Source organism: Candidatus Mycoplasma mahonii, assembly GCF_030550815.1.
In the GTDB taxonomy this organism is placed as follows: Bacteria; Bacillota_I; Bacilli_A; order Mycoplasmatales; family Metamycoplasmataceae; genus Mycoplasma_O; species Mycoplasma_O mahonii.
In genome coordinates, this window is the sequence record NZ_CP114583.1 from 461,372 (window position 1) to 692,057 (window position 230,686).

At 31.0% G+C, this 230,686-nt stretch carries 185 protein-coding genes, 5 tRNA genes, 2 rRNA genes, 2 other RNA genes, 4 pseudogenes and 1 riboswitch (2 of these 199 cut by a window edge); of the genes and pseudogenes, 41 read left to right on the forward strand and 157 right to left on the reverse strand.

Going from position 1 to position 230,686, the window contains the following annotated elements; translation table 4 throughout:
- Nucleotides 1-773: the 5' portion of a DNA polymerase Y family protein gene (locus tag O3I44_RS02240; protein ID WP_303716697.1), read on the reverse strand. It extends 469 nt beyond the left edge of the window; only the first 773 of its 1,242 coding nucleotides appear in the window; it begins with the start codon at nucleotides 771-773; the stop codon falls past the left edge of the window.
- A gap of 573 nt (nucleotides 774-1,346) precedes the next feature.
- Nucleotides 1,347-2,807, reverse strand: coding sequence for an AAA family ATPase (locus O3I44_RS02245; protein WP_303716698.1), 1,461 nt, complete (start codon nucleotides 2,805-2,807; stop codon nucleotides 1,347-1,349).
- Between the two features lie 239 nt (nucleotides 2,808-3,046).
- Here O3I44_RS02245 and O3I44_RS02250 point away from each other — a divergent pair, with 239 nt between their 5' ends.
- Nucleotides 3,047-3,439 carry a hypothetical protein gene (locus tag O3I44_RS02250; protein WP_303716700.1) on the forward strand — a complete coding sequence of 131 codons (393 nt, stop codon included), beginning with the start codon at nucleotides 3,047-3,049 and terminating at the stop codon, nucleotides 3,437-3,439.
- Nucleotides 3,440-3,883: 444 nt separating this feature from the next.
- Here the strand turns inward: O3I44_RS02250 and O3I44_RS02255 are convergent, their stop codons facing one another.
- Nucleotides 3,884-4,684: a Bax inhibitor 1 family protein gene (locus O3I44_RS02255; RefSeq protein WP_303716702.1), complete on the reverse strand. Its 801-nt coding sequence runs from the start codon at nucleotides 4,682-4,684 to the stop codon at nucleotides 3,884-3,886.
- A gap of 44 nt (nucleotides 4,685-4,728) precedes the next feature.
- On the opposite strand from O3I44_RS02255, the gene O3I44_RS02260 reads away from it, so the two are divergent.
- Nucleotides 4,729-5,121: a hypothetical protein gene (locus tag O3I44_RS02260; protein WP_303716703.1), complete on the forward strand. Its 393-nt coding sequence runs from the start codon at nucleotides 4,729-4,731 to the stop codon at nucleotides 5,119-5,121.
- Here the strand turns inward: O3I44_RS02260 and O3I44_RS02265 are convergent.
- The 57 genes and pseudogenes from O3I44_RS02265 to mnmA all read right to left on the reverse strand — a co-directional run bounded on the left by O3I44_RS02265 (nucleotide 5,114) and on the right by mnmA (nucleotide 51,562).
- Entirely contained in the window at nucleotides 5,114-6,244 is a 1,131-nt protein-coding gene (locus tag O3I44_RS02265; RefSeq protein WP_303716705.1) for a cysteine desulfurase, read from the reverse strand. The genes O3I44_RS02260 and O3I44_RS02265 overlap by 8 nt on opposite strands.
- 1 nt (nucleotide 6,245) lies before the next feature.
- Complete coding sequence (locus O3I44_RS02270; RefSeq protein ID WP_303716707.1) at nucleotides 6,246-6,962, reverse strand: TlyA family RNA methyltransferase; 717 nt, start codon at nucleotides 6,960-6,962, stop codon at nucleotides 6,246-6,248.
- 4 nt (nucleotides 6,963-6,966) lie between these two features.
- A complete protein-coding gene (locus O3I44_RS02275; protein WP_303716709.1) occupies nucleotides 6,967-7,422 on the reverse strand; it encodes a hypothetical protein in 456 nt (151 codons plus the stop codon).
- Nucleotides 7,400-7,801 (reverse strand): transcription antitermination factor NusB, encoded by a 402-nt coding sequence (locus tag O3I44_RS02280; RefSeq protein WP_303716711.1) that lies wholly within the window; start codon nucleotides 7,799-7,801, stop codon nucleotides 7,400-7,402. The genes O3I44_RS02275 and O3I44_RS02280 overlap by 23 nt, the downstream gene beginning before the upstream one ends.
- Before the next feature lie 36 nt (nucleotides 7,802-7,837).
- Nucleotides 7,838-9,670 carry a transketolase gene (locus O3I44_RS02285; protein ID WP_303716712.1) on the reverse strand — a complete coding sequence of 611 codons (1,833 nt, stop codon included), beginning with the start codon at nucleotides 9,668-9,670 and terminating at the stop codon, nucleotides 7,838-7,840.
- Nucleotides 9,670-9,969, reverse strand: a complete 300-nt coding sequence (locus O3I44_RS02290; RefSeq protein ID WP_303716714.1) for an MMB_0454 family protein — start codon at nucleotides 9,967-9,969, stop codon at nucleotides 9,670-9,672. Before O3I44_RS02290 ends, O3I44_RS02285 begins: the two co-directional genes overlap by 1 nt.
- Complete coding sequence (gene efp / locus O3I44_RS02295) at nucleotides 9,969-10,532, reverse strand: elongation factor P (protein ID WP_303716716.1); 564 nt, start codon at nucleotides 10,530-10,532, stop codon at nucleotides 9,969-9,971. The genes O3I44_RS02290 and efp overlap by 1 nt, the downstream gene beginning before the upstream one ends.
- 60 nt (nucleotides 10,533-10,592) lie before the next feature.
- Nucleotides 10,593-11,630: an aminopeptidase P family protein gene (locus tag O3I44_RS02300; protein ID WP_303716718.1), complete on the reverse strand. Its 1,038-nt coding sequence runs from the start codon at nucleotides 11,628-11,630 to the stop codon at nucleotides 10,593-10,595.
- A 148-nt stretch (nucleotides 11,631-11,778) separates the two neighbouring features.
- Nucleotides 11,779-11,931, reverse strand: a complete 153-nt coding sequence (rpmG, locus tag O3I44_RS02305; protein WP_303716720.1) for a 50S ribosomal protein L33 — start codon at nucleotides 11,929-11,931, stop codon at nucleotides 11,779-11,781.
- Nucleotides 11,924-12,778: a deoxyribonuclease IV gene (locus O3I44_RS02310; protein ID WP_303716722.1), complete on the reverse strand. Its 855-nt coding sequence runs from the start codon at nucleotides 12,776-12,778 to the stop codon at nucleotides 11,924-11,926. Before O3I44_RS02310 ends, rpmG begins: the two co-directional genes overlap by 8 nt.
- Before the next feature lie 23 nt (nucleotides 12,779-12,801).
- Complete coding sequence (locus O3I44_RS02315) at nucleotides 12,802-13,560, reverse strand: Nif3-like dinuclear metal center hexameric protein (RefSeq protein ID WP_303716724.1); 759 nt, start codon at nucleotides 13,558-13,560, stop codon at nucleotides 12,802-12,804.
- A 38-nt stretch (nucleotides 13,561-13,598) separates the two neighbouring features.
- Nucleotides 13,599-14,807, reverse strand: a complete 1,209-nt coding sequence (locus O3I44_RS02320) for an RNA polymerase sigma factor (RefSeq protein ID WP_303716726.1) — start codon at nucleotides 14,805-14,807, stop codon at nucleotides 13,599-13,601.
- Nucleotides 14,808-16,475 (reverse strand): DNA primase, encoded by a 1,668-nt coding sequence (gene dnaG / locus O3I44_RS02325; RefSeq protein ID WP_303716728.1) that lies wholly within the window; start codon nucleotides 16,473-16,475, stop codon nucleotides 14,808-14,810.
- Between the two features lie 56 nt (nucleotides 16,476-16,531).
- Nucleotides 16,532-16,789: a hypothetical protein gene (locus O3I44_RS02330; RefSeq protein WP_303716730.1), complete on the reverse strand. Its 258-nt coding sequence runs from the start codon at nucleotides 16,787-16,789 to the stop codon at nucleotides 16,532-16,534.
- Nucleotides 16,789-18,588: an APC family permease gene (locus O3I44_RS02335; protein WP_303716732.1), complete on the reverse strand. Its 1,800-nt coding sequence runs from the start codon at nucleotides 18,586-18,588 to the stop codon at nucleotides 16,789-16,791. The genes O3I44_RS02330 and O3I44_RS02335 overlap by 1 nt, the downstream gene beginning before the upstream one ends.
- A gap of 158 nt (nucleotides 18,589-18,746) precedes the next feature.
- Nucleotides 18,747-20,237 carry an APC family permease gene (locus tag O3I44_RS02340; protein WP_303716734.1) on the reverse strand — a complete coding sequence of 497 codons (1,491 nt, stop codon included), beginning with the start codon at nucleotides 20,235-20,237 and terminating at the stop codon, nucleotides 18,747-18,749.
- Nucleotides 20,238-20,322: 85 nt separating this feature from the next.
- Nucleotides 20,323-20,493, reverse strand: a riboswitch (Lysine riboswitch).
- 49 nt (nucleotides 20,494-20,542) lie between these two features.
- Nucleotides 20,543-22,258: an ABC transporter ATP-binding protein gene (locus O3I44_RS02345; RefSeq protein WP_303716735.1), complete on the reverse strand. Its 1,716-nt coding sequence runs from the start codon at nucleotides 22,256-22,258 to the stop codon at nucleotides 20,543-20,545.
- A gap of 741 nt (nucleotides 22,259-22,999) precedes the next feature.
- Nucleotides 23,000-23,707 (reverse strand): pseudouridine synthase, encoded by a 708-nt coding sequence (locus tag O3I44_RS02350; RefSeq protein ID WP_303716737.1) that lies wholly within the window; start codon nucleotides 23,705-23,707, stop codon nucleotides 23,000-23,002.
- Entirely contained in the window at nucleotides 23,700-24,269 is a 570-nt protein-coding gene (gene scpB, locus O3I44_RS02355; protein ID WP_303716739.1) for an SMC-Scp complex subunit ScpB, read from the reverse strand. The genes O3I44_RS02350 and scpB overlap by 8 nt, the downstream gene beginning before the upstream one ends.
- Nucleotides 24,262-24,993: a segregation/condensation protein A gene (locus O3I44_RS02360; protein WP_303716740.1), complete on the reverse strand. Its 732-nt coding sequence runs from the start codon at nucleotides 24,991-24,993 to the stop codon at nucleotides 24,262-24,264. Before O3I44_RS02360 ends, scpB begins: the two co-directional genes overlap by 8 nt.
- Before the next feature lie 8 nt (nucleotides 24,994-25,001).
- The gene (locus O3I44_RS02365; protein WP_303716742.1) at nucleotides 25,002-25,790 is read right to left on the reverse strand and encodes a lysophospholipid acyltransferase family protein; all 789 of its coding nucleotides are present in this window, start codon (nucleotides 25,788-25,790) and stop codon (nucleotides 25,002-25,004) included.
- A complete protein-coding gene (locus O3I44_RS02370) occupies nucleotides 25,790-26,086 on the reverse strand; it encodes a holo-ACP synthase (RefSeq protein ID WP_303716744.1) in 297 nt (98 codons plus the stop codon). The genes O3I44_RS02365 and O3I44_RS02370 overlap by 1 nt, the downstream gene beginning before the upstream one ends.
- Nucleotides 26,087-26,162: 76 nt before the next feature.
- Entirely contained in the window at nucleotides 26,163-26,885 is a 723-nt protein-coding gene (locus O3I44_RS02375; RefSeq protein WP_303716747.1) for a nitroreductase family protein, read from the reverse strand.
- Nucleotides 26,886-27,015: 130 nt separating this feature from the next.
- Entirely contained in the window at nucleotides 27,016-27,948 is a 933-nt protein-coding gene (locus O3I44_RS02380) for an SPFH domain-containing protein (RefSeq protein ID WP_303716749.1), read from the reverse strand.
- Nucleotides 27,948-28,382, reverse strand: a complete 435-nt coding sequence (locus O3I44_RS02385) for an NfeD family protein (RefSeq protein ID WP_303716751.1) — start codon at nucleotides 28,380-28,382, stop codon at nucleotides 27,948-27,950. The genes O3I44_RS02380 and O3I44_RS02385 overlap by 1 nt, the downstream gene beginning before the upstream one ends.
- 29 nt (nucleotides 28,383-28,411) lie before the next feature.
- Nucleotides 28,412-29,917 carry an ABC transporter permease gene (locus O3I44_RS02390; protein ID WP_303716753.1) on the reverse strand — a complete coding sequence of 502 codons (1,506 nt, stop codon included), beginning with the start codon at nucleotides 29,915-29,917 and terminating at the stop codon, nucleotides 28,412-28,414.
- Nucleotides 29,917-30,945, reverse strand: a complete 1,029-nt coding sequence (locus O3I44_RS02395) for an ABC transporter ATP-binding protein (protein ID WP_303716755.1) — start codon at nucleotides 30,943-30,945, stop codon at nucleotides 29,917-29,919. The genes O3I44_RS02390 and O3I44_RS02395 overlap by 1 nt, the downstream gene beginning before the upstream one ends.
- 100 nt (nucleotides 30,946-31,045) lie before the next feature.
- The gene (infA, locus tag O3I44_RS02400) at nucleotides 31,046-31,258 is read right to left on the reverse strand and encodes a translation initiation factor IF-1 (RefSeq protein WP_303716757.1); all 213 of its coding nucleotides are present in this window, start codon (nucleotides 31,256-31,258) and stop codon (nucleotides 31,046-31,048) included.
- 1 nt (nucleotide 31,259) lies between these two features.
- Nucleotides 31,260-32,009, reverse strand: coding sequence for a type I methionyl aminopeptidase (gene map, locus O3I44_RS02405; RefSeq protein ID WP_303716759.1), 750 nt, complete (start codon nucleotides 32,007-32,009; stop codon nucleotides 31,260-31,262).
- 1 nt (nucleotide 32,010) lies between these two features.
- Nucleotides 32,011-32,556 (reverse strand): adenylate kinase family protein, encoded by a 546-nt coding sequence (locus tag O3I44_RS02410; protein ID WP_303716761.1) that lies wholly within the window; start codon nucleotides 32,554-32,556, stop codon nucleotides 32,011-32,013.
- On the reverse strand, nucleotides 32,550-34,064 hold the full coding sequence (gene secY, locus O3I44_RS02415) for a preprotein translocase subunit SecY (protein ID WP_303716763.1): 1,515 nt from the start codon (nucleotides 34,062-34,064) through the stop codon (nucleotides 32,550-32,552). Before secY ends, O3I44_RS02410 begins: the two co-directional genes overlap by 7 nt.
- Nucleotides 34,065-34,152: 88 nt before the next feature.
- Complete coding sequence (gene rplO / locus O3I44_RS02420) at nucleotides 34,153-34,587, reverse strand: 50S ribosomal protein L15 (RefSeq protein WP_303716765.1); 435 nt, start codon at nucleotides 34,585-34,587, stop codon at nucleotides 34,153-34,155.
- Between the two features lie 8 nt (nucleotides 34,588-34,595).
- Entirely contained in the window at nucleotides 34,596-35,294 is a 699-nt protein-coding gene (gene rpsE, locus O3I44_RS02425; protein WP_444542270.1) for a 30S ribosomal protein S5, read from the reverse strand.
- Nucleotides 35,294-35,647: a 50S ribosomal protein L18 gene (gene rplR / locus O3I44_RS02430; protein WP_303716767.1), complete on the reverse strand. Its 354-nt coding sequence runs from the start codon at nucleotides 35,645-35,647 to the stop codon at nucleotides 35,294-35,296. The genes rpsE and rplR overlap by 1 nt, the downstream gene beginning before the upstream one ends.
- A 15-nt stretch (nucleotides 35,648-35,662) precedes the next feature.
- The gene (gene rplF, locus O3I44_RS02435; protein WP_303716769.1) at nucleotides 35,663-36,202 is read right to left on the reverse strand and encodes a 50S ribosomal protein L6; all 540 of its coding nucleotides are present in this window, start codon (nucleotides 36,200-36,202) and stop codon (nucleotides 35,663-35,665) included.
- Between the two features lie 9 nt (nucleotides 36,203-36,211).
- The gene (gene rpsH / locus O3I44_RS02440) at nucleotides 36,212-36,604 is read right to left on the reverse strand and encodes a 30S ribosomal protein S8 (RefSeq protein WP_444542274.1); all 393 of its coding nucleotides are present in this window, start codon (nucleotides 36,602-36,604) and stop codon (nucleotides 36,212-36,214) included.
- A gap of 8 nt (nucleotides 36,605-36,612) precedes the next feature.
- Entirely contained in the window at nucleotides 36,613-36,798 is a 186-nt protein-coding gene (locus tag O3I44_RS02445) for a type Z 30S ribosomal protein S14 (protein WP_303716772.1), read from the reverse strand.
- Nucleotides 36,798-37,355, reverse strand: coding sequence for a 50S ribosomal protein L5 (rplE, locus tag O3I44_RS02450; RefSeq protein WP_303716774.1), 558 nt, complete (start codon nucleotides 37,353-37,355; stop codon nucleotides 36,798-36,800). Before rplE ends, O3I44_RS02445 begins: the two co-directional genes overlap by 1 nt.
- A 10-nt stretch (nucleotides 37,356-37,365) precedes the next feature.
- On the reverse strand, nucleotides 37,366-37,866 hold the full coding sequence (gene rplX, locus O3I44_RS02455) for a 50S ribosomal protein L24 (protein ID WP_303716776.1): 501 nt from the start codon (nucleotides 37,864-37,866) through the stop codon (nucleotides 37,366-37,368).
- 11 nt (nucleotides 37,867-37,877) lie between these two features.
- Nucleotides 37,878-38,246, reverse strand: a complete 369-nt coding sequence (gene rplN, locus O3I44_RS02460; protein WP_303716778.1) for a 50S ribosomal protein L14 — start codon at nucleotides 38,244-38,246, stop codon at nucleotides 37,878-37,880.
- Nucleotides 38,246-38,512: a 30S ribosomal protein S17 gene (rpsQ, locus tag O3I44_RS02465; protein WP_444542271.1), complete on the reverse strand. Its 267-nt coding sequence runs from the start codon at nucleotides 38,510-38,512 to the stop codon at nucleotides 38,246-38,248. The genes rplN and rpsQ overlap by 1 nt, the downstream gene beginning before the upstream one ends.
- On the reverse strand, nucleotides 38,512-38,739 hold the full coding sequence (rpmC, locus tag O3I44_RS02470; protein WP_303716780.1) for a 50S ribosomal protein L29: 228 nt from the start codon (nucleotides 38,737-38,739) through the stop codon (nucleotides 38,512-38,514). Before rpmC ends, rpsQ begins: the two co-directional genes overlap by 1 nt.
- A 5-nt stretch (nucleotides 38,740-38,744) precedes the next feature.
- Nucleotides 38,745-39,161 (reverse strand): 50S ribosomal protein L16, encoded by a 417-nt coding sequence (gene rplP, locus O3I44_RS02475; RefSeq protein ID WP_303716782.1) that lies wholly within the window; start codon nucleotides 39,159-39,161, stop codon nucleotides 38,745-38,747.
- Nucleotides 39,139-39,813 (reverse strand): 30S ribosomal protein S3, encoded by a 675-nt coding sequence (gene rpsC, locus O3I44_RS02480; protein WP_303716783.1) that lies wholly within the window; start codon nucleotides 39,811-39,813, stop codon nucleotides 39,139-39,141. The genes rplP and rpsC overlap by 23 nt, the downstream gene beginning before the upstream one ends.
- 10 nt (nucleotides 39,814-39,823) lie before the next feature.
- Nucleotides 39,824-40,159: a 50S ribosomal protein L22 gene (gene rplV, locus O3I44_RS02485; protein WP_303716801.1), complete on the reverse strand. Its 336-nt coding sequence runs from the start codon at nucleotides 40,157-40,159 to the stop codon at nucleotides 39,824-39,826.
- Nucleotides 40,159-40,434, reverse strand: coding sequence for a 30S ribosomal protein S19 (gene rpsS / locus O3I44_RS02490; RefSeq protein WP_303716803.1), 276 nt, complete (start codon nucleotides 40,432-40,434; stop codon nucleotides 40,159-40,161). The genes rplV and rpsS overlap by 1 nt, the downstream gene beginning before the upstream one ends.
- The gene (gene rplB, locus O3I44_RS02495; protein WP_303716805.1) at nucleotides 40,434-41,276 is read right to left on the reverse strand and encodes a 50S ribosomal protein L2; all 843 of its coding nucleotides are present in this window, start codon (nucleotides 41,274-41,276) and stop codon (nucleotides 40,434-40,436) included. Before rplB ends, rpsS begins: the two co-directional genes overlap by 1 nt.
- A gap of 64 nt (nucleotides 41,277-41,340) precedes the next feature.
- On the reverse strand, nucleotides 41,341-41,856 hold the full coding sequence (gene rplW, locus O3I44_RS02500; RefSeq protein WP_303716808.1) for a 50S ribosomal protein L23: 516 nt from the start codon (nucleotides 41,854-41,856) through the stop codon (nucleotides 41,341-41,343).
- Nucleotides 41,856-42,446 (reverse strand): 50S ribosomal protein L4, encoded by a 591-nt coding sequence (gene rplD / locus O3I44_RS02505; RefSeq protein WP_303716812.1) that lies wholly within the window; start codon nucleotides 42,444-42,446, stop codon nucleotides 41,856-41,858. The genes rplW and rplD overlap by 1 nt, the downstream gene beginning before the upstream one ends.
- Nucleotides 42,447-42,859: 413 nt before the next feature.
- A pseudogene (rplC, locus tag O3I44_RS02510) lies at nucleotides 42,860-43,520 on the reverse strand (50S ribosomal protein L3); the annotation flags it as partial.
- Between the two features lie 48 nt (nucleotides 43,521-43,568).
- Nucleotides 43,569-43,871 (reverse strand): 30S ribosomal protein S10, encoded by a 303-nt coding sequence (rpsJ, locus tag O3I44_RS02515; RefSeq protein ID WP_303716817.1) that lies wholly within the window; start codon nucleotides 43,869-43,871, stop codon nucleotides 43,569-43,571.
- 445 nt (nucleotides 43,872-44,316) lie between these two features.
- Nucleotides 44,317-44,646: a hypothetical protein gene (locus O3I44_RS02520; protein ID WP_303716823.1), complete on the reverse strand. Its 330-nt coding sequence runs from the start codon at nucleotides 44,644-44,646 to the stop codon at nucleotides 44,317-44,319.
- 237 nt (nucleotides 44,647-44,883) lie between these two features.
- Nucleotides 44,884-45,792, reverse strand: coding sequence for an ABC transporter permease (locus tag O3I44_RS02525; protein ID WP_303716830.1), 909 nt, complete (start codon nucleotides 45,790-45,792; stop codon nucleotides 44,884-44,886).
- Nucleotides 45,792-47,564 (reverse strand): ABC transporter permease subunit, encoded by a 1,773-nt coding sequence (locus O3I44_RS02530; protein WP_303716838.1) that lies wholly within the window; start codon nucleotides 47,562-47,564, stop codon nucleotides 45,792-45,794. Before O3I44_RS02530 ends, O3I44_RS02525 begins: the two co-directional genes overlap by 1 nt.
- Nucleotides 47,557-49,089 (reverse strand): ABC transporter ATP-binding protein, encoded by a 1,533-nt coding sequence (locus O3I44_RS02535; RefSeq protein WP_303716856.1) that lies wholly within the window; start codon nucleotides 49,087-49,089, stop codon nucleotides 47,557-47,559. The genes O3I44_RS02530 and O3I44_RS02535 overlap by 8 nt, the downstream gene beginning before the upstream one ends.
- Before the next feature lie 73 nt (nucleotides 49,090-49,162).
- Nucleotides 49,163-50,323, reverse strand: coding sequence for a BMP family ABC transporter substrate-binding protein (locus O3I44_RS02540; RefSeq protein ID WP_303716861.1), 1,161 nt, complete (start codon nucleotides 50,321-50,323; stop codon nucleotides 49,163-49,165).
- Between the two features lie 126 nt (nucleotides 50,324-50,449).
- Nucleotides 50,450-51,562 (reverse strand): tRNA 2-thiouridine(34) synthase MnmA, encoded by a 1,113-nt coding sequence (mnmA, locus tag O3I44_RS02545; RefSeq protein ID WP_303716876.1) that lies wholly within the window; start codon nucleotides 51,560-51,562, stop codon nucleotides 50,450-50,452.
- Between the two features lie 639 nt (nucleotides 51,563-52,201).
- Between mnmA and O3I44_RS02550 the strand changes: the two genes are divergently transcribed.
- Nucleotides 52,202-52,351, forward strand: a complete 150-nt coding sequence (locus O3I44_RS02550; protein WP_303716883.1) for a hypothetical protein — start codon at nucleotides 52,202-52,204, stop codon at nucleotides 52,349-52,351.
- A gap of 142 nt (nucleotides 52,352-52,493) precedes the next feature.
- Complete coding sequence (locus tag O3I44_RS02555; RefSeq protein ID WP_303716889.1) at nucleotides 52,494-52,790, forward strand: hypothetical protein; 297 nt, start codon at nucleotides 52,494-52,496, stop codon at nucleotides 52,788-52,790.
- Nucleotides 52,791-53,097: 307 nt separating this feature from the next.
- Here O3I44_RS02555 and O3I44_RS02560 read toward each other — a convergent pair whose 3' ends face one another.
- The 8 genes from O3I44_RS02560 to O3I44_RS02595 form a co-directional block, all read right to left on the reverse strand.
- Entirely contained in the window at nucleotides 53,098-53,262 is a 165-nt protein-coding gene (locus O3I44_RS02560; protein WP_303716891.1) for a hypothetical protein, read from the reverse strand.
- 7 nt (nucleotides 53,263-53,269) lie between these two features.
- Complete coding sequence (locus O3I44_RS02565; RefSeq protein WP_303716893.1) at nucleotides 53,270-53,686, reverse strand: hypothetical protein; 417 nt, start codon at nucleotides 53,684-53,686, stop codon at nucleotides 53,270-53,272.
- A gap of 176 nt (nucleotides 53,687-53,862) precedes the next feature.
- Nucleotides 53,863-55,107 (reverse strand): AAA family ATPase, encoded by a 1,245-nt coding sequence (locus O3I44_RS02570; RefSeq protein ID WP_303716895.1) that lies wholly within the window; start codon nucleotides 55,105-55,107, stop codon nucleotides 53,863-53,865.
- 101 nt (nucleotides 55,108-55,208) lie between these two features.
- Nucleotides 55,209-55,340, reverse strand: coding sequence for a hypothetical protein (locus O3I44_RS02575; RefSeq protein ID WP_303716897.1), 132 nt, complete (start codon nucleotides 55,338-55,340; stop codon nucleotides 55,209-55,211).
- Nucleotides 55,341-56,252: 912 nt separating this feature from the next.
- Nucleotides 56,253-56,840 (reverse strand): PD-(D/E)XK nuclease superfamily protein, encoded by a 588-nt coding sequence (locus tag O3I44_RS02580; protein WP_303716899.1) that lies wholly within the window; start codon nucleotides 56,838-56,840, stop codon nucleotides 56,253-56,255.
- The gene (locus O3I44_RS02585) at nucleotides 56,824-57,687 is read right to left on the reverse strand and encodes a DNA adenine methylase (protein WP_303716900.1); all 864 of its coding nucleotides are present in this window, start codon (nucleotides 57,685-57,687) and stop codon (nucleotides 56,824-56,826) included. Before O3I44_RS02585 ends, O3I44_RS02580 begins: the two co-directional genes overlap by 17 nt.
- Nucleotides 57,688-57,825: 138 nt before the next feature.
- Entirely contained in the window at nucleotides 57,826-58,518 is a 693-nt protein-coding gene (locus tag O3I44_RS02590; protein ID WP_303716909.1) for a hypothetical protein, read from the reverse strand.
- 653 nt (nucleotides 58,519-59,171) lie between these two features.
- The gene (locus O3I44_RS02595; RefSeq protein WP_303716911.1) at nucleotides 59,172-60,176 is read right to left on the reverse strand and encodes a PDDEXK family nuclease; all 1,005 of its coding nucleotides are present in this window, start codon (nucleotides 60,174-60,176) and stop codon (nucleotides 59,172-59,174) included.
- A gap of 554 nt (nucleotides 60,177-60,730) precedes the next feature.
- On the opposite strand from O3I44_RS02595, the gene O3I44_RS02600 reads away from it, so the two are divergent.
- Nucleotides 60,731-61,033 (forward strand): hypothetical protein, encoded by a 303-nt coding sequence (locus tag O3I44_RS02600; protein ID WP_303716913.1) that lies wholly within the window; start codon nucleotides 60,731-60,733, stop codon nucleotides 61,031-61,033.
- Between the two features lie 524 nt (nucleotides 61,034-61,557).
- Here O3I44_RS02600 and O3I44_RS02605 read toward each other — a convergent pair.
- The 4 genes from O3I44_RS02605 to O3I44_RS02620 all read right to left on the reverse strand — a co-directional run bounded on the left by O3I44_RS02605 (nucleotide 61,558) and on the right by O3I44_RS02620 (nucleotide 65,646).
- Complete coding sequence (locus O3I44_RS02605) at nucleotides 61,558-63,045, reverse strand: AlwI family type II restriction endonuclease (protein ID WP_303716914.1); 1,488 nt, start codon at nucleotides 63,043-63,045, stop codon at nucleotides 61,558-61,560.
- On the reverse strand, nucleotides 63,032-63,904 hold the full coding sequence (locus O3I44_RS02610; protein ID WP_303716916.1) for a DNA adenine methylase: 873 nt from the start codon (nucleotides 63,902-63,904) through the stop codon (nucleotides 63,032-63,034). The genes O3I44_RS02605 and O3I44_RS02610 overlap by 14 nt, the downstream gene beginning before the upstream one ends.
- On the reverse strand, nucleotides 63,897-64,907 hold the full coding sequence (locus tag O3I44_RS02615; protein ID WP_303716918.1) for a DNA adenine methylase: 1,011 nt from the start codon (nucleotides 64,905-64,907) through the stop codon (nucleotides 63,897-63,899). Before O3I44_RS02615 ends, O3I44_RS02610 begins: the two co-directional genes overlap by 8 nt.
- Before the next feature lie 517 nt (nucleotides 64,908-65,424).
- On the reverse strand, nucleotides 65,425-65,646 hold the full coding sequence (locus tag O3I44_RS02620) for a hypothetical protein (RefSeq protein ID WP_303716920.1): 222 nt from the start codon (nucleotides 65,644-65,646) through the stop codon (nucleotides 65,425-65,427).
- A gap of 249 nt (nucleotides 65,647-65,895) precedes the next feature.
- Between O3I44_RS02620 and O3I44_RS02625 the strand changes: the two genes are divergently transcribed.
- Both O3I44_RS02625 and O3I44_RS02630 read left to right on the forward strand, forming a co-directional pair.
- Nucleotides 65,896-66,030 (forward strand): hypothetical protein, encoded by a 135-nt coding sequence (locus O3I44_RS02625; protein WP_303716922.1) that lies wholly within the window; start codon nucleotides 65,896-65,898, stop codon nucleotides 66,028-66,030.
- 87 nt (nucleotides 66,031-66,117) lie between these two features.
- Nucleotides 66,118-69,474, forward strand: coding sequence for a hypothetical protein (locus tag O3I44_RS02630; protein ID WP_303716924.1), 3,357 nt, complete (start codon nucleotides 66,118-66,120; stop codon nucleotides 69,472-69,474).
- Between the two features lie 242 nt (nucleotides 69,475-69,716).
- Here O3I44_RS02630 and O3I44_RS02635 read toward each other — a convergent pair whose 3' ends face one another.
- Entirely contained in the window at nucleotides 69,717-70,292 is a 576-nt protein-coding gene (locus O3I44_RS02635) for a hypothetical protein (protein WP_303716925.1), read from the reverse strand.
- Between the two features lie 550 nt (nucleotides 70,293-70,842).
- Between O3I44_RS02635 and O3I44_RS02640 the strand changes: the two genes are divergently transcribed.
- The 7 genes from O3I44_RS02640 to O3I44_RS02670 all read left to right on the forward strand — a co-directional run bounded on the left by O3I44_RS02640 (nucleotide 70,843) and on the right by O3I44_RS02670 (nucleotide 73,551).
- On the forward strand, nucleotides 70,843-71,256 hold the full coding sequence (locus O3I44_RS02640) for a hypothetical protein (RefSeq protein WP_303716926.1): 414 nt from the start codon (nucleotides 70,843-70,845) through the stop codon (nucleotides 71,254-71,256).
- 1 nt (nucleotide 71,257) lies between these two features.
- Nucleotides 71,258-71,389 carry a hypothetical protein gene (locus tag O3I44_RS02645; protein WP_303716928.1) on the forward strand — a complete coding sequence of 44 codons (132 nt, stop codon included), beginning with the start codon at nucleotides 71,258-71,260 and terminating at the stop codon, nucleotides 71,387-71,389.
- 143 nt (nucleotides 71,390-71,532) lie between these two features.
- Entirely contained in the window at nucleotides 71,533-71,718 is a 186-nt protein-coding gene (locus O3I44_RS02650; protein WP_303716930.1) for a hypothetical protein, read from the forward strand.
- A complete protein-coding gene (locus O3I44_RS02655) occupies nucleotides 71,718-72,530 on the forward strand; it encodes a hypothetical protein (protein WP_303716931.1) in 813 nt (270 codons plus the stop codon). Before O3I44_RS02650 ends, O3I44_RS02655 begins: the two co-directional genes overlap by 1 nt.
- 209 nt (nucleotides 72,531-72,739) lie before the next feature.
- Nucleotides 72,740-72,925 (forward strand): hypothetical protein, encoded by a 186-nt coding sequence (locus O3I44_RS02660; RefSeq protein ID WP_303716933.1) that lies wholly within the window; start codon nucleotides 72,740-72,742, stop codon nucleotides 72,923-72,925.
- On the forward strand, nucleotides 72,918-73,043 hold the full coding sequence (locus O3I44_RS02665) for a hypothetical protein (RefSeq protein ID WP_303716934.1): 126 nt from the start codon (nucleotides 72,918-72,920) through the stop codon (nucleotides 73,041-73,043). Before O3I44_RS02660 ends, O3I44_RS02665 begins: the two co-directional genes overlap by 8 nt.
- 334 nt (nucleotides 73,044-73,377) lie before the next feature.
- Nucleotides 73,378-73,551, forward strand: a complete 174-nt coding sequence (locus tag O3I44_RS02670) for a hypothetical protein (protein ID WP_303716936.1) — start codon at nucleotides 73,378-73,380, stop codon at nucleotides 73,549-73,551.
- 238 nt (nucleotides 73,552-73,789) lie between these two features.
- On the opposite strand, the gene O3I44_RS02675 is transcribed toward O3I44_RS02670, so the two are convergent.
- The 4 genes from O3I44_RS02675 to O3I44_RS02690 form a co-directional block, all read right to left on the reverse strand.
- Complete coding sequence (locus O3I44_RS02675; protein WP_303716937.1) at nucleotides 73,790-75,424, reverse strand: ATP-dependent DNA helicase; 1,635 nt, start codon at nucleotides 75,422-75,424, stop codon at nucleotides 73,790-73,792.
- Nucleotides 75,425-75,656: 232 nt separating this feature from the next.
- Nucleotides 75,657-76,676 (reverse strand): Fic family protein, encoded by a 1,020-nt coding sequence (locus O3I44_RS02680; RefSeq protein WP_303716938.1) that lies wholly within the window; start codon nucleotides 76,674-76,676, stop codon nucleotides 75,657-75,659.
- Nucleotides 76,677-76,779: 103 nt separating this feature from the next.
- Nucleotides 76,780-77,739: a helix-turn-helix domain-containing protein gene (locus O3I44_RS02685; RefSeq protein WP_303716940.1), complete on the reverse strand. Its 960-nt coding sequence runs from the start codon at nucleotides 77,737-77,739 to the stop codon at nucleotides 76,780-76,782.
- Between the two features lie 26 nt (nucleotides 77,740-77,765).
- Complete coding sequence (locus O3I44_RS02690; protein WP_303716942.1) at nucleotides 77,766-78,047, reverse strand: hypothetical protein; 282 nt, start codon at nucleotides 78,045-78,047, stop codon at nucleotides 77,766-77,768.
- 1,134 nt (nucleotides 78,048-79,181) lie between these two features.
- Here O3I44_RS02690 and O3I44_RS02695 point away from each other — a divergent pair.
- Nucleotides 79,182-80,087, forward strand: a complete 906-nt coding sequence (locus O3I44_RS02695) for an aldo/keto reductase family protein (RefSeq protein WP_303716943.1) — start codon at nucleotides 79,182-79,184, stop codon at nucleotides 80,085-80,087.
- A 47-nt stretch (nucleotides 80,088-80,134) separates the two neighbouring features.
- On the opposite strand, the gene ileS is transcribed toward O3I44_RS02695, so the two are convergent.
- The 11 genes from ileS to rpmJ all read right to left on the reverse strand — a co-directional run bounded on the left by ileS (nucleotide 80,135) and on the right by rpmJ (nucleotide 94,145).
- On the reverse strand, nucleotides 80,135-82,807 hold the full coding sequence (ileS, locus tag O3I44_RS02700; RefSeq protein WP_303716945.1) for an isoleucine--tRNA ligase: 2,673 nt from the start codon (nucleotides 82,805-82,807) through the stop codon (nucleotides 80,135-80,137).
- Between the two features lie 123 nt (nucleotides 82,808-82,930).
- Nucleotides 82,931-83,080, reverse strand: a complete 150-nt coding sequence (locus O3I44_RS02705) for a hypothetical protein (RefSeq protein WP_303716947.1) — start codon at nucleotides 83,078-83,080, stop codon at nucleotides 82,931-82,933.
- A 255-nt stretch (nucleotides 83,081-83,335) separates the two neighbouring features.
- Entirely contained in the window at nucleotides 83,336-84,436 is a 1,101-nt protein-coding gene (locus tag O3I44_RS02710; protein WP_303716948.1) for a DMT family transporter, read from the reverse strand.
- Nucleotides 84,437-84,966: 530 nt separating this feature from the next.
- Nucleotides 84,967-88,839 carry a beta strand repeat-containing protein gene (locus O3I44_RS02715; protein WP_303716949.1) on the reverse strand — a complete coding sequence of 1,291 codons (3,873 nt, stop codon included), beginning with the start codon at nucleotides 88,837-88,839 and terminating at the stop codon, nucleotides 84,967-84,969.
- A gap of 1,041 nt (nucleotides 88,840-89,880) precedes the next feature.
- On the reverse strand, nucleotides 89,881-90,585 hold the full coding sequence (locus O3I44_RS02720) for a hypothetical protein (RefSeq protein WP_303716951.1): 705 nt from the start codon (nucleotides 90,583-90,585) through the stop codon (nucleotides 89,881-89,883).
- Between the two features lie 479 nt (nucleotides 90,586-91,064).
- Nucleotides 91,065-91,355, reverse strand: coding sequence for a nucleoside triphosphate pyrophosphohydrolase family protein (locus tag O3I44_RS02725; protein ID WP_303716953.1), 291 nt, complete (start codon nucleotides 91,353-91,355; stop codon nucleotides 91,065-91,067).
- Between the two features lie 535 nt (nucleotides 91,356-91,890).
- Entirely contained in the window at nucleotides 91,891-92,253 is a 363-nt protein-coding gene (gene rplQ, locus O3I44_RS02730; RefSeq protein ID WP_303716954.1) for a 50S ribosomal protein L17, read from the reverse strand.
- Nucleotides 92,253-93,245, reverse strand: coding sequence for a DNA-directed RNA polymerase subunit alpha (locus O3I44_RS02735; protein WP_303716956.1), 993 nt, complete (start codon nucleotides 93,243-93,245; stop codon nucleotides 92,253-92,255). The genes rplQ and O3I44_RS02735 overlap by 1 nt, the downstream gene beginning before the upstream one ends.
- 5 nt (nucleotides 93,246-93,250) lie before the next feature.
- On the reverse strand, nucleotides 93,251-93,661 hold the full coding sequence (gene rpsK / locus O3I44_RS02740) for a 30S ribosomal protein S11 (protein ID WP_303716957.1): 411 nt from the start codon (nucleotides 93,659-93,661) through the stop codon (nucleotides 93,251-93,253).
- A complete protein-coding gene (gene rpsM / locus O3I44_RS02745) occupies nucleotides 93,661-94,029 on the reverse strand; it encodes a 30S ribosomal protein S13 (protein ID WP_303716959.1) in 369 nt (122 codons plus the stop codon). Before rpsM ends, rpsK begins: the two co-directional genes overlap by 1 nt.
- A 2-nt stretch (nucleotides 94,030-94,031) precedes the next feature.
- Nucleotides 94,032-94,145 (reverse strand): 50S ribosomal protein L36, encoded by a 114-nt coding sequence (gene rpmJ / locus O3I44_RS02750; protein ID WP_303716961.1) that lies wholly within the window; start codon nucleotides 94,143-94,145, stop codon nucleotides 94,032-94,034.
- A 457-nt stretch (nucleotides 94,146-94,602) separates the two neighbouring features.
- On the opposite strand from rpmJ, the gene O3I44_RS02755 reads away from it, so the two are divergent.
- Nucleotides 94,603-95,289, forward strand: coding sequence for a ribonuclease HIII (locus O3I44_RS02755; RefSeq protein ID WP_303716963.1), 687 nt, complete (start codon nucleotides 94,603-94,605; stop codon nucleotides 95,287-95,289).
- Nucleotides 95,282-95,803, forward strand: a complete 522-nt coding sequence (locus O3I44_RS02760; protein WP_303716964.1) for a tRNA (cytidine(34)-2'-O)-methyltransferase — start codon at nucleotides 95,282-95,284, stop codon at nucleotides 95,801-95,803. Before O3I44_RS02755 ends, O3I44_RS02760 begins: the two co-directional genes overlap by 8 nt.
- Nucleotides 95,804-95,852: 49 nt before the next feature.
- Here O3I44_RS02760 and O3I44_RS02765 read toward each other — a convergent pair whose 3' ends face one another.
- The 16 genes from O3I44_RS02765 to O3I44_RS02840 all read right to left on the reverse strand — a co-directional run bounded on the left by O3I44_RS02765 (nucleotide 95,853) and on the right by O3I44_RS02840 (nucleotide 112,067).
- Nucleotides 95,853-97,352 carry an APC family permease gene (locus tag O3I44_RS02765; protein ID WP_303716966.1) on the reverse strand — a complete coding sequence of 500 codons (1,500 nt, stop codon included), beginning with the start codon at nucleotides 97,350-97,352 and terminating at the stop codon, nucleotides 95,853-95,855.
- 220 nt (nucleotides 97,353-97,572) lie between these two features.
- Nucleotides 97,573-99,291 (reverse strand): threonine--tRNA ligase, encoded by a 1,719-nt coding sequence (gene thrS, locus O3I44_RS02770; protein ID WP_303716968.1) that lies wholly within the window; start codon nucleotides 99,289-99,291, stop codon nucleotides 97,573-97,575.
- A gap of 191 nt (nucleotides 99,292-99,482) precedes the next feature.
- Nucleotides 99,483-101,315 (reverse strand): M3 family oligoendopeptidase, encoded by a 1,833-nt coding sequence (locus O3I44_RS02775; RefSeq protein WP_303716969.1) that lies wholly within the window; start codon nucleotides 101,313-101,315, stop codon nucleotides 99,483-99,485.
- 20 nt (nucleotides 101,316-101,335) lie between these two features.
- Nucleotides 101,336-102,163, reverse strand: a complete 828-nt coding sequence (gene ylqF / locus O3I44_RS02780) for a ribosome biogenesis GTPase YlqF (RefSeq protein ID WP_303716971.1) — start codon at nucleotides 102,161-102,163, stop codon at nucleotides 101,336-101,338.
- Nucleotides 102,164-102,184: 21 nt separating this feature from the next.
- Nucleotides 102,185-103,042, reverse strand: coding sequence for an energy-coupling factor transporter transmembrane component T family protein (locus tag O3I44_RS02785; protein WP_303716973.1), 858 nt, complete (start codon nucleotides 103,040-103,042; stop codon nucleotides 102,185-102,187).
- Between the two features lies 1 nt (nucleotide 103,043).
- On the reverse strand, nucleotides 103,044-103,880 hold the full coding sequence (locus tag O3I44_RS02790) for an energy-coupling factor transporter ATPase (protein WP_303716974.1): 837 nt from the start codon (nucleotides 103,878-103,880) through the stop codon (nucleotides 103,044-103,046).
- Nucleotides 103,871-104,668 carry an energy-coupling factor transporter ATPase gene (locus tag O3I44_RS02795; protein WP_303716976.1) on the reverse strand — a complete coding sequence of 266 codons (798 nt, stop codon included), beginning with the start codon at nucleotides 104,666-104,668 and terminating at the stop codon, nucleotides 103,871-103,873. Before O3I44_RS02795 ends, O3I44_RS02790 begins: the two co-directional genes overlap by 10 nt.
- 36 nt (nucleotides 104,669-104,704) lie before the next feature.
- Nucleotides 104,705-105,256, reverse strand: coding sequence for a hypoxanthine phosphoribosyltransferase (hpt, locus tag O3I44_RS02800; protein ID WP_303716978.1), 552 nt, complete (start codon nucleotides 105,254-105,256; stop codon nucleotides 104,705-104,707).
- Nucleotides 105,257-105,285: 29 nt separating this feature from the next.
- Nucleotides 105,286-105,762, reverse strand: a complete 477-nt coding sequence (greA, locus tag O3I44_RS02805) for a transcription elongation factor GreA (RefSeq protein WP_303716980.1) — start codon at nucleotides 105,760-105,762, stop codon at nucleotides 105,286-105,288.
- Between the two features lie 32 nt (nucleotides 105,763-105,794).
- A complete protein-coding gene (locus O3I44_RS02810) occupies nucleotides 105,795-106,361 on the reverse strand; it encodes a BC85_0335 family putative methyltransferase (protein WP_303716981.1) in 567 nt (188 codons plus the stop codon).
- The gene (locus O3I44_RS02815) at nucleotides 106,362-106,595 is read right to left on the reverse strand and encodes a DUF1292 domain-containing protein (RefSeq protein WP_303716983.1); all 234 of its coding nucleotides are present in this window, start codon (nucleotides 106,593-106,595) and stop codon (nucleotides 106,362-106,364) included. It lies immediately after the preceding gene.
- 22 nt (nucleotides 106,596-106,617) lie between these two features.
- Nucleotides 106,618-107,031, reverse strand: a complete 414-nt coding sequence (ruvX, locus tag O3I44_RS02820) for a Holliday junction resolvase RuvX (protein ID WP_303716985.1) — start codon at nucleotides 107,029-107,031, stop codon at nucleotides 106,618-106,620.
- 1 nt (nucleotide 107,032) lies between these two features.
- Nucleotides 107,033-109,546, reverse strand: coding sequence for an alanine--tRNA ligase (gene alaS, locus O3I44_RS02825; RefSeq protein ID WP_303716987.1), 2,514 nt, complete (start codon nucleotides 109,544-109,546; stop codon nucleotides 107,033-107,035).
- A gap of 579 nt (nucleotides 109,547-110,125) precedes the next feature.
- A complete protein-coding gene (gene fmt / locus O3I44_RS02830) occupies nucleotides 110,126-110,956 on the reverse strand; it encodes a methionyl-tRNA formyltransferase (protein WP_303716989.1) in 831 nt (276 codons plus the stop codon).
- On the reverse strand, nucleotides 110,947-111,630 hold the full coding sequence (locus O3I44_RS02835; RefSeq protein ID WP_303716991.1) for a nuclease-related domain-containing protein: 684 nt from the start codon (nucleotides 111,628-111,630) through the stop codon (nucleotides 110,947-110,949). The genes fmt and O3I44_RS02835 overlap by 10 nt, the downstream gene beginning before the upstream one ends.
- Nucleotides 111,631-111,770: 140 nt before the next feature.
- Nucleotides 111,771-112,067: a hypothetical protein gene (locus O3I44_RS02840; protein WP_303716993.1), complete on the reverse strand. Its 297-nt coding sequence runs from the start codon at nucleotides 112,065-112,067 to the stop codon at nucleotides 111,771-111,773.
- Between the two features lie 379 nt (nucleotides 112,068-112,446).
- Between O3I44_RS02840 and rpsT the strand changes: the two genes are divergently transcribed.
- Complete coding sequence (gene rpsT / locus O3I44_RS02845) at nucleotides 112,447-112,704, forward strand: 30S ribosomal protein S20 (RefSeq protein ID WP_303716995.1); 258 nt, start codon at nucleotides 112,447-112,449, stop codon at nucleotides 112,702-112,704.
- Between the two features lie 23 nt (nucleotides 112,705-112,727).
- On the opposite strand, the gene O3I44_RS02850 is transcribed toward rpsT, so the two are convergent.
- The gene (locus O3I44_RS02850; RefSeq protein ID WP_303716997.1) at nucleotides 112,728-113,468 is read right to left on the reverse strand and encodes a YebC/PmpR family DNA-binding transcriptional regulator; all 741 of its coding nucleotides are present in this window, start codon (nucleotides 113,466-113,468) and stop codon (nucleotides 112,728-112,730) included.
- A 102-nt stretch (nucleotides 113,469-113,570) separates the two neighbouring features.
- Here O3I44_RS02850 and O3I44_RS02855 point away from each other — a divergent pair, with 102 nt between their 5' ends.
- Nucleotides 113,571-113,999, forward strand: a complete 429-nt coding sequence (locus O3I44_RS02855) for a hypothetical protein (RefSeq protein ID WP_303716999.1) — start codon at nucleotides 113,571-113,573, stop codon at nucleotides 113,997-113,999.
- A gap of 6 nt (nucleotides 114,000-114,005) precedes the next feature.
- Here the strand turns inward: O3I44_RS02855 and nadE are convergent, their stop codons facing one another.
- The 16 genes and pseudogenes from nadE to O3I44_RS02925 form a co-directional block, all read right to left on the reverse strand.
- The gene (nadE, locus tag O3I44_RS02860; protein WP_303717001.1) at nucleotides 114,006-114,722 is read right to left on the reverse strand and encodes an NAD(+) synthase; all 717 of its coding nucleotides are present in this window, start codon (nucleotides 114,720-114,722) and stop codon (nucleotides 114,006-114,008) included.
- Nucleotides 114,712-115,980, reverse strand: a complete 1,269-nt coding sequence (obgE, locus tag O3I44_RS02865; protein ID WP_303717003.1) for a GTPase ObgE — start codon at nucleotides 115,978-115,980, stop codon at nucleotides 114,712-114,714. Before obgE ends, nadE begins: the two co-directional genes overlap by 11 nt.
- 25 nt (nucleotides 115,981-116,005) lie before the next feature.
- Entirely contained in the window at nucleotides 116,006-116,182 is a 177-nt protein-coding gene (locus O3I44_RS02870; RefSeq protein ID WP_303717004.1) for a hypothetical protein, read from the reverse strand.
- Nucleotides 116,183-116,437: 255 nt separating this feature from the next.
- Entirely contained in the window at nucleotides 116,438-121,849 is a 5,412-nt protein-coding gene (locus O3I44_RS02875; RefSeq protein ID WP_303717006.1) for a beta strand repeat-containing protein, read from the reverse strand.
- 757 nt (nucleotides 121,850-122,606) lie between these two features.
- Nucleotides 122,607-122,900: a 50S ribosomal protein L27 gene (gene rpmA, locus O3I44_RS02880; protein ID WP_303717008.1), complete on the reverse strand. Its 294-nt coding sequence runs from the start codon at nucleotides 122,898-122,900 to the stop codon at nucleotides 122,607-122,609.
- Between the two features lie 3 nt (nucleotides 122,901-122,903).
- On the reverse strand, nucleotides 122,904-123,203 hold the full coding sequence (gene rplU, locus O3I44_RS02885) for a 50S ribosomal protein L21 (protein WP_303717010.1): 300 nt from the start codon (nucleotides 123,201-123,203) through the stop codon (nucleotides 122,904-122,906).
- A 180-nt stretch (nucleotides 123,204-123,383) separates the two neighbouring features.
- Nucleotides 123,384-124,025 (reverse strand): RadC family protein, encoded by a 642-nt coding sequence (gene radC / locus O3I44_RS02890; protein ID WP_303717012.1) that lies wholly within the window; start codon nucleotides 124,023-124,025, stop codon nucleotides 123,384-123,386.
- Nucleotide 124,026: 1 nt separating this feature from the next.
- Nucleotides 124,027-124,281, reverse strand: a complete 255-nt coding sequence (locus O3I44_RS02895; RefSeq protein WP_303717013.1) for a hypothetical protein — start codon at nucleotides 124,279-124,281, stop codon at nucleotides 124,027-124,029.
- An 80-nt stretch (nucleotides 124,282-124,361) separates the two neighbouring features.
- The gene (locus O3I44_RS02900; protein ID WP_308446397.1) at nucleotides 124,362-125,375 is read right to left on the reverse strand and encodes a nicotinate phosphoribosyltransferase; all 1,014 of its coding nucleotides are present in this window, start codon (nucleotides 125,373-125,375) and stop codon (nucleotides 124,362-124,364) included.
- The gene (locus O3I44_RS02905) at nucleotides 125,341-126,438 is read right to left on the reverse strand and encodes a PTS sugar transporter subunit IIC (RefSeq protein ID WP_303717015.1); all 1,098 of its coding nucleotides are present in this window, start codon (nucleotides 126,436-126,438) and stop codon (nucleotides 125,341-125,343) included. The genes O3I44_RS02900 and O3I44_RS02905 overlap by 35 nt, the downstream gene beginning before the upstream one ends.
- 1,032 nt (nucleotides 126,439-127,470) lie before the next feature.
- A complete protein-coding gene (locus O3I44_RS02910; RefSeq protein WP_303717017.1) occupies nucleotides 127,471-128,280 on the reverse strand; it encodes a Cof-type HAD-IIB family hydrolase in 810 nt (269 codons plus the stop codon).
- 29 nt (nucleotides 128,281-128,309) lie between these two features.
- On the reverse strand, nucleotides 128,310-128,885 hold the full coding sequence (locus O3I44_RS03670; RefSeq protein WP_373317549.1) for a class I tRNA ligase family protein: 576 nt from the start codon (nucleotides 128,883-128,885) through the stop codon (nucleotides 128,310-128,312).
- A pseudogene (locus O3I44_RS03675) lies at nucleotides 128,880-129,599 on the reverse strand (class I tRNA ligase family protein); the annotation flags it as partial. The pseudogene O3I44_RS03675 and the gene O3I44_RS03670, both read right to left, overlap by 6 nt.
- Before the next feature lie 147 nt (nucleotides 129,600-129,746).
- A pseudogene (locus O3I44_RS03680) lies at nucleotides 129,747-130,163 on the reverse strand (class I tRNA ligase family protein); the annotation flags it as partial.
- Between the two features lie 110 nt (nucleotides 130,164-130,273).
- An RNA gene (gene rnpB, locus O3I44_RS02920) (RNase P RNA component class B) lies at nucleotides 130,274-130,547 on the reverse strand.
- 36 nt (nucleotides 130,548-130,583) lie between these two features.
- A complete protein-coding gene (locus O3I44_RS02925; protein WP_303717021.1) occupies nucleotides 130,584-130,901 on the reverse strand; it encodes a DivIVA domain-containing protein in 318 nt (105 codons plus the stop codon).
- Nucleotides 130,902-131,231: 330 nt separating this feature from the next.
- Here O3I44_RS02925 and O3I44_RS02930 point away from each other — a divergent pair, with 330 nt between their 5' ends.
- Both O3I44_RS02930 and O3I44_RS02935 read left to right on the forward strand, forming a co-directional pair.
- Nucleotides 131,232-132,584 (forward strand): M17 family metallopeptidase, encoded by a 1,353-nt coding sequence (locus O3I44_RS02930; protein ID WP_303717023.1) that lies wholly within the window; start codon nucleotides 131,232-131,234, stop codon nucleotides 132,582-132,584.
- On the forward strand, nucleotides 132,584-132,865 hold the full coding sequence (locus tag O3I44_RS02935; protein WP_303717024.1) for a hypothetical protein: 282 nt from the start codon (nucleotides 132,584-132,586) through the stop codon (nucleotides 132,863-132,865). Before O3I44_RS02930 ends, O3I44_RS02935 begins: the two co-directional genes overlap by 1 nt.
- A gap of 250 nt (nucleotides 132,866-133,115) precedes the next feature.
- On the opposite strand, the gene O3I44_RS02940 is transcribed toward O3I44_RS02935, so the two are convergent.
- From O3I44_RS02940 to O3I44_RS03040, 21 genes are all read right to left on the reverse strand, one after another.
- Complete coding sequence (locus O3I44_RS02940) at nucleotides 133,116-133,406, reverse strand: DUF3899 domain-containing protein (RefSeq protein WP_303717026.1); 291 nt, start codon at nucleotides 133,404-133,406, stop codon at nucleotides 133,116-133,118.
- A gap of 142 nt (nucleotides 133,407-133,548) precedes the next feature.
- On the reverse strand, nucleotides 133,549-135,816 hold the full coding sequence (locus tag O3I44_RS02945; protein ID WP_303717028.1) for an ATP-binding cassette domain-containing protein: 2,268 nt from the start codon (nucleotides 135,814-135,816) through the stop codon (nucleotides 133,549-133,551).
- Complete coding sequence (locus O3I44_RS02950) at nucleotides 135,806-136,939, reverse strand: ABC transporter ATP-binding protein (RefSeq protein WP_303717030.1); 1,134 nt, start codon at nucleotides 136,937-136,939, stop codon at nucleotides 135,806-135,808. The genes O3I44_RS02945 and O3I44_RS02950 overlap by 11 nt, the downstream gene beginning before the upstream one ends.
- 12 nt (nucleotides 136,940-136,951) lie before the next feature.
- Nucleotides 136,952-138,148 (reverse strand): ABC transporter permease, encoded by a 1,197-nt coding sequence (locus tag O3I44_RS02955; RefSeq protein WP_303717032.1) that lies wholly within the window; start codon nucleotides 138,146-138,148, stop codon nucleotides 136,952-136,954.
- Between the two features lie 2 nt (nucleotides 138,149-138,150).
- Nucleotides 138,151-139,146 carry an ABC transporter permease gene (locus tag O3I44_RS02960; RefSeq protein ID WP_303717034.1) on the reverse strand — a complete coding sequence of 332 codons (996 nt, stop codon included), beginning with the start codon at nucleotides 139,144-139,146 and terminating at the stop codon, nucleotides 138,151-138,153.
- A gap of 81 nt (nucleotides 139,147-139,227) precedes the next feature.
- Nucleotides 139,228-141,882 carry a hypothetical protein gene (locus O3I44_RS02965; RefSeq protein ID WP_303717036.1) on the reverse strand — a complete coding sequence of 885 codons (2,655 nt, stop codon included), beginning with the start codon at nucleotides 141,880-141,882 and terminating at the stop codon, nucleotides 139,228-139,230.
- A 2,870-nt stretch (nucleotides 141,883-144,752) separates the two neighbouring features.
- The gene (locus O3I44_RS02970) at nucleotides 144,753-153,893 is read right to left on the reverse strand and encodes a hypothetical protein (RefSeq protein WP_303717038.1); all 9,141 of its coding nucleotides are present in this window, start codon (nucleotides 153,891-153,893) and stop codon (nucleotides 144,753-144,755) included.
- A gap of 605 nt (nucleotides 153,894-154,498) precedes the next feature.
- Nucleotides 154,499-168,724, reverse strand: a complete 14,226-nt coding sequence (locus tag O3I44_RS02975; RefSeq protein WP_303717039.1) for a hypothetical protein — start codon at nucleotides 168,722-168,724, stop codon at nucleotides 154,499-154,501.
- Between the two features lie 259 nt (nucleotides 168,725-168,983).
- A complete protein-coding gene (locus O3I44_RS02980; RefSeq protein ID WP_303717041.1) occupies nucleotides 168,984-169,232 on the reverse strand; it encodes a hypothetical protein in 249 nt (82 codons plus the stop codon).
- A 444-nt stretch (nucleotides 169,233-169,676) separates the two neighbouring features.
- Entirely contained in the window at nucleotides 169,677-173,252 is a 3,576-nt protein-coding gene (locus tag O3I44_RS02985; RefSeq protein WP_303717043.1) for a hypothetical protein, read from the reverse strand.
- A 304-nt stretch (nucleotides 173,253-173,556) separates the two neighbouring features.
- Nucleotides 173,557-176,447: ribosomal RNA gene (locus O3I44_RS02990) — 23S ribosomal RNA — on the reverse strand.
- 420 nt (nucleotides 176,448-176,867) lie between these two features.
- A 16S ribosomal RNA gene (locus O3I44_RS02995) occupies nucleotides 176,868-178,384 on the reverse strand.
- The 16S and 23S rRNA genes sit together here, the layout of an rRNA operon.
- 213 nt (nucleotides 178,385-178,597) lie before the next feature.
- Nucleotides 178,598-179,383, reverse strand: coding sequence for a TIGR00282 family metallophosphoesterase (locus O3I44_RS03000; protein WP_303717044.1), 786 nt, complete (start codon nucleotides 179,381-179,383; stop codon nucleotides 178,598-178,600).
- A 71-nt stretch (nucleotides 179,384-179,454) separates the two neighbouring features.
- Nucleotides 179,455-180,516: a recombinase RecA gene (gene recA / locus O3I44_RS03005; protein WP_373317533.1), complete on the reverse strand. Its 1,062-nt coding sequence runs from the start codon at nucleotides 180,514-180,516 to the stop codon at nucleotides 179,455-179,457.
- Between the two features lie 14 nt (nucleotides 180,517-180,530).
- Complete coding sequence (locus O3I44_RS03010; protein WP_303717045.1) at nucleotides 180,531-180,935, reverse strand: CinA family protein; 405 nt, start codon at nucleotides 180,933-180,935, stop codon at nucleotides 180,531-180,533.
- Nucleotide 180,936: 1 nt separating this feature from the next.
- Nucleotides 180,937-181,515, reverse strand: coding sequence for a YqeG family HAD IIIA-type phosphatase (locus O3I44_RS03015; protein WP_303717046.1), 579 nt, complete (start codon nucleotides 181,513-181,515; stop codon nucleotides 180,937-180,939).
- 952 nt (nucleotides 181,516-182,467) lie between these two features.
- On the reverse strand, nucleotides 182,468-182,872 hold the full coding sequence (locus O3I44_RS03020; protein WP_303717047.1) for a hypothetical protein: 405 nt from the start codon (nucleotides 182,870-182,872) through the stop codon (nucleotides 182,468-182,470).
- Nucleotides 182,873-182,905: 33 nt separating this feature from the next.
- The gene (gene gpmI / locus O3I44_RS03025; RefSeq protein ID WP_303717048.1) at nucleotides 182,906-184,411 is read right to left on the reverse strand and encodes a 2,3-bisphosphoglycerate-independent phosphoglycerate mutase; all 1,506 of its coding nucleotides are present in this window, start codon (nucleotides 184,409-184,411) and stop codon (nucleotides 182,906-182,908) included.
- 150 nt (nucleotides 184,412-184,561) lie between these two features.
- The gene (gene tpiA / locus O3I44_RS03030; RefSeq protein WP_303717049.1) at nucleotides 184,562-185,329 is read right to left on the reverse strand and encodes a triose-phosphate isomerase; all 768 of its coding nucleotides are present in this window, start codon (nucleotides 185,327-185,329) and stop codon (nucleotides 184,562-184,564) included.
- A 24-nt stretch (nucleotides 185,330-185,353) separates the two neighbouring features.
- On the reverse strand, nucleotides 185,354-186,544 hold the full coding sequence (locus O3I44_RS03035; protein WP_303717050.1) for a phosphoglycerate kinase: 1,191 nt from the start codon (nucleotides 186,542-186,544) through the stop codon (nucleotides 185,354-185,356).
- Between the two features lie 184 nt (nucleotides 186,545-186,728).
- A complete protein-coding gene (locus tag O3I44_RS03040) occupies nucleotides 186,729-187,976 on the reverse strand; it encodes a hypothetical protein (protein ID WP_303717051.1) in 1,248 nt (415 codons plus the stop codon).
- Between the two features lie 952 nt (nucleotides 187,977-188,928).
- Here O3I44_RS03040 and O3I44_RS03045 point away from each other — a divergent pair.
- A tRNA-Trp gene (locus tag O3I44_RS03045) sits at nucleotides 188,929-189,002 on the forward strand.
- Nucleotides 189,003-189,007: 5 nt separating this feature from the next.
- Nucleotides 189,008-189,089, forward strand: a tRNA-Leu gene (locus O3I44_RS03050).
- 209 nt (nucleotides 189,090-189,298) lie between these two features.
- On the opposite strand, the pseudogene rpoC reads toward O3I44_RS03050, so the two are convergent.
- The 6 genes and pseudogenes from rpoC to O3I44_RS03080 all read right to left on the reverse strand — a co-directional run.
- Nucleotides 189,299-193,450: pseudogene (gene rpoC, locus O3I44_RS03055) on the reverse strand (DNA-directed RNA polymerase subunit beta'); the annotation flags it as partial.
- Entirely contained in the window at nucleotides 193,440-196,967 is a 3,528-nt protein-coding gene (gene rpoB / locus O3I44_RS03060) for a DNA-directed RNA polymerase subunit beta (RefSeq protein WP_303717053.1), read from the reverse strand. The gene rpoB and the pseudogene rpoC, both read right to left, overlap by 11 nt.
- A 130-nt stretch (nucleotides 196,968-197,097) precedes the next feature.
- Nucleotides 197,098-198,087: a S66 family peptidase gene (locus O3I44_RS03065; RefSeq protein ID WP_303717054.1), complete on the reverse strand. Its 990-nt coding sequence runs from the start codon at nucleotides 198,085-198,087 to the stop codon at nucleotides 197,098-197,100.
- A gap of 464 nt (nucleotides 198,088-198,551) precedes the next feature.
- The gene (locus O3I44_RS03070; protein ID WP_303717055.1) at nucleotides 198,552-198,725 is read right to left on the reverse strand and encodes a hypothetical protein; all 174 of its coding nucleotides are present in this window, start codon (nucleotides 198,723-198,725) and stop codon (nucleotides 198,552-198,554) included.
- A gap of 19 nt (nucleotides 198,726-198,744) precedes the next feature.
- Nucleotides 198,745-199,224, reverse strand: a complete 480-nt coding sequence (locus tag O3I44_RS03075) for a redoxin family protein (protein ID WP_303717056.1) — start codon at nucleotides 199,222-199,224, stop codon at nucleotides 198,745-198,747.
- 490 nt (nucleotides 199,225-199,714) lie between these two features.
- Nucleotides 199,715-201,103: an MATE family efflux transporter gene (locus O3I44_RS03080; RefSeq protein WP_303717057.1), complete on the reverse strand. Its 1,389-nt coding sequence runs from the start codon at nucleotides 201,101-201,103 to the stop codon at nucleotides 199,715-199,717.
- Between the two features lie 305 nt (nucleotides 201,104-201,408).
- On the opposite strand from O3I44_RS03080, the gene O3I44_RS03085 reads away from it, so the two are divergent.
- A complete protein-coding gene (locus O3I44_RS03085) occupies nucleotides 201,409-202,587 on the forward strand; it encodes a Fic family protein (protein WP_303717058.1) in 1,179 nt (392 codons plus the stop codon).
- Between the two features lie 5 nt (nucleotides 202,588-202,592).
- Here the strand turns inward: O3I44_RS03085 and O3I44_RS03090 are convergent, their stop codons facing one another.
- On the reverse strand, nucleotides 202,593-203,054 hold the full coding sequence (locus tag O3I44_RS03090; RefSeq protein WP_303717059.1) for a dihydrofolate reductase: 462 nt from the start codon (nucleotides 203,052-203,054) through the stop codon (nucleotides 202,593-202,595).
- A complete protein-coding gene (gene thyA / locus O3I44_RS03095; RefSeq protein WP_303717060.1) occupies nucleotides 203,054-203,920 on the reverse strand; it encodes a thymidylate synthase in 867 nt (288 codons plus the stop codon). Before thyA ends, O3I44_RS03090 begins: the two co-directional genes overlap by 1 nt.
- A 74-nt stretch (nucleotides 203,921-203,994) precedes the next feature.
- Here thyA and O3I44_RS03100 point away from each other — a divergent pair.
- The 11 genes from O3I44_RS03100 (at nucleotide 203,995) to ffs (ending at nucleotide 210,470) form a co-directional block, all read left to right on the forward strand.
- A tRNA-Thr gene (locus tag O3I44_RS03100) sits at nucleotides 203,995-204,070 on the forward strand.
- Between the two features lies 1 nt (nucleotide 204,071).
- A tRNA-Ser gene (locus tag O3I44_RS03105) sits at nucleotides 204,072-204,162 on the forward strand.
- Nucleotides 204,163-204,230: 68 nt separating this feature from the next.
- Nucleotides 204,231-204,509, forward strand: a complete 279-nt coding sequence (locus O3I44_RS03110; RefSeq protein WP_303717061.1) for a hypothetical protein — start codon at nucleotides 204,231-204,233, stop codon at nucleotides 204,507-204,509.
- A 205-nt stretch (nucleotides 204,510-204,714) separates the two neighbouring features.
- A complete protein-coding gene (locus O3I44_RS03115; protein WP_303717062.1) occupies nucleotides 204,715-205,164 on the forward strand; it encodes a deoxycytidylate deaminase in 450 nt (149 codons plus the stop codon).
- A gap of 9 nt (nucleotides 205,165-205,173) precedes the next feature.
- Nucleotides 205,174-205,839: a 16S rRNA (uracil(1498)-N(3))-methyltransferase gene (locus O3I44_RS03120; RefSeq protein WP_303717063.1), complete on the forward strand. Its 666-nt coding sequence runs from the start codon at nucleotides 205,174-205,176 to the stop codon at nucleotides 205,837-205,839.
- Nucleotides 205,840-205,873: 34 nt separating this feature from the next.
- Nucleotides 205,874-205,966: transfer RNA gene (locus O3I44_RS03125), tRNA-Ser, on the forward strand.
- Between the two features lie 112 nt (nucleotides 205,967-206,078).
- Nucleotides 206,079-207,554 carry a lysine--tRNA ligase gene (gene lysS, locus O3I44_RS03130; protein ID WP_303717064.1) on the forward strand — a complete coding sequence of 492 codons (1,476 nt, stop codon included), beginning with the start codon at nucleotides 206,079-206,081 and terminating at the stop codon, nucleotides 207,552-207,554.
- Nucleotides 207,547-208,347 (forward strand): HAD family hydrolase, encoded by an 801-nt coding sequence (locus tag O3I44_RS03135; RefSeq protein ID WP_303717065.1) that lies wholly within the window; start codon nucleotides 207,547-207,549, stop codon nucleotides 208,345-208,347. The genes lysS and O3I44_RS03135 overlap by 8 nt, the downstream gene beginning before the upstream one ends.
- 9 nt (nucleotides 208,348-208,356) lie before the next feature.
- Nucleotides 208,357-209,970, forward strand: a complete 1,614-nt coding sequence (locus tag O3I44_RS03140; RefSeq protein WP_303717066.1) for an ABC-F family ATP-binding cassette domain-containing protein — start codon at nucleotides 208,357-208,359, stop codon at nucleotides 209,968-209,970.
- Between the two features lie 85 nt (nucleotides 209,971-210,055).
- A complete protein-coding gene (locus O3I44_RS03145) occupies nucleotides 210,056-210,313 on the forward strand; it encodes an HIT domain-containing protein (protein ID WP_373317551.1) in 258 nt (85 codons plus the stop codon).
- A gap of 69 nt (nucleotides 210,314-210,382) precedes the next feature.
- Nucleotides 210,383-210,470, forward strand: an RNA gene (gene ffs, locus O3I44_RS03150) — signal recognition particle sRNA small type.
- A 16-nt stretch (nucleotides 210,471-210,486) separates the two neighbouring features.
- Here the strand turns inward: ffs and O3I44_RS03155 are convergent.
- The 4 genes from O3I44_RS03155 to O3I44_RS03170 form a co-directional block, all read right to left on the reverse strand.
- Nucleotides 210,487-210,696, reverse strand: a complete 210-nt coding sequence (locus tag O3I44_RS03155; RefSeq protein WP_303717067.1) for an MAG6790 family protein — start codon at nucleotides 210,694-210,696, stop codon at nucleotides 210,487-210,489.
- Between the two features lie 376 nt (nucleotides 210,697-211,072).
- On the reverse strand, nucleotides 211,073-212,065 hold the full coding sequence (dusB, locus tag O3I44_RS03160; RefSeq protein WP_303717068.1) for a tRNA dihydrouridine synthase DusB: 993 nt from the start codon (nucleotides 212,063-212,065) through the stop codon (nucleotides 211,073-211,075).
- A gap of 370 nt (nucleotides 212,066-212,435) precedes the next feature.
- A complete protein-coding gene (locus tag O3I44_RS03165; RefSeq protein ID WP_303717069.1) occupies nucleotides 212,436-214,367 on the reverse strand; it encodes a DEAD/DEAH box helicase in 1,932 nt (643 codons plus the stop codon).
- Nucleotides 214,360-215,076 carry a hypothetical protein gene (locus O3I44_RS03170; RefSeq protein ID WP_303717070.1) on the reverse strand — a complete coding sequence of 239 codons (717 nt, stop codon included), beginning with the start codon at nucleotides 215,074-215,076 and terminating at the stop codon, nucleotides 214,360-214,362. Before O3I44_RS03170 ends, O3I44_RS03165 begins: the two co-directional genes overlap by 8 nt.
- Before the next feature lie 53 nt (nucleotides 215,077-215,129).
- Between O3I44_RS03170 and O3I44_RS03175 the strand changes: the two genes are divergently transcribed.
- The 3 genes from O3I44_RS03175 to O3I44_RS03185 all read left to right on the forward strand — a co-directional run bounded on the left by O3I44_RS03175 (nucleotide 215,130) and on the right by O3I44_RS03185 (nucleotide 218,925).
- Nucleotides 215,130-215,651 (forward strand): ATP-binding cassette domain-containing protein, encoded by a 522-nt coding sequence (locus tag O3I44_RS03175; RefSeq protein ID WP_303717520.1) that lies wholly within the window; start codon nucleotides 215,130-215,132, stop codon nucleotides 215,649-215,651.
- 409 nt (nucleotides 215,652-216,060) lie between these two features.
- Nucleotides 216,061-218,529, forward strand: a complete 2,469-nt coding sequence (locus tag O3I44_RS03180; protein ID WP_303717071.1) for a valine--tRNA ligase — start codon at nucleotides 216,061-216,063, stop codon at nucleotides 218,527-218,529.
- A gap of 258 nt (nucleotides 218,530-218,787) precedes the next feature.
- A complete protein-coding gene (locus tag O3I44_RS03185; protein ID WP_303717072.1) occupies nucleotides 218,788-218,925 on the forward strand; it encodes a hypothetical protein in 138 nt (45 codons plus the stop codon).
- Nucleotides 218,926-219,219: 294 nt separating this feature from the next.
- Here the strand turns inward: O3I44_RS03185 and O3I44_RS03190 are convergent, their stop codons facing one another.
- Nucleotides 219,220-221,268 (reverse strand): lipoprotein 17-related variable surface protein, encoded by a 2,049-nt coding sequence (locus tag O3I44_RS03190; RefSeq protein ID WP_303717073.1) that lies wholly within the window; start codon nucleotides 221,266-221,268, stop codon nucleotides 219,220-219,222.
- Nucleotides 221,269-221,618: 350 nt separating this feature from the next.
- Here O3I44_RS03190 and O3I44_RS03195 point away from each other — a divergent pair, with 350 nt between their 5' ends.
- Both O3I44_RS03195 and O3I44_RS03200 read left to right on the forward strand, forming a co-directional pair.
- On the forward strand, nucleotides 221,619-221,924 hold the full coding sequence (locus tag O3I44_RS03195) for a hypothetical protein (protein WP_303717074.1): 306 nt from the start codon (nucleotides 221,619-221,621) through the stop codon (nucleotides 221,922-221,924).
- A 258-nt stretch (nucleotides 221,925-222,182) separates the two neighbouring features.
- Nucleotides 222,183-222,320 carry a hypothetical protein gene (locus O3I44_RS03200; protein WP_303717072.1) on the forward strand — a complete coding sequence of 46 codons (138 nt, stop codon included), beginning with the start codon at nucleotides 222,183-222,185 and terminating at the stop codon, nucleotides 222,318-222,320.
- A gap of 294 nt (nucleotides 222,321-222,614) precedes the next feature.
- Here O3I44_RS03200 and O3I44_RS03205 read toward each other — a convergent pair whose 3' ends face one another.
- The gene (locus O3I44_RS03205; protein WP_303717075.1) at nucleotides 222,615-226,817 is read right to left on the reverse strand and encodes a lipoprotein 17-related variable surface protein; all 4,203 of its coding nucleotides are present in this window, start codon (nucleotides 226,815-226,817) and stop codon (nucleotides 222,615-222,617) included.
- 344 nt (nucleotides 226,818-227,161) lie between these two features.
- On the opposite strand from O3I44_RS03205, the gene O3I44_RS03210 reads away from it, so the two are divergent.
- Entirely contained in the window at nucleotides 227,162-227,470 is a 309-nt protein-coding gene (locus O3I44_RS03210) for a hypothetical protein (RefSeq protein ID WP_303717076.1), read from the forward strand.
- A gap of 701 nt (nucleotides 227,471-228,171) precedes the next feature.
- Here the strand turns inward: O3I44_RS03210 and O3I44_RS03215 are convergent.
- Nucleotides 228,172-230,686 carry the 3' portion of a beta strand repeat-containing protein gene (locus O3I44_RS03215; RefSeq protein WP_303717077.1) on the reverse strand. It continues 632 nt past the right edge of the window, so the window shows 2,515 of its 3,147 coding nt (coding positions 633-3,147); its start codon lies beyond the right edge, outside the window; its stop codon occupies nucleotides 228,172-228,174.

Sequence of the window (230,686 nt, forward strand, 5' to 3'; positions counted from 1 at the left end):
CGATCAGATAAGTCCTTAATCATAAACGTCTGTGAATTACCAATCCCTTTTAATTTGTTGTGTTCTAAGTTAATCTCATCACTACCACCGCCATTAGCTTCTCAGACTCGTTCAGAACCCCTTTTGCCAAGAATATTGTTTATATCATCAGGATTAGCTTGAGCTAAATCACCAATATTCATAATTCCAATTGCATTTAATTTAAGGGCACTTGGTCCACCAATACCATAAAATTTCTTTAATTCTCATGATCAAAATCTAGCAGCATGATCACCTGGCTTGGTTAATGTTATGCCATATGGTTTATTGACTGATGTTGACATTTTAGCCACAAATTTATTATTAGAAATTCCAATCGATATAGGTAATTTCAGTTTGGTCATAATAGTATCTTGAATTACTAAAGCAAGTTTCATTGGTGAGCCATATTTTTTTCATACATCTGTCACATCAATGAAACACTCATCTACAGACATTATTTCAATCATCGGTGTAAAAGTATCACTAATGAGTTCAAACATCTTAGTAGATAGGTTAACATACAAAGCATAATTAGGTTTAACAGCTATAAGTTGAGAACATAACTTTTGAGCCATAAAAAAAGGCATAGGAACTTGAACACCCATGGCTCTAGCTTCATAAGAAACAGCGGCCACGATTGATCTACGCTCTCCAGTGGTAATGGCAACTGGTTTATGAAGTAAAAATGGATTAACAGTTCGCTCTGCTGAAACAAAATAAGAATCTAAGTCTAAGTGGAAGATAACTTTCATGTAAAAATTATAATAAAAAAAGTGGCTAACCATTCATTACTTACCAAATGAATTTTAGAAAGAAATATTTATTTTATATAGTATACATTCCAAAAAGTTATCAAAAATTATTAGATCATCAATTTTTTATATCTTTTTCCAAGCTTATAAAATTAACTTTGAAAAAACAAAATAATATTTAATATATAGAAATTAGCCATTGTGCATTTAAATTTACAAATAAATTTATTTTATTGAAAAAGTTGAGCTTATTATTTTTTTATTTTGTTATTGATTGCACTCATATATATTTTAAGGTAAGCAATTTCATCAGATGATAATTCATATTTTTTATTTTCCACATCATCATAAAGATTTTTTCATCCCGTTTTATGATTTGCATTAATTTCGTATTTTATCTTTGTTTCTTCTGATAATAAATCTTCTGGATTCTTTATATTTTTGTTTTTGGATGCACTAAATATATCACTTAAATATAAAAAATTTTCTTTTAATTTATCATTTTCTTCTCTTTCATCATATAAAGCGTAAGGTTTTAATCCTAAAATGATTTCTAAAACATCATATCCGTATCTATTGTTTTTTTCCTGTCATTGGAATAATAAATAAATTTTCTGGTTTGGAAATTTTGTTAATTAAATAAGATAAATTTATTGTATTGATATCCGCCTCTCCCTCAACACATAAGTATATTTTCTTATTGTTTAGTTTTTCTAATTCAAATATATTCAAACCTAAAGATGCAGTTATAGGTGTTAAAGTGTCTTTTATGCTATTTTCTTTTGAATTAATGAATGCATTTATATTATTATAAATTTTACTTCCTTCATCAGTTTTAGTAATAATTTTTAATGAAGGAAAAATATCACTAGTAAGCATAAATATTGAATGTGTAGCATAAATAACTTGTAGATTTTTTTTATCCTTTAATTCTTTAAATAATTTTACTAATTCTTTTTGTGCAGCAGCATGTAAAAATTTCTCTGGCTCATCAATTAAAATCATTGAATAATCTTCTATGCTTTTTATAAAAATAAATAATTTTAAAAATCATTTGACCCCATCTGATGTAGATTTTATAGATAAATACTTATTTGATATTGGATCCCATACATTTATATAAATTTTATTACCACCAACTCCGAATGCAAATTTTCAAATATTATTTTGTGATGGAAAGTTTTCTTCAAAGAAAGTAGATAATGACCTCTCTATATTGTCTTGAAATGGTCTTAAATTTCTTGTTTTATCTTCTTCTGTATAATCGCCATATATGATTTCTTTAAATTTATTTATTTCATCATCATTTAAAAACGCTTTAAGAAAATTATTTATATCTTCAAAATCTGCTTTAATTACATCTCCACTTCCATTTGTTGTATCTTTTAAAATGTATGATGGTTTTATAAAATCAAAATGATCCTTTGAATCTGCAGACAAAAAAGGTATTTTCTTATAACAATATGAGTACAATATTTTTTTAATTTCTTTAAGAATTTGAATTTTTTCAATACCATTTTTATCTTTTTTAGTTTTTACTGCTTTTTCAGACATAGTTTCTATTTTTTCATCAAGATAATCATCTGTCATTTCTTTAATTGATATTTTGTTGTTCATAGAAAGATCATCATTTATATTTAATATTATCTGTTCAAAATATTCTTTTATTACATCTGTAGAATAAAAAACCTTAATTGATTTTTCTTTTTCACTTGTTTCAATATTTATCGTTCATTCTCCTATAAATAATTGATTTTTTCCAAAATGTTTTTCAATTTTATTTTTTAAATCCGTTGAATAATATTTTTTCTTAATTTTTATTAAAATTTTTATTGAACTTCTTTCTATTGAACTTCTATTATCTCACATGTATTTTTTATTTAACCCCAATGAAGGAGACTGAATAGCATTTAATAAAGCAGTTTTTCCCACATCATTTAAACCAATTATGTGAATAGGGAAAGTATCATTTAATAAATTCATATTTTCGTCTTTAAATGGTCCGTAATTTTTAATATAGATTTTCTTATACATAATTTAATTATAACATATATGTTTTTGGTAATTATCCCCTAATTGTTAATAAAATATAAAGAAAAATGACTTATTTGTCATTCTTTATTCTTTGGTGGGTTGATTGCTTTGTCTAAATGTAAATTCATCTACATATGACTGCATTCACTTACTAACTATTAGGGATAATTACCAATTTTTTCATTGTAAACATCTACTTGCGCATAATTATTTTAAACTGACCCCTAAAAAGTAGACGCATGAAAAACAGGGAGAAACTAATAATAAAATGAAAAATAAGTTATATTCAAAGAAAAAAAGATGAGATCGTTAAAAGATATATGAATGGGGAAAAAGTTGTGCATCTGACAAAAGAACTATGACCCAACTCTAAAATTTGTAATCATAAAAATAATATATATGATTGAATAAAGAAATATAAAGGATATGTGAAGTATCGAACCAAAAAAATATCGATAATTAAAAAAGAAAGACTGAATTATTCTCAAAAGTTTAAATATAATATTGTTATGAAATATTTAAATGGTAAGACTGCACTCAATTTAGCTAAAGAAATGTGATCAAATAAAAACCCCGAAACAACAAGAACCATGATTAATTATTGGAGAAAGCAATTAATATCTAAAAAATAATTGACTCTAATAAAAAAGAATGAAGAAAATCAATAAAAACAATGTTGATTACGAAAATTTTTAAAAAGAAGAACTAATAGAAATTTTGTGGGTTTATGATGAATATTTGTAAATAATTAAAGAGAAAAAGAATAAAAATGAAAAATTATTCAAAAAAAGATATTATCAATAACTAAACTTTGTTATGTATTTCAAGTTTCAAGATCAAGATATTATAAATATTTGAAAAACCAGATTCAAGGACAAGTGATTTAGAAAAACTGATAAAGATCATATTTTATAAGCATAAACAAAATCGGATGCTTAATTATAGTGGCCGTGAAACTGATTGGATGATTATCTAAAAGAAAAATGCTAGGTTACCTAGATGTATATGGATCCAGAAAAAAAATTTACTAGCGAGGAACGCTTGACTAATAAAGTTATTAAAAAAGTAGCTAGCCACTAATTTCTTCCAAAGTATCTCATCAATCTTAAAACAATCCAAATCAATTGCACAATATCAGTTAATAATCTAAAGCCAAAAAAAGCAGATATTCTAAATTCCATTTCTGGATCATTGGTATGTTCTAACTTCTCAGAGAATTTTTTTAGTAGTCATACATCATAAGAAATATATAATAATGTGAGCACTCCTGCAGCTAAGAAATAAACAAAGATTAATTTATCAGAATAAATACCACTAAAATACAGAATCATGGAGATTATGCCCAAGACAAGCATCGCAATACTTCCATAGAATAAAAACACCCCTAATTTTGATAAATCTCTTGCTTTATAACCAGCAAAAGCCATCACACCAAATAAGACCCCAGCCACGCCAAAGGCAATCAGAATGTCTTGGGCTTTTCACATAGTAAATAGTATCCCAAATCCAATCCCTTGAGCAGCTACATAAACCAGATAGTTAACTATAATAAATGTCTTAGAAGCTTTCATAAATCTGAATGTCCAGATAATCCTAATAACAAACGAGACCATGATGAGTCCCATCCCAACAAAGGATACCTTTGCTAACATGGCCGCATCAGATGATGTTGCTATTTTGGAGTACATTTCAAAATCATAACTCTTGGCACTGGCTAATCCCGCCAAAACACCGGTTTGATTAATTATTTGCCATACAGCTACACCTATTAGGGTAATAATCATAAATGCAATTGAAGCATAAGAGAAAGCTTTGGTAAAAACCTTGCTCTGTCCGACCCACACTTTATTTTCGTTATTGCTATGTATTAAGCTCATATCGATGATGCCTCCCTATTACTAAAATATTATATAATATAAATATGAAATTAGATATTAAAAAAATCCTAAAACATTACAATGTTAATATAACCGAAAACAGAATTAGCATTTTGAACTGTTTGAATGATGATTTTCATTTTCATAGTATTACTGACATCAAAAATCATTCACAATTAAATACTAAGAGCATCTACAATAATATTAAAGTATTATCAGATGCTGGTTTGATTGATTCTTATTCATCTGGCGGGATTGTGAAATATGCCTTAACTGATTCTATCATCGGTCATAAAAATGATATTCATATTGTTGAGCCAGGCAATAAAATCAGTCACATTAATATCAATGAAAAAATCTTTCAAGCAATTAAAAAAGAAGTGACAGAAACAGGTAAAACAGTCGCTAGCGTTAAAATATTTGTTAATGTTAAATAATATTTAAGAAATCTTTTTCATTTTTAAGAATTTTTATTAATTTATCAATGTCTTCTGTGGTGTTATAAGCGGCAATCGATACTCTAATGGTGTATTGACAAAGTGTTACTTCTTCAATCAGATTAGCACAATGAGCCCCTGCTTTAATAATGATGCCTTCATCACCACAAAAGGACACAACATCATGGGGATTAACATTTTTAAGATTAAAAATTAATGTTGTATCACCTCTCGCGGAAAACATTTTCATATTAGGTAATGACATTAGTTGATCATAGGCATGTTCAGCCACTATTGCTTCTTTGGTTAAATCAATTTCATTAAAATACTTAATGGCAGCACCTAAACCAATAATTCCAGCAACATTAAGAGTTCCTGGTTCAAATCGATGTTCTTTAAACTGATATCCATTAGGTTCCTTAGTTAAAAATGCAGCGGCTCCACCACCAAAAGTGGCTGGCTTTAATAATGAGAGTAATTCCTTTCTAATGGCTAAAATACCTGTTCCAGTAGGACCATATAGTTTAGTTCCAGAAAAAACAATCACATCCGAGTTATGCAAAGATACTTCTTCATGCACAACTGCTTGTGCTGCATCATTAACTAAAACAGCTCCCACCTTCTTGATTTCTTTGTAAAGACGTTTAATATTGATGTGTTTTCTAATGGTGTTGTTAGTTTGGGCAAAAGCGACAACTTTTGTTTGAGCATTAATGCGATCAAATAATTTTTCCGAGAAAACAACTTTTGCTCCAGTTTTTTTAGCCACTTCAAATCAAACAATGACATTTGATGTGTGGTTATAAATTGATAAAAGGATTTCATCACCTGGTTTTAAAAATGAAGCAAACATTTGCGAGACTAAATTTAGTGAATGTGTTGTTCCAGAAGTGAATATCACCTCATCTTGTGAAGCATTAATCAAAGTAGCTGCTAATGATCTAGTTTCTTCAACCTCTCTTAACACTTTTTGCCCTAAAGGCGAATCGGGCGAATGAGTATTAATAGGATTTTTTAAGTAATAATCACTAATCGCCTGAACTACTTGTTTAGGTTTAAGAGTACCGCCACCTGAATCCAAAAATACTACTTCTTCTAACAAGGGAAAGTCTGATCTTTTCATATTAATTCCTTTCAAATAGAGTTATATACTCTATATTTTTTATTTTTTTTCCTTTAATGGGCGACTTACTCATGGCGCTCATTTTAAAATTATTATCTACAGCATATTTTTTCACTTTGTCTATTATATTACTATGTATCTCCTCCGGGACAAATCCACCAGGCTCTACTTGATTAGAATTAGCTTCAAATTGTGGTTTAATTAAAGCCATAATTTGTAGGCTTTCATCACCAATATCCTTGGCAACTTGAAACATGTATTTTAATGAGATGAAAGAGACATCGGTGACCACAAAATCAATTTTATCTTGAAACATATCTTTGGTAATGGTTTTTAAGTTAGTCTTTTCAATTGTTGTGACTCGCTTGTCTGATCTAATTTTATAACTAAGTTGATTAGTCCCCACATCAAGAGCATAAACATGTTTGGCACCATATGCTAAAGCAACATGTGAAAACCCCCCTGTTGAAGATCCAATATCTAATACAATCAGATCTTTAAAATTTATGTTAAATTCATCAATAGCAGCCAGTAGTTTATAAGCCCCTCGCGAGACTCATTGTTTGGACTCTTTAATCGATACCTGATCTTCTTCTAAAATCTTCTCAGATGGGATAAAAATAATATTTTCATTAATTTTAACTTGTCCAGACATGATAATGCGTTTAGCTTTTTCTTTTTCATATCCTAATTTAACTAATTTTTCTAATATTGTCATGGAATTAAAAAACTCTTTTCATTACTTCTTTGATTTTAAGATTATATGATGCTGTCTGTGGGGGAATTGATTCAAGTCAATTGTAAAAATAATGTCTTTTTATTTCATTTTGTTCTACATAGTTTTCTTTTGTAAAGATATTGCTGCCAGATTTATTTTTCCAATAAGTTGAAGTTTGATAGATATATCAAACAAAGTGACCAAAGGACTCTCAATCGATTTTCTTATTTGTGTACTTAGATAATTTTTTAAAAGAATGAAGAAACATTTTGGGTCCATTTACTTCATCGGCTAATTTAAGCTCTTCTTGGATTAGAATATCGGTTTCAATTTTTGCATTAAATGTCAAGGCAACATTTGAAAATAATAGTTTCATATCTTTATGTTGAAATTTCTTTTTATAAGCACGATATTTATGTGATTGCTTTAATAATTTTTTAATTTCTTTTAATTTTGTCAAAATAATTCCCAATCCTTTCCAAAATTTTATTAATATACTTGTAAGATTCATCCGGAATATAGCCTTGGGCCAGAATTACCATTTCATTAATAACTAACGCTCGATCAATATAAGATAATTCAAAGGCGCCATACAGTAAAATCGCTCTTTCTAAGGGGGCCAGCCTGCTTCATGATCATCCTTGAACAATAAACTTATTCACGAGACTTTTAAAGGATTCATATTTGTTACTGATGGCATCAATTTTTTTTAAATCTTGCTCAGTAAAATCACCTGAAGTAAAAGCTTGATCAGAACTTAATTTTTCATCCAAAACTTCAAATTGGTAAATATAATTTACGATCTTGGCTCTATTTTCTAACTTAGATGTTTTTTTCATAGTTAAATTATATATTATTAAAAATAAAAAATCTCCTTAGAGATGAATGATTTCCTTGATTCTTGTAATTAAACTTTCTTTATCAAGTTTCATATATTTGTAAATAGCAGATCCATCACCTGAAGCACCAAAGGTATCTATTCCAAAATTATATTTACCATATTTAGCCATTCCAAAGGTTGTTGCAGCTTCAATAGTAATTGCTTTATTAATATCTCAATCAACCTTGGTCACATGGGTATTAGGCATGGAGACAACATTTAAATTAAATTCTTTACCTATTTCTAAAGCATTAGCTAATTCTGAGCCAGTGGCTACAAGTGTTCATTCATTACCTTTATGTAATTGATAAGCACCTTGTTTAACACCGTCTTTTGATGTTTCATTCATTGATTGAATGTTTTGTCTAGTCAAAGTAATGACTGTTGGTGTGGTTTGGGAATTCAGTGCCACTTCATAAGCTCCAGCCACTTCTACTTCATCGCCTGGTCTGATGAAGTTAAGATTCGGTAGTGCTCTTAACATGCCTGAATGTTCAATTGGCTCATGTGTTGGTCCATCTTCTCCGACAAAGATTGAATCATGAGTAAAGACATAAGTAATTGGTAAACCCATTAACGCCGCTAGTCTCATGGATGGTTTCATATAATCAGAGAAAACAAAGAAGGTTGAAACAAATGGTTTAAAGTTAGAGTGAAGGGCCATTCCATTAGCAATGGCGCCCATAGCAAATTCTCTCACGCCAAATAGAATGTTTCTACCTAGACGATTTGTTGGTCCAAAGTCTCCGTCTCCCCCTTTAGCTTTAGTAGATCCTGCTAAGTCAGCTGAACCACCCATTCAATTTTCTAAAGTATGATTTAAATGCTCAATCACCTCTCCGGAAGAAACTCTTGTTGCAACATTTTGAGATAAATCAAGATTAATTTTAACTTCTTTGTTTTCTAGTCATTTTGTTAATCCTGCAGAAGCTTTAAAATTATCATATGCTGCTGCCCCTTTTTTGAAGGTAGTTTCTTGATAAATAGTTTTAACTTCATCCGGAACATCAAATTCTCCAATATTTCAATTAAGTGCTTTTTTCACAATTGCAAAATCATCTCCCAGTGGCGCACCATGAACAGCAGATGTCCCTTGGTTAGATGCTCCTTCGCCAATAATTGTTTTAACTTCAATAAATGATGGTTTATTTGATGTTTTTGCTTGATTAATAGCTGCATCAATTGCTTCAACTGTATTTTCTTTCACAAGAATATATTCTCAATTAATAGCTTTCATTCTTAGCTCTAAGTTTTCGCTAAAAACATTTTTAACTGGCGTATCTAATTGAATATCATTTGAATCATGTAAAACAATTAATTTAGATAATTGTTGATGACCAGCAAATGACATCGATTCCATTGCCACTCCTTCTTGAAGGTCTCCATCCCCACAAATAACATAAGTATAATGATTAATCTCAGAAAATTTAGCATGTAAATGAGCTTCAGCAACCGCAACACCCACGGACATGGCAATTCCTTGACCGAGGGGGCCAGTTGTTGCATCAACGCCTTTAGTGTGACCATATTCAGGATGACCAGGCGTTAATGATCCTAGTTGTCTAAAGTTTATTAAATCTTCTTTAGAGATAAAATCTAAAATTCTTAATTGAGCATAAAGTAATGCTGAACCATGTCCAACGGACAAAATAAATCTATCTCTATTAATAAAATCTGGGTGTCTAGGGTCTATTATTAAGTGTTTGGTATATAAAGTATAAAGCATCGTTGCAGCTCCAAGAACGATTCCGGGATGACCTGAGTTTGCTTTATTAACTGCAGCTACACCATTTATTTTTAAAGTATTTATTGCTAATTCATTATTCACTATTTGCCTTCTTTTACAATTATTTCAATATTTTGTGGTTTTGCTTCAATCAAATTAAAGACAGCTGATTCGACTGCATCATTTACATTTAAAATGGCATCTTTAAGTGTTATTTTTTCATTCTTTTTAACTTCAATAGCAATGACAATATCATTTTTATTTTTAAGAATTTCTACTTCCAAACTCGTGAATTCAATATTTTTAACTTTAGTAATTGATTTTTTTATTAGATTTATAAAAACATTTTTTTCAACTTGATAAGTATCATTAAGTGATATATCTACTGAGATAAATTCCATTATTTGCTCCCTCTGCCAACATATTTACCAGTTTCAGAAGAAATCATAACTTTTTCACCTTGTTTGATAAACATTGGTACTTCTGTTTCAAAACCAGTTTCTAGAGTTACCTTCTTTTGGGGGTTGTTGGTTGTATTACCCTTGACTGCATCAACAGCTTCATAAACTTCTAATTCAATATTTGCATCTAATTCAATGTCTAATATTTCATCTTCAAACATTCTAACTTTAACAATATTGCCTTCTTTTAGAAAGTTAATTTCTCATTCAACTTTCGAAATCGGAATCTCTATTTGCTCAAATGATTTATCATCCATTAAGACTATATTATTTCCATCGTTATAAAGAAAGTTCATATCCTTCTTGGAGATATGAGCTTTTGGTACTTTATCTCCTCCGGTAAATGTTTTAATAATGATGGCACCATTTCTCAGATTTTTAACCTTAATCTTAACTGATGCTTGTCCTCTACCTTGTTTTGAGTGACTAGCATTCAAAACAACAAAGATCTCATCCTTCTCTTGAAATGTTGTTCCGGGCTTTAATACATTAACATTTATCATATAACTCCTTTTTAAACTATTTTAATTATACAAAAAAGCACCACTTTAAAATGATGCTTCTTAATTTATTTTTGATAAAACTTCATAACCATTTTTTGTAACTAAAATATCATCTTCAACTCTGATGCCACCAACACCAGGAATATAAATTCCAGGTTCAACAGTAATCACCATTCCAGCTTCTAAAACTACATCTAAAGCTTTATTACTTGTAACATTAGGTAATTCATGAACATCAATACCTAATCCATGACCTGTAGAATGAACAAAGTATTCTCCAAAGCCTTTTTTAGTTATATAGTCACGACACACTTTATCGATGGCGCCAGTAGTTACACCAGGTTTAACTGCATCTTTACCCATTTGTTGAGCTGTTCTTAAGACTTCCTCAAATTCTAATATTTTAGGATCTGTCACATTTCCCACATGGAATGTTCTAGTAATATCAGAACAATAACCTTCATATAAAGCACCAAAATCAATTGTTAATAGTTCTCCGGTCTGTAAGATCTTTGCTGATGGATTACCATGAGGTAATGATCCACGTTTTCCAGAAACAACAATGGCATCAAAAGAACCTTTTTTAGCTCCATGTTTTCTTAACAGGAACTCTAACTTACGATCTAGTTCTAATTCAGAGATACCAGGCTTTATGTCTGCTTCTAGTTCTTTTAAAGCATGTAAAGCAATACTTCCAGCTTTCTTCATTAGTTTTATTTCCGCTTCATCTTTAATAATTCTTAACCCAGGTCCTGAAATTTCCACAATTTTAGCATTAGGTCATCATTTTTTTAAGGCTGCTACTTCACTTAAAGTAAAGTATTCTTTTTCTACACCAATTCTTTTGTATAACTTACTTGCCACAAAAGTATCAATACTTGGTTTTGACAATAATGATACTTTAACGTTTTTAGCATTTGCTTGGGCATATTCAATATAACGGCCATCGATATATAGCTCAGATTCTGTTGGTTCAATAAACAAGTATCCAGCGGAAGAATGGATTCCAGCATATCAGATTCTCATTTGGGGACTTGTGGAAAAAACCACATCCAAATTTTCGGATTTCATGACTGCATCTAATTTTGTTCTATTCATAATTACCTCTTTGTTTTATTATATATATTTTTTCAAACTATGTAAAATCATATGTAATTTATTATTTATTCAATTTATCATAATCATTTTTAAATATTATATTATTTTTAATTATAACAATATTATTAATGTGTATAAAAAAGAGAAGTTATTTTTTCTCTTTGTGCTTTGTTTGTATGTTGCATTTTGGACAAAATTTCTTCATTTCTAATTTCTCCACCATTGTTTTTTTATTGACTTTAGTAATGTAGTTTTCCATCTTACATGCTTCACATTTCATTATTATTCCTGCTCTAGCCATGAGTGCCTCCTGCTTTTGTCTCTTTATTATATAGCAAAATTTCAATTTCTTCTTTATAGATTGGAGTTTTATCAACATATGGTGTTTCTAAAACTTTAATAATATCTTTAAATTCCTCACCAACAACAAACCTTCTTAAAGCCTCTGTGCCAATGTATCCTTTACCAATATTTTCATGACGATCTTTATGCGCACTCATTTCATTTTTAGAATCATTAATATGAAATACCTTAATGTAATCAATCACTCCAGTGTCTTTTAAGATTTTGATGAATCCTCCATAATCTTTAATATCATAACCTGCTTCTCATACATGACAGGTGTCTAGGCAAATACCTAATCTTTTATTATCTACTTGATCAATGATATATTTCAATTCTTCGAAAGTAGTTCCTAACTCGGTGCCTTTTCCTGCCATAGTCTCAAGCATTATTTCCACGTCTTGGGTTTGTTTGAAAATTTCTTTCAGTGAAGCAATTAACGTTTCTAAACCTTCTTCTCTAGTAAATTTTGTATGAGCTCCAGGGTGCAAGACCATGTATTTAGCACCAATGTAATTAATTCTTTCTATATCTTTGACTAGAAAATCAACAGCAAATTGGTGTTTGTCCACGGATGCTGGATTAACAATATAAGGGGCATGAATAACAATATCTTCAACAGGAATAGTTCCTGCTGCGGCTAAGTACTCTTTTAATTGATAATCAGCCATTGGAATTCTTCTGGTATTTTGTGGTGCTCCAAGATAGATCATCATGGTGTTGGCCTTATTTTTTTTTGAAAATTCTAATGCCCCCATTAAATAATTTGGTGCCTTGAATGGTGTATGTGATCCTAGTTTTATCATAAAAAAATTATACATTGTATAACCTAAATTATTTGATCAAGTATAAATTTTTTTATTTCTAGTTTTTTAAATTTATTTTGGATAACTCTTGCCATTTCATGAACAAATATTTCTTCCATTTGATGAGATGTTTGGATAATCTTCATTTTCTCGTGTTGAGCTAAAATTCATGTTGACCATTTAACGTCTGCTGTGACCAAGACATCATATCCTTGGCTATTAGCTTTGCTTAACTCCATTGGGACACCTGATCCAGGAAAGAAAGCAACTTTATCAATATGCTTATTATCATTAATATTAGAAGCAACGATGCTCACGCTAGATCTTAAAAGTTTTTTTAGATCAGCTAAGGTACTATTTAATTTTGCACCACGACCGTAAATGACACCATTAATTTTTAAGGGCTTTAACCCAAGTGATTTAATTAGTGCATTACTCATTCCGTCATTGGCACCATCAAAACTTGTATGGGCACTATAAACACAAATACCAACGTTTAATAATCGATTATAGATTGATTGTTTATAAGGAAATTCAGCAAACTGATCCTTAAAGCCATTTTTAGGATCCTCTTTAAATAGAAAGGGATGATGAGTGACTATTAACTCAGCTCCTCAAAACAACGCTTCCTCAAATACTTCTAAAGTTAAATCAAGAGCAATCATAACTTTAGTAGCTGCTTGTTTTTTATTACCGATAATGAGCCCGCAGTTATCTCACTCTTCAGCAATTGAAACTGGATATTTATTATTTAAAAAATTTAATAATTCATTTATTTTCACAATTAAAATTATAAAGAAAAAAACCAAATAATGGTTTATTACATATTCTTAAAGTATTCTTTTAATTTTTTTTGTTTTTGAGGTTGTCTTAATCTTCGGATAACTTTGGCTTCTATTTGTCTGACACGCTCTTTTGTCACATCATATTTTTCACCAAGTTCTTCGAGAGTGTGGGCTTTAACTTTATTACCTTTGTCATCAAGACCAATGCCATAACGAAGAATAATAATGTCTCTTTCTCTTTCGACATCAATATGTTTTTCAAGTGCTTCAAGCAATAATGATGTTAATTCCTCTTGTGAAGCAAATTCCAGCGGATTAATAATGGACTCATCTTCCACAAAATCTGAGAAAGAAGAATCATCCTCAGCGCCGATGGGTTTATCAAGTGAAATGGGATCAATATTTATTTTCCTTATGTATCTTACTTTTTCAGCATCAAAATTATCTCCAGCCAAAACAGCGATTTCTTCATCAGTTGGTTTAATGCCATTTTCTTGATATAACTCACGTTCATACTTAATGATTTTGTTGATTGTTTCCACCATGTGTACTGGAACTCTAATGGTTCGTGCTTGATCTGCTACTGCTCTTGTAATAGCTTGTCTAACTCACCATGTAGCGTATGTCGAAAACTTAAACCCTAGTTTCCAATCATATTTTGAAACAGCTTTAATTAGTCCGGAATTACCTTCAGAAATCAAATCAATAAAAGAAAGCCCTCTATTTTTATATTTCTTAGCATTATTAACTACTAAACGCAGATTTCTTCGAATAAGTTCTTCGCGGGCCTTACGACCCCTACGACCGCCCATCTCAATTGCTTTAGCTAATTCAATTTCTTCATCATGTTTTAATAGTTTTCCATATTTTCCGATTCATCTCATATATCATTTAACAATATCATTAGTATTTGTTAGTTTATTAACTAATTGAGAATCAAGCACCTCTTTTTTTAACTCGATATTGTCTAACGATATTTCCTGAGTATCATCATAAGATTGCAATTCAACCAGATCAACATCTGCATTATCCAAGGCATCAACTTTATCATCAACAATCTTTTCTAATATTAGAGCTTTAAACAATTCAGAAGATCCCTCTTCAGAAACTAGTAATTTTTTACTATCTAAAAAAGCAAAAACTTCTTCTTGAGTTAAGGTCTTTTTCTTTTTCTTAACAAGTTCAGCTTTAATAGCCATGATAATTAAATCATATGAATTTTTATCTTTATTTACTTTAGCCATTTATACTCTTTTCTTTTTTATTAAATTTAATTTCTTTGTTAATAACTTAGCAGCTTCATCATCATTTCTAGTATTTTCTAATTTTACATCAATATCCTCAATTATTCACTCCAATGTTTCGTTATTTACTCTTTTAATTAAGTCCAAAAATTCTTCTTTGGTTGTGACATATTTTCCAGATTCAGTAATCTCAGCTACTTTATTAACTATTTCTTTGTTGGGGCTCGCTTTACTACCACCGCTTGCTTTCTTCAAGTAATTCCATATAGAAATAATAACAGGCTCAGAGAAATTAATTCTTTCTGATTTAAAATAATTTATTCAGTCCTTATTTTTTAAGAGCGATAAAATAAGGGTATATGAATAATTTCGTTTCTTGGTTGCTTTTGTTTCATTCGCGATAAGCGGTTTTTGTGTAGGCGTTTCTTTAATGTTAAAAATGATATTTTCTTTTGATAAATTTAGATATTGACTTAATTGATTTTTATAGAACTCAATTACTAAAGCGGATTGATTTGCTAGATATTTACCAAATGAATTGATAAAAAGATTAATGTTTGTTGGATTAAGGTGCTTGTATTTTTGGATATGCAAATTATAAATGTACTCTAGTCCGTCTATTTGGTGTTTTGTTACTTCAATTAATTTTTCAACTCCATATTCTTCAAGAATTTCATCCGGGTCTTTTTTTGTTTCGTTTTTAACAACGGTCACATTAACATTATTTTCTAATAATAACTTTACGGATTTGATAGTAGCAGCAATACCGGCACGATCACCGTCTAACATCAAGTGAACTTTAAATCTTTTTAAAGCGTAAATATGTTCTTTAGTTAGTGCTGTACCCATAATGGCAATTGAATTTCTAATACCGGCTCGATGCATAGCAATGACATCCATAAAACCTTCATTAATAAACACCGTCTTTTTTTCTTTGATAAACTCAAGTGCATTTGCATAGTTATATAATATTTTTGACTTTGAAAATAATGGTGTATCTGCTGAATTAATATATTTAGCCAAACTGGCTTGATCAAGACTTCTGCCGGAAAATGCAACAATTTTTCCATCATTATTTTTAATTCCAAAAATTAAACGATCTCTGAAAAAATCTCCATCAGAATTATTTGCCAACGAAGCATTAATGATAATTGACATATCATTATTCTTTTTTTTCAAGAACGAAACTAGACCATCCTTTGGGGCATAACCAATTAAAAAATCTTCCAATATTTTTAATGACAAATGTCTTTTTTTGGCATAATCAAGGGCCCTTTTACCATCTTCAGTATGAAGGGCATATTGAAAGAAATTATTAGCATCTTCCATAACTTTAATTAAACTTTCTTCTTGTGCGGTATAAACTTTCTCTTGCTTTTGATAACTTTCAATCGGCACTTCAGCTTTGTTGGCCATTTCTCGCAAAGATTCACCAAAAGAAATATTTTTTATTTTAGAATTAAACTTAATTAAATCTCCACCAGCTCCACACACAAAACATTTAAATAATTGCTTCTCGGGAGAGACGGACATTGAGGGATTAGAGTCTTCATGAAAAGGGCAAAGACATCAAAAGTTTTTACCTTTTTTAGTAAGATCAACATGTTGTGAAACAATGTCCACAATATCAAGTTTATCTTTGATTTTTTGAAAGATTGAATTATCCAAGAACACTCCTTTTTTATATTATACTAAATAGTAAAAAGAACACCCAATAATGCTCTTTATTTTTTAATGTTTTGTGTATCAATAATGACTTCGATTTTTTCAAATTTCTTTGATAAATATCTATTCAGAAATGGTCCGCCCATAAAAATACCCAAGAATGTAAAATAGACAATTAATGCTTGAGCATAAGTCATATATCCAGCCTTACTAATTGTTGGGAAAGCATAACCATTAATTGTGCCACTATCTCCATTATCATCGAGAGCATTATCGTAAACTAATTTATCCGGATCTTTTTCATTATCATCAAACATTATTTACCACCTTTCATATTTACTAGATATTCTTTGTATTCCACTTGTTCATCGAGCGACAATTGGTTTGGTCAAGTGTTTGTAAAATAATAAAAAAGTGCTACTGGTCAAAAGAATATTATTAGACAAAATAAAATCCATTTTTTCCCCATTTTAAATCCATCAAATTTATTTTTTCCATTTACCATTTTATACGTCAATTTCCGCATATTTTGCAACATCTTGTGTTTTTCAATGTCTTGTGTATCAATAATGACTTCGATTTTTTCAAATTTCTTTGATAAATATCTATTCAGAAATGGTCCGCCCATAAAAATACCCAAGAATGTAAAATAGACAATTGATGCTTGAGCATAAGTCATATATCCAGCCTTACTAATTGTTGGGAAAGCATAACCATTAATTGTGCCACTATCTCCAATGTATAGCCCTCAATGAGTTGTTTTTCCTGGATATAATATAGATTGGATAAAGAAACCATATATTAATTGGTATGTAATAACTAATGCAATTCCAATAATAGCAATTCAAGCAAATGTTTTAAACATGATACTATTTTGCTTTTCGTTTTCTAATTTATCTCGCTTTAATACATATAAAAGAATGGTAATTCCATAGATGGCAAACATAAATAGTGTTGGGAAATTAGATATTCCATCAACAATAGAATCTGAATTCAAAATAATTGTAGGAATAAAGACAACTAATGCATAGAAAGATAGTAATGCAGCACATATAATGTATATGGCTTTATTTTGTCCGAATTTTTTTGTTAATGTTGAAGAGCCAAAGAATGTTTTTGTTACCACCGCTTGTTCCATTACGGCAACCGTACCAGCTGATACGCCATTAATGACACCTAAAGTTGATATTAATAAAAATACAATCACAACCTTTCCCATGGCTTTAGCTGCACTCGCCCCTAAGACTTGATCAAATATTCCAAGGCCAACAATTGGTGGCGCACCAAAAGGTGAACCAGAAACCATCCCAGACCCGTGGAGAATTGCTGCAAGAGCAATTAATGTATAAAGGACAACAATTGAAATCATCCCCACAAGAATAATGAGAGGCATTTTCTTTTGCCCGCCTTTTACTTTATCACCCAAAGAAGTAACAATCAAAAAAGCATCAAAAGCAAATAATACTGCAGGCATTGCTGCAAGCATTCCAGTAAATTTAAAGCTATTACCATTACTAAAAGCATTTTGTCCAAAATTTTCGTTTGGTGCATTATTTGTTGTAGCCAAAGCTATCCCTAAAACCGCCACAAGGATAAGAGGGATTCACTTTAATACGCCAGAGATTGTTTGAAAAATACCTGATGCCTTAATGGACATAAAATTCATTGTAATAAAAAATGTAGTAATGAAACATGCAATTAAGACATGACCATAAATGGGCACATCACTGACTTTATCGCCTGTTCAAGATACAAGCATAGAAACCAGCATTTCCGACCCAAAAAATCCTAATACTACAATCAAGATCGGAAAATAAAAGGATGAATAATTAAATCTTGTAAAATAACCATATTTTTTCCCTCCAGTTATTTCCGCATAAGCATTTAAACCATGCACATTCCTAGTTTTAAGTGAGCCCATTTCGGAAAATGATATTGCTGCTGCCAATGATAGTAATCCACCAAGCAATCATGCAATTAATGTTCCTGTGCCATTTCAATCATTAGCTCTTAGAATTCCATGTGATTTAAAAAATATTCCTATCCCCACAACCGAACCAATGAGCATCGATAATGCTGCAAAAAATCCAATCTTCCTACCTGTTTGTATTGACATATTGTCTCCTTTTTATTTAAATAATTTTGTTGCAAATTTATTTACATCTAATTGCAGTGAATTTAACAAGTAATCTGTAAATTCCTTTAATAATTATACACAAAATTAATATTCTCAAATTATTGTTATTAACTATTGTTTACATAAAATATTATTAGTTAATCAATCTTTGTATCGCTTTGTAACATCTTATGTTTTTCAATGCTTCAATATTTATTTTGCACTAATCCCAATATAGCGGAAATGAGAATAATACCAAAGAAGATGCATAATTTAATAATGGCATCACTTTGATTAGATCCATTGTAGCCAGTTGCATCAACAAACCCCACAACAAACTGGAAAACTGCCCCAGCTAAAATGATCGTAGATGAAATGATGGCTGCTGGTCAAAAGAATTTAGTTTTAGATACTTTCACTTTTTTAGTGAACCGATTGATCATTGCTCATACGACCGCTAAAGCAATCAAGGCGAACATTAATAAAGAAGTATAGTTAACAAGCGCATCAGCGAATGTATATAAAGCTCCATTACCACCTGGATTAAAACTATAATCGTTAGTATTTCAGGCATAAATCCCAATTAATCCAAAAAATATTGAATATATTAAGCCTGATAGCACAATAAAGATTCAAGCATTAATTCTAGTGGAATGATTTTTTAAACCTATTCTAGCAAGACCCTTTCTTAAATATGTCATGATGGGTGATAGCCCCTCTTCTTCAAGTGAAGCACTTTGTTCAATAGATGCCATCGTGTATCCATTAACAATTCCTAGAATACCAAATCCTACCAGTACATTCATTGCCTGTTTTGTTTTTGCAGACATTCCTTTTATGGAATCGATTGTCCCATCACCTGAACCTAGTGTAAAGGCAATAGTCATAAAAATATATATGGCCAAAATAATGGAAACTCCTACAACAATAGCTGAACCATTTTGCTTAGGATTTTTCATATCATTTCTTAAAGAAGAGGCTTCATAAAACCCATCAAAAGCAAATGATATAGCCGGGATTCCTCCAATCAAAATAATAGCCGGTGAAATACCTAACAAACCATCTTTAGTGCCAGTTGCAGCCACATGATCTGTAATAGTAACATTGCCATCTTCAAAGTTACCTGTTCCAACAATAGCAATTAAAGGTACTACAATAACTGGGATAAATTTAATAGCTGTTATAAGCCATTGGAATCTCTCTGAAGCTTTCAAAGAAATAAAAGACACTCCTGCTATTCATAAAAAAATTATAATTCCCATAATTCAAGGTATAAAATCATTATTAGAATACATTCCAGCTTCTTGTCATGTTTCAACAACATACAAAGGCATGGTGAAGAGTGTAACAGGAATAAATAATATGTGAACATAATTAGTTGAAGATGATGCTAATCACTTAGGTAAAAATTTTTTGAATCATTCCAATGTTCCCCGATTGGTTTTAGATGCTGAGATTAACTCCATAATAGCAATTCCAAATGCAATCATGGCGATTCCTGCAACAATCCATGATGATAATACATATCATAAATTTCCTTGTGCCTGTCTAAATAATTCAGCATTTTTAAAGAAGATGCCAGCTCCAACTGTCGTACCAATAATAATGACTAAGGTCGAAAGATAACTTATTTGTTTAATTTTTTTCATTTTTTTCATTTTTTCCTTTTCTATTACATAAATAAAACTCGTCAAAATAGACGAGTTTAAGATGATTATACAGCAAGCATTTATATCATTTTATAGCTCCTCCCACATTTGTGGGGAGAAATAAGCATCTTATTGCTTGTTTCCATCATTAGTTATATCTAATTAATGATTCGGCTTTAAGTCCTTTTACATACTCTCCAATGGTTTATCAACCTTGAATATGATACTAATACTTTAAAGCGCCTCTATTTATGCAATTAAATTCTACCAAAAAAATAATTATGTTCTCAAAATATGTGTTATTTCTAAATATCCATATCTTTATAATAACCACTTTGATTAATGAGGTCTTGATGAGAACCAGATTGTAAAATCATTCCGCCACGCCCAAGAACTATAATTCGATCAACTTCTTTGATGGTTGTTAATCTGTGGGCAACAATTAATGTCGTTTTGTGTTTGCTTAATTTTGCAACAGCTGATTTGATTTTTGATTCTGTTTCATTATCTAAAGCGGAAGTGGCCTCATCCATTAATAAGATCTTGGAATCAGCTAAAAAACATCTTGCTAAAGCAATTCTCTGCTTTTGACCACCAGATAACTTCGCACCTCTTGGTCCAGCAACTGTTTTAAACTTATGCTCTAAACTACTTATAAAAGGATATATTTCCGCGTTTTTAGCTGCATTAACAACTTCTGAAGAAGTGGCATCTGGTTTACCATACAAAATATTGTTTTCAATCGTATCATAGAACATGACCGATTGCTGTTGAACATATCCAATATTTCTTCTTAGCGATCCAACTTCATATTTATAAATACTAATCCCATCAATTAAAATATCGCCTTTTTGAATATCATAGAAACGTAATAATAATTTTAATAATGTTGATTTTCCAATTCCCGTTTCACCAATTAAGGCTATTTTTTCACCATGCTTAATTGATAAATTAAAGTCTTTAAAAACATCAACCATGCTACCATCCTCATTTTTATAAGAAAATGTAACATTTCTAAATTCAATCATGCCTTTTAATTTTGTGATGGTTTTAACCCCGGATTGTTTTTCTTCATCTTGAGCCATGTATTCAAAGAAACGATCTACAGAAGAAGCTCCACGAGAAAGCATTGTATAAACATTAACAAATTTTTGCATCGGTTGAACCAACATTACTGCCGCTGATGTTAACCCCACAAATTGAGGGAGAGTAATTGTTTTATCAGCAATCATAAACGATCCAACAGTTGTTGTGATGAGGGTTGTGGAAGCAATAACTAAAACATTAGAAACAGTGAAATATGCTTCAAAGCGATATAAAACAGAAAATGATTTTTTATATTTTTCTTGAATTTCAAGAAATCTTTCTCTTTCAAATTTTTCAGAGTTATAAGATTTAATTTCGGCTGCTCCTTCTATTTGGAATCCAATGGATGCTGACATCTCTGCATTTTTCTCTCTAACATTAATTCATATTTTTCTTCATTTTGATCGTATAAGATAAATAACAATAACACCAACAATAAAGACAAAAACGAGAATAGTACCTATTATCCAAGATTGTAGGAAAGCATAGGTAAATCCTCCAACTGAAACTAATAAAGCAATAATAAGATCCTCAGGACCATGATGTGCAAATTCAGGGATATCTTTTAAATCTGAAACAATCCTGGATATATAACTCCCTGTCGGTGTTTTATCAAAATTGGTCATCGGCAGACGATGCATTTTTTCAACAGCCTCACGACGCATATTGATCTCCATATTAAGACCCATTAAGTGACCTCACTTTGTAACAATCGCACTTGAAATAAGTCTTAATACTAATAAAGTGCATAAAAAACCAATCCCCATACCTAATGCTTGATAATCAGAACTGATAGCATTTTGAACAATATATTGCGTTAAAAATGGTGTTCCCACAGAGATAGATGCAAGAATGATAGCAAAAAATGAGTCTAAAAGAAATAACCCAATGACAGGTTTATAATAACGGATAAATTCCCTCAAGGTGCTTTTCATAAAATAATTATATAGTTTTATTTTATTTTAAGAAATTTATAATATTTCATCTTACTAAATGAAGAAGTTATCAAGTTTATCAGATGTTTTATCTCAGTAAATAATTGATTTTTTCTATCAATATTGCTATTTATAATTTTTTGAATGAAAAATGACCGAACCTCCACCTTATTTTTGCAATGTATGAACGAGCAAGAAATGTGAATGTATAATTATCAACAGCATTTTCAACTATTTTGTTTATTGAATCATTTCTTGAAAATACATGATCATCTTTTGAATTTTGATATTAGAATTATCATGAATAAAACATAAAATAAATTGTTCTTGCTAAACTCGACAATATTTTTCATTCATGTCCTAAGATTGTTATCAGGTCTTTTAATAATTACATCAAAAGCGTTTCTACTTGTTTTTCCTTTATAAAATGTGTCATTGTATCCATCTTAAAGCAAAAACGAGCCATTGTGGATAAATGCAAGATTTATTATTCACTTTGAGATTACTTAAATTATTTATGGCATCAGCAATATGTGTTTTGATATAGCTAGTTTAACATGCATTTTATTAGTTTGTTTTGAAGTAGGTCAATATTTTATCTCTAATTTAATTATTAATTAGGTATGACAAAACGACAGAAATAGCAGCAATAATCGCTGATATAGTCATAAGTGTTAATAATATTTTTTGTCTTTATTCCTTTTGTCTTATATTTTAAAAAACTGTTCTATTGTTATTTTGTTATACATTGTTTTTACTTTGTAGTTCTTTTAATGTTGTGACTTCCTCGGATGTCAATTTTCGATATTTACCTTTAGATAAGTTCCCAGCATGTGATAATCCAGCAAACTCAATTCTTGTTAAAGAAAGTACTTCATTGTTAACAATTTCAAATAATCGTTTAACATGATGATAAGTTCCCGTAGTCAATGCAATCACATATGTTTTGTTTTCTACCTTAGTTACTTTTTGTTTTGATTCCTTGTCATCGATGATAATTTGATCAGAATTAAGATATTTTAACTCTTCTAGAGTCATGCTTCTTAATAAACGCGCCCTATAAACTTTTACAACTCCAAATGATGGATGCGTCAATTTATTTGATAATTCGCCATCATTAGTTAAAAGCAAGGTCCCGGTGGTATTATAATCAAGTCTTCCAATTGGGAAGATGTGTCGATCATCATCAATGAGATCCGTAATGATAGTTCTATTTTGTGGATCGCTTAATGAGCAAATAATTCTTTCGGGCTTATTAATCATATAATAAACATCTTCTTCTTTGAATAATGGTTTTCCATCAACAATAATTTCATCAGCAAAAGTAGCCTTATCACCAAGGGTCGCTACTTTACCATTGATTATAACTCGGCCTTCTGAAATAATTTCTTCTGATTTTCTTCTAGAAGCAATGCCTGCTTGAGACATTAATTTTTGAATTCTATTCATTTGTTTGCCTTTGTGATGCATAAAGATCAAAATCTTCATCTTCAACATCGGCATCAGATAATTTTGATAATTTAGGCAATTCATTAAGAGATTTTATCTGGAAATAATCATAAAATTTATCAGTTATAACAAATAAATCTGGATTACCTGGTGTTTCAGCCGATCCTTTGGATTCCACAAGGCCTTTTATAACAAGTGTATTAACAACCGCTTCAGAAGATTTACCACGGATTAAATTAATTTGTGATTTTGTGATAGGTTGCTTATAAGCAATAATACCAGCCGTTTCAATGGCTGATGCTGAAAGTCGTTGTTTTTTAATAATAGTCACAAGTTTTGAAATGATATTTTTTGATTCTTCTCGTGTGGCTATTTTAAAAACATCATTAAATTCGACTATTTTAGTTCCCCTATCTTGGGCATTAAAATACTTTTGGAACTCTTGAAGTGCTTTGCGAGCATCTTTTGTGGGCATATCCATTGTATATTTAACTTGTTTAGCACTTAATCCCGCATCGCCTTGTACATATAACATGGCCTCAATATCCTTAAAATTATTCATTGATCACTCCTTTGGTTATTGTAATATTACCATATTGTTCATCTTGAGCTAATATTAACTCTTGTTTTCTTGACATATCTAAAATAGTGATCATTGTGACAACAAAATGATCAATTGTGGGTACATTAAATATTTCAACAAAAGTCCTCTTTTCTTTTTCGTTGAATAATTTGATAATTTCCAATCTTCTTTCAGCTGGAGATAAATTAAATTTTTCAATTGATACTTCCCTTAATTTTTGAGCATTAATTCTTTCAAACATTTTCCTCATCACTTCGATTAATTTAATAGGGTTGGAGTGACCGTCTAGAATAGATTCGTCAGGTACTAATTGATAATTATCATAATCAGAAGCCTCTTTAATGAAAATATTTTTTCTACGCAATTCTTTATCTCTTAATTCTTGGCCAACCATTTTAAATTGATGATATTCAGCAAGTTGTGATAATAAATCATGTTTTTCCTTTTCTATCTTGTTTTTCTTATCACCATCATCAAGCAACATCTTCGTTTTAAGATGCAATAACGAAGATGCCATAACAAGATAATCTCCAGCTAAGTCAATATTCTTTTCCTTCAGTAAATCTATGATTTGCAGGTAAGCGGTTGCTAGTTCAGCAATATCAATATCAAAGATATTCATCTTCTTGTCTTTGACTAATGAAAGTAGGAGATCGAGTGGACCTTCGTAATTATTAATTTGTAACTCGATATTTTGTTCCATAAATTTAATTAGGCAAAATCAGATTTGTTATCTGAACGCTCTCCTTCTGGCTTTTTCCATTCTTTTTGGACTTCTTTTTTAACTCGCATGGCAAGTGATTTATTATCTAAAGAGATAAATGAAATTGGTTTAAGTGCTTTCCCAAAAATTACTTCTACTTTTAATGTTTTCTTTCTAGACAAATCAGAAATAGATAGTGAATTGTTAATTGTCACAGGAATAATAGAGATAAATGTTTTTTTGGCAATTCTAAATGCACCACCTTTAAAATCATTGATTTCGCCGTTCTTGGTTCTTGTTCCTTCCGGAAATACAACAGCATATTTTTTATGCTCTTTGGCATATTCGGCAAATTTATCCATTTCTACTAGTGATGATCTTGGGGCCTTGCGATTAATATAAAAAGTATTTAAGATGTCGGAAAAACCTTTACTTCTTTTATTAGACCTTAGTGATTCTTTTGCTAAAAAAACCGGTTTATAATTATGGTTGTCAGTTCCTTCTTGGGGATTTTTTAGTGCAGCCATAATTAAGGCGACATCAAAATACGATGAATGGTTAGGAGCAAGAATGGCTGGTGCCTTAGCAATGTGTTCAAATCCCTTAACTATCAATTCTACTTTAAAAATTTTTAATAGTTTATTGGATGACTTTAAAACATAATCATTTTTTCATTGATCTTGATATCTTTCATCATCATCTGCAAGTTTTTTTATTTTTCTTGCGATAACTTTTGACCTAAAAATTTTTCAGGCAATAATTGGGTAATTTAATATCAATTTTGTTTTAACATTCATTATTTCTCCTTTTGAACTATAGCGACATAATAATCACCTTCGTTAGATGTGGATATATTATATCCCGGGTATCTCATTGTTCGATTATCATCAAACAATTTAATTTTATTAAAATATTTTAAAGAATTATCTGCTTTATATAGCGCCTCTTTAACAGCTCATCTCTTCGCAAGAAATTTTGGTTTATCTTCTGATAAATTATATTTAACGATTTCATCTGGATGTAATATTTTTCTAATAAAAGAATCGCTTACATCTTTAAATCTAGATATTTGTGTTAAATCTATTCCTAGCATGTTTAAATTATATATATTATTAAAAAAATAAATAAAGATATTAAAAATAAGTTTCTACAAAAATCTGAAGGTCAATTTATTTAAATTCTTTTATTTTTTTATTAACATATTGACCCATGCCTTCAAGACCTTTGGCATATCTATTGACACTATAAAGAGATTTTATTAGCTCTCCGTAGTTATTTCCATTTTGAATTTTTCTCAAATATTCTGAATGTTCTTTATCATATTTAATAACTTCTTTAAGTGTATCTGTTTTATTATATTTGTTAATAAAGACCTTATTCATTTTTGGTTTTAATGCATTATGCTTAGTTGCTTTACCAACAGAAAGACCAACTATAACTGAAGTTGTTTTTGGAAGATCTAATTTCTTTTCTAATTGTTCAGCAAATCCCACAACGCCTCCAACAAAGGTCACTCCGTATCCCATTTCAATGAATGCATCATGTGCATATGTAGCAGCAATAGTTGTATCAACCACTGTTCTACGAAGTTCAGCAAATGCGATGTCTTGATTTAATTTTTGGTTTTTTATGATGTGTCTAATTCTTGTTCTGTCTGTGACAAATAAAATAAAAGCTGCTGAATCTATAATGTGTTGTTGATTATAATTCATTTCTCCAATTCATTTCTTTATTTTTTGATCCGTAATAATAATTGCAGAAAATTGTTGAATATTCATTGATGTTGGTGAATTATTAATTACTTCTGTAATAATCTTAATATCTTTTTTTGACATCGGTTTTTTATCAAAATCTCTAACCGATACTCGCTCTATAAAATTCTCTATTGACATATTTACTTCTTTCTACAACGATATTTTTTTATCTTTGTTTATATATTTTATCTTTATTTATACTTTTAATTTTAAAAAAATAAAAATCAACATAATGATTAGTCATTATGTTGATTTAATAGTTTAGATTTTATTTCGTTGTAATGTCTTTTTTTACTTCATCTATTAAGTTTTGTAAGGATTTAGATCTGCCAGCTGTTGTTGGTCTTGCCTTAGGAGTTTTACTTGCTGTTTTTTTTGTTTTTGAAGATACAGCTCCAAATGTAGCTGCTAATGCAGCAGTATCAGTTAGATCTGTTGGCAATAGAATGGTTGTAGCTTCACCTTTAGAAACTTCCATTAATGCTTCATATGATTTAAGAATTAATGCTTCACGCGAAGGATTGGATGAATTAATTAAATTAATGGCTTCCATTGTTCCTTCTGCTTTCAAGATATTGGATGCTTTTTGACCTTCAGCAACTAAGATATCAGAAGCTCTTGTTCCTTCAGCAACAAGAATTTGTTGACGTTTTTCTCTTTCGGCACGCATTTGTTTTTCCATGGCTTTTCTAATATCTTCTGGAGGAAGAATATTTTTAAGTTCTACTCTTAAAACTTTGATTCCTCATGGGTCAGTTGCTCCATCTAAAATTAATCTTAGTTTTTCATTAACTGAATCTCTAGAAGTTAGAGTTTGGTCTAATTCTAAATCTCCAATTAAATTTCTCAATGTTGTAGCTGTCATATTTTCTACAGCAAATAACGGTTTTTCTACACCATAAGCAAATAGTTTAGGATCTGTAATTTGCATATAGACAACTGTGTCAATTTTCATTGTAACATTATCTTTTGTAATAACATCTTGTGCCGGAAAATCCAGTACTCTTTCTTTAATTGTTTCTTTTAAAACGACTTTATCAATTAAGGGAATAATGAAATTAATTCCGTTTGTTAAAATCCTCTTAAATGACCCCATCCTTTCAATAACATAAACATTTGTTTGAGGAACAATTTTAATTCCTGAAATAACAAATACCAATACTATTAAGGCAATTATTCCGACTATTATACCTATAATCATTATTTAATCCTTTCAACGATAAATGTGACACCCATAATTTGAATAACTTTAATGGTGTCTCCAGTACTTACTTTGTCTTTGGAAGTGAACCTAAATACTTTATCACTAATTGTTATTTCGCCATATCCCTGCGAATTATCCTTAGTAGCATCATAAGTACCACCAATGTAATTAAGATATCCGTCTTCCTTATCGTGGATTATACGCCTTATTTTCTTAATTAAGATAAATAATATTACTCAAGATATGATTCATAAAAACCCAAATACCACAAATTCAACCCACAATGGATCACCTTTTGTGATGGCATGAGCTATTATTCCGCCGATGGCACCAATGGCAGTAGCTCATCCTACTTGCGCAATTGTGTGTAATTCAATTGTAATGGCAACTATTGCAATAATTGCTCATATAATATACATCGCTATTTCCATATGAACCTCCTAATTACATTATATACTCATTACTTGAAATCACGTTTAGCATAAACTCATGAAGATAGGCCTAGTAATATGACCCCAATGATTGATCAAATAATGACAACCGTTGATGTTTTCATATAGTCTGTTGTTTCTAATTCATAAAGATTGTTTGCTTTTCGAATGTTATTTAAGTATTTTACTCTAGCTTCTGTGTCAAAATTACCAATCACAGTTTTATTACCAGCTTGATCTATCCAATCATTAGTAATATGTTGTAATATTAAAATAGACATTTCGTTTTGTGGATTAACCATATTAGCATTAGATTTATAGTTTGTTCTAAATCATCAGCCTAATAATTCAATTCTTTGAGATCAACTTGTTCTATTAAACTCAGTTATAAAATCATTTTTTTCAATATTTGCATACCTTTCAAGGAAATTATCTTGGATATTTGATTCTTTTAATAAATCAATTCAGTTTAAAGACATGAAATTATCAGCATATTTTTTAATTGATAAAGAATTATGAGTGGGTGGAATAAATTCAGTACCATTTTCATTGTAATGTTCTATATCACCTCTTACTAAAATAAATTCTTGGAGTTCATTATCAATAACTACATCAATGATCTTAATGTCTGAATATTTAGGATCATTCATTAATTCAAGTTTTTTAGCATGATCATTTTTCATATTACCAGCCATGCCAACATTTTTGACTTTCGGTGCGTTAATAAACACATTGTAAAATCTGCCTCATTGATATCATGGGTCAAATTTAGAAATTGTTTTATATTTATTCTTTTTTTCAGCATTATCCATACCTTCTAAATCATTTGTATCAATTATATTAACTGGGACGGTTATAAATTTCCCTGTCTCTTTGACATAACTTTTAATAATATTAGTCGGATGTTTGGCACTATGTGTGTAATCTGATGTGCCATATGCACCTGTAAGAGGGGCGATTATAAATGAAGCGATTGGCAAAACGGCTGCAAACAAGATTGCTGTAACTAATGTCCCAACTTTTTCAAATAATGATGCTAACAACGTAATGATTCCAACCACAAAAAGTTGTACTATAAAACCACCAATCGCAAAAGAGAATGCAAAAGTTATTTTTTCATTAGGTGTGGCTACTTGATCAAAACTTCCAATAATCATATAAACTATCAAACATAAAATATGATATATTACTAACGCTCCCAACGTGGAAATAAATTTACCAAAAATAATTTGAGATCTTGTTAGTGGCTTAGCAACAATAATTAATTCAGTTCCATCGGATTCTCCATCTTTAAAGCAATGAATAACAATGAATGCAGTTACTAATGTTCCAAATAAAAAGGGAATAAAATAATCAAATGTTAGTCAATTGTTAACCTTAGCACTTCCTAATATTTGATTATAAGAAACATTATTAGCAGATTTAATTTCCATATATGCTAATATAGAAAATGCTAAAAGGCCAACAATCGTTGTTATCCAAAGACTTTTTTTCTTAATCATTGTACGATTTAAGAAGTAAACATATCTAAACATTATTCACTCCCTCTTTCTACATTAAGATTTTTAGGTTGAGTGTCAACAGAGCCTTTTTTTACATAAAAATCATAAGATTCTTGGAGTGTCATAACATTAGATGCAAATTTCTTAAGTTTTATTTTTTCTTTTATGATGTTTTTCATAATAGTTCATTGTTGTATGTCATTTTTGACATCTATAATAATACCTTCACCATTTGTAACTGTCTTTGTCTCTAACTTTAAAAGTTTTGCAATTTTTTCAAGTTTAATATTGTCTTTTGGTGATTCTGGTACAACAACAAATGATAAATTATCACCTTGTGTCAAATTCGCTTTTGTGCCTGAATAAACAATGGATCCTCCATCAATAATTGTCACTGAATCAATAAATTGATCTAATTCTGACAAGATATGTGATGAAATGAAAATGGCAACCTCTCTTTTTTGAAGTGCCTTTAATGTATGAAAGAACTCACTCCTCGCCTGGGGGTCTAAATTAGCAGCAGGTTCATCCATAATAATGACATCAGGCTTATTAACAAGGGCTTGGGCTAATAAAACCTTTTTCTTTTGCCCTGATGAAAAAGTACTGGGTTTTCTTCTCATGATAGCACTTAGACCAATATCACTTAGAGCATCAATAGCATATTTCTTTGATTCTTTCAAAGATATTCCGGCAAGATGAGCCATTTGAGTGATGTATTGAAGTGTATTTAGTGTCTTGGGAAATGTCGCCATTTCCGGTATATAACCCATTCTCTTTTTAGCACTTAATGATGTGTGTTTTTGACCAAAAATAGTAATTTTTCCACTAAAATTAGCATATGCACCAATCAAAGATTTTATTGTTGTAGTTTTACCAGCACCATTGGCGCCAATAAAACCATGAAATTCTCCTTTTTTTACTTGAAACGATGCATTCCTAACTGCATAGTTATTATTTCCTCGATACATTTTAGAAAATCCTTTAACATCAATAGCTATATTGCTGAGATTTTCATTTCTAATTTCTACTTTTTGAACTTTCTTGTGTGCTCTTTTCATAACAAAAATTATATATTAAATGATTCTTTTAGTATTAATTTTTTAAAAATAGGAAAAACTACTAATGAAAGTGAACTGATATTTGACTTTATTGTCAAAACTAGTGTCTATATGTGATTCTGCCAATTTTTAAATCATAGGGAGAAATTTCCAAGTCCACTTTATCTCCGGGTAAAATTTTAATTCTAAATTTTGCCATTTTTCCAGAGATAATACCCCTAATAATAACCCCGTTTTCTAACTCGACAGCATATTCTCTAGTTGTATGTGCCTTAATAACGGTTCCAACCATTTTAATTGCATCTTTTGCCATGTTATATTCCTTCCGTTAATAGAACTGGTAATCCATCTTCAATTAGAATAGTGTGCTCATAGTGAGATGTATTGCTACCATCAGCCGAAACTATCGTTCAGCCATCTTCAAGTATATAACTTTGATTACTATTTTGCAAAATCATTGGTTCTATACAAATAACCATTCCATTTTTAAGGAGTGGTCCTGTGCCTTTTATGCCCGTGTTGTGAATTGTTGGGTCTTCATGTAATTTGGTCCCGATTCCATGACCAGTGTAATTATTTGGTGTGAAATAGCCTTTTTTAGTAATGAATTTACCAATTGCAAATTCAACATCACCAACTCTAGCACCAGGCTTAATGGCATTTACTCCTGCATAAAAAGCATCTTTTGCTATTTCTAATAATTTTTTATCTTGCGAACTTATTTTACCCACTCCTCTACTAAAGCACGAATCGGAATAATAGCCTTTTCAGATAGCACCTAAATCAATAGATACCACATCGCCTTCTTTTAATTTACGATCAGATGGGATGCCATGAATCAACTCCTCGTTAATTGAAATACAAACAGTTTTAGGGAAACCTCCATAGCCTAAAAAAGCTGGTTTTGCGCCTTGTTTTTTGATTGAATTAAAAGCAATCTTATCAAGCTCGTTGGTTGTCACACCTGGCTTAATAGCATCCCAAATTTCTTGTTTTGTATTTGCCAATATTTTTCCGGAAATTCTCATTAATTCAATTTCGTTTTTTGTTTTAATGCTTATCATACTAATCTACTATCTTTCTCATATTTTCATAATTCTGAGCAATATCACCTTCAGCATCAACCTCAATTAAAATTTTTTCATCACGATAATAATCAATTAATGGTTTTGTTTTTTTACTATAAACATCTATTCTAACTTTAATAATGCCGGGATCATCATCACCTCTTTTGCGACTCAATAATCTTTCCATAACAACTTTATCTGATGCTGCTAGTAAAATAACAGCATTCACAATTACTTTATTTTCCTTGAGAAATTTAGCTTGATTTAAAGTTCTTGGATAACCATCTAATGCAAATCCATTTTTAATAACATCCTCTTGCATCAATCTATTTTTAACTATTTCATTAGTAATTTCATCTGGTACATATTCTCCATCACTTAAAATTTTAGCAACTTTTACACCAATGGGCGTCTTATTTTTAACGGCATCACGAAAGATTGCTCCTGTGGAAATATGGACGGTGCCCTTATTTTTTTCAAGCATGATAGCTAATGTGCCTTTCCCAACTCCTGGTGGACCTAAAAATATATAATTTTTTATCATAATAACCCTTTTGTAGAACTTGTATTATTTGATTTAACACTATTTCATCTGGCTTTTGAAATCTTAACTGATTGATGTCTTGCTTTTAATTGTCCCATAGTTTCAATTGCTACAGACACCATGATAATTAATGATGTGCCACTAAAGGTGATCCCTCTTGACAAACCAATGATTTGTTCGACATATTGTAGTGCAGAAATAATTGAAAGATAGAATGATGAAAAGATAGCCAGTCTAATAATAATTCCACTTAAGTAGTCTTCAGTTTCAATTCCTGGACGGATTCCTGGGATAAATGTTCCGTTCTTTTTAAAGTTATCAGCAACTCTGTTTGGATTAAATGTTACAAGGGCCATAACAACTGTAAAGAGGAAAATAACTGACACAAATATAATAAGACCAAGGGGGGATGTTAAACTCATATTTTCTTGAATTCATTGACGAGATAGATTTTGTTTGTCTAAGAACTGAGCAATAGTTAACGGAATCATAGTGATTGTAAGAGCAAAAATAACGGGCATAACTCCTGCCGGATTTAATTTAATTGGTAGCCTGGACATTTGTTTGACATCTTTTGACATGCCAGAACCAGTTTGTTGAATTGGTATATGGCGCTCTGCTTTGTAGAAATACGAAATAATGAAAATAATGAAAAGAAAGAAACCGATATAAATAATAAAGTTAATAATACCTGTAAAAGCTGAAGTGGCATCTCCAGATCCAACCAATTCTAAATATGCATTTCTAAACTTAGCAGGCATTGCAGATGCTATTCCTGAAAAAATAATCAGGGAAGTACCATTACCGACACCATTATTGGTAATTTGCTCACCCAGGAATAAAGCAAACATAGATCCAGCAATTAGAATAACAGGTAAAACAAAAAATTTAAATCATTGTGTATTTAATGATGGTGCGATTGTGGCAAATGTTGAAACCGTTTGAATGACTGTAATAGCTTGAATAAAGGCAAAAACTAAAGTCGCAATTCTTGTAATAATATTGATTTTTCTTTTCCCGGCTGGTCCAGTTTGTGATAATCTATACAAGGGAGGAAAAACCTCTGACTGTAGCATTTGCATAATAATAGATGCAGTAATATAGGGAGAAATCCCTAGCGCCACAATAGAAAAATTTCTAAGAGCCCCTCCGCCCATCATGTCCATGATCCCAATTAATGAAGCAGGGTTTTGTCCTATATTTTGTTGAATAGTAATACCAGGGATAGTAATAGTAGCCGCTATTCTGAAAATAAGGATAATTATCAGGGTATATAAAATCTTTTTTAATAATGGCTTGTCGTTCAATTTACGCAATAATATCCCAAGTGCTTTTGTAGTTGATGAAGCTATTACTCCATAAGCATTAATAAATGGTCTTGTGAATTTATTATTAAGTTTAAATTTCATTTTACTAAAATAAAAGCGACTGCCTCTTCTTCTTTTAACAGGTTTTATCTTATTTTCTTCAGGTGTAGTGTCAAATCAATTATCATCTTTGTTACTCATATGGTTCTAATTATAAACTATTAGCAATAATTAGATATAAAAAATGCTAAAAAAATATCTTGTTTATTAAGATATTGAATGTTATTTTTTAGATTACTTTAAATTCTCCGCCAGCTTTAACAATTGCCTCTTGAGCACTCTTTGAAGCTGCGTTAACTTGAACATTTAGTTTTTTAACCAACTTACCTTTAGAAAGAATTTTTATTGGTAGGTTTCTGTTGGTAATTCCGGCTTTATTTAAAGCTTCAATTGTCACAACATCCCCATCTTTAAACTTTGTATTAAGTGTTTCTAATGCAACAACTTGATAAGTAACCGCATTAATGTTGTTAAATCCACGTTTAGGGAGTCTTCTAAACCATGGGTTTTGTCCACCCTCAAATCCTGGTCTAGTTCCTCCACGTTTATTTTGCCCTGATTGACCAAGACCGGCTTGCTTACCTTTACCAGCTGCATGCCCTCTACCTTTTCTGTGTTTGTCTTTTCTAGCACCCTCATTATGTTTTAATTCATGTAATTTCATATTATCTCCTAACCTCTAATATCTTCCACTTTAATATCTCTTAATTTAGCAATTTCTTCAATGGTTCTCAATTGTGATAAAGCATTAATAACAGCTTTAACAGAATTGGTTTTAGTTCTAGAACCAAGAGATTTTGTATAGATATCATGATATCCAGCTAATTCAACCACAGAACGAATTGCACCTGAAGCGATAACTCCTTTACCTTTTGGTGCTGGTTTAACAAGTATTTCTGATGATAAGAATTTACCTATTTGTTGATGAGGTACAGTTCTTTTATCAATAATTGGTGTAACGATCATGTGGTTTTTTGAATCTTTAATGGCTTTTTTAATAGCATCAGGAACTTCTTTAGCTTTACCATGCCCTCATCCAACTTTACCTTTTTTATTACCCACAACAACAAAAGCTGAGAAAGAGAACCTACGTCCACCTTTAACAACAGTTGTCACACGAGCAATATCAATAACAGTTTCTTCAAACTCGGTATTTCTACGTTGTCTTCTACGATTATTGTTTCTTTGTGGTTTTCTATAAACTTGTTTTTTAACTGGAGTAGTTGGTGTGACCTTAGGAGCTGCAACTACTTCTTCAGTAGTTTTAGTTTCAATTTTAGGATCCTCTGTTTTAGGAACTTCCACTTTAACTTCAGGTTTTGTTTCTTGTACTATTTCTGTAGTTTCATTTTTTTTGTTATCTTCTGACATTAAAATTTCACCCCTTCTTCCCTAACTGCATCAGCAAGAGCTTTAATTCTACCATGATAGATATAACCTGATCTATCGAAAATTAATTCTTTAATCCCTGCAGCTATAATTTTTTTACCCATTGCTTTACCAACTTGAGTTGCAGCATCAATATTTCCACCCTTTTCTAACTTTAGTACAACTGATGAAGCATGAACTAAAGTAATTCCAGCAACATCGTCAATTAATTGTGCTTCAATGTTCTTATTAGATTTAAAGACGTTTAACCTTGGTTTGATTGCTGTACCAGAAATCTTAGTTCTGATTTTAAGATGTTTTTGTTTTCTGTGTTTTGTTCTTGATATATTTGCCATAGTTTACCTTAACCGCTATTTAGCGGCAGCCTTTCCTTCTTTACGTCTAATAATCTCACCTTTGTACATAATTCCCTTACCTGAATATGGCGAAGGTCTTCTGACATCTCTTATGATAGCTGCCATTTGACCAACCATTTGTTTATCAGGCCCAGTAATTGTGATTTCTGTTGGTTTTGGTAATTTAACTTTTACAGTTTCGGGAATATCTAATAAATATGGATGCGAATATCCAACATTTATTTCAATTTGTTTTCCTTTAAGGATCGCTTTATAACCAACACCTTTAATTTCTATTTCTTTTTTAAATCCTTCAGAAACACCAATAATCATTGAATTTAATAATGAATTTGTTGTTCCGTGAAGTTGTTTTGTATGTTTTTCTTCATTTGCTCTTGCTGTAATAATCTTACCATCTTTTTCTTCAATTGATATTAAGGGCGAAAATTCTCTTGTTAGTGAACCATTTTTACCTTTAACCTCAACATTTGAACTAGAGATAATAATTGTTACCCCTTCAGGAAGGGTTAAGACTCTATTTCCAACTCTTGACATAGAAAGACCCTATCAAACGTAAGCGATAACTTCACCGCCGACATTCGCCTTTCTAGCTGCTCTATCAGTCATCACACCTTGTGATGTAGAGATAATAGCTGTTCCGAAGCCAGATAATACTTGCGGTATATCTGTAGCTTGAGAATAAACTTTCAATCCAGGTTTAGAAATTCTTTTAACACCAGTAATGGCTCTTTGAGAGCCTTTATACTTGAGTGTAATCACTATTTTTTTAGCAACACCTTTACCAAGTGTCTTATGATCAATAATGAATCCCTCAGATTTTAATAGAACTGCAATAACTTCTTTCTTATTAGAATGAGGCATTTCAACTGTTCTATGTTTTCTTTGGTTAGCATTCTTGATTCTTACAAGCATATCTGCTATTGGATCAGTAATAATACCCATAATTATCAACTCGCTTTCTTAACACCAGGGATTTGACCCTTGTGAGCTAGTTCTCTAAAGCAAATACGACAGATTTTGAATTTTCTCATGACTGAGTGTGATCTTCCACATAATTCACATCTTGTATAGCTTCTTGATGAAAACTTAGGTTCTCTTCTTTGTTTAACTTTCAATGATTTTTTAGCCATTAATTATCCTTCTTTCCAGTATCTTTAAACGGCATACCTAGTAAAGTTAATAACTCTCTAGCTTCGTCGTCAGTTTTTGCTGATGTAACAACAATAACATCAAGACCTTTAATTTTTCTTATTTTATCGAATCTTATTTCTGGAAAAACTATTTGTTCTTTTATGCCAAGTGAGAAATTACCTCTACCATCAAATGCTTTCGGATTTACACCTCTAAAGTCTCTAATTCTTGGAATAGCAACATCAATTAGTTTTTCAAAAAATGAATACATATTGTCTCTTCTTAATGTAACCTTTGAACCCATCGGCATGCCTTCCCTTAGTTTTCAGGATGCAAGAGATTTCCTGGCTTTTGTTTCAATTGGTTTTTGACCCGAAATAATTGTTAATTCATTTGCTACTTCTTCAATAGCTTTAGAATTGGTTACTTCATTACCAGCTGTCATATTAAGTATAATTTTTTCTAGTTTCGGAATTTGCATATTTGATTTGTAGTTAAATTTCTTTTGAAGAGCGTCTTTTATTTCCGCATTATATTTTTCTTGTAAGTTAGTCATAAAATCCCTCCTATTTACTTTCTTCTTTTTTTGTTGTTGGTTTAACTACTTCTTTAGCTACTGGTTTAACTACTTTTTTAACTACTGGTTTAACTACTTTTTTAACTACTGGTTTAACTACTTTTTTAACTACTTTTTTAACTACTGGTTTAACTACTTTTTTAGCTGCTGGTTTAACTAGTTCTTTAGTTGCTGGTTTTGGTACTTCTTTTTTATTTTCTTTTTCAAGAACTACTTTAGTAGATGATTTCTTTTTACTGTCTTTTTTATCCTTTTTGGATTTTTTGGAAGATATCTTTACATTAGAGATATGAATTGGTGCTTCAAGCTCTTGAATACCACCATCAGGGTTTTGTTGTGTTGGTTTATTATGTTTTTTAACAATATTAACTTTATCAACAATCACCTTTTGCTTGTCTTTAGAAATTGATAATATTTTGCCAGTTGCTCCTTTATGAGAACCTGCGATTACTTCAACTTCAACATTTTTTTGAATTTTTTGTTTCGCCATAAGTAACCTTTCTATAATACCTCAGGTGCAAGAGAAAGAATTTTATTATATCCTTTTGATCTTAGTTCACGGGCGATAGGCCCAAAAACACGTGTACCTTTTGGTAGTCCTTTCTCATCAATAATCACAACTGCATTATCATCAAACCTAATATAAGATCCGTCTTTTCTTTTTGTTCCATACTTAGTTCTAACAACAACAGCTCTTACCACTTGTCCTTCTTTGACGATCCCATTAGGAATTGCTTTTTTAACTGAACATACAATAATATCGCCAATTCCAGAAGATTTTTTTACAGAACCGCCAATATTTCTAATGACTCCTACTTCTTTAGCACCAGAATTATCAGCAACTTTCGCTCTTGACATTTCTCGTAACATTATTCATCTCCTTTGACAGCAGATTTAACAACTTTGACAAATCTGAATCTTTTGGAGGCTGATAATGGTCTTGTTTCAGCAATTTGAACAACATCACCATCATTTGCAATTTCTTTTTCATCATGTGCAGCAAATTTCTTTGTTGACAAGAATCTTTTTCCATATAAGGGATGTTTAATATATGTTTCAACAGCAACATTAATGGTCTTAGCGTTTTTAGTTGACACTACTTTACCAGTAAGTATTTTTCTCGATGTTCTTTCCATTATTTATCCCCTTTTGCAACTTTTTTTACTTTTTCTACAGTTTTTTTAGCTTCAACAACTTTAATTGCTGAAAATACTCTTGCAATATCTTTTTTAACTAAAGAAATCTTATGTGGTTGGTCTAATTGTCCAGTTGAATTTTGAAATCTAAGCATGAATAATTGTGATCTTAAATTTTCAATTGTTTCATTAAGTTCTTTTACTGACTTTGTTTGTAAATCCTTCATTAACATTATTCCTCACCTCTTTTTACAATTCTGGTTTTAACAGGTAATTTGTGACCACAAAGTCTTAATGCATCTTTTGCCACTTCTTCAGTAACACCAGATAATTCAAATAACATTGTATCAACCCTTACAACTGCTACCCATTCTTCAGGATTACCTTTTCCTTTACCCATACGTACACCAATTGGTTTAGAAGTTTTAGATAAGTGAGGGAAAATTCTAATAATAACTTTACCTTCACGACCCATTCTTCTTGTTGCTGCAATACGCGCTGATTCAATTTGTCTTGCAGTAACTCAAGCGGAAGTTTTGGCTTGCAATCCATAGTCACCAAATGAAACTAGATTTCCTTTAGTAGCTTTCTTTGTATCATGATAGATATTGTGTGGTTTTCTATATTTAGTTTTTTTTGGTTGCAACATTTTTATTACCTCCATCAAGAATTTCACCTTTAGAAATTCAAACTTTAATACCAATAGCTCCATAAGTAGTTTTTGCTGTTGCTTTTGCAAAATCAACATCTTGTCTTAAAGTATGAAGTTTCATTTCACCTTCTGTATATCCTTCAGAACGAGCCATATCAGCACCGTTAAGTCTTCCTGAAACTTGGGTTTTAATGCCTTTAGCTCCAGCTTTTAAAGCAGATCTGATTGATCATTTTTGTGCAGCCCTAAATGAACCACGATTTTCTAATTTAATTGCTATATCTTCAGCAGCTAATCTAGCATTTAATTCTGGTCTTTCAATAGCTATGACACTTATAGACAATTTAAGTTGTTTATTTCTAGTGTGTTTCTGAACTGCTTTTTTAAATGTTTCCAGATTCTTTCCACCTTCACCAAGAATTACACCTGGTTTGGCAGAGTGAATTATTACCATTACATCATTTGCTTGATTTCTTGAAATTTCAATTTGACCAATTGCATATTGTCTTGTAAAAGGTTCAATATATTCTCTAATTTTTTGATCTTCTAAAAGTAATGTAGCGAAGTTGTATTTATCAGCAAATCAAGTTGAATTATGCTTCTTAGTGATTCCGAAACGGAAACCATTTGGATTAACTTTTTGTCCCATATATTTCTCCCTACCTTTCTGATACTTCCACTAATAAGTGTGAAGTCCTTTTGAATATTGAATATGCTCTACCTTGTGATCTTGGTTGAAATCTTTTTAATGTCGGTCCTTCATTAACAACAACTTTTGAAACAAATAACTTTTCGGCATTCATTCCATGATTATTAACTCCGTTTGCAATAGCAGAATTTAGTAACTTGATAAATAATACAGTTGATTTCTTTGGTGTATTTTTAAGAGTCGCTAATGCATCTGATACATTTTGTTCTCTAAATAAGTCAGCAACTAATCTTGCTTTGCGAGCAGAGACTCTTTGTAATTTAATACTTGCATGTGCCTGTGCCATTATTTACGTCCTTTATCATTACCGTGTCCATTAAATTTTCTTGTAGGTGAGAATTCACCAAGTTTATGTCCAACCATATCTTCTGTGACAAAAACATTGATAAATGCTCTTCCATTATGTACTTGGAATTTTAGTCCAATAAATTGAGGAAATATTGTTGATCTTCTAGATCATGTTTTAATAGGTTTCTTAGGAGCACTATCATTAATGATAGCTTCTACTTTTTTCATTAGATGCCCATCAACAAATGGACCTTTTTTAAGTGATCTTGCCATTATTTTTTACCCCTTCTTCTAACTATTAATTTAGTTGATGCTTTTTTCTTACGCCTTGTTTTTACCCCAAGAGCTTTTTTACCTCATGGAGTAACAGGTGCTTTTCTACCAATAGGTTGTTTACCTTCACCACCACCATGGGGGTGATCCACCGGGTTCATAACAGAACCACGGACAGTAGGTCTAATACCTTTATGTCTATTTCTTCCAGCTTTTCCTCAATTAACAAGACCATGTTCTTCATTACCAACAATTCCAATTGTTGCCTTACATCTTGATAAAATTCTTCTAACTTCTCCAGATCTTAATTTGATAACAACATATTTACCACCATCATCTTTACCAAGAATTTGAACTGATGTTCCAGCTGACCTAGCAATTTGACCTCCGGCTCCCGGTTTCATCTCTACATTGTGAACTATTGTACCTTCAGGGATATTTTCAAGTGGTAATGCATTACCAACTTTAATATCAACATTAGGGCCTGAAATAATTTCGGTTCCAGTTTCAAGATTTTTTGGAGCAATAATATATCTTTTCCCCCCATCCTTATACACAATTAGAGAAATATTTGCTGATCTATTGGGATCATATTCAATAGTTTTAACTATTCCCGGAATACCATCTTTATTACGTTTAAAGTCAATAATTCTATATTTTTTCTTAACTCCCCCACCTTTATGCCTGACAGTGATTGATCCTGAATTATTACGCCCCGCATGCTTCTTGAGATTTACAAGTAATGACTTTTCCGGATCATGTCCTGATAGATTCTTCTTGTAATCTAAAGAAGTCATGTGACGCAAACCGTTTGTGATTGCTTTATATTTTTTGATTGCCATTGCTGACTCCTATTCTATATAAGTATATCTGCGGTGATTTCACTTATATTTTTCTTTTAACCGCTTATTTTTCGTCTGTTTTAGTTTCTTTCTTAACTGGTTCTGCTTTAGATTCTTCAACTTTAACAGCTGCTACATTAGATTCATTGTCTTTTGTTTCACCAATCTTTTGTTCTTCCTTAGCTTTTAGCTTTTGAGCGATTTTATCTGCGGCTTTTTGTTCTGCAGCTGATATTCCTATATCTTCTTTTTTATCTTTTTTATCTTTTTTATCTTTATCATTAATTTCTTGAGCAGCTTCCTCAGGAAAAATATTAATCTTTTGGCCATCTTTTAAAGTTACTACTGCTTTTTTAAATCTATTTTTAAATCCTTCAAATCTTCCTAATTTTTTAGGTTTTTTCTGGACCGTCATAATGTTAACTTTTTCAACTTTAACATCAAAAATAAATTCAACAACTTTCTTAACTTGAGCCTTATTGGCTCTAAAATCAACAGCGAATGTGTAAACATGATTTTCCATTTGGGCATATGTTTTTTCAGAAAGAATTGGGTATTTAATTACTTCATTATGATCCATTATTTACCCTCTCCTTCTAATTTTTTTATACTTGCTTCACTAATAACAAGAACATCAGCATTTACAATTTTTTCTACAGATAATGATGCTAATTTAATAGTGGTAATTTTTTGTAAATTATTAGCTGATTTAAAGACTGTTTCATTATTAGTTACAATGAGAACTTTCTTTAAACTTTGCTTAAGTTTTAAATCATCAATGGCTGCAATTAATTTTTTAGTTGAGATTTTATCCAACTTAATATCTTGAACAATAACTGCTTTGTCATTTGCTTTAAGTGTTAATGCTGAATTCAGAGCTAATCTTCTAACTTTCTTATTAATTTTTAAATTATAGTTTCGTTCAGTTGTAGGACCAAAGGCAACTCCACCACCAACAAAAATATTTGAACGTAGTGATGCGGCTCTTGCTTTACCTGTTCCTTTTTGTGCTCATGGTTTTTTACCAGTTCCAGATACTTCACCTTTGTTTTTCACCTTGTGAGTACCTTGTCTTCTTGAGGCTCTTTCCGATAGAATAACATCAAAAATGGCTTGTGTATTAATTTTGACACCAAATATTGATTTCGGTAATGATATATTTGTTTCCATTATTTTTCTCCCTTACCAAAAGGCATTGTTTCTTCAACATTTTCAACTTCTTTAGATTCAACTTGAAGTTTTTCTGCTTCAACACCTTTGACGGTTGCCACTTGTTGTGCTTCTTGAGCATCCGCTTTAGCTTTGGCCGCTTTTGCTTCAATAACTTCAGTCACTTTGTTAAGTGGTTCAGCTTTAGATTTTGCTTCTTTGGTTTTAGTAGCTTCTTCAGATGATTCTTTTGCTTTTGTTTCAACATCTTTTACTTTTGTTTCAACATCTTTTACTTTTGTTTCAACATCTTTTGCTTCTTGAGCGGCTTTAACAGCTTCTTCCATTTCTGCAACAGACATGTCAGTATTAACATCAGCCCCAGCCTTTTTAGCATCTTCAAGCAATTGATTTTTCATCATTGCTTCTTCTACGTTAACTAATTGAACTGCGTTTTTAGATGGTAAACCTTTAACAGCATCTTCAACAATAACAAATGATTTGTTCGGCCCAGGAATCGAACCTTTAATAACAAGAGTATTATTGTTAGGATCAACAAGAATAATTTCTAAATTTTGTTGTGTTCTTCTTACATTACCCATTTGTCCGGGCATTGTCATTCCTTTAACAACTTTATTACCAGCAATATCACCAAGTGACCCAGTTAATCTTACTGGTTTAGATCCTCCACCTCCACCATGAGATTTTGGTCCAATACTTTGATTATGTCTTTTGATGGCTCCGGAGAAACCTTTACCCTTCCCGGTTCCTGTAACATCAACAAGTTCTCCAGGAGTGAATAATGAAGCCTCTAATTTGGCCCCTAAGTCATACCCTTGCATACCTTTGATTTCTTTTACAAATTTTTTAGGAACGGTATTAGCTTTTGCGAAATGTCCTTTTTCTGGTTTTTTTTTGCAAATGAGTTCTAACATCTTCAACACCAATTTGTGTTGCAATGTAACCATCTTTTTCTTTTGTAAATATTGCAGTTACAATATTAGGTTTAACCTCAACTATCGTAACAGGAATTGACTGTCCATGATCTGTAAAGACTTGTGTCATCCCAATTTTTCTTCCTAAAATACCTTTCATTTTACCTCCATTGGCTCTATTACAAGAGCATAGTTTATTCTTTACAACTTATTTTGTTTCAACACTAATTTGAACACCTGATGCAAGTTCTAATCTTTTTAGATTATCAAGAAGTTTTGCGTCTGCATCTTTAATAACAATTAATCTCTTATGAGTTCTCATTTCAAATTGCTCTCTTGATTTCTTGTGAAGATGCACTGATCTTAGAACAGTAAATACTTCTCTTCTTGTTGGAAGTGGTACTGGACCAGATACATTAGCATTAGCAGCTTTAGCAACAGCAACAATTTTCACTGATGCTGAATCAACTAATGATGCTTCATATGCTTTGATTTTGATTTTTAATTCCATGTTCGTTGTTTCCTTTCGTTCTTTTTGAACAGTCTCAACATTAATACCCAATAACCATCAACAACTAATTTTGGTGTATCGGCAACCTAATGTGTCATAGACTTAGTTGCTAATTAATTATATACATAAAATAAAAAAAGATGAAAAATATTCAAATTTTTTATTTTTGCTAAAATCTTTTACTTAATTGGTTGTGTGAATGCTTCAAGTTAAATATATTAATTATTAGATTATCAAATATCATAAAAAGTGTTTTCAGTGAAATATGTTTATATCATTGGTATAGTAAATATATATCAACGATTTTATCTGATAGTAAATTTATTGGAATGTGAGTAGTAAGATATCGTTCATTTAAAGATAAACTAAAATATATAACAATTAATATGAGATCTAAAGTTGTAGTTAAAATACCCATATATATTAAATGTTTTTAGAATTGTTTCTAAAACGTTAAGACGATTACCGTTGGGACTAAAACAATAATGAGTAATACATGAAACCACATGATTGCTCTCATACTAAGCGAACCTCTTTCAGAATATATTATTTGTGCGACAGCACTAATAATTGGACCAAATGTCAAAGGGTATAAAATGCCTCATGAGTCTCATCTAATTTCTAGTTGAAATTGAATGCCCATACTTAAGTCATAGATTCAAATAGCTAAAAAAGTGTATGCATACAAAGATATAAAAGTCACCATTAAAATAAAGAATCATCTAGAAACATCTTTATATGAATACTTTCTTTTTTTAGCGATAACTTGTTTCATAAATAAATTATAAAGAAAAATGCTATTTCTTAGCACTTCTCTGCTTTCAAGTCTGATGACATAAATTTTTAGCAACTTTGTGAAAACATTATAGTTTAGTGAATATGCTGAAATAACACAACTTACTACACTAATAATATTTCAAAGTTTTTTACCGCTATTCTTGTAGATGGGCAACATTTCATATTTGTTGTAATGCTTCAACTTTTGGTAGATGTTGTTGAATCGAGTTTTGTGCTATCTTTTACCTTTATCATAAGCAACTCCAGCAGCTTTAGGTGCTCGAGATTTTTTAGAAGTAGCAACCAAAATACCAATCGAAATTATAAATGGTATGATTTGGATTAGGGCTTGATATGTTTGCATGGATTTTTGATAAACAGCAATATTTTGACCAACTGAATACAACATTCCAAATGCAAATGCAGCAACAAATATGTATATAACATTCCATTGTCCAGCAATCATTAATGCTAATGCAATAAATCCTAATCCCGCTACATTGCCATCAAATTGTTTATTGACCTGTGCATACATAGCACCAGCTAAAGTAGCCAAGACACCAGATATAAGAACACCATAATATCTAGTTTTAACAACATTTATACCTTGAGAATCAAGTGCCTGAGGATTTTCACCAGCAGCCTTAAATCTTAAACCTCATGGTGTCAGTTTTAATCATGCTCAACTAAAGCATGTTACTAATATACCTATAAGAAGTATTAGTCCAAATACATAATTAAAATCACTGGTTAGATACTTTTCTCCACCCACTCTTCACTGAACAAAGTTCATTGGACTAGATATAGTACCACCTTTATATTTTCACATAAACAAACCAAGTGCTCCAAATAATAGATTCATAGCGGTTCCAGCGATAATTTGATTTGCTTTAAGCGTTATTGTAGCAAAACCAAATAAACCACCAATTATTATTCCGGAGAGCATGGCAATTAAATAACCAACAATCTGCATAGGTCCTTTTAGATCAAAACTCTTAGAAAGCAACCAATAAACCAATGCTCCACCTACCATCATTCCATTAATGGCGATATTAACTGTTCCTGATTTTTCAGAGAACATTCCAGCAGTAGCAGCAATAGACAGAACAACTGCTAATAATATTCCGGTAGTGATTATTATCATTATTTGCTCCTTGCTAATACTTTTTTATTTATTGTTACAACTAATCTTAATTTAGCATCTTTTGATAACTTTGAATTTCTTATGTTCAATTTATCATATTCAATAAAAGCCAAGTTTCTTCTGATTTTTTCCTTTTTATTAATCATATCAATGTGTTTTTTATAATCCTTTTTCAATTTCACTAATTGTTGCACATTTCTACTTTTGTCATGCTTAATTAATGACTTAAGACCATTTATTTTGCTTGTTAAATTTTTCATTGATTTTAAATAACCATCTGACTTAGAACGTCTTAATTCCCTGATTTCTTTTCTAAGATCTTTAATTATGTTTTTATTTTTCATTAATATTAACACATTGGTGTTTAGAGACATTTTTGCAAATGAAATAGAAAGTTTTCTTTTATTATGTAAATGAGTGTTTACATACGATTTACTTATTTGATAATTTAACTTTATTTCTTCATTAAATAATTTCATGTGCAAATCATTCACTTTCGTTTGATTATCCCTCTTTAAAATTTTGTATAAAATAAGTTTGTTTTTGTATTCATCAGATTTTTTATCACTTATTAATTTCAGTTTATCATATAACTTATTTTCACTTGATTTGTTGCTAATAATTAAAATCCCTATTTCTTGTTTTTTTCGTATCATTAATTGTTTATAAATAAATGATAATGGTTTAAATCTATAAAATAATGTGGATATTGCAGCAAAATAAATCATTATAGAAAATACTAATGAAATGAGTTCATTTGCATATGCCGGAGGCAATGAAGTGATGCTAAACCCTGAAACCTTAAATACACCATATAGTATACCTACAGGCACAATACCAATTGGGTTACTAAATGCAAGCAATGCCAAAGCTATTCCATCAAATCCTATTGCCGGAAGTGTATTTGATGTAAAGGTTGGCATTGATCCTTTGGCACCAAAGTAAAATATTACACCCAATAATCCAGCTAATAAAGAAGAAATGACTAATGATGTAATAACAGCTTTCTTGGTGTTTATACCAGCATATTTTGCTCCATCAATATTTATGCCCGTCATTTTAAGATTTTTCCCCAAAATAGTGAATTTCAATATCAAGAAAATAGTTATCACAGCAATGATGGTCACAATAACTGCAATTTGCCATCCTCCATCTGTCACAATCCCGCTATTGGCAAAAGTGTGATTAGTATATTCCGATTCACCAGATGAAGTCATATATTTTCTGCTTCCTGGGTCAACTGTGTATGTAAAAATATACTTTATTAAATAAAATATAATTCAGTTTAATAAAATTGTACTTACAACTTCATGAATATTAAATATTGTCTTTAATAGCCCTACTATTAAACCTATAAATCCAGCTATTAAAGCGGCTATAATAAACAATAATGGAATTGCCAAAACTTTATTCATATCATTGAAAACAGTTAATGAAAGATACATAGCAACACCTCCACCTGCTAACATTTGCCCGGAAACACCTATATTAAAAAGCCCAGTCTTAAATGCAAAAGCATTGGCTAATCCAGACATTGTAAATATTGATACAAAAATTAATAATTGATTAATTGTTGCAGAATTTTTAAATGATGATGTGAATAATTGGGAAATAAAATCAATTGGATTTGATCCCATAATCCAAACAATAATAGTTCCAGCAAGAAGCCCAAGGGAAATAGATATTAGCGAAACTTTCACTTTATTAGCATTTGTTCTAGTTTCTTGCTTATTTGCATGTTCTTTAAATGCATCATAATAATTTTTAAGCATTATCCACTTCTCTCTTGGCCATAAATTCACCAACCTTATTCCTAGTTATGTTTTTAGCATTTAATTCTCCAGTAATTTTGCCGTCATTAAAGACAATGACACGATCTGCAAGAGATAATATTTCATCTAATTCATAAGATATAAGCAAAATACCTTTTTTCTTTTGTTTTTCAATTAAAATAGCATCATGAATATTACTTATAGCGCCTAGGTCAAGACCTCTTGTGGGCTGAACTGCCATTAATAAATTATGAGGTTTTTTCATTTCTCTTCCAACAATCGCCTTTTGTTGATTCCCTCCTGAAAGAGATCTTGATATTGAATCACCATTGTTAGATCCTCTAACATCAAAATCATAAACAACTCCTAATGAAAAATCGTTTGCAGGTCCATTTTTGATAATTCCATACTTTGAAAAGGGATGTTTATAAAATATTTGCGATGACATATTGTCTTTAATGGTCATATCAAGAATCAAGCCATATTTATGTCTATCTTCTGGAATATGAGAAAGACCTTTTTCATATCTTCTTCTGATTGATGACTTTGTTAAATTATACCCCGAAAGTCAAATTGATCCAGAATCTGATTTTGTTAATCCAGATATAGCAAGCGCCAACTCTGATTGGCCATTACCTTCTACGCCAGCAATTGCAACAATTTCTCCCTCATTAACATGAAAACTTACATTATTAAGTGTTTTCTTCTTAGAGTCATGATCTATAACCGTTAAATTTTCTACCTTTAGAATGTTATTGTTCTTTGAAGCATCTATGAATTTGTTCTTGACATTAATAATTTCTTTACCAACCATCATTGCAGCCATTTTTTTAACGGTTGTCTTTTTAACATCACAAGAACCCACAACTTTGCCTCTTCGTATAATAGTTGCATTATTAGCAATCTCTTTTATTTCTTCTAATTTATGAGTAATTAAAATAACTGTTTTACCTTGCTTTTGAAAATTCTTCACCAACCTTAAAAAACCATTAATTTCCTTAGGTGAAAGAACTGCTGTAGGTTCATCAAAAATAAGTATATCTGCTTTTGAATATAACATTTTCAATATTTCAACTCTTTGTTGCATACCAATAGGCATATTGCTAACCTTTGTTTTAAAGTTAATATTTAGTCCAAATTGTTTAGATAAAATTTGAATTTTTTTCTTTGACTTAGATAAATCATTATATATATATCCTTTTCTATCTTCTCTACCTAAAACAATATTCTCGACTGCATTATAAACATCAACAAGCTTAAAATGTTGGTGCACCATACTAATGCCAAGAGAAGTTGCATATTTAGGATCATGAATAGTCACTTGTTTACCATTTACTTTGATATAACCACCATTAGGTTGATATATACCAAATAAAACGGACATTAAAGTTGATTTACCAGCACCGTTTTCGCCAATTATTGCATGGATTTCACCTTTATTAATGGACATGTTTATTGAATCGTTAGCGATTATTTTTCCAAATTTCTTTGTTAAATCCACAAATTCTATAATTTTATTTACCATATATCCTTTCTAAATAAAATTAAAGCATTATTACTAAGATTTAGCATATAATAACTTTAATTTTTTGTATTAATTACCTAACTGCATTAGCTGCTGCAATAATTTCTGCAATTTCAGAATCATTTACATTTGTGGCAGCTTTTAAAGATGCTTTCATATCTGCAAGGGAAGTTTTATCGATTCCAGCTAATGAAATACCTGAACCTTGATTTGATAATTTACCTGTGTAAATTTTACCAAGTCCTAATGTTGAAACATTATCATATATTGCATTTATAGTATCTTTTGTTGCTTTTTTTAACGCTTTTGTTATTGAACCAAATACTAGTGCTTGGTCACTACTTCCAATAATGTTGTGAAGTATAACATCTACGCCAATTATTTGACCATGACTTGTTGCCTTAACTGCTGCAAGAGCATCATTATATTGCGGTCCACCAACAGCCATAAGAAGTTCTACACCCTCACTAGCCAATAAATCAGCAGCTGTTTTTGATTTTCCTCCGACATTAAAATTATCAACAAATCCGCCGTCTTCAATTGCCACATCTGGTGCTGATAATGCTTTTAGGTGTTCATTAAAATAACCTATACCAGCCTTAAACGGATTTATGAACGCAGTTACTGGTGGTATATTAGCTCCACCATATACACCAATATTTGGTGTTACTTCATCAACAGATAAAGCCTTAGCTGCTGCAAGAACACCCATGACAAATGAAGGTGCTTTCATATCAAAAACTATAGAAGCAACATTTGCTGCTTGAACCATTGTCTTATTTTCTCTCTCAACATCTAATGTGCCATCTACAAATACGAATCCCATATTAGGATTAGCTGGAGCAAACTTAGATAGAGGACCATTATGATGAAATCCTGAAGCAACAATTAATTTTCCTCCACTAGTCTTAACTGATGAATAATTATTAAGTATTTCCGATGGTTCACTTGGAGATTTAACATTTGAAGTAAATATGCCTTCTCCTGTAACACCCCTTGCCTCTTGCATTCCCGTTAATGATGATTCATTAAAGGATTTGTCTTTAATTGATCCACCATCAGAAACAAAAAATGTATTTGCCATATTCATATCTGTTTGGACAACTGTCGATTCATAATAAGGAATATTTTTTATTCCTCCACTACTACTACCACATGCAACAGCTGCAGTTACTGATGTTAAAATTGCACCCATAGCTCCTATGTTTAATAAAATTTTATTTAATTTTTGCATTTTTTTCCTTTTCTAATATTTTAGTACATAAAATATTTGTTTAATTTCCTTCTACATTATTTATTTAATTTCCTTCTACATTATTGATTATAAACTACTTTTCAAGAATGTCAATATTTAATAAATCTACAAAAATTCTTTCATTAAACCATCTTTATAAACACGATCAATGATGCCTCCTCCTAAACATTTGTTACCATCATAGAAAACGGCTTGTTGGCCAGGAGTAACAGCTTCAAATCCTTCAGAATATTTTAAAACAACATTATCATTATTTCAAGTCATGGTGGCCGAAACAGCATCTGACTTATATCTAAATTTAACCATCAAATTTTTAGGTACATAATTTTTGATGACTCAATTCATATCAGTAATTAAAGCTTCATCGGATAATAAATACTCTTTATTAGAAAGAGGTGCTGCATAAATAATTTTTTTCGAAAGATCATGACCAGCTACATAATAAGGTTCAGTCATACCACCTAAGTTTAAACCTTTTCTTTGACCAATGGTGTAATACATAACCCCAATATGTTCACCAATTTTCTTTTTGGTGATAATATCAATAATATCTCCTGGTTGAGCCGGTATGTAATTTTGTAAAAACTGAGCAAAATCTCTTTCGCCAATAAAACATATACCAGTAGAATCTTTTTTATTAGCAACAACTAAGTGATTGTCATTGGCGATTTTTCTGACTTCTGATTTTGTAAGATTTGCCAAAGGAAATAAGACTTTCTTTAATTGTTGGTGCGTTACTTGCGATAAAAAGTAAGTTTGATCTTTTCAATGATCATGCGGCATAGATAAAATTCCATCTTTAACATCAGCATAATGACCCATAGCAATATAATCAACATTAGGAATATGTTTTTCAACCCAATCATGGAAGGCTCCAAATTTAATATATTTATTGCAAAGAACATCAGGGTTTGGTGTACGGCCTTTTTTGTATTGATCAATGAGATCTTTAAAGACATCATCTCAATACTCGGTAATAAAATCTACTCTTTGAACTTTAATTCCAATTTGTTTACCAAGTGCAACAACATCTTGTCAGTCTTGTTCTTCTGGACAAATAACTTTATTTTGCGTCGGATTGCCTAAAATATCGTTATTAGCAGTAGAGTCTCAATTACGCATAAAAACACCAACCACTTCATGGCCTTGTTGTTTTAAGATATATGCGGTCACTGCTGAATCAACACCACCTGACATTCCAACTACTATTTTTAACATGGTTTTATTATAAGTGTTTTGCTATATTTTTTTAATTCTTCTTTGGGTGACTCACAATTAATCTTTTTTATTCTAAGTTATATTTGAGGAACATTATGGATTTTCTTCTAAGTATAAAGTCTGGACAACTGTGTAATATTATTGATGACAATGGTTATTTTAGTGAAGTATAGAGAGTCATATAAAATAACGATCACTTTAGTGATTGTATGAATGCACCATTAAAGGTCTTTTGTTAATGTTTTCTGTTTGTATTAAGTTTTATATATTTTAGTTTAGTTATGAACTATAGTGATATCTGTTGATTATGAATTTGCTTTTGCCAAAATACCCCCACAAGTTATTACATGAAATCATAAAGTTGCTAAGAAGTTATTAAAAATTAATACTAAAGCAAATAGATCATTTGCTTTACTACATCATTATCGTTATAATTTGTTTATGAAAAGCAAGCGCAGATTATTAATCGCCAGTTTATTAATAGTTATAAAATAACAGTATAAAATTTTATTCATGAACTATTAACTGGATTATAATAATAATGGTTGTTTGGATATTGATATTCTCATCTCAATGCAGTATCAACTTGCATCAGCCATAATTTTATTGAGGATATTAAAAGATAAAGAAGAAAACAACATGATAGATAAAGAATTTGAAAAAATGAAAGCCTTAGCAGCTAAAAGAACCGCTAAAACTATTACAAAGAAAGAAAGAAAAGACCTAGAAACTTATGAAAAAGAACATCTCGGGAGAAAAGATTTTAGTTATGAAAGTGAAATCAATTAATAAATAAATTGAAAATGGTGGGTTCATCATTCGTTTTTAAAGACCAATAAGGGAACCATAATTCCTTTTTATGTTTTAACTATATGTAGATTACCAACCATAGTTGGTTGTAAAATAAGAACCATAGTTCCATAATACATCTATGTGAGAACACAACGAAATCATCAATGAAGCAAAGATGCTAGAAAAAATTAGAAAGCTATTAGGATTAACAATCGAGGATTTTGTTTATCAAATGAATTGACCAAATGTTAAGTACTATGATTATATTAAAAATGGTCGTAAAAGACCTGGAGAAACAGATAAGAAAATCACTCATCCTACCATCTACAAGGTTTTCACCGGAATTAATAAGGCTATTAGCCAACATAATAATTGAAAAGAAAACAGCAGTGAGATTACTGCCATTGTGATTAGTTATTTAATGCCTAAAGCTTAGATAATAAATGTTATTTATTAATTAGTTTTACTTTTTCTTTTAAAGAAAGTAAAAAATCTTCGATATTAATCACCTGGATATTAGTCATGGATTGATCAAAACATTTTTAGTAATGCCAGAATGGGTAATGATAGATTGAAGATAATTATAAAAATTAACAAAATTATTGTCATGAGTTAAACATATATCTAGTTCATTGTCAATTTATTTTGAATTTTATGGGATTACATTAAGGAACTTTATTATGCTCTTAGTAGAAGTTGTATTGTAATTATAATAAGGTATCTTTAGCAAAATTAATAAAGCATTAACGCTTTGTTTTACTATGATTAGATAGCATTATGTTTGAAGGTGTTGCGTTCTTATCAAGTTCATTTTTGGATGATATTTTCGGACCAATTGTAGTTAGAGCAACAAAGGGAACAGTAACAACAGAACCCATAAGTATTACTTTGACATTTCTATTTTTCATATTTTTATTATACACTTTCTGTTTTATTTATTTTTTTACAAACTTCAGTAAATATTTTTACATGACTCGTTTTAATTTTATTTAAGTCATCAATAATTTTATCTCAATTAAGTTTTCTGTCATTATAAAATCATGATACAGACTCGGCAAAGTTATTAAACAAATGTATATTTGTACCTTTTTTCTGTGACTTAAATTCTGCTCCAGGTATTCTTTCAAGTGATGTTTCAAATGACATTTTTTTATCAAAGATTAATATATTATTAATATCTATTTTATTATCTTTATAAAAACATTTAAAAAATGAGGTACAAACTTCCATTGATCTATCCATAGGTTCCATATCTTTTTTGTTATCACCATCTCCCACATAAAATATGCATAAATCCATTGTTTTAATAGATACATTTGCATAAATTTGCATAGTTGCAAATTTTATCCTACCCTCAATTTCTTTTTTCCTTTAATCACTGTTTTTGCATTTTCCGATTGCAATGCAATTGATGACAACCTCACTAACATGATGGTTTAAACCACTATAAAAATTAACTTAAGTATTAGATTTATCCCCTTCAACTGAAATCACCAAAATATATTTCATTAGAATATATCAGAAATAACATTTCTGGCCTCTTCTATATCCGGATATCCAGAAAAAAATCCTTCCTCATATTTTTTAGTTAAATTATTGCCTGGCTTAAGAGTTTTGGATAATTTTGAAACAATATGTTTGTCTGCAGATGCCTCTAGAGAATATATCTGTTTTTTTGATGTTACAGAAGAGACCGATAGAGGATTATGTGTTGTAAAGATGAATTGAGTATTATTTTTTTCAAATTCTCTTATCATGATGAATTTAAGAACATTTATAAGCTCTTTATGCAAAGAAGTTTCAATTTCATCAATGAGGACTAATCCACCTTTAAAATTTTTTGATTTAACACCGCTAATGATTCTATAGATATTATTAATAAAATGGAGTGTTCCGGTAGATAAAACATCTAATGATTGAAATTTACCAGATGTGACAATCTTTTCTACAACACCTTTACCCTTTAAATTTATTCATACTAGTTTTTCAAAATTTGGATCTGCCAGTTTAATGATCTTGTTTAATTTTTTTTTACCAATAATAGTTGACATCATAGGCAAAATATCGGAAGCCAATTTAGGTATATATTCCTCATTAATATCTGCAATAAAATGAGGAATTGTGTTATTTGAGGACGAAAATTTCATTGTTGGAGATGATATATTTGATAAGTATTCAATAATAATGTCTTCTTTGTTGAATTTAGAAACATTTTCTGATTGGAAAGAAAGTGACATGTGGCCATCAATAGATAATGTGTATAATACATCAATAACATCAGATCCCACCTCAAGAGTTAATTCAATTTGTATAGGTACTTTATCATCATTCGAAAAAAGTTTATGAAATCTTAAAAGCAAATTTAAAGTTTGTTCTTTTCAATTTTGAAATAAAGGCCCCTTCTCATTTTTAATTTGATGCTGGATATCTTGTGTAGAGAGTGTTGATGACTTTTTATTCTTAAATAAATCCATTTTATTAATTATAATATTTCTCATAACTGCGTTTTCAATTGTCTCATTAAAAGAATACGAAATTAACGTGATAGCATGCAAGATCGTTGTTTTCCCGATTGAATTTATTCCAAACAATGCAACATATGATGGAATACCATATTTACCATCAGCTGTCTTCTTAAATATATCAAGTAAAATTTCTTTTTCAATTTTATTTGTATTAGAGCGTAAATTAAAATTTACTTCTTTTATAGACTTAAAATTCTTAATTTTTATATTTAATAAACTAATATTCATAATTAACTCATTTCTTAGTATCAATATTATAACACAGTGTTAAAAAAATTAACACATATATTATTTTTTTTGGTAATTATCCCCTTATGGTAGGTAAATAATTATATTAAGAAAAGAGCAGTTATTTCTGCTCTTTTTTTGTTTTTCTTTGGAGGCAAATTGACCGATTTGTCTAGCAGGTCTTGGAAAGCTTTGGGTCTTTTGGGAATTTTTTTAGGTTTTTTATTTTTCATTATCTTAGATCCTTTTTTATTTCTGATAAAAGATCTCTAATATTTATTTTATAATCAATAAATTCATTTATATTACGTTCTGTAAAGTGTAATTGACCTTCACCTATATTTCCCCTGTGTTGTTTATCATTAAAGTATTTATTGTTTATTATTTGATATTTTTAAATAAATAATATTCTATTTTATCTCTTTAAACAGTTATAAATATAAATCAATCGGCTTCTTTAGGTTTTATTTGTTGAAAATTAATATCAAAATTTGATGTGTTCTTGTCCATAAAACTCAATGCTTTTTGTACTATATGTTTACTTGAGTCCATATTTTTATCATTTGCCCTATTTGCCTTAACTTCTATTTTTTCCCCTTCATATCAAAAATCATAATTTCCATTGTTGAAATTTGGGTCTTTTTGTTTTGAAGGCCATTATAGTTTATCATCAAAAAAAGATTTTAAATGTCCTTCTCCTCATTTTTGTCCAAATGGTCTTGGGGGGATTTCATATAAATAATGATATATGGTCCAAAGTCCCAACTCTATAATGATTATTAACTTCATATTGTCGTTTATAAAAAGATAAGGAAAATTATCCACATGAATGGTTAACTGTAATTACTTACACTTTAGTCAACTATCTTTTTTATTATAAATAGAATTAATGATTATAAGTAATATATGTAGCAAAACAACATCATTATTATTTACATCATATTTATGTATAAAAAAATGGATTGATCTATTTTCATTTAATCATTAGGACAATATAACTCCTTTTATCGATAATCTGTTTATGAACTACTTCAAATAAATGTTTTTATCAAAATATTTTTTGGAATTGATATGTAATACTTTTATAATGAATGTAATATTATCTGATGCTTTCACTATTGATGTGTGAATTTTTCACTTATATTTTATTTAATGTAATTTTCAATGCTTAAGTCTTGCAAATTCACACCATCAACTCAAATATTGATTTTTTTATTATCTTCATAATATTCTTTCACATTACGATAAACCTTGCTTTGGAATCATGGAGAGAGAATATAATTATATTGACACGATATGCCTGAGTTCCTTAAAAGCTTTTCAAACATCAATAATTTAAATGGTCCGGTTTGGATCTTCTCATCAACAGAACCAGATGTTTGTTGTCATTTCTTTTCAAAGATAGTGAGATGATTACGAGCAAGACACAAGATAAATCCATCAGGATTTATTTTTTTAGATAAGACTTTACTAATATGTTCATTGCTGAATTGATCAAGATTATGTAATTTAAGCGCATGATAAATCTGACCTTGTCTGCCATAATAAGCCATCAGTTTATCACCTTCAAAAATTTTATATAACTCAGATCGCAGAGTACTTTGTTTAATAGGTTCCAAAGTAAAACCAGCTTTAATGATTCAGTCTTTTAAATAGGTATCTTCTTCAAATCGAATGCCATGAAGATTTGTGTTAGATCCTCCAGCACCAGTTCCTTTATTTTTGATAATCATAATTAGTTATTATTACCTCCTGGACATCTTGTCGAGAAGCGCCTTTACCACCAACTAATCTTTTAGCTTGCACAACACTCATGTTAAAGTCTTGATATAAGTCTTTAATGAGCTCGGTATGGTGATTAGAGACCATAAACATAACTCCCGCTTGATGAAGTTGTTGGCAAACTAATGCTAGACTCTTTTGTCCTTCCACACCAAATCCACCTTTTTGATAACTATCAAAGCCATTTGTCCCCTTTTCATAATCATAGGGTGGATCAAAATAAACAAAGTCACCCTTCTTGGTATCATCAAGAATTTTTTCAAAGCTCTTGTGCATAATAGCAATATCATTATTTGTCAAATAATCAGCTAAATCCTTTAAATTAGCAAAATCATGTGTTTTAACCTTTTTCTTTTTGCCAGAAGGAACATTGAAAAACCCAGCAGCATTAACACGATAAAGACCATTAAAGTCAGCTTTATTTAAATAAATGAACCTAGCTGCTCTAAGAAGGCTTGAGTCTTTCATGGAAAGCATTCTTAAGTCTTGAGTATCATTACGGTCGATGCCTCTAATCTTGTTAAAGAATACTTCTGAATGACCATATTCCATTAGTAATAAGTATTCTCTTAATTGTCTAGATCTTGTTTTAATAACTCGATAAGCATTAATTAGCTCACGATTAAGATCAGATATATAGGCCTTTTGGGGTAATAAATGCCATAATAAAGCACCGCCACCTACAAATGGTTCATGGTAAGTATTAAATTGTCTAGGAAGCCTTTGTGCTATTTCATTGACCAGTTGTCTTTTACCGCCGACTCATTTTACAAAAGGATCTATGGTTGGTTTATTCACTTAGATATTATATACCAACTATGGTTGGTTAAAATAGTAAAAAACATAAAAATATAATAAAAAAGAAAATTATATTTAATTCTAAAACAAACTCCTTTTGAGTCTGTTTTTTTGATCGGCCTAATAGTGTTTATAACATTAAAACATTTCTTTGATGTTATTAATGTTAATGTAGTTTATATTCAACATATCCAGGAATCCCTCGAATTTTTGATCTAGAACAAAGTCGCCAACAATGTTTAGCTTGGAGATTTTATCTGATTCAAGTGAATAACGCTTCATTAAGGAATACTTATAAAACTGGACTTGACCAACGGCTATATAAATAGAATTTTTATATGCTTTAACCTCATTGATAATATACTTTTCATTTTTTTTAACTAATAAATCTATGCCATCTTTTTCTGGTTCTGCCTCATAACCTTGTGCAACTGCATAATCTCTAATAATTTTTAATAATTGAGAATGCTTGATTGCTTTATCTTTGGGAGAAGTAGTGGTGATGGTAGCTCCAGTATCTTTCCGTTCATTCACTTCTTTTAAAGAATCTAATGATAATGTTTCTTGCGATAAAATTAGATCATATGGTAAATAATATCACTTTTTTGAAGAATCATATCAAAATGCATTTCAAATCACTTTTCTTGTACTAGGACCATTACCCGTTGCTATTGGCAATATTTGACGAACTTTAGCTCTTATGTTCTTGTTATCAGGCATAAAACCTTGTTTCCGAGCTTCTTTTTCAATATGGATGGCGATGTCTGTGGAAGTTCCTGGTTTAAAGTTGCGGTGGATGAAATCAAATCATCCTTCATAGTTTTTTTTCATAAATAAATTATCTCAATAATAGAAAAATAAACAAGGATCCATGGATCCTGTGAGAAGATATGGGTTTTTAATGGAAAAATATTATTTATGTTTTTCTATTGAGTTTATTTTTACTCTATATACAACGTTTTTGCTTGTCAGATTTGTATCATTAGAAAATTTTGTTGCTATGTCCTATGTATCCCCCGGAAGTTAGTCCAAGCATTTCTTTTTTGAAAATCAAAAATTTGTTCAACTGATCTAATGGTCAATTTATGATCTTTTATTATTTCCCCATGCTGAATTCCGCCTTTAAAATAAAGATCATAATTGATACTAACGGTGTCTCCATGTACTATTAAATATATTTTATATAATTATTTATTGATTGCGTAACAATAGTTACCACTTATGTGATTGAGATGAATTACTTAATCTTTACATACATTTATACTGCGCATATTTAATGGAGAAGTTTATATTAGACGTTTCTAAAAATTATCTAAAAGTAATTAGGCTGATGAACATAAAATAAATAATTATTTATGTGATTATAGTTATTTTGCATTAGAGTTTGTTCATAAATAAATTAATGGACTAGATGCAAAATAATATACTTAAAATAGAATTTAGTATTTATAATTTCTTAAAGATAAAAAAATAGATATTTAAACTTAATTAGAATTAACTCTATTAAAAGACTCTTTGATGTATTGTTGTATTGCATCAAAATCATTTTTAGATTCAATTTCAAAACAAGATTTAAGCGTTCCTCAATGGCCTTTATCGCCCATTCATTTATATTTTGGGTTATCCTCTGACATTTTGTCTAAATCCAATTGAATTAATATCTTCTTCCTTCTGAAAATTACCTCAGCAAATGTCTTCGAGGTTTTTCAAACTCAATAATCTTTATTCTTTACTAACTCAACATATTCATCAAGACTATGCATATATTCAGTTACTTTATGAAATATTTTTTGTAATTGAGGGGAGAGCGTTTCATATCTCTTTAAATTTGTTATGCCTTTATTCCCAAATTTATTTATCACATCGATTGCACTTTCGTAGTCAACCGGCTTATTAGTATGAGCATCCATGATTTCTATAAATTTGGTTTTATTTTGGATAATATTTTCATTATTATTGGAAATCTTTTTCTCCTTAGTATCTTTAATATATTCAAGATTAAAATATTTAAATCCTCCATAAAAACTAAATCTAAATAACTCTAATCCCGGGATAAATTTTGTAGCCGCAAGAGTCCATTTATCAAATTCTTGAGCAACCAATATTACTCTAATGTTTCAATTTATGTTGTCTGCTCGTTTATCAAATATATCTTTAACCTCTAAGTAAAATTGTCTTTTATTTGTTTTTAATCAGTTTTTATAAAAGAGTGACTGGATAAGAGCATCTTCTATTTTGTCCCTTTTATATTCTATAATTACAGGTCTGTTATCGGAATCAATTGCAAGTGTATCAATTCTGCCTTCAGTTTCTCTGGCATTAGCTACAGTAACCGTTATTCTATACTCACTATCAATTTTATCTGCACCAACTATTTCATTTAGGTGCTCTTCAAAATATTTATGTATTTTTTCTTCTTTAAATCCTTTATCCTGATTTATTTTTAAAATATTTAATTCCTGTGTTTTATAAATTATATTTTTTGACATAAATAAATTATATACCAATAATAGTTTGTAAATTATTTAATCAAAAGATGTTCTGTCCACACCTAAGTGCATCTAAAAATTTCATTATAAAAGCCCTTTGCCTTACAATTGGTTTGTAGACTAATTAGAAAGAAAAGTGGCCAATGAAATTATACAAACATTTAGCATTAGATAATGCCAACAAAAAATTATTAGGATATGACATTAGTAGGGAAACAGGCATATCCAACGGAAAGATAAGAAGATGCTTGAATAGCTGTAAAAGAGAAGTGTGAAGGAAAAATAAACAAAACTATTGACAAGGTTCTCGCATCCGCATCTATTATAGTTTCAAGCAATACTAGCAGCAAAGAGATCAGAGGAAAGTTAATTGGGATTATATGTGTGCTTCTTAATCTGAAGTAATTTATCTAAACTTTATTAAGGTTTGTAAGCATTTATTCCACGAAAAAATACTGGGAGTAAAAGCTAAAAGATCCGTTGATGAATTTATGAAGGAGTTCAAAAAAAGATATCATGATGGATATGCACCTAAAAGGAGTTGAATATATTACATGGCAAAATCCCCACATTATAGTTTTATTTATAAATGATTACCAAGCACTAAAAAGCCCTTTTTTAGTCTTAAATCAGATGATGAACGCAAAAAACCAGTTAAATATAACAGTATCGAAGTAAGGCCTGACAAGATACTATTAAGGCAACAACCAAATAACTATGAAATAGATAGTGTTGTTGGAAAAAGAGCTGATGATCAAGCCCTACTAACCCTTATTGATATCCATAGCGGAAATTTCTATTCAGCCTTCTATGATCGAACAATGATAGGTTTCAAAAAAGCTTTAAAGACATTATAGAAACAAATGATATAACTATTAATACTCTCACCATAGATAATGACGGTGAAAATAATTTGCTTCATGAAATCATCGATATAAGTAAGCTGTTTAATTGTCATCCATATTGTTTAGGAGAAAAAGGGACACTAGAAAATAAATATAGAATTATAAGAAGATTAATCCCTAAGGGGAAAAATTTAAATAAATATACAAATAAAGATTTATTAATCCTAAATAAATTTGTCAATAACTACTATTCAAAAACATTTAATAGAATATAATTAAGCAGAACCAATAACGGCATTGAAAGATCTTTTTTCATTACTGAAAATTAGGTCCACTTACCCCTGGACAAAACAGAATTAAAATCTTTATTATTATCATTATTTTTTAGCATGAATAACCCAAACAAGTAATATCTATAAAAAGATTCATAATAAATATTAAACTGGTAAAAAAACTTATTTCTATTGCATTCAGTAGGTTTTTCACCACCAACTTATTTTACAAAAGTCCTTATGGTTGGCTGAGTGAACAAAAATTTATATTTTATTTATTTTGAGAAATAAATTATCATCAAATATGTTTTTTTGAATAAGTACATTTTTAGATAAATCTATTATTTCATTAATATTAGTTGATTCTATCAATTTTAAGAATGAGGAAATCTTTAATGCACCAATATCTTGATTCCTTCTATCGATTTCAAATTGGTAATTTGATGCTAAGTCTCTTGATATCGATGGAGCTAAAAATAAAACTGAATCAGATTTTGAATTTGTCATATGTCTGATTGTAGATTGACTTTCGTTAATATGTTGTGACACACCTCTTAATAAGGTAACTTCGACATTTATCTTTCTGCCAAAATATTTTAATTCTATGTCTGGTTTCCCTCCAGGGGCGGGTGCCGTAGGAATATAATGGTCATCGTAATTAAGATTTAAATTAATGTCAATATTTTTGTGTGTTTTGAAAATAATTAACCCAACTGCCATTTCTAATAAAACGAATTTAGGAACATATAATAACTCGCTTATATTCACTTTTGTCTTATTCATACAGCAATTTAATAATTCTGAACAATCTTCAAAAGTTAATTTTTCAATTCAATAATTTATAAAATCTATTTTATTATGTCTTTTACCTGTGGGAACAGAAATTCTGTTTGATAATTTTTCTCAATATTTTTTGTCTGACAAAGTTGAACAATGAATTATCAAATTTAATTCATCCTGAATATTGATTTCCTCTTTTAATTCTACTATCATTTCTTTATTATTTTTTTTAATAAAATCAAAGGAAGATGTTAAAAATAGTTTTCTTTTAATATCGTCAATGACCTCATTTCTATTTTCAAATTCATTCATATGGAATGAAGATGATCAATGCTTTTCAATATCGCTCTTAGTATTATTTTTTAATAAGAATTTAATGGACTCCATGCTAGAGTCTTTTGAACAACACAACGCATAAAATTGTTGCTCATTAATTTGCTTAGTTAAGCTAAATGCTTTTAAAAAAGTTAGATAAACCTGTTGATTATTTTTTGTTCCAGGTTTCATATAACTACCTATCAAGATGTGTTTTATAGAGTGTGATAAAATAGAAACCAAATCAACATCATCATTCAATAATTGCTTTCCTTTTTCAGTAATTATAATAGGTAGATCCATTATTATTGATATTAAACCAAGTTCCATAATTACTGAAAAATGTGTAGAAAATCTGGAAGGCCAACCCTTATCAAAATGACTTTCTTTGTGATTTTGTGGATTCTCTTTGATAACTATTGCCACTTCTTTATCTGATAACTTTTCATTTTTCTTTCTTTTATTCAATATTTCAGAAGAAACTTTGGTTGGCTTATATACATGAATTCTAATCAATTCTTTTTCAATGTCCATGCATAATTCATTAGTTAATTTTTGATTCTCAAAATCACTGATAACTAATAAAAATTCTAAAATTCTCAATGGATTTCTCAGTGTCTTTGAAAAAGAAATTGGTTTGTATCTATTTCTTGACATTTTTATCTCCAATTACTAAATATTCAATAGCATCATTTCCTGAATTGTTATGAAATGAATAATGAAAACTTCTTAATTTGATTTTTGTTTTGTTTTTCAAAAATTTTGAAAATATCTCGTTTTTCATAGCCCCTCTTTTTTTATAATTTGTTACCAAAATATCAGCCCCTCTTTCTATTGCTTCATCTATGTATTTGTATAATTCTATTTCATTTTTTTCAAATCAATTTGAATTATATTCAGCATTTGATATTAGATAAGGAGGGTCTATAAATACAACATCTCTTTCTCCTGCTTTCATTATTATATTTTTAAAATCAAGATTTGTGAATCTTATGTCTTTTTGTTTAATTTCAGATGTATATTCTTCTATATGTTTAATAACATTCTTATTTATATCCAGCGTGCCAACTGGTACATTGTAATCACCAGAACCATTGAAACGAATCAATCTATTGTAGCTATATAAAATTAGTGGAAATAAAAGCTTTGTTGACTTTGTTTTATTAAAATCAGACCTTAACCTTAATTGCCCTTCTTTATTAATTTTAGAGAAAAAATTTTTGTCGCCCTTCTTTTCATACTTGTTGTATGCAGATAGTGAAAGATTATATTTTTTAGATACTTTTACAATATTCTTAATTATTAAATGCAAATCAGTATTTTTAAAATATTTCAGTAGATATATTATATGTTTATTAGTATCATTCACTCAAATTTGTTTGTTATTTATGTTAGCAACAATACTACCACCGCCCACAAAGGGGTCTATAAATCTCTTGTTCTCGTCAATATATGGTAATATTTGATCTAAAATCTTATATTTATCACCAGAATAAAAAAGTGGGGATCTAATCATTATTAACCTCAACAGTAAATAAATACTCCTTATGATCGCTAAAGCTTGTTTTTCCAGAATTAAAAAATTTATAGGTTTTTTTCTTTATAGTCAATGTTCCTTTTTTGGATAGAATTTCTTTTATTTGTTTAAATGAAATTTTATTTTTCGATGATGATGATTTTGGATTAAATGTATTATTATAAGAAACTACAATATACTTACAATTTAAATTTTCTATCAAATCGTTGAAAGCCTTGGGAGCAAGCGCCTTACTGTATTCTGATGTCTTTTCATATATGTATAATGGTTTTGATACTTCACCAATAAAGCTATCATCATCGGTTAGATTATTTAATGCAATGGTTTCGAGAACATGATAGAAATACGCATATTGTCTTGAGTTATAAGGCGGGTCAACATAAACAACGTCATAATACTCTATTTCTTTAGCGAGAATATTAGAATCCATGTTATATATTTTAAATTCATTACTATAGATATCAATAAATAATTCTTTGAAAATTATTTCTTTAAAATTACCGGTCTTTAAATAAGATTCAAAGTGTCCCACACTTCTGGATGATTTATCAGCAGCCAAAATTATTATAGAAATTAAAATAAAATATTCACGATTTGTTAATATTTCTTTGTTCTTTTCAACATATTTTCTAGCTTCCCATATTTTAGAAGCGTCCTTTTTTGTAAAAAATTTATTTCCATATTTTCTGGAGAAAATATTTCCTTTATATTTAAGATTATTAAACTTATCTATGAAGCCTAATATTTTAGACTTGTCGATGATTTCTGAAGAAAAAAATGCATTATATAAAATAAAATTATGGAAAAGATTATCATTTAAGCCAATTTTTTTGTAATAGTTTAAATTGTGAAATGCTACGGATCCTGTCCCAGCAAAAATATCTAAAAAAGAATCTCCGCCTGTTTTAATTAATTCTTCTCTAATCCAATTATTGAGTTTATTTTTATTTCCAATATATCTTCTATTGTAAGGTTTATACATGAAAAAATTATAGCAATAAAACAAAATTATATATTCATATTAGTTAAACATTTCTTGCAACACATCTAAAATCGACCTCCTTCAATGATGCAGAGTTTTATTTTTGTTTGTTCTTTGCCAAACACATTAATCCATTTGACTTCATTTACTACCACTATTTTATGTACAAATTTATAATACATTTTTCTCCTTCAATATGGTATTAAACAATATTAAAGGATTTTGTTTTTTTATAAACTACTCTAGAACGATATATGATTTCGCTAATAGAGGTGACCCATATATATTGCAGCGCTTTTTTAAGCCAATCGTCATATATTTCTATTCTATTTTCTAATTCATTGTACCATTCGTCTCTTAAACTATCATATCATTGTTCTCAATTTTCCTTTTTCATGGCAAGAGAAAATTTTGAAATAAATACATTATGATAAGTTTATTTTTTCATCCATTTTTTCCACTAATTGTAGTTTTTTCTTTTTCTTTATGAAAAATGTCGCACATTATATTGAATGTATTAATATCGAGATAGTATGAATTTAGCAATAAAAATAAGAAGAGCTTTGTTGCATTTATTAATGCTATCAAATTGTATATTAGTTGCTTCAAATGAATCATCTACATCATTTCTTTCTTTATAGGTGATAGCATCTGCCCCAACAAATAAAGTTTTAAAAATAATTATTAATTTTTGATTGTTTTTCTTTGTTGTGAATACTGATCATCTCAAAATGATCAACCACAAAATTTGCAATCTCAAGCAAACCTTTAGTTAAATAAGTTTTTCTTTTTATACATATCTTTTTATAATAAAAAAATATATTTCCAATTAGTGATTCAACATCAACTAATCCATAAAACTATATACACAAATAAAAATTTATTAATCTTAAATAAATTTATTTATATTTCTTATTGTTCTCTCCTTTATATTTTAGGGATCAAAACTCTGAGTAATTGCAAGGGGTCAATTTTAGATGTGTTGAAAATGAAGACAATAGATTCATGAAATACCTTTACTCAAGATAAGATGTATCAGTTATTATCAAATCAACTAGAAAAACAAACGGCATCAGATGAAGAGATTACTGAACGTGGGTTGTTGTTTGATCATAATTTTTAGATAAACATATTTTTTACTGGATTGAATTTCCATCTTCAGTGACTTGTATATTTTTACTTGTATAATATATTATAGGAATGAGGAAATATGAAAAAATATAATAGATATTTCATCTCAAATAATCGACATAAAAGATCGTTATACAATAAGGAGCAATTTTTAAAACGAATTTTTCCAAACCAAAAGCTTACAATTGTTTTTTCTAAAGCTGGAGTGGGTAAATCATATATTTCAAAATGAATTGAAAAAGAATTAAATATGAAAAGAATAGATGCATATGAATTTAATGAATCTCATTTACAAGATAACATAATAATAGATTCTTTAGACGAAGTTTCCTTTTCAAAAGCACTTGAAATAATTGAAAAAGTGAAAAATCAAAAAAATGTTATTATCTTTACAAGAGAAGAATATATAAAGGAAAATCATAATGAAACATTTGATGTCTATAAAATGTTCAACAAGGGGCATAAAAACCCAAGAGAAGACCAATACGGCAAAAATCCAGATGTGTTTCAAAATATTGAAGAGTTTTTATCACAGGGGGAAGTATCGCAAAGCGTTAACGACTTCATGGCTATGTTATCATTTAAATTATTGACTTTAAATGTAATTACAATACCCCAAAGCAATTTAATGGAAGACATAAGAATATATAATATAAATAATAACGCTAATATTTCCATTGAACTAATTTTAAAAAATAAATTAGTAGAATCACCATCACCTAAAAACCAGATTTGAAAAATTCAAAATAAAACATTAGCATCGTATTTTGCTGTTTTATTTTTAAAAAAATTTTTGAATCAAAAGTTTTCATATTTAATGAACTTTAATAAATTTAAAAATCAAATAAATCTTGCGGAAGCGGGAGAAATAATACGTAAAACGAAGGTTCCGGTTATCAAAGCGTTGCAGTATGACTTAATATCTAATCATAATTTTATTTTCTTGTTTTTAAATAATTACGAAAATGATAATGCACTCGAAAGTTCATTAATGGAGTTTTGGAATAATGAAAAATACATAGACTCTTTAATTGATATATATAATTTCGTTGAATCTGATGATGATTATGTAGGATCTTTATATTTTTATAAACTATTTGAAAAATTTGATTATAAAAAATTAATTGAAAAAATAAAAAATGTAAGAAACAAGAAAATAAAACATATTTTTTATAGAAATATCATTGATAGTTTTATATGCAATTTAACCATTGAAAATAACGATTATAGAAGACAACAGTTGGTAGATATTGCGGAGGAATTAAAAACAAATGACAAGTATTCAAACGATAAGACATTTTTATTATTTTATAATGCAATATTTGGAGATATAGAAAAAATTGATCCAGTAGAATTTAGCCATTATCTTGGACCGATGGAAACTGCCATTTTATTTATAATTAAGTATGGTAGCGATAAACGAGTTATTAAAGCGTCAAATTTAGAAAAAGAATTTGGAGCATTTTATATTGGCAAAGAAAATGTTTCCCGGGAAAGAAAAGAATATATTGTTGATTTGATATGGAAAGATAATCCTGAAAAAATATTTGTTGCATTAAAGTGATTTGGTGAAGAGTTAATAACTAGTGCTTTCGTGAAGATAAAATTAAGAACAAAGAAATTTTCGAAAATAATTAATATTTGTAAACGAAATCATTTAAACTTAATTAAATGAAATCATTTCAACTTAATAAAGATAAATCCAAAAATAATAGAACCAATACAAAAGGAAAATTCTACACTATGAACATCCCTTATATATTTTTTTGTTTATGAAGATAAAATCAAAAAAATAAATTTGAAGAATGTCAAAAGTAAAATTATCGAAAGTAAAATTATTAAATTTGAATTGCCTGAAGAATTATTTGGTAACAAAAATAAGGAAATAGGAAACATTAATGAGATAGATAAAAAACGGATTAACCTTAACCTATTTTCAGATGAAGATAAAAAAATAATAAAGCAAAATTTTGAAAAACTAAAATCTGAAAGAAAAGAAATGACAATATTCGACGTATTTTATGTCGATAAATGATTTCAAATATTTGATTTATTTTTTGATATAAGACTTGAAGATATTCATCCCTATCTTTTAATACGAATAGAACATATTGCAATGAATAGAAATAGTATGTTCATGAAAAATCCTGAAGATATTAAAACATGATGATCAAAATGATATCTAGAGGAAAAAACTGAAATGAAAAAAATGATGAGAGATTATGCCTCTATTCCACTTTTAGAAGAAATGTCAAATATAGGTGTAATCATAAATTATGAAATATTTGAAGATTGCTATAAAAAAGATAAAACAAACACAATTATTTTTCTTAAAAAGATTGCTGATAAACCTAATTATAGGAATAATATAATTTATTTATTTGATAAATATGATGTTGATGATAACTTTGTTCTTAATTTAATCACGGATGAACAAAAAGATACTAGCCCAAAAATGTTATGACAAAATTATTGAATTTTTGAATTATCTGCCATGGAAGACTCTTTAAAAGAACATCATATAACAGAAATGATTGATGAATTAATGACACATATAGATGCCTTGGAAGAAGATTCAAGAGTGATAACCATTGAATGATTTAATGATATATTCTTTTCGCATGGAAGGCATTCGAACACAATAAGATTAGCAAGTTATATTTTGAAATTTGAATTAATGAATTATTTTATGGATAAATTTTATGAGACATTTAAAAAACTAATAATTAATGAAAAAAAAGATGCCATATATGAATTTGTTGCAAAAACAAATTCATTTTCAAGCCTGTTTGATTTAAAAGCTGATGATTTATTAGATAAAATGTCTGATGATTTAAAAAAACACACATACCAATACAAGAATTTCAAAAGAGCTGTTTTAGATTTAAATGGAAAATTTATTGATCAAAAAAATCAAGATAAACAAGAATTTTCTTTCATTAGATATTATAAGTATCATAATGATAATATTTCAATGATTGAATTTATAGGAATTGTGGAGAAAAAAATAATTCCTGATATAAGAAGAATTTATTGTGAAATGGAAGAAAAATCAAAGGAAAGACTAATACATTCAACTATAGCGGAAAAAATTACAAATAAAATATATAATGAAGATAATATTATATTATTAAATGAAACTCCTGGTTTTAGAAGCCAAAAAATTGATAATAGATATGATATTTTATTAATGCATTCGTCAAAGCTTATTATGTTCGAACTAAAAACGACATCTGATCCCAGAATAAAAAATCAAGACCAGACAGAATTATATGATCAAATGATTAAGTACAAAGAAAATCAAGTAATTTCTTCTTATAATTATCTTGTCGTGTTTGTTAATACAGATGACTATATAAAAAAACATAAAGAAAAAACTCTGCTTACTGCAAAGAGTGCTGGTTATAAATATATTGAAATAGATAATAAAAAATAAAATACTTAATACAAAAAATTAATTAAGATCATCTTCTATAACATAATGGACGTCTTCATTTATTAGAGAAATCATTTAATCATCCAAATAAAATAAGGGTCAATAGCCCTTATTTTTCAATTCTTATTTACTTCACTATAAGTGGATCATTGACTTTTAAATAAATAATTTATCAACGAATTAATTCTTTTTGCTTTGATAACTAAAGTCTTTTCTGCCTAAAACTTCTTTTTCATAATCCTCTAAGATTTTTCTTTCTTCTTGGGTGATGATTTTGTTTGTTCTTTTGGCTGCCAAAACTTTCATTTCTTCAAATTTTTTATTTTTCATTTTGTTCCTACTTCTTTCTTGTTAATTGCTTCCAACGCTAATGTGATAGAGATAAATACTAAAAATGATGATATAACAATACTAAAGATTAAAGTATTTTTATTTATCGTTGTCTTATGCTCAAAGGATAATATGTTTAATTTATCTTCATTACTCAAAGCACTTTGCATATCTAATAATTTGGTTGTTGACAAGGAATCAATATAAGATCTTGATGCTTTTAATTTATAAGATTCTAGTTCACCCATATGCACATTATCAACATAGATCATTTGATTAACCTCATCTACTTTAATATTTTTAAAATAAGAAGTATCTGATTCATCACCTTTATTTAGCTCTAATGCATTATTAAAATCAAATAGCGTCTTAGTTTTATCGTGGTTTGTTTCGTTTGCCTTTATTAGAAAGATAATAGCAAAGATCATGATACCAATGGATGCGGCTAACGTTGTTAAAATAATGGTCAATTTATATGTTTTATTCATATATAAATTATAAAGAAAATATTAAAAAACAATATATGTAATATAAAATATTTGATCGATATCATAAATGAACTTATATTAAAAATAAAAAGATGCCACTTTTTGGGGTCAGTCTAGATTTTTCTACACTTCCATTACATTAATTATTGCTTAGTTTATGGATTGTATTGTGTATCACATGGTTAATTTTTCTTCTTTGCCATTTTTAACATTAATTTTATTTTTATTAATACGGTACTTATTTTTCAATTTAAAAGCATTCATGTACTTATAAATAGAAGTTCCTTCTTTAAAAAATAATAAAGAGATAATTGCCGTTTGAAATAATATTTATAGTAAGATTATTATATGAAAGAAATATTGTTCTATAATAGTAAATGAATCTGATGATGATCCGAATAAAATATTACTTACTGAAAATAATAACTCTCTTTTAAAATATGTTGATAATAAAATAATTTTTAATTCACATTATTCTAATGTTGATGAAGAAATAATTGTAAATTATAATAACATAGTTTTTGATGAAGTTTTATACAAAGATTTATGCATGTTAATGGATGTGGCTAAAAAAGAAGCAAGCGGTCTTTCAGGAATACAAATTGGAGAAGAGCTGCTTCCAAGATCTCTTCAAACGATAATATTTTCCAAAATTACAAAAGCTTTTTATGAACCCCCAAGATCAATCTTCAGTTTTGTTTCAGGGTTATTTATTAATATATTGATGGGACATAAACTCACAGATGGAAATAAAAGAGTCTCCTTATTATTTTTAATTCTTTCTTTAAGATATTTTGGATATCATTTTTCTTGGTCAAAAGGAATTCACCAAAATTATACTTTTTATGAAACAAAAATAGAAAAAATTGTGAAAGACTTAGAAAAAGGTTATAATGAAAAAGATGAAATCAATATTGAAAAATGAGTTAAAAAATATTCCACAATTGCATTGTATTGGAGATAAAATGAAAAAAATTATAAATAAAAAACAAAAAAATGACATAATATTTTCAAAAAGAGAAGCATTAAGAATAGCTAAGGAAGCTTTTGATGACGAATTTCTAAAAAAAGAAATGAAAATATTAGCAAAAAGATAATATCTTAAATGGCAATTATCCCTTTATGATGGTTGTGGTACTCGGCATGTTATTTCTATTAGTATTGCAATAGTATTGCAAAAATATTTTCATCTATAATAGTATTACAAAAGACATTACATTCGGAAATAAAAGGAGAGAAAATGCAAAAAACAAGAGAAGAAATAGTTAAAAGCAATAACATCGTAATAACCAAAACTCAAATTACTAAAAGTATTCAGGCCATAAATGCCATGGCTTATGAAAGAGTGCCACTGGTACTAACTCATTCCAAGTCAAAACAAAAAAAACAATACGATAGCATTGTTAAAGAATTGGGATTGGTGTAATGGCTTTAAAAAAAATGACATTTAATGAAAGAAGAAAAAGTTACATTGTACCCTTAATATCAATTATTGAAAATTCATGAATAATAAAATCGAAATTATCAGATTTTAAATCTATGAATGTAATAAATAATTATAGTATAAAAGAAAATGTTGATTGGATATATGGCAAGGCTCCAGCACAAGACGATATGGAGTGATTGATGTGCAAATATCTTCTTTTATATATTGCTGGTATGCATGCAATTAATGTTGATATGCATGCATTAGATTATACTTCATTTAATTATGCTGATAATAAGAAGGAATTCATACATTTAAATTTTTTATTAAAAAACTCAAAATCGAAAATCGAATCATTCTTTGAAAATGAATTTATAATAAAATGAATTAAATTTAATAAATTTAAATTTGAAACTATAAATTATGAACCGATTGAAACTAAAACAATAATAGAAAATCTAAAAAATGTACCTGCAAATATTGGTGATATGATTAAATTGTTATTGAAAAAAAATATCACCGAAGAAGAATCAATAGGATTTATAAGTAAAATACATGCAGAATTTGAAAGTGAATTTCCAAAAGATCAAAAATATTTGAATCAAATAGATAAAGTTATATATGAGAAAACATGAACTTTAGCTAAGAAAATAATTAATAAAGTTGATGGCGCTAAAGGGCATAAGGGAAAAAGTCAATTAACGGTAAAGGATATATCACATAATTTTGCTTTACTTGCTTCATTAATATATAAATTAATATCAATAAATGATGAAAATGAAAATCTTAAAAAAGTAGAAAATAATGAGTAAAAAAGATCACTTAATAACCCATCTGACATAATTGGGTCAGTAACCGAAAAACACAAAGAAGAAATACAATTATGCACACAAGAAATAAATATTTCTAAAATTAAAAATACATAGAAACCAACGTTGATAAAAAATCATAAACTTCCATTTGAAAACACAGCTGAATTTTCCATCAATGAAATTAAAGGAAAAAGAGAGGAGAGGACATAATGATAATAGGAATTGCAATTTTTGTATTAATTATTGTTTTGATATGTTTTTTGATATCAAAAGGCAAAAGAGAAAACACAAAAACAAATTTAGAAATAGAAAAATTTGATTTAGAAAAAAAGAAATTAGAAATAGAAAAAAAAGAAATTAGAAATAGAAAAAAAGATAAGGAGCAAAATGATTAATTGAATAAGAAGAATGACAATTAAATATTTAGCAAGCGAGATTAAAAGAGGAGACAAAGTGCCAGAAAGTTTTAAGATAAAACCTTCACTCAAGTTAATAGTCGAGACAATTGTCTAAGAAGCGCGTTCTAAGAGACAAAACATCTCAAAAGGTGTTTAATAACAATGAAAAAACAAGGAGACTAGTCGTATTTGCAAAAACATACTAACTAGGATATAAATATGATTGAATATATAAAATGGTTAGAAAGCATTAAATAATGGTATTAAAAGACAATTAAATAAAGCAATGGGGCTTATATTTGGCCAATATCCCATATTAAGATCAAGGATCATTAAGCTTTAAACATAAAGCAAAACCGATAGTTATTTATCATTTTAATGGTGGTGACATCATTGCATTACTCGTCACTAGTAATGAAAATCCTGATGGCACACCCAAGATCAACACTGTGCCTTGACATGTTGAAGTGAAATTACAAAGACACTCATTAATAAAAGTTTCAAAACCAATGATGCTTAATAAGGATGCATTATTTAAATATTTTGGAATTCAGGCAAATACCAAAACAAGAAGACAAGTAAAAGGTTCCTTTAAAAAATCAGTAGTATTAAAAGAAGTATAAAAAACAGCCACTACAGCTGTTTTTGTTTTCCCTTACGGAAGTTATGTTTGTCGTAGTATTTTCCCTTACGGAAGTAACGCATAATTATTATAACTAATAAAATATTTAATTATTAAAATATTAAAGTTGTTTTTTTCATGCATTATGATATTAAAATAAATAAAAAAGTCTTTAATGTAGAATCAACAATTCAGATCATTGATGGTGCATCTCCAATAATGGGACATAAATCATTAAACTATTTCACAATATATAAATGCTTTTTAGCTCTAGTAACGGCGGTATAAAGCATTTTTTTACTTACTTTTCCTGTTGGTAAATAAAGAATCACATTATTGTATTCAGATCCTTGCGACTTATGAATGGTAATGGCATAAGCAAGTTCAATAGCTGCCCGGGTAAATTTGTTAGTTGGTAGATAAAAGATTGATTGAGTATCTTGTGAGATGAATTTATAGCATGATTTAAAGGGAGCAAACGTTTTATTGATGTGATCATATATTCGCACCTTCTCTTCACCTAGAAATAACCCTGTAGTGCCATTGGTGATGTTTCAGTGTCACATGTTTTTAATGACAATGATCTTATCATTTAAATGCACTGGTGTTTTATTAACAAATGCTTCCATCTCATCACTTCAAACTTGCGTATAAAATGATTCTGTATGAAGTTTTAAAGCAAACCTTTCCTTAATGATATTATTAATTTCGATTGTTCCATTATGATAATTTCTTCTAGGAGTAATCATAATATGAGAATTATCTTTAATGATCTTGTTAAAAGCCTCGTCTTTAGATATGTATGAAATACCTTGATATTCATTCCTAGGATCTAGGTGGCCATTTTTCCTGACAAATTGGCCCATGTCTTGAATCGATAAGATATCAGTCTTTTGGGTTCGATGAATTTGTTTTAAAGGAAAGTAAGACATTTTCTTGTCTAAAATAGCTTCGATAAAAGGTTTTCCTTCACCAACTGGTTCTAATTGGGCCGGATCACCCACAAAAATCATTTTTTTGTCCGTGATTTTAATGGAGTTGTTTCAGACTCTTTGCAGTTCACCTCATAGTTCATCATCAATCATTGACGATTCGTCGATGATTAAACATTCTTTAGCTTGAACCTGGCTTCTTTTAAAACCTAATATTTCATATTTTCAGGGAGTGATTTCTTTAATGATTGGCTCTAATCATGAATGAATTGTTTTACCTAAGATCACTTGTGAAGCTTTACCAGTTGGAGCAATCCGAGATACATTTCATCCTTCAGCTTTTAATTGATTAGAAATGTGTTTAATTAAATGAGATTTACCAGAACCGGCAAAACCGGTAATGATTAACTCAGATAAGTTTAAAGCATTGTCATAAGCATTTTTTTGAAAAGTATCCAGTTCATTGATATTGCCAATGGCAAACATTTCATCTTTAGTTTTAATTGATCAGACATCATTAACATGTTGTTTCTTCACAATTTTTTTAGTTTGTTTTGGTTTTATTTTAACAGCATGAGTATGACCAAATAAATCAGTCATTTTTGCTTTATCAAGCGGTTCAATATTTTTAAATTTAATACTTTTCCCTAACCGAATTGCTTTATGGACTTTCGATATGTTCTTAGTCACATAATATGTTTCTGCATCATTAGGGTTCTCAATATACTTTAAGAATGTTTTATTATAAATTTTGATATAATAAAGTTGATGGTTGACTTCCACAAAGACCATGACGCCAGCTCTTTTTAGAAAATTATATGCAGTAACATCAATGGAGTTATCTGCTTTGATGGTTTCATCATTTAAATCTAAATACAATTTGTCTTGATGGATTCTGACAAGTCATTCATCAACTAATTTATATATTTCTTTTGGTGTCATGATAAATCCATCCTTTCTCAAATATTATATATGTTAAAAGATATTAAAAAACAACCATGTCTAATGCCCATTAATAATTATTTAATATCCTTAAAAGTGATCTAAAGTAACATCTGTTGTTGCTTTAAAAACCACTCTTGTTTCATTGGGATATGCACACCACTAAAAGCAAAATATGCCACAAGCGTCATAAAAACTACATAAGTAGTATTTTTTCTTATTTCAAATAATTTTAAACAAAGTATTTATTAACTAAAGATGCTAAGACTAAATTTTTATATGGACGATAGCGACCGTTAGTTTCTATTTTAACAATTCCTAAGTCAACTAATTTATCTATGTATTTTTTAATCGTCTTATTATTTTGTTGGGCTTTATTAACTAAATATTTATTAGACACTTTAACTCCAGAGAATGATCATACAACTATTTTTTTAAAGATGTCATTATTTTTTATTTCTTCAAAGTTTGTTACTTCTTGGATTTTTTTGTGATATTCATTGATAAATTTAATAGTGATTTCAAATGATGAAATAAGAATTACTAACATATATTCTAAATATCTATTAAAGTCTCCTTCATCAGCTAATTTTAGTGCTTTATAGTATGTTTTTTTATCTTTTCAAATACTATATGAAAATACTGATGCTGGAATATTAAGAATTTTAAATTTATATAAAAGTAAAGCAAATAAAATTCTGCCTGTTCTACCATTACCATCGATAAAAGGATGAATTCTTTCAAATTCATGATGAATTAATAGCGATTTAACGATTGTGTTTTGATTCCAATCATCATTAATCATTGAAGTTAAGACAGCAACAAGATTTGGTACATTAGCAGCAGAAGGAGGTTTATACACAATATTTTGCTTATTATCTTTTATTGTAACTGGCGTTTTTCTGAAACCTATTGTTCTAGCTCTAATATTGTCGTTTATTCATTCTATATCTTTAGATCTAATTAATTCTGAAGCAACTAATCTTTTATGTGCTTGTTTTAAAGTTTCTCTATATCTAACATATGGTGATAAATGATTTTTTTCTAAAATGATCATGTCATCATAAGCTTCATCCACAGTTGTGTGAATATCCTCAACAGCATTTGAAGCTATTGCATCGGTTGATTCTAATAGATATGTTAATAAATATGGATTCTTCATCTTGGCTAAAAGCACATTGACTTTGCCAATTAAATCGGTTGTTTTAATCAATAATTCCATAACTTTGTTATTTAAATTTATATTTTTCATATTAATTTCCATTTCCACTCATTTCCATTTTAACATAATATTTGGAATAGTGGTAAAAATATAGATAATTTGGAAATTGTCTTTAAATATATACAACTTCAAATTATTTTTGTGAATTTTCAAGAAGATTATTTATCTTTCCAAAATTAATTTTTAAAGAAGTATTATCATGCAATCGATCCCATTTTTCATTGTTATTAACATTTTTTTCTTCATAAACCGTCATGGCTAATTCTAATTCTTTATGATTTTTATTGTATTTTTTCAAATATTCTCTTATTTTATTTGCTGTCATATCATCTTCATTTTTATTTGAATGATTAAAATTAAAATAATAATGACACAATTCATGAACTAAAGTAAATATATAAGAATACTCTCTCTTTTTCATATCACTCATAAAAATAAATCTTTGGTTCTTTCGTTTAAAACAAGCACCATGAATTGTTGAATCAGGAATAAATGGTGCATTGATTAAAATGATGCCATTATTATTTAAAAATGATTCCAATTCTTTTAATCTATCATCAATATCTTTGCTATTTATTAATATGTCTAAAATGCCCTTTAAAACTGAAGGTCCACTTGATTTTTTGAATTTACCTACAGAAATTAAATTGCCATATTTTTTTTCAAGCAAAGACAATCAAAAATAAGCCAAGGGTTTATCTTTGTATTTTTTAAATCCAACAATAGTTTTTAAAAATTCAGATTTTTTATCAGAAACTTTATTAGCACCAAGCCACTCTGAAGCTTTATTTATAAGTGTTTCTTTACTGAATAATGCCATACTTCGTTGTGATTCTAAAAAATTAGCAATAACTTTCATTTCTTGATCACTAGATCTTTTAATAAACTCATCATGACTAATTTTTGCTTTTAATAATGAAAAAGCGGGAAGATTTAATGCCATTTCTATTTTTCTAGATGGTTTAAGTTGCAATTCCCTTTTACCAGAAAGCAATTCTGAAATAAGTTGTGGAGAAAGACCCGTACTAATGGATAAGTCTTTTTGACTGATATTTTCATATGTCATACTATCTTTTAAAATTTCTATAATCATTTTTTGCTCCTCTTTAAATATTTTCTTTAATAATTGTGTGGGTGTATTTTTAATATAACTATTTTTATAATTTTTATTAGTTCATTATTATCTGTTGTGAATTGAATTCTATATTTTTTATTCAATCTAGCTGACCATTCATTTTTGGTGCCTCGTATCTTTTCTATATTGAGTCCTTTATATGTACTTTGAACCATTAACAAATTGTCTTGATTAACTATTTTTTCTTTAAAACTTGTGCATTTTTCTCAAATTTCTTTACTAAAAGTTTTAATAAAAATATCTTTATTTTCATATTTTTGTTTCATTTTTTTATTTTTATAAGAGATATTCATAATAATAATTATATCACTTATGCTATTTATTATACATAAAAGTTAAATAAAAAGCAAAACTTTTAAACAGTTTTCTGTATAGTTTAAACATAAATCAAAAAGCTGATTAATTAAATAACTTTGTTTAGAAATTAGAATTAAATAATAGTAATATATCTAAAATATTTTATTAAAGGAAATAGTATTTCAAAAGGATAAAAAGTCAATATCACAATAATTGACAAAGAATGATTAAAGATTAATAATTAATAGATAGTTACTTATTTACCAAAAATTTCAAAATGATTATGATTTTAGATTAAAAATATATATAGGTAAAAAATCCATGTTAAAGTACTTATCTTAGTTTTTTCATTTGGAGAAAAATTTGTTAGTGAACAACATATTCAAGACTATTTTGAATTAATTGATGAGTACGCAAAAATAAACGAAAAAATTATAGATTATAAAACTGTAATTTTTTATTTACTTCTATATTTATCTTTCTTTTCTTTTTTACATATTCAAGAAACTAGATAAGGACTTTATTAATATGTTCTATATGTAAAGAATCTTCTGCAATCTTTTATAACACCTTTTTTCTAAAATGGGATAGCAGCTAGTTTAATCAACATTGTAATGATAAAGATCGGATCTACTAAAGATATTAAATTAATTGCTTTAAAATGATTAGTTAATGTAAATGATGTTAACATAGATCAAAATATTATTTCTCCAAAGTAATTAGGATATCTTGATATCTTTCATAATCTACTTTTAATAAAGTTAATAATAACTTAGTCTTTCTTTTTTAGTTATCACCATTTTTTGATTTGATATTGAACATTTCATTTATATTTCTTTATTTAATGATATATATTACATTTATGATTACCAACTTTAGAAATCGATCAAAGTTTTTTTGCTAGATATACTATTCTTCCCTTATTCACATCTCTTTTAAAATTTCTTGCCGTTGAATATAACTTATTTTACTATTATTTTCTCCTTATTTTGAGTGTGCTACTTTTTAGGAGTAGATTTAAAATATTATTTCTAACCATTACTTTCCTGATTTAAATAAGAAAAACATATAGTGCTATAATTCCATTAAAGAAAGAAGGCATTATGAATAAATTACCACAAATCGGGATCGGAACATGACAAGTAACACTTGATGAAGTGAAAGTTGTTGTCCAAGCTGCTCATGAAGCTGGATACAAACATATCGATACAGCACAAGTTTATAACAATGAATACCAAATTGGTCAAGCCTTCAAGGAATTAAACATTAACCCTAGTGATTTCTATATCACATCAAAAGTTCATCCATCAAATTACAGATTACATACATATAAATCAGTTCAAGAGTCTCTTAGAAGATTAGGCATTAAGAAATTAAATTTAATGCTGCTACATGCCCCTTTACCTTTAACCAGAATGGAAGATATAATTACTGGTTATAAAGAGCTGATGAGAGCTAAAAAAGATGGTCTTGTTGATGAAATAGGTGTTTCTAATTTTACAGTTGATATTTTAGAAGCTATTAAGGCAGCAACAGGAACATATCCACCTTATAATCAGATTGTTTTATCTCCTAATACAAGATTAATTGATATTGAAGAGTTTTGTAAAGCTAAAGGCATTGGTTTAACTGGTTATTCAACCTTAAGGTCATACTTTAACCCTAATGTTTATTATGAAAACTCCGGAATGAACAATAAGCAAAAAGCATACGTTGAAGGATTAGCTAAAAACCATCATAAAAATGTGGGACAAATTTTATCAAAATGAGCAATTCAAAGTGGCTATCACATTATTCCTAAATCAGTTAAACCTAAACGGATTAAATCAAACATTCTTGTGACAGACTTTACCTTAACTGATGAAGAAATGAAAACACTTGATTCATGAAATAATTACTCTACCGATAAAATGTTCGCGATCTTTTCAAGACAATTAGAAGATCAAGAAAAATCATATGAAGAGTTAACTAATGATGGTCTGTTGTTTGACAAAAACTTTATTAGGTAATCTCCTTTAAATAATACATTCACAATAGAAGTATAAAAATAGCATCCTTATGGTGCTACTTTTTGACATCTTGGACAAATATCATTATTAATTTCTTGAGGATAAAAATGGTTTCAACACCTATGACACTTTAGTGATTCAAATGTTGCGACCTTAATTTCATTAGCATCAAAGACTTTAGCCACCATTAACATTCTTCCTAATTCATAACTAGGGATATTCAAGTGCGATATGTGATGAAGTGGTAAATGAATAATAGCTTCATTACTTCTTTTAATGAATCCTTGTTTGATGGACTCTTCAATGGCATGATTAACATCATCTCTTAGTTTGAAGAAAGCTACTCAATTATTTTTATGAATGGTTTTTTGAGCAGTTTCATTCTTGCCATAAGTTTCTAAGAAGATTGATTCTTTTTTATCTTGTTTATTAAACTCCTTATAAGCTTCTTCCATCGTGGTTGGTAAGATGGGTGCTAGTGCTTTCATGAAGAAGTTAACGATTAATCAAATGTTTGTTTGGAACTGCTGTCTTTGATGATCATCAGCTGCATCACAATATAATGAATCTTTGGCAAAATCAAAATAGAAGGAAGATAATTGAATCATAAATTGATTAATTGATTTAACTACATTTTGAAACTTATAATGATCATAGTATGTAGCTACTTCTGCAATGAGATTATTTAATTGTTCATTAATCAGTAAATGAACTCCAGATAGTTCATGTTTTTTACTTTCATCATAATTATGTAAATTGCCTAACATAAAACTAATCGTATTTCTAATCCGACGATAGATCTCAATATTTTGTTTAATAATATCTTCACTAATAGCAACATCTGAAGTGTATTCAGAATTAGCAGTTCATAGTCTTAAAGTTTCAGCCCCATTTTTATTAATCACTTTTAAGGGATCGATGACATTTCCTTTGGATTTTGACATCTTCATTTTTTTGCCATCTAAAACAAAGCCATGGGTAATTAAACCCTTGTAAGGACTTTTGCCATTATAAGCGACACCATTAATGAGTGATGAGTTAAATCATCCTCGATATTGATCGCTTCCTTCTAAATATAAATCAAATTGTTCCACACCTAATTTTTGAGCTATATATATGTGTGATGAACCTGAATCAAATCAGACGTCCATAATATCCATTTCTTTAGTTCAATTGTTACCACGATAAGATTTTGGTAATAATTCATCAGTGGTTTTTTCTCATCAAACATCAGTGCCATGTTTTTGAACTAAGGCAATCACATGATCAAAAATCTCTTCTTTCATAACAACTTCATCATGTTCATCATAAAAGATAATAATTGGTACCCCTCATGTTCTTTGACGGGAAATAGTTCAATCTGTTCTATCTTCAATCATCTTGGCTAATCTCGCAACTCCCCAATCTGGGAAAGATTTAACTTGAGCTAATTGGTTTAAAATATCTTGCTTAATTTTATCTATTGACACAAATCATTGTGGTGTCCCTCTAAAAATAACTGGCTTATGTGTTCTTCAATCATGGGGATGTGAATGTTTCACAAATTTTAATGACAACATGTTTCCTTCTTGTGCTAAATCCAGACCAATACCTTTGTTGGCATCAAGATAAAACATGTTGGCATATTTGCCAGCTTGATCATCTAATGAACCATCATCCAATACGTGCATAATCATATCAAGTTGTTGCTCTTTACCAATGATATAATCATCTTCCCCAAATAATGGTGCCATATGTACAAGGCCGGTTCCAGTAGCAGTTGTGACATGGTGACCAGCTACAACAGGTGCTTCTAATTTACTAATGGGTCTTTGATAAGTTAGACCAACAAGATCAGATCCTTTAACTGTTTTAAGAAGGTTAAAGTCTTCTCACTTGGCTAATTCAGCAATAGCAGATGTTAGTGCTGAAGCTATCACATATTTATTACCATTAGCTTCCACAATGTCATAATCAAAATTAACCCCCACAGCAACTCCAGAATTTGCTGGTAAAGTTCATGGTGTTGTTGTCATAATAGTTAAATAATCGCCAGCTTGTAGATATTCATTACCTTTGATAATCTCAAAGGCCACAATAATTTGCGGTGATCTAATATCTTCATATTCCACTTCTGCCTCAGCAAGCGCCGACATCGATGAAGGAGACCAATAAACAGGTTTAAGACCTTTGTAAATAAGTCCTTCTAAAGCCATTTTTTTAAACAGCTTTAATTGTCCCACCTCGAAATTTTTATCAAGCGTCACATATGTTTGGCTAAAATCAGTAAAAAGTTGCATGGCTTTAAATTGTTCTTTTTGGATTTCAATTTGCCCAAGAGTATATTCGGCAGCTTTTTTTCTTAAAGTGATTTTATCCATATCATCTTTAGACATCTTGAGTGTTTCTAGCATTTTGTTTTCAACGGGCAAGCCATGGGTATCTCATCCCGGGATATAGGGGGTATAAAAACCCTTCATTGTCTTATGACGAATAATGATATCTTTTAAAATTTTATTTAAAGCATGACCTACATGCAAACTACCATTGGAATATGTTGGGCCATCATGCAAGATAAATTTGGGGTTGTCCTTATTTTGCTCTAAAGCCTTCTGATAAATCTTTTGATCTAACCAAGCTTGCCTTTGTTCTGGTTCCTTAACTTGCAAGTTAGCCTTCATGCTAAAGTCAGTCCTTGGCATTAAGAGGGTATCTTTTCATTCTCGTTTATTTTCATTCATATGTACTCCTTTATTTTTCTTAAAAATATGTTTATAAACTTATTTTATTGTTATAATCTACCTACAAGTCCAAGACCCGTTAATAATGGTGCGGCACAAGCTTCTCTTTTGAAACCTGTTTTTTTATTTAATTAAACCATTAAGACCATCAGCGGTTGTGGATTCTCTAATTTTATTTCTAATAACTTTCATACCTTGACAATCTGTTTTAAAATTAATAAAATGCTTTCAATAATGTGTTTTGGCCATTGGGACTCTTATGTTATCTGGCATATCCATTATCTTCCTTTGTTGTAAAAAGTCCTACTAAGGGGCCAACGTACCACCCTTATTAGGAACTTTCTTGTAGTCATAACGTGAACTAACGCTTTTATAGGCTCAAGAGTGATAATGCATACTAATTAATAGTTTCATCTTGTCTCTATCATCGTTGATATATATTCATTATAAATAAAATACATAAATTTTAGCAATTGTTTTATAAAAGGGTAATTATTTTGTAAAGTAATACTTTAGAATAATAGAAAATTATTTAACTTTTTTTGAAAAAATATGTTCTTTATTGTTTAGAGAATTAAATGTTACAAGGAAGACTCCAAAAATTTGGGTTAATAGTAATACTCAATATACTCATTGTTTCACACCATTAGGTTGGTCAAAACCAGTTACATGTAAGCCGTTTAATGTTAAAACAAGTAATGGTGTAAATAGAACGGTCAAATAGTAAAGAATATCAGCTCTTCCTCCACCTATATGGGAAATAGCATATCAATATGATAAACGACCAATCACAATAGCTGACCCAATAGCAATTAAGATAATTCAAGCTTGTCAAGAACTTAATAATGTTCTTAATAAACTTGTTACATCAGAACCATCTTTTAATAAATAAGCAATTGCTATTGAAACTGGAATAAAGAATATTAATGTTGTTGATGATGAGATTGTAGATTTAATACATAATTTTTCATCATCAGTTAATGCTTTGTCTTTCCCGAATTTCTCTGTGTATTCAGAAATGATAGTTTCAACACTCCATGTTAAAACAGCCAAGATTGCCAGAATCACCCCAATGAAAGTTCTGATGTTAAAAGCGAAACTTTGATCATTTGTAAATGAAGAATAAAATGAAAGTCCTAGAAATCCTCCCACAGCAAGGACAACACCAATTCATGATTTTAGGTTCAGTTTTGTTTTGAAAAATGCAACGGCAAATAGTAAAACAATAATTGGTGAAAAATTAGCTAAAGCTGATCCGTAAGCTGCACCTGAATATAAAATGGTCGCAGTGGTTAAAGTAAATCCTAATGGTCCGCCACATAATGACCCCAAAATAGTTCATCAAAAAGCACGTCTCTTTTCCTTATGTAACTTGAAGAATATTTTTAGTATTTTACCTTTGGTTTTTACGCTCATGAAAAGGAATAACATAAAATCTTTTATAAATGATGTGACAAAAGAATAAGTAATGATTTGAAATATACTAAGATTTGATCTATAACCAACTCCAAAGACAAGGGCAAATAATAAAATATCTAAAATACTATCAATTGAATATAAAATTGGTGAGCCAAAGCCATATCCAACACCTTTTTTCTCAATTTTGTTTAATTTTCTAATTAAAACCATAAACACATTATATAGAAATATTATGTTTTTTATAATAATATGAATATAAACGTGCAACATGTCTAAAATTAACACCTCGCAATGACGCAGAGTTTTGACCCCTAAAATATAAAGGGAGAACAATGAGAAATATAAACAAATTAAATACAAAGATTATCGAAGGAGAGGTTATTTGAAGGAAACGTGTGACTTTTATTAAGGTGCTTGATGATACGCAAGTTCTTATGGGTTAAGGAAATTTTTATGACAATCCTAAAGTTAATAAATTCAAGGCGTCATAATCTTGTGTGATTAAAGAAAATCAAAACCAATGAAACTTGTGCTTTGTATTTTCTTGTATATAATTAAAATAGCATTCTAGAAGCAACTAACTAGTACACTTAAGTCTGAGAATGACCCAACGTTAAATGCAGAATTATTCGAATTATTTTAAGATAATTAGATTAACATTCTTTTTGTTTTATTTAGGAAGTAAATATAAAAAACGATAGGAAAAAGGCCACAAATTATATTTATGGCATTTACTCTTATTATGTCAATTGTCTTGGTCAGATTGTAATATGTTTTCAAACTGTTTCCATTCCTTTTTTAGTTAAAGCAATAACAACATCAGAATATGCACGTTCTTTTGGTTTATTACTAAATGATTTAATAGTATGTCTCGCTATTACACCAGGGCTTAATGTTGGATACTCAATACCAAGTTCATTAGCGGGAACAGGAATAAATGAATACGTTTGAATTACAGTCTGTCATTCTCTTATATCTTTTGAAGAAACTACATCCACAAATTTAGCTAAGTTAACCTTTAATGTTGAAGCTTTATATACTCTAATAGCTTCAAGAACTTTGGCAACTTCTGATCCACTAGTTGGCGAAGAAGCAAGGGCATTAACTGCACCTATATTTGTTGCATCATCTATCGCATTATTAGCTACTGTTTGAGCACTAGCAATTTCTCCAAATAGTGATGCATCATAAGCATTATCATCTTTTGAAGTTGATGCAGCGGCAATTGCAATAAATTCTTTTGCTGTTGATTTAGCTGATGCTAATAAAGTTGCAGCAGTACGATTAGCATTTGCAATCGCATCATTATACATTGCTAAACCAACATCAGCGGCAGTTTTTAATGATCCTGTTGTTGTTTTACTAAACAAGGCATTGACGTCATCGATAGATGTGGCGCTGTCAATACTACTTAAGCCATCAGTTTTTATTTGCTCATAAGTAGTTTTAGCAGTCAAAGGATCAATGGCATCACCGTCTAAATTAGTTATATCTAAATCATTAAAATAAGTTGTAAACGCATCACTACTTGCAGTTTTAGCGTTTTCTAAAGCAATAGCTATTGTCCCTGTTGAAGTTTCATATGCATTAATAGCTTCAAGAACTCTGGCAACTTCTGATCCACTAGTTGTTGAAGTAGCAAGGGCATTAACCGCATCTATATCTGTTGCAGCATCTATCGCATCATTAGCTGCTGTTTTGGCATTAGCAATTGCTCCAAATAGTGATGCATTATGATTCTCAGCATCTACTGTAGCATAACCATCCACAATAGTGGTAATAAATCCTTTTGCTTTAGTTTTAGCTATTGTCAATAAACTTGCAGTATGATTAGCTTTTGCAATCGCATCATTATACATTGCTAAACCAACATCAGCGGCAGTTTTTAATGATCCTGTTGTTGTTTTACTAAACAAGGCATTGACGTCATCGATAGATGTGGCGCTGTCAATACTACTTAAGCCATCAGTTTTTATTTGCTCATAAGTAGTTTTAGCAGTCAAAGGATCAATGGCATCACCGTCTAAATTAGTTATATCTAAATCATTAAAATAAGTTGTAAACGCATCACTACTTGCAATTTTAGCATTTTCTAAAGCAATAGCTATTGTCCCTGTTGAAGTTTCATATGCATTAATAGCTTCAAGAACTTTGGCAACTTCTGATCCACTAGTTGTTGAAGTAGCAAGGACATTAACTGCAGCTATATCTGTTGCATCATTTATCGCATCATCAGCTGCTGTTTTGGCATTAGCAATTGCTCCAAATAGTGATGCATCATGATTCGCAGGATCCACTGTAGCATAACCATCCACAATAGTGGTAATAAATCCTTTTGCTATTGATTTAGCCTCTGTCAGTAAAGTTGCAGTCTGATTAGCATTTGCAATCGCAGCATTATAAATTATTAAACCATTATCAGCGGCAGTTTTTAATGATCCTATATTTGTTGTTCCATTAAACAAGTTATTGACATCCTCAATAGATAAGGCTCTGTTGATACTACTTAAGCCACTAGTTTTTATTGTTCTCATAAGTAGTTTTGCACCCAAAGGTTCAATGGCATCATCGTCTAAAATAGTTATATCTAAATCATCAAAATAAGTTGTAAACGCATCACTACTTGCAATTTTAGCATTTTCTAAAGCAATAGCTATTGTCCCTGTTGAAGCTTCATATGCATTAATAGCTTCAAGAACTTTGGCAACTTCTGATCCACTAGTTGTTGAAGTAGCAAGGACATTAACTGCAGCTATATTTGTTGCATCATTTATCGCATCATCAGCTGCTGTTTTGGCATTAGCAATTGCTCCAAATAGTGATGCATCATGATTCGCAGGATCCACTGTAGCATAACCATCCACAATGGTGGTAATAAATCCTTTTGCTATTGATTTAGCCTCTGTCAGTAAAGTTGCAGTCTGATTAGCATTTGCAATCGCAACATTATAAATTTCTAAACCAGTATCAGCATTAGTTTTTAATGATCCTGTATTTGTTGTTCCATCAAACAAGTTATTGACCTCCTCAATAGATAAGACGCTATTAATACTACTTAAGCCATCAGTTTTTATGTTCTCATAAGCAGCTTTAGCAGTCAAAGGTTCAATGGCATCATCGTCTAAAATAGTTGTAGCTAAAGTATCAAAATAAGTTATAAACGCTTCACTACTTGCAGTTCTAGCTGCTGTCAGTAAAGATGCATCATGATCAATATTAGCTTTTGCAATCGCAGCATTATAAGTTTCTAAACCAACATCAGCGGCAGTTTTTAATGATCCTGTATTTGTTGTACTAAACAAGGCATTGACGTCATCAATAGATAAGGCATTGTCAATACTACTTAAGCCATCAGTTTTTATGTTCTCATAAGTATTTTTAGCAGCAAAAGGAATAGCATTACCGGCTAAAATAGTTATAGATAAATCATCAAAATAAGTTGTAAATGCCTCCCTACTTGCAGTTTTAGCTGTTATCAGTAATTCTGTTGCTGTATTTTCCGCTGGTGTAGGACTTAAAGGAATATGTGTTGTTGGTGGTAAGGTTAAATCACTTGCTCCATTAGTTAAAACTGCAGTAATGGCAATCGTTCTATCACTAGCATCATAAGTATAAGTAAATGCACCATCAGCGGCACTACCTAATGTAATCCCATATTTGCTTTGGGCATTATTGTCAAAAGCTCCATTGTCCTCAGCATCAGCACTTTTAGCAGTAGCTCCATTTGAACTTAGACTATTAACTCTTAATTGTTCAGCATTAAGGTATCCTTGATCAATAGCTTTTTTAGCAACAGTTTCTTGAGCGGTGTTAGCAAGAGCAATCGCCTTATTATAAATTACTAATCCTGCATCGGCAACATCTTTTAATGATCCTGCGCTTCCTGCTGCATTAAATAAGGAATTCATCTCATCGATGTTTAAAGAAGCATTGATGCTATGTACACCATCAGTTTTTATTTGGTCATAGACAGCTTTATCATTAGCTGCTGTAACACCCTCATTGAAAGTAGTTACTGGTAGTGAGTCAAAATAACTTTCAAAAGCCGTAACTCTAGATGATTTGTCTTCTAGAGTTAACTTATTTGGGTTAGTAATTCTATCTATCATCCTAGCAGTTGGTTGTTCCATCACAATTGTATTAAGCTCTTTATTTTTAGTAATTGCAGCTTTAATAACTGCTTCACTTTCTTTGGACCCTGATTTTAATAATTTAAGTAAAGTTACTTCACCTGTTGTTTTAACAACATTAAAAATAGCTTTAATAATGGTGTTAGGATTGGCTTGAATTGCTGCTGCACTTTGCACAATAAAACTTGCATGAGTTGAAACCGTTGCTCTTGGTAATACTCCAGTAGCTGTCAATACTAAATTATCCCCATCATCATTCATATCAGTCACATTGATATTAGTAAGTCCTAATTTTAAATCTTGAAAGGTTTCTTTGAAAGTATAATATTCTCTTGACTCTATAATTTTAGCATCGACTAATCTCTTTCCTGGTGTGATGTAAATACTGTCACCATTATTTATCATTAATAATGGAACTGCTATAGTGGTTGTTACTATTGCTCCAATTCCACCGCAAACCGCTATTTTAATTCTCTTGGACATTATTCTCCTTATGTATATTAAAATAATTATAAGGTCATATATATATATATATATATATTAAAAAATAACATATCATAATTTTAACAAAAAAATTATTAGACTTGCAAATCATTATGAGAGCACCTCAAATAAATGGTTTATTTATAAAATTACCAAAGAATTAAATATCAGAGTAAAACGAATTCAATTATGTTTAAAAAATGCTTGTTATTTCAAATGACAAATCTATTGCAAACAATATCCTTGAAAGTCTAAAACAAAAAGAAAATATGATGTGCCCACATGGAAAAAATATATAGTGAAGAATAAGCGCAAGCGCAAGAATATTAATAGGTGTGCTGAAAAGTATAAAAAGTTAAGTAAATTTATTAGGCAAACATATGATACCCGTTAGTGTTTGAGTTAGTAGGCAATAAAACTCTTAAAGATGCATCAAGAGATCTATGGCAGGCTACATTTATAAGTATTTAGAAACTTTCCTTGATGGTTAAGTTAACAAGTCAACAGTTTATTGATTAATAAAATGCAGGATAAAGGGCTATCCACAAAATTATTTGTGAGGTTATATGGCAAAAAGGATCCATAAAAACAATGCATAGTATCATTAGAATGGTATGGCCAAAAGGTTGATCTATGGATAAATGAACTCAAAAAACTGCTAAACAAATGGAAGAATTTTTCAATAACTATTATCGATCAAAATATTTAAAAATTAAATAATCGTAAAGTTAATGGATTCAAGACATCATAATCTTGTGTGATTGAAGAAAATCAAAACCAATGAAACTTGTGCTTCGTATTTTCTTGTATATAATTAAAATAGCATTCTAGAAGCAACTAACTAGTACACTTAAGTCTGAGAATGAGCTTATATATAACATAAACCAATCATAACGCTAATATGTTTTTCGTTTATCTCATGAATCATAAGCAAACACGCTATTTATCATAAAACTGTTGTGGATAACATAAATATTTATGCAAATATTATGTTTTACATCCTGATCTATAAGAAATTATAAAAGTTATTATAAGATAAGTTTATAGAACCTGTTTTAATTGAATTATTTTAAATAATTTGAGACATAATCAATAAATTAAAATAAATAAAATGGCAATACCAACAATTGATAAAATTGTACATGTAATACTGATGGATAATGAAAAATTATATGAAAATCAATTGTCAAATTTTAAAAATGGGTAAATAACTATATGATCTGTTGTAAAAATATAAAACATTAAATTAAAGATAAAATATAGAACTGGGAAAAGAAATATTCATACATATTTATACTTAACTGTTTCTTCATCCTTATCGCTGAAGGCTCATCATGCTGTTACAATTAAGGCAACAAGGTGTTGGTTGACTGAATCAAAATCAAAGTAAGCACTTTGTCCTCATGGCAATAATGGTGCTAGCGATGTCCAAAACACTAATGATGTAATGATCATGTAGGTTAAAATCATTAATCTAACCCGCGATTTTATTTTGAATCTAAAAACTCATGATAGTAATATTCCAGTAGTGGCGATAATATTTGAAAGTACCGTAAAGTAGGCAAAGGCACTTCATTTGCCCAAATAATTGCTAATAGAAATAGTTTTATAGAAGACTGCCTGAGTAGGAGTGTAATATAGCTCAACTTTTGGTCAATGGGTGATGGGTCTAATTAGGTCCATAATTAAAAGTGTAGCAAAAACAATTGCAATGGTCGTTTTTAAGATGTTTAGTGTCTTTTTCATTAATCCTCTTTTTATTAATTATAAATGGTTAATAAGAATTCCTCTTCATTTTAAATAATAGTTGTAATATCTATAAATAAAAGATGATCCTTAACAAAGTTTAAAAAGCAATATTTTTAACAAGTAATAACAAGGCTATTATTTCATTATTATTATTATCCGTGAACAAGCAATAGATAAAAATGAATTAAGTCATTTGTGTCCATTCTGCAAAGTTATTTTGTTGCATGATAAATATATTTGTACTTACTCAACTAACAGGTTATAGCATTCCTAAATTTATAAAATAAAGATAATTCAAACATGGCTTTATTGTTCATTCATGACTAGCAGTGCACCTGGAATACCGTACAATATTGCATAATTCTATTGGCATATTTTAACATCTGAAGTGAACAAACATATTCCGCTTCTATGACCTAAGCTATTCTACTAATTTGGATATTATTGAGTTTAATAATTTTTTAAACCATTTTTGTTTAAATGTTTACATTCTTTTTCTTTAAATAGCGATTGATTTTAAATTTCATCTCTTTAATTAAAGATTCATCATCGATTTTATATATTAGTTGTAATTGTTCAAGCATAATAATCACATCAGCCATTTCGGAAATAATATCTTTGATGTTATCTTTGCCACGATTAATATTTTTTAACAACGCTTGAATCAACTCAGCTAATTCTTCAATGGTTTGTAAAACTTGAGAGCGGTCATCAGATACTAATAGAATCTTCTGAATTTTATCTTTAAAGATATTGTTATATTTCATAGAAATATTATAAAGAAAAAATGTTATGTTTTTAATAAGGTTATACACCAAAAGAGGATTAATGAAATAAGACAAAAGTAATACAAAATATCTTGATATTTTGGTAAATTTATCAATGCTATAATGTCCTAATAAATTTGGATTTAAAACATATATATTTGCACATTCTCACTCCTCTTGCTCATATATGAGCATGTTATGTCAATGTTAGAATGACTCATTGAAAGGGAAGTATCATAGACATTATTTTTACAAAACAATACTTTTTATATCCACCCTAAACATACAAGAAGCAATATTTTCGTGTTACTTAATCTTCCTTAATGTTAATTTTTATATTGATAGGTTGTATATAGAGTAAAGAAGCAGAATTTGGATTGTCTTTATGAAGATCTATTTAAGAATGACTTTGAAATTTGCTTGATCCAAGGCTCCAATAACAGGAATGTACTCTTATTTTCTTGGTTCAAATACTTGTAGTAAGTTATCATCTATTCATATATTATATAAAAAACTCCCAAAGAAGTAATATTAATTACACTAATTCTAGAACAGCCATTTTAGTGTTATCGCCTCTACGAGCTGGCGCTTTAATAATTCTAGTATAACCGCCATTTCTATCTTTATATTTAGGACCCAATGTTTCGAATAGGTATTTTCCAGCCGGAATTCCTTCTTTTGTTTCCACTTTTCTTAAAATAGATTCAGCTTTTCTTCTAGAGGCTAATGTATTTTTTTTAGCTTTTGTAATTAATTTATCAACATGCTTACTTATTTCTTTTGCTCTTGTTTCGGTGGTAGTAATCTTACCATGAATAATTACATCGGTCACAAGTGTTCTTTTAACACCTTTTCTTCATGTTGCATTTCTTTTAAATAGTTGTGTTGGATTAGCCATTATTCGCTATCCTTTAATAATATATCAATTTCTGCTAACTTAGCAATAATCTCATCAACGGATTTTGCGCCTAAGTTTTTAATTTCTTGAATTTCTCTCTTAGTAAGTTTAGCTAAATCTTCAACAGTTTCTAGTTCAGCTCTTTTTAAACAGTTATATGATCTAACTGATAAATCAAGAGCAGTAATAGACATTGGCCGTTTATCATCTTTAACACCACCAGAAATAAACTCTTCAAATATTTCTTCTTTGTCAAGGTTAGCTACATCAGCAACAATGCCAAGATGAGTGGATAAAATTTGAGCTCCTTGAGCAATCGCATCTTTAGCATCAACTGATCCATCAGTTTTAATATTAATGGTTAATTTTTCCTCAATAATGGCCGATGAAGAATTAAGTTCAACGGATTCATATGAAACTTTATCAACTGGAGAAAAATCCGAATCAATAGCAATTAATGATCCCAAAGTAATTGATGATTCAATTTTATTGACATATTTTTTAATTAGTTCTTTATTTTCTTCATAAGTTCTAAAGCCTCTTCCAACAGTTAAGAATAATTCCAATTCTAAACCTGCTACTTCCGTTGCTGTTCCAACATAGTGATCTGGATCAACTAGTTCAACACCAGCTGGCATTGTCATATTTTTAGCAGTAACTTCACCTTTTGGAGATTTAAGAGATACTTTAATAACTTCATCATCTTGAAAAATTTCTCTGTCATAAACAAATTTTAGTGTTTTGATATTTAATATCAAGGCCACAACATCTTCAGTTACTCTAGCTAATGTTTGAAATTCATGATCAGCACCCTTGATTTTCACTGCAAATGGTGCAACACCAGAAATAGATGATAAAACAACTCTTCTTAATGCATTACCAAGTGTATTACCAAATCCTCTTTCAAGTGGTTTAAGAACAAATGATGATTCGAATTCACTTATTTTCTTAGTTTCAATTTCGTTATATTTTAATTTGTTAAATTTTTGCATTATTCCTACTTCCTTTTCTCAAGTCTTCTTAGGACTTTCACTGGTGGTCTTGTTCCGTTATGTGGAATAGGTGTTACTTCCTTAACTTCTGTAATTTTAATCCCGGAAACTTCAATTTGTTTTCTAGCAGCATCTTTACCAGGTCCCATGCCTTTAAGCTCCACCTTTACTTCCTTCATGCCATGAGCAATAGCAGCTTCAGAAGCTGCTCCGGCTGCAAGTCCAGCTGCATAAGGAGTTGATTTTTTTGAACCTTTATATCCAATGGCTCCTGCAGATGATCAAGCAATTGCGTCACCTTTTTGGTCTGAAAATGTCACAATCGTGTTGTTGTGTGTAGAGTGAATATGGGCAATCCCAATAGCTATATTTTTCTTTTTAATTTTTTTAGCTGTTTTTGATCTAGGTTTTGCCATTATGATTCCTTCTTCCCGGCAACTGTTTTTCTAGGACCTTTTCTGGTTCTAGCATTCTTTTGAGTCACTTGACCACGAACAGGTAAACCCCTTTTGTGTCTTGTGCCTCTATAAGAATTAATTTCCATTAAACGTTTGATGTTTAAGGCAACTTCTCTACGTAAGTCCCCTTCGGTAATTAAATCTGCTGCTGCAGTTCTAATTGAAGATAATTGTTCTTCAGTTAGATCTTTTGTTCTAATACTTTCATCTACTTCAGCTTTTGTTAGAAGTTGTGATGATAATGTTCTACCAATACCATGTATATAAGTAAGCGAAATCACGATTCTCTTGTTGTTTGGAATTTCAACATTTAAAATTCTAGCCATGATTAACCTTGCCTTTGCTTGTGCTTAGGATTTTTACAAATCACTCTCACACAATTACGTCTATTGATAATTTGACAGTTTTTGCAAATTGTCTTTACTGATGCTCTTACTTTCATAGTATTTATTATCCTTTCGAGGAATTAATTAAGATGAATATGATAAAGTTCACACTGATTTTAATTACTCTCTTTATAATGCAACTTTAAATTGCTTTTTTATTTTAACATAAAAACCAAAAAATAAGTGGCTTATTAGTTTACTTCAACAATTAAGTAACCGCTATTTTAGAACATGAAATATTTTCATAAAATTTAATTGTTTCATGACATATATAAGTAAAAAGAAAAAGCTTTGAAGATCAGAATGAGTCCAAATAATAAAAAATATCCAATTACTAATAATTAAATCAATATAATACTATTCTTTAAAATATTAATAAACTTTATAATTAGCATATTACGTCATTAAGAACCACCTTTGGAATATATGGTTTTAATTAAATGTATTAAGTATTATTAACAAATGAATCTTAAAATACATAAAGCATATATTAAAATTAGATATAATAGTTTTATGAAAACAAAATACAAAAATCTTAATGTCATTGGTTCTGATGAAACTGGTGTAGGAGATTATTTATCTCCGCTTGTGACATGTGCAGTATTTGTTCCATTTAAAAACGTCACTAAATTAGAGGCCATGGGTGTAACTGATTCTAAAAAAATAAGTGACAAGAAGATTAAGGAACTAGCTATTAAAATTAAACCATTTGTTAAATATCGCGTTAAACATTTGACTCAAATCGGTTATAACAAACTCAACACTTCTTTTAATGCAAATGAATTAAAAATGTTCTTACATATGGGTGCAATTAATAGCCTGGAAGAAGCAATCACGGATGTTGACTTAATCATCATTGATCAATTTGCTAATAATAGATCAACCCAAAAGTACTATCAAAGATTAGGTACATCATCTTTTAACTTAAAACCTTTCAAAGCAAAATTAGTGCTTGTCGAAAAAGGTGAAATGGAACATGTTGCCGTGGCCGCTGGTTCCATTTTAGCAAGAGAATTTTTGCTTGGCTTAATGGATCAACAAAACAAAAAATGAAAAACTATTTTTCCATTAGGAACAAATAAGATTGTTGAATCATTTGCAAGAGACTTCGTAAAAAATAATGGGGAAAAATCTTTAAGTGAAGTAGCTAAAATATCCTTTAAAACAACACTGAAAGTTTTGGGTGAAACAAATGATTAATATTGTTTTATATCAGCCAGAGATTCCACCAAACACTGGAAATATTATTAGGACATGCTTTGCAACAAGTACTAAATTGCATATCATTAAACCAACTTCTTTTGAGATTCACCCCAAATGACTAAAACGTCCAGCAGCCGGAAAACATTTAACAGATATTGAGCATGAAATCCATGCATCGTTTGCAGATTACCAAAAAAAATACGGTGATAAAAATACTTATTATATAACTAGATATGGAGCCCAATATCATTCCACTCCTGATTTTGCCAAGATAAAAGAAGATATTTTCTTGATGTATGGCAGAGAATCTACTGGTCTGCCATTTCATTTACTAAATATGCATTTAAATAAATGCCTTCGTGTTCCTATGGTAGCAGAATCTAGATCTTTAAACTTAGCAAATACAGTTATGATGACAGTCTATGAAGTTTTAAGACAAAAAAATTATGTTGGATTATCACAATTTGAGATTCTTAAGGGAAAAGATTGAATACAAAAAAATAAGAACTAATCTTTGAATATTCATTCCAAAATAATAGTTTGAATAATGTGTTGAACAATTAATTAAATTGCTTGTTTGTGTTAATTAAGTTAATATCAATTTTTGACTTAGGATATTTTTTATGCTCCTTGTTTAGTAAATATTGATTGAGATATGAAAGCCCAAAAATTCATACTAAAGATAAGTAAAACGGAATGGCATTCGTTCTAATTTTCTCTCAATCTCACCCGAAGAATGTCTCAATAGAAACGACATAGAATATTTGGTATCCTAAAAAAATGATTCCAAAAGCAATGCCAATACTTGCACTTGTTTTTCAAACTCATCCCTTCATTTTATTATGAACTGTTTCGTTTCTTCTTTTTCAATAGAAAACTAATATAAATATATATGTAATAAATGAATACAATGGAGTCGAATTAGACCAGCTAGCCATAAAACTATAACCTGTATCATTTATTGTTATCACTGATGAAACTATACCGATGAATGAAAATGCTGCAACTCAAAATAAAAACAATAATGACGATGCTTTTTTCTCATTGTTATTATTTTTTTTCATCAATCATCTTGAACCAATCATACTATTAACTCTTATTGTTTGTTCAAACACTACTGATGATGCATAAACATAACCATTTAGTCCACCATATACCGAAATAACAATAGTTGTTAGAACAATTGCCTTAATTGGCTTCATAGCTCCTGCTGGGAGTACATCCTCTAGCACTTCAGTAACAGAACCAGCGCCATGAACAATTTGAGCAATCGTCACAAGTATATACACAACTACAACGATCGAAATACCAACCATTGTAACTTTAGGAGCCTTTTTCTCTTCGCCTTCCATGTGTTCTGTAATTTGACCAATATTTAAAAATGCATCAAATGCAAATAAGATAGCAGGAATAGCTAAAATCATGCCACTAAAATTAAATGCATTTTGGCTATTAAATAAGTTGTTACCAACAATTGTGGTTACATCAACATTATTATGAGTAGTCGCCATGGCTATACCTACTATAATTATTAAAATAAGTGGTGTAAATTTAATGACTGTTGTTATAGCTTGTGTGGGTCCTGTTAGAATCGGTGCAAAATATTGCAATGATTTTATAATTATAACAACAACCAAAGAGACACATACATGAGTAATAACTGGTACATTATTTGCATCAAAAGTACCGGTGAGACTAAAGAGCTTAACTCCATAATAGGAAAAAACGTATCCAACAATCATTGTGTTAAACATGAACATAAATGTCGGAAACGAAAACTTAGTAATTATATTAAAATGTTTTGATGTGTATTTATGACTCCAGTTTAAAAATCCCGATAATTTAGAATTCTTAGTCCTATTTATCTCGGAAAAAGAATATGCAATTGACACCGTCATAATTGATGCAATTATTCAAGAAAGCAATATACCGATTGAGGAAAAATCATTAAATTTAAATACATCAGTATTTTTAAAGAATATTCCGGATCCAACTATTGTACCAATGAGCATCACAACCGCTGTAAAGAAACCCATCTTTTTTGCTGTTTTTATTTTCAATTTTTCCTTTCATAATATTATATAAATAAAAAAAATAAACAAAAGCATTATACTGTCTTTGTGATGCTAACTAACATCCAACGTTTATTGATTAATAACATCATCATGCAATTTACTTGAATTTTAGATTTGATAAAACTTATATTTCTATTTATAAATATGCTATTGAATCTTATTAAAAATTTATCATTTTCAAACCAAAATAGTTTCTCATTAATCCTTAACTTGCTACCTTTTTTATAAACTCATCCACCGAAAAAGCTTTCTGCTTATTTGAACCATATGCTCTAATGTTAATTGTGTTATTTTTAACTTCTTCATCACCAATTACAATTTGCCATTTTGTTTTTGATGTTTGAGCCTCTCTAATTTTTTTACTAACCCTTTCATTTCTATCATCCATGTGCACTCTAATGCCTTCATCAACTAATTTCTTATATATATTATCTGCATATTCCTGATGCAATTCATGAGACACAGGAATGATAGTGGCTTGTCTAGGAGCTAATCAAAATGGTAAATCACCTTTTGTTTGTTCCAAAAGAATTGCAATGAATCTTTCATATGTACCAATTAATCCTCTATGTATAAGTACTGGAGTAACTTTATTTTCATCTTTATCTATATAAGATATATCAAAACGTTTTGGTAATAAAAAATCCAGTTGTAATGTTGAAAGAGTTATCTCATGGCCTAAAGCTGATTTAACTTGGATATCAATTTTAGGACCATAGAAAGCAGCTTCTCCAATTTTTTCAATATAAACAATCTTAAGTTCTTTTAAAACATTAACTAAATCTGATTCAGCTTTGTTTCACATATCATCATCATCCAAATATTTTTCTTTATCTTCAGGATCCCTTAAAGAAAGTGATATATAGTCGACTTCGATATTAAATTTATCTAATGCTTCCATAATCAACTTGTATGAATTTTTAAATTCATCAATAATTTGATCTGTCCTAGCAAAAACATGACCTTCTGTTAGGACCATTGATCTAACTCTTTCTAGCCCTGTTAGAGCGCCTGATTTTTCATAACGATATAATTGAGCTTGCTCAGACATTCTGATGGGCAAATCTCGATATGATCTTCTTTTGGAACCATAGATTAAAACATGATGAGGACAAGTCATTGGTCGCATAACTAATTCTTCATTTTCCAATTCAATAACGGGAAACATATCATCTTGATAGTGTGCTCAATGGCCTGATATTTCATAGAGTTTTTTAGATCCAAAAGCCGGTGTTGATACTTCTCTAAAACCATAGCTACCCTCAAGTTTCCTGATATATGATTGGATATTATTTTTAATAATCATTCCATCTTCTAGCCAAATGGGAAAGCCTTGACCAGCAAGATGATTGAAGGTAAAGATATTCATTTCCTTACCAATCTTACGATGGTCACGTTCTTTTCTTTCTTGTAATATTTGTAGGTAAGCCCTTAATTCTTCCTTTGTTTCTCATGCTGTTCCATAAATTCTAGTCAGTTGTGCATTCTTTGAATCACCTTTTCAATATGCACCAGCTAAATTAAGTAATTTAAAGTGTTTAATTTGACTAACTGATGCCACATGACCACCTTTACAGACATCAGTAAAAATACTTTGCCCATTTGAGGGATTATTTAAAGCATAGTAAGTCACTGGGATATTTTTTTCTCCAAGATCTTTAACTAATTCTTGTTTAAAAGGTTGATCTAAAATATCCATAGAATCAACTTGCTCTATTTTATAACCGCCAGCCACTATTTTTGACATTTGTTTTTCAATTTTTTTAAGGTCTTGGTCGTTAATGGGATTTTTAAATACAAAATCATAATAAAATCCTTCGTCTATTGCAGGGCCAAATCCTACATGTGTTCCTGGATATAACTTCAAAACAGCTGCAGCTAGTAAATGCCCAGCTGAGTGGTTTAGATTTGATTTTACTTTCATATATTGCTCCTTTAACAATAAAAAGTCTTTTCAAGGGCTAACGTACCACCTCGAAAAAAGACTCTCTTTGTTATATTTAGTTTGATAAAGTGATAGTAATTAATAAATCCACTTTATCTAGCTCGCACCATCCTAGATTCTCTGAAAAGTATTTTATTTATTAATCTTATTCGCTTCATAATTATTATAAATTATTTCCGTGCTTTGAAAATTTTTTTACCCAAATTAATATATTCATTAATATTATCTTCTAAAGTTTTAAATCCCAGTTCAGCAATACTGGGATTTAGTAAATCAACACCAGCATCTTTAAGAATATCCAAAGGATTTTTTGTTCCTCCAGCTTTTAAGAATTTATTAATATATTTTTCAAGCACAACAGTCCCTTCCTCTTTATATTTGTTGAAGAAGATGCTCGCTACTAATTGCCCAATGGCATATTTATAGACATAAAAACCATAATAGAAATGAGGTACATAGATAGCTGGAACTGCATCTATTTCCTTGTATTTAGGATTTTTTTTAATTGTATATTTTTTATGATTTTCAAAATACACTTTAGATATTGCTTTAAATGATCCTAGTGGAACACCTTTATCGATTTGATCATAAAGGTCTAATTCATAATTAGCTCATTCAACTTGTCTAAAAACAGTTCCAATAAAGCCATTAACTTTTTGTTCAGCTATTTTGAATTTCAATTTAACATCATCACTCTTTTTAGCAAGATAATCAAAATACATGAGTTCATTAAAGATGGAAGCGATTTCTGCAACAAATATTTTGTATTCAGAATTCATAGCATTATTATATTCACATGAATAGTAACTATGCATTGAATGACCCATTTCATGAGCCAATGTTTCTGCTGATCTAATTGTCCCATCAAAGTTCATTAGAATTAATATTTTGTCCATTCCATAAGCACCACCTATAGAATATGCACCTGATTGCTTGTTTTTAACTGGCATAAAATCCACTCAATTACTTTTAAGTGCTTCTTTAACTTTGTCTTCATACTCTTTACCAAATGGCTTAACTGAATTTAAAACATCTTTAATGGCATCCTCGGGTGAAATTTTTAAGTTATTATTAATCATTTCAACATTTTTATCATATTTAGTTAATGGAGTACCGAATTTTGTTTTATAAAACTTTTTGTGGGCATTATTGAATTTACGAACTAATGGAACATTACTTTGCACAGAAGTAAATAGTGTTTCAAGAAGTTTTCTTGATGATCTATCACTAAATAATAATGCGTCAATTGCACTTTTGTGACCCTCAATAAGTCCCATTGTTGACTCTTCTTTTTTATGTTGATAAAGAAGATTAGAAAGAGAAGATTTATGTTTTAAAAATGCATTAAAATAAGAAATTTGAGAGGTTTTTCTCACTTTAGCATCTTTGTGTTTTGATAATTCGACTCTATTAGCATTTGTAATCTTGATTTTCTTACCAGATGTTGTTGTGGCATAACCAAATTCTATTTCCGAATTAGTCAAAATGCTAAATGGTTCAAGAGCCGAAATATCAGCTCTAGATTGTTTAATTCTAAAGGCTTGAATTTCTTTTGATAGTTGGTATTTTTTTTCTTCTAATTTATTTTCAATATGAAACTTGTATGGTTTAAATTTTGGTAATTTAGCTCATTTTACAAGTTTTGTTGAATTTTTAAAAAATCTAATGTCTTCAGATCCTAATTCTTGCTTAATTTGATATAATCCATATTGCATTTTATCCATGTATTTATTTGCATTTGGATCAATAACATTGATAGAAATAGAGTTAGAAAGATAATTAAATAAAACATTGACTTTCTTTGCTAGGGCATCCTCTTGTTTAAGATATTTTAAATATGATTCTGCTGAATCGTATTTGTTGTCTTTTATTTTGATTTCTTTTTTTAATTCATTTAGAACATCCTCGATTGCTTTATTTGGTGTTTTACCACCTAATAATTCATCTAGATTTCATTTGTATTTCTTTTCTACGTCTTTGTGTGTTTTATATTCTTTGGCCATATGGATTCCTTTTCATAATTCTAATCGTACGTTACGCCCTTTAAATCTCTTAAATAATTAACAAAGAAGTTAAATCCTTTATCAATATCTAGTTCACCTTTCTGCTTTAAATACTTTTTATTTCTGCATAATTGAAGCAAATTACTGTATATTTCATTTTCATTCGTTGTCGGTTCTAAGCCTAATGAAATTATTTTCTTTGGATAATACTTAGTTAATAATTTGTATGCCTCATTAAATAATTCGCGCTGGGGAATAATACTTATTTTAATTGAACCAATGACCGAAAGTTTCACTCCAATTAAATCATCTTCAAATTTTGGTCATAATATACCAGGGGTATCAAGCAAATGGATGGTGCCAGTATTAACTCATTGCTGGCCTTTTGTAACTCCTGGCATATTCCCAACTTTAGTTTTGGACTTATTGGCAAGCAAATTAATAAGCGTTGATTTCCCTGAATTAGGAACCCCAACCACCACGGCCCTTAATCGAGGTTTTAATAAGCCTTTTTTTATATCTTTTGCTCTTTTTGGTGCTAAGAGTCTTTCAGCTTCTTTTAAAATTTTCTTTTGGGCTGTTTTTTTCTTCAATGAAACAGTTACAACTCCATCTTTTGCATGATTAAAAGTTTTTAGAATTGATGGTAATTTATCTAAATCAGCTAAATCTGTTTTGGTAATTACAAATAACCTGGGCTTATTGGGAGATATTTTATCAAACTCTTCATTATAAGTAGATAAAGGTGCTCTTGCATCTAGCACAACAATAAAAAGATCAACTAATGGTGCTTTTTCTTTTATTTGATTAATGGCTTTTGCCATATGTCCCGGGAATCATTGAATCATAATTACTACATTATAAAGTAATTAATAAGTTCATCAATAAGGAACTACAAAAACATTATTATTCAAAAATGCAACATATATAATTAAACCAATCAAAAAGAAACTGCCAATTGCATCTCTTCATGTTAATTTATATTGTCTATATCTAGTTCTCTTTTTGTAAGGATCATAACCTCTTGTTTCCATGGCGTTTCCAAGGTCTTCAGCTTTAGAAAATGCTGAAACAAATAAAGGAATAATTAGTGTAGTCATGGATTTAGACTTGGATTTTAATCCACCATTTTTAAAGTCAACACCCCTTGACGATTGCGCTTTCATGATTCTTTGGGCCTCTTCTAAAAGTGTGGGAATAAACCTTAACGCGATGGAGATGATCATTGCGATGATATGCACAGGTACCTTAACTAATTTAAGTGGTAATAATAAATCTTCAATCCCTTTTGTCATCCCCATTGGTTTGGTTGTAGATGTTAATAATGTTGTTGTTAATATCATAATGTAGATTCTTAGAGTGATGATAAGAGTCTGATACACGACAGGATAATTAATAGCAATAATTCATCATGTGATTTCAAATGTAGTAGGCAATTCAGGGTGAAGACCAGGTTTAAGTGGACTCATAATAAAAATATTAATAATAAATAAAAAAGTGCCGATGAAGAATGCTGGTTTTAAAATGGAAAATAATTGTCTTTTTCTCAATCCGGAAATAAGAAAAGCAAAAAAAATGGGAGAAATAATAATGGCCTGTGAAATAAAAGACTTTGCCAAAAATACAAGTACAATAATTATAATATTAGCCATTATTTTTATTCTTGGATCCATTTTATGAATAAATGAATTGCCTGGAACGTATTTCCCGACTGAGATATTTTTCATGTTACCCTAACCTCTTAACGAGTTTATCAATATTATTCACTTTACCAATAACTAGTCCTTTGCTCTCAAGTTCGTGGACTAATGAGACTAATTTAGGAGTTTCTAACTCATTTTTTTTCAGTAAATCCTTGTTATATAAAATATCGATTGTTTTACCATCCTTCACGATACGTCCTTCTTTGAACACAATTGTTCTATTTGAATAACTAAGAGCGTGATCAAGATTATGGGTAACTACCACAATTGCTTTGCCTTCTTTGTGAATTCTTTGGAAGATTTTATACATAGCTATTTCACCTTCTGGATCAAGTCCTGCAGTTGGCTCATCCAAAATTAGGATATCAGGTTCCATTGAAAGAATTCCAGCTAAAGCCACCCTTCGTTTTTGCCCACCAGATAATGAAAAAGGTGAAACGCTTAAATAGGATTCATCAAGACCAACTATTTTAATATATTTTTTTGCTAATTTTTTTGCCTTATCTTTATCCATTCCCAATGAAATAGGACCAAAAATAATATCCTTTTCGATTGTTTCTTCAAATAACTGATATTCTGCAAATTGAAATACAATTCCCACTTTTTTTCTTTGTTCTTTAATGCCTTTTAGTTTTCTTTTTGTGTTAATAATTTTTCTTCCATCAATAATTACCTCTCCAGTGGTAGGAATTAATAAAGCATTCAAATGTTCAATAAAAGTTGTCTTACCAGACCCTGTTTGTCCAATAATAGAAACAAATTCCCCTTTGTTTATGATACAATTAACATCAAATAACGCTTGGAATTCTGAATAACCACCCTTATCAAAAGTGTGACTTAACTTATTTGTTATTATTTGCATAATTCACGCACCAATTCTTCACGGTTATATGTTGTTTTTACACGATCGATCTTTGAAGAAACTTTATATATAAATGGTGCATCAATTTTAGCTAATTTTGTTATTCTCTTATTAGATAAAATATCTTGGGGCGGTCCTGAAGCAACAAGTTTTCCTTGGGAAAAAACGAAAATTTCGTCAGCTAATACAGCCTCATCCATATCATGAGTGATAGAAATAATAGTTTTATTTTTTTCTCCTTGAATTTTTTTGATTAAAGAAATTATTTCTTTTTTGCCTTTAGGATCTAACATGGATGTAACTTCATCAAAAATAATGATATCTGGATCAAAAACCAGTGTTGATGCAATGGCAACCCTTTGTTTCTGACCACCAGATAATGACTGAGGCTCATGCTCAAGATGGGTTACCATGCCAACTAGTTTAGAAAAGTGCATAATTTTTTCCTTCATAGCTGATCTGGTAATATTTTTATTTTCAAGACCAAAGGCAATATCGTCTTCCACAGTTGAACCAATAAATTGATTATCTGGATTCTGAAAAACGATGCCTATATGAGCTCTGATTTTTCTCAAATTATTTTTATTAATTTTAATTCCGTTAATTTCTATGTAACCTTCTGTGGGTTTATAAAGCCCAACAATTAATTTAGAAAGTGTTGATTTCCCTGATCCGTTATGGCCAAGAATTGCTATGTATTTTTTATCTGGAATTTCTAACGAAACGCCATCTATGGCGTTTTTTTCAAAATCAGAATATTTAAATTTAAGATTCTTTATTTTAATCATATGTAAATTATATATACAAAATGAAAAACTCAACATTTATAGTTTGTCAAAATATTTTTTATCAAACACGGCAATATATGGGGCATTTCTAAGTTTTTCTTTAACATCTAAACCAAACCCATATACGAATTTATTGGGAACTTTAAAGCCGTATTTATCAACTTTAAATTTAACGATTTGACCTTCTGGCTTATAAAGAAGAGTGAGAACTGTTAATGATTTTGGATCACGTTTCTTCAAAATATCAATTGTTTTTTTCAATGTCCTTCCAGAATCAACAATATCTTCCACAATCAAAACATCTTTATTAGCAATATTTGATTTTAAATCCATAATAATTTTGACCTGCTTGTTACTTTCCATTTTTCCAGCAAACGAGGAAACAGTCATAAAATCTAATTTATGTTCAACTTTAATACTTTTCATAAGTTCCGCCATAAAGGGAATGCATCCTTTTAACAACCCTATTAAAATTAGTTCTCTTGAACCTTTATACTTATGATCTACCCATTTAGCAAGTTCGACACATTTGTCTTCAATTTGGCTTCTGGTAATCAAAATTTCTTTTGCATATTTATCATTAGTCATATGCAAATTATAAATTAAAAACTAATAATTTATGAGTTTTTAATTGAAAGTATTTTCACTTTGTATTTCTTTGATGATAATACGGTTGCCACATCACCTTTTTCCATTCCTAAGATGGCTTTGGCCAGTGGAGATTTATTTGATATTTTGCCTTCAAAGGGATTAGTCTCTAGTGTACCAACAATTATGTATGCTTCTTTGACTTTAGTCGAAACAATTTCAATTGTAACAGAAGAGCCAACTGAAACTTTATAGGCAGATAAAGCATTTTTCTTAACAATCTCAGAGTTTTGAATGATTGCATCTATATTTTTGATTCTGCTTTCGATTTCACCTTGTTTTTGTCTAGCTGCATCAAACTCAGCATTTTCAGATAAATCGCCAAGTGCTCTAGCATCTTTAATGGCTTCGATCACTTTCGGTCTTTCAATATCAATCAGAAACTTAAGTTCATCTTTTAGTTCTCTTTGACCTTCTTTTGTTAATATGTTTTTTTCTATAATCATTTTTTTCTCCAATATCTATTTATTTTATCAAATTATTTGGCAATAGTAATTATTCCCTTGCCTATTTTTTTATCGTAATCTCTTCTAATTCCAGTTAATTTTGTATATCCTAGTAATTTTTTAATTTCTTTACCATGAGCATTAACAATAAAAATAAGTCCGCCCTGTTTTAATTTTTTATAATTCTCATCAAATATTTCATTAATATAAACAGAAGTGTCAATGATAATAGTATCTGGGTTATTCTTGTCAACTTTTTGTTTAGCAAGTTTCATTAGACTGGTTTTTATATATTTATCATTGTTAAGAACATTTGTTGTTTTGTAACTATTCCGTAAAATAGTGTTAATAATATATTCAAGTTGGTCATCGCATAAGGGCTTTTTTGTTTTTTCCTTTAAGTCCCAAAGCATCATGCCATGATCTTTTCTATCTTCAATATTTTTGATTGACTCATCAATAACATTATCATAATTGTTGCCTATATATTTACTCTTAATTTTCTTTAACTTCCATTTCATTCATAACCAAGCACAAAACATAATGATTAATGCTACAAAAATAGAAGCAATTAGAATCCATCTAACTGTGTTGTTCATTTATTCTCCAGTATCTTCCATGTATTCGTTGAAAATCTTTTCAACTAATGGTCATTCATCTTCTTCAATTAGTGAAAGTTTTTTATTATCATCAATTTTTGCTGAAAATACCTTGTCCTTAACACTATAAAGAATAAAATTGTCGCCATTGGCTTCAAATGTAAAAAGTATTTCACCTTGTAGTGTTTTGCCATCTTTGGTTTCAATATTAATTAATTTGTCTTCATCTTCCATGTATCTATTATATTCAAAAATATTAAAGTCTTGCTAAATAGTCTTCAAGAATTAATTGAGCAGCAATTTTATCTTTGTAAGCCTTTCTTTTTTTTCGCGTTAATCCTGCTTTGATCATAATTTCATGGGCTCGTTTAGTTGTGCCATATTCATCAATTCTAATAACTTTAATGTTTATCGTATTTTTAATCAAACTTTCTACTTCTTCAACCATTAATGTTGTCTCGGATTTATCGCCTGAAGGGTATGTCGGATATCCAATAACAATGGTATTTATTTCATATTCTTCAAGATATTTTATAATTTTATTTATTAGACTATCTCAATCTTTTTCATCAAACCTAAAATTTTCTTTACCTTGGGCGGTAATATTTAACTCATCACTGATAGCGATTCCACATGACTTTTTACCAATATCTAATCCTAATATGCGCATATTATATTTTGCCCATCACAAAATCAAGGCCACCATCAACACTTGTCTCTGGATAATGATCTTTAAATGCTTGAATCGCATCATATTTAACTGACCCAACCGCCACCAGTTTACCATTGCCAACTTTGGCTTCAATGATGATAATAGCATCAGGAAAAGTATTTCGTAATTGAAGTGTCTTGGCTTTGATTAAACCTGGATTAGTCACCTCTTCAAAATAAATCATTTTTCCATTAACTAATTTAGGTTTAATATCGCCAATATCAATGATAGATTTTTGTGATTTATAAAGTTTCTTCATATCCAACTTTACCTGCTTGGTGGCATCGATTATAGATGTGACATCATTTGGAATATCAACCTCATAATCTGGATTAAGTCTTTGATTCTTTTTAATAGCTTTTTTTAAATTAATTAATAAATTTTCTTTTTGTAGATTAATTCATTCATCAACTATGGTTTTTGATGTAATAGCTTCAACACGATAAATTCCTGTTCCTTTTGATTCAATTTTAATTATTTTAAATTTTTCGATGAGTGATAGATGGTTGATATGCGTACCACCACAAAGTTCTATAGAAACATTAAAATCAACAACACGGACGACATCTCCATAACTTTCTCCAACAAGAGCTTTAGCTCCATGTTTAATTGCCTCATCGTATGGCACTTCATTAACAACACGATTGTAATCTTTGGCAATAAAGTCATTAACAATTTGCTCTACTTGTTCATAGTCTTCTTTAGTTGGTTTCTTCTCAGTGGTAAAATCAAATCGTAACTTGTGCTCATCATTATATGATCCAGCTTGCTCAACAGAGTTGCCCAAAACTTTTTCAAGAGCAGCTGCAAGTAAATGAGTGGAGGTATGGTTACGTTCTTTATTTAATCTAGCATCTTGATTCACTGATAATTTAACCTTGAGCCCTTCAATTGGTGCATCAGTGACATGCCAATTATTGCCGTTTTTATCTTTAATAACATCAGTTACAATAATACCAGCAATTGTGCCCATATCATGTTCTTGACCACCGCCCGTGGCATAAAAAGGAGTTCTATTTGTTAAGGTATAAAATTTACCATTTTCCTCTTTAGCAATGATAACTCCTGATTCAACATCTGTATATTCATATCCGATGAACTTTGATCTTTGTTCTTGAATCAAGTTAAAAACTGCAATTTGTGATTTCATGCCTAACTCTTTTTTTCCTCTTGAGGCATTAGCATGTTTATTTTTAAAGATTTCAAATTCACTAATATTAAGTTGAATACCTTTTTCATGAAGAATATCCTTTGTTAATTCAATGGGAAACCCATATGTTTCAAATAACTTAAATGCTACAGCAAAGTCTAACTTCGTTTTGCCTTTAATAGATTTAGCTAGTAATTCTTCACCTTTTTTTATTGTGATGGAAAAAGCTAATTCCTCATCTAAAATTATTTTAGAAATTTTAGGAATATCAAATTCATAAACATCCAAAACTTGTGCCACAACAGGAAGGAGTTGGGAAAGGAACGTTGGACTTTTGACATGCAATTCTAAACCAGCACGATAAGCACGCCTTAGAAGCCTTTTGATAATATAACCCCTTGATGTATTAGATGGACGTACACCATCTTGAATGGCAACAGCAATGGACCTGATATGATCAGCAATAATCTTAAACTCCTTATTGATCTGTCTTTGTCTCTCATCTCTGACCAAATAATTTTCTATCACATATTTTGATCCTGATATTTCTTCCATTTTTCTGATAATGGGTAAAAATAAATCTGTGTCAAAGTTAGTGGGAGCATCTTGAAAAATTGAAGCGATCCGCTCAAGACCAGCACCTGTGTCAATATTTTTTTGTGCTAGAGGCGTGTAGTTACCATTACCATCATTATTAAATTCTGAAAAAACAATATTTCATATTTCCATATAACGATCATTTTCAATGCCTTCCCTTAACAGCTTAATACCAATGGATGCCCGATCATATTGAGTTCCCCGATCATAAAAAATTTCCGTATCTGGACCACATGGACCTTGCCCAATATCTCAAAAATTCATTTCTCTATCACCTTTAATCAAATGCGAAGCTTCAATACCCATCTTTAGCCAAAAATCATACGTGTCAGTGTCTTCTTCATAATATGTGATGAATATTTTTTCCTTTTCAAACTTAAAAACATCAAATAATAGATTAAATGCTAATTCAATCATGTCTTTTTTAAAGTAATCTCCAATAGAAAAATTACCGAGCATCTCGAAGAAAGTGTTATGCCTGGCAGTGATACCAACATTTTCAATATCATTTGTTCTAATAGATTTTTGAGAATTAGTTATTCTTGGATTATTTGGTATTTTAATTCCAGAGAAGTAATCCTTGAGTGTTGCCACTCCAGAGTTAATCCACAATAAAGATTTATCATTAACCGGAATTAGTGATTTAGATGAAACCTCTTCATGCCCATGTTCCTTAAAGTAATTGAGTCATATTTTTCTAATTTGTTTTGATGTTAATTTTTCCATTTTTCTCCTTATATAAAAAAACCCATAAGAGGGGCTAACGTACCACCCTCATTGAGCTTCTTTACCTGCATAGTAGGTTATCCTATTAGTCTTATAGGATTGCACTGTTCCTAATCATTGACTGCTATATTTTAATTATATATTGTTTCAGAAGAAGTGAATTCAAAAATAAAAAATGGCTTCAGTTACCTTGTATGTAACACAATATCAAAATGAGATTCATATATTTCAGAAAAGTTAACTCCTCCCTCTTCCAGATCAGTCGTTATTTCCCATTGATTATATCTTGCAACATTTAGCATAATCACCTTATGTCCAACCTGATTTCCTTGTTGAATTGGATATACAACTATATGGCACATCTAATCAAAATGCTAAACCCAAGGTTGAAAGATCATTCATAACAATGTAAAATGATTTTTACCATAACTTTTGTCTGAAAATTTTAATGCCAGTGGGAATGAATGAATTGCCTTTGAAAAGAAACTTAAAAGAACAACCCAATATTTATTGAAAATAAAATCTCTAATATAATTATTAGATAAGAGGGATTATATCCTATATCATTAACGGCATGAATTACAAAATTATTCTCTTTTTATTTTCCCATTGAAAATCATTTGCATAGATTACTCCATCTTTAAAAACTAATTCTATTGAATCCTTTATTTCAACGCTACTAAAACTAAAAATCTTCAGTCTTATATCGTTTATTATTATGTATGCACCAGGGTAAGGATTGAATCCTTTGATTTTTCTTTTCACATCATTAATTCCCATGCCAGGCAATAGTTGGCATTCTTCCTTAGTTATTTTTGGTGATAAAGTAAATTCCTTTGATTGTGGAGTAAAACTAAAATCTTTCGTTTCTATCTTGCTCATTCATGCAACTATATTTTGTTTTGCTAAATCAGCAATAATATTAAATGCATCACCGGTTGTTGTTTCTTCATCAATTGTTTGTGAAGCTTTAAAGACAATATCACCCGCATCCATTTCTTTAATCATTTCCATAAGGGTAATTCCGATCTCTTGCTCACCATTTAAGATGGCGTGGTGAATCGGTGCTGCACCTCTATATTTAGGTAATAATGACCCATGTATATTTAATGGTTTGTGTTTACCAAGTTTTAGGATTGATTGTGGTATATATTGCCCAAAGGCAAAAGTCAAAAATAAATCAAAATTAAGCAATTCTAATTCTCTAGCAATCAATGAAATCTTTTCAGGCTTAAAGATTTGGATATTATATTTTTTAGCTAATTTAGAGACTTTTGTTTCAGTAATCTTCATTCCTCTGCCTTTTTTCCGATCTGGTTGTGTGACTATACCAACAACTTCAAAGTTCTTGATAACTTCTTCAAATGCCGGTACAGAAATACCCGGAGATCCAGCTAATACTATTTTCATATAGACCCCTGTTTTTCTCCAGTAATTTTTTTATGCAAATTAATATCTTTGCTTTTAGTCGTTTGAAATGATTTTATGTCAGAATATAGTTGTTTCATTTTATTTGGATCAATCGCAAGTTTTAAAGATTCCTTTATTTTGTCAAGCACATCAAAAACATGTGCATGTTTTACAATAACAACATGGGATGGAATGTCTTTTACATCAATAAAATTAGTTCTATTAGAAAATATAATTAATGAAATAACTGGCACTTTATTTTTTGTCATTTTCATAATATGATCTATATGTTTTTGGTTTTGAGTAACCGGATTTCCAATTTTGAATGTATTATCACCTAAAACTTTTGTCCATTTATGATCATCTATTCCACCTCTAATTCCACCATTAATGGATTTGATTTCAACAACAATCATGGCTTCGCTAGAAATTATGATAGAGTCAATTTCAACCACCTTATTTTCATCATATTTATATAGGGAAGCATCAATAAATTTGTTGTTTGTGTGTTTAGCTCAAATCTTTAAATCATTATTAATTTTTTTTTCCGCTGATGTACCGATTTTTTTAATATCTTTTCGTAAGGAATTTTGTTTAGAATAAAGAAACAAAAATAATGCTACAAAAATAGTAAGAATAATACCCCCAATTGTCGCACCAAATATAAATCCCATATCTAAATTATAGAGAAAATAATATTTAAAGTGTTAATTGTATTATAAATGGGCCATTATCCCTTTATGGTAGGTTAAATAAGAACTGAAGAAAAATGACTTACTTGTCATTCTATTCTTTGGTGGATTGATTGATTTCTCTAAAAGATCTTGGAAAGGTTTAAGGATATTTGAGTTTCACATTGGTCTAGCAACATAGGTATTGACCAAACCTCTTTCATTTTAGAATATTTTATTTCAATAGGAATTATTTTATTCTCTGTGAAAACAATAAAATATGGGAATTGTTGTGATCCATAAGGTTGAAATATAAAAGTATTTCTGACGCTTTGGAATGAATTATCAATAATTTCTAAAGAATTTTTCAATAGTATATGTTTTTTAATTCTTGTAAAAATATTTCTGGCATTGTCTATAAAAATGTTTTCTAAATTCATTATGTCTTTATAGCTGATTCAGAATGAGGATTGGCAACACGTGACATTGGTGAGAAATACATAATTAATTGAGTGGCGCTAACAGTGATGTCTATTTTGCAATTGTAGTTGTAATTGGAGGACTATTAACAATCACTAGATATAGTAACATTGGATAGATTTATATGATTCAGATCATCATTGTTATTGTTAGCATTTAGTGCATCATTGGCATTACTTGTGTTCTATGGATAAGCGTATACTCCCACATTAGTATCATTAGTACTGAATGGTGTTGTCGCATCCATCATCTTAGTTAGAATGTTATGAATAAAAAAATAGTGAATACTTTTTTTATTTTTTTTACTATATAATATTTTTACTTTACAAGGAGAATCAAATGGCAAATATAAAATCAAAAGAAAAAAACATCCGAAAAATTAAGAAAGCAACAACTAGAAATGCAGTAGTTAAATCAAAAGTAAGAAAGGCTATTAAAGGTGCTAAACTTGCAGTTGCATCTGGGGATAAAGATGTTCAGATAAAAATATCATTAGCTCACAAGGAAATTAATACTGCTGTTTCAAAAGGTGTTTTCCATAAAAATAATGGTGCTCGAAAAATATCAAGACTAGACAAATCTGTAAATAAAGCATAAAAACTGTTTATTCACAGGTTTTTTTATTCATCTTTTGTAAGTGAATCGGCATCCAAGTTATGAAATACTTCTTGAATATCCTCATCGTCTTCTAGTTTATCGATAAAAGCAATAATTTTATTTGCTTTTTCAAATGGCAATTTAACTTCTTGGTTAGGGACATATGCTACTTCAGCAGTGATAAATTCACTGATACTATTTTCCTCTAATATATCTTTGACCGTCTGAAGAACATTAGGTTCAGTATAAACAATAAATGTATTCTCTGTGGAAATAAAGTCATCGGCGCCAGCTTCAATGGCCATCATCATCGTTTCTTCTTCATTAAGTTTACTTTGCGAAAATTCTAATATACCTTTTCGATCAAAAATATAATGAACAGATGATGGTCCACTCAAAGATCCTCCAGCTTTATTGAAATATGACTGCATATTAGCAGCAACTCTATTAACATTATTAGATAGGCAATTAATTAAAAATGATATCCCTCTTACATTACCAGCATAAATAATTTCTTTAAAAGAAGATGCATCAACTTCACCTGAACCTTTGGAAATTGCTTTTTCAATATTTTTCTTTGGCATTGATTTTGCTCTTGCCTTAGAAATTGCCAACCTTAAAGAAGCATTTGTATCTGGATCATTGCCCCCAAGAGCAGCAGCAACCATAACTTCTTTTGATAATTTAGCAAACTCTTTTGATCTAAAAGCATCTTGTGCTCCTTTTCTATGTCTTATATTTGCCCATTTACTATGTCCAGCCATTATTGCCTCTTTTCATTGAGTTAATTATAATATGAAAGACCAAAAATAAAAGTATAAATATCCATTAAAGACTTTTATAAAAAATAAAAGTATAATGTTTATATGAAATTTAAAGATTTAATAAATATCATGGGTACACCACAAAAAAATAGATATAGTCATAGGGAGTATGATATTTTTTTAAATGAAGAAGAAATCAATAAGATGACAGGAGTTACTTTTAAGCTTCATAGTGATGTTTATAAAAGGGTACGGAATTTTCCATCACCACAATATGATGTTATATATATATTAAGAAATAAAAAGGCTTTTAATACAGCACTTTTTAAGATAAACTATGATGTCATCGTAACTGGTAAAGATGGCATTATTTTGAAAATATTTATTGATTTAGGTCCTGGATTTATATCGAAATACTTTTCAGATGGCAATAAAATATTTTTCTGTTCCGTGGGAACAATTAATAATTATGACATTAAGATCAAAGATCTGATGACTCTTAGATGAAGGTTTTTAAAAAATAAGCAATAGCTTATTTTAGTCGATGTTTTCTTTTTTAAGGGGTGTAGGTATTTTTATTCTTTTGTGTTCAGTTATATTAATTTGGTGTTGTATTTTATCTCTAATAATTTTATTGACTATTTCGCCATTAATGAACTTATCAACTTCATCATACGAAAAGCCCAGTTCATCTTCGTCATTTTGACCTTCTCATAATGCTGCTGAAGGTTTTTTCGTTCAAACATTTTGTGGCAAGTCCATGTCTTGGGCCATTTGTTTAACTTCCCCTTTTGTGAGATTAACAATCGGCAATAAATCAACTCCACCATCACCATGTTTTGTAAAATATCCTAAAATTCATTCTGCAGCATTATCTGTGCCTAAAACTAAATAATTATTTTCCTGAGCCACAGCATATAGTGCTGTCATTCTTAATCTTGGTTTCATATTTGTGATTGCAAGTTTGCTTTTGACAGGCGCAACTTTACTTATTGCCTTAAATGAATCAGTTAAGTCAATTAACTTTGTCTTAATATTGATTTTATCTGCAACTAATTTTGCATCAACTAAATCTTGAGCCATATCATTTATTGGTAAATAAATACCAAGTGAATTATTAGGAAAAGCCTCTTTACCAAGAGTTGCTACAACAGATGAATCAACCCCACCCGATAAACCAACAACAACCCCCTTGCAATTAGCTTTTAGAACTTGTTCTTTGATTCATTTAACTAAATAATCTTTATAGCTCATCATTATCCTCATCCCACTCCATTTCAAATCCAATAATTCTAACCATGTCACCGTTTTGTATGTTTCTTCTTCGTAGTTCTTTTCACAACCCAATATTTCTCATCATTCTATTAAATCTTTGGATATTATCAAATGTATTTAAGGGAATTCTTTCGTAAATTCTTTTAACGGCTGCTCCCCTAATTTCATAAAGACCTTCATAAGGATTTTCAATGATAATATCATCTTCCAATTTTATCGTTACTTCATCTTTTATTTTAATATCATATTCAATTGCCTTGGAATTAACAAATGCCTCATATAAAATAGCTTTTAAAGGTTCAAGCCCTTTTTCCATAACCGCCGATATTTCTACAATTTTTATATTAGGAAAAACTTCTTTAAAAACCTTTAGATGCTCATCGAAATGTTGTAAATCTTTTTTATTAGCTATAACAACTTGCTTTCTTTTATCAAGATTAATTTTATATAAATTTAATTCGTTGTTAATTTGTTTGTAATCTTCCACAGGACTTTTTTGTTCAGCCCCAAAATCAATAATATGCGCAATTACCCGACATCTTTCAATATGCTTCAAAAATTCCAAACCAAGACCTTTGCCAAGTGAAGCACCTTTGATTAAACCGGGCAAATCAGCGACAACAAAACTATTAACGCCCGTGTGAACAAAACCTAATTGTGGATCTAGTGTTGTAAAGTCATAATCAGCAATTTTTGGTTTTGCATTTGATACCTTTGATAATAAAGTTGATTTTCCAGCAGAAGGCTTACCCACAAATCCCACATCAGCTAAAACCTTAAGAGTTAATTGTAGTTCAAGAACTTCACCTTTAGTTCCATTTTCTGAAAGTCGAGGCGCTTGGTTTCTTGATGATTTAAATTTATTGTTACCTCGACCACCTTTTCCACCTTGAGCTATTAAATAATTTTTTCGATCTATCACGTCACAAATTAACCGATTATCATTAAAAACAAGCGTTCCCTCTGGAACTTTAATAAAAATATCTTTACCAGCTGCGCCAAATTGATTCTTAGCACGCCCATTTTCGCCTTTATTGCCTCTAATATTAATATTCATCTTTAGTGAATAAAGAGTATTAAGCCCTGGATCACCAACAAAATAAATGGATCCACCATTTCCCCCATCACCGCCATCTGGACCCCCCATGGAAACTCTAGCTTCCCGTCTAAAAGAAACAACACCATTGCCGCCATCTCCAGCAAATACTTTTAATTTGGCTTCATCTAGAAATTTCATAAATACATTATAAAGAAAAAGCGTATTAATCTCACTCTGCTAAAATATTCTTTTTGAATTTGGCATATATTTTTGCCAAAATTTTAATAATATTACTCAAATAGCGTCCCTTAGTTAATTTTATAATCACAAAGAGCAGGCTTCTTAATATGTTTTTTGCATCTTTAGGTTGTAATACTTTACATTTTTCAATAATGTTCATGATATCCTTTGCTTTGGTCTTGCAATTAGGATCAATATATTTCAGAAAAGTTAACTCCTCCCTCTTCCAGATCAGTCGTTATTTATCATTGATTATATCTTGCAACATAATAGCGTTCTTTAATCCTTGATTATGAATATATATAATTATAAAGATATAAAATGCATATTCTATATATGAAAATTTTGCCTAAATATGATTATTAAAATAGTCGAACATAATTCAACTATTTAGCATAAAACACTATTCTGTTGATTATTTGGGAACTACCTGACCATCATCAAATAATCTTGATTCTCTAAGAATTATTTCAGCATCATAGGAGTATACTTTGATACCATATGCAATTTGTTCAAAGTTAGAATCCAGTAATGCCACTTTACCAGTAGAACCTCCAACAACATAAAATCCATTAATTGAATCCATAAATCTTATTGAATCAACTTGTTTAGTATCTTCACTGCTTAGGGCTACACTCATCACTTTATTTATCATTTTAGGGTTGGAACCATTTAATAAAGTAGAAATATCAGTTTCAACTATCTCACATAGAAACTCTCAGGCACCTGCTCAAGTACTTCTAAAACCAACAACCTGTGATGATATGTACAATTTATTAGCATCATCAAACAGGATAGAACCTAAGATAGACATCGGTAAACCGCTTCTTCCGTTAAAATACTCTCTTCATATAGAGTATAATGTTGATAATTTATTATCTAGTGTATTCACACTCCAGCTAAAGTAAGAAGCTCCATATTGAGAAAATAATGGATCCCCATTATGAACCTGATAATTATTAAAGAAATCAGCTAAAGTTCCTCAAGTACTTGAGTCAACAATGGAAGTAATATTTTCTATATTTCCATCTAAACCAATGGTAAATGCTAATCCTCAAGAATTTAATGCCATAATTTTCCCATTGACTTCTCTTAGATCAACAATATCTCCCTTAGCCAAGAAATTAACTTCATCAACATGAACTTTTCCTCCCGATTGAATTTGATTCTTAAATTCATCAGAATTTACAAACTCCGCTAATTTTGTAGATATATTTGATGTATTAGTTAACGTTGCTAAGTTAAGTGTATTTTGTTTAACGATATTAATTCTTTGTTCTCCATTAACTTCTACTTTATAAGCCACTATGTAACTACCAGATGATGTTATTGATATTTTATCGATTGTTACATTATCGGCAATGGTTTCTTCACTAATTGAATAATCACTTTGATTAATATTCAACAATAAAGGTAAAGTAGATCCTTGTAATAGTAACACTAATTTTGTATTTCCATTTTTAGAATTTGCAAAAGAAACATTTTTTATTTCTCAATACGGGTTTTCTATATCAAATGCTGAATTGTTTTTAGTTGTTAAGAATTTATTAATTACATTAATATTAACATCATTAATAGATTGACCGGTTTCTTTATCCAAGATATGCAAAGTACCTTTTTGGGTTACTACTGCGATATGTGTAGCATCTCAATTAAATATTTTTCTAATATGTGTGTCTCGAGAATGAGTAGGTCCTAAGAGTTTTTTGCCTCATTCATATGATCCATCTGACATAAATTGTCCATCATTAGATATTTTATGAACTCTTGTATAATCGTCTCCAAAGTATATTTCACCGTTAGTATCTTTAAATTCTGCATTATATCCATTACCTGTTTGGGTTATAAATTTTGCAGAATCACCAGTACTTGCTCTTTCTCATGTTGTGGTTCATTTAGTATGATCAGCTCTTATCCCTGTTGAAGTTTCATATGCATCAATAGCTTCAAGAACTTTAAGAACTTCTGATCCACCAGTTGTTGAAGCAGCAAGGGCACTAACTGCAGCTATACTTGTTGCATTATCTATCGCATCATTAGCTGCTGTTTGAGCACTAGCAATCGCACCAAATAGTTCTACATTATAAGCATTATCATTTTGTGGAGTTTTTGCAACGATAGTTGCAATAAATCCTTTTGCTGTAGTTTTAGCGTTTTCTAAAGCTTCAACAATAGCTATTGTCCCTGTTGAAGCTTCATATAATCTAATAGCTTCAAGAACTTTGGCAACTTCTGATCCACTAGTTGTTGAAGTAGCAAGGAGATTAACTGCAGCTATATCTGTTGCATCATCTATCGCATCATTAGCTTCTGTTTTGGCATTAGCAATTGCTCCAAATAGTGATGCATCATGATTCGCAGGATCCGCTGTAGCATAACCATCCACAATGGTGGTAATAAATCCTTTTGCTGTAGTTTTAGCGTTTTCTAAAGCAATAGCTATTGTCCCTGTTGAAACTTCATATGCATTAATAGCTTCAAGAACTTTGGCAACTTCTGATCCACTAGTTGTTGAAGTAGCAAGAGCACTAACTGCAACTATACTTGTTGCATCATCTATCGCATCATTAGCTTCTGTTTTGGCATTAGCAATTGCTCCAAATAGTGATGCATCATGATTCGCAGGATCCGCTGTAGCATAACCATCCACAATGGTGGTAATAAATCCTTTTGCTGTAGTTTTAGCGTTTTCTAAAGCAATAGCTATTGTCCCTGTTGAAACTTCATATGCATTAATAGCTTCAAGAACTTTGGCAACTTCTGATCCACTAGTTGTTGAAGTAGCAAGGATATTAACTGCAGCTATATCTGTTGCATCATTTATCGCATCATCAGCTGCTGTTTTGGCATTAGCAATTGCTCCAAATAGTGATGCATCATGATTCGCAGGATCCACTGTAGCATAACCATCCACAATGGTGGTAATAAATCCTTTTGCTTTAGTTTTAGCTACTGTTAGTAAAGATGCAGTACGATTAGCATTTGCAATCGCAACATTATAAATTTCTAAACCAGTATCAGCATTAGTTTTTAATGATCCTATATTTGTTGTTCCATCAAACAAGGCATTGACCTCATCAATAGATGTGGCGCTGTCAATACTACTTAAGCCATTAGTTTTTATGTTCTCATAAGTAGTTTTAGCAGCCAAAGGTTCAATGGCATCACCCTCTAAACTAGTTGTAACTAAAGTATCAAAATAAGTTATAAACGCCTCACTACTTGCAGTTCTAGCTGCTGTCAGTAAAGATGCATCATTATCAATATTAGCTTTTGCAATCGCAGCATTATAAGTTTCTAAACCAACATCAGCGGCAGTTTTTAATGATCCTATATTTGTTGTACTAAACAAGGCCTCAACGTCCTCAATAGATAAGGCGTTGTCAATACTACTTAAGCCATTAGTTTTTATGTTCTCATAAGTAGTTTGAGCAGCAAAAGGAATAGAATTACCAACTAAAATAGTTATAGATAAATTATCAAAATAATTTGTAAACGCCGCCTTACTTTCAGTTTGAGCTGCTATCAGTAATTCTGTTGTTGTATTTTGTGCTGGTGTAGGACTTAAATCAGTAGGTGTTGCTGCTGGTATTGTTAAATCACTTGCTCCATTATTTAAAACTGCAGTAATGGTAATCGTTGTTCCAGTAGCATCATAAGTATAAGTAAATGCACCCTCAGTGGCATTACCTAATGTAATCCCGTATTTGCTTTGGGCATCATTGTCAAAAGCTCCACTGTCCACAGCATCAACACTTTTAGCAGTAGCTCCATTTGAAACTAGATTATTAATTCTTGTTTGTTCAGCATTAAGGTGTCTTTGATCATTAGCTTTTTTAGTAGCTGCAATTGCTGTTGCTGTATTTTCCGCTGGTGTAGGACTTAAATCAATAGATTCTGGTTGTGGTATTGTTAAATCACCTGCTCCATTATTTAAAACTGCAGTAATGGTAATCGTTGTTGTAGTAGCATCATAAGTATAAGTAAATGCACCCTCAGTGACACTACCTAATGTAATCCCGTATTTGCTTTGGGCAATGCTGTTAAAAGGTCCATTTTCCACAGCATCAGCACTTTTAGCAGTAGCTCCATTTGAAACTAGATTATTAACTCTTAATTGTTCAGCATCAAGGTGTCTTTGATCATTAGCTTTTTTATTAGCAAGAGCAATCGCTTTATTATAAGTTACTAATCCTGCATCGGCACCATCTCTTAATGATCCTACATCTCCTTCTGCATTAAATAAGGAATTCAGATCATTAATAGACATAGCATTGTCAATACTATTTAAGCCATCAGTTTTTATGTTCTCATAAGCAGCTTTAGCAGCCGAAGGTTCAACGGCATCACCCTCTAAACTAGTTTTAGTTAAAGCATTAAAATAAGCTGTAAATGCATTCCTACTTGTAGTTTTAGCTGCTAGTAAATTTGCAGCAGTTTCTATTTCTGTATTTTGTGCTGGTGTAGGACTTAAATCAATAGATGTTGCTAATGGTATTGTTAAATCACTTGCTCCATCAATTAAAACTGCAATAATGGTAATCGTTGTTGTAGTAGCATCATAAGTATAAGTAAATGCACCCTCAGTGACACTACCTAATGTAATCCCGTATTTGGTTTGGGCATTATCGTCAAAATTTCCCTGGGCTTCAGCATCAGCAATTTTAGCATTAGCTCCATTTGAACTTAGACTATTAACTCTTAATTGTTCAGCATTAAGGTGTCTTTGATCATTAGCTTTTTTAGCAGTGGTGTTAGCAAGAGCAATCGCATTATTATAAATTACTAATCCTGCATCGGCAACATCTTTTAATGATCCTACATCTCCTTCTGCATTAAATAAGAAATTCATCTCATTGATGTTTGAAGAAGTATTGATGCTATATACACCATCAGTTTTTATTTGGTCATAGATAGCTTTATCATTATCTGCTGTAACACCCTCATTGAAAGTAGTTACTTGTAGTGAGTCAAAATAACTTTCAAAAGCCGTAACTCTAGATGATATGTCTTCACTACTTAATGCTACCAAGAAATTGCTTACTGTAAAACTTTTGTTAGCATTAGTTACTAGCACTTCTAAAACTCCGGTTCTATCATTTTTGGTAATTTCAATGTCACTTAACAACATTTCATTTTTACCAATTGTTCCTTCTGGTAAAACTTTTATTAGTTCATTAAATATATCTATATCTAGTAAATTAGAAACTATTTCATTTGGATTAAGTAGTCCTTGTAAAGCAGTCTCTGAACCAAGTGCTTTAATAGCAAAGATTAATGTGCTTGATAATAAAAATGGACTATTTGGGCTAGTAATTCTATCTATCATCCTAGCAGTTGGTTGTTCCATCGCAGTTGTATTAAGCTCTTTATTTTTAGTAATTGCAGCTTTAATAACTGCTTCACTTTCTTTGGACCCTGATTCTAATAATTTAAGTAAAGTTACTTCACCTGTTGTTTTAACAACATTAAAAATAGCTTTAATGGTGTTAAGATTATCTTGAATTGCTGCTACACTTTGCACAATAAAACTTGCATGAGTTGAAACCGTTGCTCTTGGTAATACTCCAGTAGCTGTCAATACTAAATTATCCCCATCATCATTCATATCAATCACATTGATATTAGTAAGTCCTAATTTTAAATCTTGAAAGGTTTCTTTGAAAGTATCATATTCTCTTGACTCTATAATTTTATCATCGACTAATTTCTTTCCTGGTGTGATGTAAACCCTGTCACCATTATTCATCATTAATAATGGAACTGCTATAGCGGTTGTTACTATTGCTCCAATTCCAATGCTAGATACTATCTTAATTTTTTTCATATATATCTCCTTAGTTTAAGTATGTGTTATACCTAAAGCAAATACTACCAACATTAATTATAAAATATATTAATTTTATAAATATGAAAATATATGATATTTAAAAATAACATATCATAATTTTAACAAAAAATTATTAGACTTGCAAATCATTATGAGCGCACCTCAAATAAATGATTTATTTATAAAATTACCAAAGAATTAAATATTAAAATAAAACGAGTTCAATTATGTTTAAAAAATGTTTGTTATTTCAAGCGACAAATCTATTGCAAACAATATCCTTGAAAGTCTAAAACAAAAAGAAAATATGATGTGCCCACATGGAAAAATATATAGTGAAGAATAAGCGCAAGCGCAAGAATATTAATAGGTGTGCTGAAAAGTATAAAAAGTTAAGTAAATTTATTAGGCAAACATATGATACCTGTTAGTGTTTGAGTTAGTAGGCAATAAAACTCTTAAAGATGCATCAAGAGATCTATGGCAGGCTACATTTATAAGTATTTAGAAACTTTCCTTGATGGTTAAGTTAACAAGTCAACAGTTTATTGATTAATAAAATGTAGGATTATGGCAATTTTCTCAACCATAACTATTCAAGTCGCATTACAACATAATTTAAAATATGATAAAAGAAGAAGAAAAATTTATATGAAGCAAGAACATAAATCATATAATATATATGTGTATGTAAGATCTATAAAAATAGACTCAATTGAGTCTATTTTGTTTCGTCTTTTTTAACTTCTATTTTTTAAGCCGCTGGTTTAGCTGTTGGATTCTTAACTTTTGTTTTTACTTGGACATAAGCTGACGCATACTTTCTATTTCTTCTTTTTTCGAATTTAATAATTCCATCAATTAGAGTGTATAGAGTATGATCATTACCGATTCCAACATTATTTCCAGGGTGAATTTTAGTTCCCCTTTGCTTATAAATAATTGAACCTGCAAGTGCAAATTGACCATCAGCTAATTTGGCACCTAGTCTGCGTCCTTTGGAATCTCTACCGTTTTTTGAACTTCCACCTGATTTAACTGATGACATAGATTATCCTTTCACTTCAGTGATTTTCACACGAGTGTATGGTTGACGATGACCATATTTCTTTTTTCTAGTAGATTTAGCTATATGACGATAAACAATAATTTTCTTTTGTTTACCTTGCTTCTCAATTACACCATTAACTGATGCTCCTTCAAGAAGAGGTTTTCCCAGTTTTTTTTCAACCATTAAAACTTCTGAAAATGTGACTTTATCACCTTCTTTACCTTCGATTTTTTCAATGAAGATAGTATCATCTTTTTTAACGATTAATTGTTTACCACCAGTTTTAATAATTGCAAACATTTTATGTTCTCCCTAATTGTGGCTCGCCTTTAAGGTGCTATGCTTTAATACCTATTCAGAACGGTTACTTAAAGTAACCCGTTTATTATAACAAAGTAAGGAAAATATTTTTAGTAAATAAAAAATAATGTTAAGTTTTGTCAATATGGTAATTATTAAAAAACAAGAAAAGAATTATCGCTATACTTCACGATAATCTTTTTTGCTTATTACATAATGCTTTATAAATTTTAAATTAAATAAGGAAGCAAAGTTCTTAATTCTCTTGGTAGTTATTTTATCATCCAATGATGGCGTGACATTCAGAGATGGATGATTATGAAAACAATAAAAAAGGTCTGCATCAGCTTTCAATGCCACTTTCACTATTTCAGTGGGACTTAATAAAATTGAAGTGCTAGTCCCTCGATAGAGCTCCTTGTAGGATAACATCTTGTAATCATTATCAAATAAAATTATTAAAAATTTTTCAGTTTTAGAATCCCCAATCTTATTTTGAGCAAATTTAATAATATTTGTTTCATCTTTATATTGATCATCGTGATAAGGCTTTAAATTAATCCTTTTCACAAATTCAAATAATGCCAAGATTTCAATGGCCTTTACTTCACCTATTCCTCTAAATAATTGAAGTTCTTTTCTTGTTGCCTTGGACAGAGATGCAAAGTCCTTATAGTGTTTAATTAAATCTGATGCTAAATCAAGAGCGCTATGTTTTTGTGCCCCTGATTTTAAAAAAATGGCTAATAATTCAATTTCACTAAGCGATCCAAATCCTCTAAGACTTGCTTTTTCTCGCGGGCGTAAATGTGCCGGCAACATCCTAATAGGCATAATATGACACGTTTGTCGTACCAGTTTTTTTGCTTGATGTAGTTGATGATGGTTTATTATCTCATGCCGCTTGAATATTTTCCCCTTTAATGGATCCCTTGTCTGAGAAGATCGATTTAAATGATGCTACTGCTGTGACTGTTGTTTGAACTAACATCGGAATCATTGCCACTAATCATGCTCATCCGCCATATGTAGTTTCTTGTTCTTCTTGACTTAGTTTTGTAAATCCTTGTATTTGCATTTTTACCTCCTCATTTAAATATGTATAAAAAACACATGTTTAAACACAAGAAAATAAAAAATAAATAAAAAACTAGATATTTATCTAGTCAATAATTTTAATCTGGTATTTATTTGATATTTTCTACCAACTTTAGCTAGTTCCTTACCATTGAGTTTAACACTATCTGCTGAAAATGTATGTTTAATCTTCAGTAGCGATGCACCAACACCATAAACATCAACTGGTGTATGTGTCTCCTCAAACATATTAATTTTTTCTACATTAAAACCAGAAGAAACAATAATCTTAACTTTATTGGCTTCAACATGATTGAGAGCATTACGTAATGATTTAATTAAATTTGGTGTGACACCAAATTCTTCATCATTTAAAAACATTGCATCAGAAATTCCTTCAGAAGTATCAATCCTCACAGCAACTAATTCATCACCAAAGGTTTTAAAGCATTTGATAGAATCGCTAATAACATCATTATTAAAATCAACTAAGGCCACCAACTTTTCGTGAGGAAAATTGCTTCTATATGATTTTAAGGTTTTCACAATATCTCCATGATGCATTTGAATCATTGCATGAGGAATTGTACCAATGGCACTTCCATCATGCAAGGCAATATGAGCATCTGTCACTTGAGTCAAAATACCTCCCAAGGCAATGGCATAGCCATCTCGTTCTTGATTAGTATAATGATCAGAGCGATCACCCATAAAAATCACATCTTTACCCTTAGCAGCTTTAACAACATCACGAGCATTAGAAGCTAGTGAAGTACTACGGGAAAGAATTCCGTCAATCATTCCCTCATACTCTCCAAATTCATGATAATGACCCTCAAACTCTAACACAACCTCTGTCCCATGAATAACGGACCCTTCAGGTAAATACTTAACTGTATATTGTGACAAATCAGTATGTTTTTTTAAAAGCTCTAATACTTCATCCATTCCAGCAAGCATACCTTCAGGTTGTCGTTGGAAAAACTGCATGGTCACAATGGGTGATGGTTTCATGTGTTGGGATATTTTAGCGGTCTTTGAAAAGTATTTAGCAGAATATTTAAGTATGATTGAGATTCATTTCTTGAGGTTTAATTCACCTTTTTTTTAAGACATAATATCCAATACCATAGGTCAAAGTGATAGGCATAGCCATTTGCATAATTAGCACATTCAACCAAGCATCAACATTTGTCCAACCATTATCATTTAGAGTAAAGATTTGCCCATAAAGAGCTGCAGAACCCATGCCTGATGTCACAGCTCTATGATTAAATGCTAATGGCAAGGCAATCACGGCAATCATCGCCATTAAAGCAGACATAAAAGTGGGAATAATAAGCAACTTGGGTTTCTTGATAAAATTATTCATCTGTAGCATTGATGTACCAAGACCAACCGCCAATGCTTGCGATCATTTATTTGTTGATAAATAAGTCATGACGCCAAAGGAAACCATTTGAGCAGCAGTGGCAGCCATAGCAGCTGTGGCAGCATCACCATGTAAAGATAAGGCAAAGGCAATGGCTGCTGATGAAGTAGGTAATGATAAAGCCAATCCCATTAAAGCACCCATAATTGGTGCTAATAAAATAGCTAAATAGCGCTTATCATTGATAGTATGTTCAATGATCCATTCTAATAACACAAGGACTGTTGAAGTCATATATGTTAAGAATGTTGCAAGAAATATCCCACATATCACACCAATAAGTGGCACAATAATAATATCTAAAAACATTTCTCATTGGCATATTTTAAAAACATACGCAACTACAACTGCTCCGATTCATGCTCCAAAAACATCTCCAGGCAAAAATACTTTTTGGATCCCAATAGATCCACTTCAATTAATCCCATTGCTATATTTGGGAATCATCATCGAGTGACCAATCACAAATGCTGCTAAAGCGATGGCAAAGATTTGTAATGGGCTCATTTTTAATTTCACACCCACTCCAACGCCAATAGCGAACGGAGTTAAATATGTTAAACCAGATTTAACGGCTTTAATCATATGACTAAAGTCATTATCTTGGTTGATAGCAAACAATCCTATGATGGCACCAACAATTAACGAGGCAATAAAACCTCATGTCATCCCAATCATAGAATTCAATCATAATTTTTTATGATTAATTTTTGTATTGATTTTCATTATCAAAACTCCTTATAGAGTTTCTGATTTAAATTGTAACGTTTTACACAATGTGCAATAACTATATTCAGACTTATACTGTCGGCTCAGGAATTCCACCTGATCATGCTCGTGAGAGTACGATGGCTATTACATCCGGTCGGGTTCAACCCATCAGGAAACTGCAACTTTATGTTGCAATGAGATTATACATTTATTTGCAAAAATAATTAATTATTTAATGGGCTGGTAATTGTCCCTTATATGGTAGGTTAAATAAAAATGACTTACTTGTCATTCTTTTTCTTTGGTGGATTAATTGCTTTGTCTAAAAGGTCTTGAAAAGGTTTAGGGAGAGGTTCAGTTTGTTTCATTATTTGGTAATAATGTAGTTTATGTCTCAGGGATGATCGCAAAGATTAAGCAACTGAACATTAAATATAGTTTTTTTGATATAAAAAGGAACTAATTGGTGTGGATTGGTAATCACATATGTAGTAAAATTGTGCTTATATATTTATATTTGCATTAAAGTTTTTAACTACAAAACAAAATATCCAATGAAGAGCTTAATGTATATAATGTTTTATTATAGTAATAATGATCCTTATCTAAAGGCGTTGAATATACATAAATAAAATTTAAATTATCCAAAAAAGTATTATAATCAATATAGGTCATTGTTAATTATTAATGATCTCCATACCTCTTAAATGAGTCTCGGCCTTGCGCAAACTTTAGGATCCTTTAGGATCCTTTTTCTTATATAATATAAAAGTGAAAAAATTGTACAAGGTTGGTAGAATATATTGAATAAAACCAATTCCAATTCCCGGAATGACTTCCAAAGAACTTTAGATAATGACTTTAATAGTGGTAATTAGCCCCTAATAGTTAATAGAATAAAATATAAAGAAAAATGACTTACTTGTCATTCTTTTTCTTTATATTTTATTCTACTAACCACCAAGGTATAATCACCATTTAATGAGTTATTGATCAATTTCTTAGTAAATGAATTTATCATCAATGCATCATCCACAATAAAAGTGTCTAAAGATTACGATCAAGTTTTTCACGATGCAAATAATCAATAATAGCTTCACCCAAACCATTTTGTTCAACATCTGAAGTGTAATATTTAGCTACTGCTTTAACTTCAGGAGTGGCATTATCCATAGCATAAGCACTATTCACGACTTCAAACATCGACAAGTCATTTGACGAATCCCCGATGCCCATAGTTTTTGTTAATGGAATATTCAATCTCTTTGCAAGCTCTACGATAGTATGTCCCTTAGAAACACCTTTATGAGTAATCTCCACATGATTGGGGGTCATTCTTGCTAGTTGCAAATTTAAATCTTTGGCAAAATCACAAATCAAATCAATTTTTTCAGGATTATCATAAAATTCAATTTTAAAAATATCTGTTTTCACTTCATGTGTTTTTTTAATATTGCCTTGTTTAGTCATAACACGCTTAATAATATCAACAGCAGAATGTGGCACATGATGATTAATATAGACATGTTCTTTATCTCAAAAAATACATGAAATTTCATGCTTTAAACCAAATTGAAACAATTTATCAGTTAAAGCATGAGGCAACATTGATGTGTAAATAAACCCATCATGATCACGATCAAAAATAGCTGCACCATTGGAAGTAATAATATAACGAACATCTAATTGCTCAGCAAGGACTGAAATATTATCAAAATAGCCATTGCCCGTACATAAAATAAATTCCACATCTGATTGCTGAGCAGTTTTAATATCAGCAACTGTAGCAGGCATAATAATGTTGTGCGGCTTTTGATAGATAGTACCATCAATATCAGAGAAAATTATATTTTTCATATTTATATTATAAAGAAAAATAACTCGTGCTATTTAACAACTATATTAACAATTTTATGAGGGATATATATTTCTTTAATGATATTTTTGGTCAAATGCTTTTGAATACTTTTCATATTTTTGACTAAGGTAAAGATTTCTTCTTTGGATTCATTGCCTTTAATTTGTAATGTACCTCTTAATTTGCCATTCACTTGGATGGCAATTTCAATTATTTCTTCTTTAATGAGTGCTTCATCAAAAGTAGGTCATATCTGTTTTGCAATTTCTTGTTCCTTAAATTTTTGCAGTAACTCTTCAACAATATGAGGTGCAAATAAAGAAAGAACAATAAGGAATGATTTTCTTTGATGAGCTGAAATATGTTTCACCTTATGCAAAACATTGATAAAAATCATCATCTTGGAAATAGCAACATTAAATTTAAGGTCCTCAATATCGATAGTTACTTCTTTAATAAATAGATTAAATTCTGAATTTAATTTTGATTTACCAATGATAGCAACTTCATCAAAAGCCCGCACAACACGCTCAAGTCATTTTCTAATGCCTTTAACCCCATCTTCTTGTCATGGTTTTGTTTCTTCAAATGGACCCATGAACATTTCATAGATTCGCAAAGTGTCACCACCAAATTTTTTAATGATTTCATCGGGGTTAATGACATTACCTTTGGACTTAGACATTTTTTGTCCATCTGGCCCTAAAATCATTCCTTGATTAACTATTTTTGTAAAAGGCTCTGAAGTTGGCACAAGACCAATATCAAATAAAATTTTATGTCAAAATCTGGCATATAGTAAATGGAGCACCGCGTGCTCTTGACCACCAATATAAAGATCAACTGGTAATCATTTTTTAATTTTTGCTTGAGCTTCAGGAGATTCAATATCTAAATATGTCCCATCATCATTTTTTAAAATATAACCAATGTAGTATCAACAAGATCCAGCTCATTGAGGCATAGTGTTTGTTTCTCTTGTGTATGTTTTTCCATGTTGTTCAAAGGTTAATCAGTCTTTTGCATTAGCAAGTGGTGATAACCCGGTTTTAGTTGGTTTAATTTCTTTCATCTTTGGTAATTCAAGCGGCAAATCATCAATTAAGATAATGTCACCATCTTCATCAAAAGCCACCGGAAATGGTTCACCTCAATATCTTTGTCTGGAAAAGACTCAATCATTTAAATGAAGTGTCCCATCTTCATTTTTAATTCAATTTTTTTGAAGTGATTTTAAAGATTGTGGTCAAGGAATAGTCTCAAGATCATCATAAAGACGATCAGCATATTCAGTTATTTTTAAAACTCATTGTTTCATAGGTTTTTTGATCACTGGAAAACCACCAACTTCTGATACTCGCTGCCCATCTTTTTCCACCACCTCTTCATTAGCTAAGCCAGTTCCCAGTTCTTCACATCAGTTAACATCAATCTCTCTGATTTCAGCCAAATCTTTTTCATAAATTTTTTTAAAGATTCATTGTGTTGTTTTAAAATATGCTGGATCAGTGGTATTTACTTCCTTATCATAATCAAAGGAAAATCCTATGGATTGTAGTTGTTTTCGAAAAACCTTAATATTCTCATTAGTAAATCCTTTGGGATGGTTACCTGTTTTAATTGCATATTGTTCGGCAGGTAAACCAAAAGCATCTCATCCAATGGGGTGAAGCACATCAAAACCATTTAATCTTTTATAACGAGCAATAATGTCAGTAGCAGTGTATCCTTCAGGATGTCCCACATGAAGACCAGCTCCAGAAGGATAAGGAAACATATCTAAAACATAAAATTTTTTATTTGATTTATTAGTGGTTTTATAAGTTTTATTTTTAAGTCAGTACTCTTGTCATTTTTTTTCAATTTTTTTGTGATTATACATATTTGTAATTATAAATAAAATATCAATATATTCAATAGACAATTTATTATATTTCAAATAACAAAAAACCACCCGAAGGTGGCATTGGTCACTCAAGAGTGATATGTTGCACTTATAAGCCGCGTTTTGTACCCGAAGGTTCCAATCATTTATCTATGCTTACGCATCTTTGTCATCGTTCGTTTCCTTTGACAAAGTTCCCCTACCAAATTTGGGTTTCTAACTCGTGGAGTTTACCGCGTTTCACTCTAATTAAATAGACTCGTCTCTGTGGCACTAGTCGTCTAGGCTAAGGTTTATTTGACCTTACACGAACACTACTTGCATCGCAGCAAGTGTTAGCGCGGACTTTCCTCTACATTGCTGCAGCGATTGGACAGTGCAAAAATATTATAAAGAAAAATGCCTAGGCATCTTCAATTATTTAATTTTTCTCTCCAACTGGTTTAATTTATTCATAATCTCATGCCCAGTATTTTTTTGTGCTTCACTTAAAGAGTGTTTTAAATTGGTAATTTGAATTTTGAACCCCTCAATTTCCTCATTTTTATCAGATAATAAATTTTCAGCATCGCTCATATTTTTGGAATAGTTAGCCACAATGTCCTCATATTCTTGATAGTCTTGAATGATTAAATCAAAGAAACCATCCACCTCTTGAGGCGAATATCCGGCCATATCAGTAGCGAATTTCTTGTGTAATATTTCTTGAGACTTTAAGTTAAAGTTTTTTTTCATAATTAAAATATTACCTTGGGACATAAAATAGCAAAACTAATGTTATTAAAACCATGTTCAATTCCACTTAATGCTTTTAATTCATCATGATTTACTACGGATTGATGATGCTTGTTTTGCTTATAAATATTAACTTGGTCTTTGATATTAATTGAATACATGATATCTCTGATTTTATTACCAACTTTTGAAGAAACAGATTTTTGTTGCTGATCTAGTTCTTTTAGATCTTGTGTACTAAAATTTTTGATAATACCTCCTCTAATCTAATTTTACTATTTTTTAGATAAAAAAAATGAATAGTGTAAAATTAATATGAAAAGAGGAATTATGATAAAAATTACAAATCGTGTAAAAAACAAATTTATTTTAAAGGGTGTCTTTGCATCATCAAAACTAAATAAAAATATTATTAAACAAAAAAATAAAGTCACAGAATTTATTGAGAAAAAAGAGGCTATTATTTATTTAGGTAAAGAAGGTGACTTTAATCATGAAGGTATGATTGCAGTTGCAAAAGCAATTGCCAGTTTAAATACAAGAGACTTCCAAATCTCTGTTAAAACATTCATCACCAAAAAAATAACTCAAAAAGAAATTGTGAATGTGTTTGTATTAGAACAAGAATTCAAAAATGGAAAAATCTATAATGTTGAAACTGCTAAGAAAGACCCAAAAGCCACTTTAGAATTAATAGATGTAGACGCAATTGGGAAAGCTGAATATAAAACAGCTATCATTCATGCAGAGTCAATGACTTATACAAGGAACTTCCAAATGATGCCTCCAAATGTTTTAAATTCAGAAGTATATGCTAAAATGTTGAAAGATGATTTCTCGAAAATCAAAAACGTTACCACAAAAGTTTTAACTAAAAAACAAATTATTGATTTAAAAATGGGCCTATTTTTATCAGTGAATATTGGATCAGCCTTTGAACCAAGAGTTGTAATCGTTGAATACAAAGGTGCACCTGCATCAAAGGATAAAACAGTTCTAGTTGGTAAAGGAATCACTTATGATTCTGGAGGCTATAACATTAAAAATAGCCAGAACTTATTAGGAATGAAATTTGATATGTCAGGTTCAGCAATTGTTGCCGGAGCAATGAGGTCGATTGCAAAATTAAAACCAAAGAAAAACATTTCAATGGTATTAATGATTACTGACAACATGATTAACTCGGTCGCTTCAAAACCCGATGATGTTTATACAGCCATGAATGGTAAAACTGTGGAAATAAATAATACTGATGCTGAAGGAAGATTGGCGCTTGCTGATGGACTAACTTATGCTGCTAAAAAACTTAAAGCTACAAGATTAGTTGATGTAGCGACACTAACTGGTGCGGTTTTAGTGGCATTAGGTCATACATACACAGGTGTTTGATCAACAAGTGAAAAAGGTTGAGAAGATATTAATGTTGCTGCAAAAGAAATGAATGAAAATATTTGAAGATTACCATTTCATAAAGATTTCATTGAATTTATGAGTAAATCTAAAGTGGCAGATTTAAAGAATACTGCTTTAGATGGACTTGGTGGATCAAGTACAGCCGCCATGTTTCTAAAAAGTTTTACAGAAGATGTTGAATATATCCATCTAGATGTAGCCGGAACAGCAGACAAAGGTCATTATCCATATGGGCCAATGGTTAGGACTTTAACTAAGGTTGCAAAATAATGTTTAACATTATTATCGCAATCATTCTTCTTACTATTTTAATATTTTCAGTTTTTGGTGCCTTTGGTGCTCTTATTAATGGTGAAAAAGGTTTATCAATCATAAAAGGAATTATTATTGGTGCCTTATTACCTTTTTTAGGACTACTAATATTATCATTACAAAAACAATCTACCAAGAATGTCGTGGATGAAATGTACACAAGAGGATTAATTAAAAAAGATGAACATGATAAAACGATGGAGATTCTTATTAATAATGTTGAAAAAGTAAAAAAATAAACCTAATGATAAAATTAGGTTTTTGTTTATCGATATTTTCAAAACTAAATAAGTCATATTTTGTATATTATGGGTATACTAATAACTTTATTTTTTAATAATTCATTAATTACAAGCAATTAGTTAAAATATGATTTTTATTTTTAAATAATAATATTTATCATAATTTTAAACAAAAATAGCCCAATGACGAAAACAACAATTAAAGATATGTTCATGCAGTTATTGTAAACTTAAATAGTGCAATTATCTAGATCATGATAACAATCAAGACAATAATCATTTCTAATGATCCAATCACTGTAATGAACAAAGAAGGAAATCATGGTTTTGTGAGATTCATCTTTTCAATGCCAACGGGCGAGTCGTATTGTTTTAAGTAAACTTTTCTTTTTTTAGTTTCATGGAAGACTCCTATTTTTTTATGTCTACTTTCTATAAATGATGTTATGGTTTTTCTTTGAGAATGCGAGTATGAAGTGAAGAGACCCAATTTTACCAAGATCATCATCAATCCAACTAGTATCTGGAGTACTGCCACAAAGGGTCACACAATACTATTGGTTATACCAACGCTAAGCAAGATTAATCCTATTATGATAATCACTATTGATATCGCAGTTGGAAATACCAACTTTTTGTAATTGCAGTTTTTGATGAATATCACGAATATTTCCTTTCTTTTACCTACGTCATTTTTTAATTTGATCTTCCAAACCAAAAACATAATGATCTTTCGAAATTTTGTTAAATATTGGTTGATTAATCGGAGAGTAAGAATTTAAATAATGAGGTTCAAATTGTTTATCAGAAAATCCAGTGGTTATTTTGCTGATCTCGGGCATTGAGTTAATTAAGTTAATCGTATAAGGATGCACAGGGTCATTAAATATTTTTTGTGTATTGCCATATTCAACAATTTTCCCTAGATGAATAATTAATATTCTTGATGATATAAACTTCACAACAGATAAATCATGAGCTATAAATATAAGAGATAGATTACGTTTTTCCTTTAGTTCTAATAATTTATTGATAATTTGTGCTTGGATAGATAAATCTAAAGCTGCAATGGGCTCATCAGCAATTATTATTTTAGGATTGGCGATAATAGCTCTTGCTATACCAACACGTTGTCTCATCCCGCCTGAAAACTCATGTGGGTATCTAAATGCATGAGCAACAGTCAACCCTGATTCAATTAAAACTTCAAATACTTTTTCTCTTGTTAGGAAATCTTTAAATTGCTTCCTTCAGATATATGTATTATTAATCAATTTGTTGTAAATGCCTAAATTCTTGATTCCTCTGTGTATTTCGGCATCGATAGATATAAGTTGATTTTTTTTAAGATGATAATTAGCAGAAATTATGTCTTTTAACTGTCTTTCTGTTAGCTTTTTAAGTGTTTGTTTATATATATTCTTAATCCTATTTTGAATTAGCTTATTATTGTTCTTGTTTTTATCAGAAAGAGATCTAAGTTCTTTGTAATACTCTTCATGTAAAGAAGCATCTCTTTCAATGATACTAGTTTTCTTGGAAGTAAATTCGTCATAGGTAATTTCAGCAGCTTTTAGTTTTTCCTTAATATTATAAATAGTGTGTTGATCTTTATTATCATAATTTTTCTTAGTACCATTTTTCTTAATATGTGTTCAATAATCATATTTTTCTTTTGTTTTTTTATAACTAGCAAGTTGTTCAACATAAACATTTTTTTTAATAAACCTATTAACAAATCCTTTTGGAGAACTAATTTTCATTTTAGTGAAACGTGTGTTAATATCATCAATGCTAATTTTTGCCTTGGAAGTAAGTAAATAGGAGATATACTTTTTGCTATCCCCAATAATTTTCTCGTACTCATCATGGATCTTTAACTCCAAAAAAGGAATCATGAATTTATGTTTTTTAGTGTAAACAACAATGCTTCGCAGGTGTTTTGTTACAACCATAATAAATGAATAGTAATTATAATTAGCATATGTATCAGAATTAAGTTTACTAGTTCTTGCAACTTTTATATCGTATTTAAGTTCCTTAAGAGAATGAGCATAACTTTTTTTAATACTAATTAAAGAATTTTTAATATCAAGATTTAAGTTTTGAAGAACAATTTCTAATTTCTTCATTTCACCAAATGCTTTAATGGCCTTATCTGTCATCAACAAATTTAATTTAGCCTCATCTAATTCTTTTTGAACTTTCATTATTTTATCTTTTGCCGGGATACTTGATCTATATTTTTTAACCTTTAGTTGAGTTTTAGATCAAAGCGCTAAATTTTTTAGTAATCCTGTCGACAAATCATTGACATAATTAGATTTAATAGCAAATATATTTGTAAAGTATAAATCATTCAACATCTTTGATAATTCCGATAATTGTTTATTGGTTTTATAATCATCCATTGTTATTGCATCAATTTTTGTTTTAATGATAATTAATTCTTTATCAATGGTTTTTAGATTCTTAATATTAATTCTTTCACTAATTCTATAAAATTCACTTTTTAAATCGGCTCCATGTAATTTAATAACATTTTGTTTATTATCCAAAACATCCACAATAAGTTTTTTAGATAATCCTTGAACTCTTAGTGGTTCTGAAACGATATTCATAATATTTTTTTGCTCATTCAAAGATGAATATGGATCTTGAAAGATCATTTGAATATTCTTCCGTAAATACTTTCGATTCTCTTTGGATATCTTTTTTGATGAGATATCCACACCATTAATGGTGACTTCTCCTGAAGTGGCATCATTTAATCTAATAAGCGTCCTGCCAATTGTCGTTTTGCCAGAGCCTGATTCACCAATCAAACCAATAACCTCACTTTTATGAAGATTGAAAGAAACATTATGGACAGCTTTATTTTCTTTACCATTACGAAAAAATGATTTATTTAGTTTATTCACAATCAATAACGGTGTTTTATTTTGCATGTTTCATATCTTTCTTGATCTCACTTGCTATTAAGAGCACTTGTTTAGGTGGTTTTATTATTGGTGCATCTGGATGTAGTAATCATGTAGCTGCCATATGACCTGAAGCATCTCCGACTTCAAATAAAGATGGTTCTTCCTTAAAATCAACTTTTAAAGGTTGTGGATTCCTGACAGAGAAAGGATCACCATTAGGCAAAGCTGCAAAATTAGGTGGTGAACCCTTAAGTGTATAAAGGGTATCACCTTTTTTATTTGATTCAGGCATAGATGATAAGAGTGCTCATGTATATGGGTGTTTTGGGTTAGTAAATACATCATATTTATCACCTGTTTCAACAATTCTACCTGCATAAAATACATTAACGACATCAACAAGCAATGAAATAACAGAAATATCATGTGATACAAATATTAATGCTATATTAGTTTTTTTGACTATGTCCTTGAATAATTTTAGAACAGACGCTTGGATTGATGGATCAAGAGCTGTCGTTGGCTCGTCAGCAATGATGACACTTGGATTAGATAAGACTGCCATGGCAATCACAACTCTTTGCCGCATTCCCCCTGAGAACTCATGCGGAAATGAATTTATTCTTGCTTTAGCATTCCTCATTCCAAATGATTCTAATAAGTTAATAATTTTGTGAATTTTCTCAGTTTTAGATAACTTACTTGCTTTTCCCAATGATTCTAGTAATTGATTTCTAATTTTCATAGTTGGATTTAGCGATGTCATAGGGTTTTGTGGAATATATGTGATCTTTTTCCCTCTGATCTTTCTTCATTCAGATTGATTAGTGATAATATCACGTGATCCTGGTATGTTAAGTTGATTTTTAAATTCATTCTTCTTACTTAACTTAGAGACAGGTTTATTTAGTAACATGTCAGTTCCATCAATGATAAATTCATCGGCAACTGATATGGCATTTTCATTCATCCCAAACATAGCTTTAGCTGTGACAGATTTGCCTGACCCAGATTCACCAATAAAACCAAAGATTTTACCTGGCTCAATGTTAAAAGAAATACCTCTAATTATTTGGATAATCTTCTTTCGATTATTGGCACTTCTGAATGAAACTCGCAAGTCTTTAACTTTGATAATATGCTTCATATCAGCTCCTTTCTAAGTAGTTTTTGGATCAAATGCATCCCTTAGTCCATTTGCAATTATTTGTAAGGACAATGTAAATGTCACCATAACAATAACCATTGAAATAATCATGTATGGATTACTAACTATTGCCTCATATTGTCTAGCTTCATTAATAAAACTTCCAAGCGAGTTGCCTCATTTACCTCCAACTCTAATTCCTAAAAATACAAGTGTTGATTCAGTAAATATAACGGCAGGAATCCTGTGGACAAATGAAACTAATAATTTTCCAATTGTAGCTGGTAAGATCTGTGAAAATAAAAGTCATTTTACAGAAGATCCAGAAGCAATTGAAGCTTGAATAAATTCATTATCCTTGATCTTAATGGTAAACATTCTTGTTGTGTACACAGGACCAATTCATCCAATCAGTGATAAAGCCACTACTAATGTTAATAATCCTGGTCCCATTATTATAATGAACACTGATATCAATAGAATAGCAGGTAATGAAGCAAATATCTCAACAAATCTCATAAAGATTGTATCAGCTCTTTTACCGGCATTGTATCCAAGATATAAACCAATAATTGTGCCAATGATTGTTTCAATTACAGCAACAATAAAAGCTAGAAAAAAGGAAAATTGTGCTGATTTTATTAATCTTTGTCAAACATCAAATCCAGCTGCATCTGTACCTAAAGTTGTTGGTGTGTAATTAGGGTCATTATATTTAATGGTCCAAATACTTGATATAGGATTGTATGATGAGGAAATAATTCCAGCTGGTGGACTATTCGTCCCAGAAGCAACAATAGTTGCTGTCCCTGTTGGATCATTAAAGACCTCAATATTTTGAAATCTGTCTTGAATTTCACTGAAATTACCTATTAAGTCTGACGGTTTATTGGCAAACCCAGGATCCATATAAGCAATTAAATTATTCGGTCTATCATTGATGGGGTTTTCAGCATTATAACTGTTAAATGTTTGACCGAATATAATAATTACCATTAACACCATCAACATTAGCAAAAAGAAAATATTTCATTTGTTTTTAAAAAATCTTCTAAAAATATCCTTTCATACTTTCGTTGGTTTCCCAATCATTGGATTTGACTCTATTTTTGAGACATCTTTTTTGGACAGTTCATCGAATCACTTTTTATTAAAATTATCCAAATTGTACTTTAGGTTAAAATTGTTTCTTTTTGTATTATTAACCATTTTTAACCCCCTGTTTCATTTGACCTATTTATTATATATTTTTTATGCCTTTTCCTTTTAATATGCATACGAATTCATGAATTCCTTGAACTCTCTTTTGAAGCAATCCTGATTGTCGGATCTAATACTGCATATAAAACATCAATTAAAATACTAAGCAGTAATGAAATAGTAGTAAAGAACATAATTGAAAACATAAGAACATTTATTTCAAGTTTAGTAATTGCAGTTGCAAACATACTAGATATACCTGGGACTCCGAAGAATACTTCTATAATTAAAGAACCAAATATAACAAATAAAAGTCTACTTATCATTAACGCCATAATAGGCAAAGATATATTTCTAAAGACATGTTTTCTAAATATGTTTCATTCTGTAAGACCTTTTGATCTTGCTGAGGAAATATAATCGCTTGATAAAACTTCGATAGTTTCATTTCTAACAAAATAAGTAATTACTGAAAAAGATGTTATCGTGATTAAAAGAGATGGTAAAAGGAGGAGCTTAAATGTTTCTGCCCAACCCACTATCTCAGGTCCTTTAAATATGACTTCAAAATTATTTTTAGATGCGATATAAGCAACTAAAGCTGCTAAAACAAATGAGGGAACAGATACAAATATGATTGACAATATATTTAAGACAATATCAGGAGTTTTGCCCCGTTTATAGCCTGCAAATATACCAAATATCATCCCAATTAATGATCCAAGTAAAAATGATGGTCCAATTATAATAAGAGTTCATTTTAGAGGTTTACGAAATAGATATGGAATTGAGTCTGTGGGGTTTCCATAATACTTCCCAAAATCGCCTTTTGTGAATAAATTAGATAAATAGTTTCCTAATTGACTAAAAACATTCCAGTCTGGATGATAGTCCATCTGTTTATAAACAAATTGTGTTGCTTCAATATTATTTATCTTTTTATCATTGCTCATTTTTCGTTGAATTTCTTCATCGATAGCTGATGGAGTATCAGTGACAAGCTGCATTAGAAAAAATGTTGCAAAAAATATTATAATTATTGCAAAAAAGACTAATATAACTCTTTTTAATATGTAATTTATCATTGACTATTTAGGATCAACACTTGTTAAATGAAGTTGAAACGGATAAGAAGTTCCAGGAGGGGTACTTGACAATTTTAGTCATTTTGAAGAATATTGCTTAACTGCATCAGGAGATTCTCCAAGTCTTAATGATGTCATTGAAGAATAAGATGATCCCATAGCTAATAAATTATTCCCAGAAAAATTAGTTATAAATTGTGTTCATTGTGCGATTAGTGCTAAATTGTCAGGAGTATTAGGTGCAATTGATAGGAAATATTTTCCAAATAAATAGGTTTGTTCTCCATATAGAGATTTTATTTCATTATCGTGTGTATCATCATCAAAATCATTATCTCTTATTTTTCTAAAATCATCTAGTGACATACTAGCTAAATCATTATCATCAATTAGTCTTTTCTTTAATAAGGGGTATATTAAAGCATTATTATTTATTTCTGAAGTTGCTCATTCTTTTAAATTTGCCAAGACAGGTGATGATCCACGTGCATAAATATCAGAAGCATCAATATCAGCTGTAAATCCAACACTATTGAGACTATTTGAATCACTAAAAGCTGCCTCAAGAGTGATTAGACCAATAGAGTATCCATAATTAGCGGATACTATTTGGTGGAGAAATGACGCAGATGAATCATAATCTGGTCCCATTCCAAGATAACGGTTTGGTGAAGATGGACCTCATATCTGCGAATTTACTTTGGCTTTAGTTTCAAATTCAACAAATTTAACTTTGTTTGGAGCAAGTGTATTTAAATACGCAACTAGTTTAGTATATGCAGCAGTTATTTCCTTAGTTGTTGGTTCTTTTGCATTAAAAGAATCAAATACAGGAACAATCGCAACAGTATTTTTATCTGTAACATTACTATTATATAAATCTACTAATGCTGCACTAGCTGCAGCAAATTGCTCATCTGATGGTTTTAAAAGAATGTTTGAATCTGCTGCACCTGAACTACTAGATGAATTAGTTTTGTATCATTCTTCCTGAGCTGCTAATTTGGTTATAAAAACCGCTTCAGAAATACCTGACTTATTTGGATTATCAGTTATATAATCGTTATAAGATGGCCCACCTAGTGTCATAGCATTACCACTTTTAAAAAATATAGGGTCTTTAATTTGTTCCATATTAGATCTAAATGACTGAGTCAATGTGTATAAATTAACAGAAGAATTTAGAATAGCTCTCATAATGTTTCCTGACTTAAAAGTATATTCATAATCTGCTGTTGGAGACTCAATTACGTTTGTTTTAGTTGATCCTTTCCCAAAGAATAATTCCAGACCTCCAGTATTAAATGGTTCATTATGAACCTCTGATAATAAATCGGCTTCCATAATAAAATTGAACGGAACCCAACCAGTACCCCTGCTTAATCCAGTATTCTGAGGAACAACTCAACTAAAATTGCCAGAGTTAATGACTTCATTTAATAATGATTCTGTTTCTCTAATTGAACCAAACATAATTGATTCTGAATTATCTTTAATAAACCCGACTTTCCTATCTAGCTTAAGTACTTCCTTGTCTATAGTTGGATCATAGAATAATTGTTGGTATTCATTAATAGTATTTTCCCTAGCATTAAAAAATTTGTCAAATGAATAAATATTTTTTTTAAGAATGATTCCGTTTGTATCTTTATTTAGATCGTAATTTGAGATATAGTACCTTGAAACAAGAAGTTCATCTGTTAAATCATATTTTCCATTAGTTTCGACCTTTGCACCATACTCTTTTAATTGTAGATATTTACCAGGAGTATCAATTGTTGTATCATTTGGTCTCATTTCATCAATTTTTTGAGATGAAACAGGAGCTATTGTTGTAACATTACCTAGTAATCCTTTTAGAGTGTCAAATTTTATCTTTCCATCAAATACAAGAGTGAATTCATCTATACCATTAGTAATATTTGCTTCATTAGCGAGTATAGTTTTGGCTACATTTAACCCATAAAGATTGTATAAATAAACATTTCCGTTGTTTAGTTCATCTCAATATTCTCCAGTTAAAGTATCTTCATATGCAGAAGTAACAGTTGGAATTCCTGTGTTATACTCTTCGATATTACCATCCTCTCTTACTGATTTGGAAGCATAAATCCCTCTTAAAAATCCATAGTAAAAATCTTTTGACTTGAATTCATACTGGGTTTCTTCTCCTAATGAATTTACGTATTTAACTCCTTGATGTGCTATAAATGAAACAGATTTTCCACCATCAACATTTGCATCAAGAATTTCTTTAAGGTGATTCATATTAGAAACAGTGGTGCCCTTAGTGGTATCAACATCCACTCTTGCAGAAGCAATAGCATCAAATTTAGTTTCATACATAGCAGGAGAATTAATAACTGTCCCACCATCTGGTAAAACACTTACATCTGCTTCAGCGGTTGTTTCAGTTCTAAATATCATTGGTGTCACAGCTTCAAAATAAGTTCTTGATACCATATTTTTTGATTGAAATGACATGTCATATGCTCTGACGTCTCCTCAATTTGTTTTATTTTCTGGTGCTCATGCCACTATCTTGTGTCGATACTCTAAATCTCTTTCGCCTGATCCACATGAGATTGCTACCGAAAATGGTGCAAGTGCAATAACTGGCGCTGTCAAAGAGAGCATTATTTTTTCATATTTTTTCATATTTTTTTCCTTTTGTTTTTGTTTTTGTTTTTGTTTTTGGTTATTAAACATAAAAATAATTATTTTATCAGCCTTATTGAAATTAACATCACAATTTATTTTTGGTCATAATAAATAATTTAAATCACATTTAAACTACTAAATAAAATTGTTTTTTAATTTTATGTATTAAATAGTATAGTTATTTAAAAGCAATTTTTGCCTTATTTTATAAATTAAAACGATAATTATTTATCTAAAAAGTAAGTCATTGTGGGTATTGACACAACTCAGCATTGATTTTGTAGTTACATTTATGTTTCTCATAACTATAATATTATATATGATTGTGAATAATAATTTTATTAGTTTTAGATAACTTTCACTTGCAACACATCTAAAATTGACCCCTTACAATGACGCAGAATTTTGACTCCTAAAATATAAAGGGGAGAATAATGAGAAATATAAATAAATTAAATACAAAGATTATTGAAGGAGAGGTTATTTGAAGAAAATGTGCGACTTTTATTAAGGTGCTTGATGATATGTAAGTTCTTATAGAATTAAAGAAATTTTCCAAGACTAATTGGAAAGAGCAAGAATACAATCAATTTATATGTCATGTTGGTTTTGGAAAGTAAACTGAATTTTTTGAAATACTATTGTACTCCTTCACATAAGGATAATAATTTTCCTTTCGCTTTGCCTAAGTTAATAGCAGAAAGATATTGGGCAGCATGCAATGAAAGGGAATTAATCACTAATGGCCGAAAAACAAAAATCAGGTTTCAAACATTTTTTAGCGTGCATTCTCAAAAATACATGATCAGCGGAATTGCTTATGAACCTAAAAACATATGTAAAATGTCATTAGATTTTATGGGCTATATTCAAGATTAAGTAGGCTTAAAACAAAAATGGGCAAAACATAGGAAAACGTTTTTAGAGCAAAGAACAGTAAAACATGAGAACATTATTCAGCAAATGATTTTGAATGTCTATGTGGATCAGGCTAAGTCCCATATTGATAAAATAAATGAATGTACACCTCATGGGGCAAAAATATGACAAAGAATATTTGTTAGAAGCAGAACAACAAGTATCATTGTTGATTGGAATAACAAAATATATTATCAAGACCTTAATAGCAAATTATATGCAGGCTTAGATTGACAAAAGAAAAAGTAACCTTTCTCTCTATACGAAAATTGAAAAAGTTACAATTACTAATATTTTCTAAAGACTTTAATGCCACTAAGAATGAATTGGTTACCTTTGAGAAGAAACTCGAAAAGACAATATTTAGCAAAAATAAAATCTCCCATATAATTATTACATAATGGCGGTTGTGAATAATAATTTTATTAGTTTGAGATACATGCATGAATCACACAAGATTTTTACCCCATCCAATCACACGGCAAATTAATCTCTAGAAGTTATGATTATTTTCACGGGAATATGCTATTTAAAACATCAGAAAAGAAGACTAAAGAGGACTTGCAGGTGGAATTACATTACAGAGAAATTATTGATCAAATGAAAGTTAATCATAATGGCCAACATGTCCATTAAGTTAAAAGAGCTTTCCAAGAAGTTAGGGGTAAGTTCCAAACACTACCAAGAAACTTATAAAGTTAATGAAAGATAGTGTTAATGCTTTTGTCATATACTATTTTCAGAAGAAATTAAGCTCCTTTCATTATCCACTAGAACTAAAATACTTAATTGGTGAAAATTGAAAGAATTTATAAATATTTATAATGAAAGATTTAACAAGAGTCATATTTGTTTTTGACATTTATAGAGGAATACAAACAAGTATCTATTAGTTGATGGCATTGATTATCATCCATCTTCTTCATACATTCATAATGCACTATTGAATCTGGGCATTATTCACGACTCTCATTTCATAGCACAAAAAGAACCACTAGGTACAAAGTTAAAAGATTTAAAGACGTTCTCAATAAACAACAACAAATAATTAAAGGTATTATGGGTAAAATTGTTATGAAAGAAGTTAAGAATGTCACCAAACAAATCGAGAAAACATCTATTTCCCATCCAAAAATATTTTTCTTAGCCAGAGATTTGAACAAGATGCATGAGAGTTTAAGCTAAGCAAAGATACAAAGGCTAACCTCACAATTACAGTAGAAAGTGGTCCTAGTGCAATGCAATCTGGTTATGTAAATCTTGTAAAAAAGAGATAGTCATCAACCATAAAGGTAAAATAACAATCTCTCTTAGTAAATACATTCTAAGTTGCAGTGAACAATATTAAGGCAAAAAAGTCCAATTATCCAGTCTTTAATCAATCAATCAAACAAATAGTAAATGGCTTCAAGGAAAAAGGTACAAATATCTCAGCATCTGATTTAAGATCATGCAATTCTTGATGGTAAAATTAGTTAGTTAAACCTTGTCTAAAAGTGATAAAATTTAGTTAGTTTTTGTTCACATATTAAGCCAAAACACAAACCATATATTAGTAAATTATTTTTCAAATAAACTTAAATACTTTATTATCATTTTCTAGTTAAAAAGTTCTCACTTTATAATAATATGTAGCAAAAAACGTAAGTATTTTTAAATGATTAATGAAAAAATATCATAAGTTCATTGAAGTTGTATCATTATGACCGCCCTTAAGATCTGGGCCTTATAATACACTTCATAATAACTAAGATAATTAATTAAAAGTTAACCATGAAAAACATGAGTCTTTATTATTTGCCCTTATGATTAAAAGCTAAATAAACCCACATTTTGTAAAGACTGTAGTTTTATTTGGAGTTTTAGTATTCATACTTTATCCTGAAGCTTATGGAGTCTAAATATCTTGAGCATTCGTTGAAGAACTTTATGGCGTTGGAGTTGGTGTATTAAAAAATAGTAATTCTAAGAACTATTTTTTCATATTCCCCCATAGGAGGGATTATGATAATAATGATGTCTCCAGCATTGGCTTTTGATCCGTCACTTTCATTAAGCTCCACAGCTTTCTTGCCTGCGACCTTCTTTTTATATTTAATATTAAAATCAATAGCATTTCCATTGGCATCTGTTATAATAAATAAATTAGCAATATGAACTCTTTGGATATCTACATTTGGTCGTAGTTCATAATTGAAATTAGCGCTTGTGGATTTTATAATACTGCCATTAAGAATAGTAATAGGGATATCATTAGTCACGTCCGTTAAATTTCTAACTCCAAGATTTACAGTAGTGGGATTGGGATGAGATATAGTAATTATTGGTGTTAAACTTCCCTCAAGTGCTCCTGGTGAATTTTCATATAGTCTAACAGCTGCAAGAACTTTGTCAACTTCTGATCCAGTAGTTATTGAAGAAGCAAGGTCATTAACTGCAGCTTCATTTATTGCTTGATCTATCGCTTGATCAGCTTGTGCTTTGGCACTAGCAATCGCTCCAAATAGTGATGCATCATGATTCGCAGCATCCACTGTCGCATAATCAGCCACAATAGCAGCAATAAATCTTTTTGCCGCTAATTTAGTGTCTGTTAAAGGTGAATCAATGATAACATTAATTGAAATATTTATTGGGTTACCTTTGGTAACTTTTCTAGGGATTTTGATAGTAATCTTATTTCCATTAACGGCTGGTGCATTTTTGTCGTTGGTTATAATTCAACCTTGCTCTTCAACAAATATATGAAATATTGGTTCAAGAGGTTCAATAATATTTCCATATGTATTTGTTATAAGACTAATAAATAAATTAGCAATATGAACTCTTTGGGTATCTACATTTGGTGGTAGTATATAAGTGAATGATTTGCTTGTGGGTTTTATAGTTTGGCCATTACGAATAATAGATGAATCAGAATTATCTATGAAACCTATGTTTGAATTAGTAGTTGCTCCTGTTAAAGCTTTATATGCATTAATAGCTGCAAGAACTTTGTCAACTTCTGATCCAATAGTTGGTGAAGAAGCAAAGGCACGAACTGCAGCTATATCTAATGCAGCATCTATCGCATTATTAGCTGCTGTTTGGGCACTAGCAATCGCGTCAAATAGTTCTGCATTATGAGCATCACCTTCTTGTTGTGGAGCTGTTGCAACGGCAGTTGCAATAAATCCTTTTGCTGTAGTTTGAGCTGTTAGTAAATTTGTAGCAGTTTCTATTTCTGTTGCTGTATTTTGTGCTGGTGTAGGACTTAAAACAATAGGTTTTGTTGATGGTAAGATTAAATCTACCCCACCAGTTAAAATTGCAAGAATGGTAATCGTTGTTCCAGTAGCAACATACATATAAGTAAATGTACCATTAGCGGCACTATCTAATGTAATCCCGTATTTGCTTTGGGCAATGCTGTTAAAAGGTCCATTTTCCACAGCATCAGCACTTTTAGCAGTAGCTCCATTTGAAACTAGATTATTAACTCTTAATTGTTCAGCATCAAGGTGTCTTTGATCATTAGCTTTTTTATTAGCAAGAGCAATCGCTTTATTATAAGTTACTAATCCTGCATCGGCACCATCTCTTAATGATCCTACATCTCCTTCTGCATTAAATAAGGAATTCAGATCATTAATAGACATAGCATTGTCAATACTATTTAAGCCATCAGTTTTTATGTTCTCATAAGTAGTTTTAGCAGCCAAAGGTTCAACAGCACCATCGACTAAATTAGTTTTAGTTAAATCATCAAAATAAGCTGTAAATGCCCCCCTACTTGCAATTTTAGTTGCTAACAGTAATTCTGTTGCTGTATTTTCCGCTGGTGTAGGTCTTAAATTAATAGGTTCTGGTTCTGGTATTGTTAAATCATTTGCCCCATCATTTAAAACTGCAGTAATGGTAATCGTTTTTGCAGTAGCAACATAAGTATAAGTAAATGCACCCTCAGCGGCACTACCTAATGTAATCCCGTATTTACTTTGGGCAATGCTGTCAAAAGTTCCCTGAGCCACAGCATCAGCACTTTTAGCAGTAACTCCATCTGAACTTAGATTATTAACTCTTAATTGTTCATCATTAAGGTGTTTTTGATCATTAGCTTTTTTATAGTCAGCAATTGCTGTTGCTGTATTTTCCGCTGGTGTAGGACTTAAATTAATAGGTTCTGGTTCTGGTATTGTTAAATCATTTGCCCCATCATTTAAAACTGCAGTAATGGTAATCGTTTTTGCAGTAGCAACATAAGTATAAGTAAATGCACCCTCAACGGCACTACCTAATGTAATCCCGTATTTGCTTTGGGCAATGCTGTCAAAAGCTCCCTGGGCCACAGCATCAGCACTTTTAGCAGTAACTCCATCTGAACTTAGATTATTAACTCTTAATTGTTCATCATTAAGGTATCTTTGATCATTAGCTTTTTTAGCAGCAGTTTCTTGAGCGGCGGTGTTAGCAAGAGCAATCGCAGCATTATAAGTTTCTAAACCATCATCAGCATTAGTTTTTAATGATCCTGTATTTGTTATACTAAACAAGGCCTCAACGTCCTCAATAGATGAGGCACTGTTGATACTACTTAAGCCATCAGTTTTTATGTTCTCATAAGTAGTTTTAGCAGCCGAAGGTTCAATGGCATCAACGTCTAAATTAGTTGTAACTAAAGTATCAAAATAAGTTGTAAACGCTTCACTAATTGCAATTCTAGCTGCTGTCAGTAAAGATGCATCATTATCAATATTAGCTTTTGCAATCACAGCATTATAAGTTTCTAAACCAACATCAGCGGCAGTTTTTAATGATCCTGTATTTGTTGCTATATTAAACAAGTTATTGACGTCCTCAATAGATGAGGCACTGTTGATATTACTTAAGCCATTAGTTTTTATGTTATCATAAGTAGTTTTAGCAGCAAAAGGAATAATATTATCGGGTGAACTATTTATAATTAAATCATCAAAATAATTTGCAAACGCTTCACTACTTGCAGTTTTAGCGTCTGCTAAAGTTTTATCTGTCCCTGTTGACTCTTTATATTCACTAATAGCTACAAGAACTTTGGCAACTTCTGATCCAACAGTTTCTGAAGAAGCAAGGACATTAACTGCATTTATATTTGTTGCATCATCTATCGCATCATTAGCTGCTGTTTGGGCACTAGCAATCGCGGCAAATAGTTCTGCATTATGAGCTTTATCATCTTGTTCAGGAGCTGTTGCAAAGGCAGTTGCAATAAATTCTTTTGCTTTAGTTTTAGCGTCTGCTAAAGCTTTATCTGTCCCTGTTGACTCTTTATATTTAGTAATAGCTACAAGAACTTTGTCAACTTCTAATCCAACAGTTTCTGAAGAAGCAAGGATATTAACTGCAGCTTCATCTAATGCTTCATCTATCGCACGATCAGCTGCTGTTTTGGCAAGAGCAATTGCGTCAAATAGTTCGGCATTATAAGCATCATCATCTTGTGAAGGAGCTGTTTCAAAGGCAGTTGTAATAAATCCTTTTGCTGTAGTTTTAGCTGTTGCAATTGCTGTTTCTGTATTTTCCGCTGGTGTAGGACTTAAATCAATAGGTTCTGGTTGTGGTATTGTTAAATCACCTGCTCCATTATTTAAAACTGCAGTAATGGTAATCGTTGTCAAACTAGCAACATAAGTATAAGTAAATGCACCCTCAGTGGCACTACCTAATGTAATCCCATATTTGCTTTGGGCATCATTGTCAAAAGGTCCCTGGGCCACAGCATCAGGACTTTTAGCAGTAACTCCATCTGAACTTAGTCTATTAACTCTTAATTGTTCATCATTAAGGTGTCTTTGATCATTAGCTTTTTTATTAGCAAGAGCAATCGCTTTATTATAAGTTATTAATCCTTCATCGGCACCATCTCTTAATGATCCTACATCTCCTTCTGCATTAAATAAGGAATTCAGATCATTAATAGACATAGCATTGTCAATACTATTTAAGCCATCAGTTTTTATGTTCTCATAAGTACCTTTAGCAGCCAAAGGTTCAACAGCACCATCGACTAAATTAGTTTTAGTTAAAGCATTAAAATAAGTTGTAAATGCATTCCTACTTGCAGTTTTAGCGTCTGCTAAAGCTTTATCTGTCCCTGTTGACTCTTTATATTCTTTAATAGCTGCAAGAACTTTAAGAACTTCTGATCCAACATTTTCTGAAGAAGCAAGGACATTAACTGCATTTATATTTGCTGCATCATCTATCGCATCATTAGCTGCTGTTTGGGCACTAGCAATCGCGGCAAATAGTTCTGCATTATGAGCTTTATCATCTTGTGAAGGAGCTGTTGCAAAGGCAGTAGTAATAAATCCTTTTGCTGTAGTTTTAGCGTCTGCTAAAGCTTTATCTGTCCCTGTTGACTCTTTATATTTAGTAATAGCTTCAAGAACTTTGGCAACTTCTGATCCAACAGTTTCTGAAGAAGCAAGGACATTAACTGCATTTATATTTGTTGCATCATCTATCGCATCATTAGCTGCTGTTTGGGCACTAGCAATCGCGGCAAATAGTTCTGCATTATGAGCTTTATCATCTTGTTCAGGAGCTGTTGCAAAGGCAGTTGCAATAAATTCTTTTGCTTTAGTTTTAGCGTCTGCTAAAGCTTTATCTGTCCCTGTTGACTCTTTATATTTAGTAATAGCTTCAAGAACTTTGTCAACTTCTAATCCAACAGTTTCTGAAGAAGCAAGAATATTAACTGCAACTTCATCTAATGCTTCATCTATCGCACGATCAGCTGCTGTTTGGGCACTAGCAATCGCGGCAAATAGTTCGGCATTATAAGCATCATCATCTTGTGAAGGAGCTGTTGCAACGGCAGTTGCAATAAATCCTTTTGCTGTAGTTTTAGCTGTTGCAATTGCTGTTTCTGTATTTTCCGCTGGTGTAGGACTTAAATTAATAGGTTCTGGTCCTGGTATTGTTAAATCATTTGCCCCATCATTTAAAACTGCAGTAATGGTAATCGTTGTCAAACTAGCAACATAAGTATAAGTAAATGCACCCTCAGTGGCACTACCTAATGTAATCCCATATTTGCTTTGGGCATCATTGTCAAAAGGTCCCTGGGCCACAGCATCAGGACTTTTAGCAGTAACTCCATCTGAACTTAGTCTATTAACTCTTAATTGTTCATCATTAAGGTGTCTTTGATCATTAGCTTTTTTATTAGCAAGAGCAATCGCTTTATTATAAGTTACTAATCCTTCATCGGCACCATCTCTTAATGATCCTACATCTCCTTCTGCATTAAATAAGGAATTCAGATCATTAATAGACATAGCATTGTCAATACTATTTAAGCCATCAGTTTTTATGTTCTCATAAGTACCTTTAGCAGCCAAAGGTTCAACAGCACCATCGACTAAATTAGTTTTAGTTAAAGCATTAAAATAAGTTGTAAATGCATTCCTACTTGCAGTTTTAGCGTCTGCTAAAGCTTTATCTGTCCCTGTTGACTCTTTATATTCTTTAATAGCTGCAAGAACTTTAAGAACTTCTGATCCAACATTTTCTGAAGAAGCAAGGACATTAACTGCATTTATATTTGCTGCATCATCTATCGCATCATTAGCTGCTGTTTGGGCACTAGCAATCGCGGCAAATAGTTTTGCATTATGAGCTTTATCATCTTGTTCAGGAGCTGTTTCAAAGGCAGTTGTAATAAATCCTTTTGCTGTAGCTTTAGTGATTGCTAAAGCATCAGCAATAGCTTTTTCCCCTGTTGACTCTTTATATTTAGTAATAGCTTCAAGAACTTTGTCAACTTCTAATCCAACAGTTTCTGAAGAAGCAAGGATATTAACTGCAGCTTCATCTAATGCTTCATCTATCGCACGATCAGCTGCTGCTTTGGCATTAGCAATTGCTACAAATAGTTCAGCATTATGAGCTTTATCATCTTGTTCAGGAGCTGTTGCAAAGGCAGTTGTAATAAATCCTTTTGCTGTAGTTTTAGCTGTTGCAATTGCTGTTGCTGTATTTTTCGCTGGTGTAGGACTTAAATCAATAGGTATTGCTGGTAGTATTTTTAAATCATCTGCTCCACCAATTAAAACTGCAGTAATGGCAATCGTTTTTGCAGTAGCAACATAAGTATAAGTAAATGCACCCTCAACGGCACTACCTAATGTAATCCCGTATTTACTTTGGGCAATGCTGTCAAAAGCTCCCTGGGCCACAGCATCAGCAATTTTAGCAATAGCTTCACTTGAAACTAGACGATTAACTCTTGCTTGTTCATCATTAAGGTATCTTTGATTATCAGCTTTTTTAGTAGCAATTTCTTGAGCGGCGGTGTTAGCATTTTCAATCGCAGCATTATAAGTTTCTAAACCAACATCAGCGGCAGTTTTTAATGTTCCTGTATTTGTTGTACTAAACAAGGCCTCAACGTCATCAATAGATAAGGCGTTGTCAATACTACTTAAGCCATTAGTTTTTATGTTCTCATAAGCAGCTTTAGCAGCCAAAGGTTCAATGGCATCACCCTCTAAACTAGTTGTATCTAAAGTATTAAAATAAGTTATAAACGCTTCACTACTTGCAGTTCTAGCTGCTGTCAGTAAAGATGCATCATGATCAATATTAGCTTTTGCAATCGCATCATTATAAGTTGCTAAACCATTATCAGCGGCAGTTTTTAATGATCCTGTATTTGTTGTACTAAACAAGGCCTCAACATCCTCAATAGATGAGGCACTGTTGATACTACTTAAGCCATTAGTTTTTATGTTATCATAAGTAGTTTTAGCAGCAAAAGGAATAGCATTAGCAGCTAAACTAATTAAATTATTAAAATAAGTTGTAAATGCCGCCTTACTTGCAGTTTTAGCGTTTTCTAAAGCAATAGCTATTGTCCCTGTTGAAGCTTCATATAATCTAATAGCTTCAAGAACTTTGGCAACTTCTATTCCAACAGTTGTTGAAGAAGCAAGGGCATTAACTTCAACTTCATCTGTTGCAGCATCTATCACACGATAAGCTTCTATTTTAGCAAGAGCAATCGCTCCAAATAGTGATGCATCATGATTCGCAGTATCCACTGCCGCATAATTAGCCACAATAGTGGTAATAAATCCTTTTGCTGCAGTTTTAGTGATTGCTAAAGCATCAGCAATAGCTTTTTCCCCTGTTGACTCACTATATGCTTTAATAGCTAAAACTAATTGCGTAACTTGGCTTTGAAGAGCTGGTAAATTAGAAAGGGATTCAACTATGGATTGAGCTATAGTTATATCTGTTATATCATCTATTATATCAATAGCTGCTTTTTCTGCATTAGTAATTGCACTAAATAGTTTTGCATCATGAGCATTATCATCTTTTGTAGGAGCTGTTTCCATAATAGTGTTAATATATTCTTTTATATTAGTTTTAGCGTTTTCTAAATCTTCAGCAATAGCTCCTGGCCCTTTTGAAGCTTTATATAATTCAATAGCTACAAGAACTTTGTCAACTTCTAATCCAACAGTTTCTGAAGAAGCAAGGATATTAACTGCAGCTTCATCTAATGCTTCATCTATCGCAAGATCAGCTGCTGTTTTGGCAAGAGCAATTTCGCCAAATAGTTCGACATTATAAGCATCATCATCTTGTGAAGGAGCTGTTTCAAAGGCAGTTGTAATAAATCCTTTTGCTGTAGTTTTAGCTGCTAGTAAATTTGCAGCAATTTCTTTTTCTGTATTTTGTGTTGGTGTAGGACTTAAATCAATAGGTTCTGGTTGTGGTATTGTTAAATCACCTGCTCCATTATTTAAAACTGCAGTAATGGTAATCGTTTTTGTAGTAGCAACATAAGTATAAGTAAATGTACCATCAACGGCACTACTTAATATAATCCCGTATTTGGTTTGGGCATTATCGTCAAAATTTCCCTGGGCCACAGCATCAGCACTTTTAGCAGTAGCTCCATTTGAACCTAGATTATTAACTCTTGTTTGTTCGGCATTAAGGTATCTTTGATCATTAACTTTTTTAGCATCTTGAGCATTGTTAGCAAGTAGAATTACACCATTATAAGTTGATAATCCATTATCTGCATGATCTTTTCAAACTCCTCTAGTTCCTTCGGCATTAAATAATAAATCCATTTCATCAATGTTACGAGAATTACCGATGGCAAACACACCATCAGTTTTTATTTTGTCATAGATAGCTTTATCATTATCTGCTGTAACACCCTCATTGAAAGTAGTTACTTGTAGTGAGTCAAAATATCTTTCAAAAGCCGAAACTCTAAAGAGTATGGTTTCAGAATCTAATGCTATCAAGAAATTGCTTACTATAAAACTTTTGTTAGCATCAGTTACTCTCACTGTTAAAACTCCGGTTTCGTCATTTTTGGTAATTTCGATGTCACTTAACAACATTTGATTTTTACCAATTGTTCCTTCTGGTAAAACTTTTATTAGTTCATTAAGTATATCTATATCTGCTAAATTAGAAACTATTTCATTTGTATCAAGTAGTCCTTGTAAAGCAGTAACTGAATTAAGTGCTTTAATAGCAGAGATTAATGTGCTTGATAATAAAAATGGATTATCTAGGTTAGTAATTCTATCTATCATCCTAGCAGTTGGTTCTTCCATCGCAATTGTATTAAGCACTTCATTTTCAGTAATTGCAGCTTTAATAACTGCTTCACTTTCTTTGGACCCTGATTCTAATAATTTAAGTAAAGTTACTTCACCTGTTGTTTTAACAACATTAAAAATAGCTTTAATAATGGTGTTAGGATTGGCTTGAATTGCTGCTGCACTTTGCACAATAAAACTTGCATGAGTTGAATCCGTCGCTCTTGGTAATACTCCAGTAGCTGTCAATACTAAATTATCCCCATCATCACTAATATCAGTCACATTGATATTAGTAAGTCCTAATTTTAAATCTTGAAAGGTTTCTTTGAAAGTATCATATTCTCTTGACTCTATAATTTTAACATCGACTAATTTCTTTCCTGGGGTGATGTAAACACTGTCACCATTATTCATCATTGATAATGGAACTGCTATACTAGTTGTTACTATTGCTCCAATTCCAATGCCAGATACTATCTTAATTTTTTTCATATATTATCTCCCTTATGTTTAAGTATGTGTTATACCTAAAATAAATATTGCTCAATCTAAAATTAATTATAAACATATAAATTCATATGAATTGAATAAATATGAAATAATGTGATATATAAAAATAACATTATAAATTGTTTACGACTTTGTGAGGTAAAATGCTATTTTGCTTATTGTGTTGAAGTGTAGTAATTTCTATAAGTTATTAGCTTCTTTAGTGATCTTATAAATCTTTATCTCGTAAATTGGCCATTAAAAGTTTTTTTGTTATAAGTTTTTATTTTTATTACATTTTTTAGTGTCACTATCATAATCCTTGATTGTGGTGAATAAGCAAATCACTAACTCTTTTTTGCAAATAATTACGCATTCATATAATTCAATGAATTAATGAAAAAATAGTCATAAGTTCATTGAAGTGTATCATTATGACCGCCCTTAAGATCTGGCCCTTATAATACATTTCATAATAACTAAGATAATTAATTAAAAGTTAACCATGAAAAACATGAGTTTTTATTATTTGCCTTTATGATTAAAAGCTAAATAAACCCATATTTTGTAAAGACTGTAGTTTTATTTGGAATTTTAGTATTCATACTTTATCCTGAAGCTTGTGGAGTATAAATATCTTGAGCATTAGTTGAAGAACTTTCTGTAGTTGGAGTTGGTGCACTATCGGTAACCGTAATTATAATAGTCCTTTTTTTATTTTTCTCAGGTATTTTAGGGATTTTGATAGTAATGGAGTCTCCATTATGGGCTTCTGGTCTATCACCCTCAGTAAAGGTTGGTGTTTTCCCGTTATCAAGTTTCTCTTTAAAAACTATCTTAACACCTTCAATAATATTTCCATCTGTATCTGTTATAAGACTACTAAATAAATTAGCAATATGAACTATTTGAGTATCTACATTTGGTTGTAGTACATAAGTGAAATCATCGCTTGTGGGTTTTATAATTTCGCCATTACGAATAAAAGATGAATCAGAATCATCTATTAAATTATCAGAAGCAATAGGTGCAACAGTTTCATCGACACTAGCTATAGTAACCTTTGGTACAGGTAATTGTTGTTTTTTAGGTGGATTTGTCTCTATTGACTCTTCATATAATCTAATAGCTTCAAGAACTTTGTCAACTTCTGTTCCAATAGTTGGTGAAGAAGCAAGGACATTAATTGCAACTTCATCTAATGCTCCATCTATCGCAACATCAGCTGCTGCTTTGGCATTAGCAATCGCGGCAAATAGTTCGGCATTATGAGCTTTATCATCTTGTTCAGGAGCTGTTTCAAAGGCAGTTGTAATAAATCCTTTTGCTGTAGTTTTAGCTGTTGCAATTGCTGTTTCTGTATTTTCCGCTGGTGTAGGACTTAAATCAATAGGTTCTGGTTGTGGTATTGTTAAATCACTTGCTCCATCAATTAAATCTGCAGTAATGGTAATCGTTGTTCCAGTAGCATCATAAGTATAAGTAAATGCACCCTCAGTGGCACTACCTAATGTAATCCCATATTTGCTTTGGGCATCATTGTCAAAAGGTCCACTGCCCACAGCATCAGCAATTTTAGCAATAGCTTCACTTGAAACTAGACGATTAACTCTTGTTTGTTCAGCATTAAGGTGTCTTTGATCATTAGCTTTTTTATTAGCAAGAGCAATCGCTTTATTATAAGTTACTAATCCTTCATCGGCACCATCTCTTAATGATCCTACATCTCCTTCTGCATTAAATAAGGAATTCAGATCATTAATAGACATAGCATTGTCAATACTATTTAAGCCATCAGTTTTTATGTTCTCATAAGTACCTTTAGCAATCAAAGGATCAACGGCATCACCCTCTAAACTAGTTGTAGTTAAAGCATTAAAATAAGTTGTAAATGCATTCCTACTTGCAGTTTTAGCGTCTGCTAAAGCTTTATCTGTCCCTGTTGACTCTTTATATTTAGTAATAGCTTCAAGAACTTTGTCAACTTCTAATCCAACAGTTTCTGAAGAAGCAAGGACATTAACTGCAGCTTCATTTAATGCTCCATCTATCGCACGATCAGCTTCTGTTTGGGCACTAGCAATCGCGGCAAATAGTTCTGCATTATGAGCTTTATCATCTTGTTCAGGAGCTGTTTCAAAGGCAGTTGCAATAAATTCTTTTGCTTTAGTTTTAGCGTCTGCTAAAGCTTTATCTGTCCCTGTTGACTCTTTATATTTAGTAATAGCTTCAAGAACTTTGTCAACTTCTGTTCCAATAGTTGGTGAAGAAGCAAGGACATTAATTGCATTTATATTTGTTGCAGTATCTATCGCAACATCAGCTGCTGCTTTGGCATTAGCAATTGCTACAAATAGTTCAGCATTATGAGCTTTATCATCTTGTTCAGGAGCTGTTTCAAAGGCAGTTGTAATAAATCCTTTTGCTGTAGTTTTAGCGTCTGCTAAAGCTTTATCTGTCCCTGTTGACTCTTTATATTTAGTAATAGCTTCAAGAACTTTGTCAACTTCTGTTCCAATAGTTGGTGAAGAAGCAAGGACATTAATTGCATTTATATTTGTTGCAGTATCTATCGCAACATCAGCTACTGCTTTGGCATTAGCAATTGCTACAAATAGTTCTGCATTATGAGTTTTATCATCTTGTTCAGGAGCTGTTGCAAAGGCAGTTGCAATAAATTCTTTTGCTTTAGTTTTAGCGTCTGCTAAAGCTTTATCTGTCCCTGTTGACTCTTCATATTCTTTAATAGCTTCAAGAACATTGCCAACTTCTGTTCCAATAGTTGGTGAAGAAGCAAGGACATTAACTGCAGCTTCATTTAATGCTCCATCTATCGCAACATCAGCTGCTGCTTTGGCATTAGCAATCGCGGCAAATAGTTCGGCATTATGAGCTTTATCATCTTGTTCAGGAGCTGTTTCAAAGGCAGTTGTAATAAATCCTTTTGCTGTAGTTTTAGCTGTTGCAATTGCTGTTTCTGTATTTTCCGCTGGTGTAGGACTTAAATCAATAGGTTCTGGTTGTGGTATTGTTAAATCACTTGCTCCATCAATTAAATCTGCAGTAATGGTAATCGTTGTTCCAGTAGCATCATAAGTATAAGTAAATGCACCCTCAGTGGCACTACCTAATGTAATCCCATATTTGCTTTGGGCATCATTGTCAAAAGGTCCACTGCCCACAGCATCAGCAATTTTAGCAATAGCTTCACTTGAAACTAGACGATTAACTCTTGTTTGTTCAGCATTAAGGTGTCTTTGATCATTAGCTTTTTTATTAGCAAGAGCAATCGCTTTATTATAAGTTACTAATCCTTCATCGGCACCATCTCTTAATGATCCTACATCTCCTTCTGCATTAAATAAGGAATTCAGATCATTAATAGACATAGCATTGTCAATACTATTTAAGCCATCAGTTTTTATGTTCTCATAAGTACCTTTAGCAATCAAAGGATCAACGGCATCACCCTCTAAACTAGTTGTAGTTAAAGCATTAAAATAAGTTGTAAATGCATTCCTACTTGCAGTTTTAGCGTCTGCTAAAGCTTTATCTGTCCCTGTTGACTCTTTATATTTAGTAATAGCTTCAAGAACTTTGTCAACTTCTAATCCAACAGTTTCTGAAGAAGCAAGGACATTAACTGCAGCTTCATTTAATGCTCCATCTATCGCAACATCAGCTGCTGCTTTGGCATTAGCAATCGCGGCAAATAGTTCTGCATTATGAGCTTTATCATCTTGTGAAGGAGCTGTTTCAAAGGCAGTTGTAATAAATCCTTTTGCTGTAGTTTTAGCAGCTGCAATTGCTGTTTCTGTATTTTTTGCTGGTGTAGGACTTAAAACAATAGGTTCTGGTTGTGGTATTGTTAAATCACTTGCTCCATCAATTAAATCTGCAGTAATGGTAATCGTTGTTGCAGTAGCAACATAAGTATAAGTAAATGCACCATCAGCGGCATTACCTAATGTAATCCCGTATTTGCTTTGGGCATCATTATCAAAAGCTCCACTGCCCACAGCATCAGCAATTTTAGCAATAGCTTCACTTGAAACTAGACGATTAACCCTTGTTTGTTCAGCATTAAGGTGTCTTTGATCATTAGCTTTTTTATTAGCAAGAGCAATCGCTTTATTATAAGTTACTAATCCTTCATCGGCACCATCTCTTAATGATCCTACATCTCCTTCTGCATTAAATAAGGAATTCAGATCATTAATAGACATAGCATTGTCAATACTATTTAAGCCATCAGTTTTTATGTTCTCATAAGTACCTTTAGCAATCAAAGGATCAACGGCATCACCCTCTAAACTAGTTGTAGTTAAAGCATTAAAATAAGTTGTAAATGCATTCCTACTTGCAGTTTTAGCGTCTGCTAAAGCTTTATCTGTCCCTGTTGACTCTTTATATTTAGTAATAGCTTCAAGAACTTTGTCAACTTCTAATCCAACAGTTTCTGAAGAAGCAAGGATATTAACTGCAGCTTCATCTAATGCTTCATCTATCGCACGATCAGCTGCTGCTTTGGCATTAGCAATTGCTACAAATAGTTCAGCATTATGAGCTTTATCATCTTGTTCAGGAGCTGTTGCAAAGGCAGTTGCAATAAATTCTTTTGCTTTAGTTTTAGCGTCTGCTAAAGCTTTATCTGTCCCTGTTGACTCTTCATATTCTTTAATAGCTTCAAGAACATTGCCAACTTCTGTTCCAATAGTTGGTGAAGAAGCAAGGACATTAACTGCAGCTTCATTTAATGCTCCATCTATCGCAACATCAGCTGCTGCTTTGGCATTAGCAATCGCGGCAAATAGTTCTGCATTATGAGCTTTATCATCTTGTGAAGGAGCTGTTTCAAAGGCAGTTGTAATAAATCCTTTTGCTGTAGTTTTAGCAGCTGCAATTGCTGTTTCTGTATTTTTTGCTGGTGTAGGACTTAAAACAATAGGTTCTGGTTGTGGTATTGTTAAATCACTTGCTCCATCAATTAAATCTGCAGTAATGGTAATCGTTGTTGCAGTAGCAACATAAGTATAAGTAAATGCACCATCAGCGGCATTACCTAATGTAATCCCGTATTTGCTTTGGGCATCATTATCAAAAGCTCCACTGCCCACAGCATCAGCAATTTTAGCAATAGCTTCACTTGAAACTAGACGATTAACCCTTGTTTGTTCAGCATTAAGGTGTCTTTGATCATTAGCTTTTTTATTAGCAAGAGCAATCGCTTTATTATAAGTTACTAATCCTTCATCGGCACCATCTCTTAATGATCCTACATCTCCTTCTGCATTAAATAAGGAATTCAGATCATTAATAGACATAGCATTGTCAATACTATTTAAGCCATCAGTTTTTATGTTCTCATAAGTACCTTTAGCAATCAAAGGATCAACGGCATCACCCTCTAAACTAGTTGTAGTTAAAGCATTAAAATAAGTTGTAAATGCATTCCTACTTGCAGTTTTAGCGTCTGCTAAAGCTTTATCTGTCCCTGTTGACTCTTTATATTTAGTAATAGCTTCAAGAACTTTGTCAACTTCTAATCCAACAGTTTCTGAAGAAGCAAGGACATTAACTGCAGCTTCATTTAATGCTCCATCTATCGCAACATCAGCTGCTGCTTTGGCATTAGCAATCGCGGCAAATAGTTCTGCATTATGAGCTTTATCATCTTGTTCAGGAGCTGTTTCAAAGGCAGTTGTAATAAATCCTTTTGCTGTAGTTTTAGCAGCTGCAATTGCTGTTTCTGTATTTTTTGCTGGTGTAGGACTTAAAACAATAGGTTCTGGTTGTGGTATTGTTAAATCACTTGCTCCATCAATTAAATCTGCAGTAATGGTAATCGTTGTTGCAGTAGCAACATAAGTATAAGTAAATGCACCATCAGCGGCATTACCTAATGTAATCCCGTATTTGCTTTGGGCATCATTATCAAAAGCTCCACTGCCCACAGCATCAGCAATTTTAGCAATAGCTTCACTTGAAACTAGACGATTAACTCTTGTTTGTTCAGCATTAAGGTGTCTTTGATCATTAGCTTTTTTATTAGCAAGAGCAATCGCTTTATTATAAGTTACTAATCCTTCATCGGCACCATCTCTTAATGATCCTACATCTCCTTCTGCATTAAATAAGGAATTCAGATCATTAATAGACATAGCATTGTCAATACTATTTAAGCCATCAGTTTTTATGTTCTCATAAGTACCTTTAGCAATCAAAGGATCAACGGCATCACCCTCTAAACTAGTTGTAGTTAAAGCATTAAAATAAGTTGTAAATGCATTCCTACTTGCAGTTTTAGCGTCTGCTAAAGCTTTATCTGTCCCTGTTGACTCTTTATATTTAGTAATAGCTTCAAGAACTTTGTCAACTTCTAATCCAACAGTTTCTGAAGAAGCAAGGACATTAACTGCAGCTTCATTTAATGCTCCATCTATCGCACGATCAGCTTCTGTTTGGGCACTAGCAATCGCGGCAAATAGTTCTGCATTATGAGCTTTATCATCTTGTTCAGGAGCTGTTTCAAAGGCAGTTGCAATAAATTCTTTTGCTTTAGTTTTAGCGTCTGCTAAAGCTTTATCTGTCCCTGTTGACTCTTTATATTTAGTAATAGCTTCAAGAACTTTGTCAACTTCTGTTCCAATAGTTGGTGAAGAAGCAAGGACATTAATTGCATTTATATTTGTTGCAGTATCTATCGCAACATCAGCTGCTGCTTTGGCATTAGCAATTGCTACAAATAGTTCAGCATTATGAGCTTTATCATCTTGTTCAGGAGCTGTTTCAAAGGCAGTTGTAATAAATCCTTTTGCTGTAGTTTTAGCGTCTGCTAAAGCTTTATCTGTCCCTGTTGACTCTTTATATTTAGTAATAGCTTCAAGAACTTTGTCAACTTCTGTTCCAATAGTTGGTGAAGAAGCAAGGACATTAATTGCATTTATATTTGTTGCAGTATCTATCGCAACATCAGCTACTGCTTTGGCATTAGCAATTGCTACAAATAGTTCTGCATTATGAGTTTTATCATCTTGTTCAGGAGCTGTTGCAAAGGCAGTTGCAATAAATTCTTTTGCTTTAGTTTTAGCGTCTGCTAAAGCTTTATCTGTCCCTGTTGACTCTTCATATTCTTTAATAGCTTCAAGAACATTGCCAACTTCTGTTCCAATAGTTGGTGAAGAAGCAAGGACATTAACTGCAGCTTCATTTAATGCTCCATCTATCGCAACATCAGCTGCTGCTTTGGCATTAGCAATCGCGGCAAATAGTTCGGCATTATGAGCTTTATCATCTTGTTCAGGAGCTGTTTCAAAGGCAGTTGTAATAAATCCTTTTGCTGTAGTTTTAGCTGTTGCAATTGCTGTTTCTGTATTTTCCGCTGGTGTAGGACTTAAATCAATAGGTTCTGGTTGTGGTATTGTTAAATCACTTGCTCCATCAATTAAATCTGCAGTAATGGTAATCGTTGTTCCAGTAGCATCATAAGTATAAGTAAATGCACCCTCAGTGGCACTACCTAATGTAATCCCATATTTGCTTTGGGCATCATTGTCAAAAGGTCCACTGCCCACAGCATCAGCAATTTTAGCAATAGCTTCACTTGAAACTAGACGATTAACTCTTGTTTGTTCAGCATTAAGGTGTCTTTGATCATTAGCTTTTTTATTAGCAAGAGCAATCGCTTTATTATAAGTTACTAATCCTTCATCGGCACCATCTCTTAATGATCCTACATCTCCTTCTGCATTAAATAAGGAATTCAGATCATTAATAGACATAGCATTGTCAATACTATTTAAGCCATCAGTTTTTATGTTCTCATAAGTACCTTTAGCAATCAAAGGATCAACGGCATCACCCTCTAAACTAGTTGTAGTTAAAGCATTAAAATAAGTTGTAAATGCATTCCTACTTGCAGTTTTAGCGTCTGCTAAAGCTTTATCTGTCCCTGTTGACTCTTTATATTTAGTAATAGCTTCAAGAACTTTGTCAACTTCTAATCCAACAGTTTCTGAAGAAGCAAGGACATTAACTGCAGCTTCATTTAATGCTCCATCTATCGCAACATCAGCTGCTGCTTTGGCATTAGCAATCGCGGCAAATAGTTCTGCATTATGAGCTTTATCATCTTGTGAAGGAGCTGTTTCAAAGGCAGTTGTAATAAATCCTTTTGCTGTAGTTTTAGCAGCTGCAATTGCTGTTTCTGTATTTTTTGCTGGTGTAGGACTTAAAACAATAGGTTCTGGTTGTGGTATTGTTAAATCACTTGCTCCATCAATTAAATCTGCAGTAATGGTAATCGTTGTTGCAGTAGCAACATAAGTATAAGTAAATGCACCATCAGCGGCATTACCTAATGTAATCCCGTATTTGCTTTGGGCATCATTATCAAAAGCTCCACTGCCCACAGCATCAGCAATTTTAGCAATAGCTTCACTTGAAACTAGACGATTAACCCTTGTTTGTTCAGCATTAAGGTGTCTTTGATCATTAGCTTTTTTATTAGCAAGAGCAATCGCTTTATTATAAGTTACTAATCCTTCATCGGCACCATCTCTTAATGATCCTACATCTCCTTCTGCATTAAATAAGGAATTCAGATCATTAATAGACATAGCATTGTCAATACTATTTAAGCCATCAGTTTTTATGTTCTCATAAGTACCTTTAGCAATCAAAGGATCAACGGCATCACCCTCTAAACTAGTTGTAGTTAAAGCATTAAAATAAGTTGTAAATGCATTCCTACTTGCAGTTTTAGCGTCTGCTAAAGCTTTATCTGTCCCTGTTGACTCTTTATATTTAGTAATAGCTTCAAGAACTTTGTCAACTTCTAATCCAACAGTTTCTGAAGAAGCAAGGATATTAACTGCAGCTTCATCTAATGCTTCATCTATCGCACGATCAGCTGCTGCTTTGGCATTAGCAATTGCTACAAATAGTTCAACATTATGAGCTTTATCATCTTGTTCAGGAGCTGTTGCAAAGGCAGTTGCAATAAATTCTTTTGCTTTAGTTTTAGCGTCTGCTAAAGCTTTATCTGTCCCTGTTGACTCTTCATATTCTTTAATAGCTTCAAGAACATTGCCAACTTCTGTTCCAATAGTTGGTGAAGAAGCAAGGACATTAACTGCAGCTTCATTTAATGCTCCATCTATCGCAACATCAGCTGCTGCTTTGGCATTAGCAATCGCGGCAAATAGTTCTGCATTATGAGCTTTATCATCTTGTGAAGGAGCTGTTTCAAAGGCAGTTGTAATAAATCCTTTTGCTGTAGTTTTAGCAGCTGCAATTGCTGTTTCTGTATTTTTTGCTGGTGTAGGACTTAAAACAATAGGTTCTGGTTGTGGTATTGTTAAATCACTTGCTCCATCAATTAAATCTGCAGTAATGGTAATCGTTGTTGCAGTAGCAACATAAGTATAAGTAAATGCACCATCAGCGGCATTACCTAATGTAATCCCGTATTTGCTTTGGGCATCATTATCAAAAGCTCCACTGCCCACAGCATCAGCAATTTTAGCAATAGCTTCACTTGAAACTAGACGATTAACCCTTGTTTGTTCAGCATTAAGGTGTCTTTGATCATTAGCTTTTTTATTAGCAAGAGCAATCGCTTTATTATAAGTTACTAATCCTTCATCGGCACCATCTCTTAATGATCCTACATCTCCTTCTGCATTAAATAAGGAATTCAGATCATTAATAGACATAGCATTGTCAATACTATTTAAGCCATCAGTTTTTATGTTCTCATAAGTACCTTTAGCAATCAAAGGATCAACGGCATCACCCTCTAAACTAGTTGTAGTTAAAGCATTAAAATAAGTTGTAAATGCATTCCTACTTGCAGTTTTAGCGTCTGCTAAAGCTTTATCTGTCCCTGTTGACTCTTTATATTTAGTAATAGCTTCAAGAACTTTGTCAACTTCTAATCCAACAGTTTCTGAAGAAGCAAGGACATTAACTGCAGCTTCATTTAATGCTCCATCTATCGCAACATCAGCTGCTGCTTTGGCATTAGCAATCGCGGCAAATAGTTCTGCATTATGAGCTTTATCATCTTGTGAAGGAGCTGTTTCAAAGGCAGTTGTAATAAATCCTTTTGCTGTAGTTTTAGCAGCTGCAATTGCTGTTTCTGTATTTTTTGCTGGTGTAGGACTTAAAACAATAGGTTCTGGTTGTGGTATTGTTAAATCACTTGCTCCATCAATTAAATCTGCAGTAATGGTAATCGTTGTTGCAGTAGCAACATAAGTATAAGTAAATGCACCATCAGCGGCATTACCTAATGTAATCCCGTATTTGCTTTGGGCATCATTATCAAAAGCTCCACTGCCCACAGCATCAGCAATTTTAGCAATAGCTTCACTTGAAACTAGACGATTAACTCTTGTTTGTTCAGCATTAAGGTGTCTTTGATCATTAGCTTTTTTATTAGCAAGAGCAATCGCTTTATTATAAGTTACTAATCCTTCATCGGCACCATCTCTTAATGATCCTACATCTCCTTCTGCATTAAATAAGGAATTCAGATCATTAATAGACATAGCATTGTCAATACTATTTAAGCCATCAGTTTTTATGTTCTCATAAGTACCTTTAGCAATCAAAGGATCAACGGCATCACCCTCTAAACTAGTTGTAGTTAAAGCATTAAAATAAGTTGTAAATGCATTCCTACTTGCAGTTTTAGCGTCTGCTAAAGCTTTATCTGTCCCTGTTGACTCTTTATATTTAGTAATAGCTTCAAGAACTTTGTCAACTTCTAATCCAACAGTTTCTGAAGAAGCAAGGATATTAACTGCAGCTTCATCTAATGCTTCATCTATCGCACGATCAGCTGCTGCTTTGGCATTAGCAATTGCTACAAATAGTTCAGCATTATGAGCTTTATCATCTTGTTCAGGAGCTGTTGCAAAGGCAGTTGCAATAAATTCTTTTGCTTTAGTTTTAGCGTCTGCTAAAGCTTTATCTGTCCCTGTTGACTCTTCATATTCTTTAATAGCTTCAAGAACATTGCCAACTTCTGTTCCAATAGTTGGTGAAGAAGCAAGGACATTAACTGCAGCTTCATTTAATGCTCCATCTATCGCAACATCAGCTGCTGCTTTGGCATTAGCAATCGCGGCAAATAGTTCGGCATTATGAGCTTTATCATCTTGTTCAGGAGCTGTTTCAAAGGCAGTTGTAATAAATCCTTTTGCTGTAGTTTTAGCTGTTGCAATTGCTGTTTCTGTATTTTCCGCTGGTGTAGGACTTAAACCAATAGGTTCTGGTTGTGGTATTGTTAAATCACTTGCTCCATCAATTAAATCTGCAGTAATGGTAATCGTTGTTCCAGTAGCATCATAAGTATAAGTAAATGCACCATCAGCGGCATTACCTAATGTAATCCCGTATTTGCTTTGGGCATCATTATCAAAAGCTCCACTGCCCACAGCATCAGCAATTTTAGCAATAGCTTCACTTGAAACTAGACGATTAACTCTTGTTTGTTCAGCATTAAGGTGTCTTTGATCATTAGCTTTTTTATTAGCAAGAGCAATCGCTTTATTATAAGTTACTAATCCTTCATCGGCACCATCTCTTAATGATCCTACATCTCCTTCTGCATTAAATAAGGAATTCAGATCATTAATAGACATAGCATTGTCAATACTATTTAAGCCATCAGTTTTTATGTTCTCATAAGTACCTTTAGCAATCAAAGGATCAACGGCATCACCCTCTAAACTAGTTGTAGTTAAAGCATTAAAATAAGTTGTAAATGCATTCCTACTTGCAGTTTTAGCGTCTGCTAAAGCTTTATCTGTCCCTGTTGACTCTTCATATTTAGTAATAGCTTCAAGAACTTTGTCAACTTCTAATCCAACAGTTTCTGAAGAAGCAAGGACATTAACTGCAGCTTCATTTAATGCTCCATCTATCGCAACATCAGCTGCTGCTTTGGCATTAGCAATCGCGGCAAATAGTTCTGCATTATGAGCTTTATCATCTTGTGAAGGAGCTGTTTCAAAGGCAGTTGTAATAAATCCTTTTGCTGTAGTTTTAGCAGCTGCAATTGCTGTTTCTGTATTTTTTGCTGGTGTAGGACTTAAAACAATAGGTTCTGGTTGTGGTATTGTTAAATCACTTGCTCCATCAATTAAATCTGCAGTAATGGTAATCGTTGTTGCAGTAGCAACATAAGTATAAGTAAATGCACCATCAGCGGCATTACCTAATGTAATCCCGTATTTGCTTTGGGCATCATTATCAAAAGCTCCACTGCCCACAGCATCAGCAATTTTAGCAATAGCTTCACTTGAAACTAGACGATTAACCCTTGTTTGTTCAGCATTAAGGTGTCTTTGATCATTAGCTTTTTTATTAGCAAGAGCAATCGCTTTATTATAAGTTACTAATCCTTCATCGGCACCATCTCTTAATGATCCTACATCTCCTTCTGCATTAAATAAGGAATTCAGATCATTAATAGACATAGCATTGTCAATACTATTTAAGCCACCAGTTTTTATGTTCTCATAAGTACCTTTAGCAATCAAAGGATCAACGGCATCACCCTCTAAACTAGTTGTAGTTAAAGCATTAAAATAAGTTGTAAATGCATTCCTACTTGCAGTTTTAGCGTCTGCTAAAGCTTTATCTGTCCCTGTTGACTCTTTATATAATTCAATAGCTGCAAGAACTTTGTCAACTTCTGATCCAACAATTGCTGAAGAAGCAAGGACATTAACTGCAGCTTCATCTAATGCTCCATCTATCGCAACATCAGCTGCTGTTTTGGCATTAGCAATCGCGCCAAATAGTTCGGCATTATGAGCTTTATCATCTTGTGAAGGAGCTGTTGCAACGGCAGTTGCAATAAATTCTTTTGCTTTAGTTTTAGCGTCTGCTAAAGCTTTATCTGTCCCTGTTGACTCTTTATATAATTCAATAGCTGCAAGAACTTTGTCAACTTCTGATCCAACAATTGCTGAAGAAGCAAGGACATTAACTGCAGCTTCATCTAATGCTCCATCTATCGCAACATCAGCTGCTGTTTTGGCATTAGCAATCGCGCCAAATAGTTCGGCATTATGAGCTTTATCATCTTGTGAAGGAGCTGTTGCAACGGCAGTTGCAATAAATTCTTTTGCTTTAGTTTTAGCGTCTGCTAAAGCTTTATCTGTCCCTGTTGACTCTTTATATAATTCAATAGCTGCAAGAACTTTGTCAACTTCTGATCCAACAATTGCTGAAGAAGCAAGGACATTAACTGCAGCTTCATCTAATGCTCCATCTATCGCAACATCAGCTGCTGTTTTGGCATTAGCAATTGCTACAAATAGTTCAGCATTATGAGCTTTATCATCTTGTTCAGGAGCTGTTTCAAAGGCAGTTGTAATAAATCCTTTTGCTGTAGTTTTAGCGTCTGCTAAAGCTTTATCTGTCCCTGTTGAACCTTCATATTCTCTAATAGCTGCAAGAACTTTGGCAACTTCTGATCCAACAATTGCTGAAGAAGCAAGGACATTAACTGCAGCTTCATTTGGTGCATCATTTATCGCACGATCAGCTGCTGTTTTGGCAAGAGCAATTGCGCCAAATAGTTTTGCATCATGAGCAGCATTATCTTGTGAAGGAGCTGTTTCAAAGGCAGTTCTAATAAATCCTTTTGCTGTAGTTTGAACTACTAGTAAATTTGCAGCAGTTTCTATTTCTGTATTTTCCGCTGGTGTAGGACTTAAACCAATAGGTGTTGGTAGTGGTATTGTTAAATCACCTGCTCCACCAATTAAAACTGCAGTAATGGTAATCGTTTTTGCAGTAGCATCATAAGTATAAGTAAATGCACCCTCAGTGGAACTACCTAATGTAATCCCATATTTGCTTTGGGCATCATTGTCAAAAGCTCCCTGGGCCACAGCATCAACACTTTTAGCAGTAGCTCTATTTGAAACTAGATTATTAACTCTTGTTTGTTCGGCATTAAGGTATCTTTGATCATTAGCTTTTTTAGTAGCAATTTCTTGAGCGGTGGTGTTAGCAAGAGTAATCGCATTATTATAAATTATTAATCCTTCATCGGCAGCAACTTTTAATGATCCTGTATCTCCTTCTGCATTAAATAAGGAATTCATCTCATAAATGTTTGAAGAAGCATTGATGCTAAGTACACCATCAGTTTTTATTTGGTCATAGATAGCTTTATCATCAGCTGCTGTAACACCCTCATTGAAAGTAGTTACTGGTAGTGAGTCAAAGTATCTTTCAAAAGCCGTAGCTCTAGATAATTTGTCTTCTGGAGTTAACTTATTTGGGTTAGTAATTCTATCTGTCATCCTAGCAGTTGGTTCTTCCATCGCAGTTGTATTAAGCTCTTTATTTTTAGTAATTGCAGCTTTAATAACTGCTTCACTTTCTTTGGACCCTGATTCTAATTTAAGTAAAGTTACTTCACCTGTTGTTTTAACAACATTAAAAATAGCTTTAATAATGGTGTTAGGATTGGCTTGAATTGCTGCTGCACTTTGCACAATAAAACTTGCATGAGTTGAAACCGTTGCTCTTGGTAATACTCCAGTAGCTGTCAATACTAAATTATCCCCATCATCTCTAATATCAATCACATTGATATTAGTAAGTCCTAATTTTAAATCTTGAAAGGTTTCTTTGAAAGTATTATATTCTCTTGACTCTATAATTTTATCATCGACTAATTTCTTTCCTGGTGTGATATAAACACCATCATTATTGTTATTCACTTTTGATAATGGACCCACTATAGCCGTTGCTATTACTGCTCCAATTCCAATGCCAGATACTATCTTAATTTTTTTTTTCATATATTCTCTTTCTTTTACCTTTGAAGGAAGTTCAAAACAAATATTGCTAGTTAAATTATAAGTATATTAATTTTATAATATGAAACTATGTTATATTAAAAAATAACATTCCATAAGTTTTACATGATGAATAAATATTTTTGCATTATTAATCTTAAATGTTAGTACTAATGAGATGTTTCATTAATTACTTATCTTCATTTTAGATTACAAGAAAATATATTTATAATAAAGTTGCTCATCCAGTTATTTTTCTAACTTATAAAGCTCTTCTTGTTTTTGTTCAATCTATAGAGGAGAGTTTTCTTAAGTCTAAAATCCTATCTTGGTACTGTTGATCTAATTTGTACTTGCCATGTCTCAATACTCTTTTATAATGTATATCGTCTATATTTTTTAAGATAAATTTAAATGATTCTTTGTTTACTAGCAAAACACCATTCTCAATAAATTTATTATCAAAGGCATTTATGATGATACTTCCTTCTTTATATGCTTTCTCATCCACACCTAATGCATTAACCTCCTTAAGTCGGTACTTGTTTTACTTGCATTTGTCTTGCACATGTTTACATTCCTTTTCTAATTAACCTCCTTTCTGAATTAAATTATAAGAAAAACACCCAAACGTGGATAAGTGCAAAAAATGTTAACTAATCACAAAATTAATGAATTCTAGGCATCATAATCTTGTGTGATTAAAGAAAATCAAAACCAATGAAACTTGTGCTTTGTATTTTCTTGTATATAATTAAAATAGCATTCTAGAAGCAGCTAACTAGTACACTTAAGGGCGGGAGTGAACCCCAACGTTAAATGCAAAATTATTTGAATCATTTTAAGATAATTAGATTAACATTCTTTTTGTTTTATTTAGGAAGCAAATATAAAAAACGATAGGAAAAATGCCACAAATTATATTTATGGCATTTATTTTTATTATTTCAAATTATTATCCTCTTGCAGTGACTATAATCGTTTTTTCAACTGTTTCAGTTCCTTTAGTTAAAGTAACAAGCACATCAGCAGATGAATAAGCTTTCCTATTATCTTTAGCAGAAAGCCTATATTTCACTCTTATACCAGGACTTAAATCTATTGGAGTAGTAATACCAAGGACATCAACATTGATGTTACGATAAAAACTCAATCCAGAAACATCATCTTTGAAAGTTTGTCTACTTTTTGAAGAATTTACATTCCTCCTAAATTTAGCTAAGTTAACATTTAATAAAGCTATTGTTCCTGTTGAATTTTCATATTCTCTAATAGCTGCAAGAACTTTAAGAACTTCTAATCCATCAGTTGGTGAAGCAGCAAGGGCATTAACTGCAGCTTCATCTAATGCTTCATCTATCGCATGATCAGCTGCTGTTTTAGCACTAGTAATTGCACCAAATAGTTTTGCATCATGAGCATTATCATCTTGTTCAGGAGCTGTTGCAAAGGAGGTTGCAATAAATCCTTTTGCTTTAGTTTGAGCTTCTGTCAGTAATTTTGCACCATGATCAATATTAGCATTTTCAATCGCATCATTATAAATTATTAAACCATTATCAGCAGCAGTTTTTAATGATCCTATATTTGTTGTTCCATTAAACAAGTTATTGACGTCCTCAATAGATAAGGCGCTGTCAATACTACTTAAGCCATCAGTTTTTATGTTCTCATAAGCAGCTTTAGCAGCCAAAGGTTCAATGACATCATCGTCTAAAATAGTTGTAGCTAAAGTATCAAAATAAGTTATAAACGCCTTACTACTTGCATTTTTAGCTTCTGTCAGTAAAGATGCATCATGATCAATATTAGCATTTTCAATCGCAGCATTATAAGTTTCTAAACCAGCATCAGCGGCAGTTTTTAATGATCCTGTATTTGTTGTACTAAACAAGGCCTCAACGTCCTCAATAGATAAGGCGTTGTCAATACTACTTAAGCCATCAATTTTTATTTTCTCATAAGCAGTTGTAGCATTTAAAGGAATAACATCAGTATTTAGACTAGTTATAGTTAAAGCATTAAAATAATCTGTAAATGCATTCCTACTTGCAGTTTTAGCGTCTGCTAAAGCTTTATCTGTCCCTGTTGACTCTTTATATGCATTAATAGCTGCAAGAACTTTGTCAACTTCTGATCCAACAATTGCTGAAGAAGCAAGGACATTAACTGCAGCTTCATTTAATGCTCCATCTATCGCAACATCAGCTGCTGCTTTGGCATTAGCAATCGCGGCAAATAGTTCAGCATTATGAGCTTTATCATCTTGTGAAGGAGCTGTTGCAAAGGCAGTTGCAATAAATTCTTTTGCTTTAGTTTTAGCGTCTGCTAAAGCTTTATCTGTCCCTGTTGAATCTTCATATTCTTTAATAGCTGCAAGAACTTTAAGAACTTCTGATCCAGCAATTGCTGAAGAAGCAAGGACATTAACTGTAGCTTCATTTAATGCTCCATCTATCGCAACATCAGCTGCTGCTTTGGCATTAGCAATCGCGGCAAATAGTTCTGCATTATGAGCTTTATCATCTTGTGAAGGAGCTGTTTCAAAGGCAGTTCTAATAAATCCTTTTGCTGTAGTTTTAGTGATTGCTAAAGCATCAGCAATAGCTTTTTCCCCTGTTGAATTTTCATATTCACTAATAGCTACAAGAACTTTGTCAACTTCTATTCCATCAGTTTCTGAAGAAGCAAGGGCATTAACTGCAGCTTCATTTGGTGCATCATTTATCGCACGATCAGCTGCTGTTTTGGCAAGAGCAATTGCGCCAAATAGTTTGGCATTATGAGCAACATTATCTTGTGAAGGAGCTGTTTCAAAGGCAGTTCTAATAAATCCTTTTGCTGTAATTTTAGTGATTGCTAAAGCATCAGCAATAGCTTTTTCCCCTGTTGACTCTTTATATTTAGTAATAGCTACAAGAACTTTGTCAACTTCTGATCCAACAGTTTCTGAAGAAGCAAGGGCATTAACTGCAGTTTCATCTAATGCTTCATCTATCGCACTATCAGCTGCTGTTTTGGCAAGAGCAATTGCGCCAAATAGTTTGGCATTATGAGCAGCATTATCTTGTGAAGGAGCTGTTTCAAAGGCAGTTCTAATAAATCCTTTTGCTGTAGTTTTAGCTGCTAGTAAATTTGCAGCAGTTTCTATTTCTGTATTTTCCGCTGGTGTAGGACTTAAACCAATAGGTGTTGGTAGTGGTATTGTTAAATCACCTGCTCCACCAATTAAAACTGCAGTAATGGTAATCGTTTTTGCAGTAGCATCATAAGTATAAGTAAATGCACCCTCAGTGGCACTACCTAATGTAATCCCGTATTTGGTTTGGGCATTATCGTCAAAATTTCCCTGGGCTTCAGCATCAGCAATTTTAGCATTAGCTCCATTTGAACTTAGACTATTAACTCTTAATTGTTCAGTATTAAGGTGTCTTTGATCATTAGCTTTTTTATTAGCAAGAGCAATCGCAACATTATAAATTACTAATCCTTCATCGGCACCATCTTTTAATGATCCTACATCTCCTTCTGCATTAAATAAGGAATTCATCTCATTGATGTTTGAAGAAGCATTGATGCTATATACACCATCAGTTTTTATTTGGTCATAGATAGCTTTATCATTATCTGCTGTAACACCCTCATTGAAAGTAGTTACTTGTAGTGAGTCAAAATAACTTTCAAAAGCCGTAACTCTAGATGATATGTCTTCACTACTTAATGCTACCAAGAAATTGCTTACTATAAAACTTTTGTTAGCATTAATTACTATCACTTTTAAAACTCCGGTTATATCATTTTTGGTAATTTCAATGTCTTTTAACAACATTTCATTTTTACCAATTGTTCCTTCTGGTAAAACTTTTATTAGTTCATTAAATATATCTATATCTGGTAAATTAGAAACTATTTCATTTGGATTAAGTAGTCCTTGTAAAGCAGTATCTGAATCAAGTGCTTTAATAGCAAAGATTAATGTACTTGATAATAAAAATGGATTATTTGGGTTAGTAATTCTATCTGTCATCCTAGCAGTTGGTTGTTCCATCGCAGTTGTATTAAGCACTTCATTTTTAGTAATTGCAGCTTTAATAACTGCTTCACTTTCTTTGGACCCTGATTTTAATAATTTAAGTAAAGTTACTTCACCTGTTGTTTTAACAACATTAAAAATAGCTTTAATAATGGTGTTAGGATTGGCTTGAATTGCTGTTGCACTTTGCACAATAAAACTTGCATGAGTTGAAACCGTTGCTCTTGGTAATACTCCAGTAGCTGTCAATACTAAATTATCCCCATCATCATTCATATCAGTCACATTGATATTAGTAAGTCCTAATTTTAAATCTTGAAAGGTTTCTTTGAAAGTATCATATTCTCTTGACTCTATAATTTTAGCATCGACTAATCTCTTTCCTGGTGTGATGTAAATACTGTCACCATTATTTATCATTAATAATGGAACTGCTATACTAGTTGTTACTATTGCTCCAATTCCACCGCAAACCGCTATTTTAATTCTCTTGGACATTATTCTCCTTATGTATATTAAAATAATTATAAGGTCATATATATATATATATATATATTAAAAAATAACATATCATAATTTTATAAATTATTTGCAACTTTGTCATGTTTTTACTATTTGATCTTTTATTGGAAGTACATAAACTTATATAAGTTTATTAATTTATTCAGAGATCTCGTGATTGTCTACTTGACAAGTTTAAATATGTTTTACAAAAAGGACAAAAAAAAGGACCATTTGGTCTGTTTCCTAGTTTTCTAAAAACTGAATAGCAATCGTCTAAGATATCTAAATATTATGCGTTGTTTTTAAACCTATCATTTATTAGTACTGGTCAGCTAAATGTATCGCTACACGTACACTTCCAGCCTATCAACCTCATAGTCTATAAGGAAATTCAGGGAGTATTCATCTCTAAGGAGGCTTCCTGCTTAGATGCTTTCAGCAGTTATCCTTTCCGTACTTGGCTACCCTGCTATGCCACTGGCGTGACAACAGGAGCACCAGGGGTACGTCCATTCCGGTCCTCTCGTACTAAGAACAGCTCTTATCAATACTCCAACGCCCACAGCAGATAGGGACCGAACTGTCTCACGACGTTCTGAACCCAGCTCGCGTACCGCTTTAATGGGCGAACAGCCCAACCCTTGGAACCTGCTTCAGCTCCAGGATGCGATGAGCCGACATCGAGGTGCCAAACCTCTCCGTCGATGTGATCTCTTGGGAGAGATTAGCCTGTTATCCCCGGGGTAGCTTTTATCCGTTGAGCGACGGCCCTTCCACTCGGAACCGCCGGATCACTAAGTCCTACTTTCGTACCTGCTCGACCTGTAAGTCTCACAGTCAATCACCCTTTTACCTTTGCGCTCTACATATGGTTTCTGACCATACTGAGGGTAACTTTGAACGCCTCCGCTACTTTTTAGGAGGCGACCGCCCCAGTCAAACTACCCACCATGCACTGTCCCCCTACCGGATAACGGTAGCAGGTTAGAGATTCAATTTAACAAAGGTGGTATTTCAAGGTTGACTCCACGTATGCTAGCGCCTACGTTTCAAAGTCTCCCACCTATCCTACATGTGTTAAATCAAATCCCAATACAAAGTTGTAGTAAAGCTCCACGGGGTCTTTTCGTCTTGCTGCGGGTAACCAGCGTTCTCACTGGTACCATAATTTCACCGAGTCCATTGTTGAGACAGCAGAGAGATCGTTGCTCCTTTCGTGCAGGTCACCAATTAAGTGACAAGGAATTTCGCTACCTTAGGACCGTTATAGTTACGGCCGCCGTTCATCCGGACTTCATATCAATGCTTTGCTTAAAAAGCTAACACGTTAATTTAATCTTCGGACACTGGGCAGGAGTCACCCCCTATACATCGTCTTACGACTTAGCAGAGAGCTGTGTTTTTGGTAAACAGTCGCCCCTCTCATTTCCTGCGGCTAACATAAAGTCAGCGCCCCTTCTCGCGAACTTACGGGGTCATTTTGCAGAGTTCCTTAACAATGGTTATCTCGCTCGCCTTAGAATACTCATCTTGGGGACGTGTGTCCGTTCTCGGTACGGGTTCTCACTAATTTAAGTTAGAAGCTTTTCTTGGAAGCATGGAATCATACAATTTGGTAATTGCCGAAGCGTTCCCTATGCATCATATCTCCCGGTTATACAGTGCGGATTTGCCTACACTGACCAGTCAATACTTACCCCACAATCCGATAAGTGGTAGTATTATCCTTCTCCGTCACTCCATCACATTAGCGGAAGTACAGGAATATCAACCTGTTGTCCATCGGCTACGCCTTTCGGCCTGACCTTAGGTCCCGACTAACCCTGGGTGGACGAACCTTGCCCAGGAAACCTTCCCCAATAGGCGTCAAAGATTCTCACTTTGAATCGTTACTCATTCCGGCATTCTCACTTCCTAGCGCTCCACCAGTCCTTACGGTCTGACTTCATTGCCCTAGGAACGCTCCTCTACCACACTTTCGTGTCCGTAGCTTCGGTTTTATGTTTAGTCCCGTTACATTTTAGACGCAAGGCCTCTCGACTAGTGAGCTGTTACGCACTCTTTAAATGATGGCTGCTTCTAAGCCAACATACTAGCTGTTTAAGAAACCTCACAACCTTTTTCACTTAACATAAATTTGGGACCTTAGCTGACGATCTGGGTTGTTTCCCTCGCGACTACGGAACTTATCTCCCGCAGTCCGACTCCATAGATATACATAATGGCATTCGGAGTTTGATTTAGGTCAGTACGGCTAGGTGCCGCCATTCCTAATTCAGTGCTCTACCTCCACTACTTAAATCTACAGGCTAGCCCTAAAGCTATTTCGAAGAGAACCAGCTATATCGAAGTTCGATTGGAATTTCACCGCTATCCACAAGTCATCCAAGCACTTTTCAGCGTACTCTGGTTGGGCCCTCCACAATGAATTACCATTGCTTCAGCCTGCTCATGGATAGATCACTTCGTTTCGGGTCTAATCCGCCTAACTATGTCGCCCTATTAAGACTCGGTTTCCCTACGGCTCCGCTTTTTTCCACTTAGCCTTGCTAGACAAATTAACTCGCCGGACCATACTGCAAGATGTACGCTATCACCCATTAACGGGCTCTAACTACTTGTAGGCAATTGGTTTCAGAATCTATTTCACTCCCCTCCCGGGGTTCTTTTCACCTTTCCCTCACGGTACTAGTTCACTATCGGTGTCTGGTTAGTATTTAGCCTTACCGGGTGGTCCCGGCAGATTCAGACAGGGTTTCACGTGCCCCGCCCTACTCAGGATACATTCAAGAGTCTTATACATTTCACTTACGGGGGTATCACCCTCTATGCCGTAGCTTCCCAACTACTTCAGCTATATATAAGTTTTGTAACTCTATGCAGAATGTCCTACAACCCCAGCCGAAGCTGGTTTGGGCTTTTCCGCGTTCGCTCGCCGCTACTGACGGAATCATTATATTTTATTTTATTTTCCTCATGTTACTAAGATGTTTCAATTCACATGGTTCGCTCTACTACACCTATGTATTCAGTGTAGAGTAATAAGAGATTAATCTTACTGGGTTCCCCCATTCGGAAATCCCCGGTTCACAGCGTATATCCAGCTAACCGAGGCTTATCGCAGGTAATCACGTCCTTCATCGCCTTCCAGACCCTAGGCATCCACCAAAAGCCCTTAATTATTTAAAAACTTGTTCCAAATAACTCTGGTAACTTTTTCTTTATTGCTTGTACTTATTAAAAAGTACGTCCTATTGTTAATTCTTTTTGATCTATTGTTTGGTTTGATCTTTCGATCATCTCGTTTAAGATTATTTAAATTATTCAATATATTTATTGATAATTTAGAGTATCTTAGGTGTGAAATTATTTAATTTGACGAAAAAACTCCTTTGATAACGACATTACATCATCTTCAAATTCTGTTTTTTGTTGTGTATTAAAAAATTTATTTGATTGCTATTCAGTTTTCAAAAAACTATACTGAGAGAAAAAACTCTCAAAACTGGATATAAGAATGCGATAAGTCTAACGCTCACAACGACTGCTTTCTCAAAAGAGAGAAAGAAGATTTGTATTTATGACTTATGAATGTAATGTACTCCGTAGAAAGGAGGTGATCCATCCCCACGTTCTCGTAGGGATACCTTGTTACGACTTCACCCCAGTTATCGGCCCTGCCTTAGACAGTAGCTTCCGAAGTTAACTATCCAGCTTCGGGCATTACCAACTCCCGTGGTGTGACGGGCGGTGTGTACAAGACCCGAGAACGTATTCACCGTAGTGTAGCTGACCTACGATTACTAGCGATTCCAACTTCACGAAGTCGAGTTGCAGACTTCGATCCGAACTGAGACTGATTTTTTGAGGTTTGCTAAATGTCACCATGTTGCATCCCTTTGTATCAGCCATTGTAGCACGTGTGTTGCCCCACTCGTAAGAGGCATGATGATTTGACGTCGTCCCCACCTTCCTCCTGGTTACCCAGGCAGTCTCTCTAGAGTCCTCAACTTAATGTTAGTAACTAAAGATAGGGGTTGCGCTCGTTGCAGGACTTAACCTAACATCTCACGACACGAGCTGACGACAACCATGCACCATCTGTCATTCCGTTAACCTCCGCTATATCTCTATAGCATTGCGAAAGATGTCAAGAGTGGGTAAGGTTCTACGCGTATCTTCAAATTAAACCACATGCTCCACCGCTTGTGCGGGTCCCCGTCAATTCCTTTAAGTTTCACTCTTGCGAGCATACTACTCAGGCGGATCATTTAACGCGTTAGCTGTGCCAGTGATTAAATCCACCAGCTAATGATCATCGTTTACGGCGTGGACTACCAGGGTATCTAATCCTGTTTGCTCCCCACGCTTTCGTTCCTCAGTGTCAGTATATATCCAGTCGGCTGCCTTCGCCATTGGTATTCTTCCATATATCTACGCATTCCACCGCTTCACATGGAGTTCTACCGACCTCTCTATAACTCTAGTCTATCAGTATCCAAAGCGGGCTGGGGTTGAGCCCCAGGCTTTAACTTCAGACTTAATAAACCACCTACGAACGCTTTACGCCCAATAATTCCGGATAACGCTTGCACCCCATGTATTACCGCGGCTGCTGGCACATGGTTTGCCGGTGCTTTCTGATAAGGTACCGTCAGACAAATATCATTTCCTATACTTGCTTTTCTTCCCTTATAACAGCAGTTTACAATCCTAAGACCGTCTTCCTGCACGCTGTGTCGCTCCATCAAGCTTTCGCTCATTGTGGAATATTCCCTACTGCTGCCTCCCGTAGGAGTCTGGGCCGTATCTCAGTCCCAGTGTGACGGTTCAGCCTCTCGACCCCGCTATACATCATCGCCTTGGTAGTCCATTACACTACCAACTAACTAATGTACCGCACTCTCATCAAATAGCGATCCAAACGGACCTTTCACAATTTCTTCATGCGAAGAAATTGAATATTTGGTATTAGCAATCGTTTCCAATTGTTGTCCCAAACTATAGGGTAGATTAAGTACGTGTTACTCACCCATTTGCCACTAAGCACAAGTGCTTCGTTCGACATGCATGTATTAGGCACACAGCCAGCGTTCATCCTGAGCCAGGATCAAACTCTCATTTGTAATAAGAATTCTTATATCTTAACTAATATTGTTATATGTAATTATTGTTAAAAGAATTAAAACGTTGTGATTTTCTTATATCCAGTTTTCAAAGAACTTTCAACACCAAATTTCCAACCCCAAATCGAGTTCATAAAATGCAGTGCCTTTTAAGTATATATCAAAAAATAAAAAAATAGGAAAAATATGAACTTTTTTTGCAAAATAAAAAAGCTACCGTAGTGCTCTTTTAATCGACTTGATTACATTACCATTTTTACCTAATGATAATAAAACCCCATTAAGCTCAATGTTATTATCTGAAACAGTGAAGACAGACCGTTCACCATAACGCATCATTTGATAGACACTGTCTCAATCTGCCCCAATCGCGGAGTTAATGGGACCAGTCATACCAGCATCTGTAATATAAGCAGTACCTTTAGGCAAGATCTTAGCATCACTTGTTTGAATGTGGGTGTGAGTACCTAACACCGCCGTGGCTTTACCATCCACATATACCCCAAATACATTCTTTTCACTAGTTGTTTCACCATGAAAATCAATAATATGATAATCAGTTTCTTGTAATTTCTCTAACTTATCAAAGGCATCAAAGAAATTTTCGGCTTCATCTTCTTTCCAACCATAACCTAAGCGATTAAACCCAATGCCCATTAATTGTGAAATACGAATGGTTTTACCTTTAACGATAAAAATGCTTGTGCCGTGGCCTGGATACTTACTTTTGACATTATAAGGTCTAATTAAATCCTTTTGGCCAATGATATGTTTAATATCCTTTTTAGCCCAAACATGATTACCAATCGTAAAGGCATCAATGCCAATGGCTTTTAATCTTAAGTAGTCACTTTTAACAAACCCTTTACGACCGGAAACATTTTCTGCTTGCGCAATTACAAAGTCAGCTTTTTCTTGCTTAATTATTTTGGGTAGATGTTTTTCTAGAGCTTTGATACTTGGTTCACCAAAGATATCTCCAAGAAATAATATGTTCATCTTTCCTCTTTTCTACTCAATCATTATATATAAAAATCCCCCTTATTATAAGAGGGTTTAAAAATAGATACTTAAAGGCTATTTTTCTTGCTACTTTTTGCTACTTTTGACCCTTCAGGCATATTTTCAATCTTTTGTTTTGCTACTTTGGGTAATTTCTTAGCTTTCATGGCTTCTAAAACTAGATCAAGAATTTCTTGAAAGAGTTCTCTATTATTCACAAAGATCTCGCGTAAGTTTTGTTTACCTTGGGCAATATTATCACCTTTATATTGATATCAAGACCCCTTTTTGGCAATAATTTCATGTTCAACAGCTAAATCCACAACTTCTGATTCTTTGGATATTCCATGGGAAAAGATAATCTCTGTAATTCCAATTTTAAAAGGCGGAGCTAATTTATTTTTAGCTACTTTAACTTTAATGACATTACCTTTAACATCTTGCCCTGTCCCAACAGACGAGATTCGACGCACATCTAATCTAATTGATGAGTAGAATTTTAAAGCTCTTCCGCCAGAAGTAGTTTCTGGTGAGCCAAACATGACTCCAATTTTCATTCTAATTTGATTGATGAAAATAATTGTGGTCTTAGTTTTATTTAATGAACCAGTTATTTTCCGCAAGGCCTTCGACATTAACCTAGCCTGAGCCCCTATGGTTTGATCTCTCATCTCCCCATGAAGTTCAACTTCAGGGACCAATGCTGCCACAGAATCGACTACAATTAAATCAATGGAACCAGTTTTAGCTAAAGTATCAACAATTTCTAATGCTTGTTCTCCTGAATCTGGTTGTGATAAAATTAAATTATCAATATCAACTCCTAAATTACTTGCATATGTAGGATCGATGGAATGCTCTGCATCAATAAATGCTGCAATCCCCCCGTTTTTTTGAACCTCGTTAATGGCGTGTAGTGCTAGTGTTGTCTTGCCTGATGATTCTGGACCATAGATTTCAATAATCCGTCCTTTGGGATAACCACCAATACCTAAAATATCATCAACCACAATTGACCCTGATGAAAAGACATCTAGATCAACAGCCGGTTTGTCTCCAAGGAGCATAATTGCTTCTTTACCAAATTGCTTTTCAATTTGTTGAAGAGCGTTTTTTATTTCTGTTTTCATTTTTTCCTCCATTACTATATAGCCTTTTTTGGAAGAAGTTTGCTTATTTTCTTTAAAGCAAAGGCCACGGACTGCTCTCTAATAGACTGACGATCACCTTTGAAATCAAGTTCATACACTTGCTCATTAATAGCAATAAAGACTTTGCCTACAGGTTTTTGATCTAAAGTAGTTGGCCCAGCATTACCGGTAAAAGCTACACACAAATCAACTTGGAAAAATGCTTGACCTTTTTGAGCCATAGCTAGAGCTACTTTGGAATTAACCACTCCAGCAGAAATATCAACACCCAATTTTTCCTTGATCTCATTACTGTAAGTAACAAGAGATCCTTTAAAAAATGTTGATGCTCCAGGAGTTTTAGTTATCTCACTAGCAAAAAGACCACCAGTAATTGATTCTACTGCCGCTAAAGTCATTTTAAAGTAATTCAAAAGAGTTGTTAGTTGTCATGGATGTGAACTTACCACTCTTGAGAATATTTTGCCTTTCTAGTTTTTTATAAATAAAGTTTTCCAAAAAAACATTAAATGAAGACATTTTATAATCTGTTGAAACAAGGGGTTGCACTAAAATGGACTCTCAATTCATCAAATTAGAAACTAAGGTATCCATAATAATTTGATCCCCCATCATAATCACTTCTGATGGTTTTAAATCTCTTTTCTTCATAATTTCTTTGGCTGATTTTCTAAATGGTTTTTTAGCATTACCATAAAACTCTTTTACACCAGCTTTAGCTGCAAAGAGCCCTGTTCTTTTGGTGGTGTTGTTAGACATAATAACAACCTCAATCTCAGCACTTTTAAGTCGATTAACAAAATCAATGACATCTTTATTGGGTAATTTTGTAAAATGAGGCACAAGGGTATTATCAAGATCAGAAATAAATAATTTAATTCCTTGACGCTTTAACTGACTAATATTAACATCTTTAAAAGACCTTACATAAATGGAAGGTTTAAAATAATTAGATAATAGTCCTCTTTTTCTTTTCATAACTATATTATAAAGAAATGAGTTAATAAACACCCAATGTTTTTATTAACAAGTTCTGGATGATTAAATTATGTTTTTCACATGAAAGTGATATGTCTTTTGAGATAAGCATTTAAGCATAGTTTTTGAAACACCATTGACTATAATATGAGAGTGGATTATAATGGAAGCATATTTATACTTTCAGGCAAAAATATAAAATGTTATCGTGATAAATGTGAAAGCATTAATACAAATCACTAATAAATTTAAATGCAACTATCTGATGTATCTTAACGTTAAATAAGTGATTTATGCATATTAATAATAAGAAAATAATACTATTATCCGATGTCAAAAAAAGTGTTAAATTTAGTTACTTTAGACATTAATTTAATCTAGTACTCATAATATAAATTATTAAGTTTTAGATTCATGGATTTTATTTAACTCAACTATTGAAACAAACTCTTGTGGGCTATTACCAGATGTTGTAGCTAACTTAGACACTCTTGAAATTATTTTAGCACACTTATATTATTTTTAGCTAACTTATTGTTTGAATATCAAACTATTAATATCACGGAAAATATTATTGAGTTACTGACCAATTTTATTAATTTGATACTCAACTTAAAATATTATGTTTATTTTTTTTCTAACGATATTTTAACCCATTGTGTTACTTAATGTTAATCATAAAGATCATGTAAATATTCTCTTACAAGAATGATCTTCTATTTTTTTATGTTTTTAAGTATTTGACTCAATTATATATAGCACAATAATATTTGGATAATTATATGTACAATACTTAACATATAAGGTAAATCATTTTCGATGCTTAGGGGGAAAAATGGCTAACCAAGATAAACAAAACATTTTTGTCTATTGCAAATAATGATAAGAAATGCTTTACCCCTATATTAATTGACATAAAAAAAGATTCATTTAAGAATCGTTGTTTTTTTACTTAACTACTAAGTGCTGTTCTAAATTTAAGCAAATCAATTAACTCTCTGAATTTATGATTTTTTTTTAGGAGTTGATTAGCTGGATCAATTTCTGGTGCTTCAGCCATAATTTTCTGCTCAAGAGAATTTTCATGTGAGATAATAATTTTTAAAGAGGTCTCACCATTAAGTGTGGCATGGGTAAGCAAATCAATTTCAGAATTTAGATTCTGATTAGCTGTACTATATTTAGTTAAATCAATAGTTAGTGATGTGATAGTTTGTCTATCATTATCAACAAGATAATTAGTGATGATACCAATTCCATATTGTCCTTTTGTAGCTTTAGCACCGCAAGCAATAACTGCGACTATCGGAGCGATAACTGCTGTTATTGATCCTAATGTTAACAATAGTTTTTTCATTTTATCTCCTTAAATATCTTTAGACATTATAACTTATTTAATTAGTGATTCATGGTCCATTGAAGCTGGAATCTCTAATCCTAAATAATCAATGATTGTGGGCGCGACATTAGCAAGTGAACCATTTGTAAGTGTTAATGATTGATCGGTACTGATAAATGGTACATCACTTGTTGTGTGCTTAGTAACTGGGTTGCCTTTTTCATCAGCCATAATTTCAACATTTCCATGATCAGCTGTAATGAACATAGTCCCATCTAGTTTATCAATAGCAGCTTTAACAACTTTAATTTGTAAGTCAATGAATTCAACGGCTGCAATGGCGGCTGATAAAACGCCGGTGTGTCCAACCATATCGGGATTAGCATAATTCATAATCACAAGATCAACCTTACTTAGTTCCGGTAACAACATATCAGTAATACCTTGGGCTGACATTTCTGGAGCTTTTGAAAAATCAGATATTTTTAAAGAAGGTATCAAGATTCTACTTGCACCTGACAATTGAATATCCACTCCCCCATCCATAAAGAATGTTACATGGGCATATTTTTGTGTTTCAGCAATTCTAATTTGTTTAAATCCTGCCTTGGAAACAACAGAACCCAAGGTGTTTTGCACTTTCATAGAATCAAAGGCTACATGCGCCTTAATTCCTTCATAAGGCATCATGATAGTTAGATTAAGACCTTTCACGGGATGATTGGCTTTGACATCATATAATTGCGAACCAACAAATAAATGTGATAGTTGTCTACTTCGATCTGGGCGGAAGTTAAATAAAATGATCCCATCATTATCAGACAAAAATTTTACATCTACATCTTGATTAACGGCCGGGTCAATAAATTCATCATTTAAATTCTTGTTATTATATTGGTCATTAATATAATCCACCACATTGGTAAATGAATTTGTAGCACGGCCTTGTAGTGCTTCAAAAGCTTGCTCAGTTTTAGTAAAGTCAGCATCACGATCCATGGCATATAAACGTCCTTGGATTGAACCAAGTTTGTAACCATATGTTTTTAAGATAGGTAATACTTTTGTTAGCGAAGCAAGAACCGATCTAGGATCAACATCTCTTCCATCTGTAAAAGCATGCAATGTCACGTCTGTTATGCCTTGTTTATGTAATAATTTTAGTATTTCAAAAAGATGTGCTTCTAGAGAATGGACTCCACCAGGGGATAACAACCCCATAACATGCATAGTGGTGCCATGTTCTTTAACGTGTTTAATAGATTGTAAAAAGGCTTCATTTTTCATAAATGTGCCATCAAGAATTGTTTTTGCAATTAAAGATAAACCAGTATAGACAATTTGACCAGCTCCAATATTGAGGTGACCAACTTCTGAATTGCCAATTTGTCCATCAGGTAAACCAACTTGTTCTCCTGAGGCCTTTAGTTTGACATTGGGATAATTTTCAAGAAGATCATCAAGTGTTGGAGTTTTTGCTAATTTAAATGCATTAGCCTTTTTGTTACTATCAAATCCTAGACCATCTATAATTGTTAATACAACCGGTTTTTTCATAATACCTCTTTCATCACATCATTATATAAAAAATATCCTCTTTTATATAAAAAAGACATATTTTCATAAAATCACCAATTTTGTTATATATCGATATTGTGATAAAAAAATATTCTAATTAAGAAAGAAAGTAGAAATATTGTTTCGAGTTTATTGATTAAGCGTTAATAATTTTACAAACGAATCCGCTTCTAACGATCCACCACCAACAAGAGCACCGTCAATATCTTTTTTTGCCATCAATTCAGCGATGTTGTCTGGTTTAACTGAACCACCATATTGAATAATAATTTTAGATGATACTAATTCTGAAAATATTTTTCCAATCAAGTTTCTGATGTAAGCACATACTTCTTGAGCTTGAGATGATGAAGCAGTAACTCCGGTGCCAATCGCTCATATGGGTTCATAAGCAATAATAACTTTTTGTGTTTGCTCACCTGTTAGATCTTTAAAAGCATTAATTAATTGAATTTTAATCGTTGCCTTCCACTTACCGGATTTTCTTTGTTGCAATGTTTCACCTACACAAACAATTGGTAGTAGCTTATTTTCAAGTGCAGCTAGCATTTTTGCATTAACAGATTGATCTGTTTCATTGTACATTGCTCTTCTTTCTGAGTGTCCAATAATGACTGCATTAGCTCCAACACTTTTGATCATGGTAGCTGATAACTCGCCAGTGAAGGCTCCTGAAATATGTTCGTTAAAGTTTTCAGCAGCTACAATCATCCCAGTTGGCGCTAATTTTTTAACAGTCGCTAAAGAGACTGCAGGTGCACCGATTCCAAATTTCATATTTTTAATTTTTGCTTTATTAGCTATCACCAACTTATTAAACTGAACCATAAATTTCTTAGCTTCAGATGGTATTTTATTCATCTTTCAATTACCGACTATTATGATTTTTCTTGCCATTATGACTCCTTTTATTTTTTAACATTATTTATTTTGAATTGCTTCAACACCAGGAAGAGGTTTGCCTTCCATATATGTTAAGGAAGCACCCCCTCCTGTTGAAATGTGAGTAAACTTATCTTCAAATCCTAACTTAATTGCTGCCGCTGCTGAATCTCCGCCACCAATGATAGAAAAAACTCCTGATTGTTTAGATATTGCTGTAGCAATTGCTTCTGTTCCATCTTTAAAATTGTTAAACTCCGCCACACCCATGGGGCCATTTCAGACAACTGTTTTAGCGCCTTGTAATGCTTCTTCATATAATTTAATTGTTTTAGGGCCGATGTCCAACGACATTTTACCATTAGGGATATCAATTGTATCAATTATTTCTCTTGATTCATTTGCATATGATGAAGCTACAGCATAATCAACTGGTAAAATGATTTTTCCATTTGCTTTATCTAAAAACGATTTAGCCATATCAATATAATCTGCTTCTAATAATGAATCACCAATGGAATGACCTAGCGCTTTTTGGAACGTGTAACACATTCCGCCACCAATTAAAATTTTATCTGCAATTTTTAAAAGATTTTTAATCATCTTAATTTTGTCAGACACTTTGGCTCCTCCGACAATTGCGATGAATGGTTTTTGTGGAATATCCAATCCTTTACCAAGCATTCTTAATTCTTTCTCAACTAAATAACCAACTGCAGATATCGGGATGTTTGAAGCAATCCCCACATTTGAGGCATGAGCTCTATGAGCTGTGCCAAATGCATCATTAATAAATATATCTCCTAATGATGCTCAATATTTACCTAATACAGGATCATTTTTTGATTCAGCCTTATTATTAAGATCTTCATATCTTGTATTTTGGAACATCAATACTTCTCCATCATGCATAGCATTAATAGCCCCTTCTAAGAGTGGGCCTCTTGTAGCATTAATGAATTTGACTTCTTGCCCAAGTTTTTTAGATAAATCTTTTGCCACAATTGATAAATCTTTTTTAATTTTATCTTCTTCTGAAGTAATTCTGCCCAAGTGAGAAAATAAGATTGCTTTACCTTTTTGCGCAATAACTTTCTTTATGGTGGGAAGGGCAGCGGATATTCTTTTATCAGAAGTAATCACCCCATTTTCAACTGGTACATTAAAATCTACTCTGATCAATATTTTTTTATGACTTAAGTTTATATCATCAATTGTCTTCTTGTCCATGGGAACCTCTTTCTAAATGATTATACTCCAATTAAAAGAGTATTTTTGATTGTAAAATAAAAAGTTATGTTATAGATTAAAAAAACATACTAAAAAACACTATAAAAATACCATAAATTAGGTTTATGGTATTTATTATTATTTAGGATTGTTAACCTGTCATTGTCATATCTTTTGTATTGGATTATGAAGTTCTGAATCCTGTTACAACAAGAACTTTATCATCTCCATGACCTGACACAGTTATTTGAAGAGTACCAGAAGTAGCAGTATCTAAAGCAATGTTTGTATCTAAAATTAATGCTTTAGCATTAACATCTTCAATTTGAGCTTTAATTGCAACGACAACTTGAGTTACTGTAATATCTGAATTTAATACAGTGTTATTTGCTGCCCCTGACCCTGTTACATCTACAAAATCATCAACCACAAGAGCTTGAACTGCTATCATAGCAGCTATTGCTGATTCAATTCTGAATCCTGTTAAAACAAGAACTTTAGCATCTCCATGATCTGACACAGTTATTTGAAGAATACCAGGAGTATCAGCATTTAAAGCAATCTCTGTATCTAAAATTAATGCTTTAACATTAACATCGTCAATTTTAGCTTTAATTACGTTGGCAACTAGAGCTGCTGTAATAGCTGAATTCAATAAATTCCTATTTATATGTGTAAAATCATCAACCCCAAGAGCTTGAACTGCTGTTATAGCAGCCATTCTAGGATCTGATTCAATTCTAAATCCTGTTAAAACAAGAACTTTATCATCTCCATGACCTGACACAGTTATTTGAAGAGTACCAGGAGTAGCAGTATCTAAAGCAATGTTTGTATTTAAAATTAATTCTTTAGCATTAACATCTTCAATTTTAGCTTTAATTGCAACGACAACTTGAGCTATTGTAACAGCTGAATTTAATACAGAGCTATTTACTGTTCCTGACCCTGTTACATCTACAAAATCACCAACCACAAGAGCTTGAACTGCAGCAGCAGCTGGGGTTAGTTCAATTCTAAATCCTGTTACAACAAGAACTTTATCATCTCCATGACCTGACACAGTTATTTGAAGAGTACCAGGAGTAGCAATATCTAAAGCAATGTTTGTATCTAAAATTAATGCTTTAGCATCAATATCTGCAATTTGAGCTTTAATTGCAACGACAACTTGAGCTAATGTAATAGTTGAATTTAATACAGTGTCATTTGTTGTTCCTGACCCTGTTACATCTACAAAATTATCAATCACAAGAGCTTGAACTGCCATATTGGCTTTTTCTGCCGGTGTCGCTATTTCGGCAACTACTGGTTGTACATTTTCATCATTGACAGCCTCTCCATCATCTACACAAGATATCGCTACAGCAACTGGAGCAATAATGGTTGTCAGGGTTCCAAGCCCTAAGGCTAATTTTTTTGTTTTTTTCATATATATTTTCCTTTTATTTTTAATTAAAATACTAATTTATTTTTCTGCATATTAAATGCAATTTAATTATATAGTAAATTGTTTTTTTATTTTACTTAATTATGAATTCTGGTTCATTCCCACCCCGTATAAATTATTTGCGATTTTATTATTTTTTGTGATGTTTTTGATTATTTGATCTTTTATTGGAAATATATAAACTTATATATATAATTTTATTATTTATTCAGATATTTCATGATTATCTACCTAGCAAGTCAGTCATTAAAAGTCTTTTGTTATAGATTTTATGCCTATATTATGTTTAGATAATCAATTTTATGCAAAAATATAGTGATATATTGTAGGGCCATTCATTAATCATAATTCCACTTTATTGTAAATAACTACAAGTTTGAACTATTTCATTATTTCACTTTATTGCTAAAAGGTTATCTTTGTGTTATTTATGACACTAACTATTTGTTTTAATAATGATTTTACATATTTGTATTGTTAAAGACAGAATAAGTAATGCTCATAAGAATTATGAAAACAAAACTTTTATTGTTTTATGTCACTTAATTTTGCTGATGAGTAAATATTAGTTTGTGTGTTTTTATTAATTTTTTATTTTTTTTGAACAAAAACCGTCTTCTTTAACTACATATATAAATTAGCAAACAATAAGCTTTCCAAACATAATCCAACATTCTTACAAGCTTTAAGGAAATAGTTTTAACCTTATTTAAAATTCAATTTGGGAAGATGGGTAATACCGATTAGCGTATTAATGACAGATTCTAAGATTAAGAAATATATAAAATTAATTAAATTTCTAACAACTTTTTAGGTAGCTAAAAGCCTTTAAGTAAAAAATGTTTACTAATCGCATAAAACTTATGTACCAAATTATTATTAGTAACATTTAATGAATAATCAGATTGAAAAATAGTATAATTCTATGGCATATGGGGATATAGTTTAGTGGTAGAACTACGGATTCCAAACCCGTCGATGAGGGTTCGATTCCTTCTATCCCTGCCAAATATGCCCGCGTGGTGGAATGGTATACACAGGAGATTCAAAACCTCCCGCTTCGGCTTATGGGTTCAAGTCCCATCGCGGGTACCATGTCATAAATGACCAAAGATAGAAAAAAATGAGGTGCTTTAGCACTCCATTTTTATATCATTTTTAATATTTTATTGACCAAATTCTTCTCTTAATTCATCTTCAGCCATTTTAATTTCTTCAAAATTTAATTTTTCTACTTGTTTTGTTTTAAAGTAATCTCTTGGATCTCTAATATCATATTTACCTTTAGCCTCATAATCAGATGAAGTTCCAGCCGGAATTTTATGACCCACAATGATATTCTCTTTTAGTCCTTCCAAATTATCTCTTCTTCCTGAAATAGAAGCATGTACAAGCACTTTAGCTGTCTCTTGATAAGAAGCGGCTGATAGGAATGACTCAGATAATAATGGAGTTTGTTTAGCACCTTTTAAAATAATGGACCCATAAGCTGGTTTTTTACCTTGAATTAATAATTCACGATTAATCATTTTATATTTTTGCACATCAACAAGTGTTCCGGCAAATAATTCTGAATCACCTTGATATTCAATTTGAATTTTGGAAAGCATTTGTCTGATAATAATTTCAATATACTTATCAGAGATCGCGATACCTTGCATACGATAAATTCTTTGAATTTCTTTTAATAAATAATTTTGTACTGGTCTAGGTCCAGCATATTCAAGAAGATCTTCAAGAACAATTGGCCCATCAACAAGCTTTGAACCAGCTTTAACAATTTCACCTTTTTTACGTCTAATCCGTCTAGTGGCTAAGAATTTATATTTATAAACTTTGCTCCCATTATTAGTTTTAGATAAGTCAGTGGCTTTAACAGAAATAATTTTCTTGTTTGTTTTATTATCATTTTCATCTAGTTCATATTCAATGGAAACTACTTGACCATTAGTTTTAGAAATAACCGCTGATCTTTCTCATGTTTTCTTCGTTGCATCAATTAATTGTTTTAGACGATCAAATCCACCAGTGATATCATCAACCCCAGCAACACCACCTGTATGGAAAGTACGCATAGTCAGTTGAGTTCCAGGTTCACCAATTGATTGAGCAGCAACAATTCCGACTGCTTCACCAATTTGTACAACAGTATTTGTGGCAAGGTCTTTACCATAACAAATCTTACATACACCATGACGCACTTGACAGCCAAGAACCGATCTAATTTCAATGGAATCAATTTTTTCTTTCACAATTTTTCTAACTAATTCATTAGTAATTAAAACGCCTCTTTCAATAATAACTTCACCATCAGCATTAACTACTGGTTTATTGGTAAATCTCCCTTCAATTCTTTCTTGCATAGAAACGATAACGGTATTAGTCTTAGTATCTTTTATGTCCTTCACAAGGAAACCATAGTCTGATTTACAATCATCTTCTCTAACAACAATATTTTGGGCAACATCAACTAATCTTCTAGTCAAATACCCTGAGTTAGCTGTATTAAGAGCTGTATCAGTTAGACCTTTTCTAGCCCCATGAGTTGATGAATAAAATTCATAACTTGTTAATCCTTCCAGAAAGGATGATTTAACCGGTACTTCAACAGTTGAACGAACCTGAATATCATTTTTAGCAAAAGCCAAATACATTTTCTTATTATTAGCCATTAGTCCACGCATACCAGCTAATTGCACAAAGTTTGAAATATTTCCCCGGGCTCCAGATTTCATCATCATGAAGATGGGGTTATATTCAGTTGAAGATGCAACTTTTTCTAAGTCAGCTTGAATAAGATCTTTGATAGCTGTTCATTTAGCAATAACTAAATTATATCTCTCATCATCAGTTAGTAAACCTTTTTTGGTCATCTTTTGAATTTCAGCTACATAATTATCACCTTCAATAACTTGTGCTTCTTTGATTGGCGAATTTTTAATATCATCAATAGACATTGTTACACCAGAAAGCATTGAATATCTAAATCCTAGTAATTTTATATTATCAAGTGACTTAGCCACGATATTAGTATAATCAAACCAAACTTTTTCTAATAACTTAACTTTTTCATTAATTTCAAAAATTCGTTTAACCCCTTCATTTTTTAATGTAATAGCTTTATCAATTTGAGCATATCTTCTCTTCACAAACGAAGAAAGAATTTGCGCATGAATCACACTTAATTGCTCACCTTTATGGTTAAGTAATTGTGAAAATTTCATAACTGAATCTTGGTGATTACCTGCGTTAATGGTATTAATTACATTTGCCAAATCCTCTTTTGGAATTTGTGAAACATATTGGTCAAAGGCTGCACGAACAACTTTAGAAATATTCTTCTTATCAAATGGTTTATTAACTTCCATTTCCGCAATGGCTTTTCTTAAATCTGTTCCTTGAGGGAACAAGTATTTACTATATTTACCATCAAATGTCTTAAAACTACCATCAAAAATAAACGGAAATCTTGTCGGGAATGATTGGTTAAAAATAAATTTCCCAACTGTTGAAATAATATATCTATCATCATTTTCTAAATATTCTTTGCCTATTTGCGATGCAGGAATAATCACCCTTGCATACAGATCGATAACTTTATGGTTATAGGCTTTAAACATTTGATCATAATTAGAATAGAAAGTACCTTCACCTTTAGCTTTAGCTTTTTCAATAGTTAGGTAATAAAGGCCCAAGATCATATCTTGTGAAGGATTAATAATTGGTTCTCCATCTTTGGGACCAAGAATATTTTTGTTAGCAAGCATTAGTTCTTTAGCTTCTCTAATAGCTTCAGGAGAAATAGGAACATGAACCGCCATTTGATCGCCATCAAAGTCAGCATTAAAAGCTGTTGTAACAAGGGCATGAAGTTTGATTGCTCCACCCCTGACTAATACAGGCTCAAAAGCTTGTACAGATAATCTATGTAATGTTGGCGCACGGTTAAGCAGCACAACTTTACCAATCATTGTTTCTTCAACAAATGGTCAAATCTTATTATCTTCTTCTTCAATAATCTTCTTAGCAGCTTTAATTGATGAAACAACATTAGCATCAACTAATTTTTTGATAATTCATGGTTCAAATAACTTCGCGGCCATTTGTCTAGGAATTCCAGCTTGGTGCATTTTCAAATCTGGACCAATAACAATAACTGATCTGCCTGAATAATCAACACGTTTACCAAGAAGATTTTGTCTAAATCTTCCTTTTTTACCTGTTAAGGCATCAGAAATAGATTTAAGTGGTCTATTATCTTTAGACATAACTGGTGAAGGTTTTTTTCTAGAGTTATCAATTAAAGCATCAACTGACTCTTGTAACATACGTAATTCATTTTGAATAATTAAAATTGGTGCTTCAAGTTCAAATCATTTTTTCAATCTATTATTTTTGATAATAATTCTTCTGTATAGTTCATTAACATCAGATGTTGAATGACGGCCACCATCAATTTGGACTAATGGTCTTAGGTCTGTTGGAATAACTGGCAAATTAGTAATCAACATATCACTTGGGTCTTGTTTAGATTCAATGAATGCATTAATAATTAGTAAACGTTTGTATAATTTAGCCCTTGCTTGTAATTGTGTAGTGTGATTAGCAGATTTGGAAATTTTGTTATTAATTTTAGCAATAGCTGTTTTAGCTACTTTTACCTCTGCTTTAAGATCAATTTTTTCTAAAATATATTTAATAGCATTAGCGCCAGTGCCGATTTTGGCTTCTGAGTACTCCTCAATAATTTCATTTAATTCATAGAAATCAATTCCATAATCTTTACCAATTTTTGAAGAAGCTGTTTCTTCAAGATCTTTGATGGCAAAATTAATTTCTTCAATGGCGTCTTGATTGCCTCCCTTTGTCATGATTTTCAATAATTCTCTAAAGGTGTCTCGATAAAAAACGGCCGCATTGTTAATATCGATAATTTTGTGTTTGGGCAATGTTTTTAATCCACCTGATTCTAAAACAATGTGTGATTTAAAGTAAATAATACTTTCAATTGTTGTTTTAGAATGAATTTTAGCTGATCCTTCTGCTCTGATTCCTAGTAGTTTAGCAAGAATAGAGTGATCGATTTTGAAAAACCAAAAGTGCATTACAGGTGAAGCTAGTTCAATATGACCCATTCTTGTTCTTCTTGAAGATTTAGGTAAAATTTCTGGTTGGAATAATTTACATTCGTCAGTCTTTTCACAAATTTGACCTTCATTAGATCTTTTGTGCTTAGTTCCACAAATGGGGCATTTAAAGTCTGTAATCGGCCCAAAAATCATTTCATCAAATAAACCATATTTTTCTGGTTTAAAAGTTTTATAGTTAATTGTTTCTGGCTTTGTAACTTCTCCATGTGATCACTCTTTGAAATCATCAGATTTAGCAAGAGATAATCTTATGGATTTAATTGAATTTTCATCAATTGTGGCATATTTTCTAGATTTAAATGGCATTTTCTTCCTCTCAGTGTGAATTTTCTTCAATATCTAACTCAATTTTTAATCCCAAGCCTCTTAATTCATAGGCAAGAACATTAAATGATTCAGGCATACCTGGTTTAGGTAATGGGGCACCATTTGCTAGGGCATTATAAATTTTATTACGACCTTCGATATTATCCGATTTATAAGTAAGTAATTCTTGAAGCACATTTGTAGCACCATAAGATTCAACGGCTCATGTTTCCATTTCACCAAACCTTTGACCTCCATTTTGAGACTTACCTCCAAGTGGTTGTTGCGTAATAAGTGAATATGGTCCGACTGAACGAGCATGCATTTTATCATCAATCATATGAGCAAGCTTAATCATGTACATGGAACCAACAGAAATCTTGTGATCAAATTTTTCACCTGACGTTGGATCATAAAGATCAAATTTACCATTTTCTGGTAAATCAGCTTCCTTTAGAATATCAGTAATTGTATTGTATTTAATTCCATCAAAAACCGGCGAAATAAATTTAACATTCAATTTCTTGGCTGCCATTCCTAAATGTAATTCCAATATTTGACCAATGTTCATCCGTGAAGGAACACCTTGGGGGTTAAGCATAATGTCAACTGGTGTACCATCTGCTAAGTGAGGCATATCTTCAATAGGCAAAATTCTTGAAATAACACCTTTATTACCATGACGTCCAGCCATCTTATCCCCAGGTTTAATTTTTCTTTTCTTAGCAATATAAATTTTAACAACCATTTCAATGGCATCTTTTAATTTATCGCCTTTGTCTCTAGAAAGAACTTCAACATCAATAACAGTTCCTCCATGCCCGTGTTTAACTTTTAAAGAAGTATCTTTTTGATTACTAAATTTCTTAGCAAATATGGCGGCAATCAATTTTTCTTCAGGAGTGGGATTATCTTCACCTTTAGGAGAAACACGTCCGACAAGTACATCTCCAGCCACTGCTTCTGAACCGATTCTAACGATTCCATTTTCATCAAGATTTCTTCTTGAGAAGTTGGATGTATTAGGAACTTCAGCAGTTAACTCATCATCACCAATTTTAGCTTTTCTAAATTGAATTGTTTTTTCATCAATGTGTAAAGATGTAAAAACATCATCTTTCATTAATTTTTCAGACATGATAATAGCATCTTCGTAGTTATAACCATTTCAAGTGGTGAAAGCAACTGTGACATTTTTACCAAGTGCTAATTCACCTTTATCAAATGAAGGACCATCAGTAATTATTTGACCTTCTTTAACTTTATCTCCAACAATAACAATTGGTCTTTGACTAATAACTGAACCTTGATTAGATCTTTCAAAAGCTCTTAATTTATAAGTTTTATTTTTAGATCCGTGCTTAATTTTGATAATAGTTGAATCAGCATAAACAACTTCGCCATCTCTTTCAGCGCGAATATTAGATGCAGAAAACTTAGCAATATCTTTTTCAACCCCAGTAGCCACATATGGTGCCTCTGATTTTAATAAAGGAATTGCTTGACGTTGCATATTTGAACCCATTAGGGCACGAACAGCATCATCACTTTCTAAGAAAGGAATGCACGAAGAAGAAATTGAAGTCATTTGTTTAGATGAGACAGATACATAATCAACTTCTTTTGGTGAGACAACAATATAATCAGAATCTTTTCTAACAGTTATGACTTTATCAGTTAGGACTCTTTTCTCATTAATATTAATTGTTGATTGCGCAAAAGTCAATCCTTTTTCTTGGAAGGCCGTCATAAAGATTGGTTTTGATTGAACAACATTATCAATTACCTTAAAATATGGAGTTTCAACAAACCCTAGTTCATTAATTCTGGCATAGTTAGAAAAGTTAAGAATCAATCCAATACTCGGCCCCTCGGGTGATTCAATTGGACAAATACGCCCATAGTGAGTACTATGAACATCACGAACATTAATAAATGCTGTATCTTTATTAAGCCCACCAGGACCTAATGATGTTACCCGACGTTTGTTAGCAATTTCTGCAAGAGGATTCATTTGATCCATAAATTGTGAAAGTTGTGAGGAGTTAAAGAATGTCTTAAACTGATTGAAAATCGCTTTGTTGTTAGTAATGTTTTTTGGAGTAATCTTTTCTGGTTCCTTTGATGACATTCTTTCTTTAGCATTTCTTTCTAACTTAGTTAAGCCAATTTGGAATTGGTTTTGCAATAATTCTCCGACAGCCACAACTCTTTTATTAATAAGTGAATCTGGATCATCATCCAATCCTAAGCCCTCTGCAAGATTAAAGTAATATGAAACAGCAGCAACAATATCAGATATTAATAAATGATTTTCATCAGATGCAGACAAGTTCCCCAAAACAATAATGGGTTTTACTTTATTTTCAAAATCCGCAAGATTCTTATTAACTAAAATAGAAATAACCTTAACTCTGCTTGCCAGTTTGGGGTTATCTTCTAGATATGATCCATAAACTTCTTTAGTAATACCTTTTGCGTTTATTGGCTTAAGGACTTTCTTGTTGAATTGTTTTTGAATTTCTTTAGCAAGTTCAAAATTGATTACTGTTCCGGCTTTATATAAAACTTTATCGGCTATTTTAATATCAGCAGCTAAAATTGTGTCAGTGATTCTTTCAACCAAATTAAGTTTTCTATTAAGCATGTATCTACCAGTTTGGGATAAATCATATCTTCTTGGATTAAAGAAAATATTTGGGAAAAGATTCTTCTTAGAATCAGCTGTGATTCTATCGCCTTTTCTGATAATTCTGTGCATTTTTTCTAGACAATCTTCTTCAGTTACATCTTTGTCCTTAAGAATTGACTCAGTAATAATTGGCACATCACCAAAAGTTTCGACAATCCCATCCTTCGACATTCCTAATGCTCTTAGAAAAGTGGAAATAGAAACCGATTTCTTTTTATCAATTGACATCCTTACATAGTCTGCTGTAGAACCAGTAACTCTGTGAGATATGTCAAGTCATGATCCTAATTTCGGTATTAGTTCCAATCTATTGTAAAGAGCACCACGGATATTTGAAATAGAGTTTTTAGTGTTAACTCCATAATAAGCACCTGGTGATCTTAATAATTGTGTAATGATTATCTTTTCAGAACCATTAATCAAGAAAGTTCCTCCGCTTGTCATAAGTGGAATTTCTCCAAATAGGACTTCTTGGGTCTTAGCTTCAGCTGTTTCTTCATCAATTTTTTGAACTTTACCCATGACTTTGACATTGTAAGTCATGCCTTTTTGTTTTGCAAGTTTAACTGCATCAAATTCATTCTTTGGTTTTTCAAGTCTTAATGACTTGGGTAAAAACTCTAATCTTATTCTTCCATTGAAAGATTCAATTGGATATATATTTTTAAATGTTTTTGCTAGACCATGATTCAAAAATCATTTATATGAATCTTTTTGGATTGTTAATAAATCAGTAATAGGTAAATCATGTGCAGTCTCAGAATAATCCCTTCTCTTTGTGGTGGGTCCAAATGTTTTTAGTTTGTATTCTTTAGTAATAGCCATAAAACCTCTTTCTAGTGTAACACATTATATTATGTAAACATGCAATATATGTAAATTGCTAAAACATTTTACCATAATTTTACTTAAATTCAACAAAATACCTTTGCAAAAAACATTATTTTGTCTGCAATTAGGATATTTTAATTTTCTTATTTTTAAAATTGATCATACAATTGCCACCATAAGGAATAGTTAATAATGGGGCGGTATGTCCAAAGTTCATATTAAAGACAAATGGTTTTATAATCAGCTCTTGTATGATGCTTAAATATTCGTTAAAATATGTTTCATCTTTGGGTTTACCAAATATAAGACCTGAGCAAACATCTATTTCTTTTTGTAGTGATAGTATGGATTTTCTAAAAATTTCTGGCTTCATTTTTTCTTCAGAAGTTTCTAGAAATATAATCGCATTATTTCATTCACTTAAATTTGGGAAAAATTCCTCATCCTTAATTTTAATGATTGTATCCAGGTTTCCTCCAATAAGGTGCCCAGAGATTGCGCCAGTAGATCTTGAAAAAATAAAACCTTGTTTTTCTTTGTTCATTTTTCTTGATGTTTGATCTAAACTTTCATCAGCAAAATCTAAAAATTCGCTGGTTCATTCATTGGCAGATTCAATATGCTGAGTAGCATTTTTAAATACAGCTTTGTTAAAACTATCAATTGTATACTGATGCATCTTAACATTTTCGGCAAAGCCATCAAGGACAGCCGGACCATAGTATGATTGGACGCCAGCTTTATAAAACATAAGATGTACTGAAGTAATATCTGAATAACCAACTAAAATTTTGGGATATGCCTTGATAGATTTAAGGTCAATAAATGGTCATATCCTTGAAGAATCAATTCCACCTATATTAGCAATAATTCCTTGAATAGTGGGATCATTAATAGCGTCCATTAAATCTTTAGCACGCTTGTCAGGATTATCATTGATAAAATCAAAACCTTTCAAAGAGTTGGGTGAAGCAATAACCTCTAAGTTAAAGATATGCTCAATTCTATCCTTACCAATTAAAAAGCGATGATAAAAACGCTTATCCCCAGCCATTCCTCCGGATAAACTTTGCAAAGAAACTTTGTCATTTACTTTCAATTTTGGTCTGATCATGGTTATTTTCCTTTAATTATTACGCATATATTTTAACATAACGATTTCATTATTCCATCATGGAATTAGTTTCACTATTAAGGAGCATCCTAATACCTCGCCAAAAATAATCAGAATAATAGCAAGATAAATTTCATATATTTAGGATCTTGCACGAAAAATTATTTCGCTAAAATACCTCCACCAAACATCCAAACATTCCCTTTAGCTTATGCCATGATGTCTTGAATTGGTGCTTTTGGCGCAACTACATTACCATTATTAATAGGTTTTTTGATGTTGCAACAAAAATATTCTTATTGGAAAATGTTTTTCATAATCACCAAAAACTTTAGTCACTTCAAGAGTTCTTTGTCCCGTTATGATGGTGTAAATTGATTCAATAAATTTACTAGATCCATAGAACCCAAAATAAAAAAACCATGCCCAAAATGTGGTGCATAGTTGTTATGCTTCAACAAATATTATTTTTTGTAATAAATTGTACAAGCTTTATTTCTTCCAATTGAATTGGAATCAGCGTATTGAGTTATAGATACAATTTGATAACCCATTTGCTCAAATTTATTTGCCATTTTTGTGGCCTTAACAGCTATAGACTCTTGCGTTAGTCCTTTAATTCTTTCAAAGTAGATCATTTATGTCTCCTTCAAATAATTATACTAAAAAATCTTCAACGAATTTATAATTTGGTTCTTCAGCTATTTCATTTTTATAAGCCATTTTTTCAATAACGCCATTTTTAACTATCATAAATCCTCTAGTTAGTTTTCCTATTTTTTCAATAATTGAATTAGTGTTATTTCCGAATTCTTTATATTGATCTGTTCAGATATCAATATTATTATAACCGTGAGCTAAACATCAATCATTAATTGTATCTACAGGATCAGCTGTTAATGATAAAAATTTAATATCTTTATGTTTTGCAGCTATTTTGGCAATTCATTGTGTTTGATCATCACAAACACTTGTAGTAATGTCTGGAAATGTAGATATGATTACAAGACCTTTAAGATCACTAAAATTCATATCTTTACCTTCACGATTAACAGCTTTAAAATCCAGTTTGCTGCCTTCGCTAATTAATTCACCAATCAATTTAAATTCATCACCCTTAATTGTTACTTTATCCATATTCATCTCCTTTTTAATTTTATATTCTCGTTGATTATACCATTGAATTATTAATTTGATAGTAATAAATGTGAACCCATAAATTATTTGCAATTTTGTTATTTTTGTAATGTTTTTGATTATTTGATCTTTATATTGGAAATACATAAATTTATCAAATTTTATTAATTTATTCAGATATATCATGATTGTCAACCTAGCAAATTAATCATTAAAAGCCTTTTGTTATAAGTTTTTATGTCTATATTATATTTTAGACAATCGATTTTATGCAAAAATATAGCAATATATTACAGTGCCATTTGTTAATCATAATTACATTTTATTGTAAATGACTACAAGTTTGAACTATTTCATAATTTCACTTTATTGATAAAATGTTATCTTGGTGTTATTTATTTATAATTTCATATTACTGGGTTGTGAAGACAATTAAAGTAGCAAAAGAAAAACAAATGCAATAATGAGTTTTTACCTACCTTGATATTTATTAATATTCTTTGATTCTTTTGAGTCATTTATATCTTTTATAGTCAAAGTAGATTAAAATAGCCGGAATAAAGTAAAGGCATTGACAAACAATAAAGTTTACCTCGAATGATCACCCCAACCCCAAGTAAGATAAAATAAAGATCATAGGAATAACTAGTCAAGTGTGAAAAAAATAATTTAATAAATTTGGCACAAGTTGGAATCCACTTGTTTCTAAAATAGCCGAAAAATATTGAGCACACGTATAAGCAATCACGGATCCAGCGAACGTGTATATCATTATTTTAGCCACTCTTATATTACTTTTACTATCCAACATCGCTTGCGGTAGAAATGCTGTTGAAATTAATGCTAAAACAACAAATATGCTAGTCAGAAATACAATCGAAAATCATAGTTTTGTTGCTGTCTTTCGTGCTTCTTCAAACTTTCCTTCACCGAGTAAAGTGCCAATAAAGATTTTCACACTTCTATTTATCCCAGTAAAGACTGAGAACATGATGCCTGCCACCATGTAAGCGACAGTCATTGGTTTTATAATATTGGTTGAGTATAAATTGACATAGATAAATGTAGAAGCGGCAATTGATACTTGCATTAATACAAAGGTAAAAAATAATCATGATCGTCTTAAAACTTCTTTTACAACAAATTTATTCATTATAAATATATTGGTGGATCAAAATCCCTTGAATCAACCCTTATGTCATCAGACAAAAAATGTCACAATGCCAAATTCAACCGCATAAGAAATTGTTGTTGCTCATGCTGATCCTTCTGCACCAAGATCAAGTTCATAAATAAAAATGTAATCAAAAACTATATTTAATCCAAGGGAAACCAAGGAAACATATAGTGCATATTTGGCTTTACCTTTTATTGCCAGCGGATTTAACATTGCCCAAGCAAAAGAAATAAATAAATGTCCAAGAGCAATGATTTTTAAATAATTTGTAGCTATTTGTTTAATGATTTGTGAATCCGTTGATTCACTACTCAGAAAAAATAGATTAACTATTGGTGAAGCAGCAAAATACATAATTAATGTTATGACAGTAGTGACTACTAGTGAATATCAAAAATTAAATTTAGCTACATCGGTAAATGTCTTTTGATTATGGGCAAAATGTGAATACAAAATACTAAAGATGATAGCAGTAGCAGAAAAGAATGCTTGAAAGCCAAATCATATTTCTCCGGCTATGCCAACTGCAGCGTAATCAACTTTAGGGGGTTGCCCAATTCGCTCATAACTATTAACCATAATTCCATCCATAAATGAAATAGCAACTACCACAACTTGTGATAGTACAATGGGAACCAAAATCTTTAGTGATTGTCTAAAGAATATTCAGTTGAAATTCGTCATTTTTAATTTCTTTATCACTATTAAGTATATTTTACCATTATCATGATCTAATAAAAGCGGCGATAATAAAAATATCTATATTAAAAAATTATATAAATGTTATAGTGCAAATCGGATTAACTTGTCATTAACATAAGTTAAGTTGATTTGTACTTAATATCTTTTTAAACATGAAATCAGTTGTAAAGAATTAATTATTTATGGGTGATATATACTTTTATTAAATATTACTATCGACGAATAATTAATATTTTAAAGTAATTAAAGCAAAATGGTTTAATTGCTTTAAAATATGTTAAAATAAAAGCAGAAAGAAGTAATAAATGGAATTTGAAGACCAAAAAAATTATGTGAAAATAAGGTTATTTTCTGAATTAATTGATGGAATACGTTTTACGGATAACCAAAGAAAGCTAGTTAATGATCTTATTTTTGAAATGTCTGAACTAAATTCAACACTAACTAGTTTAACTACAGGAGACTATAAGATTTTTCTATTGCCATTACTCATGATTGAAGGAGAAAGTTCATCCCTTATTGAAGGCACAAAAACTAGGATTGATGACTTTGCATACGATATTGTAGAAATGAATAACATTCCTCAATGAGAGACAAGAAATTTAATAAATCTTTATCATAAATATTTTAATGGAGATTACTATAACAAGAATTTCATTTTTTCTGCAGATAGTATTGCCAACATACATCTTGAATTATATGCGAATGATTCAAATAAAAAATTTAAAATGACTTATGATACATCAAAGGAAATAAGCAGGGTAAAACCAGGAAAAATTATGAAAGATGATGCAGACCCCAACTTTATTGCTGGTACCACTGCAGATATTAGAGATGCTTCTATAATCATGGTTAAGCCATCCCGTAAAAGGGAGTATCTTGATGACTTAATGGAAACAATACATGATAAGTATGAAAAAGATTCTTTGTTGATAGAACACATAGCATTAATGCATCCACTTTTTGAAGCAATCCACCCGTTTGTTGATGGTAATGGAAGAGTTGGGAGATTATTTTTGAGTCTTTCCTTGAAATTTTTATATAAACAACTGAATTTCCCAATATATTTATCTGAATTTTTTAATAATAATGAAAAAAAATATAAACAAATCTTGCGTGATGTTCAACTAAATGATAATTATGATTCATGGAACGAATGAATATCTTTTTTTATTGACTCACTAATTACATCTAAAAGAAAAATGTCTGACAGGGTTAAAGATATAATTAAATTATGAAAGCAAATTGAAGATTCTAATTCCATCAATACTACCATTAGAAAAGAAATTGCAAAAATTTTCTTCAAATACTATAAAATAAAAAAATATTTTGCTATGGAAAAGTTAAAAATCGACCATAAAGGTGTGTCGATACAAACACTTTATAATGACTGGAATATTGTCACAAAAGCCTTGAATATTAAAGACAATGGAGACGGATATTATGTGTTTTCAAATTTGTATAAAATTATAAGACAATCATAATTATTTTATTTAGTATATTTATAAACAGTAAATTTTTCTTGCTTATCAAATTGAGTTTTCTTATAATCACTTAAGTCCATATTCAAAAATACATCACCTTGAACATTAGTTTTCATTTCTGACACATATATTTCATCTGCAAATTGGTAAAATTGCTCGTAAATGGATTTACCACCAGCGATAAAGAGTGTTTTATCAGAATTTTTATATTTTTTAAATACAGATTGTAGTTCATTTAAAGATGTTATTGATTCATCAGCTCCTTTTGTTTCAGCAGACCCCAATACAATATGTTTTCTCCCAGGAAGTTTTTTTGGCAAACCTAAAAACGTAGTTTTTCCAAATAGTAAATCATGACCCATTGTCATCTTTTTAAAATGTTTAAATTCCTCAACGATATGTCAAGGCATTTTGTTGCCATTACCAATCAGGTTATTGAATCCGACAGCTACAATTAATTTAATCACTAAACAGCCACTTTTCCTTTAATTAAAGGATAAGGATCATAACTAACTAATTCAATATCTTCCATTTTAAAGTCATAAATAGATGTAATATTTGAGTTCAGTTTGATTGTAGGAAGATCTTTAGGTGTTCTTGTCAGTTGTAAAGCAACTTGTTCTTGATGATTGTCATAAATATGGGTATCACCAGTTGTATGAATGAAGTCTCCTGGTTTTAAACCTGTTACTTGTGCAATCATTAAAGTTAATAGTGAGTATGAGGCGATGTTGAATGGTACGCCCAAAAACACATCAGCTGATCTCTGATACAATTGGCATGATAATTCACCATCATTAACAAAAAATTGAATGAGAGCATGGCAAGGTGGTAATACCATTTCTGGAATTCTTTGAGCATTCCAAGCACTGATAATAATCCTTCTTGATTGTGGGTTATTTTTAATTTTGTCTATTACATTTGCTAATTGATCAACACCTTCAAAATTTCTTCATTGTGCTCCATAGATGGGCCCAAGTTGGCCTCATTTTTCAGCAAATCCTTGTTCATGTTTTATCTTTTCAACAAAGGCTTTCATATCTTCGCCTTGATATGTGTTTGACTTATGATAGATTTCATAAGGTCATTCGTTTCAGATTCTAACGTTATTGTCAACCAAATATTTAATATTAGTATCACCAGCAATAAATCATAATAATTCATGAACAACTGATGGTCAATGGATTTTTTTGGTTGTTAATAATGGAAAATGTGATCTTAAATCATATCTCCTTTGTGTGCCAAAAAGAGCTATGGTCCCAGTGCCTGTTCGATCACCCTTGTGCTTTCCATTTTTTGTTATTTCTTCTAATAGTGATAAGTATTGTTTCATAATATGTATATTATAAATAATTTAGGGAATATATTTATCTAACTTGCTAAAAAAATAAGATAAAATAACATTATGCCGTCATAGCTCAGTTGGTAGAGCAACTCCATGGTAAGGAGTAGGTCGTTGGTTCAAATCCAATTGTCGGCACCACGGGGAATTACTCAAGTGGCCGAAGAGGCACCCTTGGAAAGGGTGTAGTAGAGTTAAATCTAGCGAGGGTTCGAATCCCTCATTTCCCGCCATATGTAATTACTAAATACCATTAAAACATATTTAAAAATGAGTGTTTTTTTTATTTTATAATATAAAAATGAAATTATTAGATAATTCACTATATTTTCTCACACTATCCATCATTGCTGTTGTTGCTGGACTAGTCTTCATATTTAATAAAGGATCATTTTTCATAAAATATGATAAAAAGATTAGAAACGCTTTTGTTGTTACCACCATCCTTAATACAGTGACATTTATGATTCATGAAAGTATCATTTGCGGTTGACACCACATCTTGTTCAGTGATCTTTGCCCATTTATCTCAGTTTTAGCTATTCCGACAATGATCATTGGATCACGTTATACAAAATAACTATGCCGCGATTAATTGTTGGTTTAATCTTAGTTATGTTGTTGGGTCATCCGGGTTTTACAAATCAAGGATCAATGTTATTGTTAAATCAAGTGAGGAGGAAAATGCCTTATTAAATTTAAAGAACAATAACCAAAATGATGATACCAATTATTAATAGAATATTTTGTTTGAATTTTTATTACTTTTAAGTTATTATTTAATTATGAAAAGCATAAATTGAGATGAATATTTTATGGCCTTAGCTAAGGTCTCAGCGCTAAGATCAAAAGATCCCAACACCAAAGTAGGGGCAACTATCGTTAACAAAAAGAAAAGAGTTATTGGTCTTGGCTATAATGGCATGCCAAGTGGTAATGATGATTTTCCTTGAAGTCGAGAAGGCAAACATGTTGATACTAAATATCCATATGTGATCCATGCAGAAATGAATGCTGTTTTAAATGCTATATCAAATTTAGAAGATTCAATGTTATATGTGTCACTTTTCCCGTGTTCAACTTGTGCAAAATTCTTAATTCAGGCAGGGATTACTGAAATTATTTACGAGAATGATAAATATAAAAACACTGAGGATAACTTGATTGCAAAAGATATTTTAAAAAAATCATCTATTACATTTAGAAAAATGGAACCATTTGAATTAAAGATTTAAGGAGCGATAATGTTTAGATTTTTTGTAAATGAAAAAGATGATGAATTTTTTCCACTAACCCAAGAAACACTCCGGCATATTAAAGTCGCAAGAGTTCAAAATAAGGAATTCATTTGTACATATAATAAAACATTTTATGTTTGTACATTAGAAAATAATCATGCTAAAATTATCCGACAAATGGATGATAATCATGAGTTTACTAATGAAGTTATTTTGGCGGCTTCCATTATCGATTCTAAGAGATTCGATCTTTTAATTCAAAAAGCATCTGAATTGGGTGCCACAAAATTTATTCCTATGCAATCCGTCCATGTTTCTAAAAAAATATCTGGTGACTTAGACAAGAAAGTAGCAAGATGAAATAAAATTGCTTTTAATGCATCAGAACAATCATTCAGAAACGTCCCAATGGAAGTGACTAATATTTTATCATTTGATCAAGTCATTGTCATTGATCAAACAAATAAATTTATCGCTCATGTAACAGATGCCAGCCCAGTAAAAAATAATTTACCAACGGATTCAATCTTTCTTGTTGGACCAGAAGGAGGCTTTAGTGATAGTGAAATTTCTTTAGCCAAAAAAAATAATTTTCAAGTTTTAAATTTAGGTAAAAGAATATTAAGGGCTGAAACCGCATCAATTTTTATCCTATCTAGAATAAATGATTAATCTAATATTTTTTAGATATAATATTTAAGCAAATGGGCGATTACCCAAGTCCGGCTGAAGGGACTAGTCTTGAAAACTAGCAGGGGCTTCACGGCCCGCGGGGGTTCGAATCCCTCATCGCCCGCCATTTGAAAAAATTGACTTATTAGGTCAATTTTTTGTTATTATTTCAAGTTATTATTACTTTACCAAACATCAATTTTGTTTTAATGGTAAAATATACATAAAAAGGGGTACTTATGAGTCGAAAATTTACTGAATTAGAACTAGTCAGAAGAGAAAAAATTAAGAAATATCATGAAATAGGAATTAAACCTTGATCTGCAAAGAAAGATTTTTCAGATAATTCCAAGTCGCTCGAAGATAAGTATGGAAAATTCTCAAAAGAAGAGTTGCATGAACAAAAAACACAAGCATCAGTTGTCTGCAGAATTATGACTACAAGAGGTCCTTTTATCATCGGAAAAGACTCAACTGGACCACTTCAAGCATATATAGCTAAAAAAACTTTCCCAAAAATTGATCAATTAGTCAAAACACTTGATATAGGAGATATCATCTTTTTTGAAGGCGAAGTAATGAAGACTAGCACCGGAAGCTTAACTATTAGAGCCTCTAAGTTATCACTTTTAGCAAAATCTTTAAGACCACTACCCGAGAAATTTCACGGATTAAAAGATGTTGAAGAAAGATATAGAAGAAGATATGTTGATTTAATTGTTAATGATGATGTAAAAAATATTTTTTGACAAAGAACTAAAATTATTTCATCCATCAGACGTTATTTTGATGACCAAGAATATATGGAAGCTGATACACCAATTTTACAAGCTATTCTTGGCGGTGCTGCTGCAAAACCCTTTACCACTCATCATAATGCTTTAGATATGGAATTTTATTTAAGAATTGCCACAGAACTTCCTTTAAAAAGATTGCTTGTTGGTGGGATTGATCGTGTTTATGAAATTGGACGTCTTTTTAGAAATGAAGGGATTGACACAACTCATAATCCCGAATTTACTACGATTGAATTTTACGAAGCGCATACAGATTTAAATGGAATGATGAAACGCACTGAAGAGGTTATTGCTTTTGCAGCAAAAGCAATTGATAAAGAAATAATTGAATATCAAGGACATAAAATAAATGTTAAAGGGCCTTTCAAAAAAGTTAATATGGTTGATGCTGTTAATGAAAAAACTGGTAAAGACTTTAGAGTTATCTCTTTTGATGATGCTATAAGCATTGCTATTTCTAAAGGGATTAAAATTGAATCATATTTTAAATTAGGACATATCATTAATGAATTATTTGAAAAATTGGTGGAAGATACTATTATTGAACCAACTTTCATTTATGGTCATCCTATTGAAATTTCGCCTCTAGCTGCATTAGATGAAAATGACCAACGATTCACTCAAAGGGCAGAATTATTTATTTTAGGAAGAGAATATGCCAATATGTTTACTGAGTTAAATAACCCCATTGACCAGATGAAAAGATTTGAGGGGCAATTATTGGAAAGAGAAGCTGGTAATGATGAGGCTAACGAGATAGATCTTGATTTTGTCGAGGCCTTAGAGTATGGTATGCCCCCAGCTGGTGGATGTGGTATTGGGATTGACCGTCTTGTAATGCTTTTAACTGGTCAAACATCAATTAGAGAAGTTATTTTATTTCCACATTTGAAAAACAAAAAGGATAACAATGAGTAAAATATTTGTTTTTGATATGGATGGAACCATTCTTGATGATACATCGAAAATTATTCCCCAAACCATTGAAGCTTTGAAAGAAATAAAAACAAAAGGACATATGACAATGATTGCAACTGGTAGACCATTTGTCGATATCGTGAGAGACTTAGATGAAGAATGATTTGATTTTATAATTGCCAATAATGGTGGTTATTTTTATGATTGTAGAACGAAGAAATTTTACTATGACAAAGAACTGCCGCATAAGTTTTTTGATATTGTTGTTAAGGTAGGTAAGCAATATAATTGTATGTTTGCAGCTCACGTTGAAAAGAGAGCTTATCGAGCTAGCTTGATGGATGTTCCAATAGATATGAGCGATGGACCATATGAAGAGTGAATGAAATTTGATCTAGATACAATTGAGTCTGTTTCAAATAATATTAGCAAAGAAAAAATATTACAACTTTCCCTAAGGGGCACAACCGAAATAATCAATAAGATTATTCCGATTTTCAAACAATATGAATCAGAAATCAATTTTCGTATTGCTAATGAAGTCTATCTTGATGTCAACCCAAAGGGTGTCTCTAAATTAGGTGGAATTAAGAATGTTTTAAAATTAATTGGAAGAAATCTTGATGATGTTATTTCATTTGGTGACTCTGGTAATGACCTTGATATGCTATCTGGATCAGGGTTGGGTATTTGTATGGGAAATGGTAATCAAATGGCTAAAGATGCTGCTAACGAAGTAATTGGAAGCAATAATTCAACCGCAATTGCAAAAAGAATAATGGAGCTTATTTAAAGGAGAAACATGATAGATATAATCGGATTAGGTAAAGCATTTTCAGATAAAAAACTGTTTATAAATGTGAATTTAACATTTCTGAAAGGGAATACATACGGAATTATTGGCGCCAATGGAGCTGGTAAATCAACATTTCTTAAAATTATCTCAGGCGATATTGAATCATCTGAAGGTCAGGTTATCATTAGTAAAAATACTAGACTTTCATCTCTTAGCCAAGACCAAAACTTATTTGATGATAAGGTGGTAACTAATGCTGTTGTCATGGGTAATAAAGATCTATATGCCATTCAGGAAAAAAAGAATACCATTTATGAAAACCCTGAAGCAACCGAAGATGATTATAACGAGGCTGCTCATTTAGAGGAAGAATTTGGGGCCAAAGGTGGATGAAATTCTGAAAATGATGCACAAATTCTACTTTCAGGTCTAGGAATTGAGAAAAAACTTTGAGACGCAAAAATGTCTGATCTAAAAGCAACTGATAAAGTAAAAGTTCTTTTGGCTCAAGCGCTTTTTGGAGAACCTGATATTTTGATTATGGATGAGCCTAGTAATCACCTTGATTTAAAAGCAATTAAATGATTAGAAGAGTTTTTAGTAGATTATGCCAATCTTGTAATTGTTGTTTCCCATGATTCTGATTTTTTAGATCAAATTTGTACCCACATTGTTGATATTGATTTTGGTGGTGCTAAAATGTTTAGAGGGAATTACTCCTTTTGAAAAGAATCTTCACAACTTGCCCTTGAATTACAATCCAAACAAAATGCTAAGAAGGAAGATCAAATAAAACAACTGGAAGATTTTGTACGGAGATTTTCTGCTAATGCATCTAAATCATCCCAAGCTACATCCAGAAAAAAAGCTCTTGATAAAATTACATTAGATGATATTAAACCTTCAACAAGAAAGTATCCTTATATCAGATGGAATCTTAACCGCGAGCCTGGTAAGGATATGGTAGCGGTCAGAAACTTATCTTACAAAACACCACAAGGAGAAACTCTTTTTGACAATCTTAACTTCATTATTCATAAGAGTGAAAAAGTTGTATTAATTGGAGAAGACGACCTTGCTAAAACAAAACTCCTTGAAATTATGAATGGTGATGTGAAGCCAACATCCGGAGAAGTTGTGTGAGGTTCTACCATTACTCATGATTTTTATCCAAATGATAATTCTGCTTATTTCAAAACTGACAAACCAATTATGGATTGAATTTCCGAATTTCCACTTAATAATAAAGAAGAAGAAAATAAAGATAACTCTGATTCAAGAATGAGATCATTTTTAGGGAGAATGCTTTTCAAGGGTGATTCAGCCTTAAAAAATTCTAAAATGACTTCTGGTGGGGAAAAGGCCCGTCTAATGTTTTCCAAAATGATGTTAACTGAATCAAATTTTTTATTACTAGATCAACCTTTGGATCATTTAGATACTGAATCAATTGATTCAGTTATTGATGGAATTAAGGAATATAAATCAGCATGTATATTTACAACTTATAATCGGGCTTTAATTAGAGAAGCGGCCAATGTCATTATTGAAATTAAAAGTAATTCTTCATTTATTTTCCGCGGGACATTAAAAGAATACGAAGATAAAATGGGATATTAATATGGATATTTTTGAAAAAATAATTAGAAAATAATTACCAGCAACTATTATTTATGAAGACGATCAATTTATTGCTTTTAATGATATCAACCCGAAATCACCAAGACATTTTTTAGTTGTACCAAAAAAGTTTTCAACTAACCTAATAGACATTGATAATGAAACTCTTTCTAGACCGATAATAAAAGCCAAAGAATTGGCTCTTCAAGTAATTCATGATTTATGTGTGGATGGATTTAAAGTCCATATAAATAATGGTGCTAATTCACAACAAGAAGTTTTCAGAACTCATGTTCATATTATTCCATCTAAAAATAATTTATCTTTAGACATTGTTTTGTAATCATGAATTCATTTATATACAAAATATCTTTAAAAATGTATTATTAGAAAAATAAAATAGTATAATTTATTTGCCATTGGAACTGTAACCTTGTAAATTGGTCAGGACGGGAACGTAGCAGCCACGTCGAGAAGTATTGTGTCCGATGGTCTTTTTTTTACAAAAAAAGTTGTTTAAACAACTTTTATTAATGTTTCTTTTGGGTTTCCATGTAACTGATCTCTCTTAATATGGATGATTTCAATCTCATTATTCATATTGGTATGTTCACCTTTTTTTTGTCCTCTTTTATAATGCAGAACTTGTTTTTCAATACCTTCTACTGTGTGACCCTCAGCAATAACTTCTTTATTCCTTCTTAACATAGCTTTGTATTGGTACATAAATACTCCTTTTCTATATTATATTCATTAATTATTCTTTATATTAAAAATGAATGAAAATATTATTCGATATCCGTTGTTGTTAAATTATGTTTCAACCTATCTTCCATTAGTTTTTTAATAAATTCTTTATGCACAGCTAGAGTTTTCATAATTAATTTATTGACTTAACCAAAATTTTATTTAATGATATATTTTACATTTTCTTTTATTAATTGAATGAAGTTTGATAAAATATTGAATTTTGATATAAAGAAACTTTTTTTGTTATTCATGCTGATATTTAAATTTATGTTTTTCAATTCAATCTCATTCATATATATTACACTTTCAACAACCTTTTGTAAAAGTTTCTAAATGGTTGTTAAAATTAATATTAACTATTACTATGAGCTAACTGATATGATGCTTTGAATTCATTAAGATTGATAATTAGTTCATCCCTAGAATTTGATCTAATAACTTTTTCACGAGCTGCTTTGGCTCCTTTAAATCTTTTTAATCAATTAATAGCCATCCCTCTTGTCTGCAAAATAGCTTGTTTTTGAGATTTAATAATTACTAAGTCATCATGATAATCAACTAACTCTTTAATTACTTCAGGAAGATTAGGTAACTTGTCATATGTTCCTTTTTCAAGGTAATCATTAATTTGCTTAAAAATTCATGGATTATCTCTTGCTTCACGAGCAATCATAATACCATCTACTCTAGTTTCAGCAAGTAATTGTTTTGCATCTTCAGGGGTACATACATCGCCATTACCAATAACCGGAATGGATACAGCATCTTTGACTTCTTTAATTTTGGATCAATCAGCTTTACCTTTAAACATTTGGTCTCTAGTTCTACCATGAACCGTGATTGCTGCTGCACCTGCTTCTTCAGCAATCTTAGCAACTTCTATATGAGTTAATGATGCTTCATCTCATCCAATTCTTATTTTGATTGTAAGCGGCTTACTAATGACTTTGGTAACTTCTCTAACTATCTTTCCAACTAGTTTGGGAGTTTTAACAAGGGCAGAACCAGCTTGAGATTTAAGGGCCACTTTAGGCACTGGACAACCCATGTTGATATCAATAAAGGAACAGTTGGAGTTTTGGTCAAAATATTTTGCAGCTACAACATATTCTTCGACTGAACCGCCAAATATTTGTAGGCCAACAATCCCTTCATCTTTTTTAATATCAGCAAGTTCTAATGTTTTTTGAGAATTATATTTTAAGCCAACATTAGAAATCATTTCTGTATAAGTTACAGCAGCACCATATTTAGCACCCAACTTACGAAAAGCAATATTAGTTACTCCTGCCATAGGTGCTAATACAACCTTGTCTTTTATTTCTATATTTCCAATTTTTCACATGATTGAATTATATATTGATTTCATGTTTTAAAACTTAAGTTCATTTTGAATAACATAAATTAAATAAAAAAGAATTATATATATTTAGAACTTCAAAATAATTTTACTTTGGAAAAATAATGTTTTGATTTATGTTAACAGTCTTCATCTTAGTAATCATTTTGAAACTATTAACTTAATATCTTTAGTGGGTCCGATCTTTATCGCTACAATGTTGATTAAGCTATCTGGTATCCTTGTTTTAGAAAAAAGGTGATATGAAAAGATTTGGAGATGATTCTTTTATAATATAGAACATATTAATAAAACTCCTTATCTATCTCCTTGAATAGGTAGAAAAGGGATTAAAAATAACTGGAAGTAAAATAAATTATTTATTTGCTATTTTAATAATTTCTTTAATTTCAGTAACAGCATCATCATATTCTCCATTTGAAATTGTTGTATCTATGAAATCATGTGGTAAACCATTATTTTGTTCATCTGTTTCCGTTGGTATCACAATATTTTCATCAATTAGCGTTATTAATATGAAAACTTTATTGATAATCGATTTAGTTTTTTCTTTATCTCTTGCAATAAATGAAATGTAACAAGTTTTATACAATGATTTTTCTAAATCATCTAAATCTGATCAATTTTCTTTATTAGCTCCCGAAAACATAAAACTTTTGTATTTTTTTTCTAGATTATTAGATCTTTGCTCTAGGTAGTACTTATATTGTTCTCATAATACAGTTGGTTTGTATTTGTATATTAATCTTTCTATATCTCTTTTTATATATATTTCTGATGCACCATAAATTAATCTTGATAAATTAGTGATAATATCTAAAAATGAATCACTAGGATTTTTTAAGTCTTTTATATGCATCAAAATATCTTTTTTTGAAAGAACAATTTTTCTAAAACGTGTCTTTTTTTCCTTTCCTTCTATGTAGTAGTCAATTAATGTTTTTGTTTTTGTTCCATCGTATAATAAATCATCTTTTGATGTTTCTGCAACCAATGATGTGCTCTCTGTTTTATCGATATCTATTAATATTTTATTTTTAACATCAAACAAAGAGTCTATTTTATCAATATCATCGGAAGCATATATGGTCCCGTTCCTACTTTCAAAGTCTTTAACACTGTATCTACCAACTCTACCAATTAAATTTCTGAAATTGAAATTTGTGAATTTTGACTTACCTATTTCCTCATAAATAAAAAGAGAATTAGCTTTTAAGTTAACTCCTTGAGTAACGGTTGTTGTGGCAAACATATATTCAGCTTTGTTAGCTTTGAATAATGCTTCCTGTATTATTCTTATAGGTTTTGGTACATCCCCGTTATGGATTACAATCCCAACTTTTAGCAAATGTATATATTCATTAGTTCCGTATTCATCTCTTATCCATTTAAAAATACCTTTGTATTCATTCTCCAAATTGATATCACTATATTTTTTGATTTTATTTGAAAGATTGAATGATGATTTTTTATTACAATAAATAATAGAATTTTTTATGATTTTTATTTTTTCAATCATATTTTCTTTTTTAATTAGTTCTATGTCTCTCGATGTTATATCATATGTAAAAATTTCAGATATAAAATTATCAGAAATTGATTTTGGAATTATCGTAATCGGATTCTTTATATTCGGAGAAATTAATTTTATTCTTGCACCACAGTCAACAACTTTTTTCAAAAGCTTTGCTAAAAGTATGTTCCTATCTGAAGAAGTATTTATCATTTCATATGCTTCATCCATAAAAATAATGTCTCCAAATGAAATCTTTTCTTGATATGCTTTTTCTTGTGTGAGAACTTTAACTTTTTCATCAACTATTGGTAGAGTTGAATTTGGAATTTCAGATTTTAAAAGTTGTTGATGATACTCATTTGCCAATGCATTTGTTGGTACAACTATTATCATTTTTTTATTTATTTTTTTATATAAGTCCTTCACCAAAAGCCTTATTAAAAATGATTTTCCAAATGACGTAGGACAGGAAATGGAATAGTTCTTTTCATCACGCAAAAGTTCTATAAATTTTTTTTGATGCTTATTCATTTTAACATTGTGCAATGTTGTAAATAAATCCTCTTTTCTCATGTCTGTTATCGGTATTATTTTTTCTAAATCTGATATTGAAGAAAAATCATTAAGAGCACACAAAATAACATCTTTTTCAAAAATATGTGTACTTGTATCTATTAATTTTTTATTTGCTTGTTTAACTAGAACGATTGATTTTTGTTGCAAATTAACATCAAAATCCAATAAAATTATTTTATTAACTAGATTATTCATAAATATCTTCTTTGAGTATTCTGTTGTTTATAACATCTCATAATTGTAGAAAAGTTATTGATTCAGATTTCATAAAAGCTATTCTAACTATGTTGAATTGAATATTGTCTATATTTATAATATTTTTTGCTGCAATTAATCCAGCTCCAAAATTACTTTGTTTACCTTCTTCAATTTTTTCTATTTCGTTTATGGCTTCTTCTTTTTCTTGTGAATTAAGCTTAAGAGATGTCACTTGTTTATAACTAAATACCCCATTATTGATTCTCTCAATTATTGTATTGATATCAGATTGTTTTTGATGAGATGTTATTTTATTTTTTATATCTTTAATTGTTTCATCACATGCTTCCATAATAGTTGAATTCAACACATCATCTTTAGTTTTACATTCAAATCTTATAATTCTTCTTAATGAATCTATTTCATCTTTTGTAATTGCAAAATTATCAAATCCTTGTTGATTGTATAGAATCGTTTTATTATTAAGCCTAAGCAGATTATTTTCAATTATAAATAAATTAACCAAAATTTCTGCTGCAGTATATCTCCATTGAGATTCACTGTATTTTTCTATTTTTGGCTTTATTACCTTAAAGTACTGAGAGAACTTTTTTATTCCCAATAATGAAAAAAACTCTTGTATATTACAATTTTTTATGAACTCTTTTAAATATTGAAATCTATATTCTTTAATTATTTTCTTCATGAATAAATTATATTACGAATTAAAAATATGATGATGAATATATTTTTCAAAATATCTCATTCATTTTTAACAAATCATCCAATATTTTATTTTTTGACTCCAATGGATCCGGGAAGTCAACACTTTCAAAGATAATTTCTAGGCTTGATAAAAAATATGAGCGTGAAGTATTCAGAGATAAATCTACTAAAAATAATTATTATCAATCATCGTTTATTTATCAATCATCATCTCGGGATTTCATTAATGGCAATGTTATAAAAAACATAACTTCATTCAACGAAGATTACGATACTCAAAGATTAGAAAATATAGTTGATATGCTAAAAATTCAAAAGATCACTTCAAAAAATATACAAAAGATATCTTCAGGAGAAGCGGTGCTAGTTAAAATCGCAACAGTTCTTTATTCAGGTGCAAAATTAAAAATTTATGATGAATTACTTATGAATATAGATACTAAAAAGCGCATTAAGGTTCTTGATATAATTTTAAAACAAGATTCTATAAATATAGTTATATTCTATTCACTAAAAAAGATGAAATTAAAAAATTTGACAAAGTATTATCTTTAGACAAAAGCAAATAAATAATATTATTAATTAGCATGTTTTTATCCAAAGTGTATAATAAAGATATGTTAAAGAATAAAACAAAGATTTCAAACCTGCAAAGGTTAAAAAAGAGATGGAACCAGGGTTGAAAAAGATATTATTAGTTTTTGCAATAATAGCAGTATTTATTATTGTTTTGGGGATGATATTATCTGGTTTCTCTTACTATAATTACCTATAGTGCAATTACTTTAGAGGTAGTAAGATAATTATTTTATAGAGAGCTGGGGACGGTGGAAGCCTGGCAAGGAAAACTTACAAGTTACTAAATAGCAGTTACAAACCGTCTAATCACGTTACGATTAAAGAGTCCTCATAAGGGTGGTGCGTTGGCCCCTTAACAGGGCTTTTTATATAAGGAGATAAAACAATGAACACAAAATATAATCATAAAGAAGTTGAAGAAGGCAAAAATCAAAAATGAATTGATAAAGAATTTTTTTCAACACATGATAAATCAAAGCCATCTTTTTCAATTATCTTGCCACCACCTAATATAACTGGCAAATTACATCTTGGTCATGCATGAGATGGTTTGATTCAAGATACAATTATTAGATATAAAAAATTAAATGGATTTGATGTCATGTGAGTGCCAGGAATGGATCATGCCGGGATTGCAACACAAGCAAAAGTCGAAGCAAAGTTGAGAGATGAAAATAAGCCAGGCAGATTTGAAATGGGGCGAGAAAAATTTATTGATGAAATTTGGAAGTGGAAAGATGAATATGCCTTAACTATTAAAAAACAATGAGGAAAATTGGGTCTTGCACTTGATTATAAAAAAGAAAGATTCACTATGGATAAGGGGTTATCTGAAGCGGTTTCAAAAGTATTTATTAAAATGTATCAAGATAAATTAATTTACCGTGGCACCAAAGCTATTAACTGAGATCCTACCTTACAAACTGTTTTATCAAATATCGAAGTTATAAATAAAGATACCGAATCGGAAATGGTCTACATTAACTATCCAATTGAAAACTCAAATGAGTTTATAGTTGTTGCAACCACCAGAGCCGAAACAATGTTTTCCGATGTAGCTATTGCTGTTCACCCTGGTGATAAGAAGATGCATAAATATGTGGGAATGAATATTATTCACCCATTAACTAGTAAAATTTTGCCGATCATTACTGATGAATACATAAAGTGTGATAAAGGCTCTGGCGCAATGAAAGTGTCAGCCCATGCTACTACTGATATTGATATTATCATTAAAAATAATTTAGAAGTTATTGAGTGCATTGACACTCATGGCATGATGAACCAAGAAGCCGGAGAATTAAAAGGTTTCGATAGATTTCGAGCAAGAGAAAAAGTCATTAATCTTCTTGAAAATAATAATTTAGTCATTAAAAGAGAGAAGATAATTAATGCTGTAGGATATTCAGAAAGATCAGGTGCCATTGTTGAGATTTTAGTTTCACCACAATGGTTTGTTAAAATGGATGTTTTAAGAGATAAGATCTTGAAAGATTTAGCATCACAAACTAAAGTTGCTTTTTATCCAAGAAGATATGAAGACGTATTAAAAACTTGAATGGAAGATGTTCATGACTGAACTATATCAAGGCAATTATGATGAGGTCATAGAATTCCTGCTTGATATAAAAATGAAGATATTAGGGTTCAAGAAATATCACCAGGCAATGGTTGAATTCAAGAGGAAGATGTTTTGGATACCTGATTTTCATCAGCATTAGCGCCTTTTTCTTTTTTAGGATGACCTGATGATGCAGAAAATGTAAAAAGATATTATCCAACATCACTTTTGGTGACCGGTTATGACATCATTTTTTTCTGAGTTGCCAGAATGTATTTTCAAGGGTTGGAATTCATGGATCAAAAACCATTTAACGATGTATTAATTCATGGACTAATTAGAGCTGCAGATGGCAAGAAAATGTCTAAATCCTTAGGTAATGGTGTAGACCCCATGGATGTTGTAGAGAAATATGGATCTGATTCCTTAAGATGATTCTTATTAACTAATTCAACTCCCGGGCAAGACATTAGATATTCTCCACAGAAGATAGAAGCGGCATGAAATATTAATAATAAGTTGTGAAATATTTCGCGTTATATTATTGAAATAATGTCTGATGCTGAATCCGAAATAACTGATGCGGATCAATGGATTCTTGATAAACTGGCAAATGTTGAGAAGCTGATTAAACCCAAGATAGATAAATATGATTTCACTATTATTGGCAAGGAACTAAGTAAATTCATCATGGAAGATTTTTCATCATGATATATCGAATTTACCAAAGCTACCCCAAATAAAAAAATTGCACAAGATGTTCTGAATAAATTATTAATCATGTTACATCCTTTTATGCCAAATATAACAGATCATATTTATAGCATGTCTAATGACGGTGAATTATTGGATCAGTCATGGCCCAGAATGAACCATAACTGCCAAAAAAGTTATATTGATCGTGTTATTATAATTATTACTGAATTAAGAAAATTTAAAGTTGATCATGAAATATCAAATAAAGAAATATTGGGTTATTGACCAACTGTAAAACTTAATGATAAGGAAATTAAAATGATTGAGATATTAGCAAACGCTTTAATACAAGAGAATAAAGATGCACTAATAAAAATAGATGAGTTTGAAATTTATATTAAACTTTCGGATATTCAAAAATCAAATGAATCAAAAAGAATTAAAAACAGGATCATTGTAATCCAAAATGAAATTATTAGAGCAGAAGACATGTTGAAAAATGAAAGATTTATTGCTAAGGCCCCCAAGGAAAAAGTTATAGAAGAAAAAAAAAAATTAAACAAGTTTAAAGAAGAGCTATTATTGTTAAGAAAATAACTTAATATATGCATAATAATTTAAATATAATAAAAATTATTTACAATTGATAACCTCTAGTAACAACAAGCCAATTAAGCAAATATCTAATAAACACTTCAAGAACGCGAGGCAAGATTTTTCACATTTAAAATAAGCATCAAATAAATCTTAAGCAGAAGAATAAAACAAATATTCCTAAAAACTAAAATTCATTCCTCTTCAATAAAAAACCCTCTGAAATTATTGATGGCAAGAAAAATGAAGTAATGAGATAACATGAACAATATTGTCCTTGGCAAAAACAATGACCTAAAAATATGAACAAAGAAAGATATTATTAAGGTTAGACCCATCACCAATCAATTGTTTAAAAATGATTTCGTAAGTCAAAACAAAGCATATATTGCTATGTAAAAGAATTTTATTGATAATAAAATCATTATTATGAATAGAGAAACATATTATTTTTATACAAAGGTTAAATAATTGAAGGGTATAAAGGTTTAATTAGATATAAGAAAATGTTTCAAATGTTTTAATTTCATATCAAGACAAAAAAGATGATAATGTTTAAATAAGTTAAATTCAGAGTCATTTTAAGGTAATTGAATTAACATTCTTTTTGTGTTATTTAGGATAGTAAGCATAAAAAGCGATAGAAAAAATGCCACAAATTAAGTTTATTATGGCATTTATTATTTTAAATTATTAAGAAGTTGGAATAATTGTAATATCTTTACTTGTTGTTGCAGTTCCTTTGGTTAAAGTAAGGGTCACAAGAACCATTGGATCTACCCCATTATAAAGTGGTATTGCATATTTAATAACATATGTTGCTGTTACCCCCGGGGATAAATATGGCTCATTAATTCCAAGTATATTAGGGGTGATAGGGGTGATAGGGCCGCCATTAGCTATAGCTGAAAGAATAGCGGTTTTTAGATCAGATGCATTTTTTGAAGAGTGGGTCGTAAATCAGAAGCGTCTTAAGTCCTCTGTAAAATTAAATGATTCTTGTGCTGTTTGTGCTGTAATTGTAATACTTTTTCTTAATATTGCAGTTCCTTTGGTGAAAGTAACGGTCACAATAACTACACCTGTCTGATTATTAAATGGTGTTGTAATAGCATATGTTGCTATTGTACCCGGGGTTAAAGTTGGTTCAGTAATTCCAAGCACATTAGCGGTGATAGCGTCATTAGCTTGATTAATATCATACGTTAGTTCAACTTTATGTTTTGAAGATGAGACATCATTGAATAGAGCTAAGTCATTTGCAAAATCAAATGGTGATGCTGGTCTAATTGTAATCTTTTTACTTAATATTTTATTTCCTTTGGTTAAAGTAACACCCACAATAACTACACCTGTTTGATCATTAAATGGTGTTGTAATAGCATATGTTGCTGTTACCCCCGGGGATAAAGGTGGCTCATTAATTCCAAGCACATTAGAGGTGATAGCGTCATTAGCTTGATTAGCTTGCTCAATAGCAGATATTAGATCAGCTTCATCTTTTGAAGATGGGGTATTAGTGAATAAATCTAAGTCATTGTCAAAATCAAATGGTGATGCTGGTCTAATTGTAATCTTTTTACTTGCTGTGTCAGTTCTACTTATTATTTCAATTCATTTGGTTAAAGTAACGGTCACAGTAACTGCATTTGTTTGATCATTTTGATCATTAGGTGAGAATAAAGAGGAAATAGCATATGTTGCTGTTACCCCCGGGGGTAAAACTGGCTCAGTAATTCCAAGCACATCAGGGGTGATAACCCCTTTAGCTAAAATAATAGCATCTAATAGACGATCTGTAGTTTTAGAAGATGAGGTATTAGTGAAGCGAGCTAAGTCCTCTGTAAAAGCAAATGATGATATTATAATAAATTTAGTTGCTATTTCAATTCCTTTGGTTAAAGTAACACCCACAATAACTACACCTGTTTGATCATGTGGTGTTATAATACCATAATATGTTGCTGTTACCCCCGGGGATAAAGTTGGCTCAGTAATTCCAAGCACATCAGGGGTGATAGGGTCATTAGCTTGATTAGCTTGATTAATAGCAGTCATTAGATCAGCTTTATCTTTTGAAGATGAGACATCATTTAAGAGAGATAAGTCATTTGTAAAATCAATTGGTGGTGCTGTAATTATAATATCTTTATTTACTGTTTCAGTTCCTTTGGTTAAAGTAACGCCCACAATAACTACACCTGTTTGATAATTAAATGGTGTTGTAATAGCATATGTTGCTGTTATCCCCGCAGTTGTTAAAGTTGGTTCAATAATTCCAAGCACATTAGAGGTGATAGCGTCATTAGCTTGATTAGCTTGCTCAATAGCAGTCATTAGATCAGCTTTATCTTTTGAAGATGAGACATCATTGAAAAGAGCTAGGACATCTCCAAGAAGTGTTGTAAGTATAACATCTTTGCTTGTTGTTTCATTTCCTTTGGTTAAAGTAACGGTCACAATAAGTACACCTGTCTGATGATTAGGTGTAATATCATATGTTGCTGTTACCCCCGGGGATAAAACTGGCTCAGTAATTCCAAGCACATTAAAGAGAGCTAAGTCATTTGTAAAATCAAATGGTGCTGGTACTGGTGAATCATCTACAGGTGCTAGTACTGGTGAATCATCTACAGGTTTTTTAGTAGGACTTTCTTCATCACATGATATTGCTACAGCAACTGGAGCAATAACGGTTGTTAGCATTCCAAATCCTAAAGCTAGTTTTTTCATTTTTTTCATATATTATATTTTTCCTTTATTCTATATATTCTAAATGTATTATATATGTTATGTTATGTTATGTTATGTTATGTTATGTTAACACTTTAAATTACATTAAAACAAATGGAGAAAATTTTTACAAAGAAAATTATTGTTCTAGCAAATGATTATTAATGTTTTGCAATGAAGAAGTATATTTGCAAAATAGTGAAAGAGCGAGCCTATGTTTAAAGCAAGTCTGTTATTTCAAAATTTTTACAATAATCACATACCTTAAAAGTTTAAATAAATTAGAAATATGATATTTCTAGATAAGGGCAAAATAAGATCAAAAACAAATATGAGTGTAATTGTAAAAATATTCATAAATGTATTCAAAAAAATATGAAAAATTAATTATATTCATTAAAATATTAGCAAACGCTTTAATACAAGAGAATAAAGATGCACTAATAAAAATAGATGAGTTTGAAATTTATATTAAACTTTCGGATATTCAAAAATCAAATGAATCAAAAAGAATTAAAAACAGGATCATTGTAATTCAAAATGAAATTATTAGCGCAGAAGACATGTTGAAAAATGAAAGATTTATTGCTAAGGCCCCCAAGGAAAAAGTTATAGAAGAAGAATTAAACAAGTTTAAAGAAGAGCTATTATTGTTAAGAAAATAACTTAATATATGCATAATAATTTAAATATAATAAAAATTATTTACAATTGATAACCTCTAGTAACAACAAGCCAATTAAGCAAATATCTAATAAACACTTCAAGAACGCGAGGCAAGATTTTTCACATTTAAAATAAGCATCAAATAAATCTTAAGCAGAAGAATAAAACAAATATTCCTAAAAACTAAAATTCATTCCTCTTCAATAAAAAACCCTCTGAAATTATTGATGGCAAGAAAAATGAAGTAATGAGATAACATGAACAATATTGTCCTTGGCAAAAACAATGACCTAAAAATATGAACAAAGAAAGATATTATTAAGGTTAGACCCATCACCAATCAATTGTTTAAAAATGATTTCGTAAGTCAAAACAAAGCATATATTGCTATGTAAAAGAATTTTATTGATAATAAAATCATTATTATGAATAGAGAAACATATTATTTTTATACAAAGGTTAAATAATTGAAGGGTATAAAGGTTTAATTAGATATAAGAAAATGTTTCAAATGTTTTAATTTCATATCAAGACAAAAAAGATGATAATGTTTAAATAAGTTAAATTCAGAGTCATTTTAAGGTAATTGAATTAACATTCTTTTTGTGTTATTTAGGATAGTAAGCATAAAAAGCGATAGAAAAAATACCACAAATTATATTTATGGCATTTATTATTATTTTAAATTATTAAGAAGTTGCTGTAATTGTAATATCTTTACTTATTGTTTTAGTTCCTTCTCTGGTTAAAGTAACTCTAACAATAACTACACCTGTTTGATTAAGTGGTGTTATAATAGTATATTCTGCTGTTACCCCCAGGGTTAAAGTTGGCTCAGAAATTCCAAGCACATCAGGAGTGATATCCTTAGCTGAATTAATATCATCTTTTAGATCAGCTTTAGTTTTTGAAGATGAGGTATTAGTGAAGTGAGCTAAGTCAGCTGTAAGAGCAAATAGTCCTGCAATTGTAATACTTTTTCTTATTACTTCAGATCCTTTGGTTGTTAAAGTAATTAACACAGTAACTTCACCTGTCTGATCATTAAGTGGTGTTATAATAGTATATGTTGCTGTTACCCCTGGGTTTAAAGTTGGCTCAGTAATTCCAAGCACATCAGGAGTGATATCCTTAGCTGAATTAATATCATCTTTTAGATCAGTTTCATTTTTTGAAGATGAGACATCAATGAAGCGATTTAAGTCATCTATAAGAGCAAATGGTGTTATTATAATATTTTTACTTGCTGTTTCAGTTCCGTTAGTTAAAGTATTAGTTAAAGTAATTAACACAATAACTGTACTTGTTTGATTATCAAATGGTATTGTAATAGTATATGTTGCTATTACCCCTGGGTTTAAAGTTGGCTCAATAATTCCAAGCACATTAGGAGTGATAACCTCAGGAGCTGAATCAAGAGCAGCTTTTAGATCAGCTTTAGTTTTTGAAGATGAGGCAGCATCAATGAAGCGATTTAAGTCATCTGTAATAGCAAATGGTGTTATAGTAATATTTTTACTTACTGTTTCAATTCCGTTAGTTAAAGTAATTAACACAGTAACTGCACCTGTCTGATTATTAAATGGTGTTGTAATAGTATATGTTGCTGTTACCCCCGGGGTTAAAGTTGGTTCAGTAATTCCAAGCACATCAGGAGTGATAACCTTAGGAGCTGAATCAAGAACAGTTTTTAGATCAGCTTTAGTTTTTGAAGATGAGACATCAATGAAGCGATTTAAATAATATGTAAAATCAAATGGTGTTGCAATTGTAATAGATTTAAATACTGTTTCAATTCCGTTAGTTAAAGTAATTAACACAATAACTGTACCTGTCTGATTATTAAATGGTGTTGTAATAGTATATGTTGCTATTACCCCTGGGTTTAAAGTTGGTTCAGTAATTCCAAGCACATCAGGAGTGATAACCTCAGGAGCTGAATCAAGAGCAATTCTTAGATAATATTTACTTTTTGAAGATAAGATATTAGTGAAGAGAGATAAGTTATCTGTAAGAGCAAATGGTGTTGTAATTATAATATTTTTACTTTCTGTTTGAGTTCCTTTGGTTAAAGTAACGCCCACAATAACTACACCTGTTTGATCATTAAGTGGTGTTGTAATAGTATATGTTGCTGTTACCCCCGGGGTTAAAGTTGGTTCAGTAATTCCAAGCACATCAGGAGTGATAACCTTAGGAGCTGAATCAAGAACAGTTTTTAGATCAGCTTTAGTTTTTGAAGATGAGACATCAGTGAAGAGAGCTAAGTCATATGTAGGAGTAAATAGTCCTACAATTGTAATACTTTTTCTTATTACTTCAAATCCTTTGGTTAAAGTAATTAACACAATAACTTCACCTGTCTGATCATTAAGTGGTGTTGTAATAGCATATCTTGCTGTTACCCCCGGGATTAAAGTTGGCTCAGTAATTCCAAGCACATTAGGAGTGATAGCCCCATTAGCTAAATCAATAGCAGTTTTTAGATCATTTCTATTTTTTGAAGATGAGGTATTAATGAAGAGAGCTAAGTTATTTGTAAGAACAGGTGGTGTTATTTTAATATTTTTACTTGCTGTTTCAGCTCCTTTGGTTAAAGTAATTAACACAGTAACTGCATCTGTCTGATCATTAAGTGGTGTTGTAATAGTATATGTTGCTGTTACCCCCGGGGATAAAGGTGGCTCATTAATTCCAAGCACATCAGGAGTGATAACCTCAGGAGCTGAATCAAGAACAGTTTTTAGATCAGCTTTAGTTTTTGAAGATGAGACATCAGTGAAGAGAGCTAATTCATCTTTAAGAATAAATAATGCTGTAATTATAATATTTTTACTTTCTGTTTCAACTCCTTTGGTTAAAGTAATTGACACAGTAACTGTATCTGTTTGATCATTAAGTGGTGTTACAATAGCATATGTTGCTGTTACATCCGGGGTTAAAGTTGGCTCAGAAATTCCAAGCACATCAGGAGTGATAACCTTAAATAAATTAATAGCAGTTCTTAGATCAGCTTTATTTTTTGAAGATGAGACATCAGTGAAGCGATTTAAGTCATTTGTAAAAACAAATGATTCAAATGGTGCTGTAATTGTAATATTTTTACTTGCTGTTTCAGTTCCTTTGGTTAAAGTAACGCCCACAATAACTACACCTGTCTGATCATTAAGTGGTGTTGTAATAGCATATGTTGCTGTTACATCCGGGGTTAAAGTTGGCTCAGTAATTCCAAGCACATTAGGAGTGATAGCCCCAAGAGTTGAATCAAGAATAGTTTTTAGATCAGCTTTATTTTTTGAAGATGAGACATCAATGAAGCGATTTAAGTCATATGTAAAATCAAATGGTGTTATTTTAATATTTTTACTTTCTGTTTCAATATAGTAATCAAATCTTTTTGTTAAAGTAATTAACACAGTAACTGCATCTGTCTGATCATTAAGTGGTGTTGTAATAGCATATGTCGCTGTTATCCCCGGGGTTAAAGTTGGCTCAGTAATTCCAAGCACATCAGGAGTGATAGGCCCATGATTTGAATCAAGAACAGTTTTTAGATCAGTTTTAATTTTTGAAGATGAGGTATTAATGAAGAGAGCTAAGTAATCTATAAGAGCAAATGATGGTGTTATTGTAATATTTTTACTTGCTGTTTTAGTTCCGTTGGTTAAAGTAATTAACACAGTAACTGCATCTGTCTGATCATTAAGTGGTGTTGTAATAGCATATGTTGCTGTTATCCCCGGGGTTAAATATTGCTTAGGAATTCCAAGCACATCAGGAGTGATATCCTTAGCTGAATTAATATCATCTTTTAAATCAGTTTTATTTTTTGAAGATGAGGTATTAATGAAGAGAGCTAAGTCATATCTAAAATCAAATGGTTGAATTGGTGTTATTGTAATATTTTTACTTGCTATTTCAGTTCCTTTGGTTAAAGTAATTAACACAGTAACTGCACCTGTCTTATCATTAAATGATGTTATAATAGCAGATGCTCTTACCCCCGAGGTTAAAGTTTGCTTAGTAATTCCAAGCACATCAGGAGTGATAGGCCCATTAGCTAAATTAGCTAAATCAATATCATTTTTTAGAACATCTCTATTTTTTGAAGATGAGACATCAGTGAAGAGAGCTAAGTCATTTGTAAAAACAAATCGTGGTGTAATTGTAATATTTTTACTTGCTGTTTTAGTTCCATTGGTTAAAGTAACGCTCACAGTAACTACACCTGTCTGATCATTAAGTGGTGTTATAATAGCGTATTCCGCTGTTACCCCCGGGGTTAAAGTTGGCTCAGTAATTCCAAGCACATCAGGAGTGATATCCTTAGCTGAATTAATAATAGCAGTTTTTAGATCAGCTTTATTTTTTGAAGATAAGGTATTAGTGAAGAGAGCTAAGTCATTTGTAAAAACAAATGGTGTTATTATAATTTTTTTTCTTGCTATTTTAGTTTCTTTGGTTAAAGTAACTCTCACAACAACTGCATTTGTTTGATCATAAAATGGTGTTGCAATATCATATGTTGCTGTTACACCCGAGGTTAAAGTTGGCTCAGGAATTCCAAGCACATCAGGAGTGATAACCTTAACTGAATTAATAGCAGTTTTTAGATCATATTCATTTTTTAAAGATAAGACATTAGTGAAGAGAGCTAAGTTATTTGTAAAAACAAATGGTGTTGGTACTGGTAAATCATCTATTGGTGTTAGTACTGGTGAATCATCTATTGGTGTTAGTACTGGTGAATCATCTATTGGTGTTGGTAATGGTGAATCATCTACAGGTTTTTTAGTAGGACTTTTTTCACCGCATGATATTGCTACAGCAACTGGAGAAATAATGGTTGTTACCATTCCAAATCCTAAAGCTAGTTTTTTCGTTTTTTTCATATATATTTTTCCTTTTGTATAATTCTATTTTAAATTTATTATATATGTTATGTTATGTTATGTTATGTTATGTTAACACTTTAAATTACATTAAAACAAACGGATAAAATTTTTACAAAGAAAATTATTGTTCTAGCAAATGATTATTAATGTTTTGCAATGAAGAAGTATATTTGCAAAATAGTGAAAGAGCGAGCCTATGTTTAAAGCAAGTCTGTTATTTCAAAATTTTTACAATAATCACATACCTTAAAAGTTTAAATAAATTAGAAATATGATATTTCTAGATAAGGGCAAAATAAGATCAAAAACAAATATGAGTGTAATTGTAAAAATATTCATAAATGTATTCAAAAAAATATGAAAAATTAATTATATTCATTAAAATATTAGCAAGCGCTTTAATACAAGAGAATAAAGATGCACTAATAAAAATAGATGAGTTTGAAATTTATATTAAACTTTCGGATATCCAAAAATCAAATGAATCAAAAAGAATTAAAAACAGGATCATTGTAATTCAAAATGAAATTATTAGCGCAGAAGACATGTTGAAAAATGAAAGATTTATTGCTAAGGCCCCCAAGGAAAAAGTTATAGAAGAAAAAAAATTAAACAAGTTTAAAGAAGAGCTATTATTGTTAAGAAAATAACTTAATATATGCATAATAATTTAAATATAATAAAAATTATTTACAATTGATAACCTCTAGTAACAACAAACCAATTAAGCAAATATTTAATAAACACTTCAAGAACGCGAGGCAAGATTTTTCACATTTAAGATAAGCATCAAATAAATCTTAAGCAGAAGAATAAAACAAATATTCCTAAAAACTAAAATTCATTCCTCTTCAATAAAAAATCCTCTGAAATTATTGATGGCAAGAAAAATGAAGTAATGAGATAACATGAACAATATTGTCTTTGGCAAAAACAACGACCTAAAAAATATGAACCAAGAAAGATATTATTAAGGTTAGATCCATCACCAATCAATCAATCAATTGTTTAAAAATGATTTCGTAAGTCAAAACAAGGCATATATTGCTATGTAAAAGAATTTTATTGATAATAAAGTCATTATTATGAATAGAGAAACATATTATTTTTTATACAAAGGTTAAAGAGTTGAAGGGTATAAAGGTTTAATTAAATATAAGAAAATGTTTCAAATGTTTTAATTTCATATAAAAACAAAGAAGATGATAATGTTTAAATAAGTTAAATTCAGAGTCATTTTAAGGTAATTAAATTAGCATTTTTTTTGTGTTATTTAGGTATAGTAAGCATAAAAAGTGATAGAAAAAATGCCACAAATTATATTTATGGCATTTATTATTATTTTAAATTATTAAGAAGCTGCTGTAATTGTAATATTTTTACTTATTGTTTTAGCTCCTCCTTTGGTTAATAAAGTAACTCTAACAATAACTACACCTTGATCATAAAGTGGTTTTATAATAGCATATGTTGCTGTTACATCCGAGGTTAAAGTTGGCTCAATAATTCCAAGCTCATCAGGAGTGATATCCCCATTAGCTGAATTAATAGCAGTTTCTAGATCAGCTCTATTTTTTGAAGATGAGACATCAGTGAAGAGAGCTAAGTTAGTTACAAGAGCAGTTGGTGCTGTAATTGTAATATTTTTACTTGCTGTTTCAGTTCCGTTGGTTAAAGTAATTAACACAGTAACTGCACCTGTATCATCATTAAGTGGTGTTGTAATAGTATATGTTGTTGTTACCCCCGAGGTTAAAGATGGCTCAGTAATTCCAAGCACATTAGGAGTGATAACCCCCCCAGGAGCTGAAGCAATATCAATTTTTAGATCATCTCTATTTTTTGAAGATGAGGTATTAGTGAAGAAAGCTAAGTCAGCTGTAAGAGCAAATGATACAAATGGTGTTATTTTAATATTTTTTATTGCTGTTTGAGTTCCTTTGGTTAAAGTAATTAACACAGTAACTGCATTTGTCTCATTCTTAAGTGGTGTTGTAATAGTATATTTTGCTGTTACCCCCGAGGTTAAAGTTGGCTCAGTAATTCCAAGCACATTAGGAGTGATAACCCCCCCAGGAGCTGAAGAAATAGCAAATATTAGAACATCTTTAGTTCTTGAAGATGAGACATCAGTGAAGCGAGCTAAGTCATTTATAAAAATAAATGGTGCTGTAATTGTAATACTTTTATTTACTGTTTCAGTTCCGTTGGTTAAAGTAATTAACACAGTAACTGCACCTGTATCATCATTAAGTGGTGTTGTAATAGTATATGTTGCTGTTACCCCCGAGGTTAAAGATGGCTCAGTAATTCCAAGCACATTAGGAGTGATAACCCCCCCAGGAGCTGAAGCAATATCAATTTTTAGATCATCTCTATTTTTTGAAGATGAGGTATTAGTGAAGAAAGCTAAGTCAGCTGTAAGATCAAATGGTGCTGTAATTGTAATATTTTTATTTACTGTTTTAGTTCCTTTGGTTAAAGTAACATTCACAATAACTACACCTGTTTGATCATTAAGTGGTGTTGCAATAGCATATGTTGCTGTTACCCCCGAGGTTAAAGATGGCTCAGAAATTCCAAGCACATTAGGAGTGATATCCTTAGCTGAATTAATAGCAGTTTTTAGATCATATTTATTTTTTGAAGATGAGGTATTAGTGAAGAAAGCTAAGTCAGCTGTAAGATCAAATGGTGCTGTAATTGTAATACTTTTATTTACTGTTTCAGTTCCGTTGGTTAAAGTAATTAACACATTAACTGCACCTGTATCATCATTAAGTGGTGTTGTAATAGTATATGTTGCTGTTACCCCCGAGGTTAAAGTTGGCTCAGTAATTCCAAGCACATTAGGAGTGATAACCCCCCCAGGAGCTGAAGCAATATCAATTTTTAGATCATCTCTATTTTTTGAAGATGAGGTATTAGTGAAGAAAGCTAAGTCAGCTGTAAGATCAAATGGTGCTGTAATTGTAATATTTTTATTTACTGTTTTAGTTCCTTTGGTTAAAGTAACATTCACAATAACTACACCTGTTTGATCATTAAGTGGTGTTGCAATAGCATATGTTGCTGTTACCCCCGAGGTTAAAGATGGCTCAGAAATTCCAAGCACATTAGGAGTGATATCCTTAGCTGAATTAATAGCAGTTTTTAGATCATATTTATTTTTTGAAGATAAGGTATTAGTGAAGAGAGCTAAGTTATTTGTAAGAACAGTTGGTGGTGTTGGTGGTGTAATTGTAATATTTTTACTTGCTATTTTAATTCCATTGGTTAAATTGGTTAAAGCAACAGTCACAGTAACTACACCTGTCTGATCATTATAAGTTTTAATATCATATGTTGCTATTACCCCCGAGGCTAAAATTGGTTCAATAATTCCAAGCACATCAGGAGTGATAGCCTTAGCTGAATCAATAGCAGTTTTTAGATCAGCTTTATTTTTTGAAGATAGGGTATTGGTGAAGAGAGCTAAGTTATTTGTAAAATCAAATGGTTGAATTGGTGTTATTGTAATATTTTTATTTGCTGTTTCAGTTCCTTTGGTTAAAGTAATTAACACAATAACTGCACCTGTCTGATCATTAAATGATGTTATAATAGCAGATGCTCTTACCCCCGAGGTTAAAGTTTGCTTAGTAATTCCAAGCACATCAGGAGTGATAACCGTAGCTAAATCAATATCAGTTTTTAGATCATATTTATTTTTTGAAGATAAGGTATTAGTGAAGAGAGCTAAGTCATTTGTAAAAACAAATGGTGGTGTAATTGTAATATTTTTACTTGCTGTTTTAGTTCCATTGGTTAAAGTAACGCTCACAGTAACTACACCTGTCTGATCATTGAGTGGTGTTATAATAGCA